Origin of the sequence: Streptomyces sp. NPDC060064 (assembly GCF_042736455.1) — a bacterium.
Taxonomy (GTDB): Bacteria; Actinomycetota; Actinomycetes; order Streptomycetales; family Streptomycetaceae; genus Streptomyces.
In genome coordinates this window covers 1-225,552 of record NZ_JBHWWF010000006.1, presented here as the reverse complement: position 1 = coordinate 225,552, position 225,552 = coordinate 1, and the positions used below count along the sequence as shown (strand labels likewise).

Genomic DNA, 225,552 nt, shown 5'->3' with positions numbered 1-225,552 from the left:
CATCTCGGTCACCACCATCCCCGCCGCCGACATCGGCGTCTCCTGCGCGTTCTCCAGCTGGAGCGAGGCGCGCGGATCCCTGGTCCAACTCCTGCTCAACATCGTGCTGCTGATCGTGGTGGGCGTGCTGATGCTCAGATTCCAGCGGGCTGTCTGGCGGTACATCAGCCGGCGCAGCGGGCGCTCCGACAGCAGATGAGGCCGCCGTCCCGTCCGGGAGCGGTACATCGCTCATGCGCCGACCGGCCGACCTCGCAGCCGGGCGGAGCGGTGGCTCCGCTGCCTGTGGGCCGCACTGTCCCTGCCGCTCCGCCTCCGGCCGGCCTGCAAAGAGCACCAACCCGCCTCATCACCACACACCGAAAGGGCCACCCGTGACGACGAACCAGGTGCTCATCGGAGTGAGCCTGACCCTGGTCCTCGCAGTCGGATCGCAGATCCTGGCGAGCCGCCTGCGCATCCCCGCCCTCATCGTCCTGCTGCCGGTCGGCTTCGCCGCCGGCGCGCTGATCGACGACGTCAACCCCGAGCGGCTGCTGGGGGCTGCGTTCTCACCGCTGGTGTCGCTGGCCGTCGCCGTGATCCTCTACGACGCGGGCCTCGGGCTGGACCTGGCGAGGCTGAGAGGGCACACCCGCCGCGTCGTTGTCAGGCTGATCTGGATCGGGGTTCTGATCACCTGGCTGCTCGGCGCGCTCCTCGCCGCGCCGTTGCTGGGCATGTCCCAGCGGGCGGCCGTCATGATCGGCGCGATCCTCGTGGTCTCGGGGCCGACGGTCGTCGGACCGCTGCTCAGCTTCGTGCGACCCAAGGACCGGCTCCAGCACATCCTTGTCTGGGAAGGCTCCCTCATCGACCCGGTCGGAGGCATTCTGGGAGCACTGGTCTTCCATGCGGTCACGGCGAGCACGAAGCACCACTTCGGCAGCGGGGCCGCGAGCTTTCTGGGCAGCGTGGGCATTGGAGCGGCCGGTGGAGTGGTGGGGGCGGCTCTGCTGTGGGGGCTGTTCCGGGTGCTGCGGCTCGGCGAGGTGCTCGGCACCACGGCGCAGCTCGCCGCGGTGATCGGTGTGGCGGCGCTCTGCGACGTCCTGCGCGAGGACACGGGGCTCATCGCCGCCGTGATCATGGGCCTGGCCATCGCCAACCTCCCCGGCATCGACGTCCCGGCGCGCCGGCCGTTCTTCGAGACCCTGGTCAGCCTGATCATCGGCCTGCTCTTCATCTCCATCTCGGCCACCGTCACCCCAGAGTCGCTGCGCCATGTGGGCCTGCTCGCGCTCGGGTTCGCCGCCGTTCTGGTGGTGGCCGTCAGACCGCTGGTCGCGGCCGTATCCACCCTCGGCACGGACCTGACACGCGGCGAGAGGGGCTTCATCGGCTGGATGGCGCCGCGCGGCATCGTCGCGGCCGCTACCGCGTCGACGTTCTCGGCCGGCCTCGTGGCCAAGGGGATCGGCGGTGCGTCGAAGATCCTTCCCGCCACGTTCGTGGTCATCGTCGCGACCGTGACGCTCTACGGTCTGACCGCCTCGCCCGTGGCCCGGCGCCTGGGCGTCGTGCGCCCCTCCCGCTCGCGTCCGCTGCTGGTCGGCGGTGACCCGTGGGTGGTCGACCTTGGTGTGGCTCTGAAGTCGGCGGGGCTGGAGGTCTTGATGTGGGCAGGGCAGGAGCAGCAGCGCGAACGCATCAGGCAGGCCGGGATCGAGCTTGCGCCCGGTGAACTACTGGCCGCCGTCACGGGCGAGGGCCCAGAGCTGGAGGGCATCACGGCGGTGTTCTTCCTCACCGCCGAGGACGACTTCAACGCACTGGCGGCAGCGATTCTGCGTGGCAGCGTGGAGGGGGTGGTCCACCATCTTGGTGCACCGCCCGAGAGCCGCGGCGTGGTGGCGCCGTTCATCGGTGGCGAGGCCCTGTTCGGCGCGGATCTGACCTGGCCGACCATCTCCCGCAGATACGAGGACGGGGCGGCCGTCCTCACGCAGCCCGCCGGCGGTGCCCTGCCGCCCGGTTGCGACCTGCTGTTCCTGGTACGCCCGGACGGTCGCCTCGATCCGGTCACGGAAGCCGGCACACCGCTGCCCGGGCCGGGGGACACGGTCGTCATGCTGGCCCCGGGCGGGCGGGGTGCCGCGCGTCCGCCGGAGTAGGCCGGCACTTCGACGGGGTCGAGGCCGGGCGCGCAGGACGGCAGCTGGTGGACGGTCAGCCACTCGCGACCGGCGATGAACTCCCGCATGCCGGAGGCCAGGGCGTGTTGAGGTTGTCCCGGACCAACACGATCGGCCGCCGAGCTGCTGTGCGCGACGGTCAGGAGTCGCGACAGTCGGCCGGGCGAAGCTCTTGCGCCCGTCGGGCTGTGTGTCCAGGTGTCCGGCTCCCCACCGCCCACTCCTCATGGCAAGCCCAAGGAGCCCAAGGATCAACTCGCCCTGCAGAACACGCTTTTACCGGTCCACGCGGACATCCCTCGCTCCGGCGGCCCCACGACCGTGTGTCCACGTCCGAGTCGGCGCTCGTCGGGCTGCAGCAGGTCGTCAACACCTCGAGGAATCGACGAGATGTGGGCCACATCCCGGAAGCCGGGTTGAGACATGGCCGCACGGACTGCGTATCGCCTCACAACGAAACAGCGAAGCCCGACCCGTGTCGCCCGGCTCTCCATCACAGACCCACCCCTGCGACCACCGTCCGACGTTTTGATGCGTATCCGCCCATGAAAGACATCGCCGGCCTGTCCGTGACGAGACATTCCAGGGACGTCGGTTGAGGAGGACTGCCGGTGGGATTCAACGACATCGAACCTCAGCGAACTCACAGTCCAGGTCCTGATCTCGCGCAAGATATACGGGACTCCTTCCAGGCCGTGCTGGACGCCTTGGACGCCGCACGCGCCGACCTCTACGCGGTCGACGAGCAGGAGGGCCGGCCCGAGTCCCCGCCGCCGACCTGGCAACAACCCAGCGAACCGACCAGGGACGCAGGCTTCACTCATCCGCCCCCGTCCTTGTCCCCGGCTCCGCCCCCGCCCCGACGGACACAGCCGGTGGGTCCTGGGCCCGAGTGCCTTGATCCGGATCCTCCGTACGCCGTCGAGCCGTATGTGGTGGAGCCGCCGCGGACCGGTGGCGAACGGCCGGTCGACGCTCCGAAGGATGTCGTGGTGGAGCCGCTGTGGTTGCGCGCCACGAATCTGGAGCCTGTTCCGCCCCCGTCATTAGGAACGCCACCGTCGGTGGGAAAGCCGCCGATGGCGCGTGGCGCAGGCTCGACGTACGCCGCACCGCCGCTGACCTTCCCTCCCCCGCAGGAGGGCGCGCGCGGCGGGACCGGCCCGCGCTCGTACACCAACCGGTCGGCTACCCCCCGGCGCCCGGCCCCGCCCTCGGACCAACTCCTCGCCCCGTCCTCGGAGGTGCCACCGCCACCGCCACCTGTCCGCGCGCACGCGAGGAACAGAGGCCGAGGATGGCGGCGCTTCACCGACCGGCGGGACACTCGTGTCGCCGGGGTTTTCGGACTGGGCGCCCTGAGCGGACTGATCCTCGCCTCTTCGCTGCTGGTCCGCGACAACCCCGCACCGCCGGTCCCGTCCGCGCCCTCCGAGCAACTGGACCGGCCGCCGCTGCCCGACAGCCCCGCTCCCACGCTCCCCGAGATCCCGGGCACGGGCGTGCTGCGCCAGGGCGACAGCGGCCATGGGGTATACGAGCTGCAGGTCCGTCTGCTCCAGGTCCCGAACATGTACGACGGCGGCGCGATCGATGGTCGCTATGACAAGGAGGTCCGGGCGGCCGTGGCCAGATTCCAGCAGTGGTACGGCGTCCGCGGTGACGAGACGGGCGTCTACGGCGACAACACGCGCCTCGCCCTCATGTTGCGAACCAAGTAGTGAAGGACGTCGCTCAGGCGGTGCCGGTGGTGGGGAGTTGGGTGCCGGTGCCGGCACCGGCACCGGCGTGACTTCGGCTGTCAAAGCCCACAGCGTGCCGGCGGTGCCGAACTGCGCCTGCTCGAACCGCGCAGGGAGCCCGGCACCCTCGTCGTGGCCGACGACGTCGACCCGAGCAGTCTGCAGCCCTGTCTCGACTACGTACGCGCCCCCGCGAACGGCTATCAGAGTGTGACCTTCCCCGTCGAGGACGGCATGGAGATCAGCTGCCGACTCTGACGGCGAACGAGGGCGCTACGGACCACAGGCCGGGCAGGGGGATCGGCTCGGCGATCGCATCGGTCACCTTCCGGTGATCGTGCCACCGACCGCCCGGCTTCGGCGTCGGTCAGGCAGCAACGGCTCCGTCCGTACCCCATGTACATCGGTCAATGGCACACCCGTGGTGCTCGGCGCGGGACTGCTCGTGGGCGAGGTGCTGGCACTGCCGGTAGGACTTGCGGAAGGGGGCGCCGTCGGCGAGGCCGAGTGGCCGGGGCGGCCACTGGAGGGGCGGGGCGTCGGCCTGGCTTTCACGGGTGGACTGGTGGGGGCTGCGGGAGTGTGGGAAGCCGGTGGTTGAGTGGCCGTCGCCCGAGGGCGCCGAGTCGCACCACCGTTGCGCTCCCGGACGCTTCCTCTGGCCGGGTGCGTGGCCGGACGTTCCGGTGGACGTGAGGCCCCGGGTGATTCGGTGACGGGGACATGGGGCTCGTCGGGGGATGCCTGTTCCGGGCTCGGCGCTGCTTGTGGGGTGCCGGCGGACTGCTGGGGCAGCAGCGATGCAGCGGCCAGGCCGCCGAGCATGGCCAAGGTGGCCGCGGCAAGAGTCCGACCGCCGTACTTCTTCAGTCGCGGCGGACAGCGGCGCCGGGCTGCGGGCGCATCGGCTGAGGGAGTGGGGGACCAGGAAACGTCGGGGGACTCGAAGGTGCCCGGTCCCTCGATGACGAGGGCATCCAGCACCGCCAGGTCGGCTGCCCGAGCACCGCCGCTCCGATCGCTCGGCGGTGCCATGTCGGAGTCGTATGCCCCGCACTCCGGGCACGTCACGGCGCCGTTGAGGGCGCGGCGGCAGGGGGAGCAATAGTCCATGGGTTCGACCGCTCAGTGCGTGAGTCGCTGGAAGGAACCGTGGTCGGCCGACCAGGTTGGCCGGCAGCCGGCGGCCGGAAGGCGCCGCTCGGTGCATTTCGGAAGGATCCTTGGCATGTGCGAACCTCACTTACTCGCCGGTCTGGGCGGGGCACCGGTTACCGAGGTCAACGGGCCGGAGCGAGGCAGTGTTCAATCAGCGGCTGAAACGTGGGGTACGCAACTCCCTTGGAGGTAGCGGCTGGTCACGCCAGCGCAACCCGCTTCGGCGTCCGAGCCGACAGCCACGGCTCACCCCGAGTCAACGGCGTTCACCTCCTGGCGCTGAACGTCCTCTTCGGTGCGGTGATTCTCTTCGCCCCTGTGATGCACTCGGCCTCCTGCTCGTCGGCTGTGGTGAGCCCACCACCCCTGAGGGCACCTCGAACCGGGTGGCGCTCCGGCGATCCGGCGGCGCCGACAGAGCGTCAGGCGCTGGGACCCGCAGCTCGACGAACGCCGCGACCCGGCACATCGCTCGAGTCACCGCGATGGGCGGCAGCGCCTCGACGGGGCGGCCGGTCTGCCGGTGGCGCCGTTCGCCCGTGCCGTTCGGCCGGTGCGGGGCGCTCTGCATCAGCGCGATCACCGGCGTCCGGGTGGGAGCCTGCGCCGTCCCCGCGGAGCCGGCGGTGCAGAGTCGACCTCAGACGCTCGCGAGGGAGATCTCGGTCGACTTGATCAGGGCGATGACGGAGGACCCGGCGGCGAGACCCAGGTCGGTGACCGCGTCCTTGGTGATCGCGGCCGTCAGCTCGCCGCCGGCGACGGTCACCTTGACGCCTGCCATGGCGCCGCCGGTGGTGACCTCGGTGATGGTGCCGGGGATCCGGTTGCGGATGCTCAGGCCCTCGATCGCACCGGTGGCCAGAGCGACCTCCGTGGCCTTGATCAGGGTGCGTACGGAGGAGCCCGCGGCGAGGCCCAGCTCCTTTACGGCCTCCAGCGTGATCGCCGCTGTGATCTCCTGGCCGCCGTCGAGCCGGACCTTGACCGTCGCCATCACCTCGCCGGGCGTGACGGAGACGACCGTGCCGGGGATCTGATTGCGGATGCTCAGGCTCATGAATCCACCGTAGCCACGGGACCGGGCAGCGGCCGGGCGCCGTGCTTGGGGTTTCCTCCAGGTCCTCTGGCATTTGCTACGGAGTGGAGCACAATGGCTTGTAAATGCTGGCTGATGCTGCCTACCGTGTCGCATATGCAGTCCTACACAATCGGCCAGGCGGCGCGTCTGTTGGGCGTCAGCCCCGACACCGCGCGCCGCTGGGCCGATGCCGGGCGGGTCGCGACCCACCGCGACGAAAGCGGCCGTCGGCTCATCGACGGCCGCGACCTGGCCGCCTTCTCCATCGAGGTCGCCCAGAGCGGCACCGGTGAGGAGGACGCCTCGTACACCTCGGCCCGTAACGCGTTCCCCGGCATCGTCACCGCGGTCAAGCTCGGCGATGTCGCCGCACAGGTCGAGATCCAGGCCGGCCCGCACCGACTGGTCTCCCTGCTGACCCGGGAAGCCGTCGAGGAGCTGGGGCTGGAAGTCGGCATGCAGGCCACCGCCCGCGTGAAATCGACCAGCGTGCACATCGACCGCGCCTGAACCACCCTCCGTATCCATCCCTTGCAGCGGCGTCGCCCGTCCCCGACGCGGCCTGTTCCCACCGCTTCACCAAGGAGACCCGCATGTCGTACGCCTTCAACGGGCGCCGTACCGCCGCCGCCGTACTCACCGCGGCCCTGCTCGTGCCGCTCGGCGCCTGCGGCAGCGACGACAGCAAGAAGGACAGCGCGGGCGGTTCGAAGAAGAGCGCGAGCTCCGCTCCCCAGGCCGACCTGACCGTGCTGGCCGCCTCTTCGCTGACCAACGTCTTCAAGACGGCCGGCGCCGCGTACGAGAAGTCGCACCCGGGCACCAAGGTGAAGTTCTCCTTCGCCGGGTCCCAGGAACTGGCCGCACAGGTCAAGCAGGGCGCCCCCGCCGACGCGCTGGTCACCGCGGACACCAAGACCATGGACGGTCTGAAGTCCGACACGGGCACGCCGACGGTCATCGCCAAGAACCGTCTGGTCATCGCCACCGTCGAGGGCAACCCGAAGAAGGTCGACGAGCTGAAGGACCTCGCCGACACCAAGCTGAAGGTCGTACTCGCCGCGCCCGAGGTCCCGGTCGGCCGCTACAGCAAGAAGATCCTGGACGCGCAGAAGATCGTCGTGAAGCCGGTCTCGCAGGAGCCCAACGTCCGCGCCGTACTCAGCAAGGTCGAGCTCGGTGAGGCGGATGCCGGTCTCGTCTACAAGACGGACGCCGCCACGGCCACCGACAAGGTCGACGCCGTCGAGATCCCCGACGCGCAGAACGCCATCGCCCAGTACCCGGCCGCGACCCTGAAGACGTCCAAGAACAGTGAGGCCGCCGCCGCGTTCGTGGCGTGGCTTTCCACGCCCGAGGCGCAGAAGATCCTCCAGGACGCGGGCTTCCAACAGGCGTAACCGCCGTGTGTGGGCTGCCCGGTACGGGGGACCGGGCAGCCCACGACCGTCACTCGATCCCAGGAACACCGGATACTCCAGGAACGCCTCGGTACCCCAGGAACCCCCGATACCCCAGGAACACCCGATGAGACGCCTCCGCACCCGCGGCAACCGCCCCCCTGTCGCGCTCGCCGTGCCCGCGCTCCTCGCGATCGCGTTCCTGTTGCTGCCGCTGATCGGCATCCTCGCCCGTACGTCATGGGGCGACCTCGGCAGTCATCTGACCAGTCCCGGCGTCACCGAGGCCCTGCGGCTGTCGCTGCTCGTCTCCTTCTGGGCGCTCGGCCTTTCGCTGCTGCTCGGGGTGCCGCTGGCCTGGCTGCTGGCCCGCGTCGAATTCCCCGGCAAGGCGCTCGTACGCTCCCTCGTGCTTCTGCCCATGGTGCTGCCGCCCACCGTCGGAGGCGTCGCGCTCCTCCTCGGGTTCGGCCGCCGTGGCCTGCTCGGCCCCTGGCTGGAAAACACCTTCGGCATCACCCTGCCCTTCCACACCTCGGGCGCCGTCGTCGCCGCGACGTTCGTGGCGATGCCGTTCCTCGTCATCAGCCTCGAAGGCGCACTGGCAGGGCTGCGGCCGCGCTACGAGGAGACCGCGGCCTCCCTCGGAGCCTCGCCGGTACGGGTGTTCTTCACCGTCACCCTGCCCATGGTGACCCCCGGGCTCATCGCCGGAGCCGCCCTCACCTGGGCGCGGGCGCTCGGCGAGTTCGGCGCGACCATCACCTTCGCCGGCAATCTGCCCGGTACGACGCAGACCCTGCCGCTCCAGGTGTACTTGCTCCTCCAGGACCAGCCGGAAGCGGCGACCTCCGTCTCCCTGCTGCTGCTCGCCATCGCCATGATGGTGCTCATCGCCCTGCGCGGCCGCTGGACCGGAACGCCGAGCGACCGTTCACGCAAGCCCGCACCTCCGGCGGACGACGCGGAACCGCCACCGGCGGTGACCGCCGAAGATCTCAAGTCACCTGCCTCGCAGGAGCATTGGTCGCTGCACGCCGAGGTCACCGGCTTCAACCGGCTCACCCTGGACGCCGAACCGGGCACCACCATCGCCGTCGTCGGCCCCAACGGCGCGGGCAAGACCACCCTGCTGCGCGCGCTCCTCGGCCTCACGCCCCGCGCGCACGCAGCCCTGCGCCTCGGTGACACCGACGTCACCGAACTGCCCCCGCACCGCCGCGGGGTGGCCTGGGTCCCGCAGGACGGCGCGCTCTTCCCGCACCTGACAGCCCTCGCCAACACCGCGTACGGGCTGCGCGCCCATGGCGTCCCGCGCGCCGAGGCCCGCCGCGCCGCCCAGCAGTGGCTCGACCGGCTCGGCGTCGGACACCTCGCACACCGCAAACCGGCCCAGGTCTCCGGCGGCCAGGCCCAACGCGTCGCCCTGGCACGGGCCTTGGCCGCCAGGCCCCGCCTGCTGCTCCTGGACGAACCCCTCGCCGCACTCGATCAGACCACCCGCGCCCAGGTGCGCCACACCCTGCGCACCCACCTCGACGGCTTCGGCGGCGTCTGCCTGATCGTCACCCACGACCCCGTGGAAGCCGTGTCGCTGGCCGACCGGGTTCTTGTACTCGACGAGGGCCGCGCCCTGCAGGACGCGCCGCCCACCGAGGTCACCCGGCATCCCCGCTCCCCGTGGGTCGCCCGGATGCTCGGCCGCAACGCCTGGCCCGGGATCGCGACGGCGGACGGTCTCGCGCTCTTGGGCGGCGGGCTGCTCGTCGTCGCGGATCCGCTGCCCGCGGGCACCGAGGCCCTCGCGATCATCGCTCCGGAAGCGGTGTCCGTACACCGCGACAGGCCCGGCGGCAGCCCGCGTAACGTCTGGCCGGGCACCGTCAGGGAAATCACCGCCACCGGCAGCCGGCTGCGCATCCTGATCACCTCGGATCGGGCACCGGACCTCGTCGCCGAGATCACTCCGCAGGCCGCCGCAGAACTGGGCCTCGCCGACGGGACTTCCGTATGGACCAGTGTCAAGGCGACGGAGGTCGTCACCGTGACGCTGTGATGGTCGCCGTCGCAGTCGCCGTCGCAGTGGCAGCCTGAGCCCCGGCCGCAGCCCCGGCCGCGGCCCGAGCCCCGGCCGCAGCCCCGGTTGTGGCAGTTTCCGACGAGCTGGAACGAGCCGTGTTGCCGCGTCGGTGGGAGTACCTCGTCGCGGTCTGTACTCCACACTCGGCAGCCAAAAGCGCTCAATTCTGATCAAGGGCGGGCGCGGAACCGGATGCACTTGCGCACCCCGGCCACGCGCTGTGCGCGGCCGTGAAGTGTGGTCCTTTCTTGTTCTGGTGCACCGGGAATGGATGCTGTCCGGAACTCTTGTTCCATGCAGGTGGGTTGTGTCAGGGTGTGTTTCCTCACGTCCTAACATGACGATTCTGCTCAACCGTTCTAATTACCCGGCGGTAAGTCACTGCGAAAACATCGGCGTGGCCCCTCCGGAAGGTATGTACCAATCAGTTGTGCCCTTTCAACTGCCCTGAAAGCACCGGCGGTTGACCGGGACTGAGCGGCCTGCAACCCCCCATGCAATGCCCTGGATGGAAAGACTTCTATGCAGAATCCCCGTACCCCGGGTCCCGTCCCTCCCTCCCATACCGGCCTCAGTTCCGGGGACTCCGACGAAGGGCTCGCGGCCGCGCTGCGGACCAGCGGCGGGAAGGACGAGGCGCGGCCCGTAGCAGTGCTGCTGGCGAGGCACTGGCAATCGGTGTTCGACTACGCCTCGATCTGCACCCCGTCGGCGAAAGCCGCCTCGATGCTGGCCACGGCGGCGTTCAGCAAGGTGCTGGAGAATCTCCGGAAGGCAAGGTCGACAGCGGCTCTTCGTCCCCTTCTATTGTTGACTGCGCGTCAAATAGCCAAGGGGTGGGCGAACGACCGGTACGTCCTCGCACTGCCCGAACTCCAGTATCCGGACGGCGGTCGCACCCTCAGAGTCGACATGTTCACTCTGCCGGAGAATCGGGAGTTGGTCTCCCGCGCTTTCCACGCAATGCCGGGTCCCCTCCAATGCCTGCTCTGGCATGGGGAGGTCGAGGCGGAGGGCATATCCGTACCGGCAGGTTTGTTGGCCATTGACCCGCGCGGTGCGGCGGTTCAACTCGAACAGGCGCGTGAGCTCTTCCGCGCGGGCTGTCTGCGGGCTCATGTCGAACTCGCGCCGGACAAGGACTGCCGCCACTACAGCCGTCTCCTCGATGTGTCACTGCGCCGCGGCGGCACTCTGATCCCGGACATCCAGAAGCATCTGGCAGAGTGTCAGTACTGCCGTTACGCCGCCGAACAGCTCAACCACCTGGACGGCCGGCTGGCCGTGCTGCTGGCCGAGGGCCTGCTCGGCCAGGCCGCCCGCGGCTACCTGGAATCGCGACCGGCCCGCAACAGCGCCCGGGCGCAGAGCAGAGAAGGCACGGTCCGCAGTACCGGACGCCACTCGAAGGCCGGGCGCCCGCGGGCACTGCCCCGTATGACCTTCCCCGGCCGGCACCTGCTGCTGGCCCGGCCGAAGGTCGTCCTCACCGGTCTCGGGCTGCTGGTGGCCGGCGCGCTCGTCGTGACCGCCGTCTCGGCGCTCTGGTCGAACGACAGCGACTATGCCGGACCGTCCGTCCCGAGCGGCTCGGTCACCACCGACGCGCCTCCCGCAGCCGGATCCCAGGTGCCGTCCGGCCACTCACCACAGCCCTCGACCACATCCGCCGGACTCCCGGCGTACCCGCTGAACACCAGACTGCGCAATGCCGACGCCGGTCTCTGTCTTGACATCCGTGACCGCAGGGCTGCGCCGGGTGCCGAGGCGGTGATGGCGGTGTGCTCGACCACCGTGACGCAGACGTGGGTGTACGAGGACGACGGGCTGCTGCGCAGTTCCGCCGCCCCGGACCTGTGCCTGAACTCCCACGAGATGGATGGTGTGGCCGTGCTGAGCGTCTGCACGGCGGCGTCGGCGGCGAACGCCGCGGACGTACGCTACGACCTGACCATCCAGGGCAATGTGATCCCCCGGTGGAACGACGGACTGGCACTCGTCCCGATCTCGCCGGATCCGGCAACGACCGTGGTGGTCAAGGTCCGTGACGGATCAGCGGCACAGCGATGGGTAACTGACAACGTTGCCGCCGGCACCCCCAAGGTCCGGCCGAGCGCCGATGTGGGCTCACCGTTCACCAAGGACGTCAACACCTCACCGCAGACCGGCCAGGACTGCGCCTCCCCGAGCTGCCCGCCGCCCCTCCCGCCCGCGGGCGTGACGGAGCCGGATTCGGTGCCGTCGGATCCGTACGCCGCGCAGCCCCAGCCCAGCCTCCGGCGTGTCAGCAATGGTTCGGCCGATGAGAAGCGGCACGACCGGCCCGTGCGAACGGCTCTTGGGCTGCGCCCCGCCAAGGTGCTGGAGCCGACTCCGGCCGGGCTGCGCCTCCCGGACAGAGCCGACACGGCGCGGCCGGGCCACGCGCGGCCGCGCCACGGTCGGGCGGAAGCCGGTCGGGCGGAGGCCGGTCGGGCGGAGGCCAGTGAGGCAATGGCCGGTCGGGCGGACACCGGTCGGGCAGTGGCCGGTCGGGCGTAGTCCGGTCACGCCGCCGGATGGCGACCGTCTGTCCGCGGGCCGCCTGTGCCTTCCCGCGGTCAAGTCATCTCAGGCATCGCGCCCTTCGTGGTCTGCAGGTCGATCACCGAGAAGACCGCGCCCTGCTGGTCCGCGACCGTCGCGAAGCGGCCGAAGGGGCTGTCCATCGGGCCGAAGTGCACCTGCCCGCCGAGCTTGTTGACCGTGGCGATCGCGGCGTCGCAGTCCGCCACGGCGAAGTACACATTGACGTGCGGCGGGACATCGGGCGGGAAGTCGTCGGTCATCTTCATCCGGCCCGCCACCGGCCGGCCGCCGATGTTCCACAGGTGGAAGTCGACGACCTCGTGCTTCATCTTCTGCACCTCGAAGGGGAAGGCCGCGGTGAAGAATGCGTCCGCCTTGGCGGCGTCCCGTGTGGTGATCTCGGCCCACGCGAACGAGCCGGGTTCGCCCGTCTTCTCGAAGCCCTCGTGGGCACCCGGCTGCCAGACGCTGAAGGACACGCCGCTGGGGTCCTGGGCGGTCACCATCGTGCCGAACTCGCCGACCTGCATGGGCTCCATCAGCAGCGTTCCGCCGTTCTCACGGATCTTCGCGGCCGTCGCGGCCGCGTCCGGAGAGGCGAAGTAGAGGTTCCAGGCCGCCGGGCTTTCCATGCCGGGCATCTGCGGTACGACGGCGGCCACCAGCTTGCCGTCCGAGCGCGCCTGCGTGTAGTTGCCGAACTCTTCCGATCCCTCGTCGTAGGTCCAGCCCATCAGCTCGCTGTAGAAGCTCTTCGCGGCTTCCAGGTCGGGGAACATCGCGTCGGCCCAACAGGGCGTGCCTTCCGGTAGCGCGGCCATGGTCCAAGCCTCCAGCTCGAGGAAATTTCCCGTTCTTTCACGCTATTCGCCGAGGAGTGTCGGCGCGCGTCGAGCCGGCTCCCCGGCCAGGGGCGCACTTCCGGGGTATGGGCCGCGGCCGTCACTTCCCCGCGTGACGGTGAAGCCGGAGCCACTCGCGTGCGGTGTGCCGGCGCTCGTGGCGAGCATGGCGCCGGACGGCCGGCCTGGTACGACCGCCGAAGGGGAGTGCCGCGATGCGTTCGTCCTGATAGCCGTTGACCAGATGGATCGCGAGCGCGGCCGCGATGATCATCGCGAGGATCGCCAGCACGGTGACGAGGTTGTCCATGACCTCACTTCCCACCCTGCCCCGGACCGGCGCGAACCGGCCGGGCGTTGTTGAAGCGCCGATGTGGGTGAACCGCCGAAAACCGCGCCGGCACGACGGCCGGTGTACGAAATGTCCTCGGTGTCACCAGCGTACGCCCGGCCCTGCGCATCACCGCCGGTACAGCGGCGGCCCGCACGTGGACCACCGTCCCCACCCGCACCGCTCCCCGGACGGACAACCGGACAGGTGAGGGGCCGACAGGTAAGGGGCCCGCTCCCGGCGCGTCCATATACTGCCCGTCATGCCGACGACCAGCCTCACCGGACGCACTGCCCTCCACACGCGCCGGGTCCGCCACAGCCACGCCATATGACGGAGACCGCCCGACCTCCGCGCCGTCGCATACTCGCCGACCTCACTCCCCTCCGCAGCTCCGTCCACTACCGGCGGCTCTGGTTCGGCAACACGATCTCCTGGGTCGGTCAGGGGATGACCGCGCTCGCGATATCCCTCCAGGTCTACGACATCACCCGCTCCACCTTCGCCGTCGGCCTCGTCGGGCTCTGCTCCCTGGTGCCGCTCTTGGCGTTCGGACTCTACGGCGGTGCGATCGCCGACACCGTGGACCGGCGCAAGCTCGGGCTCGTCTCCGCGAGCGGGTCCGCCGTGCTGTCGGCCGGGCTCGCCACCGCCGCCCTCGCAGAGTTCCACCGCGTCTGGTTCCTGTACGCCGTCGTCGCGCTCCAGGCCGTGTGCGCGGCCGTCAACTCCCCGGCCCGCAGCGCGATGATCCCCCGGCTGCTGCCGCCCGAGCAGCTGCCCGCAGCCAATGCGCTCTCCTCGATGACCATGACCTCCGGGACACTCCTCGGGCCGATGCTCGGCGGGCTCATCGTCGGATTCGCCGGCTATCAGACCGCGTATCTCATCGATGCCGTCGCCTTCTCCGCGTCCCTGTACGCGATGTGGCGACTGCCCTCGATGCGCCCGGACCGTCTCGCAGGCGCCAAGAAGGCGTCCGTCCTGGACGGGCTGCGTTTCCTCGCCACCCGGCCCAACCTCCGGATGACGTTCTTCTCGGACTTCTGCGCCATGATCCTGGCCCATCCGCGGGCGCTCTTCCCTGCCGTCGCCGTGGTCTGGTACGGCGGCGACGCACGCACCACCGGACTGCTGGCCGCCGCGCCCGCTCTCGGGGCGCTGCTCGGTGGGGTGTTCTCCGGATGGCAGGGGCGGATCCGGCGGCACGGGCTGGCGATTCTGCTCGCCGTCGGCGCCTGGGGTACGGCGATCGCCGTCTTCGGGCTCACCCGCAACCTCTGGCTCGGACTGTTCTTCCTCGCCCTCGCCGGGTTCGCGGACACCGTCTCGATGGTCTTCCGCAACACGATGATGCAGACGGCCGCCCCGGACGAGATGCGCGGCCGGCTGCAGGGCGTCTTCATCGTCGTCGTCGCGGGTGGCCCGCGGCTCGGCGACTTCCTGGCCGGCAGCGTCGCCGATCTGACCTCGCCGGCCGTGACCGTGACGGGCGGCGGGATCGCCTGTGTGCTGGCGATCTCCCTGCTCGCGCTGCGCTGGCGCGGCTTCGCCCGGTACGACGCCCGCGACCCGACACCCTGACCTGCGTCAGGCCTGCTTGACCGGGACCGTCTCCATGCCCGCCGGAGTGAGCGTCATATTGATGCCGAGCACGGACTCGACCGGCTCGACGACCGGGATCTCGTGCAGCGGGTCGACGGCGGAGTACCCGGTGAACGCCGGTGCGCCGATGCCGCGCCACATCTCCTCGGCCTTCACCTCGACGTCGCTGAGGACGAACTCGCCCAGCGGCGTGGGCCCGGCCGTGAGCGCGGGCACGCGGTGCAGGCCCAGCCAGGTCTCCCGTACGCCCTCCGACGGGCCTTCGAAGATCTGCGGCTGGAAGACGCCGTAGGCCGGCGGGACACCGGCCGGACGCTCAAGACGGGCGTGGAACAGACCGCTGGAGCCCTCGCGGGACCGGTCGAAGTCGATGAGCTTTGTCAGCCTGCTGGGGATGCTGGACCGTCCGTCGGCGCTGCGTTCGGGTTGACGGGGTCCGGGGCGACGATCCCGCGTACGACGCCCAGCTCCACCAGGTCCTGGGGCCGCAGCCGCAACTGGTCCGCGGTCCGGGGCACTTGCTCGGGCCCGCGCTTGAGGATCGCGGCGGCGAGCTCCGGGGCGATGACGGAGAAGTAGCTGTCCGGTGTGGCCCAGGTGTTGCCGGGAGCGGCGAGCGCGAGCGCCCCGCCCGAGCCGCCCTCACCGATGAGAAGGCTGGTCAGCGGAGTACGGGCGGCGGCGATGGCCGAGAACAGCTCGGCAATCGCCGCGCCCGCACCGGCCCGCTCGGCCTCGGCGTCATTGGCAGCGCCCGGGGTGTCGATGAGCGTGAGCACGGGAATCCCTGCCCGGTCGGCGAGCCGTACGACACGGGCGGCGGTCCGGTACCCGGCGGGCCGGGTCGGGGTGCCGCACTGGGCGACGTACGCGATGGGCCGCCCGTCGCGCAGCCCTACACCGCAGAGCAGCCCGGGGTCGGTGCCGCCGCAGCGGTCGCCGTGGAGGGGGCGGCGGTGTGTGAAGTACTGATCGAGATACGCCTCGGCACGGGGCCGTCCGGGCGCGCGGGCCTGCTGGACGGCGTCCCATCCGGTGAGGGGGAGGGGAGCCCCGCCGAGCGCGTACGGAGGTGGAGCGGGCTCGACACGGGGCGGGTCGGCGACCGCCGGGGCGGCCTGCGGCCCAGCGGCACCGGGCGTGCTGCCGGGCGTGCCGACGGGCCCGCTCTCGGGGGCGCTCGCGGCTTGACCGGCGTGTTCGGCCTCGACGGTGAGCCCCGCCCCGGCGCCGCTGCCCGTTCCCGGGGTGCCCGCTGCCGGCGCGGCGCCCGGGCCCCCGGGCCCGCCCGCAGCGTGGCCCTCGGCCTCCGCTCCCGCGAGCCCCGCGCCCAGCGCTCCCGCCCAGTACGCAAGCACCTCCCGCAGATCCTCACCGCGCACGATCGCGTCGATCTGACCCGAGGCCAGTTGGCCCTCCGCCGTGTACGCCGCCGGATCCGCCTCCGGAGGGCGTACGCGGGAGCCGGCGAAGCCCACCTGTGCGGCCGGCAGGGCCAGGATCACGTCCGCGCCCGCGCCCAGTGTGGCCCAGCCGCCGCCCGTCGTCGGGTCGCGGAGGACCGCGATGTGTGGGACACCCGCGTCGCGCAGCAGCACCGACGCATGGGCCACGCGCTGGAGTTGGGAGAGGGCGACCATGCCCTCCTGCATACGGCTGCCGCCGGTCGCGATCAGCGAGATCAGCGGTCGCCTCCGTTCGCGCGCCGCGCCGTACGCGGCCTCCAGGCGGTCCCCGGCGCGAATGCTCAACGAGCCGCCCAGGAAGCCGAATTCGAAGGAGACCACCACACACCGACGGCCGCCGAGCGTGGCCTCGCCGAACACGACGGACTCCTTCGAGCCCGTACGCTCCGCGGCCCTCGCGCGTGCCGCGTCGTACCCCTCCCAGGCGATCGGGCCGTCCGGCACGCAAGGCCGGCCGACCGGCTCGGCCTCCACGAAGTCGTCGCAGACCAGCGCGATCGCCTCGCGGGCCGTCACCCGCTCACCCATGGAGCGCCCGCTTCATGATCTTGCCCATGTCGTTGCGGGGCAGTGCATCGAGGAAGCGGACCTCGCGCGGGCGTTTGTGCGGCGCGAGCTGCGCGGCCACATGTGCGGACAGTTCCTCCGGCGTGGGCGGCGCCAACGGGTCCGCCGGCACGATCCAGGCGACGATCCGCTCACCCAGGTCCGCGTCCGGCTCCCCGGTCACCGCCGCCTCGCGTACCGCCGGATGTTCAAGCAGCGCGTTCTCGATCTCGCCCGCGCCGATCTTGTAGCCGCCGCTCTTGATCAGGTCGGTGGCCTTGCGGCCGACGATCCGTACATAGCCGTCCGGGTCGCGGCTCGCCATGTCGCCGGTACGGAACCAGTCGCCGTCGAAGGCCGCCTCGGTCGCGTCGGGCCGGTTCAGATACTCCGTGAAGAGGTTCGGTCCGCGCACCTGGATCTCGCCGATGCCGTCGCTCTCGTCGACCAGCCGCAGCTCGACGCCGTGCAGCGGGACGCCGACCGTCCCCGGACGCGCTTCGCCGTCGGCGCGTACGGAGGTGTTCATCAGCGTCTCGGTCATCCCGTACCGCTCGATCACCCGCCGTCCCGTTGCCGCCGCGATCCGCTCGTGGTCGTGCAGAGGCAGCGCCGCAGAACCCGACACCAACAGCCGCGCACCCGCCAGCGCCTTCGCCAACTGGGGGTCCGTATCGAGCACTTCGGCCAGTCGGTGGTACATCGTCGGCACACCGAAGAGCATCGTCCCGCCGTTCGCGAGCTCGCGGGCCACGCCCTCCGCCGTGAACCTCCCCAGGTGCCGCACCTCCCCGCCGCGCCGCAGCGGGCCGAGGATGCCCAGGATCAGACCGTGGACGTGAAAGAGCGGAAGGCCGTGCACAAGGACGTCGTCGGCGGTCCACTGCCAGGCGTCCTCCAGCGCATCCAGAGTCGTGGCGATCGCGCGGCGCGGGAGTACGGCGCCCTTGGGCGGCCCCGTTGTCCCCGAGGTGTAGACGATCAGAGCGGGCGCCGCGGGGTCCGGCTCCGCGGGCAGCGGGCCGGCGGTACCCGCGACCGCGATGTCGACCCGCTCCAACGCGCCGAGTGCCGACGGCAGTTCGTCGTCCGGCCCGGCCAGCACCACCGACGGCGCACTGTCCGCGACGATATGCGCCAGCTCGCGCTCACCCGTTTTCGGGTTCAGCGGCACGGCCGGCACACCGGCCAGCAGCGCGGCCACCACACCCACCGCCGTCTCCAGCGTGGGCGTGGCCCAGACGGCGACCCGCCGCGCGGCGGTGATCCGGCCGGCCAGCGAACCCGCCGCACCGGCCAGCTCGCCGTACGTCAGCGCACGTTCGCCGAAACGGAGGGCGCGCCGGTCCGTACCGGCCGCCAGCGCCGGGAAGAGGTCACTCACTCGTCGTCCTCCATCTGTCGCCATCTGTCGCCATGGGTCGTTTCACGGGACTGGTCGTCCGCGCTCCCGGACCGCATCATTCTCCCCGCTACTTGGAAGTAACAAGATGAGGGGGTAGCGGTGTTGGCGCTGCGTACCGGGCTCGTCAGCCCGGTGAACGACCGGTTTACGGCAGAGGCAGCGCCACCTTGACCGCGTACACCGCGACGAGGCCGTATCCGATCCGGAAGGTCCAGGCGCGGGTCGTGTCCGAGATCCGCGCGCCCGCGAGGCCGCTCGCCGCCACCAGTAGCTGCTGCCACACCATCGAGGCGACGAACACCCCGCCCACGAAGACCAGACCGGCCCCGCCGCTGCTGAGATCCGCGCCGTGAGCGGTGGTCAGGGCGGCGAAGTACAACGCGGTGGTGGGGTTGATCAAAGTGAGCGCGGCGAACCGGGTGAACGTACGCACCGGCCCGGCGCCGCCCGTGCTCTCTCCCGGCGCGGCGGGCCCGGTGGCCCGTGCGGCGAGCAGCCCCCGCACCGCGATCACCGCCAGCACCGCGGCCGACACCAGCCTGACCCAGGCCTCCACGCCGGAGAGCGCGGAGGCGACCAGCGGGCCGAGCGCGGTCGCCACGGCTGCGTAGGCGAAGTCGACGACCGCCACCGCGGCGGCCGCGGCCACCGCACCCCGGCGGTCGCGCATGCCCTCCTGGATGAGCAGCACGCCCATCGCCCCCACGGGCATCGCCACCCCCAGGCCGGCTGCCGCGCCCGCCATCGCCGTCGTCCACATCTCGCTCACGCCGCACACCCTCACGCCCTGCCTGTGGTCCGCGCGGCCGAATTCCGGTCCGTACTGCGACAATCGCGGTATGGACCGACTGGACAGCGAAATCCTCGGCATCCTGCAGGAGGATGCGCGGATCTCCTACCGTGATCTGGGGGTACGGGTCGGGCTGAGCGCCAACGCCGCCGCCGACCGGGTGCGTCGCATGCGCCGCGAGGGCGTGATCCGGGGCTTCACGACGCTGGTCGACCCGGCCGCCGACACCCGCGCGGGCCTGGTCGTCTTCATCGATGTCACGCTCCGCCTCGACACCACCAACGAGGACTTCGAGAAGGCCGTGCTCAAGCTTCCGGGCATCACCGAAGTCGTCCATGTGACGGGCGAGCACGACTATCTCCTGCGAGCCCGAGCCGCCGATCCGCCCGCCCTGGACGGCCTGCTGCGCCGGCTCAAGCGCGAGGCGGGCGTCGCCCAGTCCAGTACCCGGATCGCGCTGAGGTCCGCCCGCTAGCGCGGCAGCCCGCTGATCCGGCCGCGCTCGGGGTCGGTGACCCCGAGCACGCCGTACAGCCGGGCGCCGGTTCCGTACAGCCGGGCGCAGGTTCCGTACCGCTCGAGCCACCGCTCGAGCTACCGAGCACGCCGGCGCTCACGTCACCGATCGGGCCACCGCTCACATCACCGCTCGAGCCACCCCTCACGCCCGCCGTCAGCCGGCTTCGCCCAGCGGATCGAGGACCGTCGGCCGGATCTTGCCCTCCATCATCGCGCCGAGGCCGAGGACGGCGCAGATGTCGGGCCGTTCGGCGATGCCCACCGGCATCCCGGTCGCATCGCGCAGCATCTGGTCCAGGCCCGGCAGCAGCGCGCTGCCGCCGACCATCATGATTCCGCGGTCGGCGAGATCGGCGACCAGGTCCGGCGGGCAGTCGCGCAGCACCTTGCCGATGCCGTCGAGTACAGAGGTGAGCGGAGTGTGGATGGCGTCCCGTACGGCGGCGGTGTCGACCTTCACCGAGCGGGCGAGGCCAGTGGCCACGTCCCGGCCGTGGATCTCCGTCGACGCGGGCCCGTGGGTGTTCAGGCCGTTGCCGTGCAGGGCCAGTTGGAGGGGCCGGACCGACTGGCTGGGCAGCATCAGTTCGTGCTGGTGGCGCAGATGCTGGATCACCGCGTGGTCGATGGCGTTGCCGCCCACCGGGATCCGCTCGGCGGTCACGATCGCGCCCAGCGAGAGCACCGCGACCTGCGTGGTCGCCGCCCCGCACACCATGATCATGGTCGCGGTGGGCTCCTCCACGGGCAGCCCGCAGCCGACGGCCGCGGCGATCAGGGTGTCGACCAGCTCGACGTGGCGGGCGCCGAGGCCCACCAGGGTCTCGACGGCGGCGCGCTGCGCGAGCGGGTCGCTGTCGTGCGGGGTGCAGGCGGCGGCGCGCAGCCGCGGCTTGCGGCGCAGCTGGCGGCTGAGCTTCTCCCCGAGGAGATGACGGAGCATCCGCTGGGCCATGTCGATGTCGACGACGGTGCCGCCGGAGACAGGGCGGGCGACGCGGATGTAGTCGGGCGTACGGCCCGTCATCTTTTCGGCGAGTGCGCCGACGGCGATCAGCGCTCCGGTGCGGGTGTTCACGGCGGCGACGCTCGGCTCGTCGACGACGAGCCCGGCCCCCTTCACGAACACCCGAGTCCTCGCTGCCCCCAGGTCGACGGCGACATGGCAACGGCGCAACTGTTCAAGGCTGACGGTCACAGCGGATCCTCCCGAGTGCGGTACTTGTTCGCATCGTGCGATCGCCGCGAGCGGTGCGCGCGCTGGGTGAGCCGGTCGGGGGTACGGAACTGACGCCCCGCCAGATCCGTTCAGCCGATCGGCCTCAGCCCACCGTCAGCCGCTGCAACAAACCCCAGGTGAACTCCGCTACGCATGCCTCGCCGCCGGGCAGGGTGAACGCCAGCCGGGATCTGGTCGGTGCCGACCCCTCCATCGGCCTCGCCGGGGGGAAGGCTCTGGCCACCTCGTCCACCGTGCACGACCAGGGCCTCAGATCCTCCGCCGTACGCAGCTCGGGCGCCGCCACCCCCGGCGCGCGTACCAGCCACTCGTTCCACACCGCTCCGTCGTCCGTGGCCAGCACCTCGAAGCGCAGATCGGGCCAGAGCGGTACGGGCCACAGCAGCGCGTCGCACTCCAGGTCGCCGATCCGCCGCCGTACGATCCGTTCCGGCGCACCGAGCACCGAGCGGTAGCGCGCGAGCGCGCCGCGCTTTCTCGGGGAGCGGACCATCGCCTGCCAGCGGCGGTTGGCTTCACGCATTTCGGCGAGCGAGGCGCCCAGTTCGCGGCGGGCGTCCTCGACGAGCCCCGGTTGGTGGTCGGCCATTCGGCGGAACAGTACGAGCTGGAAGTCGCGCGGCCCGAATGGTGCGGCAGTGGTCATGCCCGACATCCTGCCCCGTCGGCAACGCGGGCCACAGTCGTCACCAGCCGAGTTGCCGCGCCGCGGAAGTGGGGATTCCACACAGGATCCTCACATGGCCATCCACCTCTGGTGCCGCCGCGCCGCATAATCTGCGGGCGCCATGGATTACTGCAACCAGTGTCGACGGCACCTCAACGGGGCCCTGGCCTGCGCCGGATGCGGTACGCCCGTCGAGGAGCTCAGGCGTCACCACCCCAGCGTGCCCGCGGCGGAGAACCACGTCTACGAACTGGACGAGGTGTCCGAGCCCGTGGGTCATCGGCGTGCGCGCCGGCAGGCTCCACCGCGCCGCAAAGCCGCAGGCGCACGCCGAGCGCGCAAGCGGCGTGGCCGCAAGGTGCTGCTCGGTACGGTCGGCCTGGTGCTGGCGGCAGGTGCGCTGAGTCTGGCGGAGCTGGCCATCGAGGACCCGGGCGACGACGGTGCCGCCACCGCCGTGAAGGAAGACACGAGCGCCGAGACGGAGCCCGCGCCGGAGCCCACGGATGCCGATGTGACCCCCGAGGGTCCGGATCCGGTGACGGAACCGGCCGTGGCCACGTCCACTGCGGTACGTCCCACGGGAACAGGGTCCGGCACGGGTACGGGCAGCGGCGATGGCAGCGGCGGTGGCGGAAAGCCGGCCGCGAGCAGCCGGGCGGACGGCCAGGCGTCGCCCTCGTCCTCCGCCGATCAGCCCTCCAGCAGTGCGCAGCCCTCGTCCTCCGGGCAGCCGAGCGCCTCGCCCTCGGCCGGCGAATCCACACAGCCCCCTCAGGGCGACCCGCCGCCGGACCCGACGCCGACGCAGACCTGCGACCGCTTCCTCTGGTGGTGCCTGTAAGAGCCCTGCCCAGGGCGCGGCGGGGGTTTACTCGCCCAGCATCCGCTTGAGCAGGTCCCGCAGGACCGTCCGCTCCTCGTCGGAGAGCTCCGCCAGCGGCTCGCGCGCGAAGTTGAGCGATTCCCGCAGTCTGCGCGCGGTGTCCCTGCCGTCCTCGGTCGGGGCGGCGAGCTTGACCCTGCGGTCGTTCGGATCGGGGCGTCGCTCCACCAGTCCACGGGCCTCGAGCCGGTCGATGATGCCGGTGACGTTCGACGGCTCGCACTTCAGCTTCTGTGCGATACGACGCATCGGCGTCGGCTCCACGGCCAGCAGTCCCAGCACCCGGGCCTGGGCCCCGGTGAGTGAGTGCGTGGCCGCGGCCTGCTCGTACTCCGAGTAGTAACGGGCCACGACGCTGCCGATGAGCTCGACGACCTCGACGGTCAGGGGATCAGTTCGTGGAGTGGCCATGGGCACCAGGATACCCAGTTACTTGACAACATGAAATATCCAGGAGCATGGTTCTTTCAGAAGATGAAGCTTTTTCTAGGAGGAACGCAGCATGTCCGCACTTCCCGCATCCGGCCGTGAATGGCACCTTGTCGCCCGCCCGCACGGCTGGCCCAAGGCGGAGGACTTCGCTCTGCGTGAGGCCCCGGTGACCGCGCCGGGCGAGGGTCAGATACTCGTACGCAATCTGTACTTCTCGGTCGACCCGTACATGCGCGGCCGGATGAACGACGTGAAGTCCTACGCCCCGCCGTTCAAGCTCGACCACCCGATGGACGGTGGCGCCGTCGGCGAGGTCATCGCCTCGAACGCCGAGGGCTTCGCGGTCGGCGACCATGTCCTGCACGGCCTCGGCTGGCGCGAGTACGCCACGGTGACCGCCAAGCACGCCACCAAGGTCGACGCCTCGCTCGCCCCGCTCTCCGCCTACCTCGGCGTCCTCGGTATGACGGGCCTCACCGCCTACGCCGGACTCTTCGAGGTCGCCTCCTTCAAGGAGGGCGACGCGGTCTTCGTCTCCGGCGCGGCCGGCGCCGTCGGCAGCCAGGTCGGCCAGATGGCCAAGCTCAAGGGCGCTTCCCGCGTCATCGGCTCGGCGGGCTCGGACGAGAAGGTCAAGCTCCTCGTCGAGGAGTACGGCTTCGATGCCGCCTTCAACTACAAGAACGGCCCCGTCGGCGAGCAGCTGAAGGAAGCCGCCCCCGACGGCATCGACGTCTACTTCGACAACGTCGGCGGCGACCACCTCGAGGCCGCGATCTCCTCGCTCAACCTGCACGGCCGGGCGACCATCTGCGGCATGATCGCGCAGTACAACAACACCGAGGCGACCCCCGGCCCGCGCAACATGCCGATGATCATCGGCAAGCGACTGCGCCTGCAGGGCGTCCTCGTGGGCGACCACGCCGCCCTCCAGCCGCAGTTCGTCCAGGAGGTCGCCGGCTGGATCGCCTCCGGTGAGCTCAAGTACAACGAGACGGCTGTCGAGGGCATCGAGAACGGCTTCGACGCCTTCCTCGGCCTCCTCCGTGGTGAGAACACCGGCAAGATGATCGTTTCGCTCACCCGTTAGGCTCATCGCCAGACCGCCGCGATCCGTGGGCGCGAGTCGCGGCGACACCTCAGGAGGAACCTTCCGCATGTCCATCCAGAACATAGACGTCCTCTACACCGCCGTTGCCACCGCGGAGAACGGCCGTGACGGCCGTGTCGCCTCCCACGACGGCAACCTCGACGTGGTCGTCAACCCGCCCAAGGAGCTGGGCGGCAGCGGCGCCGGCACCAACCCGGAGCAGCTGTTCGCGGCCGGCTACAGCGCCTGCTTCCAGGGCGCGCTCGGCGTCGTCGCCCGCCAGGAGAAGGCCGACATCTCGGGCTCCACCGTGACCGCCTCGGTCGGCATCGGCAAGAACGAGGCCGGCGGCTTCGGCCTGGAGGTCGCGATCACCGCCTCCATCCCGAACGTCGACGAGGCCACCGCCCGGGCCCTGGTGGAGAAGGCGCACCAGGTGTGCCCGTACTCCAACGCCACCCGCGGCAACATCAAGGTCGAGCTCGCCGTCGCCTGACAACGGCACAGCTGAAGACCGAGGGCCCCACTCCCGCGCGGGAGTGGGGCCCTCGGCCGTATCACCAGGTCGCTTCGCCGCCGCTACAGCAGCAGCGCCCGGCCGATCTGTGCGAAGACACCCTTGGGATGGTCGCGGAACAGCGGCTCGGTGCCGAACAGCACGACCGGGGCGCCCGCCTTCGCCCTGCCGCTGACGATCGACGCCTTGCCGGCCGCGTCCTTCGGTCCGCCCGTACCGTCTTCCAACGACCGCCAGTGGCCCGCGACGAGCGGGTTCCCGGAGCCGTACGACTGCTCGACGCGTACACCCGGGCCGAGGTCGGTGAACCAGCGCGGTGAGTACACAAAGCTGTGTGCGGGCGCGCCGCCGGTGACCGGGCTGCCGGCCGCATTGGCCACCCGGACCACGCCGTTCGCGTCCCCGTTGCCCGCCACCGGCTTGGCCGCGAGCAGCCCCGCCTCGGTGTTGAGGGCCGCGCCGTCCGCACCGAGAGCGACCACGGCGCCGCCGCCCGCGAGGAAGGCGTTCAGCGCGCCGCGGGCGGCCGGGTTCAGCTTCCCGTACTGCAGACCGCTGGACACATACAGGACATCCGCCTTCGACCAGTCATAGCCCGCGTTCAGCGCGGCCGTCGAGACCGGCTGGGTCTCGAAGCCCATCTCGCGCAGCGCGAACAGCTCACCGGGGGTCACGGACGCGGCCACCCTGGTCCGGTGCAGCTGGGCCTTGCCCTTCTCCTTGGTGGCCGAGAAGGCGACCCCGTGACGGTCGGCGAGTACGGCCGCCGCACGACGGGCCGAGCCGGGCAGGGATCGCCGAACCGTCCGCCGCGCGCCGCACCGTCACGCCCTGCGCGAGCAGCGAGTTGAGAGCGGCGAGCTCCTTCGGGTCGTCGAGCCGCAGCCGCAGATCCCCGAACGGAGCGACATATCCGGTCGGCGACGCGGCATGGACCGTACGCCCCACCACATGCAGTCCACCGGCGGCGACCTTGTCCACACTCGCGCCCCACAGCAGCCCCAGGCTCCAGCCCGAGATGTCGTACATCGTGGAGACGTCCGCGCTGATGTCCCGGCCCGCGGCCAGGATCACATTGGCGATGCCGCGCTTGGGCTGGCGCATGTCGACGACATACGAACCCGCCGGATAACCGCGGCCCGCCAGCCGGAACGGCAGGATCGCCCGCTCCACCCGTACGTCATTGGCGACCAGATGGTCCACCAGCCGGGCCGCCGCGGTCGCCGACCTCTGCCCGCGGCCCACCGGAATCACATACGCCCGCGGGAAGGTCGTGGTGTACACGTCCTCGGGCCCGATGCCCGGCACCCCGGGCACGGTCTTCTCCGACACCGGCCGCTGCGCCTCGCCCGTCGCGCCCCGCCGGAACGTCTCGATCTGGTCGGCGATCACCGAAGCCCGGTGTGTACGTGTGTAGTCGAGGGTCGCGCGCATGGCCGCGCCCGCGATGTCCTTGTTGATCCCGGCCCGGCGGCGCAGCTCGGCGACCGGGAGGGTGTCGTACTCCTCGTTGTTGACCGCCATCGGGAACTCGATGGTGTGCGCGGCGATCGCGCCCTGGAAGGGCATGTACTGCGGAGTGAAGATCGGCGGCCAGTCGTCCCAGCCCTCCTTCTGGTCACGGAAGGGGATGACGGCGGGCTCGACGCCGTCCTTCGCCGGGGTGTAGCCGAGACCGTTGACGGCCTTCTCCATGCCCAACGCGTTCGCATAGGCGTTCTTCAGGAAGAGGTCGTACTCGTAGTTCTCGCCGTGCGGCGGAGTCGTCGGCTCGATCAGCGTGCCGTTGACGTACCCGTGCAGATCGAGCATGACGGCCGGCTGCTTGTCGATGGCGATCTGCCGGATGGCGCGTGCCTCGGGCTGGGAGCCGGTGATGAAGTCCCGGTTGAGGTCGAAGCCGTTGGCGTTGACGCGCGTCCCGGCGATCCGGCCGTCCGGGTTGGCCGTCACATTGAGGTAGATCCGGTTCTTGGCGAGCAGCTCGGCGGTCGTGCCGTCCTTGGCCTTCGCCAGGTCCTCGATGAGCTTCAGGGCGGCGTCCGTGCCCTCCCACTCATTGCCGTGGATGTTGTTGTTGATGAAGACGGGCGTTTTGTACGAGGACTTGACCCGCTTGTCCTTGGCAGCGGCCGAGGGCGAGTTCTCGATCAGCTCCCGCATCCGCTCCTGCTCACGGGCCTGGTGGGAGCTCTCGGGCGCGGTGACGGTGACGAGATACAGCTGGTGCCCGCCGGCCGACCGCCCGGCGACCTCGACGCTCACCCGGTCGCCGAGCTTCTGCAGGGCGTTCAGCCGAGGGGCGAGCGAGTGGTACGGCGCGAGGCCCAGCTTGATCGACTTGTCGGCCGGGTTCGCGGGCGGTGTGTCCAGGACGGTTCTGCGGGGATATCCGCCGCTCTTCGCGAGCTCGGGGGCTGCGGTCCCCAGCGCCCTGGCGGCGGCCGAGAGCGGAGCCTTCGCGACTGCGGTGTCGCGCCCGCCCCCTTCGCGGACGGGATGCGGGCCGTCGCGACCGGGTGCGGCGGTCGCCGCGCCGGGCGCGAGCAGCACCGCCCCGGCGAGGACGGCGGTGGCGATCAGGACGGGACGTGACAGGCCCATGCGTACGTGCCTCCGGAGTGTGGGGATCGATCGGCACAACGATCAACACGCAGGGGTCTACCGGTTCAACTGCCGAACAACAAGGGGGGCTTGAATGTGACACCCGGCTCGGCGCACGGCCCAACCCGTGGTTCGCAGGCGCGGAAAGGGACTCATGGGACCGCGTGGGAACGCATGAGACCCCTCCGCAGTCCTCCCCGGAATGCCGATTCCAGCCCCCGATAAGGTGGGCGTATGCGTGATTTCGGGGTGGGCTTCGGCTACTTGATCAAAGGCCAGCGCTGGGTCGGCGGGCACGGCCGGTGGTTCGGCTTCGGGCTGCTGCCCGGCCTGGTGACGCTGGTGCTGTACACGGCCGCGCTCGTCTCTCTCGCCTACGGCGCGGACGATCTGACCGCCTGGGCGACGCCGTTCGCCGACGACTGGACCTCGCCCTGGCAGGGCCTGTTCCGTGGCTTCCTCACCGCGCTGGTCTTCGTCTTCGGGCTGTTCCTCGCGGTGATCACCTTCACCGCGGTGGCGCTGCTGGTCGGCCAGCCCTTCTACGAGTCCCTGTCCGAGCAGGTCGACCGCAGCGAGGGCGGCGACGTCCCCGAGTCCGGGCTGCCGCTCTGGCGGGAGCTGTGGATCTCCGCGCGCGATTCGCTGCGGGTCGTGGCGCGGGTGGTGCTGTACGGCGTGCTGCTCTTCGCACTCGGCTTCATCCCGGTCGTCGGCCAGACCGTCGTCCCGGCGATCGGCTTCTGCGTCTCGGGCTTCTTCCTCGCGGAGGAGCTCACGGCGGTGGCGCTGCAGCGGCGCGGCGTCGAGCTGAAGGAGCGCCTGGCGCTGCTGCGGGGCCGCCGGATGCTCACTCTCGGCTTCGGCGTGCCGCTGGCCCTGGCCTTCATCGTGCCGTTCGTCGCGGTGTTCCTGATGCCGGGCGCGGTGGCGGGCGCGACGCTGATGGTGCGTGATCTGGAGGCGCCGTCGGAGCCGACGGAGCCGACGTTGACGGCGAACCCGGCCCCGGCCCCGGCGCCGTACAGCTTCAGCAAGGACTAGAAACGACCGGAAACGACCGGAACGACTGGAGGGGAAGGTCCGCGACCGCGAGCTCGAGTGCCGTTGTGCCCGCCGCGCGGAGCACCGCACCGTCCGGGCCCCAGACGGTGCTGCGGCCGCAGCAGTCGCCGGCACCGCTGGGCCCCACGGTGTTGGCGAGGACCACATACAGGCCGTTGTCCCTGGCACGGACCGGATAGACCGCCTCGAAGGAGTCGCTCTCCGCATCGTGCGCCGAACTTGCCACATACACCTGGCAGTTGTCGGCACGCGCCCGCTCGGCGAGCTCCGGGAAGCGATTGTCGTAGCAGATCGCCAGCGCGAACCGGATGCCGTCGAGCGTGAACCGGCCGTCCGCCGTGCCTGCCGTGAAGACATCGAGCTCGCCCCCGTGCAGATGCCGCTTGTCGTAGCGGGTGAGCAGCTCGCCGTCCGGGCCTATGACGAGTGAGGCGATGGTGGGCCGCGCGCCGTCGGTGCGGGCCGCGCAGTTGACCACCGCGGCCGTGCGGGTCGTGCGGCAGGCGTCCCTGACGGGCTCGAGACGCGGGTCGTCCTCGGCCACCCACAGGCCCGGGTCCTTGGCGATCGGCTCCAGCTCGTACCCCGTCAGAGCCAGCTCGGGGAAGACGACGAGCCGGGCGCCCTGCGCGGACGCCGCGTGGACCAGACCGTGCATCGACTGGACATTGGCCTCGATATCGCCCGGTACGGACGTGAATTGCGCTGCAGTGACGATCATGCGGTCCATCATCGCTGTCTCACCATCCGGGAGGAAAGCCGAATTCGATTGATCGGGCTTACGGCGCTGGCGAGCATCGGCGCATGACCGAACTGATCGCCGTCGCCGTCATCACCGTCCTCGCCGTCATCAGCCCGGGCGCCGACTTCGCGATGGTCGTCCGCAACAGCTATCTCTACGGCCGTACGACAGGGTTGCTGGCAGCGGCCGGTGTGGCCGCGGGCGTCCTCGTCCATGTCACGTACACGATGCTCGGGGTCGGCCTGCTGATCGCCTCGTCGACCGCGCTGTTCACCGCGATCAAGCTGGTCGGCGCCGCGTATCTCGTCTATATCGGCGTCCGCACCTTCCTCGCCCGCGCCGACCTCGCCGTCGATCTGGAGTCGAAGCCGGAACTGACCCGGCTGGGCGCGCTGCGCACCGGTTTCCTCACCAATGCGCTCAACCCGAAGACGACGCTCTTCGTGGTCTCCACGTTCACCCAGGTCGTGGGCCCGGGAACGCCGGTGTGGCAGCAGGCGGGCTACGGGCTGTTCATGTCCCTCGCCCATCTCGGCTGGTTCGGTCTTGTCGCGCTGTTCTTCTCCCACTCCCGTCTGCGCACGGGCATGCTCAGGTGGCAGAAGGTCCTCAACCGCTCGATCGGTTCGGTGCTGGTCGGCTTGGGCGTCACGCTCGGACTCGCCCGCTGACCGCCGCGGCCATGTCGGCCGCGGTGACCGTGCCGAACTCCATCAGCGACTCCGGACGGAAGCGCCGGCGCAGGTCAGCTCACATTGAGCGCCGTGTCGTCGATGACGAACGACGTCTGCAGCTGTGAGCCTTCCGTGCCGGTGAACTTGAGGTGACGGTCTGCCCGGCGTATGCGCCTGCGTCGGGTCTGGGGCCTGCTTTCCGCCTGTGCGTTGAGCGCGCCGGGGGTGGGTCGGGCCCCGCCCCGCCGGGTGCGGCGCAGCGGTGGGTGCCGGGTTGCCGCGGCGGGGGCGGCGTCTTCGGGGGGCGGCGCGCAGGCCCTCCGGGCTGGGGCCCGCCCCCGCCTGTTGGTTGAGTGCGGCGCGAGGCCGCCGCCCTCGGCGCCTTGGGGCCGGCGCCGAAGGTGGCGGCCCGGACCCGTCAGCCCGTCGTTTCCGCCGTCACGCGGATGATCGACCGGACCTGCTCAATGATGTCCAGCCTGTTCTGCACGAACTCAGGGTCCGTGATCTCCGTCGTGTTGTCCGACCCGAACTGCAGCACCGGCGTGTGCACATGGCCGCCCGGGATGGTGAGCCCCAGCCGGTCCCGCAGCAGCGTCGCGCGGTACGCGATCTCGTTCGAGAGGTAGTTGCCGCCGCCACCGGCGCGCGCCGTAGAGCCCGGGGTCGGGCCGTCGGGGCGTACCACCGGCGCTGTCTCGCCCGCCGGGATCTCCGTCACCGACGTATTGTCGAGCACCGGGAAGCGCCCGGTGTTCGCCGCCACGATCGCTGCGTACGGAAGCGTGGTCGTCGTCCACTGCGGCTGCGACGGCGGGTCGACGACCGGCACCGTCTCCAGGCGCGAGAGGTTCTCGTTGTCCGGGAACCCGCCCCGCCACGCGCCGTTGGTGCGCTCGATGTCGAAGCGGCCCACCCGGCCCTGGCTCACTGTGGTGAACAGATCCGCCTTCGGGAGCTGCGGGCGCAGCGTCCGCTCGACCGTGCCGTCCGCGAAGTCCTGCCAGCGGACCGGGAAGACGGCCGTCTCGATCCGGGCGAACCCGTCGGCCGTACGGATCCACGTCCCGTCCAGCGCCAGCGCAGTCGCGCCCGACGGATTGCTGATGCGGATGTCGCTGTCCAGCGTGAACGGGTCGAAGCCCGTCATCACAATGCGCTTGAAACCCTTGCCCGCCGGGAGGTTCATCGAGTCCTGGCCGCGCGAGGAGCTCTCCAGACGGTTCAGCAGCTTCGCCCGCTGCGCGTCCGAGAGCTTGAACTCAGGCTGCCACTGCCGCAGTTGGCGCGTCATCCCGAGCCGCGCCCAGTACAGCGGCCGGTCGTCGTCGCGGCTCAGATCGCCGCGCGCGGGGCCGCGTCCCTGCGCCTGGTCCACGGCGCGGTCCCACAGCCGGGATCCCTGCCGTTCTACGGCCAGCTCGGCCTGCCGGTACGACCTCGCACCCGCCAGCGCACCTATGAACTCCGGTGCCACGGCGTCGAATCCGCTGCGCCGCAGAATCTCCTGCGGGACGGCCTGGTCGAGCCGTGCCTCCTCGACGGAGCCCGGCTGTGCGGGAGCAGGCTGTGCGGGACCTGGCTGTGCCGGAGCCTGCTGTGCGGGAGCCTGCTGGGCGGCGGCGAGCGGTGAGCCGGCGAGGGAGAGGGTGACGACGGCGACGCCAACTACGTGCAGGCGGACGCGTATTCGGGACACGAGAATCCTTCCGTCGGGTGGCGGAAGTATCGCTTCATGGCCGCGGCCGTGGCTAGCGCGTCACTCCGGCCACACAGGCCGCAGCAGAACCGGCCGAGGCCGTCGAGACCGCCTGTGCCGCCGACATCGCCCACCATCTGGCCGGCCGCCTTCGCTCCCCGCTGGACGCCCAGGCGTAGCAGGCCGTACGGCGCGGGTGGCGGGCCCCCTTGACACGGCTCCCGGGGGCCGTATGGCAAACTCCCCGCCGAAGCAGTCGGGTTCGGGGGAGGCACCACAGATGTATCCAGGTCAGCAGGGCCAGCCGGGGCCGTACCAAGGACAGCCGGGCCCGTACCAGGGCCAGCCCGGCCCGTACCAAGGACAGCCGGGCCCGTACCAAGGACAGCCCAATCCGCCGCAGCAGGGCGGTTACCCCCAGCAGGGCGGCTATCCGCAACAGCCGCCCCAGCCCTGTCCGCCGCAGCAGCAGGGCTACCCCCAGCAGCCGTACGCACCCCAACAGCCCTACCAGCCGCACCCGCAGCAGCCCCAACACCCCCAGCCGCCGCAGCAGCGGATCGCCGATGCCCGTATGCGCATCGACCCGAACCTCAACCCGGATCAGCGCGACCTGGTCATCCGCATCCAGAACTCCACCAAGGTCTTCGCCTTCGCCCTCGTCCCCGGCATCCTGCTCACCTTCGGCGGAATCCACTACGGCATCTCCGAGGCCCCGCTCGGCTTCGCAGCCGCCCTGGCCGGACTCGCCGCGCTCGCCGGCGCGGTGTTCATGTACCTCAAGCTGATGGGTCTTCGGGGTGAACTGCGCCGGATCATGCCGGACGCCTGGCGTTCCCCGGTCGCCCATCTCGCGAGTGTCCGCAAGGCGGCGACCCTGGCCGCGTGGATCAACGGCCTGCTCGTACTGCTCTCCCTCGGCGGCGCCGGAACGCTGCTGGTCGCGGGCGCCGGCTGGGGCGCGTACGGCAACTCCTTCGGTTTCGCGGGCCTGATGCTCGCCACCGCACTGCCGCTCGGCCTCGGTCTCGCCACCGCGAGCACCATCCCACAGCTGTTGCGCTGCGTCCCCGCGGGCGCCAAGGTGGGCCGCTCGCTGTACTCGATCATCATGGTGCTCTGCGCGATCGGCGCGTTCCGCGCGGGCACGGGGGGTGCGTTCGTCCCGGCGGCCGTGGCCGGCGCGATCGCGCTGGTCTGCTTCGGAGCGGTGACCCTGCTGAGCCGCTGCGCCAAACGGATGGCAGGCGAGGCGGTCTAGAGCTGCGGCTCCGGGCCCCGGTTCAGGCCCGCGGCGGCTGCGCGGCGGTCACATTGCGGTACGCGATCTCCGCGAGCCGCTCCTGTCCGTTCCTGCTGGGGTGGAACCAGTCCCAGCGGCTCAACTGCTCGCCGCTGAACCGGTACTCGAAGACCGCCCCGCCGTCGTAGCGGCAGCGCAGATCCTTGGCGCAGACGTCCCGCAGCACCTCGTTGTACGCCACGACCCGCTGATGCACCATCGTCCGCCGCTGCTGGGCCTTCGGGCTCACATCGTCCGAGTTGCCGAGCATCGATGCGCAGATTCCCAGCTTCCAGATCTGCCGGCCCAGCGGATTGCCGCGCCCGGTCGACCACAGCCGCATCAGGTCCGGCACGCTCGACACGTACACCTGCGCCTTCGGCGCCGTACGCCGTAGCTGTCCCATCGACGCCTTGAACGACGCCCGGAACTCGTCCACCGACGTCATCTTCTCCGCCGAGTCCCGGCAGGCGTCATTGGCGCCGACCATCACCGTCACCAATTCGGGCTTCTTCGCCGCCGCCAGCGCCATCTGTTGGGGCAGGTCACCGACATCGGCCCCGGAGCGCGCGTAGTTCCAGCTGCGCTCCGCGACGGCTGTCGGCTCGCCGATCAGCCGAAGCGCCAGACTGCGCACCTTGGTGTCCGTGCCGGTCGCCCAGGACACCTCCGGGCAGTCCGAGAAGACCACACAGGCGTCGAAACCACGGGTGATGGAGTCACCGACGGCGGCGATCGAATCGGGGCTGCGGTCCCAGACCGGGGTGGGGCGGGGGGACGGCCGCCGTTTGGCGGGCGCGCCGTTTCCTCTGGCATCCGACGAGGAGTCACATCCGGCCAGCGCGCCGGTCGCGAGGAGTAAAGCTGCCGTCAGGACTGCCGCGGCGCCGCGCGAGCGGCGTGTCCGACTGGTCTCCCGCATCCCCGGTTTCCCTCCGTATCACCGGCCCATGGCGTCTTGTCGAGTGAAAGCTTGGTGCGTACGGGCCCCTGGACCGACACTACGTCACCCCTCGGCCGCCTACTCACGGTAGCTTTTCCCCCGTCGACCCAGAGGCATCGTGCCCGTCGGCTCCGGTAAATTACATCACGTCACATACTGTCCCTTTTGTGGAGTTTGAGTCTCGATGCTGTTTACTGAGGCCGCTGGGAAGGCGATCCTCGTCCCACACTGGAGGTCCCGGTGACGACACGCGGCGTTCTGTACGTTCATTCCGCACCGCGCGCGCTGTGCCCGCACGTCGAATGGGCGGTCGCGGGTGTTCTTGGCGTGCGGGTCCAGCTCGACTGGATCCGGCAGCCGGCGTCGCCCGGTACCTGGAGATCCGAGTTCTCCTGGCGTGCCGAGGTGGGCACGGCCTCCAAACTCGCCTCCGCGCTGCGCGGCTGGCATCTGGTGCGCTTCGAAGTGACCGCGGAGCCATGCCCCACGGCGGAGGGTGAGCGCTACAGCGCCACGCCCGACCTCGGCATCTTTCACGCCGTCACCGGGATCCACGGTGACATCCTGATCCCCGAGGACCGGCTGCGCGCCGCGCTGGCCCGTTCGGCGCAGGGCGAGACGGATCTCGAGGCGGAGATCGCCAAGCTGCTCGGCAAGCCGTGGGACGACGAGCTGGAGCCGTTCCGGTACGCGGGCGAGGGCGCGCCGGTCCGCTGGCTGCACCAGGTCGTCTGACGTACGTACGGGAAAGGGCCCCCACCACGCGGTGGGGGCCCTTTCCCGTACGTACGAGAGGCTACGTACGAAAAGTACGGAGACTCAGACGGTCCGGAAGGCGAGGACCACGTTGTGGCCGCCGAAGCCGAACGAGTTGTTGATCGCGGCGATCGTGCCCTCGGGGAGCTTGCGGGGCTCGCCGCGCACGATGTCCGCGTCCACGGCCTCGTCGAGATCGTCGATGTTGATGGTCGGCGGAGCCGTGCGGTGGTACAGCGCGAGGACCGTGGCGACGGTCTCGATGCCGCCCGCGCCGCCCAGCAGATGGCCGGTCATCGACTTCGTGGCGGAGACCGCGACATGGTCGAGCTCGTCGCCCAGGACCTTGCGCAGGGCCTTGATCTCGGCGATGTCGCCCTGCGGCGTCGACGTGGCGTGCGCGTTGAGGTGCACGACCTCGGACGGCTTGAGGTCCGTCGCGTCCAGCAGGTTCTGCATCGCGGTGGCGATACCGCGGCCGGTCGGCTCGGGCTGGGCGATGTGGTGGCTGTCCGCGGACAGGCCCTGGCCCAGCACCTCGCAGTAGACCTTCGCGCCACGCTTGGCGGCGTGCTCGGCCGACTCGAGGATGACGACACCCGCGCCCTCGCCGAGGACAAAGCCGTCACGGCCCTTGTCGTACGGGCGAGAAGCCTTCTCGGGCTCGTCGTTGTTCTTGGACATCGCCATCATGTTGGCGAACGCCGCGATGGGCAGCGGGTGGATCGCCGCCTCCGTGCCGCCGGCGACGACCACGTCGGCGCGGCCGGTACGGATCATCTCGACGGCGTAGCCGATCGCCTCGGCGCCCGACGCACACGCGGACACCGGGGTGTGCACGCCCGCCTGGGCGTTCACCTCCAGGCCGACGTTGGCGGAGGGGCCGTTCGGCATGAGCATGGGGACGGTGTGCGGGGAGACGCGGCGTACGCCCTTCTCCTTGAGCACGTCGTACTGGTCGAGCAGAGTCGTTACGCCTCCGATGCCGGAGGCGATGACCGTACCCAGCCGCTCGGGCTGGACCTTGTCGTCCTCACCGGCCGGAGCGGTGTAGCCGGCGTCGGCCCAGGCTTCGCGGGCCGCGATCAGCGCGAACTGCGCCGAGCGGTCCAGCTTGCGGGCCAGCGGGCGCGGCAGAACCTCGCCCGGGTCGACCGCGGCGAGCGCGGCGATACGGACCGGGAGGTCGGCGAAGCGTTCGCCCTCGAGGGCTTTGATACCGGAACGCCCGGCAAGCAGACCTTCCCAGGTCGATGCGCTGTCGCCACCCAACGGTGTGGTTGCGCCGATACCGGTGACGACCACGGTGCGATTGGTCGAGCTCACAGGAATTCTTTCTCCACGTGTAGGGGGTGCTGAATTGTCACGGCGCCACCGCCGGGTGGCGACAAACGCGGTTCAGGCTCAGGCCTGGTGCTTGGCGATGTAGTCCGCGGCGTCGCCGACGGTCTTCAGGTTCTTGACGTCGTCGTCCGGGATCTTGACGTCGAAGCGCTCTTCGGCGGCGACGACGACCTCGACCATGGACAGCGAGTCGACGTCCAGGTCGTCGGTGAAGGACTTGTCCAGCTGGACGTCCTCGACCGGGATACCGGCGATCTCGTTCACGATCTCCGCGAGACCGGTGACGATCTCTTCCTGAGTGGCGGCCATGTGGCGCTCCTTCGGTTTGTTTCAGAGGGTGTGGCGTCCGGAAGATCCGGTGTGCCTAGGGGAGGGTAACGACCGTCGCGGCGTAGACGAGACCCGCCCCGAAGCCGATGACGAGCGCGGTGTCACCGCTCTTCGCCGCCCCGGTCGCCAGAAGCCGCTCCATGGCGAGCGGAATCGAGGCGGCCGAGGTGTTGCCGGTGGTCTCCACGTCACGGGCGACCGTGACGTGCTCCGGCAGCTTCAGAGTCTTCACCATCGAGTCGATGATCCGCATATTGGCCTGGTGCGGAATGAAGACGTCCAGGTCGTCGGCGCTGATCCCGGCCGCGTCCAGGGCCTGTTGCGCGACCTTTGCCATCTCGAAGACGGCCCAGCGGAAGACCGCCTGGCCCTCCTGCGTGATGGCGGGGAACTTCTCGACGGTGCCGTTGCGGTAGTCGTCCCACGGCACGGTCTGCTTGATGGTCTCGGACTTGTCGCCCTCGGAGCCCCAGACGGTCGGGCCGATCTTCGGCTCCTTGGACGGGCCGACGACGACCGCGCCCGCACCGTCGCCGAACAGGAAGGCCGTCGCGCGGTCCTCCAGGTCGGTGAGGTCGCTGAGCCGCTCGACGCCGATGACAAGTACATACTCTGCCGAGCCCTCGACGACCATGCCCTTGGCGAGGGTCAGGCCGTAGCCGAAGCCCGCACAGCCCGCGGAGATGTCGAACGCGGCCGGCTTGATCGCGCCGATCTTGTCCGCGATCTCGGTGGCGACGGCCGGGGTCTGCTTGAAGTGCGAGACGGTGGAGACGATCACGCCGCCGATCTGCTGCGGGGTGATTCCGGCGTCGGCGATCGCCTTGCCGGAGGCCTCGACGGACATCGCGGCCACGGTCTCCTCGGGGGAGGCCCAGTGGCGGGTGGCGATGCCCGAGCGCGAGCGGATCCACTCGTCGGAGGAGTCGATCGTCTCGAGGATCACCTCGTTGGGCACGACCCGGGTCGGACGGTAGCCGCCGACACCCATGATGCGTGCGTACGGGGCGCCCTTGCTGGGCTTGATCTTCGACATGCTCTACGGCTCCTTGTCAGGCAGAGTGCTCGGTGAGCAGCGTGCGGGCCGCGTCGAGGTCGTCGGGGGTCTTCAGCGCGAGTGTCTGGACACCCGGCAGCGCGCGCTTGGCGAGGCCCGTGAGCGTGCCGCCGGGGCAGACCTCGATCAGGGCCGTGACGCCCCGCTCCTTGAAGGTCTCCATGCACAGGTCCCAGCGGACCGGGTTGGCGACCTGGCCGACCAGCCGGGCGATGACGTCGTCGCCGCCGGCGACCGTCTGCCCGTCCTTGTTCGAGACGTACGGAACGGCAGGGTCGGCGACCGTGAGGCCGGCCGCGGCCTCCTGGAGGGTCGCGACCGCGGGAGCCATGTGGTGCGTGTGGAACGCTCCGGCCACCTTCAGCGCGATGACGCGGGCCTTCTCCGGCTTGTTCTCGGCCAGCGCGGCGAGCTGCTCGGCGGTGCCGGCGGCGACGATCTGGCCGGCGCCGTTCACATTCGCCGGGGTCAGGCCGAGCTTCTCGAGGTGGGCGACGACCTGCTCGGGGTCGCCGCCGAGGACGGCCGACATGCCGGTCTCGGTGACCGCGGCGGCCTCCGCCATCGCCAGGCCTCGCGTGCGTACGAAACCGAGCGCGGCGGTGTCGTCGAGGACACCGGCGAACACGGCGGCGGTGATCTCACCGACGCTGTGACCCGCGACGGCACCGGGCGACACCTCACCCAGCGCGGCGGCCGACAGCAGACCGGCGGCGACGAGGAGCGGCTGTGCCACGGCGGTGTCGCGGATTTCGTCCGCGTCGGCCTTCGTGCCGTAGTGGGCAAGGTCGAGCCCGATGGCGTCGGACCAGGCCGCGATGCGGTCGGCAGCGCCGGGGAGGTCGAGCCAGGGAGTCAGGAAGCCGGGCGTCTGAGCGCCTTGGCCGGGAGCGACGAGTACGAGCACCCTCACACTCTCTCTTGCGGACGGCCCCAACCGCCCGTGGGGACAGGGACGAAGAACCGTCAGGGGAATTGTTGGTGTTCAACAAAAGTCTAGGACTGCGAATCTCCGTCGGCCAGACGCCCCAGGATCAGCGCGATCCGCAGAGTGAACGCGGAGCGTACATCGGAGGGTGACCATCCGGTGACGTCGGTCACACGTCGCAGCCGGTAGCGCACGGTGTTGGGGTGGACGAAGAGCATCCGTGCCGCGCCCTCGAGACTGCTCGCCTGTTCCAGATAGACGCTCAGAGTTTCCAGCAGCGCCGACCCCGCTTCTTCCAGCGGTCTGTAGATCTCCTCCACCAACTGCTCGCGCGCGGCAGGGTCCGAGGCGATCGCCCGCTCCGGCAGCAGATCGTCCGCGAGAACCGGTCGCGGCGCGTCCTGCCAGGCGGAGCAGGCCTTGAGCCCGGCGGCCGCGGCCTGCGCGGACCTGGTCGCGGCGAGCAGGTCGGGGACGACGGGCCCCGCGACCACGGGTCCGGCCGCATACGGCCCGATCAGTGCCTTGGCGACCTGCAGCGGATTGTCGCTGCCGCCCGCGATGACGACGAGCCGGTCGCCGAGCACTCCGGTGAGCACCTGCAGCTTGGCGTGCCGGGCGGCACGGCGGATCGCCTCGACGGTGAGCTCACTGTCCCCGTCGGGTGCGGTGCCGAGGATGACGCAGACATGTTCGGGTGAGTTCCAGCCGAGCGCGGCGGCGCGGGAGACCGCGCCCTCGTCGGCCTCGCCGGACAGTACGGCGTTCACCACGAGGGACTCGAGGCGGGCGTCCCAGGCACCGCGGGCCTCGGCGGCCTGCGCGTACACCTGGGCGGTCGCGAAGGCGATCTCGCGTGCGTAGACGAGCAGCGCCTCGCGCAGGACCGATTCGTCGCCGGGCGCGGCGACCTCCTCGATCGCGGCCTCCATGACCTCGATGGTGGTGCGCACCATCTCGACGGTCTGGCGCAGCGTGATGGCCCGGGTCAGCTCGCGCGGAGCCGTACCGAAGACATCCGTCGAGATCGCCTGCGGGGTCTCCGGATGCCGGAACCACTCGGTGAACGCGGCGATACCGGCCTGGGCGACCAGACCGATCCAGGACCGGTTCTCCGGGGGCATCGCCCGGTACCAGGGCAGCGTCTCGTCCATACGTGCGATGGCGTTCGCGGCGAGCCGGCCGGAGGACTGCTCCAGTCGGCGAAGGGTCGCGGAATGCGGGTGGGCGGGGTTCGCTGCAGGTACGGGCACGGGGACAAGAGTGCCTTATCGGGACGGGTGAGCGGAGGGGCGGGGGCTCCGGTCCGTCCCACCCGGGCCGCGCCGCAGGGCTACGGTGGACCCGTGATTGACGTACGGCGCTCCGCCGACCGCTTCCGCGGCGGCGATCCCGCCTCGGGCATCGAGTCCCTGCACGCCTTCTCCTTCGGGCGCTTCTACGACCCGGACAACCTGCGCTTCGGCGCGATACTCGCCTGCAACGAGGAGCGGCTCGAGCCCGGCGCGGGCTTCGACGAACATCCGCACAGCCACACCGAGATCGTCACCTGGGTCGTCGAGGGCGAGCTCACACACCGCGACTCGGCGGGCCACGCGACGGTGGTGCGCTCCGGGGACGTCCAGCGGCTCAGCTCGGCGGGCGGGGTGCGCCATGTGGAGCGCAACGACGGGGAAGCGCCGCTGGTCTTTGTGCAGATGTGGCTCGCGCCGCTGTCGCCGGGCGGCGACCCGTCGTACGAGACAGTGCACGGCATCGCGGACTCGACGCCGTACGCGCTCCCGCAGGCGGGCGCGATGCTGCACGTACGGCGCCTCACCGCGGGCGAGCGCACGGCTGTGCCGGACGCGGCCGCGGTGTACGTCCATGTGGTACGGGGCGAAGTCCGCCTGGGGGACGAGGAGTTGGGCCCGGGTGACGCGGCGCGCATCACGGATGCGGACGGCCTGGTACTGGCTGCGGCGGGGACCGCCGAGGTCCTGCTCTGGGAGCTGAACGAGGCGAATTCAAGCCCCGCCGGTGTGTGAGGCAGGGTCCGGGGCGGCGCCCCGGTTCACCCTCGGCGCAGTTCGGCCAGCACCGCGTCCGTGAACGGCGGCCACGCCTCGACCGCCCATGGTCCGAAGGCCCGGTCGGTGAGCGCCACGCACGCGGCGCGCGCGTCCGGGTCGATCCACAGGAACGTGCCGGACTGGCCGAAGTGGCCGAAGGTGCGCGGCGAGGACGAACTGCCCGTCCAGTGCGGGGACTTGGCGTCCCGGATCTCGAAGCCGAGACCCCAGTCGTTGGGCTTCTGGTGGCCGTAGCCGGGCAGGATGCCGGACAGACCGGGATGGACGACCGTCATCGCCTCCAGGACCGTGCGGGCGTCCAGCAGCCGCGGGGCCTGCACTTCCGCGGCGAACTTCACCAGATCGTCGACCGTCGAGACGCCGTCCCTGGCCGGAGAACCGTCCAGCGTGGTCGCCGCCATGCCCAGCGGCTCCAGCACCGCCTGGCTCAGATACTCCGCGAACGGGATCTCCGTCGCCTTGGCGATATGGTCGCCGAGCACCTCGAAGCCCGCGTTGGAGTACAGCCTGCGGGTGCCGGGCGGGGCCGTCACACGGTGCTCGTCGAAGGCGAGTCCCGAGGTGTGCGCGAGCAGATGACGCACCGTGGAGCCCTCGGGGCCGGCCGGCTCGTCGAGCTCGATCGCCCCCTCCTCGTACGCCACGAGCGCCGCGTACGCCGCGAGGGGCTTGGTGACGGAGGCCAGCGGGAAACGGTGCGAGGCCGGGCCGTACGTACCGGCGACGGTTCCGTCCGCTCGTACGACGGCGGCCGCCGCGGTCGGTACCGGCCAGTTCTCGATCATCGCCAGGCTGTGCATGCGTACGAGCCTAAAGGGTGAGGCGCATCGCGGGATCAGGGGTACGGACGAAGCCGAGCGAGGCGTACAGCGGCTCGCCGTCGGAGGAGGCGCGCAGGTCGATCCTGGACACGCCGCGCTCGCGGAACCAGCCGAGCAGCGCCTCCATGCAGGCGCGGGAGTAGCCGCGGCGCCGCAGATCCGGGTCGGTCGCGACGCTGAAGACGTAGCCGGTCGTGCCGTGCGGATTGCCGGGTCCGCCGAGCCGGTACTCGATGGTGCCGACCGCGCAGGCCGCGAGGCCTCCGGGGCGCTCGACGACGAAGGCGGTCAGATCGGCGTCGGCGTCGGCGAGCTTCTTGCGGAGGGTTTCGACGGCGGCGGGCTGCCAGCTGACGTCGGGGCTGGGACCGAGATGTGAGTCCTGCATGACCTTGCGGAGGCGGACCAGCTCTTCGGCGTCTGCGGGTGTGGCGCGGCGTGCGAGGCTCATGCGCAGGAGGCTAATCGGCACCGCGCGGAAACTGCCATCAGATTCTGCTTGCTTCGAGTGCACTCGAAGGTTCTAGCGTTGAGGGCATGACGGTGATCGAGAGCACCTCTGCAAGGACGGAAATCTGCGTATCCGCTCCCCGTGCGCATCCCCGCCCCGACGGGCAGGACAGCTACACGATCAGCGAGGTCGTCGCCTTCACCGGGCTCACCGCACACACCTTGCGCTGGTACGAGCGGATCGGGCTGATGTCGAATGTCGACCGGTCGCACACCGGACAGCGGCGGTTCACCAACCGTGACCTGGACTGGCTCGCCTTCGTCGGCAAGCTGCGGCTGACCGGGATGCCGGTCGCGGACATGGTCCGCTACGCCGAGCTGGTGCGGGAGGGCGAGCACACCTTCGAAGCGCGGCAGGAGCTGCTGGAGCGGACGCGGCGCGATGTGCGGTCGCGCATCGCCGAGCTCCAGGACACGCTCGCCGTGCTTGACCACAAGATCGAGTTTTACGCGGGCGCCCACCGGGCGTCGGAGAGGGTCTGAACCCTGATGAGCAACAGCAAGATCGCACAGGTGCGGCTGGGGACCGAGGGGCCACTGGTCGGTGTGCAGGGCCTCGGCTGCATGGGCATGAGCGAGTTCTACGGAGACACCGACGAGGCGGCGGCCAGGGACACCCTGGAGGCGGCGCTCGAGGCGGGCGTCACGCTCTTCGACACCGCGGACGTGTACGGGCGGGGCGCCAACGAGGAGTTCCTCGCACCGTTCTTCGGGGCGCACCGTGACGAGATAACCCTGGCCACCAAGTTCGCCATCGAGCGGACGGACGACCCGCACTACCGGGGCATCCGCAATGACCGGGCGTACATCCGGCAGGCCGTCGAGGCGAGCCTCACGCGGCTGAAGACCGATGTCATCGACCTGTACTACATGCACCGCCGCGACCCGGCCGTGCCGTTCGCCGAGTCCGTCGGCGCGATGGCCGAACTGGTCGCGGAGGGCAAGGTCAAGCACCTGGGGCTGAGCGAGGTCACGGGCGCTGAGCTGCGCGAGGCGCACGCCGTGCACCCGATCGCGGCCCTGCAGTCGGAGTGGTCCCTGTTCAGCCGGGACGTGGAACGCAGCGCGGTGGGCGCGGCGGCGGAGCTGGGTGTTGCCTTCGTGCCGTACTCGCCGCTCGGCCGCGGCTTTCTGACCGGGGCGTTCGAGGACGCCGGCAAGGACCTGTCGGAGGGCGACTTCCGTAAGTTCCAGCCGCGCTTCACCGGAGACAACGCCAAGACCAACGCGGCGCTCCTGGAGCCGGTCCACAAGATCGCGGCGGCGCACGGCGCGACGGCCGCGCAGGTCGCTCTCGCCTGGGTGCAGCAGCGGGCCGAGGTGCACTCGCTCGCCGTGGTCCCGATCCCGGGCACCCGCAAGAGCAGCCGGCTGCTGGAGAATGTCGGCGCGACCCGGCTGACGCTGACCGCCGAGGAGCTGGCGTTGCTCGAGCCGATCGCCGGACTGGTGGCGGGGGACCGCTACCCGGACATGTCCTCGACGTCGGCGGCGCGCGAGGTCTGAGCAGGCCGGAGCGTAAGAACCACGAAGCCCGCCGGGAGCAGTGCTGCCACTGCCCGGCGGGCGTTCGTTCCCTTCACCCACGGAGATTCGAGGCGGTGCGCGTACCGCCCCAATGACGGTCTCCCGCACCACCGGCCATGCCGCTGCGTGATCACCCGCTGCGCGGCCCGGGCGCGCTCACAGCCGCGCGAGCAGCTCCGCCTTCTTCGTGCTGAACTCCTCGTCGGTCACCAGCCCCGCCTGGTGCAGCTCCCCGAGGTGCCGTATCCGCTCCGCGATGTCGGCCGGGTCACGTCGGCCCGCCTGCAGCGCCATCGCCGGCGCCGAGTCGCTGTTCTGTACGGATTCGAGCACCGCGGCCGCGAACGGCAGCGATTCGTGCACCGGCCCGTACCTGATCCCGAAGAGCACCGCGGCCGGGTCCTGGTCCACCTGCGCCTGCCCGGTTCCGTCGTCGCCGGGCTCCTCACCGCGCCGCAGCAGCCGCAGATACCCGTCGAAGGCCTCAGGCGAGCGCCATTCGACCCCGCTCAGCTCCGCCACCGGGAAACTCTGGTCGCCCGCCCGCCACTTGGCGGACGACGCGCCCGTCCGCGACCAGCGGAAGGAGACCTGCGAGCCGTCGAAGGAGGCCTTTCCGTCGTACGCCTTGAAGTGCAGCGGGAACTCGGGCGCGGCCACGGCGTACCGTTCGGCGGGCAGGCCCGCGTCGGCCGGCAGCAGCGCGCGCAGCTCGTCGGCGTAGTACTCGGCGAGCGTCTCGAGCTCCGCGGGCAGCACCAGGCGGTACGGGTCGCAGCCTTCCTTCAACTGCCCGGCCGCGGCCTCCATCAGCGGATCCGCGCCGGGTCTGGGCACGGCGTGCAGCACCACCGTGCCGCGCTTGCCCGGCGAGAGGGTCACCGACGCCAACGCCTCGTGGGGGATACGGCGTTCGCGAAGCGTCTGGAACAGCTTCGGCGTACGGCTCCCCCGTTCGAAGCGGATGAGCACGGAGTCGGCCTCGAACTCCCAAGTGGCTTGAATTCCGGCCAGAACGTCACCCATACGCCTCATCGTATGCGGCGTGCGCCCCCACGTCGCCCCTCGGCGCTCACCACGGCCCACCGAGTTCTACGCGCGTCAGGCCGCTTACTCGCCGTAAATACCGCTGCGGCAGGTGTCGTTGTTGCTCGCGCACGTCACGCTGTGGAACGAACCGACGCCTATCTCGGCGAAGTTGCTGACGCTCTCGGTTCCCGGCTCGAAATAGCCGCCGTGTCCGATCGCGCCGGCCGCCGACAGCACCCGCGCCCCGAACGCCGGCGTCACCGGGTCCTCGCCGTGGCCCAGCCCGCCGACCTCCAGGTGCGGTACGCCCTGGATCCAGTCGTCGCTGTCCCGCATCGCCCACACCCGGGCCCGCGAGCGAAGACCGGCCACGTTCTCGGCCCGCATTCCGGGGCTGCCGGCCACCGCTATGTCGCCCACCCGCTCGGGCAGCCGGCGCGCGGCGACGCCGCACACCACGGAGCCGTAGCTGTGGCAGAACAGCGCGACCTTGGCGTCGCCGGGCAGCGCGGAGGTGAGCGCGGTCAGCCGCACGGCGCCGATCTGGGCGAGCCTGCCGATGGCCGAGTCCATGCCGACGCCGACGGGCGCGGTGTAGTCGGCCCAGGCGATGACGGCGGTACGGGTACGGGGCGAGGCGGCCCGCTCGGCGGCGTACAGCGACTGCGCCATACCGACGGGCGCGGTGTACTTGCGGGTGGAACGCTGGAAGGTGAGCAGATTGGTGTCGACGCCGGGGACGATCACGGAGACACGCTGGGCGCGGTCGAGATCGCCGAGGACCTCGGCGACCTTGCCGGGGCCTGACGGATCGAAGGCGAGGATCTGCCGGTCGGCGCTCATGAGCGCCTCGAAGCGGTTCATACGGCGGACCGCGTCGTGGTGGCCGTCCGCGGTGAGGTTCGGGTCGTTCACTCGCTTGCGTTCCAACTTGAGCGAACGCGCGAGGGCCTTGCGGTTGGCGTGGTAGCGCAGGGTCACCGGGGCGCCGTTGAGATTGCCGACCACGAGCGGGTACTGGTCGGCGAGCCGGGTCCGCTGGAGCGGGCCGAGCGAGGCGAAGAAGGCGGCCAGCCGCTGCGGCGGCGCGTCGGTGCCGGGCAGCTCACGCGCCCCGATCCGGGCCTTTCCCCAGCCGGCCAGCTCGGCCTCGAGGGCGTCACGGGGGCCGCTCTGATGTCGTACCGCGGTCCAGCCGCTGGTCGCCAGCATCACGAACACGACCGCGAGGGCGAGCAGAGCGCGCCATGCGGTCAGGGTGGGGGAGGAGTCGAAGGAAGTCACTGCGGGACACCCTAGGAGACGCGCGAGGGGCCTCGCGAAGACCGTGAGGGAGATCACGTGTTCCGCGCGGAAAGAGGGGAAGGCCGTCACATTCCGTGCGCCTGGGGCGTACGCTCCGGTGCGCTTTCGCGGTCCGCTTTTATGTACTGCTTACGCTACTTACGCCAGTTCGCGGCGAGCGCGGGCCCGAGGTGGTCCAGATACGCCTCCGTGAGCCCCCGGATCGCCTCCGTGCTGGCGTCCTCGCCCTGACCCCAGAGCCGGCCGGTCACCCGCATCACCCCGCTGAACGCGGCGACCACGACCCGCGGCCTCGGGTCCGTGTCCACGTCAAGTCCCTCGCGCTCGGCGATCAGTTGGGCGACTGGGGCATGGTCATCGGCGCCTCCACCGCTGGCGGCCCGATCCTCGGCGGCCTGCTCGTCCAGCACGTCAGCTGGCAGTCGGTCTTCTTCATCAACGTCCCGGTCGGCGTCCTGGCGCTCGTACTCGGCGCGCTGATCCTCAGGGACCACCGTGCTGAGCACGCGCCGAAGTCCTTCGACATCCTCGGCATCCTGCTGCTCTCCGCGGCGATGTTCTGCCTGGTCTGGGCGCTCATCAAGGCTCCGGCATGGGGCTGGGGCTCCGGGGAGACCTGGGGCTTCATCGGCGCCTCCGTCGTCGCGTTCGCGCTCTTCGCCTTCTGGGAGACGAAGGTCGGGGAGCCGCTCGTCCCGCTGAAGCTGTTCCGCTCCGTGCCGCTCGCCGCGGGCACGGTCCTGATGGTGCTGATGGCCATCGCCTTCATGGGCGGTCTGTTCTTCGTCACCTTCTATCTGCAGAACGTGCACGGCATGAGCCCGGTCGACAGCGGTCTGCACCTGCTGCCGCTCACCGGCATGATGATCGTCGGCTCGCCGCTGGCGGGCGCTCTGATCACCACGTCGGGCCTGCGTATCCCGCTGGCCGGCGGCATGGTGCTCACGGCGGTCGCCATGTTCGGTATGTCGACCCTGTCGACCGACACCGGCAGCCTTCCGATGTCGGTCTGGTTCGCCCTGCTCGGCCTCGGTCTCGCGCCGGTCATGGTCGGCGCGACCGAAGTCATCGTCGGCAACGCCCCGATGGAGCTCTCCGGTGTCGCGGGCGGTCTGCAGCAGGCCGCCATGCAGATCGGCGGCAGCCTCGGTACGGCCGTGCTCGGCGCGGTCATGGCCTCCAAGGTCGACAACGACCTGGCCGGCAACTGGGCCGACGCCAAGCTCCCACCGCTCACCCCGGCCCAGTTGGACCAGGCATCGGAAGCCGTTCAGGTGGGTGTGCCGCCGGTGGCGCCCGGGACCCCGCCCGCCATCGCCGAGAAGATCGTCGGCGTCGCGCACGACACCTTTATCTCCGGCATGGGCCTGGCCTGCCTGGTCGCCGCGGGTGTGGCGGTCGTCGCGGTCTTCGTCGCGCTGCTGACCAAGCGCGGCGCGAACGCCGAGGCGGGTGCGGGCGCGGCCCACATCTGAGGCGAGCGCGCGTCAACCGCGTGCGTACGACAGCCCCGCCGGGCCCGCCCGGCGGGGCTGTCGCCTATCCGGGTGATCTGCTCCGGCCCCTCTTCCCCCACGGGCCGAGCGCAGGTCAGGGTGCGGTCAAGTGATCCGTACGACACGGGGGTTGACCGATATGCGCAAGATCGTCACGGCCGGATTCCTGGCCGCAGCAGTACTGGCGCCGCAGACGGCAGCGGCCACTGTCGCCGCCGCGCCGCCACGCCTCGGAGAGTGCGCGGCGGGCCAGCTCTGCCTCTGGGAGAAGGGGAACTTCAAGGGCGTACGCCAGGACCATGAGCTCTCGGGCACCGATATCGAGAGCTGTGTCCCGCTGCCGCCCGGCACCACGGCAGAGGCGCTGGCCAACCGGACCGGGCGGCCCGTCACCACGTACCAGTCGGCCGAGTGCGAGGAGACGGGCGAGTTCGAGACCTACCCGGGTGGCGGCACCTGGTTGCCCCAATCCCCGTATCGGATCAGGGCCTTCAAGGTCTGGGAGCGCTGAACCGGGGTACCCGCAGTCCGGGCCCCGATTCGACAACCTCAGGGAGTGATGATGGCGGGCTTCGGACACACCACGCGCAAGCACCCTCGCTCACGCGGCCGGACGTGGTCGCGGAGCGGGCCGGACCGCGCGGTACTCGGAATCAGCGGGCTGATCTGCGCGATCGCGGGATTCTTCGTGCTGGGGATCATCCTCGGCCCGATCGCGATCGTCTGCGGCTGGCTCGGCATGGGACGCCGCTGGAACGGCGCACAGCCGGTTCCGGCACTGGTCGGCGTCGTGCTCGGCGCCATTGACACCGTGCTGGCGATCGTCTGGCTGGCAGGAGCGTCAGCCATGGGCAACGGCATGTTCTGACGGCTGCCCCAGGGCAGCCGGCGGCCCCGGCCTCGGGACGACCTGCACCCGGGCAGCCGGGGAAACCGGACCGCCGAAGTGACCGCTCAGATCGCCGACTTGTCGGGCGCGGCAGCAACGCCCTCCTGCACCGGCAGCACGCCGGGAACGGGCTCTGCCGCGCCCGACAGCACGTCCGGACTGGGCAGCGCGCCGGGAAGGGGCTCTGCCGCGCCCGACAGCACGTCGGGAACGGGCTCCCTCGCGCCCGAAAGCCGCCCGATCTCCGCCCGCAGCTGCCTGACCTCCGCGGTCAGCGCTTCGAGCAGCGCCGTCTGCCGGCGCTCCTCCGCGTCGTCCCGCTCGAAGCGGGAGATGAACCACGCCGCGATATTGGCGGTGACGACACCGAGCAGGGCGATCCCCGCGAGCATCAGTCCGACCGCGAGCACCCGCCCCAGACCGGTCGTCGGCGCGTGATCGCCGTACCCGACCGTCGTCATCGTCGTAAACGACCACCACACCGCGTCGCCCAGCGTCTTGATGTTCCCGTTCGGCGCGTCCCGCTCCACATGGAGCACGGCCAGCGAGCCGAACATCATCAGCCCCACCACCGCGCCACCGACATACGTCGTCAGCGTGATCTGCGGCGCCATCCTGGCCCGCCGGCCCACCAGCAGCAGGGTGGAGACGACCCGCAGCAGCCGCAGTGGCTGCACCAGCGGCAGCAGCACCGCGATCAGATCCAGCGGATGGCTGCGTACGAACAGAATCTTGCCGGGCGCCAGTGTCAGCCGCACGAGGTAGTCGACGGCGAAGGAGCCCCACACCACCCACTCGGTGACCATGCAGACCGTGTGCACCCAGCTCTTCGCGTCGGGCGTCACGATCGGTATGGCATAGGCGATGGCGAACGCCAGGGCCAGCGCCAGCAGGGGGGTCTGCATGCGCTCTTCCCAGCGGACCTGCGCTGTTCGCTGCTTCATGCCAGGCATCGTAGGGCTGTGCTGTTCCGGGGGACGGCCCCCGGACCCCCGATGTGAAGGGCGGCGGAGCCCCAAGGGTCCCGCCGCCCTTCACCCAGCCATGTGCTTACGCGTCGCCGCCGGCCGCGCCCGGGTCCGCCGCCGCCACATCCAGCAGCTGGTAACGGTCCACGGCCTGCTTCAGCACCGAGCGGTCGACCTTGCCGTCCCGCGCGAGCTCGGTGAGCACCGCGAGCACGATCGACTGCGCGTCGATGTGGAAGAACCGACGGGCCGCACCACGCGTGTCCGCGAAGCCGAAGCCGTCCGCGCCCAGCGACTGGTACGTGCCGGGCACCCAGCGCGAGATCTGGTCAGGGACCGAGCGCATCCAGTCCGAGACCGCCACGAACGGGCCCTCGGAGCCCTGCAGCTTCTGCGTGACGTACGGGACGCGCTGCTCCTCCTCCGGGTGGAGCAGATTGTGCCGCTCCGCGTCGACGGCCTCACGGCGCAGCTCGTTCCAGGACGTCGCCGACCAGACGTCGGCCTTGACGTTCCACTCCTCGGCGAGGATCCGCTGAGCCTCGACCGCCCACGGCACGGCCACACCGGACGCCATGATCTGCGCGGGGATCGCACCGGCCTCGCCCGCCTTGAAGCGGTGGATGCCCTTGAGGATGCCGTCGACGTCGACATCGGCGGGCTCCGCCGGGTGCTGGATCGGCTCGTTGTAGACGGTGAGGTAGTAGAAGACGTCCTCGCTGTCCGGGCCGTACATCCGGCGCAGGCCGTCCTTGACGATGTGCGCGATCTCGTAGCCGAAGGCCGGGTCGTACGCGACACAGCCCGGGTTGGTCGAGGCGAGCAGCTGGGAGTGGCCGTCCGCGTGCTGCAGACCCTCACCGGTCAGAGTCGTACGTCCCGCGGTCGCACCCAGCACAAAGCCGCGTGCGAGCTGGTCGGCCATCTGCCAGAACTGGTCGCCGGTCCGCTGGAAACCGAACATCGAGTAGAAGACATAGACCGGGATCAGCGGCTCGCCGTGCGTGGCGTACGCCGAACCGGCGGCGATCAGCGATGCCGTGCAGCCGGCCTCGGAGATGCCGTCGTGCAGCATCTGGCCGGTCGGCGACTCCTTGTAGGCGAGCAGCAACTCGCGGTCCACCGCTTCGTACTGCTGGCCCAGCGGGTTGTAGATCTTGGCGCTCGGGAAGAACGCGTCCATGCCGAAGGTGCGGTACTCGTCGGGGGCGATCAGCACGAAACGCCTGCCGATCTCCTTGTCCCGCATCAGGTCCTTCAGAATGCGGACGAAGGCCATGGTCGTGGCGATCGACTGCTGTCCCGAGCCCTTCTTGGCGGCGGCGTAGGTCTTGTCCTCCGGCAGGGCCAGCGGCTTGGCGCGCACCACACGGGTCGGCACATAGCCGCCGCACGCCTTGCGATGGTCGTGCATGTACTGGATCTCTTCGGAGTTCCGGCCCGGGTGGTAGTACGGCGGCGCGCCGCTCTCCAGCTGCTTGTCCGTGATCGGGAGGTGCAGCCGGTCGCGGAAGCGCTTGAGGTCGTCGACCGTCAGCTTCTTCATCTGGTGGGTCGCGTTGCGGCCCTCGAAGTTCGGACCCAGCGTCCAACCCTTGATCGTCTGCGCGAGGATCACCGTCGGCTGGCCCTTGTGCTCCTTGGCCGCCGTGTACGCCGCGTAGACCTTCTTGTGGTCGTGACCACCGCGTCCCAGGTGCAGGATCCGCTCGTCGGTCATGCCCTCGACCATCTTGCGCAGCCGCTGGTCGCTGCCGAAGAAGTGCTCACGGATGTACGCGCCGGTCTCGGTGGCGTACGTCTGGAACTGGCCGTCCGGCGTGGTGTTCAGCTTGTTCACCAGGATGCCGTCGCGGTCCTGCGCGAGCAGCGGGTCCCAGGAGCGGTCCCAGACCAGCTTGATGACGTTCCAGCCGGCGCCGCGGAACTGGGACTCCAGCTCCTGGATGATCTTGCCGTTGCCGCGTACCGGGCCGTCGAGGCGCTGCAGGTTGCAGTTGACGACGAAGGTCAGGTTGTCCAGGCCCTCACGGGCGGCGATGGAGAGCTGGCCGAGCGACTCGGGCTCGTCCATCTCGCCGTCGCCGAGGAACGCCCACACGTGTGACTTGGAGGTGTCCGCGATGCCGCGCGCCTCCATGTAGCGGTTCATCCGCGCCTGGTAGATCGCGCCGAGCGGGCCGAGGCCCATCGAGACGGTCGGGAACTCCCAGAAGTCCGGCATCAGCCGCGGGTGCGGGTAGCTGGACAGGCCGTTCGGGAACTTGGACTTCTCCTGGCGGAATGCGTCGAGCTGGGTCTCGTTGAGCCGGTCCAGCAGGAACGCGCGGGCGTAGATGCCGGGCGACGCGTGGCCCTGGAAGAAGATCTGGTCGCCGCCGTCGCCCTCGTCCTTGCCGCGGAAGAAGTGGTTGAAGCCGACGTCGTAGAGGGACGCGGAGGAGGCGAAGGTGGCGATGTGCCCGCCGACGCCGATGCCCGGGCGCTGCGCGCGGGAGACCATCACCGCGGCGTTCCAGCGGGTCGCGTTGAGGATCTTGCGCTCGATCTCCTCGTTGCCGGGGAAGAACGGCTCGTCCTTGGTGGCGATGGTGTTGACGTAGTCCGTGCTGCGCATCTCGGGTACGGCCACGCGCCTCTCGCGGGCACGCTCGATCAGGCGGAGCATCAGGTAGCGGGCGCGCTCCCGGCCCCGCTCGTCGACGGCGGCGTCGAGGGAGTCCAGCCACTCCTGGGTCTCTTCAGGATCGAAGTCCGGGACCTGACTGGGAAGGCCGCCAATGATGATCGGATTGCGATCGGATCCGGAAGCCACGCTATTCCTTCGCTGTTCGGGGGGCACTGCCTCTACGGGACGTACGGGAGGTCTGCGCGTTGTCGCACCGCTCCATCGTGTACCGCGGCGGGGCAAACGTCATCTCTACCGAGGGGTAACCCGTGTTCTCGGAGGCATCCGGCCCGAACCGCGGTTCCGGGTTCGGGCAAATCGCAACCTTACGCCCAAGCCGTCAATGCGTTTGGTTCGGCTGTTCGGCTCCGATGGGCGCACCGAAGCGAGGAAAAGCCGTAAAGATGGTCGAATGGTGAGGCAAGCACAATGAGAGGGGCCCGAGCGTGCCTGGAGTTGCGTCGAGACGGCCCCAAACGTCACCGTTTCGGCGGTCTGCACGGCCGGGTACTTGCGCGATCGGTCCCGCCCGTGTGGACTACGGCCAACGCCACGCGCACGCGCGGGGCTGCAGCATTTTCCAAACATGATCAGGAGGCAAGCCGTGAGCGCGACCGCGGACCACGCGGAGGAGCGGACCAACCCGGCCGTCAGGCTGGGGTTCGAGCCCGGACAGGTGGTCCAGGAGATCGGCTACGACGATGACGTCGAGCAGGAACTCCGTGAGGGCATCGAGGCTGTAATCGGCCAGGAACTCGTCGATGAGGACTACGAGGACGTCGCAGACGTCGTCGTGCTCTGGTTCCGTGACGACGACGGCGACCTTACGGACGCGCTGGTGGACGCCATCGGCCTGCTCGACGAGGGCGGCGACATCTGGTTGCTTACGCCGAAGACCGGCAGGGACGGTTACATCGAGCCGAGCGACATCAACGAAGCCGCGCAGACCTCCGGTCTCTCCCAGACCAAGAGCATCAACGCGGGCAAGGACTGGTCGGGCACCCGGCTGAGCGCACCCAAGTCCAAGCGCTGAGCGCCCAACGCCCGAAGGCCCCCGTCGACACATGTCGGCGGGGGTCTCTGCGTAGGGTGGACACCACCCGAACGGACCACCCCGGCTCGGCCCAGCGAAGGGAAGCACCGTCATGGCGATCGAGGTCGGCACCAAGGCCCCGGATTTCGAGCTGAAGGACAACCACGGCCGGACCGTGCGGCTCGCCGACTTCCGCGGCGAGAAGAACGTGGTGCTCCTCTTCTATCCCTTCGCCTTCACCGGTGTGTGCACGGGCGAGCTCTGCGCACTCCGTGACGAACTGCCCTCGTTCGTCAACGACGACACCCAGCTGCTCGCGCTCTCCAACGACTCGATCCACACACTGCGCGTCTTCGCCGAGCAGGAGGGCCTCGAGTACCCGCTGCTCTCGGACTTCTGGCCGCACGGCGAGACCTCGCGTGCGTACGGCGTCTTCGACGAGGAGAAGGGATGCGCCGTGCGCGGAACCTTCATCATCGACAAGGAGGGCATGGTCCGCTGGACCGTCGTGAACGGCCTGCCGGACGCCCGCGATCTGAACGAGTACATCAAGGCGCTGGACACCCTCTGATTCATCGGCCGACCTCCCGCGCCAAAGGGTGTTTTGCGCGGGAACCGGTCACTAGGATCCATTCGTTGATCCGATACCAACGCACTACGGGGGCGCTGCCCCTGAAAACCAATGGAGGGACTCGTGGGAGTCAGCCTCAGCAAGGGCGGCAACGTCTCGCTGACCAAGGCCGCGCCCAACCTGACCGCGGTCACCGTGGGCCTGGGCTGGGACGCACGCAGCACCACCGGCACCGACTTCGACCTCGACGCCAGCGCCCTGCTGACCAACGCCGAGGGCAAGGTCGCCAACGACGGCAACTTCGTCTTCTTCAACAACCTCAAGAGCCCCGACGGCTCTGTCGAGCACACCGGTGACAACCTCACGGGTGAGGGCGAGGGAGACGACGAGCAGATCAAGGTCAACCTCGCCTCGGTGCCCGCCGACGTCGACAAGATCGTGTTCCCGGTCTCGATCTACGAGGCCGAGAGCCGCCAGCAGTCCTTCGGCCAGGTGCGCAACGCGTTCATCCGCGTCGTCAACCAGGCCGACAACAACGAACTGGCCCGCTACGACCTGAGCGAGGACGCCTCGACCGAGACCGCGATGGTCTTCGGCGAGCTCTACCGCAACGGCGCGGAGTGGAAGTTCCGTGCCATCGGCCAGGGGTACGCCTCCGGCCTGCGCGGTATCGCGCAGGACTTCGGTGTGAACGTCTGAGCCAGCAGCATCTCCGCGTCCGGCGCCGCACATCTCCGTGCGGCGCCGGACGTGCCTGAACACCCGCAGGACCGCGAAACCCGCAGGACCGTGAAACCCGCAGGACCGCGATACCCGCAGAACCTCGATACCCGCAGAACCTCGCAATACGTCATCCAGGGGAGGACCCACGATCATGGGCGTCACGCTCGCCAAGGGAGGCAATGTCTCCCTCTCCAAGGCCGCACCGAACCTCACGCAGGTGCTGGTAGGGCTCGGCTGGGACGCGCGCTCCACCACCGGAGCGCCCTTCGACCTCGATGCCAGCGCACTGCTCTGCCAGTCCGGCCGGGTACTCGGCGACGAGTGGTTTGTCTTCTACAACAACCTCAAGAGCCCCGACGGCTCCGTCGAGCACACCGGCGACAACCTCACGGGCGAGGGCGAAGGCGACGACGAGTCGCTGCTGGTGGACCTCTCCAAGGTGCCGGACCATGTCGACAAGATCGTCTTCCCGGTCTCCATCCATGAGGCCGACAACCGCGGCCAGACGTTCGGGCAGGTCAGCAACGCCTTCATCCGGGTGGCCAATCAGGCGGACGGCCAGGAGCTCGCCCGCTACGACCTGAGCGAGGACGCCTCGACCGAGACCGCGATGATCTTCGGCGAGCTCTACCGCTACGGCGGCGAGTGGAAGTTCCGTGCAGTGGGGCAGGGGTACGCGTCGGGCCTCCGAGGCATCGCTCTAGACTTCGGGGTCAACGTTTCGTAAAGCCGCGCACTGGAATGGGGAAACCCGGACTTGGTGCGGGGGCGACCCGTACTACACGATTGGGTACCAGTGGTTCTGAAAACCTTCGGCTGGTCGTTCGCGGTCACCGCGCTCGGTCTGGTCGCAGCGGTGCTCTACGGCGGGTGGACCGCGTTCGGGGTCGTCCTGATCCTGTCCATCCTCGAGATCTCGCTGTCCTTCGACAATGCGGTGGTCAACGCCGGAATCCTGAAGAAGATGAGTGCCTTCTGGCAGAAGATCTTCCTCACGGTCGGCGTGCTCATCGCCGTGTTCGGTATGCGACTGGTCTTCCCTGTCGTCATCGTCGCCATCAGCGCCAAGCTGGGCCCGGTAGAGGCCGTGGACCTGGCATTCAACCAGCCTGAACGCTATGAGCAGTTGGTCACCGACGCGCACCCGTCGATCGCGGCCTTCGGCGGTATGTTCCTGCTGATGATCTTCCTCGACTTCATCTTCGAGGAGCGTGACATCAAGTGGCTGGCCTGGCTGGAGCGGCCGCTGGCCAAGCTCGGCAAGGTCGACATGCTGTCGGTCTGCATCGCCCTGATCGTGCTGTTGGTCACCTCGATGACCTTCGCCGTCAACGCCCACCAGCACGCCGGGCACGCGGACAAGGCCCAGACGGTGCTGATCTCCGGTATCGCCGGTCTGATCACGTATCTGGTCGTCGGCGGGCTCTCCGGCTTCTTCGAGAACAGGCTCGAGGAGGAAGAGGAGCGCGAGCACGAGGCCGAGGAAGAGGCCAAGAAGGCCGGCAAGCCTGTCTCGGCCGTTGTGATGGCGGGCAAGGCCGCGTTCTTCATGTTCCTCTACCTCGAGGTCCTGGACGCGTCCTTCTCGTTCGACGGTGTCATCGGCGCCTTCGCCATCACCAACGACATCGTGCTGATGGCGCTCGGCCTCGGTATCGGCGCCATGTACGTCCGTTCGCTCACGGTCTACCTGGTCCGCCAGGGAACCCTCGACGACTACGTCTACCTGGAGCACGGCGCGCACTACGCGATCGGCGCGCTCGCCGTGATTCTGCTCGTCACCATCCAGTACCAGATCAACGAGATCATCACCGGTCTGGTCGGCGTCGTACTGATCGCCTGGTCGTTCTGGTCCTCGGTGCGCCGCAACAGGGCGCTCGCCGCCCAGGGAATCGACCCACAGGACGCTCCCGCCGGGGTGTGACCCGGCAAGGATTGAGGAACGCTCTGAGCGGGGCGGCTCCGAGGCACCGGCCTCGGCGCCGCCCCGCGGGGTTCATCGATGCGTGTGGGGGTGGGGTATGACCTTCTGGGGCAACCTGTGGCGGGGGCGGTCACCGCAGTTCGACTCGGGCAGTGCCGCGACGAATTCCATCGAGCTGACCAAACGGCACCCGACGGTCTCGCTCACCAAGCAGGGCGCGGCCACCGGCAATCTGCGCGTCAACCTCTCCTGGCGGATGCGCACTTCCGATATCGAGGGCAGGTCCAAGCAGAGCGGCAGACTGCTGCGCCACCCTTTCAAGCTCTTCCAGCCCGATGTGGTCCAGGCGCACACTCAGGGCGTGGTCAACGTGGACCTCGACCTCGGCTGTCTGTACGAACTGACGGACGGCAGCAAGGGCGTGGTGCAGCCGCTGGGCAGCTTCTTCGGCAGCATCAACGAGCCGCCCTATGTGAAGCTCAGCGGCGACGACCGGTTCGGGTCTCCCTCGGGTGAGACGCTCTACGTCAATCTCGACCACCGCGAGTCGATCAAGCGGCTGCTGTTCTTCGCCTACATCTACGACCAGACGCCGGCCTTCGACCGTACGCACGCGCATGTGACGCTCTACCCGAGCAACGGCCCGCGGGTCGAGATAGAGCTCGACGAGCGCGCGCCACAGGCCCGTTCCTGTGCGGTGTTCTCCATGGAGAACGTCAAGGGCGAGCTGATCGTGCGCCGTGAGGTGAAGTTCGTGTACGGATTCCAGGCGGAGCTCGACCGCCTGTACGGGTGGGGCCTGCAGTGGGGCCGGGGCTACAAGAACCGGGTCTGAGGCAGCTGCCCGCGGCTCAGGAACGGATGAACTGCGGGCCCATCGGCGGCAGCCGGAAGTTCGGGTCAGGAGCGGGCGCGGCCGCGGCGGCGGGCTGTGGGTAGCCGTACGCGGGCTGGGTCGTGGCGGGCTGCGGGTAGCCGTACGCGGGCTGCGCCGCGGCCGGCTGTGGGTAGCCGTAAGCGGGCTGGGCCGGGGGCGCGGACGTCGGCTGTACGGATGGCTGGGCCGGCGGCTGCGGCTCGGGCTGGGCGGACGGCTCGGCCGCCGCCTCCGCCTCGTCCACCGAGATACCGAACGCCGTGGCCAGGCCGACCAGCCCGGTCGGATAGCCCTGCGCGACCGCGCGGAACTTCCAGCCGTCCCCGCGCCGGTAGAGCTCACCGCAGATGATCGCGGTCTCCTCGCCGGTCTCCGGCTTCACATCGAAGACGGCAAGCGGGTCGCTGTCGGCCAGGGCGGCGTCGTAGAGCAGTATTCGCAGATCCCGTACATGCTGGAAGGTGTCGCCGTCCGAGGAGGCGGCGAGCACCACCTGGTCGACCGACGGGTCGAGGGCCGCGAGATCCGCCTCGACGGTGTCGGTCAGCCACTCAGCGATGCGCTTCTTGGGCAGCCGCCGCACCAGGCCCGAAGGATGGCGCGGCTGGTTGTAGAAGACGAAGTCCTCGTCGGAGCGCACACGGCCGTCCTGGCCGAGCAACAGGGCCGAGGCGTCCACGTCGGGGACCCCGGCGCCCGGGGTCCAGCGCAACACGGCCCGTACGGCCATGGCATCGAGAGGGACGTTCGAACCCTTCAGCATCGCGTGCGTCATATCCGTCATCCTGCCTTCCCGGTGGCCGTGCGGACAACGCGGGGCCCCTTGTTCTCCGGCCAGGACATGGGCATGGTGCAAGCGGGTTACCTGGAATTCATGGACTTGGGGAACTCTTGACACACAGTCGTACGTACTATTACCGGCCACGCCAGTTGGGCCGCCAAGGCAGTACGGGGGAAACAAATGCGTCACTTCGGGCATCTTTCGCCTGCTGTCAGGGACAGTCTCTTCCATCGGGAGCCGTGTGAATTCACGGCAGCCTCCCCTGCCCGCTTGCTCGCCACCGGGCTCGGCGCCACGCTCTACAGCCCCGCCACCCGTCCGAAGCTCGCCGACGACGTGCTCAAGCAGATCGGCCGCGGAGTCGTCTCGATGGTCCTCTGCCTGGAGGATTCCATCGACGACGCGGAAGTCGCGGAGGCCGAGGAGAACCTGGTCCGGCAGTTCGCCGACCTCGACGCGCGTGACGCGGAGCTGCCGCTGCTCTTCATTCGGGTCCGCGAACCCGGGCAGATTCCGGATCTGGTGCACCGGCTCGGCCCTTCGGTCCGGAGACTGACCGGATTTGTACTACCGAAGTTCACGGAAGAGCGGGGCGTACCGTTCCTGGAGGCACTCGCTTCCGCGGAATCAGCGAGCCGACAGCGGCTCTTTGCCATGCCCGTACTGGAATCTCCCAGCCTCCTCCACCTCGAAACCCGCACCGAGACGCTCGCCGGGATCGCCCGCACCGTGGACAAGTACCGCGAGCGGGTCCTGGCGCTGCGACTCGGCGTCACGGACTTCTGCTCGGCCTACGGGCTGCGCCGGTCGCCCGATATGACCGCGTACGACGTCAAGATCGTCGCCGCGGTCATCGCCGACGTCGTGAACGTCCTGGGACGCGCGGACGGCACCGGCTTCACGGTGACCGGTCCGGTGTGGGAGTACTTCCGGCTCCAGGAGCGCATGTTCAAGCCTCAGTTGCGCCGAAGCCCCTTCATGGAGGGACGGGCGGAGGAACTGCGCGCCACGCTCATCGAGCACGACCTGGACGGCCTGCTCCGTGAGATCGAGCTGGACCGGGCCAACGGCCTGCAGGGCAAGACCTGCATACACCCCTCGCATGTGCTGCCCGTGCACGCACTGTCGGTGGTCAGTCACGAGGAGTTCAGCGACGCGCAGGACATCGTGCAGCCGGAGCGGGGCGGCGGAGGCGTGATGCGTTCCGCGTACACGAACAAGATGAACGAAGTGAAGCCCCACCGGGCCTGGGCCGAGCGCACGCTGCTGCGTGCCGAGGTCTTCGGCGTGGCCAAGGAAGAGGTCGGCTTCGTGGAGCTGCTCACGGCCGGGCTCTCCGGCTGACATGACGAGGGAAGAGACTGTAAGCGTGGTGTGGTCGGGAACGTGGGTCGCTGAGCGGCTGGGCGTCGGTCTCGTGGGAGACGAGACGCTGAGCGGCCTGTTGGGACTGGCCCTGCGCCGCAATCCCAAGCGGGCGCATCTGCTGGTGTCGAACGTGCTGGGCAAGCATGTGCCGCAGTCACCGGCGGTGGTGTACGGCGCGGGACACGGGCTCGGACGTCGGGTGCGCGATCTGCTCGGCGACACCGAGGCGGCCCGCGCGGTGGTCCTGGGTTACGCGGAGACGGCGACGGGCCTGGGCCACTCGGTGGCGGACGGCCTGGGCCCGGCGCCGTATCTGCACTCCACGCGCCGCCCGGTCGAGGGCGTGTCGCGGGCGGGCGGCTTCGAGGAGTCCCACTCCCACGCGACCTCCCACCTCCTGCTGCCGGAGAACCCGCGGCTGCTGGCGGGGGAGGGCCCGCTGGTCCTGGTGGACGACGAGTTCTCGACGGGCAACACCGTGCTGAACACGATCCGCGACCTGCACGAGCGGTATCCGCGGGACCGGTATGTGATCGTGGCGCTGGTCGACATGCGCTCGGAGCGGGACCGGAGCCGTTTGACGGATTTCGCGGAGGAGATCGGCGCGCGGGTCGATCTGGTGGCACTGGCTTCGGGGACGGTGAAGCTGCCGGAGGGCGTCCTGGAGAAGGGGCGGGCGCTGGTGGCGGAGTACGAGGCGGGCGGCGACTCCGCGGCGGGCCGCGTGGTCCCGGGCGTCTCGGAGGTTGCTGGGACGAGCGTCCCCGAGGCGCGCGACGACGTGTCGCCGCGCGGCGCGGAGGCGGGTGCGGGTTCGCGTCCGGACGCGATGGTGTCCTGCGCGGAGAGTGGTCGGCCCGTGCCTGGCGGTGACGGTCTCGGCGCGGGCGCGCCGGAAGCGGCCGGGCAGTCGGCGGCGCACGCCGCGGTGCGCGTGGAGCTGGACTGGCCGGCGGGCGTGCCCGACGGTGGGCGGCACGGCTTCACGCCGGACCACCGCGAGCAGCTGGAGGCCGCCCTGCCGGGCATGGCCGCGCGCCTGGCCGAGGCGCTCGGTGTCCGGGCCGCCCGGCAGTGCGCGGCTCCGAGCCCTGCCGCGGACGCGGTAGGGGCGGCCGATCGGGCTGGCCCCGCGGGCGGCGCGACGGCGGACGCTGCGGGAGTGGCGGGCGGCGGGAGTCTTGTGGCGGACGCTGCGGGAGCGGCAAACGGCGCGAGCCTTGCCGCGGACGCGGTGGCCGATCGGGCTGGCCCCGCGGGCGGCGCGACGGCGGACGCGGCGGACGCGACCGGCGGTCACGCCGTGGCCACGGCGGACGCTGCGGGCGGCGGGCGTCCTGTCGCGGACGCGGTAGGGGCGGCCGATCGGGCTCGCCCCGTCGGCGGCGCGGCTCGTGCGGACGGGCGCCCGGTCGCCTCCTGCGCGCCCGCAAACGGCGCCCGCCCGGCCGCGAACGCGTCCCACCCCGCAAACGGCGCCCGCCCGGCCGCAGAGTCGGACGACGTCGCTGACGGGAAGGCCCGGCCACGCGTACTCGTCCTCGGGTTCGAGGAGTTGATGTACGCGCCCCTCCGGCTCGGCACCGCCCTTGAGCAGGTGCTCGACGCCGACGTCCGGTACTCCACCACCACCCGCTCGCCCGTCCTCGCCGTCGACGATCCCGGCTATGCCATACGCAGCCGCCTTGTCTTTCCCGCCCACGACGACCCCGCCGACGGCCCCGGCGAGCGGTACGCCTACAACGTCGCGGGCGCCGGCTTCGACGCTGTTGTCGCAGTCGTCGACTCGGCCGCCGACACTCCCCAACTGCACGCCCCCGACGGCCTGTTGGCCCGGCTCTCCGAGCACGCTCCGCACGTCGTGCTGGCCGTCGTCCCCTCGTACGTCCCCGATGTTTCCGACGTACCCGATGTATCCGAAAGGGCCTTCATGCTGCCCGAGCCCCTCCGCGGCCCCGCCTTCTCCTCGTACGCCCCCGAAGACGTCGGCTGGCTGCTCCAGGACCTCTCGGACGCCGAGCTGGAGGCCCCGACGGAGGAGCGCGAGGAGGCGATACAGAGCGGCGGCGCGCACTACGCCGAGTCGCTGCCCGTCGAGTACCAGCCCAGCGCCCAGTACCAGGAGCTCTTCAAGGCCGCGCTGGAGACCTCCGCGGCCCGTATCGCCCGCGCCGTCGGCACTGTCACCGAGACCGTCCTCGCCGAGCGTTCACCGCGCCCCGTGCTCGTGTCGCTGGCCCGCGCCGGCACCCCCGTAGGCGTACTGATGCGCCGCTGGGCCCAGCACCGGCACGGCCTGGACCTCCCGCACTACGCCGTCTCCATCGTGCGCGGCCGCGGTATCGACACCAACGCCCTGCGCTGGCTCAAGGAGCACCACGACCCGGCCGACGTCGTCTTCGTCGACGGCTGGACCGGCAAGGGTGCGATCACCCGCGAACTGGCCGATGCCCTCAAGGCCCATAAAGAAACTCAGGGGGGCGAGGGCTTCAATCCGGAGATCGCGGTCCTCGCCGACCCCGGCGGCTGCGTCCGCACCTACGGCACCCGCGAGGACTTCCTCATTCCCTCCGCCTGCCTCAACTCCACCGTCTCCGGCCTGATATCGCGTACGGTCCTGCGCGCCGACCTCGTCGGCCCGCACGACTTCCACGGCGCCAAGTTCTACCGCGAGCTCGCCGACGGCGATGTCTCGGAACACTTCCTGGACACCGTGGCCGCCCGCTTCGACGAGGTCGTGGACGCCGTCGACGCCGAGGTCAAGGAGCTGCTGTCGGCCGACCGCGCGCCCACCTGGGAGGGCTGGGCCGCCGTCGAACGGATCAGTGAGGAGTACGGCATCCACGATGTGAACCTGGTCAAGCCGGGTGTCGGCGAGACGACCCGCGTCCTGCTGCGCCGCGTCCCCTGGAAGATACTCGCCAAGCGCGGCGCGGGCGCCGACCTCCTCCATGTGCGGCTGCTCGCCGAGCAGCGCGGCGTACCGGTCGAGGAGGTGGACGAACTCCCGTACACATGTGTGGGGTTGATCCACCCGCAGTACACCCGCGGAGCGACCGGCGCGGACGGCAAGGCGGTGTCGGCCCTGTGAGCACCCCGGAGACCACCGCAGCGAGCACCCTCGTCGCGAGCGATCTCGACCGCACCCTGATCTACTCCGCCGCCGCCCTCCAGCTCCCCATGCCCGACGCGGACGCACCCCGACTCCTCTGCGTCGAGGTGTACGAGAGCAAGCCGCTGTCGTATCTCACCGAGACCGCCGCCGGTCTGCTGACGCAGCTCGCCGCCGACAGCGTCTTCGTACCGACCACCACCCGCACCCGCGAGCAGTACCACCGCATCCATCTCCCCGGCCCCGCGCCGGAGTTCGCGATCTGCGCCAACGGCGGGCACCTCCTCGTCGACGGCGTCTCCGACCGGGACTGGCAGCGGCAGGTGGCGGCCACGCTCGCCGACGAGTGCGCCTCGCTCACCGAGGTCCGCGCTCATCTCATCGCCGCCGCCGACCCTGCCTGGCTGCTCAAGGAGCGGATCGCCGAGGACCTCTTCGCCTATCTCGTCGTCGAGCGCGCGCTGCTGCCCGAGGGCTGGGTGAAGGAGCTTGCCGAGTGGGCCGAGGGCCGCGGCTGGACCGTCTCGCTCCAGGGCCGCAAGATCTACGCCGTGCCGCAGCCGCTCACCAAGAGCGCGGCGGTGCGCGAAGTGGCGCGCCGGACCGGGTCGGAGCGGATCCTCGCGGCCGGCGACTCCCTCCTCGACGCCGATCTGCTCCTCGCCGCGGACCACGCCTGGCGGCCCGGCCACGGCGAGCTGGCCGACAGCGGCTGGACCGCCCCGAACACCGACGTACTGGCGGAGAAGGGCGTGGCGGCGGGTGAGGAGATCCTGCGCCGCTTCCTGCGGAGGCTCGGCTAGCAGGCGATGCGGCGATGCGGCGGTCCGAGCTCGGTGGGCCGTGTCGGGCGGTCCGAGCTCGGTGGGCCGTATCAGGGGGTCCGAGCTCGGGGCGGACCCGGTGAGGGTCAGCCGCAGCAGCCGCCTCCGCAGCAACCCCCGCCGCCACCCCCGCCGTTGGACGCGGCCGCCGGCGCGGACTTCGTACCGCCCACGGCGACCGCCGAGAGCAGCTTGACCGTGTCCTCATGACCGTCCGGGCAGCTCGCCGGATCGGAGGACTGGGCCATCGGGCGGTTCACTTCAAAGGTGTCGCCGCAGGTCCGGCAGCGGTATTCGTAACGAGGCATTGCCCCAGGCTAGCGGCAGCCGGGCGGGTTCCTCCTTGCCGGGACGGCTACGGATGCTGGCGCATGGCCATGTCGAGCAGCTCCAGCGTGGCCATGTAGGCGCCGTCGACGTCCCCGTTCCGTATGTGATCGACGACCGCGGCGTGCACGGCGACCGGATCCTCGGCCGTCCCGGCCAGCTGGACCCGCCGGTCGCGCTCGATCAGCACCGGGATGATCACCCGGCGCAGCTGCGCGAAGAACCGATTGTGCGAGGCGGTCAGCAGGGCCGTGTGGAAGGAGGCGTCGGCCCGCACGGCGAGGACCGCATCCTCCCAGCCCGCTTTCATCGCGGCCAGCGCGGCGTCGAGCGCCGCGAGGTCCTCGTCGGACCGGTGCACGGCGGCGAGCGAGGCCGCCGCCGGTTCGATGGAGCGGCGCAGCTCCAGCAGGTCGGCGAAGAAGTCGCTGGGCACACCGGCGGCGAGTTTCCAGCGCAGCACGTCGGTGTCGAGGAGGTTCCAGTCGTCCGGGGGGCGTACGCGCGTGCCGCGCTTCTGCCGGACGTCGAGCAGCCCCTTGCCGGTCAGCACTTCGATCGCCTCACGGAGCACGGTCTGGCTGACGTGCAGCTCGGCCATCAGCGCGGACTGATCGAGGGCGTCGCCCTCGGCGTAGGCCCCGCCGACGACCCGGCGGGCGAGCCCCTCCACCGCGGCCTTCTGCACCCCACGCCCTGCGTGGGCGACGTCGACTTTGCGGCTCATCCGCTTTCGTGCTGCTTGGCCTGGTCAAGTGCGGGATCCCGGGTGGCGGCCCGCTGGAGGCTGCGCTGTTCCTGCGCGGCCTGCTCGGGATGCCGGGTCCTCCAGTACGGGTTGTCGTGCGGAAGGGTCGCGCTGACCCGCCCGTACATCCCGAAGAACATCAGCATCACGCCCACCACAAAGCTGAACAGGACGTTCTGGATGTGGAAGTTGAGGGGGTTGAAGCTCGAGTCGAGCAGGGCGAGGTTCGCGAAGCCGCTGAGGATGAAGGCGATACCGAGGACCATGTTCAGGGTCGAGGCGAAGTTGCCGCCGATGATCATCCCGACGAAGAGCAGCAGTCCGACACAGATGGACAGCACGCTCAGCGCTCCGTTGGTGTTCAGGCCCGCGACCATGTCCCCACCGGTGTCGAAGAAGCCGATCTTGTCGATCACCCCGAGGATCCCGAAGGCGAGCAGAAACAGGCCCATCAGACCGGCGCCCACGCGGTAGAACTGGCTGAGCCGGTGGTCGACGGGCAGATGCTCGTCCAGCCTGGTGCGGCGGGCTTTGTGATGCAGTACGTGTGTGGCCATGTCCGGCCTCCTTTGGAGGTACGCGTACACACCCCAGGATCCGCCCGCGCACGGGCCCGTACAAGCCAGGCGCAAGGGGATCCGGCCGGGGTGGGCCTGAGGCGGGCGTGACCAGGGCCTCGGACTTTCGGGCGCACGCGGAGGTCACGGGGTCACGGGCCTCTGGACCACGGACCACGGATCACGCCTCGATCCTCGGGCCACGCGCCTTCGGACCGCGTCCCCGGGCCCTCAGGTCCCGCCCGCGCCCCGGTCCTCGCGGATCTGCTCGACCACGCGGGCGACCGTGCGCCGTACCGCCTCGGTCTCCGTCAGAAAGTGCCAGTAGTCGGGGTGGCGTCCCTCGAGCCCGGTGACGGCCCGCTCCAGCCGCCCCACCGAGTCGTCCAGCGGCTGCGCGTGACGGGGGTCCGGGATGCTCCGCCCGGCCATGGCGAGGCGCTGCGCGTCCCGGATCGCGAACCGCGTGCGCTCGATCTCCTGGTGCGGGTCCTTCGCCACGGCGTTGAGCCGCTGCAGCCGGTCGCCGGCCGCCGACACGGCCTCATCGGTGGCGTTCAGCAGCGCACGCACCGTGCTGAGCAGGGCCGTCGCATCCGCCCACCGCTGCTCGTCGCGTGCCTTGCCCGCTTCCTTGAGCTTCTCCTCGGCCTGGCGGACGCTGATCGCCGCCTGCTCGGGGACCGGCTGCAGATCCTGCCAGCAGGCGGCGGAGAAGCGGCGCCGCAGCTCGCTCAGGACCGGCTCGACGGATCCGGCGCGGTTGCTGAGAGCCTGCGCGCGGGTACGGAGCGACACCAGGCGCTTGTCGGTCTCGGCGGCACGCTCGGGCAGCCGGTCCGCCTCGGCCCGTACGGCTTCGGCGTCACGCAGCACCCGGTCGGCGCGCTGCAGGGTCTCGGCCACGCCGTGCCGGCCTGCGCCCTGGTTGAGCATGGTCAGCTCGGGGCCGAGTGCGGCGAGCCGGGCGGCGAGATCATCCGCTCGCAGACCGGAGCTCCGCGCCGAATCGAGAGCATTGCTCGCGGAAAGGAGCGCCTGTCGCGCCCGCTCCACGGCGGGTGCCAGCCGGGCGAGCTGCGTCTCGGCCTTGTCGAGCAGCGGCCCGAGCCCCTGCGCGAACCGGTCGAGCTCGCCCTTGACCCGCACGAGATCGTCCTTGGCCCGGTTCAGCTCACCGCGCGCCTGAGAAGCCACCGAGGCTTCCAGATCGTCACGGTCGAGATCATGGGCGTCGACGGCGGTGATGTACGCAAGGCTCACTTCGTCGATCCGCCGCCCGAGCGCGGCGAAATCGTCCACGGCCCGGCGGGCACCCGGCGAACTGTCCACCGCCGTGATCGTCTCTATCGAGATACGGAGATCGCGCTGAGCGGTGTCCAGCTCGACGAAGGCAGCGGCGGCCGCGTCCTTCGCGGCCTGTGCGTCGGCCCGCTGGCTCTCGCCGCGCCCGCCGAACCAGCGCCGCGTACCCCCGCCGGCGAACGCACCCGGCAGCGCCGCGACGACCAACGGCAACGGCAGCAGCATCAGCGCAAGGACGTCGCGGACGGCTCTCGCACTCGCTTTCGCTCTTGCGTGCGGCTGTGCGTGTGTCGCCGTCACATCCCTCTCCCGTGCCGAATCGCCCTGCCCGGTTCATTCTCCCACCAGGTAAGGACGAACACACGGGTTGGTTAGTTCGCGCTTCGCACAGTGACTTCACCGTTGTCGCTGCGTGCCTCGACCGCATGCGCGCTGCCGTCGGCGGTCGGCACGTCGACGTTCACATCGCCGTTGGCGCTCGTGGCGGTGACGGCGTACGGGGCTCCGGCGCGCGGCAGCTCGATGACGACCTCGCCGTTGTCGCTGACGCTCTCGATCCGGTCCGGCGCGGCGGTGAGCCCGAGCTGAATGGACCCGTTGTCCGACCGGGCGGTCACGGTCCTGGCGGTGACGGCTTCGGTGACGATCTCGCCGTTGTCGCTGTTCAGCTCGAGGGGCCCGCTGGAGTCCCGTACCGTCACCTTGCCATTGCCGGAGCGGAGCTTCAGCGCGGTGTGGAATCCGTCGGCGGTCACGCTGCCGTTGTCGTCCTCGACGGTGACGGCCACGCTGCGCGGGACCTTCACGGTGTGCCGCGACTCGCAGTTGCTGGAGACCGCATCGCACGTGACGCGGAGGGTCAGCGTCCCGTCCTTCATCTCCCAGGAGGCCTCGGGCCCGTCCCCCAGGAACACCCACCCGTCGACCTGCCGGGTCACCTGCACGTCCTTCACATCGGCCGGCACCAGCTTGATCTCGGAGTTGTCGGAGTCGATGGTCAGCGTCTTCCCGGTGAGGGGGAAGGAACGGCTCTCGACGGGCGCTGCTCCGGCATCGACGCTCCCGCACCCGCTGAGAGCGACCGCGGCGACGACGGCGCCGGAGGCGGCGAGGAGTGTGCGGGCGTGGGTGTGGGTGCGGAGTGCGGCCACGGTGATCGTTCCCCCAGGTAGTTCTGCCGATGTGCTTCCCAAACTATGACCCCCACAGGCGGCGGAACGATCCGGGCGACCACCGTTTCGGGGTGGGGGTAGCCCCCGTACGCGGCGGTGGTCGGGCGCCGTGGCGGGAACGGGTTTGCAGGGCGCCCCCGTCTGCCATGTACGCTGTTCCTTCATCCACGGGTGCGTAGCTCAGGGGTAGAGCGCTGCTCTTACAAAGCAGATGTCGGCGGTTCGAAACCGTCCGCGCCCACCAGTGCAAAGGCCCCCAGCCGATCATGGCTGGGGGCCTTTGACATCCACTTTTGACATCAACCGGGGCGGTCATTCACGACCGGTCGCCGCTTGAGCATCCGGTCCAGGTGGCTCACTGCCTCCCGCTGCGTGTCCTGGACGACGGCCCTTGGGTGTTCGAGAAGGACCCTGCGGGCCCGTAGTGGCACGTCTGTGACACGACCTTCACCCTGACCGTGGGTCAGGTGGTCACCCGAGTGCGCCGCCGCCTCAGGTGGGGGCGCAGGCTCACCAGGACCGCGGAGATCACCGCCCACAGCGCGAGGGTGGCCAATGGCTGTACCGCCTGCGCGCCGTGGAAGTAGCTCAGGTCGGTCACTGCGCGGACGGCCGCTCCCGGCGGCAGCAGGGCGGAGACGGCGCGAGCGGCGGGGGGCAGGAGGTCCGGGCCGATGGTGGCTCCGCTGGTGGAGTTGCCGACCGTGAGCAGCAAAAGGGTGGCGACCGGCACGCCGACCGGGCCGAGGTAGGTGCCCAGCAGCTTGGTGGTGAACGCGGCTGCCGCGGCAAGCAGGGTCAAGCCGAAGGCCAGCGGCATCACCGGCGCGGGCACCGCCCCGAGGATGGGTCCGGCGATGACGGTGGCGACGATGCCGATGGCCACAGAGGCGCCGGACAGCAGCCAGAACCGGTGGCGCAGGTGCAGATGGTTCGCGAGCCCGAGGGCGTTCTGGGCGAGGACGAAGCCGGCCAGCGTGACGCCGAACGCCAGGTAGAACCCGGCCAGTCCACGGGAGTCGAAACGGGCGAACGGGACGACGTCCACCGTGGTCAGGCGCTGGCTCGACCCGTGGGCATAGGCGCCGATCAGGCTCTTGACGGCCGTCGTCGTTGACTGCCCGTTGGCCCCGCCGACCTCCAGGCGCAACCGGTCGGAGTCCGCGCGGCCGCTGAGCGCGGCCACGACATCGCGACGCTCCAGCTCAGCGTGCCCCGTGGCGGCGTCGGCGACAGGATGGACATCGACGCTGTCACCAAGGACCTGGCGTATCTCGCCCGAAAGCTCCTGCCCGGCGACAGCCACCGGCACCCGGTGCGGCTGGGGGTTGCGCTGCAGACCGACGTAGCAGCCGACGAAGGCCGCCACGACGACCAGGGCGATCACGGCCGGCTGGAGCCAGAGCCGGACCGGTGGCGCGGTCGAGGAGGAGGCGGTGGTCAGGTCGGCTTCGGCGGCCGGGCCGAGGCGAGTGGCCATGAAATGTCTCCCGTGAGGGCGCGCCCTTGGATGAGGGGAGGGGAGCGCCCAAAATAGATGATGTTGGTAATCTAAACAGCACTGTACGATAGATGTCGTCCGACATCCAAAAAGGAGGTGCCCTATGGGTCGCGTCTCACATGCACAGGCACAGGCGAACCGCCAGCGGGTCGTGGAGCGGGCCTCGCAGCTGTTCCGCGAGCAGGGCACGGGCGTGAGCGTCGCGGATCTGATGAAGGCGGCCGGCCTGACGCACGGCGGCTTCTACAAGCAGTTCGCCTCCAAGGAGGCTCTGATCGACGAGGCGGTCATCCACGCGGTCGGCGAACTGGCCGAGCACCACGCCACCACGCTCGAGGAGCACGAGGGGCACCGCGTCGAGGCCCAGCAGGCCCTGATCGACGGATACTTGTCCGTCCGGCACCGGGACAACCCCGCCTCGGGCTGCCCCGTCGCCGCGCTCGCCACCGACATGGCCCGGCGCAGTGGCGACCACGGGGCGCACCGCACCTACACCAAAGGGGTACAGGACTTCACCCAGTGGCTCGCCACCGAGGACGAGGACGGCATCGCCCGGCTGTGCACCATGCTCGGCGCCCTTCTCCTGGCCCGCGCCACCAAGGACTCCCCGCTGTCCGAGCAGGTCCTCTCCGCCGCCCGCACCGCACTGTCACCCACCCCGCAACCACGTGTCTGACATCCACTGCTGACATCAACGACGCCGGACCGGGGCGTACACCAGCGTCTGTGTCCGGGCATCGCATCAGTCGCCGGCAGCAGCTGGACTGCGCTCGGACCGAACTTACAAAGCAGATGTCGGCGGTTCGAAACCGTCCGCGCCCACCAGTAGGACACACGGAAAAGGCCCAGGTCACCGGCAGTAAGTCGAGAGCCTGGGCCTTGTTCTTCCTCCGCGATGCGCGCGAGGGAGAGGCGTCGTGCCACTTACGTGCCAGATACCTCGTCGGGACCTTCGGCAGCAGAATCGGCCGGCCGGACCTTCTTGATCTGCTCATCGACGTGAGCGGCGATTGCATGATCCCCAGGAGCTCCCCGCGCACGCCACTCACCGGCCGGCACTCGCGAACGGCGCCCCCTGGAGGGTCGCCTGCTACGCCGAGTAGCCGTCCAGGTGGATCAGCGCAGGAAGGCAAGGACCTCGTTGCCGAAGTCCTCGATGTGCTGGAAGAGGAAGCCGTGACCGGCGTCGCTGTACAGCACCACCTTGGCGTTCGGCATCCGCTGGGACATTGCGTAGCTCTGGTACGCGTGGATCATCACATCGTGGGCGCCGTTGGCGACGAGGACCGGAAGGGTGAGCTCCTCCAGGCCGGCCCAGGCCGAGTCCTCGCCGGCGCCCCAGGCGGCGTTGGCGTGGCGCCGCGTGCTGACGGCAACGCTGACAATGGGGGGCGGCCACCCGGGCACTGGGCACCAGCCCCGGCCCCGGCCCGGTGCTGCACCGCGCGGACGTCGTGGCGATGCTCCAGCAGGCGGCGCCCCGCGCAGGGGGAACTCGACACCGAGGTCCGAGACATGGGCGAGCTGATGGAGCGGATTCGGCAGGACATCCTCGCAGCGGCCGCGGACGCCTGAGCCGGGCATACCAATGCCCCCTCAGGCCGGAGCGGAGAGGGGGCGTGGTGTCGTGTTCGTGGTGTCAGGACACGGCGGAGGTGAGCGTGATCGTCGTGCCCGTGAGGGCCTGGCTCACCGGGCAGTTGACCTTCGCGTCCTCGGCCGCCGTCTTGAATCCGGCCTCGTCGATGCCCGGCACCTGACCCTGCACCGTGAGGTGGATTCCGGTGATGCCGGTGCCCGGCTCGAAGGTGACCGCCGCCTTCGTCGTGAGCATCGTCGGTGGAGTTCCGGCCTTGGTGAGAGTGTTCGCCAGAGCCATCGAGAAGCAGCTGGAGTGGGCGGCGGCGATCAGCTCCTCGGGGCTGGTCTTCCCATGAGGCTCCTCCGCGCGAGAAGCCCAGGTCACGGGGAAGTGGCCGACTCCCGAGGAGTCGAGCGTAACTTCCCCGAAGCCCTTGAGTAGTTCGCCTTCCCACTCGGTGTGAGCGTTGCGCGTGGTGGCCACGATGAATCCCTCCTGTATACGGATGACGTCTCCCAGATCGTCCGCCCTGCGACACCGCCCGGGCTTCCGACGCGCCGTACCGCACGACTCGTCGGTTCGTGTGCCCGCGGTTCGTGTGCCCGCGGTCCGTGTGCCCGCGGTCCGTGTGCCCGCGGTCCGTATACCCGCGGTCCGTATACCCGCGGTCCGTCGCCCCGCGGTCCGTCCGTACGCGGTCCGTCCGTATGCGAGAGGCGTCGCCGGACCGGGGCGATCCATTCGCGATCGTGGTCCCGGGACGGAGGATCAGCCGCGATCAGCCGCGATCACCACCGATTCCCTGATCGACGACGTCGCACAGAACGTCGGGCGGCAATACCTTGGTGGTATTGCCACGCTTGCCCCGGCCCCGTGCCGCTGGGCGGCATCCGGCGGCGACTGCGGCAACCCGTGCCCACCCGTGTCGAGCGGGTGGCCGGTGAGCGACGCCGACGAGAGGACAGGACATGAGCGCCTCGACACCCGACGAACACGGGCCCCCGACCGATGGGCCTTCCCCCGAGGGAACCCCGTCCGCAGCGGAGGCGGCGGACACCCAGGCCACCCTGATCGGTCTTGCGAACAGCGTGGCCCTGCTGCCGCAGGCGCCGCCGGTGGAGGGCGAGGAGGAGCGTCCCGAGGGCGCTATCGCCCTGCCGGTGATCGAACAGGACGGCACTCGATACATCCCCGTCTTCACGACCGAGGACGCGCTGGTGGCGGCCGGGGGAGACCCCGGCACCGCGCTCCGCATCCCCCTCGTCGAGCTGGCCGCGAATTGGCCGGCGGACGACCTGTGGCTGGCGGTCAATCCGTCCACTGACCAGGGCCTCGCCCTTCCCCCCGACCTGGTGCGGGCGCTGCCCGGCGTCAGCCGGCGCAACGGTCAGGTCGGCCGGCCGGACCGGACCGGTGCGGAGGGAGATGGCGCCGGAGAGCCCGGCCGGACCCCGCCCGTATGACAGGGTTTTCGGCCCCCGTCCGGCGTGCACGCGGCGCGGGGTGCGCGGAATGCGAACCCGAGCGCTGATGTTGTCGCGGTGGTGAGCGATTCGTCTGCTGATGCCGTATTCCCCCCGACCGGGGATGAGCCCGTCCGCGAGCGGCTGGCGGCCGAGCGTACCGGCACGAGCGCCCGGATCGCGGCGTTGAGCCGTGACTTCGACGGGATCGTCGAGGCGAATGCCCTGGTGGCGATCGACGACGAGCACGACCCGGAGGGGTCGAGCACCGCCTTCGAGCGGGCCCATATCGCCGCGCTGCTGGCACAGGCGCGCGCTTACCTGGCCGATCTGGATCGGGCGCTGGAACGGCTGGAGCGAGGCGAGTACGGGCGGTGCGAGGGGTGCGGCGAGCCGATCCCGGTGGAACGTCTGGAGGTGCGCCCCGCGGCGAGCACCTGCGTGCGCTGTGCCGCGGCCCGCCCCCGCTGACCGGGGCGGACTCAGCACGCACCCCCTGCGCAGGGACCCCCGCGTCACCCCGCCGTGATCAGCTCCCGTGCGCACCCCCGTAGCCACGCGTGCGCCAGGTCCGCGTCGTGGCGGGGATGCCACGCCAGCCCGAAAGGGAGCGGCGGCAGTGAGAACGGGATCTCGAAGGTCTTCAGGCCCAGGGTGTCCGTCAGGGGGCGGGCCCGGGTGGCGACCAGGCCCACCAGGTCGCTCGTCAGCAGGATGAACAGCGACGAAGGATACGTACCGACGCTGCCCACCACCCGGCGCGTCAGGCCGAGTTCGGCGAGGGCCGTGTCGATCGGGCCTTGCAGGCGGCCGCGGCGGGACACGATCAGGTGGTCCGCCGACGCGAAACGCTCCGGCGTGAGTCTGCCGCGCAGCAGCGGGTGACCGGGGCGTACGACGCCCAGCATCCGGTCGTCGAAGAGGTGCTCCGTACGGACCTCCGGGGAGCGGGTGTCGATCACGCCCACTTCCAGGTCGGCGACGCCCTCACGCAGAGCCGGTGCGTCCACATGGCTTTCCATCAGGAAACGGAGCCGTACACCCGGTGCCTCTTCGCCGATCCTGGCGAACAGCGCGGAGCCGAATGCCGCCGCGAGTGTGTCGTGCGCGAGCACGGTGAACGTACGGGACAGGGTGCGCAGGTCCACCCGGCCACCGGCGGTGAAGATGCCGCGTGCCTGCTCGACGACCGCCCGGACCTCGCCGCGGATGGCGAGGGCGTGCGGCGTCGGCACCATGTTCCGGCCCGCGCGCACCAGTACCGGATCGCCGAGCGCCTTGCGGATCCGGCCCAGGGTGCGGCTCATCGCGGGCTCCGACAGATGCAGGCGGGCCGCGGCGCCGGAGACGCTGGATTCCTCCAGGAGGACGTCCAGGGCGACCAGGAGATTGAGGTCCAGGCTGGATTGCGTCACGCGCATTTATTCCTTGCGTTAGTTGCACTGGAAAGCAAGTGAACCCAACCCTACGGTGGACGGCAGACCCCGACCCGCCAGCTCCGAGGAGGAGTCTTGTCCAGCCCTGCCCAGAAGCCACCAGGTCTGACCCGGTCCGCGCTGCTCGCGCTCTGCGGCTGTGTGCTCGTCGCACAGAGCATGGTCGCCGCGATCAATCTGCTGATTCCGCAGCTCGCCGCTTCGGCACTCGACTTGACGGACACTCAGATACTGTGGGCCGTCGACGCGTACGTCATCGTCTTCGCCGCGTTCCTCATCCCCGCGGGAGCCCTCGGTGACCGCCTCGGCCGCAAGGGCGCCCTCCTCTGCGGCCTCGGCCTCTTCGCCGCCGGCGCCGCCACCAGCGCGCTCGCCACCGTGCCCGCCGTCCTCATCACCGGGCGCGGGCTGTGCGGCGCGGGGGCAGCGCTGATCACGCCCGCCACCATGTCGATCCTCGTGCGCCTCGCCGGACCGCAGCGCACCGCCCAGGCCCTCGCCACCTGGACGCTCGCCGTCGGACTCGGCGGCCTCGCCGGGAACCTCGGCGGCGGGCTCGTCGGCCAGTACCTGTCCTGGCGTGCCCTGTTCTGGGCGATGGTGCCGCTCGCCGCGCTGCTCGCCCTCGCCGTCGCCCGCACCACGCCCCGTACACCCGCGCACTCCGCCGCCGCGCTCGACCCGCTCGGCTCATTGCTGCTGACCGTCGCGCTGGTCGCGGTGGTCTACGGAATCATCGAGGGCCCTTCGTACGGCTGGAGTTCGGCGCACGTCCTGACCGCCTTCGCGGCCGGCGCGGTGCTGCTCGCGCTCTTCACCCTGCACGCCCTGCGCGCCGAGCGTCCGCTGTTCGACCCCAGGGTCTTCGCCTCGCGGCGGCTGCGGGCCGGGGCGTTGGGCACGGCCGCCAGTTTCTTCGGGCTCTTCTCGCTCTTCTACGTCAACGCGCAGTATCTGCAGTACGCCAAGGGCTTCTCGGTCGCGCTCACCGGCGTGGCGATCGTGCCGCTGACCGTCGGTATGGCGCTCGTACCGAAGCTCGGGGCGCGCTGGCAGGCCCGGTTCGGGCCGCGGCCGCTGGTCGGCGGCGGTCTCGGGCTGATCGGGGCCGGTCTGTTGCTCGTCTCCACGGCGGACACGAGTACTCCCTATCCGCTGTACGCGCTCTACCTGCTGGTCCTCTCCGCCGGAATGGGCCTGTGCGCACCCGCGCTGACGGTCACCGTCGTCGCGGAGCTGCCCGCGCACCAGGCCGGACTCGGATCCGGCCTCAATACGGCGGCACGTGAGATCGGGGCCGCGCTGGGTGTTGCGGTGGTCGGCACCGTACTTGCCGCGCGGTTCAGTGGAGTGCCCCAAAACCCGTCCCAGGCCGCGGAGTTCACCGCCGCCATGGGTACCGGCCTTCGCATCGTCGCCGTCCTGCTCCTCGCCGCGACCGTCGCCGTCGTGATCGGCTACCGCGGCTCCGGCCGCGCCCGTACGGTGGCCGCCGCCGACGGCTCGCGCGAGCCCGCGAAGGAGACGGCATGAGCGGCATCAGCCTCGGGACGGCGGGCGCAACCTCGGTATGTTCCGACAGCTGAAGGGCTATTGGCGGCTGATCGCCCGCGAGATACCGGCAGTCACCGCCGTGGCCAGGATCCATCCGGCAGCGATCAGGCCGTAGGCGAGCCACTGCTCGGTTCCCTCTGGCGCGAAAGCGCCCTCCTGTCCGAAGGTGATGACCGGCAACAGCAGATCCAGCGTGTAGAAGACCGCGTTGAACGCGGGTGCCTTTCCGGCCTCGAGCGGTCCTGGCGGATGCAGGCCGAAGACGACCGCGCCGACGGAGAGCAGCGCCACGAGCCAGAGGCCCGCGCGCAGCGGGCGGTAGCCGTAGCCGACGGCGGCGTCCTGGACGTAGCCCCAGAAACGGGTGTGCCGGGGGAGTGTGGTGCGTCGGTGGCGCTGTTTGGCGAGCAGGACCGTACGCGCCTCGTCCTCGTGTCCCAGCCGGCGGTACGTCGCGGCGAGCTGCTCATACGGCTGCGGGAGGTAGTCGTCCGTGTCGCGCCGGAGCCAGTCGAGCCGTTCGGCCGCCGCCAGGGGCGAGGTGAGGACGTCGTACGTCGCCTCGGTCAACCGCAGGCGGGCGGGCCAGCTTTCAGGCGCGTCGTGCAGGTGCCCGATGCGGGCACCGCGCAGGTCGACCAGGCCCTCGGGCGGAGCTGCCGTGCGCATGTCGGCCTCCTGGGCCTCGACCCGGCTGAGGGAGAGGACGGTGCCGCCGGGGTTGGCGAGCCGGGCGTGGCGGAAGCTGAGAACCGTACCGGTCCGGCTGCCGTCGAGCCGTATGCCTCCGTCGACTGTGAGGCCCTCGCCGAGATCGAAGTTGCGGCTGACGTTGACGTCGACCGCTTCCAGGGCCACGTCGCCCGGGTTGCTCAGCCGGGCGCCGCAGAAGCCGATCGCTGCCGCGACTGTGGCGCCCGACAGGATGATCCGGCCCTCGGCACGGAAACCGGGATGGAGAGTGAAGTCTTCGGTTATCTGTACGTGGTAGGCGTCCAGAGCGTGGCCGCCGGGATTCCTCAGCGAGGCGCGCTCCAGATCGAACTCTCCCGCTATGGACGCGCCGGACAGACGGAAGCGTCCCTCGGTGGCCAGGCTCGTGCACAGCCAATCACCGTCCACGCGGGCACCGGCGGCGGCTATGGCATCGCCGCCAGGCACCTTGATCACGGCCTCGCGCAGGTCCACGTCTCCGTGAACCTGCGCCCGGGTGAGTACGAGGGACCCGGCAAGGCGGCAGCCGGACAGGATCAGTCGTCCGTCGATCTGCGCCGAGTGGGCGTCCAGCCCCGGCAGTTCGCAGCCGGTGAGGGTGAGTTCGCGCGTCTGGGCACCTCGCAGGAGTGGCGCCTCGTCGAACCGGCAGTCGGTGAGCACGACCGGGTAGGGGACCGATGCGAACCGCAGGTCGAGTATGCCCGTGATACGCGCGCCGGTCAGGCGGAGCGCCGGGCGGTCGCCTGGCGCGACATCCGCGGCACCCAGCAGCAGTGCGGCGGCGACATCGGCCCGGACGACGCCCTCCGCAGACGGCGAGCCGTCACGGACATCGACGGCGGCGCCCTGGGGGAAGGCACTCCACAATTGGCTCTCGCAGGCGGTCAGTTCATCGAGGGGCACAATTGATCATCATTACGGTGCGGCCGCGCCCGGGACAAGCCGCCGGGACAAGCCGCCGGGGACGAGCCGCCCGGGACGCCCGCGCCGGCCGGAGCGCTGGGGTTCGCCGACCCGGGCAGCGGGATCGCATACGGCTATGTCCGGCGCCGGTACGCCTTCCCGGGCGGAGCCGCCGCGGAGAACGACCGGCTGGCCGCGGCGGTGGTGCGCGCGGCGGTCGCGGCCTGATCGAGCCTTGATCGGGCTGTCTTGATCGGTCCTTGATCGAGCCTCGGGACGAGGGTCGCACCCGCGGTGGCGGGTGCGGTCCCGATCGGCGGGGGGCGCGCGATTCAGCTTGCGCTCCGGTGACAATCCCTCCCGGGCACAATACCGTTGACAGAGGATCAGGCAGATGGTGACGGGGGCGCGGTGACGGTTTTAGCGGTGCGGGGGATCGGGGGCACCGGGGCATGATTCTGGGTGAGGAGCTCCGTGTCCCGCGAGAGGTGGGAGTACAGGAGCAGGAGGCCTTCGCCGAGCGTCGGACGGTCGCCGACGCCGGTGGCAATCCGCACACTGAGGAGCACGCGACCGTGCTGCCGGCCGAAGCGCTGGCTGCCATCGCGCATATCTCCGCTCCCGCCGGGATGAACAATCTGCCCGGAGCGGCGACAGACGTCTTCGTCGGCAGGAAACAGTCGCTCGCGGCAATCGAGAACGTACTCACGGCAGGTGGCGGGGTGATCACCCAAGCCACCGCAGTCCACGGCCTCGGCGGTGTCGGCAAGACTTCCCTCGCGCTGCACTATGCGCGGACGCGGGCGCGGCAAGGTGACTATCCACTCGTCTGGTGGATCACCGCCGAGACCGAGGAGCAGATCGACTCGGCCTTCGCCGACCTGGCGGTGCTGCTGCATCCGGCCTGGGCTATCACCGCCACGCCGAAGGAGCAGAGTTACTGGGCCCTTGCCTGGCTGCACGAGCACCCCGGGTGGCTGCTGATCTACGACAACGCCGAGGACCCGATCCACGTCAATCCGTATGTGGGCAAGCTGTTCGGGCGCGGCCACCAGTTGGTCACCAGTCGCCGGGCGACCGGATGGCACAAAGGCACCGAGCTGGTCCGGCTCGACGTACTGACCCCAAGGACAGCTGCCAACCTGCTGTGCAAGGTCGCGCTGTCCGGGCGTGCGGCGGATCCCACTGAGCTGCGACACGCCACCGAGCTGGCCGCCGATCTGGGCCGGCTGCCGCTTGCGCTGTCGCAGGCCGGAGCCTATCTGCGGGAGACGGGCACCTCGTTCGCCGCATACCGTACGTTGCTGAGTACGACCCCGGACGCCGCGCTCGACACGGCGGCCGACGGCACGGACACCACGCGCACCATCGCTCGCATCTGGCAGACGACTCTCGGAGCGATCCGCCGTCTTGATCCTTTCGCCGTCGACTTGCTGCATGTCCTTGCGTGGTACGCGCCCGAGGCGCTGCCGCGCGAGGTCCTGGTGCCTCTCGCGGACCATGGGCACGATGTCCATGCCGCCTTAAAGCTGCTTGCGGACTACAACATGATCACGCTCGGGCCGCAGACCGTCACCGTCCACCGACTGGTCCAGACAGTGCTGCGCGGCGCCGGTCCGGAATCGGACGGGCGCGGACACGCGGACGCCGAGCGGGCCATGGCGCAGACGCTGCCGGCCGAGGCTCCCTCGGACGTGGAAGCGCAGCGTCTGCTCCAGTCGCTGCTGCCCCACATCCAGTCGCTCGCCGCCGGTCCGTCCGGGAATCCTGACGCGGACGTGATCGCCATGTACCGGCGCGCCGCCGACGAGCTCGTCGCCCGAGACCAGCGGATGCTCGCCATCCCGCTGCTCGACGCGGTCGTGGACGGCCAGACCGAGCTGCTGGGCATAGACCATTCCGAGACGCTGGACAGCCGCGACTTCCTCGCCGAGCTTCACAGCAAGGCCGGTGAACCCGCCAAGGCGGTGTCGCTGTGCAACGACGTCTTCCTGGACCGGATGCGGGTATTCGGGGGCGATGCTCCGTCGACCCTCGCCAGCCGCGACCGGCTTGCCTATGCCCATCGCAAGGCGGGCCGGCACAGTCGTTCGGTGCGCGAATTCGAGGCGGTCGTCGCGGACCGTGCCCGGGTGCTCGGCCCTGACCACCCGGACACCCTCAGCAGCCGTAACGGGCTCGCGTACGCACTTCAGCTGGCCGGGGAACACCGGCGCGCGGTGAGGGAGTACGAGGCGGTGGTGGCGGACTGCACGCGCGTGCTGGACGCGGACCATCCGGACACCCTCAGCAGCCGTAACGGGCTCGCGTACGCGCACCGGGTCGCGGGCGACCACCGGCTGGCGATCGAGCTGTACGGGCAGGCAGTCGCGGACCGTGCACGCGTGCTGGGCCCCGATCACCCCGACACTCTCACGAGCCGCGGCTGGCTGGCCGCCGCACACCGCATCGCCGAGGACCACCGGCGCGCGGTTGCCCTCCTGGAGGAGGTGCTCGCCGACCGTGTACGGGTCCAGGGCGAGGAGCACCCCGATGTGCTGCGCTGCCGCAGGGACCTCGCCCTCGCGCGGGGCGCCGCAGGTGAACGGGCCGCATCAGTAGGGGAGTTCGAGGCGCTGGTAGCCGACTGCAGTCTTGTGATGGGTCCGGACCATCCGGACACACTCGACACCCGCGACGACCTTGCCATTGCCTGCCGCAACGCGGGCGATGGACGCCGGGCGATCCGTCTCTTCGAGGAGCTGATCAGCGACGCGGTCCGGGTCCGGGGAGCCGACCACCCGGTGACGCTGGGCTTCAGGAACAGCCACGGCTACACACGGCAGTTGGCGGGGGAACACGGTGCGGCGGTGGCCGCCATGGAGGCCCTGCTGGCGGACCGGATCAGGGTTCAGGGCGCCGAGCATCCGGCCACCCTCTCGGCCCGCGAGAATCTGGCGTACGCCATCCGCGACGCCGGAGATCACCGGCGCGCGATCCGGCTCTACGGCGAGCTGATCCGCGATCGTTCCCGGCTTCAGGGCCGCGACCACCCCCAGACTCTCGATGCTCGCTGGGCACTCGCCTACGTGTACAAGGAAGCCGGCGAGCACCGCCGGGCGATCGAGTTGTTCGAGCAATTGATGCGTGATCGCGCGCGGGCTCTGGGATCCGACCATCCGCAGACGACGAACGCCCGGTTCTGGCTGGCCACCAGCCTTCGGAACGCGGGCGAGTACGGCCGGGCCATCGGTCTCTTCGAGCAGTTGGCCGACGACGCCGAACACCTCTGGGGCGCAGACCATCCGGAGACATTGGGCTTCCGGGGCGGCCTTGCCTTTACGCGGCAGTCGGCGGGTGCATACGGCGAGGCGGTGGCCGAGCGCGAGGCGCTGCTGGCGGACCGGATCAGGGTTCAGGGCGCCGACCATCCGGCCACCCTCTCGGCCCGCGAGAATCTGGCCTATGCCTGTCGCGACGCCGGAGATCACCGGCGGTCGATCGGCCTGTTCGAGGCAGTCCTCCGTGACCGTGTCCGGATCCAGGGGCGCGATCATCCCGATGCGCTCAGGGCGCGTGCGTTCCTCGCCTACGGGCAGCAGCTGTCCGGAGACTGCCGGGAGGCGGTCGTCGGCCTGGAAGCGCTGCTTGCGGACCGGACCCGGGTGCTGGGCGCCCACCACCCGGACACATTCGCCACCCGCTCGAGTCTCGCCGGGGCGCACCGGGCCGCGAGGGACCACCGCAAGGCGATCGGGATGTTCGAGGAGTTGGTCCTCGACCATGCGCGAGTTCAAGGCGCCGACCACCTGAAGACCTTGGACTTCCGTTGGCAGTTGGCCTATGCGTGCTTCTATGCGGACGAATATCCGCGCGCCATCCTTCTGTTCGAGGCATTGGTGGCGGACCGTACAAGAGTTGGCGGGCCTGACCACGCGGAGACGCTGAACACCCGCTTCTGGCTCGCCCACACTCTTGGTGCTGCGGCGCACCACCAACAGGCCGTACGTCACTTCGAGCAGGTGATCCACGACAGCACGCGGATTCTGGGTGCCGAACACCCGCACACTCTGGGCGTTCGCAATGGCCTGGCACTCGTCCGCCTGGGAGCGGGCAGCCACCGGCGCGCCATCGCCGAATTCGAGGCGCTGCTCGAGGACCGGGTACGCGTGCAGGGCCCCGACCACTGGGCCGCACTCGTCGTCCGCTCGAATCTGGCGTACACCTGCCAGGAAGCCGGAGAGTACCGGCGCGCCGTCGCACTGCGCGAAGAGCTGGTCCGCGACCGAGCGCGTATCCAGGGCGCCGACCATGCGGACACCCTGGAAGCCCGATTCTGGCTTGCCTACGCCTGTCGTGGAGCGTGGGACCTGCGGCGGGCACTGGAGCTGTTCCGGACGCTGATCGAGGACAACGTCCGGGTCCGCGGCGCCGACCACGCCGAGACGCTGAACTGCCGCAACGGGCTCTACTTCACCCAGCGGTTGGCGGGGGAGTACCGGGAGGCGGTCGCCGGCTCGGAGGCGCTGCTCGCGGACCGGGCGCGGGCGCAGGGCGCCGACCATCCGGCCACCCTGACCGCGCGTGCGAACCTGGCGATCACCTGTCGGGAAAGAGGCGAACACGAGCGGGCGATGCGCCTCTGCGAGGAGCTGATCGAGGACCGCCGCCGGATTCTTGGGCCGGATCACGTCCGTACGTTCGACGCCCGGCACGCTCTCGCACGCAGCCACCGGGCAGCAGGCAATCACGCCCGAGCCGTCGAGCTCCGTGACGAGCTGGTGCGCGACCTCGCCCGGGTCCAGGGCCCCGACCACCGGGACACGCTCTGGGCGAGGCATGAGGCGGCGCTGGACCGGCGCGCCGGTGGAGATCTCGACAGGGCGGCCGAGGGCTTCGCGGCGGTGGTCGTGGACCGGATCCGGGTGCTGGGCGCCGATCACCACAGCACGCTCATCAGCCGTGCCGCCCTCGCCAGGACCCGGATGATGTCCGGTGAGTACGCCCAGGCGGTCGAGGGCTTCGAAGCCCTGGTGGCGGACCGTCTGCGGATCAACGGCCCCGAGCACCTGGCCACCCTGGACGACCGCAAGGATGTCGCCCTCGCCCACCGGACGGCCGGTGACCACCGTCAGGCGGTCTCCCAGCTGGAGAAACTTGTCCGCGACAGCGGTCAACTCCATGGCGACGACTTCCCCTTCACGCTGCAGGTGAGAGCCGCGCTCGTCCTGGTCCGCACGGAGACCGGGCCGCCCGGCCGCGCCGTCGGCCTTGCCGAGCGGCTCGTGGCCGACTGCACCGGACGGTGGGGTCCGTACAGTCCGTACACCCTCCAGAGCCGTGAGGTGATGGCCCATGCGCTCTTGCACGCGGACGACCCCCGCCGCGCGATCGAAGTGCACGAGTCCGTCGTCGCCGACCGGTCCCGCGTCATCGGGCTCGGTCTGCCGGACACCGCCGCAGGAATCGCGCGCGTTCACCAGCGTGCCGACGACTCTCTGGCGACTGTCGTCGCCTACGCTCAACGGCCTTATGGACTGCGAGGTTTCCCCGCACCGCTCGAGAGCCTCGCCCGTGCGTACGGCGAGGCCGGGGACTGGCACGCTGCGATCGATCTGCTCCGGGGCCTGTGTGCCGGGCGAGTTCGGGTTTTCGGCCCCGCCCATCCCCGGACCCTGGAGTGCCGTACCCCGCTGGCGATGGCCTGTGCCGCGGCGGGCGAGGAGGACTCGGACGGTTTCGGGGCTCACGAGGAGCTGCTGGCCGACTGGGAACGGACCTTCGGCAAGGACCACCCCCGGGTGGCCGGTCTGCGCCGCAGGTTCGAGCAGATGACCCCCGCCAGGAGGTTCAGGGTCACCCTGCTCGACGAGGCCAACGTCGGGCAGTCGGCCAGGATCGAGGTCCGCCTGGAGAAGCCGGGCAACAGGGCGATCGCCGGGCGTCCGGCCGCCGCTGCGGCTTCGCAGAGCGGCGAGCCGGAGTCCGGTGCTGCCGCAGGCCCGGAGCCCGAGGCCGTCGGGCAAACCACCGCCGACGCCGTCCCGGCCCTGCTGCTCGTGGCCGGCGTCCGCTCCGCCGCCGCCATCGAGCCGGCCGCCACCGAGTACACACCGGGTGCCGCACCGGCGGCTTTCGTCTTCACGCCCGCCGAGCCAGGCGCGCACCGTATCCGACTGACCGTGTACGACCAGCGGTACGGAGTCGTACTGCAGGATCTCGAAGCGACAGTCGATGTACCGGGAACACCCCGCGGGAGGGACTGAACCGCATGTCCATGGACCTCGCGATCGAGATCCGGCAGAACCCGTCGTTCGACTTCACGGCCCTCCTACCCCCGCGCGACAGGCCACAGGACGGCGTCGGAACGCGCGAGCCGCTCGATCTCTCCGTGACCCTCCGCCGATCCCAGCAGGACCGGCTGCACATCACCGCCTTCCGCCCGGGCGAACGGTCCCCCCGGACCCGGATCCACAACGCCCACTTGGAAATCACCGAAACCGCGGTCCTGCGCGGCGCTGCCCGGCTGCGGTCCATCTGGCGCGATCGGCTCGTACGCCACCAGCCCACGGACGCCGACGGCATGTCCGACGGCAGCTTTCCGTTCGCCGAATCGGCCGATCTGACCCCCATGTCCGCGCTCTCCCGGCGACTGACCGAGGAACTGGCCGATGAGGGCCGCTATCTACTGGACAACCTGCTCGACGGCAGCAGCGACGAGCTCAGATACTTCCGGTCCTTCCTCATCGACACGCTGGCCGGCGAGGCGTCGCTGCGCATCACCTTCGACTCGGACCTCTATCTGCCGTGGCCGATGCTGGCCGTGGAGCCCGCAGGCAGCGACAAGGACGTCTGGGACAGCTTCCTCGGTCACCGGCACCAGGTGGAGCAGACTGGCAGCCCCTATGTCCCGGTGCAGGCACCGGGAACCACCCGCTCTCTCCCCGTGACCAGCCTCAACACCGACTCCACGCTGGAGATGGTGGCGAAGGCGCCCGAGGTGCGCAAGCTGCTGGAGGAGCGGTCCCATCTGACCGTACGCACCGAGTCGGAGACCTTCCTCGACGCGCTGTCCGGCGCCGTGTTCGACGAGGACGTCATGTACTTCTGGTGTCACGGACACTTCGTCGAGAACGGCTCGCCCCATCCCCATCTCGCGGTCCGGCTCTCCGACGAGCGGCAGATCGACGCCGATCTCGTACTGCGCCTGCGAGGGCGCTTCCTGGGTCTGGACGACGCGCGCTTCCGCCCCTTCGTCCTGCTCAACGCCTGCCACACGGGCCAGGCCGCGGCCGCGCCCGAACTGGAGCATCTGGGCAAGGCGTTGATTCGGCTGGGGGCCGACGGGGTGCTCGGCCCGCAGATCGAGATTCCCCAGGTCTTCGCCACGGAGTACGCGTACGCCTTCCTCGATCTCTATCTCGCCGGCGGCAGTACGGCGGGCGAGATAGCCCAGGCTCTGGTGCGCCACTTCGCCCGCGAGTTCCACAACCCGCTGGCCCTCACCTACTCCCTGCACTGCGGGATCGACAGCAGAGTGGAGCTCGCCCGGTGAACCGCAGAGCAGCTGCCAGGAAAAGCGCCGTCAGGACCGCCGCCCTGCCCAGGGCGGTCGAGGTCGACCTGGACGAGAAGGGGCGGTTGCTGGTCCCTGGTACACCGACTCCCGTACCCACCGCGCGCCTCACCGAGCACCTTGCGCGGCATCTCGCCATCCCGCCGCGAGCCAGCGACATCTACGTGTATGTGCATGGCTGGCAGACCGCCCCCGGCACGGCGGCGAAGACGGCGGCCACACTCGTCCAGCAGGCGCGGACGCTGTACGAGGTCCACCCGGAGCGCTACCAGGGGCTGGCCGCCGACGGCCGGGGCTACCGGCCCTGGTGTGTCGCCGTGCGCTGGCCGTCCTCCAGTCTGCCCACCCTCGCCGGATACCGCAGAATCCGCGACCGGGCCCACGCCATGAGCACCCCACAAACCGGCCATGCGCCCTATGTCCTGGCCCATCTGCTCGGCTATCTCGACGAACACCGGGCCGATCCCAAGGAACCCGCAGTTCTGGCCAACCGCAGTGGCCAGTATCTGCATCTCGTCGGCCACTCCTTCGGGGGGCGCTTCCTGTGCGAGGCGGTGCAGCGGTCGGCCGAGCGGCCGTCGGGGCCCGCGGTGCTCGGCTGGAGCATGGCGAAAGACCCCCGGCGGCCGTTCACGGCGGACAGCGCGCTGATCTTTCAAATGGCCGCGCCGCGAGACGCCTTCGACCGTCTCTTCCCCACCCTGTTTCCCTCGGCCGGCCGCGTCGGCGCGCCGCTGAGCGGCCCACTGGTCCTGACCCACTCCCGCTGGGACCGGGCCACCGGATTCTGGCATCTGAGGGCCGAGGGCACTTCTGGCATCGGCCACGCAGGCACTGGTGTCGCACCGGTTCCGCAGTTCACCACCCGGATCCGGCCGGTGGATGTCCCCTACGCGCCGGCCGACCTGGACCACCGCATCGTCAATGTGGATGCCAGCCGGCTCTACCGCGGTGGGCGACGCACGCGTCTGGCCCCCGCGGGCGCGCACTCCGACTTCCGGCGCCCGGAGTCCGCCCATCTGATGGTGAGCCTTGCTTCGCTGGCGCGCTGACCCACACTGGAGGTATGTGCCGCAGCATCAAGACTCTCCGCCCGCCCGTCCTCCCCGAAGAGGCCACCGAGGAGGACATGCGGGCCGCCGCCCTGCAGTTCGTGCGCAAGGTGTCCGGATTCCGTGCCCCCGCCGCGCACAACCGTGAGGTCTTCGAGCAGGCCGTCGACGAGATCGCCGAGGCGACCCGCAAACTGCTCGAAGGGCTCGAGGTGCGTGGGTCCGGCGGGGCCGTCAAGCGGCCGGTTCAGGAGCCGGAGCCGGACGCCGCATGACGTACGCGGCCAGCGCGCCCGCCGCGAACAGCGCGAGCACCGAGACCGCCGCGCCGACCCAGCTCGCGCCGAGCCACTGGCCGCCGAAGTAGCCGAGCCCCACGCTGTAACCCGCCCACGCCACGCCTGCCAGGGCGGACCAGGGCAGGAACTCCTTCACCTTGCGGTGCGCCGCGCCCGCGCCCAGTGAGACGACCGAGCGGCCGGCCGGGGCGAAGCGGGCGATCACGACGAGGGCGCCGCCGCCGCGGCTGAGGGCCGCGCCAAGACGTTCCTGCGCGGTGGTCAGCCGGCGCGAGCGGGCGATCGCCCGGTCCAGCCGGTCGCCGCCGCGCCAGGCCAGCCGGTAGGCGACGAGGTCGCCGAGTACGGACGCGGTGGCCGCGCAAAGAATCAGGACGAGCAGCGAGGGCACCTCGTGCGGGACCTGTCCGGCCGCGGTCTGGACGGACCCGTTGGCCGTTGCGGTGGTCGAGCCCGCCGCGGCGGCGGTCGCCGCCGTGATCACCAGGACTCCGCTGGGCAGCACGGGCAGGAAGACGTCGAGAAGTACGGAAAGCGCCACGACGGCATAGATCCATGGGCTGCCGGTCAGCGACCCCACACTCTCAAGCACCCGAACTCCCCCCGGTTTCGGAAAAAACGCCGCGACGTCGCAGGGGAGCGGCAGGGGCGGCAGTACAGCTGTACAGCGTACGCCTGGGGTTTACCTCGAGATCGTCCGGGGGCGCTGATGTTGTGATCCTCACGTCCGCTCAGCCTCACATCTGCTCAGCATCGGGTCTGCTGACCTTCATGTCTGCTGATCCCACGGCGCCGGGCGTGCGGGGCACGCGAAGCGCCCGGTCCCTCGTCGTACGGGGCCGGGCGCTTCCGCTGCTTCGGATGCGGCGGGTGGGTCAGGCCGTGACGGCCGTGGCCTCCTCCTGGCGCTCCTCCTGCGCCGACCGGCTCGCGCCGCGCGGCGCGAACAGCCGGTCCAGCGCCAGTGCGCCCGGTCCGGTGAAGACCAGCAGCAGGAAGGCCCAGCAGTACAGCGCGGACCCCTCGCCACTGTTCTGCAGCGGGAAGAGGCCCTCCGGCTGGTGAACGGTGAAGTACGCGTACGCCATCGAGCCGGAGGCCACGAAGGCGGCGCTGCGGGTGCCGAGGCCGAGCAGCACCAGGACGCCGGCGACCAGCTCGATCACCGCCGCGTACCAGCCGGGCCAGGTGCCGGCCGGGATGGTGCCGCCGCCGGCCGCGCCGCCGAGGACGCCGAAGAGCGAGGCGGCGCCGTGGCAGGTGAAGAGCAGGCCGACGACGATGCGGAACAGGCCGAGCGCATAGGGCTGGGCCTTGTTCAGCCGGGTGGACAGCGAGGGATGTGCCATGGGGGCTCCTTCGGTCTGGGGACGTGAACCGACGAGGGAAGCCCTAGGTTAGGCGTACCTAATCAATGCTTGCAAGTTCAACATTTGATGGGCGGTCGATTTTCGCCCTGGATTCCGTTTCCGTACCCCGCTGCCATTCCCGCGGTGTTCCGAGCGTGCGCAGGGCGGCGCGCGCCACCGCGTCCGCGTCCGACAGTGTCACCGAGTCGACGCCCGGCCTGGCCCCGGCCGCGGTCACCCAGTGCACGCCCTCGGTGGGCACACCGATCGCGAAGCGCCGAGGGTGCGGACGGCCTTGACGATTGATCAGACGGTACGGGCGCTGTGTCACGTCCAGCCCTCCGGTTTCGTAGCCGTCGATGGAATGCGGGCGGCACTGGCCGGTCTTCAGCAGCCGCTCCAGCAGTTCGTCACAGGTCCGCCGGAGGTCCGGCTCCGGCAGCCTCGCCTCGATGAGCGTCGTCGCCGTCACGAAAGAGCCGGGAACGTCCGGTGATTCGGCGGTGAAGGCTCCGTCCAGGGCTTCGTCCGACAGTGCGTCCGCCGTCCCGATGGTGGTGCGCGGACCGACGACCTCCAGGACGCCCGCCTCGATCAGCGCCGTCATCTCCTCGATCCGGCGGCGCGGCGGCCCGATGGAGAGAAAGGCGTTCAACGGGGTGTACCAGCGGTCGAGATGGTCGCGCCGGGAGGTGCCGGAGAGGCCTGCGTGGTCCACGATCAGACGCAGCTCGTTGCGCAGATCGCGCAGTACGTCGAGGGCGGCCTTCAGCGGGCCCGCGACATTGCCGAGCGCGGCCTGCGCGGCGTCCTGCCGCAGATGGCCCAGGAGCCAGGCGCGGTGCTCGGCGGGCGAGGCGAAGCGCTGACCGGCGTACGGGCGCGAAATCCGGTCCCAGGACCAATGGTCCGCCTCCGCGATCCCGAACGCGTCCAGTACGGCGGCCTCTTGGGCGCTGCCGTGGGGAGCGTCGAGGAAGCGGTTTCTGAAGCCGTGAGGAGCGGAGCCTCGCGGACCGGCGAGCAGTGCCTCGTAGTGGACCGTCTCCACCTCCTTGGCCACCAGCGGCCATATCTCGGTCAGGAAGTCCGGCGGATCGCCCTCGTCCGCCCGCTTGCGGAAGACCGCGATCACATCCGGGGTGAGGACGAGCGGTTCGTGCCGGCCGGAGGGGCCCTTGGCGTTGTCTCCGCGCGCCTGGTACGGAACGCCGCGCCGCGATCCCGCGTACAGCCGCGGCTCGCGGCCCGAGGGCCGGTAGACGAGCTCGCCGCCGTCGCCGCGTACGAAGGTGCCGCCGCGGCCCGTCGTCAACAGGGCCATATGGTCGAAGAAGTTGAGCCCGAGGCCGCGCAGCAGAACCGATTCCCCAGGGGCCACGGCGGAGAGGTCGAGGTCGGCGGGGTTGGCCGGCTCGTAGTAGCGCAGGCGGGGGTGGCGGGCGGCGTACTCGGCGAGATGCGCCGTCGTCTGCCGGCAGACGACGGGCAGATGGCCCTGGGCGAGGATCACCGCGCACAGGCCGGTGAGCGTGGTGCCGTCGTCGAGGGTGAGGCTCTGCGTCGGGGCGGCGGGCCCCTCGCGGCGGTGGGCGTCCCGGTCGTCGTCGAGCCGTGTCGCCCGCGCCCGGTGGACCCGCACCGTCACCGTGTCCGGTGCGCCGCCCACCGCCCGCAGGAACGCCCACTCCAGATAACGGCCGTAACAGGCCCGCGTCGGGTAGTCGTCGGGGCCGAGCCGCTCGTCGGTGTGCGCCGCCGCCCACTCGTACAGGCTCGGACCCGGACGTATCGGACCCTCGCAGGCAACGCTGTCATCCGTGAACAGAGTGACCTGCGAGGCCACCGTGTTCATCAGCAGTTCGGCGGGCTGGTCCGTGCGCCAGACGCGGCCCGGTCCCGGCGGTGACGGGTCGACGACGTGGACCGTGAGCGGCGTCCCACGGGTGAGCTCGGCCACCGACGCGCAGAGTCTCTCGAGAACGGAGGTGCCGCGAGGGCCTGCGCCGACGACCGCGATGGCGCGGGTGTGGACGACTGCTGCTGATCGCACATCGCGTACGTCGGACAAAACGGGAACTCCCGGGGCATGTGGGGTGCTTGGAAGCGGAGCGTCCGGCTCATCATGCCGGGGGAGGGTCCTGAGTCGAACCCCTGGGGCGGAAGATCACACTCCGCTGCAGGAAGGATCACGCTCCGCTGTGGGATGGATCACGGTCCGCTGTGGGAGGGATCACGGTCCGCGGTCAGCTGTCGATCGTCCGCCGTCACCAGCAGCGCGGCCGCCCCCGCCACCGCTTGCGCCTGGTCCAGGCGCAGCCCGGCCATGCGGCCGCGCAGCGTCAGCGTCATCAGGTGATTGCCGAACCAGGGACCGCCGGTCCGCCGCCAGTCGACCGGCGGCCTGCCCGTCCGGCCGTGACGGGCGAAGGCGTGGCCGAGCCGCCTGCCCGCCCGGCTCCAGCCGAAGCGGAACCCGAGCCGTATCGAGCGGGGGATGGAGTTGTGCACGGGCGAGCAGGTCAGTTGCAGCACCCGGGCGTCGGGTGCGCCGTCCGGCCACTTGGGCTCGGCGATGTACGCATGGTGCACGTCTCCCGACAGCACGCACACCGTCGCCGGAGCGTCGGGACCGCTGCCCGCCTCCGCGATCAGCCGCGCCAGCTTCTCGAACGAGTCGGGGAAGGCGGCCCAGTGCTCGAGATCCGCCCGTCTGCGCAGGTCCTCGCCGAACCGTGCCCATCGCTCGCCCCGCTCGCCCCGGCACAGCGCGGCGTTCCAGCTCTCCGCGTCATGGATCAGCGGCGGCAGCAGCCAGGGCAGGGAGGTGCCGATCAGGAGATGGTCGTACGTCCCCCGCCCGGCCAGCGCCTGCTCGCGGACCCAGCGGGCCTCGTCCGCGTCCAGCATCGCCCGGTTCTTCTCCTCCAGGACGCGGGCGGCGCGGGTGTCGACCATCAGCAGCCGGGTCCGGCCGAAGTCGCGGCGGTAGCTCCAGCGCACAGAGGCCGGATGGGCGTCCGCCTCGGCGGCGAAGTTCTTGAGGCGGTCGGTTCCGTCGGGGGAGGCCCGCACGGCGGCGTACAGCTCGTCGGACTCCAGCTCCTCCGGCGAGAGATTGCCCAGGTGCTGATAGACCCAGTACGACATCAGGCCGCTGAGGATCCGCTCCTGCCACCACGGTGTCTCGCGCATCTCGGCCAGCCAGGATGCGCTGGTGTTCCAGTCGTCGATCACATCGTGATCGTCGAAGATCATGCAGCTGGGGACCGTGGAGAGCAGCCAGCGCACCTCGGGGTCGCTCCACGACTCGTCGTAGAGCCGGGTGTACTCCTCATAGTCCGCGACTTCCGCGCCGGGCGGCTCGGAGAGATCCCGCCGGGCCGCGAGCCAGGTTCTGGTCTCCTCGGACGTCTCGTCCGCGTACACCTGGTCGCCCAGCAGGAGCAGCACATCGGGGCGTACGGCCGTGGGATCGGCCGCCAGCTTGACGGCGAGGGTGTCGAGGGCGTCCGGCCCGACAGGGTCGTGCCCGTCGGCGGGCGCGGCCGACCAGCGGCAGGAGCCGAAGGAGACGGTGACGCCGTCGGAGGGGACATCCGGCGTACGGATCGTGCTGTCCGGGAAGAGGGAGCCTTCGAGCGGCCAGACCTTGCGGCCGTCCAGCAGCACTTCGTACGCCGTTGTCGTGCCGGGCGTCAGACCGGTCACCGGTACCAGCGCGTAGTGGTGGCCGGCGATCTGGAACGTGCGCGAGGTGCCCTGTGCGCCGTCGGCGCACCGGACCTCGGCCGTGCAGGGCCGGTCGGCCTCCACCCAGATGGTCGCGCTCCCGCCGGCCTCCCAGTCGACGTACCGCAGCAGTGGTCCCAGGCGCAGTCCCGCCATGTGTGCCCTCCTCCGTCGCCCCGTACGGTACGGAACGACGGGGGAGGGCGGCCAGCCTACGGGCCGGATCGCAGCCGGAACGTGAGCCCCTGGTCGAATCGCCTGGTCAGCAGCCGTTCAGGATGCCCTGGAGCGCGCTCTTCTCGGCCGAGTCCACCTTCAGGTCGTAGTAGTGCTTCACGTCCACCCACATCCGGGCGTACATGCAGCGGTACGAGGTGCGCGACGGCAGCCACTCCGCCGGGTCCTGGTCGCCCTTGGCCTGGTTGACGTTGTCGGTGACGGCGATCAGCTGCGGGCGGGTGAGGTCGTTGGCGAAGGCCTGGCGCTGGGCGGTGGTCCAGCTGCTCGCGCCGGACTTCCAGGCCTCGGAGAGCGGCACCATGTGGTCGATGTCCACGTCGGCGGCGGCGGTCCAGGTGGCACCGTCGTACTCGGAGAACCAACTGCCGCTGGTCGCCGCACAGCTGGAGTCCTGGACGACGTTCGTACCGTCGCGCTTGAGGACGACCTCACGGGTGTTGCACGCGCCCGACTGGGTGATCCAGTGCGGGAACTTGTCGCGGCTGTAGCCGGTGGAGGAGCCCTCGGCCGCCACGGTCAGCTGGCCGAGGTAGGTGCGGGCGGTGGCGGCGCTGACGGGGGTGGGCGGGGAGGCCTGGGCGGCGGGGGCGGTGGCCAGCAGGCCGGTGGTGGCGAGAGCGGCGGTGGCGGTGAGCACGGCTATTCGACGGGTTTGACGCGCGTAGACACCAGACATGCGAACTCCTTGGATGTGGGGGGAGCTTGGCCGTTCGGGCGAGGCCATGTTTGCGGCGCCAGGTTTCCGTGGGGTGGGCGCCAGGTAACAGAGTGGCGACATGGGCACGACAGATCAAGGGTTCTGACGCCCCGACAGATAACGGTCTGCGGCGTACGGTTGTCGAGTGCTGCTGACGGTCAATGTCACTTTCGGGGTCGTACTGGCCGTCCTGCTGGTTGTCGCGGCGACGGTGGCCGCCGTCGCTCACCTCGGGCGGGCCCGAGAGATCGCCGTCGCGGGCGTACGGGCGGCGGTCCAACTCGCGGCCGTCTCCCTGGCGATCGGATGGGTGGTCCGTTCCGTACCGCTGCTGCTCGCCTTTCTGCTGCTGATGTACGCCGTCGCCGTACGGACGGCGGGCCGGCGCATCACCGGGAACCGGACCTGGTGGTGGGCCTGGCTGCCGATCGCCGCGGGCGTCGTGCCCGTCGTCGCCGCGCTGCTGCTCACGGGCCTGGTGCCGCTCAAGGGCATCGCGCTGATCCCGGTGGCGGGCATCCTCATCGGGGGCGCGCTCACCGTGACCGTGCTCGCCGGGCGCCGGGCACTGGACGAGCTGGCACTGCGGCGGGGCGAGGTGGAGGCGGGGATGGCGCTCGGGCTGCTCGACCGCGACGCCCGGCTCGAGGTGGCGCGCAGTCCGGCGTCCGACGCGCTGCTGCCAGGTCTCGACCAGACCAGGACCGTGGGGCTCGTCACACTGCCGGGCGCGTTCGTCGGCATGCTGCTGGGCGGGGCGGCACCGGTGCTGGCGGGGGCCGTGCAGCTGTTTGTGCTGGTCGCGCTGATGGCGGTGCAGGCGGTGGCCGTGTCGGTCGTGCTGGAACTGGTGGCGCGGGGACGGCTGTACCGGGATCCGGCGTGACGGCCGTCTCGCGTACCCTGGACGGAGCAGAAGGGGAGTAGCTCTTCGCCGGAACGTCGACATACTGCTGGGCCTCGTGCCCGGCCGGCGCCCGGAGGCGGCCTCGTCGAGGCCCGCCAGCGAGACCTTCGGCCGCAGTGCCCATGTATGCATTCATGGCGCTGCCGTGCCGAAGCGACCCCTGAAACGCTCAGGACTCTCGGCAGGGCCGCGCCCCGACCGATTGAGGACTCCCATCCATGATCAGCTTTACCGTCATGGCGATCACCTTCGGCGTCGTCTTCCTCGCCGAACTCCCCGACAAGACCGCGCTCGCCGGTCTGATGCTCGGCACCCGCTACCGCGCCTCGTACGTCTTCGTGGGCGTCGCGGCCGCCTTCGCCGTCCATGTCGTGCTTGCCGTCGCGGCCGGCAGCGTACTGACTCTGCTGCCGCACCGGCTGGTGCAGGCGGTGGTCGGGCTCCTCTTCCTGGCGGGCGCGCTGATGCTGCTCATGAAGAAGGACGACGGGGACGAGGAGAACATCAAGGCCCCGGCGGACCAGTCCTTCTGGAAGGTCTCGGGGGCGGGCTTCATGCTCATCCTGGTCGCGGAGTTCGGCGATCTGACCCAGGTCATGACGGCCAACCTCGCCGCCCGCTACGACAGCCCGCTGTCGGTGGGCGTCGGCGCGGTGCTGGCGCTGTGGGCGGTCGCGGGCATGGGCATCCTGGGCGGCCGGACGCTGATGAAGTACGTACCGCTGCGGCTGATCACAAAGGTCGCGGCCTGTCTGATGCTGGCGCTGGCCGGCTTCAGCCTCTTCGAGGCGATCGCTCCCTGACGCGCGACTTTCCGTTACGAGGTGTGCGGTGCCGGTCGGCTGGTCAGGCCACCGGGGGTGCTGCCACCCGCAGTTCGATGGTGCCGTCCGGGCCCTCGGTCACCGTCAGGTGTGTGAGGTCGGGGACATGGGCGTCCGGGGCGAGGGCCGCCGCGCGGGGTCCTACGCCCACCACGCGCATACCCGCCGCGCGGGCCGCCTCGATGCCTGCCTCGGAGTCCTCGAAGGCGATGCAGTCCGCCGGGTCGAAGCCCAGCTCGGCCGCGCCCTTGAGAAACCCCTCCGGGTCCGGCTTGCTCGCGCCGACCCGCTCCGCGGTGACGCGGATCTGCGGCATGGGCAGACCGGCGGCGGTCATCCGGGCCTGGGCGAGCGCCTCGTCCGCCGAGGTCACCAGGGCGTGCGGCAGTCGGGCGATGTCGGCCATGAAGGCGGCGGCGCCCGCGACGGGGACGACGCCGTCGATGTCCGCGGTCTCCTGGGCGAGCATCAGGCGGTTGTCGGCATAGTTCTGCTCCATGGGGCGGTCCGGGAGGAGGACCGCCATGGTGGCGTAGCCCTGGCGGCCGTGGACGACCTTGAGCGCCTCGTCCGGGTCCAGGCCGTGCTCGGTCGCCCAGAGCCGCCAGCAGCGCTCGACCACGGCGTCCGAGTTGACGAGGGTGCCGTCCATGTCCAGCAGGAGGGCGCGTGCGGTCAGATCGGACGGGGTGGCTGCCGGCATCGGCGTACTCCAGGGCGCGGGAGAAGAGAAACAAGCGGCTCCGCCCGCCGGTCAGGGAATACGGGCGGAACCACTTTGTTCCTACACGATACAAAACGAGGGCGGGTAACGCCACCCGGTTTCGCGTCCGTCCCGCATCGTCCCCCCGGTCCAGGGCGGTCCGCCGCCAACTCCGTGTGCGCCACGGCCCGTCAGGGTTCCCGGGTCTCCGCCTCCAGCGCGCGGCGCGTCTTCGGGCCGTACACCCCCTCGGGATCGCCCTTGACGTGCCGGTCCTGCTGGAAGGTCCGCACCGCGTCCTCGACGCTCTGGCTGTACGTCCCGTCCATCGGGCCCGCGTACAGCGACATCTCGGCCAGCCGCTGCTGAAGCTCCGTGACCTGAGGTCCGCTGTCCCCGCTCCGCAGCGTGCCCGATGTCCGCCAGCCCCCCGCCTGGGGCGCCGAGCCGGTGGCCGACGCTGTTGAGGGCGGCGCCGCCGGGGCCGCGGGGCCGGACGAGTCGGCGGACGCACGCGGCGCGGACTGCGCCGCGAAGGCGGTAACGGACGGTGAGGCCGACGCCGAGCCCGACACGGGTGCGGACACGGGTGCGGACCGGCTCGGCGACGAAGAGGGCCCGTCCGGCAGGACGTTCAGGCTCGGCGAGCCCGTCTTCCTGTCCGGCAGCGCCTTCTCGCGCTCGTCGCCCCCGGAGAACAACCCTCCGGCGACCGCGGCGGTCCCGGCCACCGCGACCGCCGCCACGACCACCATGAGCCCCGTGTGCTGCCGCCGTGGGCGGCGGTGCCGAGCCGGGGTGAGGTCCACAGGATCAAGCGCGTACGGCTCGTCACGCGGCGCCGGATCCACCACGTGCGGCAGCATCAGGGGGATCGTCCCGGGGCCGGGCTCCTCTCCGCCCCCGCCCTCGTCCACGCTCCGCAATGTCACATAGGGCCGTATCCGCAGCGGATCGAAATGCCCTGCCGACGCAAGGTCCGGCTGCCACTCCGCCCCCGGCGCGCCCGCGGCACGCTCCGTGCAGTCGCAGCCCGGCCCGGCTCTGCCGTCGATACCCCACGGCCCGCCGCATTCAGGACACAGGTGTCCGGTCATTGCAGGTTCCCTCCCCATTAGCTGCCAGCGATTATGCAGGCGCCCACTGCGACGGCCCAACGGCCGCGGGCGCCGCTCGGCAGGCCATATCCGGGCAGACCGACCAGGATGGAGAATGCCCGAGAAAGGACGGGGGGCGGGTGGTGAAGCGGAACCGAGGAGATCCCCATGTCTCAGGAAGTGCGCACCCCGGCCGTGAGTCCGGCCCCAGGTGAGGGCCAGAAACGGCAGACCGTCATGGTCGCCATCGGCGCACTGCTGCTGGGCCTGCTGCTCGCCGCCCTCGACCAGACCATCGTCTCCACCGCACTGCCGACCATCGTCAGCGACCTCGGCGGCCTGGAGCACATTTCGTGGGTGGTCACCGCGTACCTGCTGGCCGCGACCGCCGCCACCCCGCTGTGGGGCAAGCTCGGCGACCAGTACGGCCGAAAGAAGCTGTTTCAGACCGCCATCGTCATCTTCCTCGTCGGCTCCGCGCTCTGCGGCATCGCCCAGAACCTGCCTCAGCTCATCGGCTTCCGCGCGCTCCAGGGACTCGGCGGCGGCGGCTTGATCGTGCTGTCGATGGCGATCGTCGGCGATATCGTCTCGCCGCGCGAACGCGGCAAGTACCAGGGCCTGTTCGGCGCGGTCTTCGGCGCCTCCAGCGTCCTCGGCCCACTGCTCGGCGGCTTCTTCACCCAACACCTCAGCTGGCGCTGGGTCTTCTACATCAACCTGCCGGTCGGCATCGTCGCGCTGCTCGTCATCGCCGCCGTACTGCACATCCCCGTACGCCGGACCAGGCACACCATCGACTACCTCGGCACCTTCCTCATCGCCTCCGTCGCCACCTGCCTGATCCTCGTCGCCTCCCTCGGCGGCACCACCTGGGCGTGGGGCTCGGCGCAGATCATCGCCCTCGCCGTCCTCGGAGCCGTACTCCTCGTCGTATTCGTGTACGTCGAGCGGGGCGCCGCCGAACCCGTACTGCCGCTCAAACTCTTCCGTATCCGCACCTTCACGCTCGTCGCCGTCATCAGTTTCATCGTCGGCTTCGCGATGTTCGGCGCGTTGACCTATCTGCCGACGTTCCTGCAGGTCGTCCACGGCATCACGCCGACCATGTCCGGTGTGCACATGCTGCCGATGGTGCTCGGCATGCTGCTCACCTCCACGGGCTCCGGCCAGATCGTCAGCCGCACCGGCCGCTGGAAGGTCTTCCCGATCGCCGGCACCGGCATCACCGCCGTCGGCCTCGTACTGCTCCACCAGCTCGACGAGACCAGCTCCACCTGGCAGATGAGCGCGTGCCTCTTCGTCTTCGGTGCCGGTCTCGGCCTGGTCATGCAGGTGCTCGTGCTGGTCGTCCAGAACGCCGTCAGTTACGGGGACCTGGGCGTCGCCACCTCCGGCGCGACCTTCTTCCGCTCCATCGGAGCCGCGTTCGGCGTCGCCATCTTCGGCACGATCTTCACCCACCAGCTCCAGAACAAACTGGCCGACGCGCTCGCCGGACGGCCGGTGCCGTCCGGCACCGGTGCCGGGCAACTGGCCGACGACCCGCGCGCCATCGCCGAACTGCCGCCCGCACTGCGCCCGTCGGTACTCCATGCGTACTCGTCAGCCATCACCGATGTCTTCCTGTACGCCGTGCCCGTCGTGCTTCTCGCCTTCCTCGTCGCCTGGTTCCTCAAGGAGGACAAGCTGCGCGGCTCGGTCACCGCGCCCGATCCCAGCCAGACGCTCGCCTCCAACCCGGTCGAGCGTTCCTCGCACGAGGAGTGTGCCCGGGCCCTGTCGTTGCTGGGCTCGCGCGAGGGCCGGCGTCAGATCTACGAGAAGATCAGCGCCAAGGCGGGGTACGACCTGCTGCCCGAGGCCAGTTGGCTGCTGCTGAGGATCAGGCGCCACGGCACGGTGGAGCCGGGGCTGCTCGCCGACGCCACGCCCGTACCACTGCACGTCATCACCGACGCGGCCCGGCAGGTGGAGGAGCGGGGGCTCGCCCGCCGCTTCGGGTTGCAGCTGATCCTCACCGACCGGGGCCTGGAAGCGGCCATGCGGCTCGCGAAGGCGCGCGAGGAGTCCCTCTCGGAGCTGCTCGGCGACTGGTGGGGACCGGAGCGGCCGACCGATCTGGTGCAGCTGGTGGAGGAGTTGAACGCGGAGCTGTGCGGGTCGGACGCGGAGCGGCCGTACAGTCCGCCGCCGAAGCGGGACCACGCGGCCTGAGCTCCGGGCGGCTCAGGTCTCACGGCGGCTCGGAGTTCCGGGGCTCCTGGTCGCCTCAGAGCTCCTTGCCGTACCAGATGTCCATGTACGGACCCGAGCAGTACGCCGGGATCTCGGCGTAGCCGTTCCGGACGTAGAGCTTCCGCGCCTCGATCAGATCGAGCCTGGTATTGAGGACCATCCGCCGGGCCCCCAGCTTGCGCGCCTCGTTCTCCAGGGTCTCCAGCAGGATTCCGGCGCCTCTTCTGCCGCGGAAGGGACGGCGCAGATAGACGCGGGTGAGCTCGGCGCGCTCGGCGTCCAGCATCAGCACTCCGCCGCAGGCCGCGGCCTTGGCGCCGTACCGGCCGACGACGAACTGGCCGGTGGGCGGCATGAGTTGTTCGGCGCCGTCGCCGCTGAGCCCCTGGTCGATCTCCTCGGCAGTCGCGGGGCGCTGCCAGTAGCGGCTCGCGACCTCGTCGTAATACTCGCGCCGCAGGGCGCTCGCGTCGGAGGAGTCGAATGCTTCGGTGGCCAGGGTCCAGGTGGTCATGACGATCTCTGTACCGGAGGGGCGGGCCGTTTGGCCAACGAATTCCGGGCAACTCGCCTTCAGGAGGGCCCCTCAACCGAGTTCAACCGGGTTCAACCGAGTCGAATACACCGAGTCGTGAACAGGGAAGGCAGCCATGTCCACAGTCCTGATCGTCGTCGCTCTGGTAGCGGTGTTCGCGATCGTCGTCGCCGCGGTGCTCTACGCGGGACCGGGCAGGGGAGGCGGCCGGCGGGGGCTGAAGCGGCGGTTCGGCCCCGAGTACGACCTGGCCCTCACCCGCCACGACGGCGACACCAAGGCCGCGGCACGTGAACTGAACGAGCGCGTCAAGCGCCACGGCGATCTGAGGCCGCAGCCGCTGGCGAACGAGACACGTGAGCTGTACCTCGCCCAGTGGGCCGGTCTCCAGGAGCGCTTCGTCGACTCACCGGTCAAGGCGGTCGCCGAGGCGGACCAGCTGCTGGCGCGGCTGGCGGCGGAGCGGGGCTTCCCCGAGGCCGCACAGTACGAGGAGCAGCTCGCCGCGCTCTCCGTGCATCACGCGGAACACGTGGGCGGCTACCGCCGGGTGCACCGCGCGACGCGCGGACAGTCGAGCACGGAGGAGCTGCGTGAGGCGATGGTCGAGAGCCGTGCGCTCTTCGAGGCCCTGGTCCACGCCCGTCCCGAGGACCCCCTCGCGCACCGTGCCGGTGCGGTGGTGCGTGGCGGGCGCGGGCATCTGCTGAAGCCGAAGGGGAGTGGCGCGTGATGACGTACGAAGCGGAGCGGGCCAAGACGCCCGAGCGGGCCGAACATCCCGAGCGTTCCCAGGGCCTTGAGGGCCTTGAGGGCTTTGAGCGACCTGAGCACCTCGAGGACGTCGAAGGCCTCGAAGGCCTCGAAGGCCTCGAGAACACCGAAGACCGCGAGCCTCGCGGCCGTACCCCGTCGCGGCAGCTGATCCCGCAGGACGAGCGCGACAAGCTGACGCTGCGGCTGCAGCAGTCCCTCGGCGGCTTCGTCGACGGGCCGCGGCACGCGGTCGAGGAAGCGGCCGCGGTACTGGAGGACACCGCCGACCGCATCACGATCGCCCTCACCGAACGGCGTCAAGCGCTCCGTGCCGACTGGGACGGCGGGAACGAGCGCCGCCCGGCGGAGGCGGACACAGAGGAGCTGCGGGTCGCCCTGCGCGCGTACCGCGAGGTGACGGAGCGGCTGCTGCGGATCTAGATCGTGACCGGAGGCCCGGGTGTTGGGCCTGGGGGTTGGGTCCGAATACGGGGCCTGGGCTCAGGCCTTCGGGGAGGCCTGCTGCACCACCTCAAAGGACCACAGTGTTGAGCCACTTGCGGCAGGCTTCGGTCGATCGCCGCCGCCCTGGTGGGCTTCCTTCATCGGGCCCGCCATCCACGCTTGGAACGACTCTTCGTCGCGCCAACGTGTGTACACCAGGTAGCTGTCAGTGCCTTCGACAGGGCGGAGAAGTTCGAACCACTCGAACCCGTCGGAGTTCTCGACCGCGTGCGCGCGGGAGGCGAACCGCTTCTCCAAGGTCTCCCGCTGCTCGGCGGGGACCGTCAGTACGTTGATCTTGACTACGCTCATGGCACCATCCTGCCGCACGGTCCGTCAGGAGTGCGTGAGCGCTTGGTGGTACATCAACGAACCTGTTGCGGGCGCAGCAGCTCGAACCACTCGAAGCCGTCGGAGTTCTCCACCGAGCCCGCGCGGGCCGCGAAGCGCTTCTCCAGCACCTCGCGCTGTTCCTCAGGGACGGTCAGCACATTGAGGCCCTGGATGCCCAGCTCATTGGGGGCGCCCAGAAGGGCGCTGAGGAAGCCGTGTACAGCGGCGTGGACCCTAAGAGGAACCCTGGAGCATCCGACCCAAGCGTCGGGCCCCAGCCATACCCACACATCGACAGGCAGCGACAACCATCGCCCAACGAATCAGCCCAGCTCAGCCGACCCCAACCGAAACAGCGAGGCTGGAGCGCACGTTTCAGTGCATTTGATCGTTGACCCGGGTGTGCCGCTGAGAACGGTCCAAGAGGCAGGCTCTAGCCCCGGCTGTGCAAAGCCTGCGAGAGCGCGCTCATGCTGATGTCGACGATCGTGCGGAGCTGCTTCTGGCTCGCCCCGGCCCTGCTCATCACGGCAAGCGACTGGTTGACCGCCGTGATGTGAGTGGCGTAGTTCTCGGCGTTGCCCTCGGCCAACTCCGCGGTGTTCAAGGCGGTCCGCAGCCGCGCACGCTGAAGCCCCACAGCTTTGATCGCACGCGTGGCGATAGCGGGGCTGAGTACTGGTGTCGCCATCGCGGTCTGAGCGACCAGACATCCGTCCGGCACGTCGGGGTCGGCGATGCGGTGGAGCGTGACCTCGAAAAACGCCTGTATCGCCCGCAGCGGTTCCCCGGACGCACCGGAGGAAAGCGCCTGGTCGTACCTGTCTCCATACCGGACGGCGTAGCGGTCCAGGCAGCGCAGGTAGAGCGAGTCTTTGTCGCCGAACGAGGAGTAGATGGAACTTCGGTTCAATCCGGTCGCCCTGGAGAGGTCGTCGAGCGAGGTGTCGGCGTACCCGGCCCGCCAGAACTGGACCATCGCCGCGTCGAGCACGATGTCCAGGTCGAACTGCTTCTTCCCGGCCATCCCGCATGCACCCCGTTCTTGAGCCAGTCCATCGTGGCCTTGCCCATCCTATCTTGAACTGAACAGTCCAATATGTGTTAAACATGAGGCGTGACCGACGCCGCCCCAAACCAGAGCCACGTCCCCGGGCTGCCGCTGCGCGACCTCGCAGGCTTCACCCACCGCTGGGTCGACGCGGAAGGAATCCGGCTTCACGCCGTAGAAGGCGGTCGGTCGAGCGGCCCCACCGTCGTGCTGCTCGCCGGATTCCCGCAGACCTGGTGGGCTTGGCACAAGGCGATGCCGCGCCTTGCCGAGCGCTTCCACGTGATCGCGATCGACCTGCCGGGACAGGGCCACTCCGATCGTCCCCAAGGAAGCTACGACACTCACACCGTCGCTTCGCGCGTCCAGGCCGCGCTGACCGCGCTCAACGTGCCGAAGTACTGGCTCGTCGCCCACGACATCGGGGCCTGCGTCGCCTTCTCGCTCGCCCTGAGGTACCAAGACCGCCTGCACGGCGTCGCCCTGCTCGACGCCGGCATTCCCGGAATCACCCTCCCTGACGCCATCCCAACGGATCCCGAACGGGCCTGGAAGACCTTTCACTTGGCATTCCACCTGGTGCCCGAACTGCCCGAGACGCTGATCACCGGCCGCGAGCGTGACTACGTGGGCTGGTTCTTGAGGGTCAAGACACTGTCCCCGAACACGTTCGACAGCGCCGATGTCGACCACTACGCCGCCGCCATCGCAGCCGAGGGAGGGCTCCGAGCGTCTCTCGCCTACTTCCGCGACGCCGCGGAATCAGCGCGCAAAAACCAGGACACTCTCGCACGAGGGCACTTGACCATCCCGGTCCTGGGAATCTCCAGCTCCCACGGCTCGATCCCCGACATGGCCGCCTCCATCAGCCCCTGGGCAGAGAACGTGACCGGCGTCGTCATCCCGGAAGCCGGGCACTTCATTCCCGACGAGCAGCCCGACGCAACTGTGGACGCGTTGACCGCGTTCATCGATCACGCGCGTGTCGGGTAGAGCGTGTCAGGGCGTTCGCCAACACCAGATCCTCCGCACCCTCGCCGAACTGGCAGCAACGCCGTTCGGTCAGCCAGTGGTACATCAACGAACCTGTTGCGGGCGCAGCAGCTCGAAGCACTCGAAGCCGTCGGAGTTCTCCACCGAGCCCGCGCGGGCCGCGAAGCCCTTCTCCAGCACCTCGCGCTGTTCCTCAGGGACAGTCAGCACATTGATCTTCACGATGCTCATGCGGCCATCTTGCCGGACGGCCGCCGCTCACCGGCATGACGCACGGAACGGGCCGCGGCTGCCGCAACCGCCCGCCCCGCACGCATCGCCCCTCCTCAGGCCACCACGCGCGCCAGCAGGAACCCGTCGTACCCCTTCGTGCCCACCGTCTGTACCGCCGTCGCGCTCAGCCGCGGCTCCCGCGCCACCAGTTCGTACATCTCCCGCGTGCCCACGATCGCCGGGCTCGTGTTGTCCGCGTCCACCACCGCGCCGCCCCGCACCGCGTTGTCCACGATGATCACGCTGCCCGGGCGGGTCAGCTTCAGCGCCCACTCCACGTAGCGCGGGTTGTTCTCCTTGTCCGCGTCGATGAAGACCAGGTCGAACGGGCCCGCGCCCGGTTCCGTCGCCAGCTTCGGCAGCGTCTCCAGCGCCGCGCCCGTCCTGACCTCCGCGATCTTGTCGAGGCCGGCGTGGGCGAGATTCGCCCGGGCCACCTCCGCGTGCGCGGGGCTGTACTCCAGCGAGATCAGCCTGCCTTCCGCGGGCAGCGCCCTGGCCAGCCAGATCGTGCTGTAGCCGCCCAGCGTGCCGATCTCGAGCACCGTGCGCGCGCCCTGCATCTGGGCCAGCAGATGCAGCAGCTTGCCCTGGTTCGGGGCAACGGCGATCGCGGGCAGGCCGGCTGCCTCGCTCGCCGCCAGGGCGGCGGTCAGGGCTTCGTCGGCCGGGACGAGGCGGTCGGTGATGTAGTGGTCCACGGCGGACCACCGGTCCTGGTTCTCCTGAGTCATACGACCCAACCTATTTCAGGCGATCGGTGGCGGCACTTGGATCGCCGGAGGTGGTACGACCGGACTGCGCCGCCGTGCCCGTACGCGCAGCAGCACCACTGCCACGAGAACCGCCAGGGCCCCGCCGACCGTCAGCAGCCACGCCGGGACACCGGCCACCGTCAACAGCTGGTTCTCGTACACCACCCGCCGGAAGGGGGTGTCCTTGTCCGTGGCGCGCAGTTCATGGTCGCCGTCGATCCGCTTGGGCTCCGGAAACTCCTGGTCCAGCGCCGTCAGGAAGGTCTCGCCGCCGCCCGTGAACCCGGAAAGCGCCGCGTTCGGCTCCACCTTCCCCGCGTACGTCACCTCCGGCGCGTCCCCACCGATCGAGCCGCGCGGCTCCATCCGGTGCGGCGCCAGCACGAACAGCCCCAGTGACTGCGCGGTCTTGGCCAGCCGCGACAGCCGCATCGGGTAGATGAGCCTGTCGCTGGCGAAGCGCAGCCGCAGCGGGTCGAGCGTGCCGCGCAGCACGGAGCCCGCCGTCTCGGGGGCCAGGCGCACCGCCACGTACTCCCACTTCTGCTCGACGTACGGCTTCAACTCGCCCGCGAGACCGTCCGGCAGCTCGAAGCCGTTCCGCTCCAGCCAGCCGCGCAGCGCGCCGGGATCGGTCGCCGTCAGCCGTGCGACATCGAAGTCGCCGAGGCGTTCGCGGCCGACCACACCCACCGCCGGCGCACCGGCCGCGGGGGCCGGTGCGCCCGCGGAGTCGCCGGACGTGGTCAAGAAGGGCCAGTCGCCGCCGCGTGGCCAGAAGTAGTGCCGCGTCCGGTGCTCCGGCGCGATGATCGTCTCGAGCTCGCCGAAGAGCGCGTTGTCGCCGAGCTCGACCGTGGCACGGCTCGGCACCGGCATGATCCAGGCAGCCTTGGGAGCGTCCCCGTCGACCGTGAAGCGCATCAGGATCTGCTCCGTACGGCCGTCCCAACCGACCACCGACGTCTCCCGGTTGACGTACATATGGGACTGCTTGTCCGGCACCATCGCGCCGCATCCGCAGGCGTACGCCGGGCTGACCAGCGATCCGAGCTGCAACGCAAACAACGTGAGCACCACCAGCAGCAATCGCTGCCTCCGTGGCCCGCGCACCGGTGTCCTGTCTTGTATGTTCCCCCGCATGCCTCCTGTGACGGCGCCGCGGACCTCGCGGTTCCGCTGTCGTCGAACAAGATGGTCGAACGAGATATTCGGTCAAAACAGGGTGACAGTCAGGCGAAGAGGGGGTTGCCTGAGTCTCCTTCGTGGGGCAGTGCGAGGCTCTATGAACCGGGAGCAGCCCGGGACATGCAGCACCGGCGCACAGAACGTGAACCAGAAAAACACAACGTGGGGAGGCGCGGCGCGACGTGGCGAACGCGGAGCACAGCGTGCACGGAAGTGCGACGACGGATACGAGGATGGGCGCGGCCAGGGCCGCCCTGTGGCTCGTAGCGGCCGTCCTCGCGGTACGGCAGACAGCGGCAGTGCTCCGGCAGCCGCCCGGTGAGCGCCTCACCGACCTGGAGACCTGGATCGGCGAGAACGGCGTCCTGCATATGAAGGGCTCGCTGTACGACGCCGACAAGTTCACCGGTACGCCGTTCGCCGGACTCGTGCTGAAGCCACTGACCCGGGCCGCCGAGCAGGCGCTCGGCATCGCCTGGACCTTCGGCACACTGCTGCTCGTCGTCGTGCTCGGCCTGGTGGTCGCCCGCGCCCTGCCGGGACCCGTTTCGCGCCGCAGCGGCCTGCTCGCCGCGCCCATCGCCATCAGCCTGCTGATGCTCTCGCTGCCCGTGCGCAACAGCTTCTACCTGGGGCAGACCAGCATCATCCCGGTCCTGCTGGTGCTGCTGGGCTGCTTCGCGGCGCGCGGCGAGAGACCGTCCGGCGTGCTGATCGGCTTCGGCGCCGCCCTCCAGCCGACCGTGCTCCTCTTCGCTCCGCTGCTCTGGTTCACCGGCCGCAGACGCGCCGCCGTCACCTCGGCGGGCACCTTCGCCGCCTCCTCGGCGCTCGCCTGGGCCGCGCTGCCCAGCGACTCCTGGACGTACTGGGTGCACCATGTCGCGGGCGCCGGGCTCGGCGCCCGCCCGGACAGCCTGGCCAACCAGTCACTGCACGGCGCGCTGCTCCGCCTCGGCCTGGAGGGCCCGCTCGAGATCGCGCTCTATGTCGCGCTCGCCGCCGCGGTCTGCTTCTTCGGCCTGCGCCGTGCCGTCCGCTACGCCCAGGACGGGCAGCTGCTCCTCGCCGTCGCCCTGACCGGCTGTGTGGCCGTCGCCGTCTCGCCCACCGCCTGGCAGCACCAGTTGTTGTGGGTGCTCCTCGCGGTCGTCGGCCGGGTCGGCAAGCGCGCCTCGGACCGCATGCTGTGGCCCGTCCTGGTGATCCTCGCGATCACGCTGCCGGGGAACATGCTGCTGCCCAACATGGCGGTGCTGTACCCCGTACGCGAAAACGTCCTGCTGGTCGCCGCGCTGGCGGCGGCGGTTGCGGTGCCGTTCCTGCCGCGTAACTCGCCGTACTTCCGGCGGCCGGTGCCGACCGAGTACGCCCTGCCGCTCCCGGCCCGCTGGAGCGGGGTGCCGCTGCTGCCGTTCTGGCGGCGCGTGCTCAGCCGCCCGAACCTGCTGCTCGAACTGCTGGTGATCCGAGTCGGCTACTCCGTCTACTCGCAGATCCGCGCCGCCGCGACCGGCGGCGTGACCGCGGCCGAGGAGCACGGCCGGCAGGTCATCTCCGCCGAGCAGGCGCTCGGCATCGACGTCGAGCACTGGATCAACCACGCGGTGGTGAAGGCCGAGTGGGCCGAGGCCTTCTTCAACTTCTACTACTCGTCCTTCCACTTCGTGGTGCCGCTGACGATCCTCGGTGTGCTGTACGTCCGTCGCCCCGCCGACTACCGCTGGGCGCGCTCGTCGCTCGCCTTCGCGACGCTGCTGGCGCTGCTCGGGTTCTGGCTGTATCCGCTGGCCCCGCCGCGCCTGATGCCGGGCATGGACTTCATCGACACGGTGCACGGCCCGCAGGACCTCGCCAACCCGGACTACGGGGCGATGACGGCGGTCACCAACCAGTACGCGGCGATGCCGTCGCTGCATTTCGGCTGGTCGCTGTGGTGCGGACTGATTGTCCTGGTCCTGGCGCCGAAGCTGTGGATGAAGCTGCTCGGCCTGCTCCACCCGCTCTTCACGGTCTGCGCGATCGTGGCCACGGCCAACCACTGGGTACTGGACGCGGCGGGCGGCGCGGCGGTGGTGGGCGCGGGCTTCGGCCTGACCTACCTGCTGGCGGGCCGACGGCAACTGCGGGTGCCGGCGGGGGCGGTCCCGGCGGCGAGAGTGGACACCCAGGCGGAAGCACCGGTCCCGGCCGCACCGAAGTAGCCGCGCGCCCCAGGGGGTACGGGTCGTCCCCGCACCCCCTGGGATGGATCGTCGCGTTCAGACCAGGATCCGCCTGCGGGCGCTGTTCCGCCACTTGGGCGCCGAAATGCCATCGTTCACGGTACGAGCGTGGCGGCCGTTGACTACTCTCGGCTACGGACCGGACACAACGTGCCCTGCCGTTGGTGGAGTTGAACGAGGGGATGCCCGCCATGAGCCAAGTCAACGTCCTCGACCCGAGTGCGTCGCCGCTCGACTACTACGGCTACGAGCTGCGCCGCTACCGGGAGGCGGCCGGCCTCACGCAGAAGCAGTTGGGCGAGATCATCAACTACACGGGGTCGCTGGTCGGCCAGATCGAGACGGCGCGGAAGTTGCCGACGGCGGAGTTCAGCGAGCGGGTGGATGCGGCGCTGGGGACGGGCGGGATGCTCTCGCGGCTGCTGGGCCTGGTGTTGCGGAGCCAACTCCCGTCCTGGTTCCAGCAGGTGGCGGAGCTTGAGGCGCGGGCGACGGAGGCCTTCACCTTTCACACGCACCTGGTGCACGGGCTGCTTCAGACCGAGGCGTACGCGCGGGCCGTGCTCGGCACTCTGGACCGGACGAAGCTGGACGACCGCACGGCGGTCAGGCTCGCGCGGCAGCGCATCCTGGAGAAGGAGGAGCCGCCGGTGCTGTGGGCGGTCCTCGGGGAGGCGGTGTTGTATCAGGTGATCGGCGGCCCGAAGGTGATGCGGGGGCAGTTGGCCCATCTGCTGTCCTTCGAGAACCACCCGAAGGTGAATATCCAAGTGCTGCCGTACGCGACCGGAGCCCACGCCGGATTGACGGGCCCGTTCGATCTCTTCCGCTTTGCGGGCGATCCGGCCATCGTCTACACCGAGGGCTACGGAGTGGGGCATCCGACTGCCAACCCAGATACGGTCAAGGACTGTTCGCTCCGTTACGATCACCTCCAAGCTGCTGCCCTGTCCATCCAGGACTCGGCAAAGCTGATCCGGCAAGCGATGGAGGAACGCTATGGGGAGCAACCAGGACCTGACCCGCGCCCAGTGGCGTAAGTCCAGTCACAGCAGCGACCAGGGCGGCTCGTGCGTCGAGTGCGCTCCCCTCAACGGCGCCGCCTGGCGTAAGTCGAGCTACAGCGGTGACCAGGGCGGCGACTGCATCGAGTGCGCCGAGGCCCCCCACCTCGTCGCCGTACGCGACTCCAAGGACGTCACCCGCCCCGCGCTCCACCTCTCCCGCCCCGCCTTCGCGACCTTCGTCGCAGCGGCGGCTCGGGACGCTTTCTAGTCATTTCTCCATGGTGATCAAGCCGCGCTCCCTGCCGCAGGTGACCGGTCCCCTTACCGACTCACGCCCGCGCAACAGGGGGAGGCGGGGCGTGGCGTGGGGTGAGCGCCCCGCCTCCCACCGGCCCACAGGTCAACTGGTGCTGACCTGGAGTTCCTTGATGCCGTTCAGCCAGGCCGAACGCAGTCGGCGCGGGTCGCCCACCAGGCGCAGGTCCGGCAGAGCGTCCGCTATCGCGTTGAAGATCAGGTTGATCTCCATCACCGCGAGCGACTTGCCGAGGCAGAAGTGCGGGCCTCCGCCGCCGAAGCCGAGGTGTGGGTTCGGGTCGCGGGTGATGTTGAACTGCTCGGGCTCCTCGAAGACTTCGGGGTCGTTGTTCGCCGATGAGTAGAAGATCCCGACCCGGTCGCCCTTCTTGATCTGCCGGCCGCCCAGCTCCAGGTCCTGCGTGGCGGTGCGCTGGAAGGAGACCACGGGCGTCGCCCAGCGCACGATCTCCTCGGCCGCCGTCTCCGGCCGCTCCCGCTTGTAGAGCTCCCACTGCTCGGGATGCGTGAGAAACGCGTGCATACCGTGGCTGATCGCGTTCCTCGTCGTCTCATTGCCCGCGACCGCCAGCAGGATCACGAAGAAGCCGAACTCGTCGTTGGAGAGGTTGCCTTCGTCCTCCGCGGCGACCAGTTGGGACACGATGTCCTTGGCCGGACACTCCTTGCGGGCCGCGGCCAGATTCATCGAGTAGGAGACGATCTCCATCGCCGCCTCGGCGCCGATCTCCTCGGTGATCGCGTACTCGGGGTCGTCGTACCCCGCCATCTTGTTGGACCAGTCGAAGATCTTGGTGCGGTCCTCCTGCGGTACGCCGATGAGTTCCGCGATGGCCTGGAGCGGCAGTTCCACCGCGATATTGGTGACGAAGTCGAAGCTGCCGTCGTCCTTCGCGCCGGCCGGCGCGGTCTCGACGATCGAGCGGGCGCGGTTGCGCAGGGCCTCCTCCAGGGAGCGGATCGCCCGCGGGGTGAAGCCGCGCTGGACGATCTGGCGGACGCGGGTGTGCTCCGGCGGGTCCATGTTGAGCATGATCAGTTTCTGGACCTCGATCTGGTCGCGGCTGATCGTCTCGTTGAAGCGGATGACCGCGGTGTTGGTGTTGGAGGAGAAGAGTTCGGGGTGGGTGGAGACATGCTTGACGTCGGCGTGCCGGGTGACGGCCCAGTAGCCCTCGTCCTGGAAGCCGGAGATGCCGGCCGGCTGGGTGCACCACCAGACCGGGGCGGTCTGCCGCATCCGGGCGAACTCCGGGTGCGGGACGCGGGCTTGGAGGAGATCGGGATCGGTGAAGTCGAACCCTTCGGGCAGATGGGGGCAGTCCTTCGGCAGCTTCAAGGTCAACTCCAGGTCTGGCGGTGGTGTCGGTGACGCGGGTGGTCACGGAGGTGGTGACACGGCTTGTCTGACGACCCATCAGAAGTTGACCGAAAGGTAGTAACGAGTTCTACAAGTGGCAAGGGTCGCGGCGGGATCTGTTGCCGGTCGGGGGCGCCAGGGGTGCAGTAGTGCCGTGCAAGACCCTTGCGTACCGGGGGTAGCACTCATAAGACTGAACAGAGAACTAGAACGCGTACTAGTTCGGCTGCTGTGCGCCGGGACGCTCAGCGGCTGTGCGAGGAGAGGACGAGCTCATGGCCGCGGAACCCGTCATCGTCGAAGCCGTACGCACCCCCATCGGCAAGCGCTCAGGCGCGCTTGCCAATCTCCATCCCGCCTATCTGCTGGGCGAGACCTATCGCGAACTTCTCGGCCGCACCGGCATCCACGCCGACTGCGTCGAGCAGGTGGTGGGCGGCACCGTCACCCACGCCGGCGAACAGTCCATGAACCCCGCGCGCAACGCCTGGCTGGCGATGGGGCTTCCGTACGAGACCGCGGCCACGACCGTGGACTGCCAGTGCGGGTCCTCGCAGCAGGCCAGCCATATGGTCGCGAACATGATCTCGGCCGGTGTCATCGACATCGGCATCAGCTGCGGCGTCGAGGCGATGTCACGGGTGCCGCTGGGCAGCGGCTCCAAGCACGGACCGGGCAAGCCGTTCCCCGACGAGTGGAACGTGGATCTGCCCAATCAGTTCGAGGCGGCGGAGCGCATCGCGCGCAACCGCGGGCTGACGCGTGAACGGGTCGACTCCCTGGGGCTGGTGTCGCAGGAGCGGGCCGCCGCGGCATGGGCCGAGGAGCGCTTCAAACGCGAGACGTTCGCCGTGCAGGTGCCCACCACGGAGGAGGAACAGGCCGCGGGGCAGGGCATGTGGCGACTGGTCGACCGCGACGAGGGGCTGCGGGACACCAGCATGGAGGCGCTGGCAAGGCTGAAGCCGGTCATGCCGACGGCCGTGCACACCGCAGGCAACTCCTCGCAGATATCGGACGGTTCGGCCGCGATCATGTGGGCGTCCAAGCGGATGGCGCGTGCTCTGAAGCTGAGGCCGCGGGCCCGGATCGTCGCGCAGTCGCTGGTCGGCGCGGACCCGCACTACCACCTCGACGGGCCGATCGACGCCACGCGTGCCGTGCTCGGCAAGGCCGGGATGTCGCTCAAGGACATCGACCTGGTGGAGATCAACGAGGCGTTCGCGTCGGTGGTGCTGAGCTGGGCGCAGGTCTTCGAGCAGGACCTGGAGAAGGTCAATGTCAACGGTGGCGCGATCGCGCTCGGGCATCCGGTGGGAGCGACCGGGGCGCGGCTGATCACCACGGCCCTGCATGAACTGGAGCGCAGGGACAAGGAGTTCGCACTGATCACCATGTGCGCGGGCGGGGCGCTGGCGACCGGGACCATCATCCAGCGGCTGTAGGGCGTGTTTCGGAGGTGGGTTCCGGAGCGGTCGCGTTCCGGCGGCCGGTTGTCAGACCCCTCCGCTACGTTGCCACCATGACGGAATACGTACTGGTAGCAGGCGCGTGGCTCGGATCGTGGGCGTGGGACGAGGTGGTCCCGGAGCTGCGTGCGGCCGGGCACGGCACCCACCCTTTGACGCTGTCCGGCCTCGCCGACAAGCAGGGCGTGCCGGCCGGGCAGCAGACTCACGTACAGGACATCGTCAGCGAGGTCGAACGCCTCGATCTGCGCGACGTCGTCCTGGTCGGGCACAGCTACTCGGGCATCCCGGTCGGTCAGGCCGCCGAGCGGATCGGCGACCGGCTGGCCCGCGTGGTGTTCGTCGACTCCAACGTTCCGGCCGACGGCGAGTCGTTCGTTTCGGGCTGGCCGTACGGCCGGGCGATGGTGGAGGCATCGATTGCCGACAACGGGGGCTTCTGGGCGCCCTTGACCGCAGCCGACTGCGAAGGCCAGGGTCTCACCGGCGAGCAGATCGCACGGCTCGTGGGCGGCTCGACGCCGCACCCGGGCGCCACGCTGACCGAGCCGGCCGTGCTGGCGCGCCCGCTCGGCGAGCTTCCGGCGACGTACATCAAGTGCCTGCTCGACGGCGCCGAGCCGAACGACGACGTGGTGGAGCTGCTGAAGAGTGAGCACTGGCGGCTGGTCGAGATGGAGACCGGCCACTGGCCGATGTTCTCCCAGCCGCGCGAGCTGGCGCGGATTCTGCTCCGGTCAGGCGCGGAATCCTGAGATCCGCTGCACCCGGCCGCATACGGCACGAGGGCCCCGGTGCTCGACCAGCGAAAGGTCGACCACTTCGGGGCCTTCAGCCTTCAGGAACGCCGCCCAAGATCGTGGGCCGGTTCCCTGCGCTGGAGGAGGCTGCGGGCCGGATCAGTACCAACCCTGGGCCTGCCAGGAGGACCATGCGCCGCACGGGCTGCCGTAGCGGGACTTCATGTAGTCCAGGCCCCACTTGATCTGGGTGGCCGGGTTGGTCTTCCAGTCGGCGCCGGCGGACGCCATCTTGCCGCCGGGCAGCGCCTGGACGAGGCCGTACGCACCGCTGGACGGGTTGGTGGCGTTCACGTTCCAGCCGCTCTCGTGCTCCACGATCTTGCTGAAGCACTGGAACTGCGCGTCGTCCGCGATCATCTGCTGGGCGACCGCCTTCGGGGACCCGGTCTGCGTGGCGGGAGCGGCGGCGGCCGTGGCCGGGTTCATGCCGATCGCCATGCCGGCAGTGCCCAGGACAAGGGCGGAGCCGACGAGAGCGTTCTTCGGGCGGATGGCGATGCGGCTGATGAGCGAGCGGAACACAGAGCGACCTAACTCTCGGGAACAGGGCCGTCGCGGGCATGCCGGAATCTCGTACGTACGAGTGGGGATCCGGCCGCCTGGGAGGCACTGCGGCTCCGGTGAGGAGCACGGGGCGCCTTGCGACTGGATCAGTTGTAGCGGCGAGGTCAGCCCGTCGCAACGACCCTTGTTACTAGCCGAGCTCGCACCGGGGGTGGCACGGCCGAGGGCTTGACCGGAGAGGTTCCTGCAGGTGGCGGCCGCAATCGACGGGTCGCCATGACCACCAAAAAGGTACTATTCAGGCTCGTATCGGACTAAACCCCTGTGGGGCGGCTCACCCCGGAGGGACCCTGTCGGGGGTCTCGAATGTGACCTGCGCCTCGAAGGCGGCACGGCGTGTGGCTCGGCGCAGCGCCTTGAGGACCGTCGAGCCGATGGCGAGGGTCAGTACGACGGTGAGTACCGCCCGTCCGAGGTCCCAGCCGAAAGAGGTCGCCGCGCAGTAGGCGAGGAAGCGGACCAGGTTCTCCTGCACCGGATCGCCGGGGTGGAATGAGATGCCGGAGGAGAGGCCGCCGATGTATGTCCAGCCCTGAAGATTCATGACCGTGCCGTAGGCGAACGCGGCGACGGCCCCGTACACCGCGAGCATCAGCAGCTCGGCGCGGCCACGCAGCCGGTCCGGCCCCGGCAGCAGTCCCGCGCCCATCGTGAACCAGCCCATCGACAGCATCTGGAACGGCATCCACGGGCCGACGCCGCCGGTGAGCAGCGCGGACGCGAACATGGTGACCGAGCCGAGTACAAAGCCGAAGCCCGGTCCGAGCACGCGTCCGCTCAGCACCATCAGGAAGAACATGGGTTCCAGGCCCGCGGTGCCCGCGCCCAGCGGCCGCAGCGCGGCACCGACCGCGGCGAGGACTCCGAGCATCGCCACCGCCTTGGCGTCCATCCCGGTGTCGGAGATCGTCGCGACGACGACGGCCACGAGGAGCGGGAGCAGTGCGGCGAAGAGCCAGGGCGCGTCGGCGGAGTGGGCGAGCCCGGAGTCGGCGTCGGCGAGCAGCGGCCAGCCGAAGGCGATCACCCCGATCGCGCTGATCAGGGCGAGGGCAGCGATGGATCGGGGGCCGAGGCGTACGGCGCGGGCCTGTGTGGCGTGCTTCACAGGGCGTCCCTGACCTGGGCGATGGTCAGCCATTTCTGCGGGGCCAGGATCTTGGAGACCTGGGGCGCGAAGGCGGGCGAGGAGACCACGACCTCGGCGGTCGGGCCGTCCGCGACGACCTCGCCGTCGGCCAGGATCACCACCCGGTGCGCGAGGTCGGCGGCCAGCTCCACGTCGTGGGTGGCCAGGACGATGGCGTGCCCCTCGGCGGCCAGGCCTTTGAGGACGGTGACGAGCCGGGCCTTCGCGGCGTAGTCCAGACCCCGGGTCGGCTCGTCGAGGAGGAGGAGCGGCGGCCGCCCGGTGAGCACGATGGCCAGCGCCAGGGCGAGGCGCTGCCCCTCGGAGAGATCGCGGGGGTGCGTCGTGTCCGGTACGTCGGGCAGCAGCTCGGTCACCAGGGCGCGGCAGGAGCCGGGTGCGGCGCCCGCGTCGGCGTCGGCCGCCGCGCACTCGGCCGCCACCGTGTCCGCGTACAGCAGATCGCGCGGCTCCTGCGGAACGAGGCCGACCTGGCGGACCAGCTCGCGGGGGTGGGTGCGGTGGGGGGTGTGGCTGCCGACGAGGACGGTGCCGGAGGTGGGCTCGACCATGCCGACGAGGGTGGCGAGGAGGGTCGACTTTCCGGCGCCGTTGCGGCCCATGAGGGCGATGGCTTCGCCGGGGGCGACGGTGAGGTCGACGCGGCGGAGGGCCTCTACGCGGTCGCGGCGGACGGTGAGCGCGTGGGCCTCGGCGAGCGGACCGCCCGAGCCGGGGCCCCGCCCCTTCCAGAACCTGGGGCTCCGCCCCAGACCCCGCGCCTCAATCGCCGGCGGGGCTGACGTTGCCCCGGTTACGGGAAGGGGCGGGGTGGGGGAAAAACCCTCCAGGCGCTCCCGCAACGCACCGGCCCGACGCCGCGCGTCCCGTACCGACAACGGCAGCGGGTCCCAGCCCGCCAGGCGGCCCAGCGCCACGACCGGCGGGTGTACGGGCGAGACCGCCATGACTTCCGCCGGCGCCCCGATCACCGGGGACTCCCCGGGCCCGGGCAGCAGGATGACCTGGTCCGCGTACTGCACCACCCGCTCCAGGCGGTGCTCCGCCATCAGAACCGTCGTGCCGAGATCGTGGACCAGTCGCTGCAGGACCGCCAGCACCTCCTCCGCCGCCGCCGGGTCCAGCGCGGACGTCGGCTCGTCGAGCACGAGGACCCTGGGGTGCGGGGTCAGCACCGAGCCGATCGCGACGCGCTGCTGCTGTCCGCCGGAGAGCGTGGCGATCGGGCGGTCGCGCAGCTCCGTCAGCCCGAGGAGATCGAGCGTCTCCTCGACCCGGCGGCGCATCACCTCGGGGGCGAGGCCGAGCGACTCCATGCCGTACGCCAGCTCGTCCTCGACCGTGTCGGTGACGAAGTGGGCGAGCGGGTCCTGGCCCACCGTGCCGACGAGATCGGCGAGTTCGCGCGGCTTGTGGGTACGGGTGTCGCGGCCGTCGACGGTGACGCGGCCGCGCAGGGTGCCGCCGGTGAAGTGCGGGACCAGGCCCGAGACCGCACCCAGCAGTGTCGACTTGCCGACACCGGACGGCCCGACCAGTAGCACCAACTCGCCCTCGGGGACGGTCAGGTCGACACCGCTGATCGCGGGCGCACCGGCATCGCCGTACGTCACCGACACGTCTTCGAAGCGGATCACGGTTTCTCCTGCGAGGCGGGTACGGGCGCGATGAAGGCGGGCAGCAGTCCGATGAGGATGCTCGCGGCGGGCCAGAGGGGCAGTGTCGGCGCGGTCGGCGGTACGACGCCGGGGTGCAGCGCCTCCGGATCGTAGGTACCCGCCCGGATCATCAGGGCCGCGACGACCGCGCCGGATCCGGCCACCAGCCAGGACCGCGGGCCCCAGCGGTCGGGACGGTAGCGGGTGCGTACGGAGCGCCGGCCGCCGAGCCGGAGACCGGCGAGCGCGGCGAGGAGCCCGGCTATCAGGAGGGGCAGTCCGTACGCAGCGCCCTCCGCGGCGAGCAGTCCGTACGAACCGGCGCAGACGCCGAGGAGTCCGCCGAGCGTGAGGACGGTGGTGGTGCGGCGGACGGCGGGCGGGACGTGTGCGGTACGCCCGTAGCCGCGTGCGTCCATGGATGCCGCGACGGCGACCGACCGCTCGAGCGCGCCCTCCAGGACGGGCAGCCCGATCTGCACGATCGCCTTGATGCCGCCGGTGGGGCGGCCGCGCAGCCGGCGGGCGGTGCGCAGCCGGACCACGTCCGCGACCATGTTCGGCGCGAAGGTCATGGCGACCACGACGGCGACGCCGACCTCGTACAGGGCGCCCGGGAGGGACTTGAGTAGACGGGCGGGATTGGCGAGAGCGTTGGCCGCGCCGACGCAGATGAGGAGCGTGGCGAGCTTCGCGCCGTCGTACAGCGCGAAGAGCAGCTGCTCGGCGGAGACCCGGCCACCGATGCGTACGCCTCGCGCCCATTCGGGCAGCGGTACTTCGGGGAGGCTGAAGAGGACATGCGTCCCCGGGATCGGCGAGCCGAGGACGACCGAGAAGAGCACGCGGATGCCGATGACGAAGAGCCCGAGCTTGGCGAAGGCCCCGTACGAACGGGCCCAGGGCGCGTCGGTGCGCCGGGCGGCAACGACGTATCCGGCGACGCCGACGAGGAGCCCGAGGAGAAGCGGATTGGTGGTCCGCGACGCGGCGGTGGCAAGCCCAAGGGCCCAGAGCCACCAGGCCCCGGCATGCAGGGCGTTACTACGACTGGCGGCGGGCGCGAGGAGATACGACCTGCGGGGCGATGTGTCGTCGCCCTGGTGACCGGCCGACCGGGGCGAATTCCTGCGGTCCCGGCGGTCGGCGGTTTGTTGGGGTGTCGTGTCGTTCTGGCGGCCGGTGGCATGGGCCTGCGCCGGGTCGTCCCGGTGGTCGGCCGGTCGTTCCGGTGTCTCGCCGCTCCCGTGGTCGGCGGCTCGTGGCCGTGCGGCGCCGGTCGATCGGGACGGTCCGTCAACCGGGCGGTCGGCCGCCTGCCGTTGCGTCCCGTCGCCGTGACTGCCGTCCGCCTGCGGCGACGCCCCGTCAGCCCCGCGACCCGCCTCCGGGCCGCGGGTCACAGCGTCTCCGGCTCCGCCCCGCCGGCGCGGCTCCTCGTCGTCTCGCACCGTCGATGCCTCGGTCGTCATCCCCGGCGGCGGCGCGACTGCCACACCGCCGCGGTGCCGAGTACCGCTACCGCCGCGAGGCCGGCGATGAGGCCGACCGAGGGACCGCCCTTGTCGCCACTACCGCTCTTGCTCGCCGCAGACGAGGACGGCTTCGCCTTCGGCTTCGGTTTCGCCGCGACCTGTTCGCCGCAGCCGGATTCCGGGTAGCCCGAGATCGCACAGAGCAGCGCCTCGCTGTTGTACCGCAGCGGCTTCGCCACCGACGCCAGCGCCTCCGCGCTCGTCGCGTCCTTGCCGACCTGCGCGCACGCCGACCGCGACACGGGCGGCGTCTCGCCCTCCGGGGCGTCCGCCGGCGTCCCGGAGTCGATGACCAGCGCGATCCGCTTCGTGTCGTCCTTCGGCGGTGTCCGGCCGCAGATCGCCTCGAAGTCCGGAGCCGTGCGCGGCTGCGCCGAGTCCCCGCTGTCCTCGCTCACCGAGAAACGGAAGCCGTTCACCGAGCCGTCCGACGGCCTCGCCGTGGCCGGGCCCTCGGTGGCGTACGTCCACTTCCCGCCGCCGCTCTGCCAGAACGACCAGTAGCGGTAACCCGCCGCCTGCGCCGGACCCGCGCCCAGCACCGTGAGCGCGGCGCCGAGCGCGAGGACGAGGGAGAGGACTCGGGTACGCATCACCGCTGCTGGTTCTTCTTGCGGCCGCTGAGGAGGATTCCGGCGCCGACGCTGGCGACGAAGAACACGCCCACGATCCACCACACCCCGATGCCCGAGTCGGACTCGGAGTCCTTCTTCTTGTCCGCAGTCGGCGCCGACTGCCCCGTCGTCGACTCGGGCGCGGGACCCGTCGCGTTGAGCCCCGCCACCAGGTCCGTCCCGCCGAAGCTCTTCGGGTCCGCGCCAGTCGCATGCGCGGCGAGGATCAGCTGTGCGTACGCCGCCGGGCCGGACGCCTTCGCCCAGGCCGCCGAGTTCTGCTGCAGCCACTCCATCGGCTTCTTCGCCCGGTCGCCGAGGCCCTGCGCGCTCAGCGCGACGATCGCGTCCGCCGTGTTCCCGAAGTCCGGCTTCTCCGTCGGGTCCGCGGCGCCCGGCATCGGAGCCGTGTTCAGGTGCCCGGTCTTGGCGAGCGCGGTCGCCAGGTACGCCGCGCCGTTGTGCGCCGCGCCCTCGACCGTCGTCGCCTTCTCGCAGACCGTGCCCTTGGCGTCCTTCGCACCCGCTGTCACGGCCAGGCCCTTGCCGTGCGCGCCGAGCACAGCCGCCGCCGTGGAGTCCGCGACCATGCCGGGCGACTTCAGCTGGAAGACGAACGCGCCGCCGTCCTTCCCGCCGCACGGCTTCGCGAACGTCAGCAGCGCGTCGTACGGCGTCTTCCCGCCCTTCGACTTCACCGTCTCGGGCTTCTCGCCCGCCGCCGCGAGCGCGCCGATCACGATGGAGGTGGAGTTGGCGTCGCTGGCCCCGCCCGGGTTGTAGCTCCAGCCGCCGTCCGCGTTCTGCACGGACTTCAGCCAGCCGGCCGTCTTCTTCACGGTGGCGTCCTGCCCGCCGAGCGCGGCGAGCGCCTGCACCGCGGCGGCCGTGGCGTTGGAGTCCAGCGGCAGCTTGGCGTCGCACGCCTTGGCCGCGTCCGCGCGGTACGAGGGGAAGCCACCGCTGTCGCACTGCTGACCGGTCAGCCAGGTCACGGCCTTGGCCGCGGGCTTGACGCCCACCGTGTCCTGCGCGAGCAGCGCCAGTGACTGCCGCCAGACACCGTCGTACGTCGGGTCGCCCGTGCCGTACAGACCGGACGGCAGCACGGTCGACGGCGTCGGAGACGGCGCCGCGACCGCGGCCGGCGCGGCCCGCCAGACACCGTCGTACGTCGGGTCGCCCGTGCCGTACAGACCGGACGGCAGCACGGTCGACGGCGTCGGAGACGGCGCGGCGATCGCGGCCGGCGCGGCGGCCGAGGCTATGGCCATGCCGAGTACGGCGGAGGCGGCGAGCGATATGGCGCTGCGGCGAACGGGGGTCATGGCGGGCTGGGCCTCTCCTGCGGGAGCCGGGCACAGGCACGCTCAGGTACCAGGGCTCCGGCCCCGTATGCCTCGACGGTGCCGGCCACCGGCGGGCTGCCTGTGGCACGAGCCGGTCACGACCATGTACGGGGCATTCCGACTCACCGCTTGCGACGGCGGTTCACGGCTGCGGGTCAGTGCCGGATTTGCACCGGCTTCCCCCCGTACGGTCATGATGACGACTCGCCCACTCTACCGACCGGCCGGTGGTCGATCGCCGGTGGCCGGTGGCCACCAGGGGTCAGACCGCCACGTACAGCGTCGGACCGCTCCCTGCCAGCACCTCCGCGCGCCCCAGCTTCACCAGTCGCCGCAGATGTGCCTCCGCTTCCGAGACCGCGATGTTGCGTGATCCGTACGGGATCTGGTCCCAGGGCCGGTTCCACTCCATCCGCTCGGCGACCTGCCACGCGGTGCGCGGGGCGGCCAGCAGCCCGAGCAGACCGGTGAGCCGTTCCTCGTGGTGGTCGAGCAACTCCCGTACCCGGGACACGGCATCGGGGAAGGCGTACTGGTGCGCCGGGAGCACCTCGGCGGGTGCGAGGCGGCCGATGCGCTCCAGGGAGTCGAGGTAGTCGCCGAGCGGATCGGTGACGGTGGCTGAGTCGTCGGCGTCCGGATCTTCGTAGAGGCCGATGTGCGGGGTGATCCGGGGCAGCAGATGGTCGCCGGAGAAGAGCCGCCCATTGCCGGGTCTGCCCGCCGGATGGGCCTCGTCCAGGTGGAGGCAGACATGGCCGGGCGTGTGGCCGGGCGTCCAGATGGCGCGGAGCCGGCGGCCCGGCAGGTCGAGGAGTTCGCCGGGGACGATCTCCCGGTCGGGCAGGGCCGCGCGCAGGCCCGGCAGCGTACGCATCCGGCCGGAGGCGCGGGCCGCACGCAGCGGAGCGGTGTGTTCGTCGGGGGCGCCGGCCCTGGAGAGTTTGTCCGCCAGGTAGTCGAGCCAGCGGGCCGGTTCGGCCTCTCTGGTGCGGCGTACCACCGCACTGTCCGCGTCGTGCATCGCGATCCAGGCGCCGGAGACGTCCCGGACCTGCCCGGACAGGCCGTGGTGGTCGGGGTGGTGGTGGGTGATGACGACGCCGTGGATGTCACCGACCGCGACATCGAGGGAGCCGAGACCCGCGACGAGGGTGTCCCAGGAGGCCGGGTCGTCCCAGCCGGTGTCGATGAGTACGGGCCCGCGGTCGGTGTCGAGCAGGTGGACCAGGGTGTGACCGAGTGGATTGTCCGGAATGGGCACCTCGATGGACCAGACGCCCCCGCCGTGGTCGGTCACCTGGGTCATGGGGCTCTCGTCTCTCCTCGGCGACACGGCCACGGCCCACTATAACTAGAACTGGTTCCAATAGTCGCCCAAGTCGACTGTCATTCCAGCGGAGTTGGCTGACCTGCGGGCGCCGACGACGAAGGCCCCGACCGGCGAACCGGTCAGGGCCTTTCATCCGCTGGAGCGGCCTCGCCATCCCCGCAGAAGTGGGACCGGGGCAAGCGGTGGCCGGATTCCTTGTGCCGCTACTGGGCCGTTCCGAAGTCCTGCGTCCAGTAGCTGTTGGGCTGCGCGAGGCCGATGCCGATCTCCTTGAACGCACAGTTGAGGATGTTGGCCTTGTGGCCGGGGCTGCCCATCCAGCCCGCCATGACGCTCTCGGGTGTGGCGTAGCCGTAGGCGACGTTCTCGCCGTAGGTGCTCCAGTTGTAACCGGCACTCGAGATCCGGTCGCCAGGAGACGAGCCGTCGGAGCCCGTGTGGGACATGTTCGTGTGGGAAGCCATGTCCTTGCTGTGGTCCTGGGCGGCCTTCGTCAGCTTCGCGTTCATGGTCAGCGCGGAGCACCCGACCTTGCTGCGCTCGCTGTTGACGAGCTGCAACACGCGGGCCGCATCCCCGGACGCCGGGGCGGCGGTCTTCGGCGCGCTGGGAGTCGCGGTGGCCTTCGGCGCGCTCGGAGACGCGGTGGCCTTCGGTGCGCTGGGAGACGCGGTCTTAGGTGCGCTCGGAGTGGCAGCGGGCGCCTGCGACGCTCCCGCCGTCGGCTTCTGGCCCCATGGAGCGCCCGTCCACCGCTGCTGGGAGTTCGCACTCTTCCAGTGGTGGCCGTTCCAGTGGTGGCCGTAGGACTTACTGCCCGCGTTCTCCTGGGGGTCCCCGCAGGCCATGGCGGCAGAGGGCACACCTATCGCTCCCACGGCGACGGCCGCGATGGTTATCTTCCGGTAGTACGTCTTCCTGCGGTGCTTGCTCATGCGTGACCTCGCTCGTTGATCGCGGGGCGCCCCCGGTGTGGTCGACTCTGCGCAGATCCTGCACCTGAGCTGCGGAGACGCTTTGCGCCGCCATTCTTAGAACCGCTGTCAGGGCAGGGCAACGAGCACCAGTACTACCTTGGTTCGTAGGGCTGGAGGGCTCTTGAAATGGGCGCACGGGCGTGCTGGTCCGGCTTTCGGGGTCACGGAAGGTTCTGATGCTTCGTCAGAAACCCTTGCTCGCTCGCCGGCCGGGCGAAAGTGACGAGCGGACCGAATGCCGCCAAACCCTGCGCGGGGTATGTCTGTACCAAGACGGACAAATATCGCTATGTCGCGAACGTGCCATCTACTATTCAGCGACCTAAGTGCCGAATGTCCGTGTGGCTGATGTCACTGGGCGATGGGGGAACCAGCCTCCCCGTTGGTCGCTCTGCGTGACTTTGCCGCTTATGAGGGTGAGTGGCGGGGGAGCGCGAATGTAGCCAGGGCGCCTCCCGTTTCGAGGCGCTCCTGGCTACATGTTCCCCGTGGTCGCGCTGGTCGGTGAGCTAGGCGCGGAAGCCGTCGAAGGCGATGTTCAGGTGGCGGGGGCCACGCAGGACAGCGTTCTGGCGGTAGGGGGGTGGGTCCTCCACCAGGCGGGGGTTGTCGAGCCTGCGGGCGAGCTCGGTCAGGGCGAGCTGTGCCTCCATGCGGGCGAGGGGCGCGCCGAAGCAGTTGTGGATGCCGCTGCCGAGGCCGAGGTGCTGGTTGTCCTTCCGGTCGGGGTCGAACCGGTCGGGGTCGGGGAATCGTTTCGGGTCCCGGTTGCCGGAGGCAAGGACGAGCCAGAGGGACGCGCCCTTGGGGATGGTGGTGCCGGCGACCTCGATGTCCGCGAGCGTGGTGCGCTGGGGCAGCAGCTGCACGGGGGGTTCGAAGCGCAGGAGCTCTTCCACGAGCGGGACGGCCAGCTGAGGCTCTTCCCGCAGCCGCTTGAGGACGTCCGGGTTGCGCAGCAGGGTGAGCATCCCGTTGGTGATGAGATTGACCGTGGTCTCGTGGCCGGCGATCAGGAGCAGGGCAGCAGTACTGATCACCTCCATCGGGGTCATCTGCCCGTCGGGGCCGTGGTCGGTGGCCAGCGCGGAGAGCATGTCGTCGCCGGGTGCCTTGCGACGTTCGTCGATGAGCCCGGCCAGGTACATGCCCAGCTCGGTGCGGGCCTGCTGGGCGATGCGGCGCCGCTCGGTGGGGTCCTTGGACGGGTCCGGGTCCAGGCTGGCGGCGATGGTGTCGGCCCAGGTGTGAAAGCGGGCCTCGTCGTCGCGGGGGATCCCGAGCAGCCGGCAGATCACCGTCACGGGGAAGGGGTAGGAGAAGTTGTCGACGAGGTCGACCTGCTCCCGGTCTCCGAAGCCGTCGATGAGATCCGAAACGATCTTGGAGAGTTCGCCGCGCATGTTGTGGACACGCCGAGGGGTCTTCGGCGGTCCGAACGGCCGCATCGTCATCCGGCGCAACCGGTCGTGCTCGGGAGGGTCGAGCTTCAGGAAGGTGGGCGGCAGGTTGCCGCCCTCTTCCTCCTGGTCAGCGAGGGCGCCGGCGGCCTCGGGGGACAGATTTCGGGCGTCGGAGCTGATCCGCGGATCGTGGAGCAGGCCCTTGATCTCCCAGTAGTTGCTGACCACATACGTGTTGCCGTCCTCCTCTCGGTACACCGGAGTCTTGCGGAGCTCGGCGTACAGGGGATAGGGGTCGGCGCGGTTGGCGTGGTCGAGGATCTGTCCCAGGAGCGTGGCTTGCGTCATGACGGGTCCTTGTGGGCGTTGGAGACGGCTTTACGGGCCTTGGACGGGCGTTGCCGTGCCCGCGGTCAGGCTCGGACCGGGGTGAAGGAGATCCGCCGGTCGGTCGGCGAGTAGCCACTGAGGGTGACGGTCGGCGCGTGGGTGGGCAGCGAGGGGTCCGGGAAGTCGGCCGAGACCGGTTGCAGACCTTCAGGACGGCGGTCGACGGTGGGGAAGCTCAGCGGGAACGGCGCAGCCGATTCGATCAGCCGCTGGTAGAAGTCCAGCCACTTCGTCTGGTCGAAGGTGACGGCGGCGATGACCCGGCCCTGGTATCCGTACACGCCGGTGAAGCGCCGCTCGGCGAGCGATCCCTGGGCGATGAGGATCTCCTCGCCCAGGGACGGAACGCCGACCGACTTGATGCTGACGCCGAACTGGGAGGACCAGAAGGCCGGCACCCACAGGTGCGGACGGCGGTCCGAGCTGGCGCTGATCATGTTGTGCGCCGCGATCTCGGCCTGCGCGACGGCATTGCCCCAGTGCTCCAGGGACAGGAACTGGTAACCGAAGAGCGCATGCGGGGACCGTGCGACGTCACCGGCGACGAAGACGTCGTCGGTCACGATGCCCCGGACATCGAAGGCGCGGCAGCCCGCGTCGCAGGCGATTCCCCGGGGTCCGGCGCCGAGCCCGGATCCGGCCAGCCACTCGGTGTTGCGTGTCGCGCCGAGCGAGATCACCGCCACGTCCGCGTCGATCGTCGTGCCGTCGGACAGGTGGGCACGGCGCAGCCGCCCCGCCGAGTCGCCCTCCAGCCCTGTGACCATGACGCCGCAGCGCAGGTCCACGCCTGCTTGGCGTTGCAGCTCGGCGGCCACCTCGCCGACCACGCCGCCGAGCGCGCCCACGAGAGGCGCGGCCGCACGCTCCGCGACGGTGACGGGCAGTCCCTGCTCACGGCAGGCGGAGGCGATCTCCGAGCCGGTGAAGCCGGCGCCGATGATGAGCACCCGGCGAGGTCCGGCCGCCAGCCGCCGGTGCAGCCCCGCCGCGTCCTCGCGCGTGCGCAGCACGAAGACCCCGTCCAGCTCGGCCTCTTCTTCATGCGGCCACGGCCGGGCACGGACGCCCGTGGTGATCAGCAGCCGGTCGTACTCCACCTCGTCGCCGCCGGCCAGGCGTACCCGCTTGGCGGCCATGTCCAGCCCGGTGGCGGCGTCACCGAGCCGCCACTGCGCATCGATCGCCCAGCGGCGGGGCAGTGCGGTGTGCTCCGCGGACGCCTTTCCGAGCAGGACCTGCTTGGACAGCGGCGGCCGGTCGTACGGCTCGTGGGGCTCGTCGCCGATCAGCGTCAGCGAACCGGCGAAGCCCTCCTCCCGCAGGGTCTCCGCTGCCCGGAGGCCGGCGAGGGAGGCGCCCACGATCACGATCCGCCCCTCGCGCCTCAGCCATTCCAGCTCACCGTCCACTGGGCACCCCCTCCCTCACCGGGGCCGGTTCATTGCCCATGTCGTCCACCAAGATGGCCTGGACCGGGCACGCCGCGGCGGCGCGCGCCACGTGCTCCCGCTGTGCGTCGTCGGCGTGCGGGTTGTACAACAGCGCCTCGTCGCCGTGCATGGTGAATACGTCGGGTGCGAGGAAGGCGCACTGTGCGTACCCCTGGCACCGGTTCAGATCGACGACAAGCCTCATCAAGGGGCCGCCCTTCCAGTAGTACCCCTGCCCCAGCCTGTGCCTGCTCCTGTGGTTTCGCGAGCACAGGCGGGCCAAAGGAGTTGTCAGCCGATAACGCTCGGGAAATAGCTGGTCATGACGAGGGGGCCGGTGCGGGCCGCGGGCGGAAACTGGCCACCAGAATGTAGAGGCTGAGAACCAGAGCCCACAGCGGGAAGACCAGCTCGGACCAAGGGATGCTGCTCGTCACGAGGAGCAGCGTCAGGGCGACGAGATAGCCCAGGATGGAAAGCCAGCGCGGCAGGACTCCGAGCCGATGCCCGATGGAGGAGGTCGAGAAGGTGAATACCGCGGCCATGCGCATCGAGTAGGTCGTCAGCAGGCTGTAGGTGAAGTGATGGCCGAAGGACCGGAGTTGCACGGAGCCGGTCCCGGACGGATCGGCCGTGTCCAGCAGACTTCCGGCTGCTGCCGCGGCCCCGAAAAGAGTCGCCACGAATACCAGGCCGCTGCCCATGAAGACAGTGGCGAGGAACTGGTCCTCCGCCTCTCCGATACGTGCGCGCACAGCGCCCATGAACCACAGGAAGAAGATGCCCGCAAACGGGATGAGGCCGAGCGCCGTCTGTACCGCGTGCCGACTCGAGGGATCGATGATCCAGGTGCTGCTCCCGCCGCTCGACTCCTCCGGAATCGCCAGGCGGACGAGAACGATGGCAGCAGCGATCAGTACGGCGAAGATGATCCCTACCAGTCCTGCGGCTCGTGGGGTGCGCAGCGCCTGATCGCTCCTCTCCATGGGTGTCGTCGCTTCCTCTCCCTGTCGACTAGGACCAGCAAGCACCCACGCTCGCGGCCGCGCCACCCGGACCGCCCAAGAGGGTGACGTGCGCGGACCGGCAGCGAGTCGGCGTCGTGCGAATCGTGGTTCCGGATCATGCTTGGTGGCACCTCGCTGCTGTTGGAAAGGCCCGGAAGCGCCGCGCGGCCCCTTGGCGGCTCCGCGCAGCCCGGTCGCCCCCGCCCAACGGGAAACCACTGGTCGGGGGCTATTTCGTTCCTGCCGTGGACTCCTTCAACTAGAACTGGTATCAGTTCTGAAACAGTGTCAGAAGCGCCGGGCCGCAGGAGGCAGCAGCCATGACCGAGCTTGTGGAACACGGAAAGCTGTTCATCGGCGGGGAGTTGACCGATCCGCTCGGCAGCGACGCCATCGAGGTCGTATCGCCGCACACCGAGCAGGTCATCGGGCGGGTCCCGCACGCCTCACCGGCGGACGTCGACCGGGCGGTCGCCACCGCCCGCAAGGCCTTCGACGAGGGACCCTGGCCGCGCATGACGCTCGACGAGCGGATCGCCGTCATCACCAGGATCAAGGACGCGATCGCGGTACGGCACGAGGAGATCGCGCGCTCCATCAGCGCGCAGAACGGCTCCCCGTACTCCTGGAGCGTGCTCGCGCAGGCGCTCGGCGCGATGATGGTGTGGGACGCGGCGATCACCGTCGCCCGCGGATATCCGCACGAGGAGCAGCGGGCCGGAGTGCTCGGGCCGATCCTCGTACGGCGGGAGCCGGTGGGCGTCGTGGCGGCCGTGATCCCGTGGAACGTCCCGCAGTTCACAGCCGCGGCCAAGCTCGGCCCCGCGCTGCTGGCCGGCTGCACGGTGGTGCTCAAGCCATCGCCCGAGTCGCCCCTGGACTCGTACATCCTCGCCGAGATCGCGCAGGAGGCCGGGCTGCCGCAGGGCGTCCTCTCGATCCTGCCCGCGGACCGCGAAGTGAGCGAGTACCTGGTCGGGCACCCCGGCATCGACAAGGTCTCCTTCACCGGCTCGGTCGCGGCCGGCAAGCGGGTCATGGAGGTCGCCTCGCGCAATCTCACCCGCGTCACCCTCGAACTCGGCGGCAAGTCGGCGGCGGTGATCCTGCCGGACGCGGATCTGGAGTCGGCGGTGGCCGGGATCGTCCCTGCGGCCTGGATGAACAACGGGCAGGCGTGCGTGGCTCAGAGCCGTATCCTCGCGCCGCTCAGCCGCTACGACGAGATAGCCGAGGCGCTCGCCGCAGCGGCGAGCGCCCTGGTGGTCGGTGACCCGCTCGACGCCTCGACGCAGGTCGGGCCGCTGGTGGCCCGGCGCCAGCAGCAGCGCTCGCTCGACTACATCAGGATCGGGCAGGAGGAAGGCGCCAAGGTACTTACGGGCGGCGGGCGTCCGGCCGGTCTTGAGCAGGGCTGGTACGTGGAGCCGACGCTCTTCGGCGGGGTCGACAACTCCATGCGCATCGCCCGCGAGGAGATATTCGGGCCGGTGATCTGTCTGCTGCCGTACGGGGACGAGAGCGAGGCGGCGAAGATCGCGAACGACTCCGACTACGGGCTCAGCGGCAGCGTCTGGACGGCCGACGTCGAGCGTGGCATCGACTTCGCGCGGCGGGTCAGGACCGGGACGTACAACGTCAACACCTTCAGCCTCGACATGCTCGGGCCGTTCGGCGGCTACAAGAACTCGGGCCTGGGGCGGGAGTTCGGGCCGGAGGGCTACAGCGAGTACCTGGAGCACAAGATGATCCATCTGCCGGCCGGGTCCGGAGAGAACTGAGAGGAGAACTGATGGGAGACCGCTGGCACGTAGAGGTCGACCGGAACGTCTGTATCGGCTCGGGCATGTGCCTGAGCCACGCCCCGGACGGCTTCGCGCTCGACGCGGCCCGGCAGTCGCATCCACAGGACGCCGACACCGACGCCAACGAGAAGATCCTCGCGGCGGCCGAGAACTGCCCGGTCGAGGCGATCGCCATCACGCTGCTGGAGAGTGGGGAGCCGGTCTTTCCGCCCGAGGAGTAGCGGAGCAGCAACCGACCTTCGAACAGCGTGGAACAGAGGTTGACTCGTGCGTATCGCACAGTGATCTCATGACACGCGTGACTGTCCGGCCCCCCGGCCCCGTGGAAATCTTGGTGACACGTCGCCGAGGGGGGAAGCATCATGGACAAGCGGTACGAGGTCTTCTGTCTCGCGGACAGAATTTTCTACGAGACCCCGGACCGCTTGTCCTCCACGCGTACATCCGCCGGCCTGCCGTCCCGTACGGAGAGCAGCGTCCCGCTCTTCGAGGCGGCCCAGCGCCCGGTCCCCGAAGGGTGGCGAAGCTTCCTCTCCGGGGACTGGCTCCACATCAGTCCGGTGGACACGGTGCGCCCCCGCCAGGGCTGGAAGATCCATGTCTCGGCCTGTCTCGACAACGCCGAGAAGACCGCGGCGAAGGTGTGGGACTACTGCGTCCCACGGGAGATTCCCTTCAAGTTCGTCCCCGGCCGGCAGCCGCTGCACCTGCGCAACTCCAAATACGCGGGACGCGGCTCCAGCGGCAAGTTCGCCACCATCTATCCGGCCGACGACACGGAACTCCAGCTGATCCTGGAGGAGTTGGGTGTGCTGCTCGACGGCGAGCCGGGCCCGTACATCCTCACCGATCTCCGCTGGAACGACGGCCCGCTGTATGTACGGTACGGCGGCTTCGCGAAGCGGCACTGTGTCGACGAAACCGGCTCCGGCGCCCTCGTACCCGCCATCGAGAACCCCGAAGGCGTACTGGTGCCGGACCGCAGGGACCCCGTCTTCCAGCTGCCCGAGTGGGTGACGCTGCCCCCTTTCCTCGAGCCCCAGCTGGCGGCGCGCAACGCGACCACCACCGGTGAACTGCCGTACCGCATCGAGCGCGCCCTGCACTTCTCCAACGGCGGTGGCGTGTACGCCGGCACCGATCTGCGGACCGGCGAGCAGGTGGTACTCAAGGAGGCGCGGCCGCATGCCGGGCTCGCCGCGGACGGGGCCGACGCCGTGACACGGCTGGAGCGCGAGAGAGCCGCGCTCGAGCGGCTCACCGGGCTCGGCGTCGCACCCGAGGCGCGCGACTGGTTCATCCTCGGCGACCACCGCTTCCTCGTCATGGACTTCCTCCCCGGCCGCACCCTCAACTCCTTCTTCGCGCAGCGTCATCCGCTGCTGGCCGTCGAGCCGGATCCGGCGGCGGTCGCGGAGTACACGCAATGGGCGCTGGGTGTGCTGCACGCGGTCGAGGAGGCCGTGGCGGCCGTGCACGGCCGTGGTCTTGTCTTCAACGACCTGCATATGTTCAACATCATGGTCGACCCGGACGACGATTCCGTACGGCTGCTGGACTTCGAGGCCGCGACGCCGGTGAGCGAGCACCGCGGCCAGGCCATGGCCCACCCGGGGTTCGTCGCGCCGGGTGACCGTGAGGGCTTCGAGGTGGACCGCTACGCACTCGCCTGCCTGCGGCTCGCCCTCTTCGTGCCGATGACGACGCTGCTGGTCGTGGACCGGGGCAAGGCGGCGCATCTGGCCGAGGTCGCGGCGGAGCAGTTCCCCGGCCTGCCGGACGGTTTCCTCGACGAGGCGGTACGGGTGATCAGGGGCAAGTCCCCGGAACCCACGGGGAGTTACCTGCCCGCGGAGGCAGGGGACCGGCCTCGCGGCCACGACTCCATGGTCCGCGCGATCCTCGCGTCCGCGACACCGGAGCGCGACGACCGGCTCTTCCCCGGCGATATCGCGCAGTTCGCGGACGGCGGCGGACTCGGGCTGGCGCACGGCGCGGCCGGAGTGCTCTACGCCCTCGCCGAGACGGGCGCGGCACGCTACGAGGCGGGCGAGGAGTGGCTGCTCAGCCATACGGCCCCGCCACCGGCCGGCACCCCGCTCGGTCTGTACGACGGGCTGACGGGCGTCGCACACGTCCTCGACCGGCTCGGCCACCGCGAGCGTGCCGTCGAACTCGTCGGGCGGGTGCTCGACGAGAAGTGGCAGCGCCTCGCGCCCGATCTGCACGGCGGGCTGGCCGGCATCGGCCTCGTACTCGACCGGCTCGGACTGCGCGCAGAGGCGCTGGAGGCCGCTCGGGTCCTGGTCGACCGGTCGCCGACCGCCCACGGCAGGCGCGCCGGGCTGCTGCACGGCGCGAGCGGACCCGCCCTGTTCTTCCTGCGGCTGTACGAGTCCACCGGCGATTCCGCCCTGCTGGACCAGGCGGCCGAGGCGCTGCGCCGGGATCTCGCCCGGTGTGTGACGGACCGGTCGGGGACCCTGCTCGTGGACGAGGGCGTACGCACCATGCCGTACCTCGGAGCGGGCAGCGCCGGTATCGGCGCGGTCCTCGACGACTACCTCGCCCACCGTCACGACGAGGAGTTCGCCCGCGCCAGGGAGGCGATACTGCCCGCGGCCCGGCTGCGGTACTACGCGCAGCCCGGACTGTTCAACGGGCGCGCGGGGATGGTGCTGCACCTGGCCCGTACCCGTGCCCCGCGCCCGCAGCTGGACGCCCAGATCGCCGCACTCTCCTGGTACGCCGTGCCGTACGAGGGTGAACTCGCCTTCCCCGGCGACCAGATGATGCGGCTCTCCATGGACCTCGCCACCGGAACCGCCGGCTGTCTGCTCGCCCTCGGCGCCGCGCTCGGTGACCGTCCCGCGCAGCTGCCGTTCCTGCCGCCGCTGAAGGCGGCCCCACAGACGGCCCCGCAAGGGGTCGAGCAGTAAGTGCATACCGTCCCCATGAAAAAGGAGATCACCATGGCACTTCTGGACCTGCAGAAGCTGGACGTCCCCGAGACCGACCACGGCGGCGGTGGCGGGGAGAGCAGCGTTAGCCTGCTGCTGTGCGACAAGCACAGCTCGCACAGCAACCTTCTCTGCCTCTGATCATCTGCTTCTGATCAGGTGATTGTTCGCGGCCCTGGACGGCACCGCTCGCCGTCCGGGGCCGTGCGCACGCATGCAGATGGTGAGGGAGGGCGACCATGTTCCTGCGCGAAACCGTCCGGCACGGCGCGCCGCGTGCCGTCTTCGTCCTTCTGCTGACCTGCGCCCTTGCCGCGACCGGGCTTGCGCTGCCCGCCGTACTGGGCCGCGCGCTGGACCTGCTGCTCGCCGGCCGGCGGTCGGACGCCGATCCGTGGCTCGCTCTCTGCGCGGGCCTCACCGGCCTTGCCGTCGTCCTCGGCGCCCTCGACGGACTCGTCACCGGGACCGCCAACGCCCGTACCACCGCCTGGATACGAGAACGGGTACTGCGGCACGCCCTCGCGTCCGGACCCCGGCTGCGCCTGGCCCCCGGCGAGGTGGTGGCACGCCTCACCGGCAACGCCGCACAGGCCGGGACCGTGCCGACGACCCTCGCGACCGCGCTCGCCGCTGTGATCACACCCGTGGGCGGGCTCGTCGCGCTCGCCGTCACCGACTGGTGGACCGCGCTCGTGGTGATCGCCGGGATGCCCCTGCTCGTCCTGCTGCTGCGGGTGTTCATCCGGGAGTCCGGCGAGAGCACCGCGCGCTATCTGCGGGCCCAGGGCGAGATCGCGGGACTGCTGACGGAAGCGGTGCGCGGAGTCCGTACGATCGCCGCCGCCGGAACCCGGGACCGGGACGCGGCGCGCATCCTTGCGCCGCTGCCCGAGCTGTCCCGGCAGGGCCACCTGATGTGGTGGATCATGGGCCGATCCACCGCGCGGGCGGCCGCGCTGCTGCCTCTGCTGCAGCTCGCGGTGCTGGCTGTCGCCGGAGTACGGCTCGCGGAGGGCGCGTTGAGCGTCGGCGGAATGCTGGCCGCGTGGCGCTACGGAGTGCTCGCCACCGGCACCGGCGTTCTGGTCGGACAGCTCAACGGCCTGGTGCGCGGACGCATGGCGGCGGGCCGGCTCGCGGAGATCCTCGAGACGCCCGAGATGACGTACGGAGAGCGCGAACTTCCACCGGGCGAAGGCACTTTGGAGCTGCGCGGGGTGCGGCTGAGCGGGCTGCACAATGTCGATCTGGTGATACCGGGCGGCTCGGTCACCGCCGTCGTGGGCCGCTCGGGCAGCGGCAAATCGGCTCTGGCGGCCGTCGCCGGACGCCTTGCCGATCCCGACGCGGGGACGGTGCTTCTCGACGGCGTCCCGGTGGCCGGGCTCTCCCGAGAGGTGCTGCGCCGCGAGGTCGGCCACGCCTTCGCCCGTCCGGCGCTGCTCGGCGGGACGGTCGGCGGCACGATCGCCTTCGGTGCGTACGAGCCCGGCGATGCGGCGGTGGCCGAGGCCGCGCGAGCCGCGTGCGCCGACGACTTCGTACGCCGCCTGCCGCACGGCTACGCCACCGCGTGCGCGGCCGCGCCGCTGTCCGGCGGTGAGGCCCAACGCCTCGGCCTGGCACGGGCTTTCGCGCACGCCGGGCGGCTGCTGATCCTGGACGACGCCACCTCCAGCCTGGACTCGGCCACCGAACTGAAGGTGTCCCGCGCGCTGCTTCACGACGTCCGCGCCCGTACCCGTCTGATCGTCGCCCACCGCGCGCCGACCGCGGCCCGCGCGGACCTGGTGGTCTGGCTGGAGGAGGGCCGTGTCCGGGCCGTGGCCCCGCACGCCGAGCTCTGGCAACTTCCCGCCTACCGCGCGGTGTTCGCGGAGGAAGCGGTCGACGACGCAGCCGCGGAGGAGACGGTCGCGGAGATCGCGGCGGAGGAGACGGTCGCGGAGATCGCGGCGGGGGAGAAGGCGGTCGGGGAGACCGCGGCCGGACGGGAGGCGGTCGCGGATGGCTGAGGCCCGGCTCCGGCTGCTGCGGCACCGACCGCGTGTGCTCGTACGCCTCGCCGCGTGGTCTGCGCTGGAGGCGGGGCAGACGTTTCTCCTCGGGTACGCGCTCGCCCGCGCCATCGACGGCGGGTTCCTCGCCCATGAACCCGCCCACGGTCTGTACTGGCTGGTCGCCGCCGCGGTCGCCGTCGTCCTCGGGGCCTTCGGCACGGGCAGGGTCCACCGGGTGGTCGCCGCGCTGGTGGAGCCCGTACGGGACGATCTCGTACGCCGGGTGGTGGACCGCGCTCTGCGGGACGGCGACGACGCGGCAGTCTCCCGGCTCACCCATCAGGTGGAGATCGCCCGCGACACATTCGCGGGCCTCGTGCTGGTCTCGCGCACCTTCGTCTTCACCGCGGCAGGGGCCCTGGCCGGGCTGTTCTCCCTCGCGCCCGTCCTGCTGCTGGTGGTACTGCCGCCGCTGCTCGCCGGTCTCGCGCTCTTCCTGGCGACCCTGCGCCCGCTGGCCCGCAGACAGGAGACCTTCCTCGCCGCCGACGAGGCCATCGCCACCGAACTGGGCGCGCTGGTCTCCGGATTGAGGGACATCACGGCTGCCGGCGCCGAGGACCGCGTGGCGACGGACGCGGCTGCCCGGATCGCCGACGAGTACCGCGCGGCCCGCGACCTGGCCCGCTGGGGCACGCTGCGGGTCCTGGCCGTCGGCATCGGCGGGCGCCTCCCGGTGGTGCTGCTCCTGATCGCCGCGCCCTGGCTGCTCGCGCACGGAGTGACCGCGGGCGCCCTGGTCGGCGCCCTCGCCTATCTCACCCAGTCCCTGCTCCCCGCTCTGCAGTCGCTGATGCAGGGCCTCGGCACCTCGGGTGCCCGCCTCGCGGTCGTGCTGCGCCGGCTCACCGCGGAGGGAGTCCCGGAGGAGCCGCGCGCGGTGCGCCCCGGCCCCGGCCCCCGCACCGGGGGGGGGGGCCGGGGCGGGTCGGGGGTGGGGGGGGGCGGCGTGGCGGGCGCCTACGGTCCGGGCGCCGCGCCCGTCGTCGACGGGCTCGATCTGGCCGTTCCCGTGGGTGGTCATCTCGTCGTCGCGGGCCCGAGCGGCATCGGCAAGTCCACGCTCGCCGCGCTGATCGCCGGGGTGCTGCGGCCGGACGACGGCGAGGTCCTGCTCGGCGCCGAGCGGGTGCTCGTGCCGCAGGAGGCGTATATCTTCACCGCCACCGTGCGCGAGAACCTCGGCCATCTCTGCCCCGAGCCGCCTCCGGACACCGCCGTCCTCGCCTCCTGTGCGGCCGTCGGCGCGTACGGGCTGGTCGAGCGGCTGGGCGGTCTGGACGCACCGGTCGACCCCACCGCGCTGTCCGCCGGAGAGCGCCAGCTGCTCGCGCTGGCCCGCGCCCATGCCGCGCCCGCGCCTCTCGTGCTGCTCGACGAGGCGACCTGCCACCTCGACCCGGCGGCCGAGGCGCGCGCCGAGCGGGCGTTCGCCACCCGGCCCGGCGGCACGCTGATCGTCGTCGCGCACCGGATCGGCTCGGCGCGGCGGGCCGGCCTCGTGCTGGTGATGGACGGGACGCAGACGGAGTACGGCACCCACGAAGAGCTGTTGGCCCGCTCCTCCTTCTACCGCGAACTGACAGGGACCTTCGCAGGGTTCTCACACCCAGCCCTCGTCCTGGGAGATCCTTATGGCGTCGACCCGGTTGCGCGCCCCGGTCTTACGGGTGATGGCCGCCATGTAGTTGCGCACCGTGCCGTTGGACAGATGGAGACTGTTCGCGATGTCGCCGATCGAGGCTCCCTCGGCAGCCAGTGACAGCACGCTCAACTCCCGTTTGGTCAGCGGCATTTGAGCTGCTCGCAGAAAGCTGAAGCCCAGTGAGGTGTCGACGAAACGTTCCCCCTTGGCCACCTTCCGGATGGCGGCGATCAGATTCTCGGGTGTGCCCTCTTTGTCGACAAAGCCACAGGCGTATGCCTCGACGGCCCGCCGGATGGGACCTGGCCGGTTCGCGTTGGCGAGTACCAGTAACAGGCTGCTTCCCCCACCGGTCCGGCTTCCCGGCAGCTCACCGAGCGGCGCGATGCCGTACGACTCCGAACAGTCCAGGTCCACCGCGCACACGTCAGGGCGAAGCATGCGCGCCCGGCTCGGCGCGCTGCGCCAGGGCGCGTGGAAGACCTCCAGGTCGGGCTCTCCGGCGAGTCTTTCCGCCAGCGCCGACCGCAACAGACACACATCGTGCACCAGAAGTACCCGGATCACGTTCTGTCCCCCTAGCTCACCGCTTAACGGTTGCTCCATTCAGAACGCGAACATTCTTAGCGTGTCGCCCGCGTCATGGAGGTGCAGAATCAGCCAAGGGGTAGCAAGGGGGGCGCACGTGCCGGGCGCGAACTCCCGGTCTGCAACAACCCGCGCACGCGGGCCGTGCCAGGCTTCCGCGGCGATCGAACGGGTGCTCGAGAACGGCGGCTGAACCGCCCGCGCCGCGGCGACACGCCTCAGCCCGAGCAGACGTCAATGGCGCAACGGCGAAAGAGAGTTGCGCTTGACGATATGGGCGACTTCCTGTGCGCCTGGGGGCTGTGTGGCGCACTTGACACCAAGTGTACATATGGTTACTTTAGAACCAGATTGAACGAAATATCCGTCTTCTCGCCTGGCGAGAAGACGAACAATCTCAACATCCCGATCGACGACCACCCGGTCGTTGGTTGTCCGACGGACGGATGCTCCGCCGCGGGGTTTGCTGCACTCAGCAGCCCAGGTGGGCCCGATGCCGCGCATTCAGCGTGTGAGTCGGCGACGGAAACTCCCGTCGTGGTGATACTCCCGCCATGACGATGGCAAATTCCGCCATCTTCAAGGCCGATGTACCGGACCCTTCGCGAACGCATCATTGCGTCACCAGTGCTGACGCCACCGCGGCCGTGCAGGCTCGGGCCCGTCTACGCTCCCGGGAAGGGAAAGCACCATGCGGGTAATGACATCCAGGACTCTCCGGCTGCTTGCCAGCCTGTTTGCTGCTCTGACTCTCGGCTTGGTTGGAGCCGGCGCAGCCAGTGCCACCAGTTCGTCCCACCCCGCTGCGCACGACTACTGCGGCTACTCCAACAGTCGTTACAACGACTGGTGCAACTACGGCGACAACGGCCGCCGCGACTTCCGTGACTTCCGTGACTTCCGCGACAACGGCCGCCGCGACTTCCGCGACTTCCGCGACTTCCGTGACTTCCGCGACGCCAATGCCGTCATCGTCTTCGTCCGCTGACGTATGAAGGCTTAGGCCGAATCATCTCGGCGAGGCCGGTCGGGCCCTTTCTCCGGCAGTCCCGCGTGGCGACAGCTGCGCGGGACTACCTGTGTCGCGATCAGTGCAAGCCCCGGCCGCGGCCCTCGCCCGGCCCTTGCGGCGTCGTCAGGTCGATCAGCCGGCACACCGTCTCGATGTCGATCTTCACTTGCGCGATCGAGGCGCGCCCCGAGAGCCAGGTGATCAGCGCCGAGTGCCAGGTGTGCTCGATCACGCGCACCGCCGAGAGCTGCTCCGGCGTCGGATTCTCCAGCCCCATGGCGTCCAGGATGATCGCCGTGGTCTGGCGGGAGACCTTGTCCACCTCGGGGCTGACGCTGCGGTCCGCGAAGGTCAGCGCCCGCACCATCGCGTCCGCGAGATGCGGTTCGCGCTGGAGCGCCCGGAAGGCCCGCATCAGCGTCTCGGCAACCCGCTCCGCCGCGCTGTCCCCGGCCGGCGGCTTTTTGCGCAGGGTCGTGTGCATGTGCTGGAGCTGGTCCTGCATGGTGGCGACCAGCAGATGGATCTTGGAGGGGAAGTAGCGGTAGAGCGTGCCGAGCGCGACGCTCGACGACTCGGCGACCTCGCGCATCTGTACCGCGTCGAAGCCGCCCCGGCTGGCCAGCTGGGCGCTGGCGTGCAGGATGCGACGCCGGCGCGCCTCCTGGCGTTCCGTCAGGGGCGGCGAAGCAGGCACCGCCGACTTGGCTTCGGCTGTCATATGTCCCGTTCCATGCGCGAGTCCGGATCGCACAGCATGGCAGGGCCCCCGTCGTGGCGCGAATCACCTGATCCGGCCCGTACAGCAGCGCTACCTGCCGGTAGATTCGAAGCTCCTTGAGCGATCAAGTCTGAAACTTGTTCTAGATTAGCGTGAGCGGTTACGCTCCGGCGAAAACGCAGTGAGAAGGGGGCCGTGAGTGACCGCTGAGGCCATAGAGGCCGGCCCTCGTCCGGGCAGGTTCGGCGGCGGTGACGAGCCGCTGCGCATCGCGCTCCTCACCTACAAGGGCAACCCCTTCTGCGGCGGCCAGGGCGTCTATGTACGGCACCTCTCGCGCGAGCTCGCCCGCCTCGGCCACAGCGTCGAGGTGATCGGCGCACAGCCCTATCCCGTACTCGACGAAGGCGTGCCGCTCACCGAGCTGGGCAGCCTCGATCTGTACCGGAGCCCGGACCCGTTCCGTACGCCGAAGCGCGGCGAGTACCGCGACTGGATCGACGCGCTCGAGGTCGCGACCATGTGGACCGGCGGCTTCCCGGAGCCGCTGACCTTCTCGCTGCGTGCCCGGCGCCATCTGGCCGCTCGGCGCGGTGAGTTCGACGTCATCCACGACAACCAGACGCTCGGGTACGGGCTGCTCGCCGACCTCGGCGCACCGCTGGTCACCACCATCCACCACCCGATCACCGTCGACCGGCAGCTGGACCTGGACGCCGCGGGCGACTGGCGCAGGCGCGCGTCCGTACGCCGCTGGTACGGCTTCACGCGGATGCAGAAGCGGGTCGCGCGCCGACTGCCGTCGGTGCTCACCGTTTCCGGCTCCTCGCAGCAGGAGATCGTTGATCACCTCGGCGTGCGGGCCGGCCGCGTCCATGTCGTCCACATCGGGGCCGACACCGACCTCTTCTCGCCGAACCCGGCGGTCGCGGAGGTCCCCGGCCGGATCGTCACCACGTCCAGCGCGGACGTCCCGCTCAAGGGCCTCGTCCATCTTGTCGAGGCGCTGGGGAAGCTCCGTACGGAGCATCCCGCCGCGCATCTCGTCGTCGTCGGCAAGCGCGCGGAGGACGGTCCCGTCGCACAGCTGATCGAGCGGTACGGCCTCCAGGACGCCGTCGAGTTCGTCAAGGGCATCTCCGACGCCGAGCTGGTCGACCTGGTGCGCAGCGCGCAGATCGCGTGTGTGCCGTCGCTGTACGAGGGCTTCTCGCTGCCCGCGGCGGAGGCGATGGCGACAGGCACGCCGCTGGTCGCCACGACCGGCGGTGCGATCCCGGAGGTCACGGGCCCGGACGGGGAGACCTGCCTGGCGGTGCCGCCGGGCGACGCGGGTGCGCTCGCCGCAGCGCTGGGCCGGCTGCTCGGCGACGAGGCGCTGCGCGTACGGCTGGGGGCGGCGGGCCGGGAGCGCGTGCTGGCGCGGTTCACCTGGCGGCAGGCGGCGATCGGTACGGCCGAGCACTACCGCGAGGCGATCGCGACGCGCTCGCCCCGCTCCGCGGCGCTGGGGGCCGCCCGGTGACCCGTCTCCACCAGGCGCGGTGTGTCCGGACCCGTACCGGCTCCCGGCATCCCCGGCGCTCCGTGCCACAGGCATCGGCCCGCTCCACAGCCCCGTACCCCGGCCGCTCCGCGGCCATATGTGTGGGCCGCAGGCCCACGAATCCGGACCGCACTGCGGACCCGCGTACTGGAACCTCCGACCGCGAAAGCAGGTCTACGTGCTGACCGTCGACTTCTCCCGCTTCCCGCTCGCCGCGGGCGACCGCGTGCTCGATCTGGGCTGCGGTGCAGGCCGGCACGCGTTCGAGTGCTACCGGCGCGGTGCGCAGGTCGTGGCCCTCGACCAGAACGGCGAGGAGATCCGCGAGGTCGCGAAGTGGTTCGCCGCGATGAAGGAGGCCGGGGAGGCGCCGGAGGGCGCCACCGCCACCGCCATGGAGGGCGACGCGCTCAATCTGCCGTTCCCCGACGAGTCCTTCGACGTCGTGATCATCTCCGAGGTCATGGAGCACATCCCGGACGACAAGGGCGTGCTCGCCGAGATGGTGCGGGTGCTGAAGCCCGGCGGACGGATCGCCGTCACCGTGCCGCGCTACGGCCCAGAGAAGATCTGCTGGGCGCTGAGCGACGCGTACCACGAGGTCGAGGGCGGCCATATCCGCATCTACAAGGCCGATGAACTGCTCGGCAAGATGAAGGAAGCCGGCCTCAAGCCGTACGGCACGCACCACGCACACGCGCTGCACTCGCCGTACTGGTGGCTCAAGTGCGCCTTCGGCGTCGACAACGACAAGGCTCTGCCGGTCAAGGCGTACCACCAGCTGCTGGTCTGGGACATCATGAAGAAGCCGCTGGCCACACGGCTCGCCGAGCAGGCGCTCAACCCGCTGATCGGCAAGAGTTTCGTGGCGTACGCGACCAAGCCGCACCTGCCCGCAGTGGCCGCCAAGTGACTGTGCCCAAGCGCGGCCCCGGCCGTACGGAACACCTGGTCCTGCCCGGGGTCCTCACCGCGGAGGAAGCCCTCGAGACCGTTGCCGGGATACTCGCCGTGCAGCGCGAGGACGGCGCGATCCCGTGGTTCCGGGGGCATCACCTCGACCCGTGGGACCACACCGAGGCGGCCATGGCGCTGGACGCGGCGGGCGAGCACGAGGCCGCGGCCCGCGCGTACGAGTGGCTGATACGGCATCAGAACGAGGACGGCTCCTGGTACGCCGCGTATCACGACGGCGAGGCGGACCGGCCCACCGACCGGGGCCGTGAGAGCAACTTCTGCGCCTACATCGCCGTCGGCGTCTGGCACCACTTCCTGGCCACGGGCGACGAGGGGTTCCTCGACCGGATGTGGCCGGCCGTCTACGCCGCGATCGAGTTCGTACTGGCGCTGCAGCAGCCCGGCGGCCAGATCGGCTGGAAGCGGGAGGCGGATGGCACGGCGGTCAACGACGCGCTGCTGACCGGCAGTTCGTCGGTCCACCAGGCGCTGCGCTGCGCGCTGGCGATCGCCGAGGAGCGCGAAGAGCCGCAGCCCGACTGGGAGCTGGCGGCGGGCGCGCTCGCGCATGCGATCCGCCGGCACCCGGAGCGTTTTCTCGACAAGAGCCGCTACTCGATGGACTGGTACTACCCGGTCCTCGGCGGTGCGCTGACGGGTGCGGAGGCCAAGTCCCGTATCGAGGACGGCTGGGACGACTTCGTCGTACCGGGCCTCGGAGTACGGTGCGTGCTGCCCAACCCGTGGGTGACCGGCGGTGAGAGCTGCGAACTCGCCCTGGCGCTGTGGGTGATGGGCGAGTCCGACCGGGCGCTGGAGATCCTTCAGTCCATCCAGCATCTGCGCGCCGAGGGCGGCATGTACTGGACGGGGTACGTCTTCGAGGGCGAGCGGGCCGTGTGGCCGGAGGAACTCACCGCCTGGACGGCGGGTTCGCTGCTGTTGGCGGTGGCCGCGCTCGGGGGAGACGAGGCGACGGTTGCGGTGTTCGGCGGGGAGCGACTACCGCGGGGGCTCGCGCCGGAGTGCTGCTAGGCCCTGCCGGCTGGGGCTCCGCCCCGGGCCCCCGTACGCCCTTCGGGCGTGTCCTCAATCGCCGGACGGGCTGGATTTTCCAGCCCCGCCGGCGATTGAGGCGCGGGGGTCCGGGGGCGGAACCCCCGGTTCGGGAAGGGGCGGGTAGGGGAAGGCTCCCCCGGTCACCGGCTAGTACCTCCGCAGCCGGCCCGCCACCGCGTGGCCGATGAAGAGGTACACCACCGCCGCCAGGCCGTAGCCGGCGACGACGCGCGCCCAGGCGTCGTCGAAGGTGAACAGGTCGTAGGACCAGCCGGCGAGCCAGTGCGCGGCGTCCTGGATGAAGCTCACCAAGTCGTTGGCGCGGTTGGCGTCCAGCAGGTACATCAGGATCCAGAGGCCGAGGATGACGGCCATGACATCGGCAACGATCATGATGACCGCTGCGGCCTGATTCGTTCCGTTGTGATGACGAGGACTCATGGGCATCGGGTTACCGCTTGTGAGCGTGTGAAACCCTCGGCGTACAACAGGCTCGGGACGGAGCTGCCGTACGCCTCCCAACCGGGCGAGCGAGCCTAGGAGTTCAGCTCCGCAAGGACGCGCAAAGTGTGCGGGTCCGGAGCGGTCACCAGCAGGTCCGTGACCGGGCCCTTGCGCCACAGCTCCAGGCGTTCCGCGATCCGTTCGCGCGGCCCGACCAGCGAGATCTCGTCGGCGAAGGCGTCGGGCACCGCCAAGACCGCGTCCTCGCGGCGGCCGTCGGCGAACAGCTGCTGGATATGCCGGGCTTCGGACTCGAACCCCATCCGGGCCATCAGATCGGCGTGGAAGTTCCGTGCCGCGTGGCCCATACCGCCGATGTAGAAGCCGAGCATCGCCTTCACCGGCAGCAGTCCTTCCGCCACATCGGTACAGACCTTGGCGCGGGCCATCGGCGCGATCATGAACCCGTCGGACAGGCTGCCGAGCGAGGCCTCGTAGACGTCCGTACGCATCGGCGACCAGTACAGCGGCAGCCAGCCGTCGGCGATGCGCGTCGTTTGGGCGATGTTCTTCGGACCCTCCGCGCCCAGCAGGAGCGGCAGCCCGGCGCGCAGCGGATGCGTGATCGGCTTGAGCGCTTTGCCGATACCGGTGGCGTCCTCTCCTCGGTACGGATGGGAGTGGAAGCGGCCCGCCAGTTCAACAGGGGCCTCCCGCCTGAGCACTTGGCGGATCACATCGACGTACTCGCGGGTCGCCGTCAGCGGGCTCTTCGGGAACGGACGGCCGTACCAGCCCTCCACCACCTGCGGCCCCGACAGGCCGAGTCCGAGCATCATCCGGCCGCCGGAGAGATGGTCCAGGGTGAGCGCGTGCATCGCGGTGGCGGTGGGGGTGCGGGCGGCCATCTGCGCCACCGCCGTGCCGAGTCGGATGCGGGAGGTGTGCGCGGCGATCCAGGTCAGCGGGGTGAAGGCGTCGGAACCCCAGGCCTCCGCCGTCCATACGGAGTCGTAGCCGAGGTGCTCGGCCTCGCGCGCGAGATCGAGATGGGCGGGGTCCGGGCCGCGGCCCCAGTAGCCGAGAGCGAGTCCGAGTCGCATGCCGTGTCCCCCTCCAGCGCCACGTTTCTGACGGTGCGTCAGAGTACGCCAACGGCCCACCGCCCGGAAGGGCGAGGGGCCGCTCTGCGGATCGCTGTTCGCGTCAGCCGCGCTGGATGCCCGCGGTGTCCTGCAGCACGCCACGACGGCCGTCCTGCGTCTGGGCCACCAGGCCGGGACCGCGCTGCTCGACCGCGAGGTACCAGGTGCCGGGCGCGAGCTCGGCGATCGGGGTCGGCGAACCGTCCTCGCCGTACAGCGGGCGGGCCACCGGCACCGCGAACCAGAACGGCGTGAAGTCCGCGGCGCCACCGGCGTTCTGCGGCGCGGCCGGGGCCGGCTGCTGCTGACCCGGCTGCGGCTGGGCGCCGTACGGCTGGGGCTGACCCGGCTGGCCGGGCTGTGCGCCGTAGGGCTGCTGCTGGGCACCCGGGTAGCCGTAGCCGCCGGCCATACCGGGCTGCGCGCCGTACGGCTGCGCGACCGGCTTCGGGGCGCCGAGGAGCGGGGCCTTGAAGGCCGGGACGATGAGCGAGCAGACCGCGCCGGCGGCCAGGACGAGCGTGGCGATGAAGCCGAGGATGAGGCCGATGCCGGCGTCGACACTGCCGCCGACGTCCAGGGAGCCCGCCGGGTCGAAGATCGCGCCGAGCGCGCTCCAGGCCGTGAAGACGGTCAGGGCGACGCCGAGCTGGCCGAGGTCGAGCCCGATGACCTTCGGCGGCTGCGGCAGCCCGCGCGAGATGACGATCAGAGCGGCGCCGATGATGCCGGCCAAGTAGACACCCAGGAGCAGGGACCCGTTGTCCCAGGCGTTCGGCACGCCGTCGCAGTTGCTGCCGGAGCAGTCGAACGTGTCGAGGAACGAGGCGATGAACAGCAACACCGCTGCTCCGATCACCACGCCATCGCCTCGAGTGAGGGAGCGGATGTTCACGTAAAAGTCCTTCGTCGGTCGTGTCATCGGGGCGGTCGTCGCTGCCGCCGGTGCGGCGGTGGCACGGCGCGGAGCTCGGGGGTGACTCCCCATCGTAGAGCTGAATCTATCGTCTGCCCGATCCGGCCGTCTGCCGGGTATGGGAGTTACCGTTCGAGGTAGCTGCTGATGCCGTCAGCCATTCCCTGCGCCGCTTTCTGCCGCCAGCTGGAACTTGTCAGCAGAGCGGCATCCTTCGGGTCGCGCATATTGCCGCATTCGATGAACACCTTGGGCACTGTGGACAGGTTGAGGCCGCCGAGATCCTCGCGTACGTCCAACCCCGTCCCGTCGCCCACATAGTTGGAGGGCGCGCTGCCGGTCGCGCGTACGAACTTTCCGGCGATCCGCTCGCCGAGGTCGCGCGAGGGGCCGACGATGGTCGCGGTGTCCGCCGCACCCCCCTTGACCAGGGCGGGAAGGATCACATGGAAGCCGCGGTTGCCGACGGCCGAGCCGTCGGCGTGGATGGAGATCACCGCATCGGCCTTGGCCTTGTTTCCGATGCGCGCCCGTTCATCCACACAGGGGCCGAACGGCCGGTCGTCGGTGTGGGTGAATTTCACCGTTGCGCCCTGCTTCTCGAGCAGTGTGCGAAGACGTTGTGAAACATCGAGGCTGAATTCGGCCTCGGTGTAACCGGCGTTGGTGGACGTGCCCGTCGTGTCGCATTCCTTGCGGTTGGTTCCGATATCCACGAGTTTGTTGATTTCGCTCGTGTGCTGGAAATTGCCGGGGTTGTGCCCCGGGTCGACGACCACGACCCTGCCGACGAGCGGCCCCGACGCACCGGCCCTCCCCTTCGACGGTGACGGCGAGGCGGTGGCAGAGGTGGCGGACGGTGACGGAGAGGCCGGCGGGGCGGGCTTGCCCGCGGCGGTCGACCCGCTCGGCAACGCCCTCGGCGGCTCGTTCTCGTCCGGGCCGCTCATTGCCTGCCAGGCGAGCCACCCCGCCAGCGCGGTCGGCACCAGCGCGGCAATCACGATCGTGAGATTGCCGCGACCGGAGCGGCGCGGCGGCACGGAGGGCTGGTTCTCGTCGTACGACACCCTCGCGATGCTAGCCCGGCGGCTCAGATCCCCGTTCCGGTACGCCGCAGGACGCGCAGCGAGTCGGTCACCGAGACCTCGGTGAACGCGCCGGACGCGAGTGCCCGGAGGTAGACGCGGTACGGGGCCTGGCCGGTCCACTCGTCGACCGGGTCGGGGAAGACGTCGTGGATGACGAGGAGGCCGCCGTCGGCGACATGCGGCGCCCAGCCCTCGTAGTCGCCGCCCGCGTGCTCGTCGGTGTGGCCGCCGTCGATGAAGACCAGGCCGAGGGGTGTGCCCCAGACCTTCGCGACCTGCGGGGAGCGGCCGACGACGGCGATGACGTGGTCCTCGAGACCGGCCTTGTGCAGGGTGCGGCGGAAGGTTGGCAGCGTGTCCATCTCGCCGACCTCCGGGTCGACCACGGTCGGGTCGTGGTACTCCCAGCCCGGCTGCTGCTCCTCGCTGCCCCGGTGGTGGTCGACCGTGATCGCCGTCGTCCCCGCCTCACGGGCGGCGTCGGCGAGCAGGATGGTCGAGCGCCCGCAGTAGGTGCCCACCTCGAGCAGCGGCAGTCCGAGCGCCCCGGCCTCGGCGGCGGCCGCGTAGAGGGCGAGGCCCTCGGCCACGGGCATGAAGCCCTTGGCCGCCTCGAAGGCGGCGAGGGTCTCCGGCTTGGGGGCGGCGGCCATGGTTCCTCCTGGTCGTGCGGGGTGTCCGGCCGCCCATCGTGCCTCACACGTCGCACTCGAACCACATCGTCCTGCCTCCGAAGGCCGCGAAGGCGGGGGCGACCTGCGAGGTCGCCGCCGCCCCGGACATCACTTGGAGAGGTGGAGCGTGAGGTCGGTCTGCGTCTGGCTGACATTGACGCCATCCAGGTATCCGCGTGCGTTGTGGTAGGAGCCGGTGCCACCCGTGATCGCGAACGTGAACTTGCTGGGGAAGTCCTCGGTCAAGGGAGCGATCCCCTGGAGGGTGATGTCACCCTTGGGCAGGTGGAGGGTGGCCTCGCACTGCGCCAGGTCCGGAGTAGTGCTGAACACGGTGCAGACGACGCCGTCGCTGCCGACCGATGTGCCGTCGTGGAAGAGCTCATCGGCGAAGACGTACTCGTCGCCAAGGGGCGCCGAGTCGCCCAGGACGCCCAGGGGGAGGTAGGCCGACTGTGTGGGGACGGCGACCAGCTTGATGACTTTGCCGCCATCGCCACTGAGGCTCGCGTCGAGGTCGGGGGTGTCGGCCTGTGCAAACGGTGCGCAGGCGAGGACGGCGGCCAGAGCGGTGACCGCGACCGGCCCCAGGGCCTTGGAAGGGCGCATTCTGCGTCTCCTACGATAATTGATGGAACATAAGTGGCGATGTGTCACTTATGTTCCTTTTGCTTACCTCATCCGAATCCCTGTACGGCGCGGCGCGCCGGGCGCGAGTGGAATCCTGCCCGATCGCAACGATCGGACGGGATTCCGTGGAGTGTGCCGATCTGACCTACCGTCAGATTGGAACGTGTTCTAGTCTGCCGCCCATGGGCATCGGAATCACGCAGGAGCAGCGGGAGTTGGCCCGGTCCGTCCGCAGCTGGCTGGGGCGCGCCGTGCCGCCCGAGGCCGTACGAAAGCAGCTCGACGCGACCGGCGCCGGGGCCGGGGGACGGCCCGGCTACTGGGACGGCGCCACCGAACAAGGGCTGCTCGGCGTGCATCTTGCCGAGGAGCACGGGGGCGGGGGCGGGACCATCCTCGACCTTGCCGCCGTCCTGGAGGAAACGGGGCGCGCGGCGCTGCCGGGGCCGTACCTGCCGTGCGTGCTCGCCTCCGCCGTATTGGCCCGCGCGGGCAGAGCCGATCTGGCGGGGACACTCGCGCGAGGGGAGCGCATCGCGGCCGTCGCGCTCGGTCCCGGGGCGCTCACCGCCACCCGTACTCAGGACGGCCACCGGCTCGACGGCACCGCCCCGCCCGTCCTCGGCGCAGGGCACGCCGATCTGCTCGTACTCGAAACCCCGACGGGCTGGCTCGCGGTGGACGCGGATGCGCTCACCGTCCGAGTGCACGAGAGCGCCGACCCGACCCGGCCCACCGCCGAGGTCACCGCGCACGGCGTGACCGTGCCCCGGGACCGTGTACTGGAGATCGACACCGCTCTCGTACGGGACCTCGCCGCCGTGCTGTACGCGGCCGAAGCCTGCGGCACCGCCGCCTGGGCCCTGCACACGGCGGCCGAGTACGCGAAGGTCCGTGAGCAGTTCGGACGGCCCATCGGGCGGTTCCAGGCGATCAAGCATCTCTGCGCCGACATGCTGGTGCGCGTCGAGCAGGCGAGGGCGCTGACGTGGGACGCGGCACGCGCGGTGGACCAGAGCCCGGGCATACGCGGCCTGGTGGCCTCGCTCGCAGCCGGGGCCGCCCTTGACGCCGCGTACTCCTGCGCCAAGGACTGCATCCAGGTACTCGGCGGGATCGGGTTCACCTGGGAGCACGACGCGCATCTGTATCTGCGGCGGGCTCTCGTCGTACGGCAGCTGCTGGGGGCGGGCGACAGCCACCGGCTGCGGGCCGTACGGCTCGCCGCCGGCGGGGCGCGGCGCGAGCTCAGGCTGGAGCTGCCCGCCGAGGCGCAGACGTACCGGGAGCGGGCCCGCGAGGCCGTCGCGGCGGCACGCGGCCTCGAACCGGCCGCCGCCCGCCGCGTGCTCGCCGCCACCGGCTACGCCGCGCCGCATCTGCCCGAGCCGTACGGCCTCGGCGCGGGTCCTGTCCAACAGCTCGCCGTACAACAGGAGTTGACGCACGCCGGGATCGAGCTGAGCGGGCTGGGCATCGCGACCTGGGTGGTGCCCTCGCTCCTCGCGTACGGAACCGAGGAGCAGAAGGAACGCTTTCTGCTGCCGACGCTGCGCGGCGATGTGCTCTGGTGCCAGCTGTTCAGCGAGCCCGGAGCGGGATCGGATCTGGCGAGCCTGCGCACCAGGGCCGAGAAGACGGCGGACGGCTGGCGGATCACCGGACAGAAGGTGTGGACGAGCGCCGCCCAGTGGGCCGACCACGGGATACTGCTCGCCCGTACCGACCCGGATGCTCCCAAGCACAAAGGGCTGACGTACTTCCTCGTGGACATGAAGAACACCGAGGGGATCGACATCCGGCCGCTCAAGGAGATCACCGGGGAGTCGCTCTTCAACGAGGTGTACTTCGACGGGGCGCTGCTCCCGCACGACGCCGTGGTCGGGCAGGTCGACGACGGCTGGAAGGTCGCCCGCAACACCCTCGGCAACGAACGCGTCCACATGGCCGACCAGCTGACCTTCGACACCGGGCTCGAAGCGCTGCTCGCGCGGGCCTCCGGCCTCGACGGCGCCTGCCGTGCCCGGATCGGGTCGCTCGCCGCCGAGGCGCACGCTCTCGCCTGCATCGGCCTGCGGACCACCATGCGGCAGGTGTCAGGCCTCGACCCGGGCGCCGGGGCGTCCGTACGCAAGCTCGTTCAGACCACGCACCAGCAGAAGACCGCCGAGCTCGCCGTCGAACTGCTCGGACCCGAGGGCGCATTGCGTGAAGGGGCCGGGGAGCGGGCGGTGCACGGGCTGCTGATGTCGCGCTGTCTGACGATCGCGGGCGGCACCACGCAGGTCCAGCTCAATGTCATCGCCGAGCGGATCCTCGGCCTCCCGCGGGACTGAAGGAGTAGGACGTGAAGAGCTACATCGTCGGCGTCGGGATGACGAAGTTCGAGAAGCCCGAGTCGAGGGACTGGCAGTACTGGGACATGGCGAAGGAGGCCGGCTCGCGGGCTCTCGCCGACGCCGGGATCGCCTACGAGCAGGTGGAGCAGGTCCCCGTCGGCTACTGCTTCCAGGCATCGACGGCGGGCCAGCGGGCCGCGTACGAACTCGGCCTGACCGGCATCCCCGTCTACAACGTCAACAACAACTGCGCGACCGCGTCGACGGCGCTGATGATGGCACGGCAGTTCGTCGAGGGCGGCGTCAGCGACTGCGTACTCGCGCTCGGCTTCGAGAAGATGGCCCGCGGCGCTCTGGGAGCGGGCACCGACGGCGGAGCCCGCGGCGGAACCGCCGGTGTCGGGGGCGGGACGTCGCCGGTCGCCCGGCACTACGGCGTCATGGCGGCCGGGCACGGCTTCGAGATGTCCCCGCCCACCGCCCAGATCTTCGGCAACGCCGCCCGCGAGCACATGGAGCGGTACGGCACCACCGAGGCGCAGCTCGCCGCCGTCGGCGCCAAGAACCACAAGCACTCGGCGGCCAACCCCAACGCCCAGTTCCAGGACGTCTATTCGGTCGACGAGATCCTCGCCGCTAAGACGATCCACCGGCCGCTGACCAAGCTGCAGTGCTCGCCGACATCCGACGGTTCGGCCGCGGCGGTCGTCGTCTCCGAGCGCTTCGTCGTCCAGCACGGCCTCCACGACAAGGCAGTGGAGATCACGGCCCAGTCGATGACCACCGACACCGGCGAATCCTTCGCGTCCGGCTCCTGCATCGACGTCGTCGGCAAGCCGATGTCCCGCGCGGCCGGTCAGCAGGTCTTCGGGAGCGCCGGGCTCGGCATCGAGGACGTCGACGTCGTGGAGCTGCACGACTGCTTCTCCATCAATGAGCTGCTCACCTACGAGGCGCTGGGCATGTGCGCGGACGGCGAGTCCGGAAAGCTGGTGGAGAGCGGGGCGACGACCTACGGCGGACGATGGGTGGTCAACCCGTCGGGCGGCCTGATCTCCAAGGGACATCCGCTGGGCGCCACCGGACTGGCCCAAGTGGCCGAGCTGGTCTGGCAGCTGAGGGGCGAGGCGGGTGCGCGGCAGGTGGACGGGGCGCGGGTCGGGCTCGCGCACAACATCGGGCTCGGCGGGGCCGCGGTGGTCACACTGCTGCGAAGGTCCTAGGTCCGGCGGGCCCCCGGTCCGTACATCGATTTCCCGATGTACGGACCGCCGGGCGGCTGCGACCATGACCGTCATGGCCCAAGCCCCATCAGACGTCGAGCAGTCCCTCATACCGGCATCCGCCGCCCGGTCCTCGCGTACCTGGGCGGTGATTCTCGCCGCGTGCGCCGGCCAGTTCCTCGTCGTCCTCGACGTGTCCGTGGTCAATGTCGCGCTCCCCTCGATGCGCGCCGACCTCGGGCTCTCCACGACCGGCCTGCAGTGGGTCCTCAACGCGTACTCCATCGCCTTCGCCGGCTTCATGCTGCTCGGTGGCCGGGCCGCGGACATTTTCGGCCGCAAGCGGATGTTCCTCGTCGGGCTCGGTCTGTTCACCGCCGCGTCCGTCGCGGGCGGGCTCGCACAGGAGGGCTGGCAGCTGCTCGCCGCCCGTGCGGTACAGGGCCTCGGTGCGGCCGTGCTCGCTCCGGCGACCCTCACCATCCTGACGGCGGCCGTGCCGCCGGGTCCCGCGCGGACCCGGGCGATCGGCACCTGGTCGGCGGTGGGCGCGGCGGGCGGCGCGGCCGGCGGGCTCGTCGGCGGCGCCCTCACCGATCTGCTGTCCTGGCGCTGGGTATTGCTGATCAATGTGCCGGTCGGCGCGCTGGTGCTGGTGGGCGCGGCGATCTGGCTCACCGAGAGCCGGGCGGGCGACGGCCGCCGGCTCGACCTGCCGGGCGCGGTGCTGGTCACAGGCGGCCTCGCGGCGGTCGCCTACGGCATCGTGCAGACCGAGGAGTCGGGCTGGACCGCGCCCGCCACGCTGCTGCCGCTGCTCTGCGGGCTTGCGGTGCTCGGGGTCTTCGTGGCGGTGGAGGCGCGGACCGGGGCGCCGCTGATGCCGCTGAAGGTGTTCCGGTCGCGGGCGGTCTCCGCGGCGAATGTGGCCATGCTGGTCTGCGGTTCGGCGTCCTTCGCGATGTGGTTCTTCATGACGGTGTACGCGCAGAATGTGCTGGACTACACGCCGTTCCGGGCGGGCCTGGCACTCATCCCCAGCTCGCTGAGCGTCATCGTCGGCTCGAAGCTCGCACCCCGGCTGATGGCGAAGGCCGGCGCCAGGAACGTCGCCGTCATCGGCGCGCTGGTCGCCGCGACCGGATTCGGCTGGCAGTCCACGATGACCGCCGACGGCACGTATCTCACCTCGATCCTCGGCCCCGGCATCCTGATGATGGTCGGCGTCGGACTCGCCGCGACGCCGCTCGCCTCGCTCGCCACATCGGGCGCGGCACCGGGCGACGCGGGCCTGGTCTCGGGGCTGATCAACACCTCGCGCACGATGGGCGGCGCGCTGGGCCTGGCCGTTCTGTCCACGGTCGCGGCGGCGCGCACGGCGGGCGGCACCAACCCGGAGGCGCTGACGGCCGGTTATGCGCTGGCGTTCCGTACGGGGACGGGGGTGCTGGTGGCGGCGGCGGTGCTGATGCTGTTTTGGCTGCCGCGGCGGGCACATTCAAGCCCCGCCGGCGATTGAGGCGCGGGGGGTCCGGGGGCGGAGCCCCCGGTTACAGCCAGCCCTGCCGGCGTGCCGCCCGTACCGCCTCCATGCGGTTGCGCGTGCCCGTCTTGCCGATCGCGGACGACAGATAGTTCCGTACGGTCGACTCGGACAGATGCAGGGCCGCCGCTATGTCGGAGACCGTCGCTCCGTCCACCGAGGCGTTCAGCGCATCCCGTTCACGCGCGGTGAGCGGACTCGGCCCCGCACTCAGCGCCGCCGCGGCCAGCGCCGGGTCGATCACGGTCTCCCCGGTCAGCACCCGCCGGATCGCCGCGGCCAGCTCTTCGACGGGCCCGTCCTTGACCAGGAATCCGGCGGCCCCGGCCTCCATCGCCCGGCGCAGATAGCCGGGCCGGCCGAAGGTGGTGAGGATCAGCACCCGGCAGTCGGGAACCTCCTCCCGCAGATCGGCTGCCGCGTCGAGGCCGCTGCGCCCCGGCAGTTCGATGTCCAGCAGCGCCACGTCGGGCCGCGAGGCGAGCGCGGCATCGACGATGGCGTCGCCACGGCCGACCTGCGACACCACCTCGATGTCCTCCTCGAGCCCCAGCAGCAGTGCGAGTGCGCCGCGCATCATGCCCTGGTCCTCGGCGAGGAGGACGCGTACGGACTTGGCGGGCCGGTGATTCCCGGGCATCTCTTCCACGGCGTAAGGGTATGTCCGACCAGCGCTCATTCGACCTGTGCCGGTTCCGCCCGCTGTTCCGGTTCCGCCTGCCGTTCCTGCTGCTGTTCGCGCTGCTGCTCCTGCGGTGCGTCCACGGGGAGTTCCGCCCGGACCCGGAAGCCGCCCCGCGGCGACGGGCCCGCCGCCAAGGAGCCGCCCGAGGCCGAGAGGCGTTCCGTCAGGCCCTTCAGGCCCGTGCCGCCGAGGGTGGGGACGGCATCGTCGACGGGGGACCCGCGGCCGTCGTCGGTGATCGTGAGGCGGACCCGGTCCGGGGCGCCCTCCAGAGTGATCTCGCAGTGGGCCGCGCCGCTGTGGCGTATCGCATTGGTCACCGCCTCGCGGACCACCCAGCCCAGCAGCGCGGCGGTCTGCGGCTCCAGCGGTGGGCCCGACTGGCGGACCACCGGCTCGATGCCGGCCGCCGTCAGCGCCGAGCGGGCCCGGTCCAGTTCGGTGGCGAGGCTGCCCTCGCGGTAGCCGGTCACCGCCTCGCGTATCTCGGTGAGGGCCTGGCGGCCCACCGACTCGATGTCCGTGATCTGGATGATCGCGGCGTCCATGTCGCGCGGGGCGAGGCGGCGCGCGGCCTCCGACTTGACCACGATCACCGACAGCGTGTGGCCGAGCAGGTCGTGCAGATCGCGGGAGAAGCGCAGCCGTTCCTTCTCGACTGCGGTACGGGCCAGCTCCTGCCGGGTGTCCCGGAGTTCCCGCACGGTCTCGGACAGGGCGAGGATCGCGGCGGTCACCATGCCGGAGATGAACGTCCCGTAGGCGACGTTGACCGCACCCCAGCCGTCCCGCACCCCGGCGATCACCCCGGCCAGGGCGCTGAGCCCCAGCACGGTGGGGCCGAGCCGCCGCCCCCGTACGACCGAGCCGACGGCCAGGCCGAGGAGCGGGAAGAAGAGCAGCCAACTCCCGCCGTACCCGATGGCCAGCCCACAGGTGACCGCGGTCATCGCCACCAGCAGCCAGCGGGTGGAGGGCGCCTCCCGCGCCTCCTTCTGGAAGGCGCGGAACACCACGGAGATGTAGAGGGAGTTGAAGACCAGCAGACCGATGCCGCCGATCCAGGGGTTGGGGGTCTTGCCCTGGAGGAGGTTGGAGAAGGCACCCATCCCCATCAGCAGCCACGGCAGCATCGCGAAGCCGTTGGGCGGACCCATCTCCTCGGCCCCTCGCTGCCCGGACTTCCTGCGAGTCCGCCATTCGGCCTTCTGCCCGCACCGGTCGGCCTTCCAGGCGTCCATCCGCGCGGTGTACCCGGCGTTCCAGTCGCTCTTCCCGCGCATCGTCGCTCCCGTCATGCCGTCCTCGCGGCCCGACGGTATGAGATCACCGCGTACGAGCCGAACACCAGCAGCCAGCCCAGCAGCACCGTCACCGTGGTGAGGCCGGGCGCATGGCCCAGTGTCGTCGACCAGCCCAGGTCCGCGAAGCGGTTGGCCGGGGTGTACTGCGACAGCGAGCGCAGCCAGCCGGGGAACAAGTCCACCGGGAACCACAGTCCGCCGACGACCGCGAGCCCCAGATTGCAGGCCATGTTCACCACGCCCGTCGTCTGCGCGGAGAGCCGGTAGCCGTTGCCGAGCCCCAGCAGCGTGAAGGGGAGTGCGCCGAGCCAGAGCAGCACGCTGAGTGCCACCCACTGCCAGGCATCCAGCCGTACGCCGTTGAGCAGACCGCCGGCCGCGAGGACGGCGACAATCGCGGGCAGCACGGTCACCGAGCCGGTGAGCGCGCGGCCGGTGACGACCTGGCGCGGGCTCATCGGCGTGATCCGCAGCTGCCGCAGCCAGCCGAGTGCCTTGTCCTCGGCCACCCCTCCGCCGGTGGACAGGGCCGCGCCGAGTGCTCCGTATGCCGCCATGCCGACCATGGAGGCGGTCTTCCACTCGGAGGCGTTCTCGCCGAGGTTGGTGAAGAGCAGGTACATCATCACCGGCATCCCGATACCGAAGACGACGAATCCGGTGTCGCGCAGCGTGCGGCGTACTTCCAGCTTGAGGTAGGCGATGATCATCGGGCTGTCTCCAGTTCGGGCGAGGCCGAGGTGAGGGCGAGGAAGGCGTCTTCGAGCGAGACCGGGGCGACTTCGAGGCCACGGATCGCGCCGAGTTCGGCGAGTGCGACGACCGTCGCGTCGGAGTCGTCCGTACGCAGCCGGGCACGGTCGCCCCGTACCTCCACGGAGACGACGCCGGGGAGCAGGGTGAGCCCTTCGGTGCTCCGGCCCGCCAGGTCGAAGGAGACGAGATTGCCGCCGGCCGAGCGCTTGAGCTGCTCGCTCGTGCCGTCGGCCACGATCCGGCCGTGGTCGACGACGACGATCCGGTCGGCGTTGTCATCGGCCTCCTCCAGGTAGTGGGTGGAGAAGAGCACGGTGTTGCCGCGCTCGGCATAGCCGCGCATCGATTTCCAGAAGGCGTGCCGTGCCTCGACGTCGAGTGCCGCGGTCGGCTCGTCGAGGATGATCAGCTCCGGGTTGCCGGCCAGCGCGACGGCGAAGCGGACGCGCTGGACCTGGCCGCCGGAGAGCCGGTCGGCGCGGCGGTCCGCGAGCTCGGTGAGCCCGGCCAGCTCCAGCGCCTCGGCGACGGGCAGCGGCCGCGGGTAGGTGGCGGCCACGAAGGTGACCACTTCGCGCACGGTCACCCGGGGGATCGGGCGGCCGTCCTGGAGCATCGCGCCGACGCGGCCGGCGGTGACCGCGTGCTCGGGGGCGCGGCCGAAGAGCCGGACCCGGCCGGCGTCCGGGTCGTTCAGGCCGAGCATCAGGCTGATGGCGGTGGACTTGCCGGCGCCGTTGCGGCCGAGCAGGGCGACCGTCTCGCCGCGCCGGATGTCGAGGTCGATGCCGTCGACGGCGCGCACCTCGCCGAAGACCTTGGCCGCCCCCGCGAAGCTCACCGCCGCCTCGCTGTCTGTTGTCTGCCACTGCGTCTGCGTCATGTGGATCACGCTACGGAGCGGGCACAGGGTCCCGGCAGATGCGCATGTACGGACTCGGCAGTGACAAATGTCCTGGGTGGGCCGCACTTCTGACATGGCGTCAGCAGTCTTCACAAGTGTTGGGGCCTGCGTTATACATAGGGGCCATCGGCCTAGAACGCGTTCTAGAACGGGTGTCGGGGCCGGTCCCGTACGACCTCGGTGCGGCCGACGGTGCGGACGGCCGCGCCGAGGTCTTCCACTCCTCAAGGAGCAGCATCCTCATGCCCATTGATGCCGCCAAGGCCGTCGCCGCCGAACCCCGCAGCGCCGAGATCGGCTGGGACCACAAGGACGTCCTGCTCTACCACCTCGGCCTCGGCGCGGGCTCCTTCCAAGGCAGTCCGGGCCCCGCCACCGACCCCGACGAACTGCGCTACACCCTCGAGTCGAAGCTGCATGTGCTGCCCAGCTTCGCCACCGTCGCCGGCGCGGGCAAAGGCGTCATCGGCGGGCTCACCGGACCCGGTCTCGACATCAACCTGGCATCCGTACTGCACGGCGGACAGTCCGTCGAGGTCCACCGCCCGATCCCGGTCCAAGGCAGGGCCGTCTCGACCTCCCGGATCGCGGCGGTCCACGACAAGGGCAAGGCCGCGATCCTCGTCCTGCGCTCCGAGGCGGCCGACGACGAGGGCCCGCTGTGGACCAGCGACGCCCAGATCTTCGTACGCGGAGAGGGCGGCTTCGGCGGCGACCGCGGCCCCTCCCGGCGCATCGAACTCCCCGCCCGCGCCCCGGACAGGACCGTGGAGCGCACCATCCGCGAGGACCAGGCGCTGCTCTACCGGCTCTCCGGCGACTTCAACCCGCTGCACGCCGACCCCGAGTTCGCCAAGCTCGCCGGCTTCGACCGGCCGATCCTGCACGGGCTCTGCTCGTACGGCATGACACTCAAGGCGGTCGTCGACACGATGCTCGGCGGGGACGTCACCCGCATCCGCTCGTACACCACACGCTTCGCCGGGGTGGTCTTTCCCGGCGAGACCCTGCGCATCAGGATGTGGAGCTGCGCCGAGGGCACAGCCCGCGTCCAGGTGTCGGTCACGGCCGTCGAGAGGGACGACGCGCCGGTCCTCGCCGACACCATCGTCGATCACTCCTGAGCCGATCACCTGAGCCGATCACCTGAGCCGATCACCTGAGCCGATCACTCCTGAATCGATTACTCCTGAGGGGAGCCGCACCGTGCGCGCAGCCGTACTGCACGAGACAGGGCAGGACAAGCTCGAAGTCCTCGACGACATCGAGGCGGTGGGCTTCGGACCCGGAAAGGTCAAGATCCGGGTCCGGGCCACCGGACTGTGCCACTCCGACGTCTCCGCGATGAACGGCGTGCTGCCGCAGCCGGCGCCCTTCGTCCCGGGCCACGAGGGCGCCGGCGAGATCATCGACGTCGGCGACGGTGTGAACGGCGTCAAGCAGGGCGACCGGGTGCTGCTGTGCTGGCTGCCCGCGTGCGGTGTCTGTCCCGCCTGCAAGCGCGGCCAGACCCAGCTCTGTCTCGCCGGCTTCATGAACGCGGGCACGCCCAACTTCAAGCGTGCCGGCGCAAGTCCTTCCGACGTGTTCGGCTTCGCGGGCACCGGCACCTTCGCCGAGGAGGTCGTCGTCGACGCCGGCTGCGCCGTACCGATCCCCGACGATGTGCCGTTCGACATCGCCGCGCTGATCGGCTGCGGAGTGACCACGGGTCTCGGCGCGGCCGTCAACACCGCGGATGTGGCGGTGGGTTCCTCGGTCGCCGTCATCGGCTGCGGCGGCGTCGGCATCTCCGCGATCCAAGGCGCCAGGCTCAAGGGCGCAGCGCAGATCGTCGCCGTCGACCCGGTCGCGAGCCGACGTGCGGCCGCCCTCACCTTCGGTGCCACCGAGGCCGTTTCGCCCGACGAGCTGGCCGATGCCAAGCAGCGCATCACCGCCGGCGAGGGCTTCGACTACGTCTTCGAGGTCGTCGGCAAGTCGGCGACGGCCCGCACCGCGTACGAGACGACCCGGCGCGGCGGCACCCTGTGCATCGTCGGCGCGGGCGCCATGGACGACTTCCTCCAGCTCAATATGTTCGAGCTGTTCTTCGACGAGAAGCGGATCCTGCCGTCCATGTACGGGGGCGGGGACGTACTCACCTCGTACGAGCGGGCCATCGCCCTGTGGCGGGCGGGCCGGATCGACCTCGAAGGGCTGATCACCCACCGGGTGCAGCTCGCGGAGATCAATGACGCGCTGGCCCAGATGCGTACGGGCGAGGCGCTGCGTACCTGCATCGAAATCTGAGAGGAACCGGATGTCTCTGCCACTCGACGGCCTGTCCGCGATCGTCACCGGGGCGGGCCGCGGTCTCGGCCGCGCGGAAGCGCTGGAACTGGCCGGGCTCGGCGCGAGCGTCGTCGTCAACGACTTCGGCCTGCCGGGCCGCGACGGCTCCGGAGAGACCTCGGCCGCACCGGCCGAGGAGGTCGCCGCCGAGATCCGGGCGGCGGGCGGCTCCGCCGTGGCCCACCAGGGGGACGTCTCCGACTTCGCGCAGGCCCGCGAGCTCGTCCAACTGGCCGTCTCCCGCTACGGAAAGCTCGACATCCTGGTCAACAACGCGGGCATCCTGCGCGACCGGATGGTCTTCTCCATGAGCGAGGAGGAGTGGGACTCGGTCATACGGGTCCACCTCAAGGGCCACTTCAACACGACCCACTTCGCGGCGGTCCACTGGCGCGAGCGCTCCAAGACCGCGGGCGGTCCGGTCTACGGCCGGATCGTCAACACGTCGTCGGAGGCGTTTCTCGCCGGCTCCGCGGGCCAGCCGAACTACGCGGCGGCGAAGGGCGGCATCGTCGGCCTCACCACGTCCACGGCGCTGGCGCTGGGCAAGTACGGAGTGACGGCCAATGTGATCTGCCCGCGCGCCAGGACCCGTATGACGGAGGACGTCTTCGCGGGCTTCGCGGAACCGGTGGACGGCGGGCTCGACCCGCTGGCGCCGGAACATGTCGCCCCGCTGGTGGGATATCTGGTTTCTCCGGCAGCGGCGAAGGTCAACGGCCAACTGCTCGTTGTGCACGGCGGAATGGTGGCGATCGTCGAACGGCCCAGGGTGGCCGCGAAGTTCGACACGTCCAAGGAGGCGTTCAGCTACGACGAGCTGGACGGGCTGCTCACCCCGCACTATGCGGACCGGCCGCCGAACGAGACATTCGCGGCGGCGGAAGTGCTGGGCCTCAAGCACGGGTGACCGGGGCCGTCCGGTGGCCGGGGCTGTCCGGTGACCGGGGCCGTCCGGTGGCCGGACGGCCCGGTCACCGGCTTGTCCTCGATCGCCGGACGGGCTCGGGTTCAGCCCCTCCGGCGATCGAGGAGCGCGGTCCGGGGCGGAGCCCCAGGTGTCCGCGTCAGACCGCGCTGCCTACCTCCCCGGGCCGGCGGTGCCGCCCGTGCGCCGGAGTCGCGGAGTCCTCCGTCGTGGCCGCACCACCCCGGTGCTTTCCGGCGCCGCCGGCCTCGGCCTGGACGGCGGCCGCACCGTGCGGACGCTCCTGGGTCGTGTCGGTTCGGGCTTGAGACATGTGGGAAGTCACCCCGTCGTGATCGCTGAATTACGTGTTCGCAGGGCCCCCGCCCACACCCATGAACCCCGTCACCGCCGGCGTCCGGTCGGTGCGGCTGAGCAGCCCGGCCCGAGAATTTAATCAGGGGCCGTACGCCCGGTGAGAGGCGCCTGCTGCAAAGGAACCGGCTTGCACACAACAGGAGTCCCGGCGCCCTCGGACGGTTCCCCACCTGCGCATTCCGCTTGTGCCGGTTCTGTGATCACCTCGGGCTGCGTGGTCACATCCGGTACGAAGGTGTCCGTGGGTCCGTCGATCCGCGCCACCCCGCACGGCACCGCCCCGGTCGCGTACGGCAGTTGCAGCACCCCCTCCCGGCTCCACAGCCCGGCACCCGCCAACCACCCGTCCGGCGCGGCAAGTTGATGCAGCCGACGCCCCGCAGGGCGCCACAGGCCGAGCCAGCTCCCCGCCGCCCCGTCGATCCGCAGCGCCACCGCGCAGCTCTCCGGCATCAGCGCCTGTCCGGGCTGCACGGCGAACGGCGTCACCGCGCAGTCCGCGAGCCGCAGGCATTCCGGGAAGCGCACCGGCCGCAGACTTCCCAGCACCCCCCAGCCGAGCCGGCCGTGGCCCGGTGCGTTCGAGCGGATCAGCAGCAGCCCGCTGTCCGGCTCCGCCAGCAGCAGCCGGTCGTCGCTCTCCTCGGTGATCTGCAGCAGCGGCGTCACCTCCCCGCCCCGCTCCAGGTCGACCGCCACGGCCTTGACCGGGCCGTCGTCCCACTGCCGGTCCAGGGCGAGCATCCGCCCCGTACGGTCCAGCCAGACCCCGCCCGAGCAGCGCCCCGGCACCTCGGCGACCAGCTCGGGTCCGAACGCGCCGCCCGCCACCAGCCAGACCGCGGTGGACTCCGCGCCGGGTGCCAGGGCGTAGGCGGACACGCCGTCCGGCGACGGCGGCAGCAGCGTGAGCTCCGCCGACTCGATCCAGCCGAGCGGCAGTTCACCCGTCCCGGGCCCCGTCGGATACAGCAGCGAGAAGGCATGCGTGCCCGCCACCCGCCGCCGGATCAGCACCCGCCCGTCGGTCAGCGGCAGCACCTCGGCGTCGCGCTCCTCCGGCTGGCCGAGCGGCAGTGGCACCGCATACGGCTCGGGTCCGTCGAGCGTCCACCGCTCCGGGAACAGGGCCTCGCCGTCCCCGGCCAGCCGGGCCGCGTAGGTCCCGTCCGCAGTGATCGTGAACCCCGTACTCCCCACAGCTCCGTTGGCGGTCTCGATGGCACAGGCTGTCATCGGCACGTCACCTCCGGTGACTGAAGCTAGGTATCCTCTCTATGCCGGACAACGTCGAGACCGCCCACTTCACACATAAGGGTGGCCGGGCCGGGATTCGCCTGAGGGGCAGGGGGCGACTGTGCTCAGCGGGATGGCGGTGCTCAGGGTGAGGCACGCCCGAGTGCTGCGCGGACAGGGTCCTCGAGTTCCCCGGCCCGTAGTCGATCAAGCAGCGGCAGTGGTCGAACAGGCCTCCCAGGCCGATGGGGCACCGAGCGCGGGTAACCTGTTCTCGTGCCCCGTCTGTCTGAAGTCCTCACCGCGCTCGACGCCCTGTGGCCCCCCGAGCGGGCCGCAGAGTGGGACGCCGTCGGCACGGTCTGCGGGGAACCGGAAGCCCAGGTCAGCCGGGTCCTGTTCGCCGTGGACCCGGTGCAGGAGATCGCCGACGAGGCGATCGAGCTCGGCGCCCAGCTGATCGTCGCGCACCACCCGCTCTATGTGCGCGGTACGACGACGGTCGCGGCCTCCACCTTCAAGGGCCGCGTCGTGCACACGCTGATCAAGCACGACATCGCCCTGCATGTCGCGCACACCAACGCGGACACCGCCGACCCCGGGGTCTCCGACGCCCTCGCGGGCGCGCTCGACCTCCGGGTCGTACGCCCTCTGGTGCCGGACGCCACGGATCCGAGCGGTCACCGCGGCCTCGGCCGGATCTGCGAGCTCGACCATCCCGAGACACTGCGCGAGTTCGCCGCCCGCGCGGCGAAGCGACTGCCGCCCACCGCGCAGGGCATCCGCGTCGCCGGCGATCCGGACGCACTGGTCCGTACCGTCGCGGTCAGCGGCGGCTCCGGCGACAGCCTCTTCGACCAGGTGCGGGCCGCGGGTGTGGATGCGTTCCTCACCGCCGACCTGCGCCACCACCCGGCCTCCGAAGCCACGCAGCACTCGCCCCTCGGGCTGGTCGACGCCGCCCACTGGGCCACCGAATGGCCCTGGTGCGAGCAGGCCGCCGCACAGCTCGACGAGATTTCCGACCGGCACGGCTGGGGCCTCAGGGTCCACGTCTCGCACACGGTCACCGACCCCTGGTCCGCCCACCACTCTTCTCCTGGAGCCCCCAACTGAACGCCGCGCCCGCCGACCAGATCCGACTCCTCGACGTCCAGGCCCTCGACGTACGACTGTCGCAGCTCGCCCACAAGACCAAGTCGCTGCCCGAGCACGCCGAGATCGAGTCGCTCAACAAGGACCTCACGCAGCTGCGCGACCTGCTGGTCGCCGCGCAGACCGAGGAGAGCGACACCGCCCGCGAGCAGACCAAGGCGGAGCAGGACGTCGACCAGGTGCGCCAGCGCGCCGTACGCGACCAGCAGCGCCTCGACTCGGGCGCGGTCACCTCGCCCAAGGACCTGGAGAACCTGCAGCGCGAGATCGTCTCGCTCGCCAAGCGCCAGGGTGACCTGGAGGACGTCGTCCTCGAGATCATGGAGCGCCGTGAGTCCGCGCAGGAACGTGTCTCCGAGCTGACCGAGCGGGTTTCCGCCGTCCAGGCCAAGGTCGACGACGCGACCGCGCGCCGGGACGCCGCGCAGGAGGAGATCGACCGCGAGGTCGCCTCGGTCACCAAGGAGCGCGAGGTCGTGGGAGGTTCCGTACCGGCCGATCTGCTGAAGCTGTACGAGAAGCTGCGCGTCCAGCAGGGCGGGGTGGGCGCGGCCCGCCTCTACCAGCGCCGTTGCGAGGGCTGCCAGTTGGAGCTCAACATCACCGAGGTGAACGAGGTCAAGGCGGCGTCGCCGGACACCGTGCTGCGCTGCGAGAACTGCCGCCGCATCCTGGTCCGCACCGCAGAGTCGGGCCTGTAATGCGGGAGTTCGTCGTCGAGGCCGACGGCGGCTCCCGGGGGAATCCGGGCCCGGCCGGCTACGGCGCGGTCGTGCTCGACCCGAAGTCGGGCGAGCCCCTGGCCGAGGTGGCCGAGTACATCGGTGTGGCGACGAACAACGTCGCCGAGTACAAGGGCCTGATCGCGGGGCTGAAGGCCGCGAAGGCCCTCGACCCCGGGGCCTCGGTCCGGGTCCGGATGGACTCCAAGCTGGTCGTCGAGCAGATGTCGGGCCGCTGGAAGATCAAGCACCCGGACATGAAGCCGCTGGCGGCAGAGGCCGCGCGGATCCTGCCGTCCGGCCAGGTGACGTACGAGTGGATCCCGCGCGAGAAGAACAAGCACGCGGACCGGCTCGCCAATGAGGCGATGGACGCGGGCAAAAAGGGCAAGCAGTGGGAGCCGTCGCGCTCCACGGCGGCCCTGGACACGCTTGACGCGCGGGACGCGGAAGCGGCGCGAGTGGTGGGCGACGCGGCCGCCGGCGCGGCGAAGGCGAGGGCGGCGCTGGCGGGCGGCGGGTCGGCTGGTGCGGGCCGTGCGGAGTCTTCCGTCGGGGCCGGGCTCTCGGGTTCGGGTCGCGCGGAGTCTTCCGTCGGGTCCGGGTCGGCTGGTGCGGGCCGTGCGGAGTCCTCCGGCGGAGCCGGGCTCTCGGGTTCGGGTCGCGCGGAGTCTTCCGGCGGGGCCGGAGCGACCGCGAGCAGCGAAGCCGCGCCGACGGCCCCGCCGGTCGGCTGGGGCCCCGCCGACCTCGGCGCCCCGGCCACCTTTGTCCTCCTGCGCCACGGCGAGACGCCTCTCACCCCCGAGAAGCGTTTCTCGGGCAGCGGCGGCACCGACCCCTCACTGTCTCCGGTGGGCCTGCGCCAGGCCGACGCGGTCGCGGCCGCGCTCGCGGCGCGCGGCACGATCGAGGAGATCGTCAGCTCCCCGCTGAAGCGCTGTCGCGAGACCGCGGAGGCGGTCGCGGCCCGCCTGAACCTCGATGTCCGTATCGAGGAGGGTCTGCGCGAGGCGGACTTCGGCGCGTGGGAGGGCCTGACGTTCGCGGAGGTGCAGGAGCGGTACGGCGACGATCTGACAGCCTGGCTGGCCTCGCCGAAGGCGACCCCCTCGGGCGGCGGCGAGAGCTTCGCGACGGTGGCCCGCCGCGTCGCGGCAACCCGCGACAAGCTGCTCGCGCGCTACGCGGGCCGCACGGTGCTGCTGGTCACGCACGTCGCCCCGGTCAAAACCTTCGTCCGGCTGGCCCTGGGCGCTCCGCCGGAGTCCTTGTTCCGGATGGAGCTCTCGGCGGCGTCGATCTCGGTGGTGGCGTACTACTCGGACGGAACCGCGTCGCTGCGCCTGCTCAACGACACGTCTCACCTGCGCTGACGCGATGACCTGGTATCTGACCGAGGACGTCGAGGAGTTCCGCCGCGCCGCCGGCGACTGCCTGGCGCGGGACTCCGCCCTCTGCACCGCGCTGCTCACCGTGAGCGAGACGGTGCGGCGGCACGGACCGCACGCGTACGAGGACGCGGAACCCGCTCGGTTCGGGTGGTGGCGGGAGGACGACGACGCACCCGTGGACGCCGCGTTCCTGCAGACGCCGCCGCGGCCGCCACTGCTCGGCCCGATGCGGGAACCCCTCGCCCGTGCGCTGGCGCGGAAGTTGCGCGCGGCAGGGGTACCGCTCAGTGGCGTGAAAGGCGGGGACGGCAGCACACAGGCCTTCGCCGACGAGTGGACGGGCGGAGGCGGCTGGACCGCCGTCACGCGGCTGCGGCTCTTCCGGCTCGGTGTGCTGACGCCGCAGCAGTCCCCGCCGCCCGGCCGCGCCCGGCAGGCCACCGCCGACGACATCCCGGCCGCCGCCGCCTGGATGAAGAGGTTCGCCGCCGACGTAGGTGAGACGTCCGACGCGGACTACACGCAGAACATCTCGCGCCGCGTTGCCGACGGATGCCTGTATTTCTGGGAGACCGACGACGGACAGCCGGTCTCCATGGCCGCCCGCTCGCCGCTCGTCGGGGGACAGTCCCGGGTCTCGCCCGTCTACACCCCGGCCGGGCTCCGCGGACGCGGATACGCCGGCGCGGTCACCGCCGCCGTCAGCCGCGCCGCGCTCGAGGCGGGTGCGGAACAGGTCCTGCTCTTCGCGGACCAGGCCAACCCCACCAGCAACGCCCTCTACCAGCGACTCGGTTACCGACCGCTGGCCGACTTCGTCGACGTGGACTTCGTGGACGTGGACCGCCTGGACGTGGACCTCGTCGACGTGGACCTCGGCTGAACTCAGCCGCGCAGCGCGGCCGCTGAGGCCGCCAGGTTCTCGACCCGTGCCCAGTCCTTGGCAGCGATCGCGTCGGCGGGCAGCATCCACGTACCGCCCACACACCCCACGTTCCGCAGCGCCAGATACGACGGTGCCAATGCGGACGAGATCCCGCCCGTCGGGCAGAAGCGGGCCTGCGGAAGCGGCCCGGCGAGGGACTTGAGATACGGCGTGCCGCCGGCCGCCTCCGCCGGGAAGAACTTCATCTCGCTCACCGAGCGCTCCAGCAGCGCCACGACCTCCGAGGTCGTCGAGACACCGGGCAGGAACGGCACGCCCGACGCCTTCATCGCGTCCAGCAGCCGTTCCGTCCACCCGGGGCTGACCAGGAACCGCGCTCCGGCCGCCACCGCCGCGTCCACACCGTCCGACGAGATCACCGTGCCAGCGCCGACCACCGCCTCCGGCACCCCGTCCGCGATCGAGCGGATCGCGTCGAGCGCGGCCGGTGTCCGCAGTGTCACCTCGATCGCAGGCAGACCCCCGGCGACCAGGGCCCGCGCGAGCGGTACGGCATCGGCGACGTCGTCGATGACGACGACGGGTACGACAGGCGCGAGGTCCAGCACGGAGGTCATCGCCCCATCCTGCCGGTCCCACTGCGCACCCCGCAACGACCGTTGCGCACAGTGCAACGCATCAGTGAATCTGGGTGACCACCACGTCCAGCGCCCACGCCCGCCCCGCCCTGGCCGGTGCCTGCGCCTCCACCACGTACCCGAGATCCCGCAGTGTCTCCACCAGCTCGCCCGGCCCCGCCGGCTTCGCGCCCGTCATCAGCAGGTCCCGTACCAGCCGGCCCTTCGTCGCCTTGTTGAAGTGGCTGACCACCGAGCGCTTCTCGACCCCGTCGACCAGCTGCGAGTGCAGCACCCGCACCGTCGCCGTACGCCCCGCCACCTCGCCCTGCGGCTTCCATGCCGCCGTGTACGCCGAGGACCGCAGATCCAGCACCAGCCCGTTGCCCGCCGCCTCCGGCAGCACGGACGCCATCTGCCCGCGCCAGTACGTCCCCAGCGCGCCGAGCCCCGGCAGCTTCACGCCCATTGAGCAGCGGTACGACGGAATCCGGTCGCCGACCCGCACCGCGCCCCACAGCCCCGAGAACACCAGCAGCGACTGCCGGGCCCGCCGCCGCGCGTCCGGCTCCAGCGTCGCCAGACCGAGCGCGTCGTACAGCACGCCCGTGTAGATCTCCCCGGCCGGCCGGGTGCCCGCGGTCCGCAGCTCCACGTTCTTCGCGATCTCGCCGCGCAGACCCTCGCTCAGCCCGAGCACCTCCCGCGCCTTCTCCTCGTCGGCGGCGCACAGTTCGACCAGTTCGTCCAGCACCGCGGCGCGCGCCCCGGCAAGACCCGGCAGCGACAGCGACTCCGGCTTCAGCGGAGCCCCGCGCCCGGAAGCGGCCTTACCCTCCGACGGCGGCAACAGCACGAGCACGGCAGGTCTCCTTCGTACGTACGGGGGCGGGGGGTGCGGCCCCCGCGCCAGCCTACGGTCATCCGGGTGCCGTCCGACTCCGCCCGCCATACGCTCGGTCCATGCCCCGCCGCCATATGCACATGACCGGCGCAGCCGAAGCTCCGCTGCGGGCCGCACTGCGTGAGCTGCGTACCACGCTCGACGTGCCCGAGGGCTTCCCGGCCGAAGTCCTTGCCGAGGCGGAGTCCGCCGCCAAAGCGCCGCGCCTGCCGGACCACGACGCCACCGACATCCCGTTCTTCACCATCGACCCGCCGGGCTCCGTCGACCTCGACCAGGCGATGCACCTCGCCTCCCGCCGCGACGGCGGCTTCCGCGTCCATTACGCGATCGCCGACGTCGCCGCCTTCGTCACCCCCGGCGGCGCGATCGACGCCGAGGCCCACCGCCGGGTGCAGACCCTCTACTTCCCGGACGAGAAGGTCCCCCTGCACCCGGCCGTGCTCTCCGAGGGCGCGGCCAGTCTGCTGCCCGACCGGACCGCACCGGCGCTGCTCTGGCGGATCGACCTCGACGCCGAGGGCCGTACCGTCACGACCGAGGTGCGCCGCGCGCTCGTACGCAGCCGGGCCAGGCTCGACTACGAGGATGTGCAGCGGCAGATCGACGCGGGCACCGCCGAGGAGCCGTTGGGGCTGCTCAAGGACATCGGGCTGCTGCGCGAGGCGCTGGAGCGCGAGCGCGGCGGCATCTCGCTGAACGTCCCGGAGCAGGAGGTCGTCGAGCGGGACGGCGCGTACTTCCTCGAATACCGCGCCCCGCTCCCGGCCGACGCCTGGAACGCCCAGATCTCCCTGCTCACCGGGATGGCCGCGGCCGACCTCATGACGGCGTCGGGCACCGGCATCCTGCGCACCCTGCCCACCGCCCCGGGCGGCGCGGTGGCGAGGCTGCGCCGCTGCGCGAAGGCCCTGGGCATCGACTGGCCGCACCATGTCTCGTACGCCGAAGTGGTGCGCTCCCTCGACCCGCACAACGCCCGCCATGCCGCCTTCCTCCAGGAGTGCACGACGCTGCTGCGCGGTGCGGGCTACGCCGCCTTCTCGGGCGGCGAGCTGCCCTCGCCCGCGGTCCACGCCGCCGTGGCCGACGAGTACACGCACTGCACCGCGCCGCTGCGGCGGCTGGTCGACCGGTACGCGGGCGAGCTGTGCGTGGCGGCGGTGGCCGGGCAGGCGCCCCCGGAGTGGGTGACGGCGGCGCTGGACAAGCTGCCGCAGGAGATGGCGGAGGGCTCCCGACGCGCCAACACGGTGGAGCGGGAGTGCGTCGACCTCGTCGAGGCGGCGCTGCTGAGGGAGCGGGTCGGCGAGATCTTCGACGCCTTCGTGGTGGATGTGAAGGAGCACGAGCCGGCCGTCGGGACGATCCATCTGGCGGACCCGGCGGTGGTGGCCAGGATCGACGGCGGCGGCGAGAGGCTTCCGCTGGGGGAGCGTGTACGGGCCCGGCTCACGCAGGCCGACCCGGGGACGGCGAAGGTGCTGTTCGCGCTCGCGTGAGCGCGGTGACGAGCGCTTTCGGGTCATCGGCGTGCCGATCGTCCGGGCGCCGGTCCTCGCGGGTCTGTGCGGCCGGCTCGCCCGCACCTCGTACGATCGCGCCTTCGGCTAAGGACTCCGAACCAGGAAAGGCTTTCAGCGTGCCTGACTCCCCCCGTGCGCAGCAGATCATCGCCGCGGCCCGCGAACTGCTCGAGCAGGAAGGCCCGGAAGCCCTCACCATGCGCCGCCTCGCCGAGCGGGTCGGCATCAAGGCTCCGTCCCTCTACAAGCACTTCCCGGACAAGTCCTCGGTCGAGACCGCCCTGATCGCCGAAGCCCTCCGCGAGAGCGCCGAGGTCCTCGAGGCCGCGGAGGCCGCGACCCCCGGCTCCTTCCAGGCCCTGGCCACCGCCTACCGCGCCTACGCCCTGGCCCACCCGCACCTCTACCGCCTCGCCACCGACCGCCCGCTCGCCCGCGAGGCCCTGCCCGTGGGCGTGGAGGACCGTGCCGCGGCACCCCTCATCCGCGCGGTCGGCGGCGACGCGGACACCGCCCGCGCGGCCTGGGCCTTCGCCCACGGCATGACCATCCTCGAACTGAACGGCCGCTTCCCGCCGGGCGCCGACCTCGCGGCGGCCTGGGCCACCGGCTCCGCGGGCTTCGTCCCCGCACCCGCCAGGTAACATGGCTGACACGGCAGACGAGCCGGGCGGACGGCCGCGTGAAGATCTTCTGGATCTTCCCGAGGAACGTCCGGGCTCCACAGGGCAAGGTGGTGGGTAACGCCCACCCGGGGTGACCCGCGGGACAGTGCCACAGAAAACAGACCGCCGAGGACCTCGGTCCTCGGTAAGGGTGAAACGGTGGTGTAAGAGACCACCAGCGCCTGAGGTGACTCAGGCGGCTAGGTAAACCCCACCTGGAGCAAGGTCAAGAGGGGCCGCCGTAAAAAGTGGCCCTGCGCGGACGTTCGAGGGCTGCCCGCCCGAGTCCGCGGGTAGACCGCACGAGACCGGCGGCAACGCCGGTCCTAGATGGATGGCCGTCTCCCCGGCCGCCGCGAGGCGACCGGGCGACAGAACCCGGCGTACAGCCCGACTCGTCTGCCTCCTAGGGCTTTTGACCAGTAGAAACGCAGGTCAGAGGCCTTTCTTCGTGTACTGGCGGGCCTCGCTGGACCCCGGTCCACACCGGATCGAACGAGACCGCGTGGGGTTGAAGCCCCTCGCCAGGGCTATCGCGGCGCCTGAGGCTTCCGGCGCCTGCCGGTCCCAGGGCCGAGCTTCGGCGCCGGGCCCGAGGCGGGGGCAACTTCGGTGCTGGGGAAAAGGACGCGTTTCGCCTCCGCGAGATTCGCCGCGAAGCCGTACGGCTCCCACGTGTGCCCGTTCCATCGCTGGATCGCTCGGGGCGTGTCAGGGTTCAGATGCGACCCCCGCGGACCCGTGTCGCCGCCAAGGGGAACGGCGCGGAGCCGTCCGATCTTCGCGTCGCGACGCTCGGCCCACTGCGACAGCGGTTCGTCGTCCATCGTGCTTCCTACGAGTTGGGAGGCGGCTTCCTCGGAGGGTAGCGGTTCAGGGGAGCCGATGCTCCCAGCGCAGCAACGGGCTGCTGCCGATCCAGTAGAGGTGCGATCTGTCGGTGACGCGGAGCCTCACAGCCTCGATACCTGGACGGCCGTTGTCCTGCCAGGCGACGAGGGCGCTTTCGATGTCGTCCCAGAGGGCCACGGGGCCGCCTTGGCGGACGGTCCAGCTCTCGCCGTCGGCGGTGAACTCGGCGAACGACTCCCGCTCAGGGGCGAAGAGGTAACGCAATGGCGTGCCGTTGCTGCGTGCGGCGCGAACGAACTGCGCGCCGGGGGCGGCGAGCTGTGCGAGGAAGGCAGGCATCCACTCCTCCAGGACGGGAGGGGGTACCAGCATGGGCCGGTCACTGTCCGCGTAGGCGGTGCGTGCGGAGAGGTCGCCGGCCAAGGGTGTCACCGCCTGGGCCCGCGCTTGCATGAAGGAGGAGCGTCCGATGATCGCGCCCTCGGCGGTGCCGTCGTCGCCGACGGTGAGCTTCACGAGACCGGTACCCCAGGGCCAGGAGCCGACCGTGCTGAGGACGATGCCGCCGGGCTTCGTCTGCCGGACCCACGTGTACGGGATGCGACGGACCGCGCAGGTGGCGATAACCCGGTCGTACGGCGCTCGATGCGGATGACCGAGGAGTCCGTCGCCCATCACCGTCCACGTCGAGTAGCCGACGGTTTCGAGGGCGGCATCGGCGCGTGCCGCCACCTGCGAGTCGACCTCCACCGTGGTGACGTTGTCCTCGCCGAGGTAGTGGCACATCAGGGCCGTGGAGTATCCGGTGCCCGTGCCGATCTCCAGGACGCGGTGTTCCGCCTTGAGGTCCAGGGCCTCGATCATGCCGACGACGGTGGTCGGGTCGGTCGAGGACGACGTGGGCACGCCCGCGACGGGTTCGCCGGTCTGGTCGGCGGTGAGGCGGCCGTCGAGCTGAGTGGTGAGGGTGTCGACGCTGTAGGCGATCTTCAGCCACTCGTCCGGGTCCGTACCAAGGGAAGTGACGGGCCGCCAGGTCCGCCCCTCGTCGAGGAAGACTCCGGGATGGAGGAACTGCTCGCGCGGCACGGTCTCAACGGCACCGCGCAGCCAGGGGGACTTCAGGACGCCCTTGTTCGCGAGCACGGCCGCCATGCGGCGCCGCTCGGATGCCGGGTCGGTCATCGGCGGTCTCCTTGCACGAGTAGGTCGGCGAAGGCGGCGGACATCGGGAGGCCGGTCTCCTTCTCCAGCCACCCCCACTGCCCGTTGGGGTTCAGCTCCAGCCACCAGTAGACCCCCGCCCGGTCCACCGCAAGGTCGAAGCTCCCCGATACCAGCTCCAGGCGGTCCAGGTAGGCGTGCAGTGCCTTGTCCACGCTGTCGGGGAGGTGTTCCACGGTGTACGTCAGGATGCTGTAGTCCTTGCGCCAGTCCAGCAGTTCGGAGTCGATACGTACGGCGAAGGTGTGCCGGCCCACGATCAGGACGCGGAGGTCGGCGACCTTGTCCACGCGGGCCTGGAACAGGTGCGGGGTGATGCGAACGCTGTCGTCGATCTCGTCGGCGGTGACGGGGTCGGCCCAACCGGTCACCGGCACGCCGTCGCGCGTGTACGGGGTCCACCGCAGCGTCTTGAAGATCGCGTCTCCTTGAGTGCGGATGAACCCGCGTGCCTCGGCGGGGTCGTTGGTGACGAGGGTGGGCGGGACGGCGAAGCCGAGCTGCTGGGCGAGGGCGAGCTGAGCGGGTTTGTAGTCGGCCGCGGCGATGCGTAACGGGTGGTTGACCCAGAGCGGGCCGTCCAAGGCGTAGAGCGTGCCCCCGAGCCCGTAGCGGACCTGCGCCGCCGCGAAACGGGAGTCGTCCGGGGACAGGTGGGGGAACGACGGCCACTCCGGGCGGCGCCAGTACACCGATCGGACGCGGGTCAGGTCGGCGGTTCTCGACGGGGTGCGCACCTGCCCGACCACAGGGGCCGGGCAGGTGCCGAACCGAGCCGAGACCGTGAGGCCCTCGCCGATGTCGGCGAGGTTGAACCGGACCACCGGCACATCGCGCCGGTTGAGCTCGGTGATCACCATGTCGGCGGTGATGTCGTCCGCCTCGGTGGCCACCAGAACCGGCCTCTCCTCGGTCATGGTCATCAGTCCTGGCTGCTGTCCTGATCGTGACCCTGATCGTTCTTGGAGTCCGAGTTCGTCGTCGTGGAGGTCTCGGTTCCGGAGCTGGTGCCGTGCTTGCCCATCTCGACGACCTGGCCGGCGCGGTCGCGGAACACCCCGAGTTGCGTCGTGGGGTCGATGACGACCGTGGCGTGGGGCCGGCGGATGGTCGTCGGGTAGGGCACGAGTCGGCCCGCACCCCACGGTCGCGTGGGAGCGGGGAGTGCGAGGGAGGCGGTCATGGGACTCCTTGGGTTGAAAGTGGAGTGGTGCAGGAAGCCGCTCACCCAGACGCGGGACGTCCCCGCAGGCAATGGCCTGAAAGGGGCGAGCGGGGCTTGAACGTCTGCCCCTACGGGGGCAGAGCTGGCTGTTCTCCTCCTGGCCCTCCGTGAGCTGGGGGTGGGGGAGGGATCCGGCACTGCTCTCCGCCCGCGCCGGTACCGTGCGGACGGCGATCCGTGGACTCCGCCTCAGAGGCGGGCCGCCTGGATGTTGTCGGCCGCGGTCGTCCACTCGACGCCACTCTCGGGCCGGATGTGCGCGACCCGGACAGTGCCGTGGCTGTGGAGCTCGTGCGTGACGGCGACGAGAACGCCCTCCCCGCGCGAGGCGACGTCGCGGACGTTCGTGTTCAGGAGCGGGTGCTGCTCGTAGCCGTCGGGCCCGACCGGGTTCACGTCTCCGTCTCCTGCCGCGTCTCGCTGCGGCGCATGAACTTCTCCCATCCGCTGGCCGCCCGTACCCGCAGAGCCCGGCTCGGCGCACCCGGTTGGGGCTCCGGCGGCGTGTACGTACGGCCGCTGGCGCCAGGGTTCCTGCGGGGCAGTTCGGAGGTCGTCACGCGGTCGCTCCTCTCTGATGGGGCAGCAGCCGGCCGCAGCCTGGACGGGACGGAGCGCGCGGCCCGCTGCCTCAGGGGAGCCGCCCGAAGGGTCCTTCAACCTCCGAGCGGCGTGTGACCAGTGAACGACGATCCGTTACCGTCTCCCAGAGCGGACCCCGCGCATTGCCCAGGCGTTTTCCGGGCATCGGGTGTAGCGAGTGAGGAAGGTGCTCTTCGTGAGGGGAGTCCAATGGCTTTAAGGCGTACGCGCTTTGCCGAGCGGCGGGTGGCAAAGGGTTACTCTCAGGAGGAATTCGCGGAAGCGCTTATGGTGGCCGCGTCCACCGTGGTCCGTTGGGAAAGTGGCCGTGCCACCCCACAACCGCACCAACGGCCCAAGATCGCCAGCCTGTTAGGAGCCACCCTCTCCGAGCTGGAAGGGCTTCTCTTCGAAGAACAGCCGGCCGAAACCGCCGTGCTTCCTGACACCCCATCCCTCCTCCACGGTGATGATGACGATATGAAGCGCCGCGATGTCCTGGGCCTGCTCGCCGTTACGGGCGCGCTGGTCACCCTGCCCGGTTCGGACGAGGCCCCCCGAGGACATAGAGTGGCGGCGCTCCTGGAGACAGGGGAGGAGCTGCACCGCAGCCTGTGGCAGGTCTTCACCCTCTCGGACTCCAAGCCGACCGTCTTCCCGGTGGTCCGCAAGCAGCTCGACGTCCTGACGAAGGGCCTGGCCGAGGCGCGTACCGCAGCGGACCGGGCTCGGCTGTGCACGATGACGGCCAACCTCTACCAGCTCGCCGGCGAACTCTCCTTCGACGCCAACCGGTACACCGACGCCGCCCAGTGCTACACGCTGGCTGCCAACGCTGCCCATGTTGGTGGTGACCACGACCTCTGGGCCTGTGCCATGACCCGCCACGCCTACGTCGAGCTCTACGCGCGCCGCGCGCCCGCTGCCCAGCCTCTGCTGGCGGTGGCCTCCCGGATCGCCCGGCGGGGCGACAGCGCACTGTCCACCCGCCACTGGGTTGCCGCCGTCCAGGCCCAGGTGTGCGCGGCCATGGGCGACATCGACGGCTGCGCTCGGGCCCTCGACGAAGCCGAGAAGGTGCACTCCCTCGACGACCACTCCCACAACGGCGGCTGGCTCCGCTTCGACGGTTCCCGCCTCCACGAGGAACGAGGGGCCTGCTACCTCCAGCTCGGCCGTCCCGACCTCGCGGAAGATGCCCTTACCGCAGCCCTCGCCCAACCGCTGTCCCTGCGCCGTCGCGCCGCCGTACTGAGCGACCTTGCCGTCCTCGGAGCCCACCGGGGTGACGTCGATCAGGTCGCGCAGTACGCGGAGGCAGTGCTTGGCCTGGCCGACCGGTCGAACTCGGGATTCATCTGCAAGAAGCTGGACGGACTTCGAGGGCGTCTTGCTCCGCTCATGTCCGATGGTCGAGTCTCGGATCTGGATCACCGAATCGCGGCGCTTTCGCGCACCGCATGACGAGAGGGACACGTGCATGAGTGACGGTCGGATCTTCCGCGAGGCGTGGATCGCCGGTGTGAACAAGCACTACCCCGGTGAGCCGAAGCCCGGCTACGTCACTCCGTGGGACGAGACGCCCGAGTGGGAGCGCGAGGCTGCCGCCGCCGTATGCGGACAGGTGCGCGACTTCATCAGGATCAGCGAAGGGCACGCCACACGGCTCACCCGCGAGCAGAAGGGCCGCTTCGTCGCGATCTGCTGGACCGCCCAGATGTTGAAGCATTTCGAGGACCCGAAACCCGGATACGTCGCCGACTGGGCCGACCTGCCGACCTGGCAGCAGGAGACGGACTCGGACATCTTCGAGCGCATCGAGCAGACCGTCTGAACCCTGAGAACGACGAAGCCCCCGTCCGGGCCGCTCCGCTCCGGGGCGGGGGCGGTCTCCTCACGTGGCCATCAAGGTAGCCACAGAAGCGCCCTCCCTGCGTGTTTGCACAGGTCATAGCGTTGCGGTAGCTCTCCCCGGCCTACAGCCCGACTCGTCTGCCGCACCCGCTCCGGCCCCGGTCGCTGGGAAAGTGGCCACGGGCCTTGACCGCTCGGGGGATTCGCGCGTTCACCGAGGAACGTCCGGCGGTGCAACCAGTGCGCTGCCGGGCTGCCCGAGGGCAGCAGGCGGTCGCGCCGGTACTGCTTGGCGGTCTGCCGAGTCGGACGATGCTGCGAAGGTGCCGGTCGCCCGCGTTCTGGCAGACCGAAGCCACTCAGCGCAGTACGGCCGCCAGCAGGTCGGCGCCCAGCGCCGTCAGATCGGGCAGATTGAGGGTGTAACGGACATAACGACCGTCCCGCCGGGCCGTGAGCAGGCCCGCGCGGCGCAGGACAGCGAGGTGACGGGAGACCTCCGGGGGTGAAAGTTCCCAGACGTGGGCCAGCTCAGCGGTGGTGTGCGGGCCGCGGGCCAGGGTGCGCAGCAGCCGCAGGCGTACCGGATGTGAGAGTGCCTCCAGCCGTAGTCCGACCGTTTCCAGCGATACCGGCTCTGATGGACTCGGCTCGGCCACGGGGTACTGCACCACCGGCCGCCATCCGGGCGCGTGGACCGCCACCAGGTGCGGGCTGCCGAAGACACTGGGGATGAAGGTGACCCCGGTGCCGTGGGCGGCGGTCGCCTTGTCCTGCAGCTTGTCCACGATGATGCAGTCGCCGTCCGGTGCCAGGGTGACTGCGTCGGAGACCGATGCGAGTGCCGCTCCGATGCCCTGGCGCTTCAGCAGGTCGTTCTTCAGGCGCAGGTCGGTGGCGAGCTGCACGGCGACGCCCGCCCAGGCGGCGTCGAAGAAGGCCTCGGCGCACTGTTCGAGGGTGTGGCGCACCCGCGCCCGCACAGCGGCCGGGTCCGCAAGCAGCCGTTCCGCGAAGGCCTCTTGCAGCGTGCCGCGGGCCTGTGCCAGGTCCAGGGCCCGCTCGCGCGCAGTCGCGTCGGTGAGCGGCGACGGCGCGGCAAAGTGGACCCGGTTGCTGCCGCACGTGGTGACGAGCGCGGCGGTCACATACGTTTCGTCGTCGATCCGGTCCACTTCGTCCAACTCCTCGGCGAGGGTCGGCCGAGGTCGGGCGGGGATCAGGAAGTCGGCTTGTGAGGAACGCCAGAGGAACTCCGCCTCCCGCAACCGCTCGGCCAGCTCCGGCCGCAGCCCGGCCCAGACATCCCCGGCCCATCCGGCGAGCTGCGGATGATGCCCGGGTTCGGCCAGCACGTGCAGCATCGCGGTCAGCTCGGCCAGCGGGGAGGCGGCGAACCGCAGTCGCTCGGACGGCAGGCCGCTGATGTCGATCCTCAACGTCATCCCCTCAGCATCCCTGACCGGATGGCCGGTCACGGCGTCGGTTGACGGTGTCCGTCAACCGACGTAGCCGGCCCTGCGGCCGAACGCACCGTTGACGCCATGTCAACCATCACCAGGATCCAGCCCCGCGCCCTCGTCCGTGCCTCCGGAGGCCCCCGCTATGCCGTCGCCCTGGCCGTGGACGCGCTCGGCACCGGCCTGCTGCGGCCCTTTCTGCTGCTCTACGGGGTGACGGTGCTGAGGCTGTCCGCGCCGGCCACCGGCATCGCCATGACGGTCGGCGTCGTCGTGGGTCTGGTGTGCATGCCCGCGGTGGGCCGATGGCTGGACCGGGGCGCACGCAGCACGGTCGTGGCAGCGTCGATGCTGGTACGGGTGCTGGGCGTGGCGCTGCTGTTGGCCACCCCGGCGGGGCACGTCCGGCTGTTCGCGACGGCGGCGCTCTTCCTCGGCATCGGCAACCAGGCATGGCCGGCCGCCCACGCAGCTCTCGTGGCCACGGTCGCCCACGGCCGGGAACGCGACATCGCTCTCGCGGGAGGCCGCGCCCTGCGCAACGCCGGCCTGGGCGCGGGCGCGCTCCTCGCCACCGCATGCCTGGCGGGCGGCACCACCGCACTGCAGGCGTTGGCAGCCGTCACCGGGCTCGCCTATCTCACTGCGGCGGCCTTGGCGTGGTCGGTCCACCTGCACGCGCAGCCGGCCGCTGCTCCGGCCATGGACAGGGCCGACGGGCCCGCACCCCGGATGCGCGCGCTGCTGGCCGCCAACGTGGTCTACGTCTTCTGCCTCAACGTCCCCGAAATCGCGCTCCCTCTGGTCCTGTTGACACAGTTGCACGCATCCCCGGTGTGGTCGGCAGCCATCTTCGTGGCCAACACGGTGCTGGTGGTCACCCTGCAGGTTCCGGTCACCGTCCTGATGTCCCGCTTCTCCCGGCGGACCGTGCTGGCTCTCGCCGGCGTGGTGCTCGCAGCGTCCTACCTCGGCTTCCTCGCGGCCACCTCGCTGGGACGCGGCTGGGGTGCCCCGGCCGTCGCCACGGTGTCCGTGGTCTGCACTATCGGCGAGATCATCTATGCCGGCAGCGCCACCGCGCTCGTCACCGCCCTCGCCCCGGCCCATGTCCTGGGACGCACCCTCGCCCGCTTCGAGCTCTCCACGGGCTTCGGCCTCGCCGTCTCCCCGGCGGTCATCACGGCTCTCGCACCCCACGGCTCGGCCGCCCTCTGGGGCAGCCTTGCTGCTGCGACGCTCCTCTCCGCCTCCGCCGTTGCCACCGAGAAGGATCAAGGAACGCGGCTCGCCTCTGGTGATGGTGTGAAAAAGGGAGACCAGTAGGTTTGAATATCAAACTGACAGTGCTTATGCTGATCACCGCTCCTACCAGGAAAGGAAGGTGAACGTAGGTGAAGACACGATCGGGTACTCGCGGTCGCGTGGGCGGGGGGCTCTCCTCGCCGCGTTGAGTGGCACCCTGCTCTGGACGTCCGCGCCCCTGTCGCAAGCCCAGGCGGCGACCACGTACTGGCGGTTCGACAACGCCATGGCCGACGCGGTCCGGCAGATCCGCTGGAATTCCATAGGCGACAAAGGCCAGCTGTGGCGCTTCGAATACCGGACCGACGGCACGAACAACGGCTATCTCGAGTCCTATTGGACCACCCAGGCCAGGACGTCGCCGGGCAACCCCGGCGCGGTCTACACCGATGACAACGGCTGGGCCCGCCGCATGACGTGACCCCCAGACGCTCAGCGAGACGGTGGAGCCGACCGCCGTAGAGGCGCCGGCTCGGGAGTGGGAAGCCTTGCACGGTGGCCTGTCGGACCAGCCCTTCACCATGCCCGGCCACGGCCGATGACGCGCTCAACCCCTTCAGTTTTCGTACTGGTTGGGTGGGGCCGGGACCGGTCTGGCCCGGCTGACGTCGATGAACGGGATGATGCCGTCGTTGACGGGGTCCCTGGTCTGTTTGCCGGTGTAGGTGCCGATGACTTCGAGCCAGGTGTCGGGTCGCAGAGCGGGGGCGGGAGGAATCCGTCCGGACAGGCCGATCTTGACGGGTTGGGCGTCGGCAGCGCAGCAGTTGAGGCTCATGCGGACGAGGTAGGGTGCGCCGCTGCCGTCGAGGGTGATGAAGCCGGTGATTTTGATCCGCCGGTCGCCGAGTGAGTGTCCGTGGTCGTAGACCGCGCGGCCGGCGTAATCGACGACGCTGAGCCGGAGAGGGTCGCCGGCGGGGAGGGTGGGGAAGCCCCAGGGTTGTTGCAGGGCCGTGCCGGCGCGCAGGGCGCTGTAGGAGCCGAGTGCGGGTGGGGCGACCAGGATGAGAGCGAGCACGGGCAGGACGAGGAGCCAGGATATGCGTGGTTCGCGGTGGGCGTGGCCGCGACGGTCGTGGTGCTCACGCCCGGGCGGGTTCTCCTCGGTCGCGCGCGGCCGTCGCAGTTCGTACCAGACGGTGGCGACGGCGGCGACGATCAGGACGATGCCGGCCATGAGCAGCAACGGGCGAAACCCGGCCTTGACGTAGCGCAGGTAGAGGTCCGTGAAGCCGGCGTGCAGCACCGCCGCGCCGACGAGGAACAGTACGGCTGCTTGCGCCTGCCGGTTCACAGCAGGACCGCCCCGACCAGGACCGACATGAGGACGGCCAGGGTGAAGGTGGCGGGGGCGAACCGCAGCGCGAACCCGCGGCCGAACGTGGCGGCCTGCATGGCGAAGAGCTTCAGGTCGATCATCGGTCCGACGACGAGGAATGCCAGCCGGGCGGTGAGCGAGAACTGGGTCAGGGACGTGGCCACGAACGCGTCGGCCTCGGAGCAGATCGACAACACCACCGCGAGGATCGCCAGGGTGAGGATCGACACCACAGGGTTGTTGGCCGCGGTGTGCAGCCAGCCTGCCGGCACGACGGCCTTGAGGGTGGCCGCGGCCATCGCGCCGACGACGAGGAAGCCGCCGGCGTGCATCACGTCGTGCCGTACGGATCCCCAGAACGCCGCCCCCTTGCCGAGGCCGTCGAACGAAGGGTGGGCCGGTGGGCGCAGCCAGTCGCTGCGGCCCAGCCGCTGCCACAACCAGCCCATCGTGCACGCCACGAGCAGGCTCGCCACGAACCGCGCGAGGACCATCTGCGGGTCGCGGGGAAACGCGACGGCGGTGGCGGTCAGCACGATCGGGTTGATCGCCGGGGCGGACAGCAGGAACGCCAACGCCGCCGCGGGGGTGACGCCGCGGCGCACCAGCGCCCCGGCCACCGGCACGGAGGCGCACTCGCAGCCGGGGAGGACCGCCCCGGCCATCCCGGCGACCGGCACCGCGAGGGCGGGCTGTTTCGGCAGCGCGCGGGCAAAGAACGACGGTGGGACGAACACCGCGATGATCGCCGACAGCAGCACGCCGAGTACGAGGAAGGGCAGGGCCTGGACGACCACCGCGACGAACACGGTCATCCAGCTCTGCATCACCGGCGCGGACAACGCCCGGCGGACCGGCCCCTGCAGCACAACCACCAGGAGCAGCACCATGGTCAGGACGAGGGGTGAGTTGAACTGCCAACCCTGCGGATCGTCCGCGTCGCGATGGTCAGCCCGGGGCGGGGCTGTTCTGGTGGCGGTCACGGGTGAGGTACCTCCGGTATGGAAAGGCTTCGCGGGTTGGTTCCCCTCCACCTTCAGTACGCCGGTTCGGGCACAGCTTCTCATTCCTGAATCAACGCGAGTTGATCGAGGCTTCCTTTGTCTACGGGGGAAAACCCCACCGCGACGTTCGTGCAGGCAGGATCGATCCGGCCGGCAACGACTGTGATCGTGGAAGCATGGAGATCACGCAGCAGTCACTTCGCCGTTCCGCCGGTTCGTTCGTGGCGACGACCCTGGGCAGGCCCGGCCGATCGTGGGTCTGGCGGGGGATCACCTTGCTGCCGGTGTCGGCCACCCGGTTCATGCGCGCAGTATCGAGGGGGCGCCTCGCCGACGCGCCGACGGCCCTCCTCGGGACGGGGCTGGGGCTCCTCGCCTGGTTCATCATCCTGATCAGCACACAGGCGGCCGTAAATGGCGCTCTCTACCCGCTGTTGGATGCGCACGACTACCAGAACTCCTGGGGCGGCCCCACCCTGGCGGGTGCCTGGGCGGCACACGCGGCGCTGGCCGTGCCGATTCTCGTCGCTGCCGTATGGCTACTGCGTGGCCTGGTCGTACTCGGTTCCGACGATCAGGAACCGTCCACCGGATCGAGGTCCCACTGGTGGAGCAGGCCGCTCGCCCTCCTGTTGGCCGCAGCGGGGGCGGTGCTGTTCGTGGGATGGATCAATCAGCTGTGAACCGGACGGGGTTCGGCACGCTGCGCCCTGCCGGACGGCAAGACCGTGGCCCGTCAGGGCGGCCCGCGCCGACTGGCCGACGAACTCGATCGAACGAGGCCCAACTCACCAACGCGGTGGTACCTGCGGCCCTTTGTGCAGCCGCAGCGGTTCGGACGGGGGCGGCGTATTGGCCCGCAGCGGAAGCGCCAGCAACGCCCCGGCCACGAAACCGACCACATGGGCGAGATAGGCAACGGTGCCGACCTCCGCGACGCCGTAGCCGGCCGAGTAGAACGCCTGCAGGACGAACCACAGTCCCAGCACCGCCCAGGCGGGGAGCCGCAGAGGGAAGAAGAACAGGAAGGGCACCAGGCCCCACACCCGAACCCGCGGGTAGAGCACCAGGTAGGCGCCCAGCACGCCGGCGATTGCCCCGGACGCCCCGACCAGCGGTTCGGCGGAATCGGGGTTGGCCAGTGCGAAGCCGTACCCGGCCACGTACCCGCAGAACAGGTAGAACAGCAGGTACCGCACCCGCCCCAACCGGTCCTCGATGTTGTCACCGAAGATCCACAAGAAGAGCATGTTGCCCAGCAGGTGCAGCCAGCTGCCGTGCAGGAACATCGAGGTCAGCACGGACAGCGGAGGCGCCTTGTCGTAAGGGGGCGGTCCGAGCAGGCAACCCGGCCCCTGGGGGCCCACCGCGGGGGTCCCGGTCGGGACCAGGTCCGGCACCCGGTTGTGGATCAGCTCCCGCGGTACGGCGCCCCACTGCTCGAGGAAAGCCTGCAGATGGCACAGTTGCGCGAGGCCGCTGTCGCCCGCGATCGAGGACACGGCCACGGGTGTGCGCAGGAACACGATCACGTTGGCCACGATCAGCGCGTAGGTCACCCAGGGCGTGCGCCGCACCGGATTCGAGTCATGAACGGGAATCACCACATAAGGAACCTGCCCCGATCGGCACGGAGATTCCGGCCCGGCCCCTGCCATGTCAGCCACCCGGCCGTATCGGCGGCGCTTCTCGCGCTGCCGAGGTGATGTCAAGCGCGGGTGGAGCGGTGGGGTTCAGGCGTCGCTGAAGCCGGTCGAAGGCCGGTCGTCTTCGTGCCGGATGGCCAGCGCACTCGCGTGCTGACGTCCTTCCGCCGCCAATAGGATCTAATGGAGTGGCGCACGCGGAGCAGAGACATACCGATCATCACCGGTCGACAGTTCCGCCTTGGATCCGCGCGGCTCTCAAACTCTGGATGGTTGTGCATGACTGCTGCCTCTCCCCACCTCGATCCTGCCCGGCCCGGACAGACCACGGCAGGCTCGCCAGCTGCGCCGCAGCACCACGATCTGTTTCTTCAGCCGCAGTACACCGTCGAGCTGCCGCCACTGGAAGAGGAGGAAGACGCCTCCTACGCGGTTTCACCCCTTCCCGCGCACCGGCGGCGCGGAGCAACCCGCGGACGTTGACCGCTGCCCGTAGCGCGCGGTGAGTCGCTCTGCTGCGAACTACGGGCCATGCGGAGGACTGCGGCGGACACGGGCGAGGACGAGCACCGTGTCGTCGTCCGGCGGGTCGGGCAGCAGGCTCGAGAGCATGCGGTCCGCTGTCTCCTCCAACTGGCCCGACGCCCTGCGTAGTTCGGCACGTACCGCGGCCAGGCCCTCTTCGATGTCCTGGCCGCGTGCTTCGATGAGGCCGTCGGTGTACAGGGCGAGAATGGCGTCCTCCGGCAGGGTGATCTCGATTGTCGTGAAGGGGTGACCGCCCACCCCGAGGGGAACTCCCAGGACATTGCTAATGGTCTCGACCGTGCCGTCAGGGTGGCGTACGAGGGGCGGGGGGTGGCCGGCGCTGGCCATGCGGGCGCGCCCGGTCGTGGGGTCGTACAGGATGTAGAGGCAGGTCGCCAGCTCGATTCCCGCCTCCTGGGCACAGGTGTCGAGCTCGGCGAGCAGTTCGTGCGGTTCCTGGGTGTGCCTGGCAAGTGCCTTGGCCGTGATGCGCAGCCTCCCCATGGCCGCGGCGGCCGGCACCCCGTGGCCCATCACGTCACCGACGACCAGGGCGACCCGGTCGCCGGGCAGGTTGATCACGTCGTACCAGTCGCCGCCGACCTCGGTGATGTGGCTGCCGGGCAGGTAGCGGTGGGCGACCTGCACATAAGGGCTGGTCGCCAGGGCACTGGGGAGCAGCGCGCGCTGGAGGGTGACCGAGATGTCATGCACTCGGCTGTAGAGACGCGCGTTGTCCAGGCAGAGCGCGGCGCGGGAGGCGAGCTCACCGGCCAGGCTGAGGTCCTCCTCGGTGAAGGCGGGCCTGGCCGCGGAGCGTCCGAACATGGTGAGGCCCTGGACCGTGCCCCGGGCGATGAGCGGGGCGATGAGGATGCAGGCCAGGCCGCTTTCTCTCAGGAGCTGGGCGCGGGCCTGGTGGATGACGGTCCGGGTCACGAACTCGTCGTTCACCAGGACGGAGACGGGGCGGCCCGTGCGCAGCATCCGGTGGATGGCGGAACCCGGTGGGTATGTCACGCTCTCCAGCCCGCTCACGAGTTCGGTGGCGGGTGGGGGCAGGATGGTGCCGGAGGCGATCCGGCGCGTGACCAGCGGAAGTTCCGGGTCGAACACCTCAGGCTCGTCCATCCACTCCACGAGTTCCACGACGGAGGCGTCCGAGAAGTCGGGAACCGCGGCGTCGACCAGCTCCCGGGCGGTGACGTTCACGTCCAGGGTGGTGCCGATCCGGGCCGCGGCCCGGTCCAGCAGAGCCAGCCGCTGACGACCGGCGGTTGCCTCCATGATGGCCTGCTCCCGGTCGGTCACGTCCACCAGCAGGCCGCCCACTCCGGGCCGGCTTCCGACCGCGCCGCTGAGGGGGAAGAAACTCACCGACCGCACCTGATCACGATCCGGGTGACCTGGCGTGCGTACGCCCACCAGCGCGCCCACGACGGGCCGTCCCTCCGTGGCGACCGCGCGCAGTATCCGCTGGTACTCACCCCCGTCGGAGGTGATCATGATCTCTTCCATCCGCCGTCCGAGGTGCTCCTCGATGGGAAGTCCGTCCATGTCGGCGAGCGCCTGGTTGAGGTGGACGTACCGCGACTCCTCGTCGAGCATGACCAGGCCAATGGGGCAGGTCTCGAAGAGGGCGTCGAGGAAGGCCAGGTTGGTCTTCACCCGATCGAGTTCGTCACTGCGGCTCGCCAAGGCCATGACCACCGAACGGCCCTCTGCGCCAGTGACGGGGAAGACCCGGAAACCGCAGTCGAAGACCGCGCCGTCCAGGTGCCGTGCCTGCAGCCGGCCGCGCCAGTACCCCAGGGTGCGGCCTCGCTCCGCCAGCCGGATCGAAGGGGCAGGGGCGCCTCGGGGCGGATCCGGGAAGAGCACACCGGCGGGTTTGCGCAGCACCGCAGCGGGGTCGTGCCCGAAGAGGTCCCGCGCGCCAGGTCCCCAGTAGCAGATCCGGTCGTCATCATCGATGCCGAAGACGGCAACGGCCACGTGTTGCAGCAGCGTCCCGGGCTCGGACCAGAGCGGACCGGGAGCCTTCTCGTCCCCCGACCGATCTGACGGCACGACTGTCGCCTTCCACCCGCGGCACAACGCATCGCCTCGCCCCACCCACCGGGCGCCGAAAGAGGCTCAGGCGTCTTTGTCATCCATTGTGCAGATATCTGAGTGACTCTGTACGGTCAGAGGCTCTGTCGCTCGACCCGGTTGCCAATTGTGCCGGTACTGTTACTCAGAGTGATGCATGCATCGCCGCGGCCTCCACCGACGGCGGCTGCCACGAGGCGGCCCGGCATCCGGCGACGGTGCTCACGGTCGCTCCGCGCGGCGCGCGGTGGTCGCGCCCGCCACGACGCGGCGGCTCATCGACCGGTTCGCCTCGGTGTTGCCCGCCACGACGCAGCCGACGTCGCCGGAGCTCGCCCGGCAGGCGAAGCTCAAGCTGCGCGACCGGGTGCAGGCGGTGGTGCTTGCGTACGGGACGGGGCCGGCGCGGGTGGGGGAGCCCTTCCGTCACCGCAGGATCGACTCGAGGAAGTCGCTCCCCAGTCGCGCCACCACGGTGACGTCCAACTGGTGCTGTACGTACCTACCGTGCCGCTGCGTGGTGAGCATTCCGGCCTCGCGCAGGGCCTTCAGATGGCGCGACACCTCGGGCGCCGTGATGCCGAAACCCTTCGCCAACTCGCTCGTCGTGTACGGGGCGCGGGCCAGTGCCCAGCACAGGCGTATCCGGATTGGGTGGGCCAGTGCCATCAGTCGCTTCTCCATCAGCTCCGACGTGCCCGGCCCGGGCCTCAACTCCGGTGCGGAGAGCGGGTATTCGACGACTGGACGCCACCCCGGCGCGTGCTGTACGACCAGGTGTGGCCAGCCGAACGCACTCGGCACGAACGTGACACCGGGGTCGATGCCCGGCTGCGTGGCCTCCGTTCGCCCGTCCGTCAGCTTGTCGACATTGATGCGTCGGCCCCGCGCGTCCTCCTCGAGCGTCACGGTCGGCGACACCGCCTTGAGCGCGTCGGCGAGGCTCCTGCGACGCAGCAGCTCCGCCTTCTCCCATGCGTCCGCGGCGAGTTGAGGGCGGACGCGCTGCCAGACCTCGGCGAAGAAAGCCTCGTCGCAGTCCTCAAGGAGACGCCGGATCCAGGCGCGGACCGTTGCCGGGTCCTTCAGCAGGTGTTGTGCGAAATCGAGTTGCCGGGGACCGCGCGCGGACGCCCGCTCGAGGGCAGCGTCCCGAGCGGCATCGTCCACCAGCGGGGAGCGCCCGCCACCACAGCGCAGCGTGCAGCCGGAGGCGTTGATCTCGAGCGCGGCCTCGACGTACGTCTCGTCATCGAGCTCGTCCACCTCGTCCAGCTCCTCCGCCAGCGTGGCCGGCGGCATCGGGCGGTTGGGCAGCAGGATGTCGGACCGCGTCGACCGCCACAGGAACTCCGCCTCCGACAGCCGGCACTGCAGATCCGGCTTCAGCCCCGCAGCCGTCGTCGTCGCCCAGCCGTGCAGGCCCGGATGGTGGCCCGGCTCGGAAAGCACGTGCAGAGCCGCCCCCAGCTCCGCCAGCGGGGACGGCCCGAAGACGATGCGCTCCTGCGGGAGCCCGGTGATGTCGATGTCGACGCTCATGGGCTCCATGGTGCACGGGCCCACTGACAGCCGGCGCCCCGATTAGCGGCGTTCGTCAAACGACGTGCCAACCCCCCCAGGGCCTGGCGCACCGTTGAGGCATGAGCTTCTCAGCCGCATACGCACTCGCCCAAGCCCGAGCAGCCCAGCATCACGACCCGACGATCCCCGAGCCCGGCTTCAACGACTGGGCCCTGATCAGGGAACTCCGCGAGGCCCGCCGCCCGCGACGACGCCGCACCGCACGGAGGTGCCGAACTGATCCTCCCCCGGCCGTGACGCCTTCCCGACTCCCGGCGAGCCCGCCGGCCGGAACGTGAGAGAGGGAGCCACGTTGTCCGACGATGTCGTACCCAGCGGCCAACGGTCCTCGGCGGTCGCCACCGGACGGCTTCGCGTCCTGCTCATCGGCGGCAAGCTCAAGCATGTGCGCAAGGCGCGGGAGCTCGGCCTGGACGTGGTTCACGCCCAGTTCCCGGACGAGTACGACCGCGGCCACTGGCCCTACGTCGATCAGGCGCTGCTGCTCGACTACGGCGACATCGACCGGCTCCTGCCGCTGGTCCGGGCGTTGCACGAGGCGTACCCGTTCCAGGCCGCCGTGTCGCTGTTCGAACTCGGGCTGCTGCCGACGGCGCGGATCAACGAGGCGCTCGGCCTCGGCGGCGAGTCCGTCGCCACCGTGGAACTGCTGCTGGACAAGTGGCGGATGCGCCGACTCCTGGCCGCGAAGGGCATCAGCCCGATGGCCTCCGCGGTCGGCCGTTCCGCGCAGGACGTTCGGGGGTTCGTATCGGCGCACGGGCTCCCGATCATCGTCAAGCCGATCCGCGAATCGGGCAGCCTGGGGGTGTTCTGCATCCGCGACCGAGCCGACGTGGACGTCGTCGCCGAACGGTTCCGGTCCCTCGACGACGGGCATTGGGCCGCCAAGGACCTGTCCGGTGCCGATTCCTTCGACGAGTTCCTCATGGAGGAGTTCCTGGACGGCCCGGAGATCAGCGTGGAGACCCTGACCTTCCACGGCCGGCATGTGGTCGTCGCGGTGACCGACAAGGAGTGCGGCGGCCCCGGTTTCGTCGAGATCGGACATTCGCAGCCCAGCGGCTGCTCGGCCGAGACGCTGCGCGAGGTCACGCGGTTGGTGACGGACTTCCTCGACGCGGTGGGGCTGCGCAACGGGCCGGGGCACACCGAGGTCAAGCTGACCTCGCGCGGCCCGCGGATCGTCGAGTCGCACAACCGCATCGGCGGTGACGGGATCAACGAACTGGCCGAGATCGCCTACGGCGTCGACATGGAGCGCTACGCGCTGGGCGCCAGGTTCGGCGTGGCGGAGACGCTGACCACGTCGCCCGAGCCTCGGGGCGGAGCGGCCGTCCGGTTCCTCACGCCGGAGCCCGGACGGGTCGTGGAGGTGACCGGCGTCGACGCCGTGCGCGCGGACCCGGCGTTCGTCGACCTCCGGCTGGAGGTGGAGCCGGGCGACGAGGTACCACCGCTGACCTGGAACGAGGACAAGGTCGGTCACGTCATCGCCCGCGGCGCCACCGCCACCGAAGCCATCGCCCACGGCAAGAGGCTGGCCGCGGCGATCCACGTGCGCACCGAGCCCGTCGCGTGAGCACGGCGGCGCCGGACCGGTCGGGCGTCGACGAGCAGCGATTCCGCGACGCGGTGCGCGGCCTGCCCGGCCGGGTGTGGATCATCAGTCTCGGCATTCTGGTCAACCAGGTCGGCAACTTCCTGCCCGTGTTCATCGTGCTCTACCTGACCGAGCGCGGCTATTCCGCCGGTGCCGCGGGGTTGGTGCTGGGTGTGTCCGGGGTGGGCAAGGTGCTCGGCAACGCCGTCGGCGGCTACCTCGCCGACAGGATCGGCCGGCGATGGACCATCGTGCTGTCCGCCGTGACCACCGCCGGGCTGACGGCGATCGTGCCGTCCCTCGGGCCGCTCCCGCTCATCGTCGCGGTGGTCGGGCTCATCGGCGTGACGTCGCAGATCTACCGGCCGGCCGCCGCCGCCGTGCTGGTCGACGCCGTGACGACCAACCAGCAACGGCTGGCCGCCTTCGGGGTGTTCCGGTTCGCGATGAACGTGGGCGCCGCCCTGGGCGGCGTCATCGGCGGTGTGCTGGCCGGCACCTCCTATGGGGAGCTCTTCCTGGGCAATGCCGCCGCGTGCCTTCTGTTCGGCGTGGTCGTGGCGATGCTGCTGCGAGATGCGCCCCAGCCGCGGTCCGACCAGGACGACGCGGACACGCAGGCGGACCAGGCGGTGGGATACCGGCAGGTGCTCGCCGACCGCACCCTGGTGCGATTCCTGCTGATGACCGTGGTCGCCGAGTTCGTCTACATCCAGTCCACCGTCGGCCTGCCCCTGCACGTCAGCGACGTGGGTCTGAGCCCGCGCGACTTCGGTCTCCTCATCGGGCTCAACGGTCTGCTGGTGTTGGCGCTGGAGCTGCCCATCACCGGCGCGATCTCCCGGTACCGGCCGCAGTACGTACTGGCCGTCGGCAACCTGATCACCGGTGTCGGTCTCGCGCTGACCGGGTTCATGAGCAGCATGGTCCTGCTGTCGGCGACGGTGCTGATATGGACGCTCGGCGAGATGACAACGAGCACCATCTCCCAGTCCTACCTGGGAAGTCTGGCTCCGCCGCACATGGTCGGGCGCTACCAGGGGTTGCACGGCGTCGCGTACACGACCGGTACGGGTGCCGGACCGCTCATCGGCGGCGCCGTGTACGCGATCGGCCCATGGGCGCTGTGGACCCTGATCGGCGCGGCCGGGCTGCTGTCCGCCCAGCTCTGTCTGCCGCGCCGCCGCGCGGCGTCCACAGTGGAGGAACCGGATTCCTGACCTGGAGGTGGAACGACGGACGAGGCGACGTCACCGGCCGCCGGCGTACACGAGATCTGCGACGTCTACGTGGCCGACTACGCCCGGCGGCAACCCGCCGCCGCGACCGAGTTCGGCATCAGCGGCCACGACGACGACCTGCCCGACACATCCTGATGGAGGCGGCGGACGGGGGCGGATCAGCCCGGTGACCGCTCCAGCGAACGCACCGCGATACCGCGAAGATGCGCGCCGAAGACCTCCGACGCGTCCGGCGTGAGCGTACGCAACGCCACCATCGCTGTGATGATCACGTCGCAGAGCTCCGACTCCACGTCCTGCCAGCTGTGCGTCGTCCCCTTGCGCGGGTTCTGGCCCGTCGCGCCGATGATCGCCTGGGCGACCTCGCCGACCTCCTCCGAGATCTTCAACATCCGTAGCAACGTCTCCTGTTGGGGCGGCAGATCGCTCTCCGCGTCGAGCCAGTCGTGCAGCCGGCCGACCGTGTCCCAGATGGGGTCCAGGGTGTGATTCATGCGCGCAGCCTGCCATGTACGGGGTGTTCGCGGGGTGCAGTCGGCGGGGCGCAGCCGACGGGGGACGGCTCGCGCAGGTGGCCGACGCCAAAGGGTGAGGCGGGGTCCGGAGGTGTAGGGATGGAGGTGGCTCCGCCCAGTCCTCGTAGCGAAGGAGACACCGTGACCATTTCCGTGGACAAGCTCAACGAACCCGCCGTCCGCGCCTTCGTCGGCGCCCTCAACGCCGGTGACCGCGAACGCTTCCAGGCCGCCCTCGCGCCGGGCGCGACCATGTCCGACGACGGCAGCGACCGCGACCTCGACGACTGGACCGAGCGTGAGATCTTCTCCTCGCGCGGGCATATGGAGGTCGATTCGCAGTCCGCCGACGGGCTGTCCCTGGTCGCCCGCTACCGCAACGACACCTGGGGCGAGATGCGGACCTCCTGGAAGTTCAAGGTGGAGGGCGGAAAGGTCGGCCGCTTCGAGACCGGGCAGGCCTGACCGGCCGGCCTCGGTGACAGGACCTCGGCGACGGGACCTCGGCGACGGGACCTCGGTGGCGAACCTCAGCGGCGGACCTCGGGTGGCGAACCTCAGCGGCTGGGCCTCAGCCGACGTCGGGAATGCGGGCCCCTGAGCCGCTCACCCGCACCCGCGGATCGCCTTCGCTGAGCGTCACCGTGAGCACTCCGGGCCGGCCCATGTCCACGCCCTGGTGCAGGGTGAGTTCCGACTCGCCCGGTACGAGGCCGAGTTCGCGCGCGTACGCACCGAACGCCGCCGCCGCCGCGCCCGTCGCCGGATCCTCGACCACACCGCCCACCGGGAACGGGTCCCGGACATGGAACACCGAGGCGGACTCGCGCCACGCCAACTGGACCGTCGTCAGGTCGAGGCGGTGCATCAGCGCTTCGAGGCGTGCGAAGTCGTACTGAAGATCCGCGAGCCGGGCGCGGGTCGCGGCCGCCAGGACCAGATGGCGCGCGCCCGCGAAGGCGATACGCGGCGGCAGCGCCGGATCCAGGTCCTCGGCGGCCCAGTCGAGAGCGGCGAGTGCTTCGCGCACATCGTCGGCGGCCGCCTCCTCGACGTGCGGCTCGACGCTGGTGAGCGTCGCGCGCAGTACGCCGTCCACGGACGAGACCGTCACCGGCACGGGGCCGACGCGAGTGACGAAGACGAAGTCGCCGGGGCCGGTGCGCTCCGCCAGCGCGACGGCCGTCGCGACCGTGGCGTGACCACAGAACGGGACCTCGGCCTTCGGGCTGAAGTACCGGACGGTGAAGGCCTGCCCGGAGACGCCGAGGCCCTGCCCGGAGGCGCCGAAGCCCTCGGGCGGTGCCGTCAGGAACGCGGACTCGCTGTAGCCGACCTCGGCCGCGACGGCGAGCATCGCCGCGTCGTCGAGCCCGGACGCGTCCAGCACGACCCCCGCGGGGTTGCCCCCTTCGGGGTCGGTCGAGAAGGCGGTGTAGCGCAGCACATCGGCAGTCGCGATCATGGCCGGAACCCTACGGGACCGCCGCCCCTTCCAGGAAGGGAGTTCAGCCCCGGCCGATGTACGGCATGGCCGTCGCCATCACCGTCGCGAACTGCACATTCGCCGCCAGGGGCAGCTCCGCCATATGGAGCACCGTCCGCGCCACATCCGCCGCGTCCATCACCGGCTCCACCATCACATCCCCGTTGGCCTGCAGGATCCCCGCCTGCATCCGCTCCGTCATCTCGGTCGCCGCGTTGCCGATGTCGATCTGGCCGCACGCGATCGAGTACGCCCTCCCGTCGAGCGACAGCGACTTCGTCAGGCCCGTCATCGCGTGCTTCGTCGAGGTGTACGGCGCCGAGTTCGGGCGCGGCACATGCGCCGAGATCGAGCCGTTGTTGATGATCCGGCCGCCCTGCGGCGACTGCTCCTTCATCGCCCGGAACGCCGCCTGAGCGCACAGGAAAGCGCCCGTCAGGTTCACGTCCACCACCGTGCGCCAGGCCTCGTACGTCAGGTCCTCGAAGCTGACGCGGGGGCCGGACGTGCCTGCGTTGTTGAACAGCAGGTCAAGTCGGCCGTGGTGTTCCCGTACCGCGGCGAACAGCGTGGTGACATCGGCCGGTGACGTCACATCAGTGGGGAAGCACAGCACATCCCCGCCCGCCAGAGACGCCGTTTCCGCCAGGGCCTCGGCCCGCCGACCCGCCAGGACCACCGACCAGCCCGCACCCGCCAGCGTCAGCGCCACGCTCCGGCCGATGCCCGAACCCGCTCCCGTCACCACCGCAATCCTCGATACAGCGTTCATGGACGCGCAGCGTAGTCGCCTATCTGTACGTGGAACTCATCCGACCGACATACGGATGTTGTGTACTCGACAACGCAGAGTCGTCGGCCCCTACTCCAATGCGGAAGGACAACAGCCGTCAGGGGAGGGGCACATGAGAACCGCATCGCACGCACCCGAGCTCCGGGCCGCCGCCCAGCACATCGGCCGCCGCAGGTTCCTCACCGTCACAGGCGCCGCCGCCGCGCTCGCCTTCGCCGTCAATCTGCCCGGTACCGCCCACGCCGCCGAACTCGACGCCAAGAAGATCACCGAGGATCCCTTCACCCTCGGCGTCGGCTCCGGAGACCCGAAGCCCGGTTCCGTACTGCTGTGGACGCGCCTCGCGACGCGCCCGTACGAGCCCGACAGCGGACTGCCGCGCGCCAAGGTGTCGCTGCGCTGGGAGCTCGCCCACGACTCCCGCTTCACCCGTATCGCGCGACGCGGATCCGTCACCGCCCACCCGGAGTTCCACCACAGCGTCCACGTCGACGTCCTCGGCCTCGACAACGACCGGCCCTACTACTACCGCTTCCGCGCCGGGAACTGGATCAGTCCGACCGGACGGACCAGGACCGCGCCCGCCCGGTCCGCGCGGATCAGTGAGCTGAAGCTCGCCGCCGTCTCCTGCCAGGCGTACCACGACGGCTACTTCACCGCGTACAAGCACCTCGCCGAGGAGGAGCTCGACGCCGTCTTCCACCTCGGCGACTACCTCTACGAATACGCAGTGGACGCGGTCGGCGGCGCCCGGAAGTACCCGGACCGCCGCATCCCCGCCCACTACAACCGCGAGACCGTCACGCTCGAGGACTACCGGCTGCGCTACGGCCTCTACAAGTCCGACCCCGATCTGAAGGCCGCGCACGCCGCGCACCCCTTCATCGTCACCTGGGACGACCACGAGACCGAGAACAACTACGCGGACGAAACCCCGGAGAACGACGTCCCGCCGGAGGAGTTCCTGCTGCGCAGGGCCGCCGCCTACCGCGCGTACTGGGAGAACCAGCCGCTGCGCATGCCGCAGCAGCCCGCCGGACCCGATATGCAGCTCTACCGACGGCTGCACTTCGGGCAGCTCGCGCAGTTCGACATCCTCGACACCCGTCAGTACCGCTCCGACCAGGCGTACGGCGACGGCTGGCAGATCCCGGGACCGGAGTCCGAGGACCCGGCGCGCACCCTCACCGGCGCCGAGCAGGAGCGCTGGCTGCTCGACGGGTGGAAGGCCTCACACGCTCGCTGGAACGTCGTGCCGCAGCAGGTCACCTTCGCGCAGCGGCGCGATGTCCCCACCGGCACCTTCAAGTTGAGCATGGACTCCTGGGACGGCTATCCGGCCTCCCGCGACCGGGTCCTGGCCGGTGCGCAGGCGGCCGGTATCGAGAACCTGATGGTTCTCACCGGCGATGTGCACGTCGGATACGGCCTCGACCTGAAGAAGGACTTCAACGACCCCGCGTCCCGCACCGTCGGCACCGAGATCGTCGCCACCTCCATCAGCAGCGGAAAGGACGGCGCCGAGAAGCCCGCCAACTGGGACAAACTCACCCAGGCCAACCCGCACATGAAGTTCTACAACGGCCGCCGCGGCTATGTGACCGTCACCCTCGGCGAGCAGCAGGCGCGCGCCGACTTCCGGACCGTCAGCGCCGTCACCACACCGGGCGCGCCCGTCACCACGGCGGCGTCCTTCGTGACCGAGGCCGGCGACCCCGGCCTCAAGCCGGTGTAGCTCGCGCCGTCGGTTCAGCTCAAGCCGGTGTAGCTCGCGCCGTCGGTTCAGCTCAAGCCGGTGTAGCTCGCGCCGCCGGTTCAGCTCCCGCCGTCGGTCTGGCTCCCGCCGCCGGCCTTGCCCGGGCAAGCGGACGCCGACGCGGTCCCGAACCGCGTCGGCGTTCGCATCACGGCACGGCCGCCGGCGCATCCCACCGCGATCTCGCTCGTCCCGGACCCGCCCTCGAGAAAAAGGGTCTCGACCACTCCCGACGAGCTGAGAGCATGGATGCGGACACCAGGAACAGGAGCTGTTGATGCCGGAGAGCGGCCAGAGCACACAAGGACACATACCCTCCGCCGACCCGGCACCCGCACAGGCATCACCCGCACAGGCGGCACCCGTACCCGAAGCTGCTCCCATCGCCGCGGCCCGCCGCGTCGGCCTTCTGGTCACGCTCGTGCTCGGCGGCCTCACCGCACTGCCGCCGCTCTCCATGGACATGTACCTCCCGGCACTGCCCGCCGTCACCGAATCGCTGCGCGCGCCCGCCGCGACCGTCCAGCTCACGCTCACCGCCTGTCTCGCGGGCATGGCGCTCGGCCAGCTCGTGGTCGGCCCGATGAGCGACAGGTGGGGGCGCCGCCGCCCGCTGCTCATCGGCATGATCGTGTACGTCGTGGCCACCGCGATCTGCGCACTGGCGCCGACCGTCGAGCTGCTGACCGGTTTCCGGCTGCTGCAGGGACTGGCGGGCGCGGCCGGCATCGTCATCGCGCGGGCCGTGGTGCGCGATCTCTACGACGGCGTGGAGATGGCCCGGTTCTTCTCCACCCTGATGCTGATCTCCGGCGTCGCGCCGATCATCGCGCCGCTGATCGGCGGCCAGGTGCTGCGGATCACCGACTGGCGCGGCGTCTTCGTCGTCCTCACCGCCATCGGCATTCTGCTCACCCTCCTCGCGGTGAAGTGGCTGCACGAGACCCTCCCGCAGGAGAAGCGGCACAGCGGCGGCGTCGGCCAGGCCCTGCGCACCATGCGCGCGCTGCTCGCCGACCGGGTCTTCACCGGATACATGCTCACCGGCGGCCTCGCCTTCGCCGCGCTCTTCGCGTACATCTCCGCCTCGCCGTTCGTGGTGCAGGAGATCTACGGCGCATCCCCGCAGACCTTCAGCCTGCTCTTCGGCGTCAACTCCGTCGGTCTGATCATCGTCGGCCAGATCAACGGCAAGGTGCTGGTGGGCCGGATCAGCCTGGACAAGGCGCTCGGCTTCGGCCTGGCCGTGATCACACTGGCCGCCACCGCGCTGCTGCTGATGACATCGGGAGTCTTCGGGAAGGTGGGCCTGTTCCCGGTCGCGGCCGGTCTCTTCGTGCTGATGTCGGCGATGGGTCTGGCGATGCCCAACACCAACGCCCTGGCCCTGATGCGTACCCCGCACGCCGCGGGCTCCGCGTCCGCGCTGATCGGTACGGCGTCCTTCCTCATCGGCGCCGTCGCATCCCCGCTCGTCGGGATCGCGGGCGAGGCGACGGCCGTTCCGATGGCCGTGGTCCAACTGGCTTCCGCACTGGCCGCGCTGGGCTGCTTCCTGGTCCTGTGCCGGCCGTGGCAGCGGCGCGCCGAGGCCGTCTGACCGAGGCCGTCCGACCGGGGCAGTCCGACGCGGGGCAGTCCGACGCGGGCGAGACCTGGCACCGGGGCGGCCCGCGCAGCCCGGGGTCAGCCCTCGCTGCGCGGGTACCCGATCAGATGCAGCCGGTCCTTCGTGTCCGTCCAGCTGAAGACTCCGACTCCCGCGGTCTCCGCACCAGGCAGCCGGACATTGGGCGAGAGCGCCTGGGGCACCGCGGTGGCCAGGTCCAGCTCGATGGGCGCACCGCCGCCGGCCAGCGCGTCCGCCGGGCTGCGCGCGCTCGTCGCGCCGTACGCCGTGCCCGAGTCGGTCACGGTGGTCAGCGTCAGCGGCTTGGAACCGTCCGACTCCTCGAAGCAGTACGCCTTGCGCTGCTCCAGGTCGAACGCGAGATTCCCGGCGACGAGATAGCCGCCCTCCGGCGAGAGCATCGCCTGCGGATACTCGCCCGGCTCGATCGCCGGCTTGTGACACCGCACCTGGACCAGCGGCTTCCCGGTCGTCACCTCGTGCACCGCCCAGATGTCGTACGTGCCCGCGTCCTTGCTGCCCTTCGCCGGCTGCCACTTGGCCAGTACGTACCCCGGGACTACCGAGGTCGGCACTCCGGAGGCGGGATCGGTGCGGGCCGGAGCGACGTTCCGGCTGGACCAGCCGCCGCGGAGCCAGAAACCCGGGTCCCCGCTCAGCAGCAGCCCTTTCGCGGTCACCCCGCGTACCGCGGTCAGCCGGCGGCAGCCCGTACAGCCCTTGGGGTAGCCGAGCGCGTTCTGCGGGACCCGGGTCACCTCGCCGGAGACCGGGTCGACGACCGCGCTCCTGGTGCCGCCGTCGGAGATGAGAATGCCGGGACCGGTGCCCGAGACGGTCGGCGCGGTGGGCCACGGGACCTCGACCCGCTGCCGGCCGCCGTCCGCGACGTCGTACACATCGAGCGCGACAAAGGTGCCGGCCGTGTTCAGCGCGTCCTCGCCCGCCGTACCGAAGGACCAGGTCACGAAGTACTCGCGGCCGTCCTTGGCGACAGAGAGCAGCCCGGGGAACTGGTCGGCGGCGGCCGGTGGATGCCAGGGCTGACCGGTCCACCCGGGCCTGCCGGTCGCGGAGTCGAGCGTGCGCAGCCGGAACCGGGACTCATCGACTCGCTCCAGATAGCCGATACGGCCGCTGTCCCGCGCGATGGCGTACTCCGGAGAGACATTGGAGATCTCCCAGCCCTGCCGGGTGTCGTACGCGGACGGGACGGTGAGCCGGGTCAGGGGGCCGGCGCTGTGCCGCACCGGCTTGCCGGTCTTGTCGTCGGCGGCCTTGCCTGCGCCCTCACCATCACCCCCACCGCACATGCTCAGCAGGAGCAGCAGCGCCAGGACGATCAGCCCGGCCACCAGGGTCACGCGAACGACCCTCTGTCTCATGGTCCCCCCGTGAGCGGTGCGGCACGTAGCGTGTGCGGCGACGGCCGTCAGCGTAGCAACTGCCGTTGCACTGCCAGCAGTTCGATACTGTCGCCGTTCCGTCCCGGTTCCGTACCGCCGGGGACGACAGCGTGAAGGGCCGCCGACACGGCCGACATGCCTAGAATCTGTCGGTGAACGCCACCCTCCCCACCGCGGAAGTCCTGCGCAGTGCCCTCGCCGGGCTGCTGGACGGACTGCCGCCCACGCAGGCGGCGCAGGCCGTCGAGCGGCTGATCGTCAACTACCGGGGGACCACCCCGACCGACGCTCCTGTGCTCCGCGACCGTTCCGATGTCGCCGCATACGCCGCGTACCGGATGCCCGCGACCTTCGAGGCCGTACGGTCCGCGCTCGCCGCTCTGCGCGCCGCGGCACCCGACTGGTCCCCGTCGACGCACACCGATATCGGCGGCGGGACGGGAGCGGCGAGCTGGGCCGTCGCCGAGGCCTGGGAGGAGGACGGCCCGCGCACCACCGTGCTCGACTGGGCCGAGCCCGCGCTCGAGCTGGGCCGCGAACTGGCCGCCGCGTCCGGAGTGCCCGCCCTGCGTGCCGCCGAGTGGCAGCGCTCGCGGATCAGCGCGGCGCTCCGTATCGAGAGCACTGATCTCGTCACGGTCTCCTATGTGCTCAAGGAGCTCACCGCCAAGGACCGGGCTGCCGTCGTCACCGAGGCCGCCCGCGCGGCCCAGGCCGTCGTGATCGTCGAGCCGGGCACGCCGGACGGCTACGCCCGGATCATCGAGGCCCGCGACCGCCTGATCGAGGCCGGCCTCAGGATCGCCGCGCCCTGCCCGCACAGCGCCGCCTGCCCGATCACCGCGCTCAATGAGGCGGGTGGCTCGGACTGGTGCCATTTCGCCGCGCGGGTCAGCCGCTCCTCGCTGCACCGCCAGGTGAAGGGCGGCTCACTGCCGTACGAGGACGAGAAGTTCAGCTATGTCGCGGCGGTGCGCTTCCCGGCCGCGCCGGCGCCCGCACGAGTCACCCGCAAGCCCCAGATCCGCAAGGGTCTGGTCCTGCTCGAGCTGTGCACCGAGGCGGAGGAGCTGCGCCGTGAGACGGTCACCAAGCGCCATGGCGCGCTGTACCGCGCGGCGCGCGATGTGGCATGGGGCGACGAGTGGCCGCCGCCCCACAGCACCCACGACGCGTCAGACGCGTAGCTCCTGAGTGCAGCACTTCACGCTGCCGCCGCCCTTGAGCAGCTCACCGAGGTCCATGCCGATCGGCTCGAACCCCCGCTCCCGCAGCGGCTCGAAGAGCCCGACCGCGGCCTGCGGCAGCAGCACATGGCGGCCGTCGCTCACCGCGTTCAGACCGAGCGCCGACGCGGCCGGCTCCTCGGCGATCAGCGCGTCGGGGAAGAGCCGGGCCAGTACGGAGCGACTGCCCGCGGAGAACGCGCCGGGGTAGTACATGATCTCGTCGGCCGCGTCGTCCAGCACGCTCAGCGCGGTGTCCAGGTGGTAGTAGCGGGGGTCCACCAGGTCCAGGCCGATGACCGGCCGGCCGAAGAACTCCTGCGCCTCGTCGTGCGAGAGCGGGCTGGACCGGAAGCCGCGCCCGGCCAGCAGGTAGGAGGCGGTGACGGCGAAGTCGCCCTCGCCCTCGTTGATGTGCACCGGCTCGTGGATCTCGGTGAAGCCGTGGGCGCGGAACCAGTCGAGATGGACCTCGGCCTCGGCGGCGCGCTCCGGATGCGCGAACCGGGCGCCGAGCACACGGCCGTCGATGACGGTGGCGCCGTTCGCCGCGAAGACCATGTCGGGCAGTCCGGCCCGCGGATCGAGCAGCTCGACGGTGTGGCCGAGCGAGCGGTAGCGGTCGCGCAGGTCCTCCCACTGGGTGAGGGCGAGCGGCAGATCCACCGGTTTCGCGGGATCCATCCAGGGGTTGATGGAGTAGGTGACCCGGAAATGGGCCGGCGGACACATCAGATAGCGGCGTGGCGAGGCTTGACGACCAGAAGGGCGGCGCGAAGCGTCTCGGTGAGGGGCGGCGGTCGGGCGACGGGTGGGAGTTGAGCGCAATGAAGGCTCCTCACGTACGGCAAGAGGCACGGTCTGCGTGAGCCCATGGTGCGGCCTGCGAAGCCCGCGCGCTGTGAACCGATCGGGTGGTTCATCGTCCAAGCAGACGATCTTCCACCGGTCGCCTCCAAGGCCCCCGTCCCCCTGTGGCCATTCAGCCCGGGGCGTACACGGGAAGGTACCGACCGCTACCCCGGTTGGGGACTGTGTCCACCCGAGGAGCAGGATGGTGGGACCATGGCAGAGTCCGCGAAGGGCGAGCGTGAGGTGTGAGGGGATAGATGGGCGACGGTATCGGCCGCTACCGCGGCACGGAGAACAGGCTCTCCCGGGAGAGCAGGCTGCCCCAGTGGCTGCGCCGGCGCCCGAAGAACACTGACGCCGAGGACTCCCGCCGCGAGACCCTGCTGCTGGCCGCCGCTGCCGCGGGACTGCCACTCGCACCCGCCGCGTACCCCGTCGCCTACCGATGTTCCTGCGAGCGAATCGGCTGCCCCACCCCGGGCAGGCACCCGGTCTCCTTCGCCTGGCAGACGCAGTCCACGACCGACCCCGGCCAGATCGGGCGCTGGGCCCTCGGCCAGCCGCAGGCCAACTTCATCACCGCGACCGGCATGGTCCACGACGTCCTCGACGTCCCGATGGAAGCCGGCCGCAGCGCCCTCGCGCGGCTGCTCGAGCTGAACATCGAGGTCGGCCCGGTGGCCGAGTCCGGCGACGACCGGATGCTGTTCTTCACCGCCACTCGCGGCACCCCCGAGGACGAGGACGAGTGGTGGCCCTGCGAGCTGGACTGCCACCCCGAGACGATGGACGAGCACCCCGGGCTGCGCTGGCACTGCCGCGGCAGCTACGTCCTCGTACCGCCCGCGCGGCTCCCCGGCGATCTTGAGGTGCGCTGGCTGCGTGGGCTGGAGCATCCGCTGCCGGATCCGCTGACGCTGCTGGAGACGCTGACGGATGCGTGCGCGAAGTGGGCGGGCGGGGTGGAGGGCGTGGACCGCCACGAGGTGGCGTGGCCGCAGAGCCGCTAGGCCTTCCCGAACCGGGCTCCGCCCCGGACCCGGCGCCTCAATCACCGGCGAGCCTTGAGTTTCCGCCGGACGGGCAGAACATGTGAGCCCGTCCGGCGATTGAGGACACGCCCGAAGGGCGTACGCGGAGCCCCGGTTACGGTCAACTCACGTGCCGCTATGAGCCCTTGGCCGCCGTCAGTCCCGTCAACCGGCCCAGCACATCGACCTTCCCGGCGTTCGCGCCGCCGCCCGGCGGCACCACCACCGCCTGGCTGGAGACCCGCTCCTTGGTGACCGTGGACTTCACGTCACCCGTCAGCAGCGCCTTGACATCCGGGTGGACCTTCAGCCGCAGCCCCTTCGCGGCCGTCTGCCGCTCGTAGTTGCGCACCGAGAAGAAGACCAGCGCGCCGCCGTCCTCGGTGGTGAGCCCGAGCGGCGCGAAGTCGTCACTGTCCAGCGACTGGTCGATGTACTGCGTGGACATCCCCGGCAGATTCGCGTCCTTCTTGCGGGAATCGCGCCAGCCCGAGGTGTGCGGCCCGTCCTTGAAGTGCTCCGGCTTCCCGTTCTGCATGTACGAGGCGTACTCCTCGCTCAGATTGCGGGGAGCGACGGCCAGCGCCGCGCTGTCCGGGGCGACGGGCTCGGCCCAGCCGTCCTTGTCGGTCTTGAACGCCGGAATCCTGCTGGGGGAGAGGATCGTCAGATACGCCGCCTGCCACACCTGGTCCGGGTCGCTGCGTACGAAGACCAGCACCCAGCGGTTGTCCTGATTGCCGGTGTCCCGGTCGCGGTTGGAGTCGACATCGGCGACGAACCAGCGCGGCCAGCCGGCCTTCTTCGGGATGGTGTACTTGGCGTCCGTCAGCTCCAGCGGTACGTGCTGCGGATTGCCGTCCGGGTAGTTGACGCTGCGCGCCTTCAGCCCGGCCTGGTTGATCGCACCGAGCGCACCGGTGACCCGGCCCGCGTCGAGGGCCGGGTCATAGGCCTTGTCGGCCGCGTTGTACGCCTCGGCGAAATCCTTGAGCGCCTGTGTGGCCTCAGCTTTTGTCGCCGACGGAACGACTTCCCGTTCCCCGTGCACCGTCACGCACCCGCTCGCCGTCAGGGACAGCACCGTCATCGCCGCGAGCCTCGCCGCCGCCCGATCCAGCCTTCTCATCGGTTGCCTTCTGCTCTTTGACCCCCACTGACCGTCCGAACCCTACCGGGGCGAGGAACAGCCCGAGTGTCGGGATCAAATACAGCGCCCACACCGTGACCTGGATGACAGTCGGGTCGGGCTGGAAGTTGAAGACGCCCTTCAGCAGCGTGCCGTACCAGCTGTCCGGCGGGATCGTCGCGCTGATGTCGAAGGCCTTGTTCGCCAGACCGCCGAGGAAGCGCGCCTCCTGCAGGTCATGAACGCCGTACGCAAGGACGCCCGCCGCCACGATCACCAGCATGAGGCCGGTCCACTTGAAGAACTTCGCCAGATTGATCCGCAGTGCGCCCCGGTAGAACAGCCAGCCCAGCACCATCGCGGTGGCGATACCGAGCAGCACACCGATCAGCGGCCCGGACGAGCCGTCGCTGCTGGCCCGTACCGAGGCCCACACGAACAGCGCCGTCTCCAGACCCTCGCGACCCACCGCCAGGATCGCGGTGGCGACCAGCGCGCCCGTGCCCATCTGCAGCGCGGCGTCCAGCTTGCCGTGCAGCTCGGACTTCAGATGCCGCGCGGTGCGCCGCATCCAGAAGACCATCCAGGTCACCAGGCCGACCGCGAGGATCGACAGCGAGCCGCCGAGCAGCTCCTGCGCCTCGAACGTCAGCTCCTGCGAGCCGAATTCGAGCGCGAAGCCGAAGCCCAGCGAGATGGCGACCGCGACCCCGATGCCGATCCAGACCGGACGCAGCGCGTCGCGTCGCCCGGTCTTGACCAGATACGCGATCAGGATGCAGACGACGAGGCTGGCCTCGAGGCCCTCGCGCAGGCCGATCAGATAATTGCCGAACACGTCGGGTCCCTTCTGGTCAGGAGAACAGCGCCCGGCCCCACCAGTCGTCCTTGTCCCGGACGCCCGGCGGGACGGCGAACAGCGCCGAACCCACGTGCTGGATGTACTCGTTGAGGTCGTCGCTGGCCGCCAGCGAGCGCTGAACCGGAATGAACCCCTTGTGCACGTCGCGCTGGTACGCGAGGAAGAACAGCCCCGCGTCCAGCCGGCCCAGACCGTCCGTGCCGTCGGTGAAGGAGTAGCCGCGGCGCAGGATCCTCGCACCGCCGTTGGTGTCCGGGTGCGCGAGCCGTACATGCGCGGTCGGCAGCATCGCCTTCAGGAACGGCTCGTCGCGCTCCTTGGCCTTGCCGACCGGCGCGCCCTCGCCCTTGTCGCGGCCGAAGATGTCCTCCTGCTCGCTGAGCGGAGTACGGTCCCAGGTCTCGATGTTCATCCGGATCCGGCGCGCGACGAGATACGAGCCGCCGGTCAGCCAGCCCGAGCCCTCCTTCTCGGCGACCCAGACATGCTGGTCGAGTGCGGCCGTGTCCGTGCCGGCGATGTTCCGGGTGCCGTCCTTGAAGCCCATCATGTTGCGCGGGGTCTGCGCGTCGGGCGTCGTCGACGAGGTCTTGCCGAAGCCCAGCTGCGACCAGCGGACCGCGACCTTGCCGAAGCCGATGCGGGCGAGGTTGCGGATCGCGTGCACCGCGACCTGCGGGTCGTCCGCGCAGGCCTGCACACACAGATCGCCGTCGCTGCGCGCCGGGTCGAGGTTGTCGCCGGGGAACGTCGGCAGCTCCACCAGGGCCGCCGGGCGCTTGCCCTCAAGGCCGAAGCGGCCCTTGGCGAACAGGGAGGGGCCGAAGCCGATGGTGAGCGTGAGCCGGGACGGCTTGAGGCCGAGCGCCTCGCCGGTGTCGTCCGGCGGCGACTCGGCGAGACCGCCGAACGCGCCTTCGCCGACTGCCTGCCCGGCCGTCATCCGCTCCGCGGCCCGCGTCCAGTCCTTGAGCAGCTGGACCAGCTCGGCGCGGTCCTTCGTCTTCACGTCGAAGGCCGCGAAGTGCAGCCGGTCCTGCACGGCGCTGGCGATGCCGGCCTGGTGCGCACCGTGGAAGGGCACGGCCGCGCCGGCCGAGGCGGCGGGCTCGGTCGTGTCCCCGCCGGTCAGGGCAACGGCGCCGCCGGCCGCGGCGGCGCCGAGCGCGAGGCCCGCACCGCCCCAGCCGAGCACCGAACGACGGGACGGGGCCTGGGACTGGCCGCCGGTCTCCGTGGTCTCCGTGGTGTTCGTGGTCTCGTCGGTCTCTATGTTCTTCTCGGACATGTCGATCCCCCCGTTACTTCGCAACCGCGGCGCCGAGCTTGGACAGCGGCTCGGCGAGCGCGTTGACGCCGTCGCTGAGCTCCTTGCGCTGGTCCTTGCCGACCTTGTCGTAGGAGGTGAACTCGTACGAGGTGGTGTCCTTGCGGTACTTGTCGAGCAGCGCGTTCAGCGTCGCGAACTGCTTGTCCAGCTCGGCGACGAGCTTCGGGTCGTTCTTGGTGGCGACCGGCTTCAGCAGTTCGAAGGACTTCTGCGCACCTTCGACGTTGGCCTTGAAGTCGACCAGGTCGGTGTGGCTGTAGCGCTCCTCCTCACCGGTGACCTTGCCGGTGGCGACCTCGTCCAGCAGCTCCTTGGCGCCGTTGGCCATGGAGGTGGGGGTGATCTCCGCCTGGCCGACCTTCTTCTGCCAGCCGGCCAGGTCCTTGGTGAGGGTCTCAGCGAGGGCCTTCTCCGCGGGGCCGAGCTTCTTGGTCTGCCACAGCGCCTTCTCCAGCGTGTGCCAGCCGGTCCACTTCTGGCCCTTGTCCAGGCCGTCCTCACGCAGGTCGACCTTCGGGTCGATGTCGCCGAAGGACTCGGCCACCGGCTCGGTGCGCTCCCAGCCGATGCGGGAGTCGGCGTAGGCCTTCTTGGCGGCCTCGATGTCGCCGGCCTTGACCGCGTCGGTGAAGACCTTCACCTTGGGCAGCGTCTCGTCGGCCTGCTGCTGCACGTACTGACGGTACGCGGAGACGGCGGCGTCCATCTGCGGGCTGCGCTTGGCGGCCTTGCCGTCGCCGGTGGCGGCGACCTTCTGGCGGATGCCGTCGCCCTTCATGCCGGGCTTGCAGGCGATCTCGTAGTCACCGGCCTTCACTTCGGCGGTGATGTTCGCCTTGGTGCCGGGGCCGATGTTCTCGCGCTCGGCGACGATGCGGCCGTCCGGGAAGAGGACGTAGACCTCGGTGACCTTGGAGCCCTTGTTCTCGACGGCGAGCTGGACATGCCCGGCCGGGAACTCCTTCTTCGACACCTCGCAGGAGTCGTCCTTCGCGGTGACCTGGACGGCGCCGTCGCCGCCCTTGGCATCGCTCTTCTCGGCGCAGCCCGTGACGGCGGTCAGAGCTGCCACGGTCGCGGCGGCGGTGACGACGGAGAGACGGACGGGTCGCATGCGGGCTCCACGATGGAAGGGGGTACGGGGGCGGTGCGGGGGGTGGGACTGGCTTGGAACTCAGGGTGAGGCGGACCTAACTTAACCGAGGCTTACCTGACCGATACCCACCCGTCCAGTGATTCAGCTCTCATGTACGCGGAGAGACACGGCGGGGTCACGAGGTGCTCACGGTGGCGGCACGGAAGGGTCAAGTAATGACCAAGAGGCGCGATTTCGACGGTGGGCCCGCCGAGGGGGAACTCAGCGGGCCCGGCGGGGCAATCGCGGCCGTCCGGGAGGCTCTGATGCTTGAATGCCGGAGTGAATGAACTCGACGTCCTCGACGTGCTCCATGTGTTCTGCCGCGCCGACGGCCGCCACGGCAACACGCTCGGTGTCGTACGCGACCCCCGCCGTTACCCCGACCAGACGTCCCGGCAGGCACTCGCCGCCGAACTCGGCTTCAGTGAGACCGTCTTCGTCGACGACCCCGAGCGCGGTGTCGTCGACATCTACACCCCAAGCCTCCGGCTGCCGTTCGCCGGGCATCCCCTCGTCGGTGCCGCCTGGCTGCTGGACCTCGAGGTCGTCAATCCGCCCGCCGGTGAGGTGTGGGTCCGGCAGGACGGGGAGTTCACGTGGATCACCGCGCGCGCCGAGTGGGCGCCGCCGCGCACGCTGCGACAGTACGGATCGGCTGCCGAGGTCGAGGCACTGGAGGTGCCGCCGCCCGGGGAGTGGGTCTACGCCTGGGGGTGGGAGGACGAGGCCGCGGGCCGGGTACGGGCGCGGGCGTTCCCCGGCCGTGACGACGGCATCGACGAGGACGAGGCGACCGGGGCCGCCGCCCTGCTGCTCACCGACCGGCTCGGCCGGGCGCTGAACATCACCCAGGGCCGGGGATCGCAGATCCTGACCGCCCCCGGCCCCGACGACACGATCGAGATCGGCGGGCGCGTACGCCTGGCCGTGCCCGCTCCTGCTATGCGCTGAGCGGGAACTCCGCTCCCAGCTCCCGGAACACCGCCCCATTGAAGTCGAACGCCCGCTTGCACTCGTCGATGATCCGCTGCTTCTCCAGATCGTCCGCGTCCACCGCGTCCAGCAGCTCGCGGTAACCCCGTTTGAACTCCGCCGGGTTGGCGATCTCCTCGAAGACGTAGAACCGCACGCCGTCGCCCTTGCGTGCGAAGCCCCACGTCTTCTCCGCCCTGTCGCGGATGATCTGGCCGCCGGAGAGGTCCCCGAGGTAGCGGGTGTAGTGGTGCGCGACATACCCGGGGGGCCAGCTCCGCGCGCACTCCGCGATCCGCGCGGCATACGCGGCGGTGGCGGGCAGCGGCGCGAGCCCCTCGCGCCAGTCGGCGCCCCGCAGATGCGCCAGGTCGCGCTCCAGCTCCGCGGTGCGCATCAGCTCCGGCCGGATGAACGGCCCGGCGACCGCGTCGTCCTTCAGCGACCCCGCCGCTTCCTCCAGCGTCCGGTACACGAACCACAGCTGCTCGGTGTAGCGCGCGTACGCGGCCACGCTCAGCCGGCCGCCGAGCAGATCACTCATGAAGGCCGAAGTCTCCGCCTGGGTGTGCTGCTCGTGCGAGGCGACACGGATGAGCGTCGAGAAGGGCGTACCGGAGCCGGTGGCGGTGGCGTCCAAGGCGGGCCTCCAGGGACCGATGGGGACGGGAAAGGAGGCGATGACGGCAAGGCGCGACTGCCGGCACCGGTCTTCCTGCTCAGGCTTACCTGAGCCAATGCGTTCCCGACGTCCTGTCGGTAAAAACCCTACGCCTCGCAGCGATCACGGCAAGGTGAGGATTTCGGCCCCGCTCTCCGTCACCACCAGCGTGTGCTCGAACTGCGCCGTGCGCTTGCGGTCCTTCGTCACCACGGTCCAGCCGTCGTCCCACATGTCGTACTCGTGCGTGCCGAGCGTGAGCATCGGCTCGATCGTGAAGGTCATCCCGGGCTGGATGACGGTCGTCGCGTGCGCGGCGTCGTAGTGCGGGATGATCAGCCCGGAGTGGAAGGACGAGTTGATCCCGTGCCCGGTGAAGTCACGGACGACGCCGTAGCCGAAGCGCTTGGCGTACGACTCGATGACCCGGCCGATGACATTGACCTGGCGCCCCGGCTTGACCGCCTTGATGGCGCGGTTGAGGGACTCCCGGGTCCGCTCCACCAGCAGCCGCGACTCCTCGTCGACGTCGCCGCAGAGGTAGGTGGCGTTGTTGTCGCCGTGCACGCCGTTGATGTACGCGGTGACGTCGAGGTTCACGATGTCGCCGTCGCGCAGCACGGTGGAGTCCGGGATCCCGTGACAGATCACCTCGTTCAGCGAGGAACAGAGCGACTTGGGGAAGCCGCGGTAGCCGAGCGTGGAGGGGTAGGCGCCGTGGTCGCACATGAACTCGTGCGCGACCCGGTCCAGTTCGTCCGTGGTCACGCCGGGCGAGATGTGCTTGGCGGCCTCCTCCATCGCCTGCGCGGCGATGCGACCCGCGACGCGCATCCGCTCGACGGTGTCGGAGTCCTGGACCTCCGGCCCGGTGTACGGCGTCGGCGCGGGCTTCCCGACGTACTCGGGGCGCCGGATGTTTCCGGGAACGGAGCGGGTGGGAGAGAGCTCCCCTGGTACGAGCAGCGACTGGCCAGACATGCCAGCGAGTCTAACCAGGGGCGATGGGGCAGCATGGCCCCATAGGAAGGAGCCGACGATGGCCCTGTTCAAGAAGCGCACGGTCGGAAAGCCGGGCGAGTGGTACTACTGCCTGGAGCACAAGAAGGTCGAAGAGGGCCCGGAGTGTCCGGCGAAGGACCGCTTCGGACCGTACCCCTCCCGCGAGGAGGCGGAGCACGCGATGGAGATCGCGCGGGAGCGCAATCTCGAGTGGGAGAACGACCCGAGGTGGCACGACACGTCCGCGCCGTCCGGCGACGACCCCGCCTAGGGGCGCCGTTCGATACGGCGACGACCCCGCGTAGGGGCACCCGGCCGTTCGGTACGGCGACGACCCGCGCAGGGGCGCCCGGCCCTGTGGCGCGGGCTGCCTGCGGAGCTTTTCCTGCCCGCCGCTTCACCTGCCCGCCCCTTCCCTGAACCGGGGCAGGCCCCCGGACGCCCGTTCGGGCGTGTCCTCGAACGCCGGACGGGCAGGACCTCAGCCCCTCCGGTGTTCGAGGAGCGGGCCGGTTTCGACCGGCTCCGGCGTACCGGCTCTACCAGCGGGCCGGCGGCGGCGCGGTCAGCTGGTCGGCGAGGCGCGAGAGCCGGTCCCGGAACCGGCGCCGGCCGCGCTGTGCGGGCAGGCTGTTCTCCCCGGTCGCCGCGCTGACCAGGTGCTGCACGGTGTCGATGTCGACCTCGTCGGCCTGCGCGGTCACCGTCAGCGCCTCGTGCGCGAGACCGTGCACCTCCGGGTCCCCGCCGTCCAGTGCCAGCACCGTCGCCCCGGCCCGCCGCGCATCGTGCACCCGCTCGAGCAGCCCGGCGTCCGGCCGTGCGGGCGCCACCACCAGCAGGGTCTCGCCGCGTCGCGCCGCCTCCAGCCTGCCGAGCCCGACGGCCAGCTGCGCCGGGTCACCCGGTCGCACCCGGTGCCGTACGAGCGTCGGTGTCAGCTCCGGCTGCCCGGACCACGCGGCCTCGTCCACGAGATGCGCGGACAGATGCCACGGCTCGTACTCCTCGGTTCCCACCAGCAGCAGCCTGCCGCCCTGCGGCACCACGGAGGACCGCAGCACCCCGGCGAACCTCCGGGTCGCCGCCGGCCACTGCGTACCCGCCAGGACTTCGCGCAGCAGCGCGACGCGTACGGCATCCATGCCCCGGCATCCTGCCCCACGACCGCGCCCGGTGGGGCCCGGTTGGCACCGCCTCACCCGATCGGGAGCCGATACCGGCAAGTAAAGTCGGGCTCATGACTTCTACTGACAGTGCGGGCACCGCGAAGGCCCCGGCCAAGGACCCCTGGGACCTCCCCGACGTATCCGGCCTGATCGTCGGCGTCCTCGGCGGCACCGGCGACCAGGGGCGCGGGCTCGCGTACCGGCTGGCCAGGGCCGGGCAGAAGGTGATCATCGGGTCCCGGGCCGTGGAGCGCGCCGAGACGGCGGCCACGGAGCTCGGCCTCGGCATCGAGGGCGCCGACAACGCCGAGTGCGCGCGGCGCAGCGATGTCGTGATCGTGGCGGTGCCGTGGGAAGGGCACGCCAAGACTCTTGAGGCGCTGCAGAAGGAGCTCGCGGGCAAGCTCGTCGTCGACTGTGTCAACCCGCTCGGCTTCGACAAGAAGGGCGCGTACGCGCTGAAGCCGGAGGAGGGCAGCGCCGCCGAGCAGGCCGCCGCCCTGCTGCCCGACTCGCGGGTCACCGCGGCCTTCCACCATCTGTCCGCCGTACTGCTCCAGGACGCGTCGATCGAGGAGATCGACACCGATGTGATGGTGCTGGGCGAGGCGCGCGCCGACACCGACATCGTGCAGGCGCTGGCCGGCCGTATCCCGGGCATGCGCGGAGTCTTCGCGGGCCGGCTGCGAGGCGCCCACCAGGTGGAGTCGCTGGTCGCCAATCTGATCTCGGTGAACCGCCGCTACAAGGCACACGCGGGTCTGCGCGTCACCGACGTGTAGGCGTCGGCGGGCATGGCGGGGCATGGGGGACACTGGTCGGGACGTACAACACCCCGACAGGAGCCGTACCCCATGCCCCGCCTCGCTCTGTACTCCCTCGTCGTCTGCGCCCTCGCCGTTGTCGCGGCCGTGGTGTCCTTCGTGCAGGGCAGCTGGCTCGGGATCGTGTGGGTGCTGCTCGCCGGGCTCTCCTCGAACATGGCCTGGTACTACCTGCGCCGGGCGAAGGCCGCCCGCGGGGCCGGCGAGTAGGGCTGCCGCCGACCGACCAGACCGACCAGGCCGGCCGACTGACTGACCTACCGGCGGTCGGCCTACTGACTGGCGATCGAGTCGCAGACCGGGTTCCGCTCGCTCCAGAAGCGGTAGAAGTCCTGACCGCAGTACGTCTCCGCCTGGCCGACACCCAGCCCCCGCAGGATCGCGTCGATCGCGTCGAAGAACGCGTGGTTCACCTCGGGGATGAAGAGGATGCCGAAGACGGCGAGCAGCCCGAAGGGCGCGTACGGCTCGACCTGGCGGCGGATCTTGTACGAGAGCCACGGCTCGATCACGCCGTAGCCGTCGAGGCCCGGCACCGGCAGGAAGTTCAGGATCGCGGCGGTGAGCTGCAGCAGCGCGAGGAACGCGAGCGCGAACCGGAAGACCAGCGGCACCCCGTCCAGCGCGCCCAGCCAGAACGGCGCGGTGCACACGATCGCGAACAGCGCGTTCGTCAGGGGTCCGGCCGCCGAGATCACACTGTGCTTCCAACGTCCCTTGATCCGGCCCCGCTCGATGAAGACGGCGCCGCCGGGGAGGCCGATACCGCCCATGATCACGAACAGTACGGGCAGCACGATGCTCAGCAACGCGTGCGTGTACTTGAGCGGGTTGAGGGTCAAGTAGCCCTTCGCGCCGATGGTGATGTCGCCGCCGTGCAGCGCGGTGCGGGCGTGCGCGTACTCGTGCAGACAGAGCGAGACGATCCACGCCGAGGTGACGAAGAGGAAGACGGCTACACCCGGGCTCGACGCGAAGTCCGTCCACACCGCCCAGCCCGTCACCGCCATCACGGCGACGATCCCGAGGAAGACGGGACTGATCCGCCGGTCGCTGTGGCGTGAGGTGGCGGTGGTCATGGGTGCGGCTCCAGGGGACGTGGCGGGCATGCGGGTCGACCGTACCGGTGGCGTGGGGAGAACGTCCCACGCATGCGCCCGGGTTCCTGCTGTACGGGCTCCGCTCCGCACCGGTGACAATGGACGGGTGCACTATCGGGTTCTCGGTACCACTCAGGCACTTCACGACGACGGCACACCCGTCGCGCTCGGTGGCGCGCGGCTGCGTGCGCTACTGACCGTGCTGGCCTTGCGGCCCGGGCGTACGGTCCCCGTCGGCCTTCTGGTCGACGAGGTGTGGGACGGCGACCCGCCGGCCGACGCGGTGGGCGCGGTGCAGGCGCTCGTCGGGCGGCTGCGGCGGGCGCTGGGGCACGCCGCGGTGGCCTCGGCGGACGGCGGCGGCTACCGGCTGTGCGCGGACGGCGAGGATGTGGACCTGCACCGTTTCGACCGTCTCGCGGGGGAGGGGGCGCGGGCGCTGGACGAGGGCGACGCGGTGAAGGCCGCGGCGCTGTTCGACGACGCGCTCGCGCTCTGGCAGGGGCCGGTGCTCGCCGATCTGCCCGACCGCACGGCGGAGGCGGCGCGCTGGGAGGCCCGCCGACTGGACGCCCGCCGCTCACGCCTGGCGGCCGCGCTCGCGCTGGGCCGGGCGGAGGAGGCGCTGCCGGAGCTGGTCGCGCTGTGCGAGGACCATCCGATGGACGAGCCGCTGCAGGCGCTGCGGATCCGGGCGCTGCGGGACGCGGGCCGCGCGGCCGAGGCGCTGGCGGCGTACGAGGGGGTACGCGCGGATCTCGCCGACAGTCTGGGCGCGGACCCGGGCCGTGAACTACGGGCGCTGCACGCGGAGTTGCTGAGACCGGATCTTTTCGAAGCCGGGACCGGAACGGGCTCGCGACGCGGTCCTTCCCCGGCCCTGCCCCTTCCGGGGACGGGGGATCCGCGCCGGGCCCCGCTCCAGACGCGGCCCGAGACCCCGCTCCGCGAGGACGCGTCCTTGGGCACGGTCCTGGAGCGGGGGCAGGCCCGCCCCGGCAATCTGCGTGCCCGGCTCACCTCCTTCGTCGGGCGCGAGGCCGATATCGACACCATCCACGGAGACCTCGGCCGCGCCCGCCTCGTCACCCTGCTCGGGCCCGGCGGTGCCGGGAAGACCCGGCTCTCGCAGGAGGCCGCCGAGCGGGTCACGGCCGACGCGCGGAGCCCGTGGCCCGACGGGGTCTGGCTCGCCGAACTCGCGCCCGTGGACGATCCGGAGACCGTCCCCGAGGCCGTCCTCACCGCGCTCGGCGCCCGCGAGACCGTGCTGCGCGGCGCGCGCGCGGAGGAGATGCGGGCCGCCGAGGGATACGCCGACGACGCCCTCGTACGGCTGGCAGAGCACTGCTCACGTCGGCGCATGCTGCTGCTCCTCGACAACTGCGAGCACGTCATCGGCGCCGCGGCCACCCTGGCCGAGCGGCTGCTGGAGAGCTGCCCCGGCCTTACCGTCCTGGCCACCAGCCGGGAACCGCTCGGTGTGCCGGGCGAGTTGGTGCGCCCGGTCGATCCGCTGCCGGATCCGATGGCGCTGCGGCTGCTCGCCGAGCGGGGCGCGGCGGCCAGGCCCGGTTTCCGTATCGACGCCGATGAGGCCACCGCCGCCGCGGCCGCCGAGATCTGCCGTCGTCTCGACGGACTGCCGCTCGCCATCGAACTCGCCGCCGCCCGGCTGCGGATGCTCACCCCGCGCCAGATCGCCGACCGCCTGGACGACCGCTTCCGCCTGCTGACCAGCGGCAGCCGCACCGTACTGCCGCGCCAGCAGACCCTGCGCGCCGTCGTCGACTGGTCCTGGGACCTCCTGGAGGACCCCGAACGCGCCGTTCTGCGACGGTTGTCGGTGTTCGCCGGCGGCAGCGACCTCCCGGCCGCCGAGGCCGTGTGCGCCGACCCGGGCGGGCTCGACGTCGCCGACGCCCTCGGCTCACTCATCGACAAGTCCCTCGTCGTCGCCGCGCCCGCCCCCGACGGCGAGATGCGTTACCGGCTTCTGGAGACCGTCGGCGAGTACGCCGCCGAACGCCTCGACGAGGCCGGCGAGCGCCCCGCCGTCGAGCACCAGCACCTCGTCCACTACCGGGAGTTCGCCCGCAGAACCGACCCCCTCCTGCGCGGCCACGGGCAGCGCGCCGCCGTCGACCGGTTCCAGCTCGAGTACGAGAATCTGCGCACCGCGCTCCGCCGCGCCGTCGCCGCCCGCGACGAGCACGAGGCGCTCTGCCTCATCCTCTGTCTGTCCTGGTACTGGCAGATGCGGGATCTGCGCACCGAGGCCCGGCACTGGGCCACGGCCGCGGGCGAGCTCGGCCCCGACCCCTTCGCGCAGCCCGTCGAGCCCGCCCCGCCGATCACCGAACGGTTCACGGACGCGCCGCCGCCCATGTCGCCCGAGCTGCTCCAGGAGGCCCGGCGAGGTGCCGCGCTGATCCGGATGGTCTTCATGGACTACGACATGGACGAGTGGGCCACGCCGGAGAAGCTGGACCGGCTGCGCGCGGTCACCCGGGTCTACCGGCCGGGGCTGCCGCAGACCTGCCGGCCTCCGGGCTCGCTCTGGTTCTTCGCCGTTCTGCTGACCGGGGACGGTGATCAGCTCAGGAATCTGCTCGACGAGACCATCGAGGCCTGCCGCGCGTACGGATACGAGTGGGAGCTCGCCGCCTCGCTCCAGGCACGGGCCAATGTCCTCGCCAACCGCAGCGAGTGGACGGGCGACGCGTCCCGCGACGCCGACGAGGCCCTGGAGATCTTCACCAGGCTCGGAGATCTCTGGGGCACGGCCGAGGCTCTGTCCGCGCGCGGTGAGGCGCGGGAGCGCAGCGGTGCGTACCCGCTCGCCGCCGAGGACTTCACGGCCGCCATCGGGTACGCGGAGCAGATCGGAGCCCAGGCCCAGACGGCGGTGCTGCGCTCCCGTCTCGCCGGCGTCCTTGTGGAGATGGGGGAGGGTGAGCGGGGCGAGGCCCTCGTCCGTGAGGTGCTGGCCGAGCAGGGGGGCGCGAACAACGAGTCGTCGGCCGCGGCCCGGATGATCCTCGCCCTGTGGCTGGGCCGCACCGATCGCATCCCGGAGGCCCGCGCGGAGATCGAGCTGCTGATGGTGCAGTTCCGGTCCAGAACCCTCGCGATCTTCGAGGGCATGGTGACCGGCTTCCTGGCCTGGCTGGACCTTCTCGACGGCGAGTACGAGCTGTCGCTGGACAGGGCGCGCACGGCGCTGGACAAGGCGCAGGATCCGCTGACCCTGATGGTCGTTCCGCAGATGTCCTCGATGCACATGGTGACCGTCGCGTGGGCGCTGGTCCTGGGCCGACCGGAGCGCGCGCGGGACGCGGCCCGGATGCTCGGGGCGTCCGACGCACTGCTGCCGCCGGGCCATTTCGCGCCCAAGTACGAGCGGGAGAACCGGGCCGCTGCGGAGGCGGCCGTGCGCGCCGTCCTCGGGGACGCGGCGTATCAGGCCGCGTACGCCGGAGGCGGCAGCCTCACCGTCGAGGAGGCTGCCGCCCTCGTGTGACCCCACGTCGGGATCAGGTCTTCTTGCGGAACTTGGCGACCGCGAGCGGCGCCGTGACCATGGTGATCAGCGCCGCCCAGCCGAGCGTCATCCACACCGAGTGGGCGACCGGACCGCCGTTGATCAGACTCCGGGCCGCGTCCGCGAGGTTGGACAGCGGGTTGTAGTCGGTGAAGCTCTGCAGCCAGCCGGGCATCGTGGTCGGCGGGGCGAAGATCGACGAGCCGAACTGGAGAGGCATCAGGACGAGCATGGCCACTCCCTGGACGGCCTGGGCCGTCTTCATGGTGAGACCGAGCAGAATGAAGATCCACATCAGCGAGGCGCCGAAGACCATGGACAGGCCGACCGCCGCGAACAGTTCGAGGACCGAGGTGTGGATCTGCAGCCCGAGCAGGAAGCCCATGCCGAGCAGAATGGTCGTGGCCACCAGCATCCGGCCGACCTCGACCACGATCTTCGCGATGAGGACGGAGGAGCGGGCGATCGGCATGGACCGGAAGCGGTCCATCACGCCCTTCTTGAAGTCGTCGTTGACGCCGGTGCCCACGGCCATGGCGATGTTCATGCCCTGCATCGCCATCAGACCGGGGATCACGTAGTTGACGTACTGCTGCTGGTTGCCCTTGCCGGAGATCGCACCGCCGAAGACGTACACGAACAGCAGCGTGAAGACGATCGGCATCAGTACGGCGTCGAACATCGACTCCGGGTCCTGCTTGATCTGCAGGGCGTTGCGGCGCACCAGCGCGCCGATGTGCCGGAGATTGGCCCGCAGGCCGATCCGGCCCTCGCCGGCCGGCGCGCTCCGCACCGGGGTGGGCGCGGGCGACTGAGCGGTGGTGGTGGCAGTTGCCGTACTCATGCGGCGACCTCCTCGGGAATCGCGTCGGACACTGGCGTCTTCTCGCCGGTGATCGCCAGGAACACTTCGTCCAGGCTGGGCAGATGGGTGCCGATGTGCGCGATGCCGAAGCCGCGCGAGCCCAACAGACCGACCACGGCGGTCAGTTGCTCATCGCTGAGGATCGGTATGTACAGCAGACCGTCGTCGGGCACGACCGTCGCACCGGCGATCCCGTCGAGTCCCGACTCGCCCAGCGCACGGGCCATCGCGGGCAGTTGCGCCGGATCGGTCGGCCGGATCTGCAGGGTGCGTCCGCCGACCTTCGCCTTGAGCTCGTCCACCTTGCCGTTGGCGATGACCCGCCCGCGGTCGATGACCGTGAGCTCGCTCGCGAGCTGCTCGGCCTCTTCCATGTACTGGGTGGTGAGCAGCACGGTCGCCCCCTCCGCGACCATCCGCTGCACCTCGTCCCAGACCTCGTTACGGGTACGGGGGTCGAGGCCCGTCGTCGGCTCGTCCAGATAGAGCACGGCCGGCTGCCCGATCATCGAGGCGGCCAGGTCGAGCCGGCGGCGCATACCGCCGGAGTACTGCACTGCGGGCCGCTTCGCGGCCTCGGTGAGCGAGAAGCGCTCCAGCATCTCGTCGGCACGCCTGCGGGCGTCCTTGCGGGACAGATCGAGCAGCCGCCCGATCATGTAGAGGTTCTCCCAGCCGGAGAGCTTCTCGTCGACCGAGGCGTACTGGCCGGTGAGGCCGATGGTGCGGCGCAGCTGCCGGGGCTGCTTCACCACGTCGAAGCCGGCGACCGTGGCATGGCCGGCGTCCGGGGCGACGAGCGTGGAGAGGCAGCGTACGAGAGTGGTCTTGCCGGCGCCGTTGGGTCCGAGGACACCGAGGACGGTGCCTTCGCGGACGTCCAGGTCCACGCCGTCCAGCGCTTTGGTCTCGCCGTAGTGCTTGACCAGCCCCCGCACCTCGACGGCGTTGCCCGTGCCGCCGTTGGGGTTCTTGTCGATTCGCGTCATGCCGTCAACAGTGCCGGGCCTCGCCGACAGGCCGCCGACAAGCTGCCGACACATGGCCGACAAGTCGGCGACGCCGCGGAAATGGCAGGTCGGAGCGGCTGTTCGGAGCGCGGGGGATCAGACGCGCGGGGGCACCCCGGGGCACTCATGCCGACAGCCCGCCGACGGGGGATGATCGGCGGGCTGTCGTCTGTACCGGAGGTGGTCAGTGGAAGGTGTGCTCCTCCTGCGGGAACGCTCCGCCGACGACATCCGCGGCGAACTCGCGGGCGGCGTCGCCGAGCGTCTGGCGGAGGTTGGCGTACTGCTTGGTGAAGCGCGGCACCTTCCCGCCCGTAAGGCCCGCCATATCGGTCCAGACGAGGACCTGAGCGTCCGTGTCGGGTCCCGCGCCGATGCCGATGGTCGGGATCTGCAGGCTGCGGGTGACCTCGGCGGCCAGCTCGGCCGGTACGAGTTCCAGCACGACCGCGAAGGCGCCGGCGTCCTGTGCCGCCTTGGCGTCGCGCAGCAGCCGGTGCGCATCCTCGTTGCCGCGGCCCTGCACCCGGTAGCCCATGGTGTTGACGGACTGCGGAGTCAGGCCGAGGTGCGACATGACCGGGATGCCGGCCTGGACCAGCAGCTCGGTCTGGCCGAGCGAGCGCTCGCCGCCCTCCAGCTTGACCGCGCCGACGCCCGCGTCCTTGACCAGCCGGGTGGCATTGCGCAGGGCCTGGACGGGGCCTTCCTGGTACGAGCCGAAGGGGAGGTCGCCGACGACGAGGGCGCGCTTGGTGCCCCGTACGACGGCGGCGGAGAGCAGCGTCATCTCGTCCATCGTGACCGGCACGGTGGTCTCGTAGCCGAGATGGCAGTTGCCCATGGAGTCGCCGACGAGTACGACCGGAATACCGGCCTCGTCGAAGACGGACGCGGTCATCGCGTCATAGGCGGTAAGCATGGGCCACTTCTCACCGCGCTCCTTGGCGGCGGTGATGTCGTGGACGGTGATACGGCGAGTGCCCTTGCCGCCGTACAGCGCCTTGCTGCTGTCGGAGGGCTTCGGGGCAGCCTGAAGCGTCATGGCTCAACGGCTCCTTCGTCATCTCGAGGCGCCCTGACGGCGTCCCCGGATCCCCTACATGGTGGCACCTCGTGCCGCTCCGGCGGAAGGGGACCCGTCCCTTCGGTAGAGTGTGTTCCTATACGAGACGGTCTCGTATCGGAATAGCCAGGCTGAGGTCCATGTCGACAGCGTCCGGCACACCTGCCGCCCCCCGCATACCCGAAGCCGTCCACCGCCGCCGCTGGGCGATCCTCACGGTCCTGATGTTCAGCCTGCTCATCGTCGTGCTGGACAACTCGATCCTGAACGTGGCCGTCAAGACGATCGCCGGTCCCGAGCCCACCGGCATCGGCGCCACCCAGAGCCAGCTGGAGTGGGCGATCAACTCCTACACGCTCGTCTTCGCCGGACTTCTCTTCACCGCGGGTCTCCTCGGCGACCGCATCGGCCGCAAGAAGGTGCTGCTCTTCGGCGTCACCGTCTTCGGCGTCGGCTCGGCCCTCGCGGCGTTCTCCGGCTCGCCCGGCGAGCTGGTCGCGTACCGCGCGGTGATGGGCTTCGGCGGGGCCTTTGTGATGCCGGCGACCCTCGCCGTGGTGATGGACGTGTTCGAGCGCCACGAGCAGCCCAGGGCCATCGGTATCTGGGCGGGCAGCGTCGGCGTCGGCATGGCCATCGGCCCGATCACCGGCGGGCTGCTCATCGAGCGCTTCTGGTGGGGCTCGATCTTCCTGATCAACGTGCCGGTCGTGGTCGTCGCGCTGATCGCGATGGCGCTGCTCCTGCCGGACTCCAGAGACCCGAACCCCGGGCGTATGGACCCGCTCGGCGTAGCGTTGTCCGTCATCGGGCTGATCCTGCTGGTGTACGGAATCATCCGCGGCGGCGAGCTGGCGGACTTCTCGGCGCCGTCCGTGCTGCTGCCGATGCTGGGCGGTCTGGTGGTACTCGTCTGCTTCGTACTCCACGAGCGGCGCAGCGACCATCCGGCCATCGACATCACGTACTTCAAGAGGCCGGCCTTCGCGGCGGCGGTCACCGCGATCGCGCTGGTCTTCTTCGCGCTGACGGGCGTGACCTTCTTCTCCGCGTTCTATCTGCAGAGCGTGCGCGGCTACGGCCCGCTGCAAGCGGGCCTGCTCATTCTGCCGCTGGCCGTGGCGCAGATGGTCGTCTCGCTGCGCGCACGGCTGATCGTCGACCGGTTCGGGGCGCGGAGGGTGTGCACGGTCGGCATGCTGCTGGTCGCCATGGTGCTGGGCGCTTTCGTGATGTTCGATGCCTCGACCCCGGTGTGGGGCATCGAAGTGGTCCTCTTTGTGCAGGGCACGGCGATGGCGCTCATCACGCCCCCGGTGACGGTCTCGGTGATGCAGTCGCTGCCCCGCGAGAAGGCGGGGTCCGGCTCGGCGGTCAGCAACACCTTCCGCCAGGTCGGTGGGGCACTGGGTGTCGCGGTGCTCGGTTCGCTGCTGTCCACGCAGTACCGGGGGGCGATCGAGGGGCACCTCTCGGTGGTCCCGAGCGGCGCCCGCCAGGCCGCGGGTGAATCGATCGAGTCGACGCTCGCGGCGGCGGAGAGACTCGGCCCGGCGGGCAGGGCGCTGATCGTCCCGGCGAACGAGGCGTTCCTGCACGCGATGCATCTGACGGCGATGGTCTCGACGGGTGTGGCACTGATCGGCGCGCTGGTGGTGGCGGTCTTCCTGCCGGACGGAGATCCCGAGCCGCAACGGGAGAGCGCCGAAGGCGCTCCGGGGCGGGCGCTGCCCGTCAGCGGGCGATGACGATGACGAGAGGCGGACCGGACGTGCCGGTGAGCGACCACCAGGACAACCGCGGCCGCAATGCCGGTCCCGCCGCCCGCCGTGACAGCACGCCCCGCGACGCGGGGTCTGCCGCAGCGGCTTCGGCGTCCGGGGTGGCCCCGGAGCCGGGCGTCTCCGGCGCGGCGTCCGCCTCCGTATCGGGGCCCGGGCCGGCCAGCCCCGCCGCCTCCTCCTCTTCCTCTTCCGCCTCCGCCTCCGCCTCCGCCGCGGCGCGGCGCGGGCGGCCCCGCAGCGAGGCCGTCGAGCGTTCGATCGTCGAGGCCGTGGTGCATCTCCTCGAAGAGGGCGTACCCCTCTCGGAACTCTCCATAGAGCGCATCGCACGCACCGCCGGCGTCGGCAAGGCCACCATCTACCGCCGCTGGGAGGGCAAGGAGGCCCTGTTCGTCGATGTCGTCCGCTCGATGCAACCGGTGGACCCGCCGCTGCCCGGCACCTCGGTCCGCGACGATCTGGTCGCGATGATCGAGATGCTGCGGCAGCGCGGCCTGGCCAAACGCTCCTCGGCCCTGCTGCACAACGTCTTCGCGCAGATGCAGAGTTATCCCAAGCTGTGGGACATGTACCACCGCACCTCGGTACTCCCGCGCCGGCAGTTGATGGACGAGGTGCTGCGGCGCGGGATCGCGAACGGCGAGATCCGGGCCGACCTCGACTTCGAGCTGCTCGGCGATCTCTTTGTCGGCCCGATGCTGGTACGGACCGTGCTGCGGCCGGACGGGACGCCCGGCGAGGGCAGCGCGGAGCGGCTCGTCGACGCGGTGCTGGAAGGTGTGCGCCCGCCCCGCTGAACAGCCACTTTTCCGCCCGGTCCGAAGTGTGCGGGTTCTGTCACAGCGTCCCTGCCCGGGCCGTGGACCGGAACCCCGCGCGCCGCCCTGTCGTCATCGAGGCAGTACGGCCGTCCGGCGACGGCAGGGAAATCACCCGTCATCCCCTAGGGTCAACGGCGAGGACGGCGTGACGGCAAGGCAGTGAGGACAGCTCCATGGCGCAGGCGGAAATGACGGAGACCGGGAACGGCGGCCCGGTGAACCGGCCTACCGGATCCCGGGTCCGGAGCCTGCTCGACCGCTGGCGCGGCGACCCCGGCATCTGGCGGCGCGGTATCGCTCTCGCGGCCGTCGCCGTACTCCTCGCCCTGCTGATGAGCTTCCACGCGCAGATCCCGAACCGGATCGGCAACCTGGGCAGCCTCACCGAGACGTTTCTGCCATGGCTGGGGATCTTCATCCCGGTGATCCTCGTCGTGGCGCTGCTGCGGCGCTCGGCCACCGCGCTGATCGCCCTGCTGGTGCCGGCCGTCGTCTGGCTCAATCTCTTCGGCGGGCTGCACACCGAGAAGTCGGGCGGCGGCGGCGATCTGACCGTCGCCACGCACAACGTCAACGCCGACAACCCGGACCCGCAGGGCACGGCCAAGGACGTCGCCGCCTCGGGCGCGGACGTACTCGCGCTGCAGGAGCTGCCGGCCGGTCAGGTCTCCACGTATGAAGAGGCCTTGGCCGGGACGTACAAGTACCACTCGGTGCAGGGCACCGTCGGGCTGTGGAGCAAGTACCCGATGAGCGACACACAGCCCGTCAACATCCGGCTGGGCTGGACCCGCGCCATGCGCTCCACGGTGACGACGCCCGAGGGAGAGGTCGCGGTGTATGTGGCCCATATGCCGTCCGTACGCGTCAAGCTCAACTCCGGCTTCACCGCCAACCAGCGGGACAACAGCGCGGACGCGCTCGGCGAGGCGATCGCCCACGAGCAGCACCGCAAGGTCGTGCTGCTCGGCGACCTCAACGGCACGATGAACGACCGCTCGCTGAACGCGGTCACTTCCCAGATGCGCTCCACCCAGGGCGCGGCGGGCGACGGCTTCGGCTTCAGCTGGCCCGCGGCGTTCCCGATGGCGCGCATCGACCAGATCATGGTGAAGGGTGTCGAGCCGGTCTCCTCCTGGACGCTGCCGCAGACCGACAGCGACCACTTGCCGATCGCGGCGCGCATAAAGATGTGACCTCCCCCTCGGATCCGTCCTCGTCGGCGTTCGAGGCGCGGGGGTCTGGGGCGGAGCCCCCAGTTGTGTGACGGCAACCACCCGTTCACCGGGCGGAACAATCCGCGTGCGAGCATTTGTTCAGAAGGAGAACTAACCTCGGAAGGGCACTCCATGCCGCTCGCGCTGCTCGCGCTCGCCGTCTCCGCCTTCGGTATCGGCACCACCGAGTTCGTGATGATGGGCCTGCTGCCCAATGTCGCGGACGACCTCAACACCTCTGTCCCCACGGCGGGTTACCTCGTCTCCGCGTACGCGATCGGCGTCGTCATCGGCGCACCGCTGCTCACCGCCCTCGGCTCCCGCATACCGCGCAAGCGGATGCTCCTGCTGCTGATGGCGCTCTTCGTCGTCGGCAACCTCGCCTCTGCCCTCGCGCCCGGCTTCGGCTGGCTGATCGCCGGTCGCGTGCTCGCCGGGCTGCCGCACGGCGCGTTCTTCGGCGTCGGCGCGGTCGTCGCCGCGCGGCTGGTCGCGGACGGGCGGCAGGCGCGGGCCGTGGCGACGATGTTCCTCGGCCTCACGGTCGCCAATATCGTCGGCGTACCGGCGGCCACCCTGCTCGGCCAGAACCTCGGCTGGCGGGCCACCTTCCTGGTCGTCACCGTGATCGGCCTGGTCGCGATGGCCGCGCTCGCCCGCCTCGTTCCGTACGTACCCGTCGACGCGCACCAGAGCGTGGGCCGCGAGCTGCGCGCACTGGGCAACCGGCAGGTGCTGCTCGGACTGCTCACCGCGGTCTTCGGCTTCGCCGGCGTCTTCGCGGTGTACTCCTACCTCGCCTCCATGACGACCGAGGTGATGGGCTTCGGCGAGTCCTCGGTGACGCTGGTCCTCGCGCTCTTCGGCATCGGCATGACGCTCGGCGCGCTGGCCGCGGGACCGCTGACCGACCGGGCGCTGCGCCCCACGCTGTACGGCTCGCTGGCCGCCCTCGCGCTGGTGCTGGTCGCCTTCCGCTTCACCGTGCACATCCAGTGGGCGGCCCTGGCCGCGGTGGTGGTGCTGGGCGCGGTCGGCTTCATGACGACCACACCGCTGCAGATGCTGGTCATGAAGAAGGCACAGGACGCGCCGACGCTCGCCTCCGCCTCGAACCACTCGGCGTTCAACCTCGCCAACGCGGGCGGCGCCTGGCTCGGCGGCGCGGCCATCGCGGCGGGCTGGGGCTGGACCTCACCGGCCGTCGTCGGTGCGGTCCTCGCCGCCGCCGGCCTGGCGATCGCGGTGACGGCAGGCTTCCTCGACCGGGGCGGCCGGGGCGGCCGGGACGGCTTGGAGAGCCTGGACGGCCTGGACGGCCTGGACGGCCTGGACGGGCGGGCCACGACAAAGGGGGCCTCCCGCGTGATCGCCGCAGGAAGCCCCCGTACCGCGGAGCCGGGACTCAGCCGCTCGTCGTCTCCCGCCAGCGGTTCGTGATCGGCAGCCGCCGGTCCTTGCCGAAGCCCTTCGCCGAGATCTTGGTGCCCGGCGGGTACTGGCGCCGCTTGTACTCCGCCGTGTCCACCATCCGCAGTGTCTTCGCCACCAGCTCCTCGTCGAAGCCGGCCGCGACGATCGCGTCCTTGCCCTGGTCCCGGTCGACGTACAGCTCCAGGATCCGGTCCAGTACGTCGTAGTCCGGCAGCGAGTCGGTGTCGACCTGGCCGGGGCGCAGCTCCGCGCTCGGCGGCTTGGTGATGGAGGCCTCGGGGATCGGCGGGGTCTGCCCGCGCTCCTCCGCCGCCCGGTTCCGCCACTTCGCGAGCCGGAAGACCGTCGTCTTGTAGACGTCCTTGATCGGCCCGTACGCGCCGACCGAATCGCCGTACAGCGTCGAATAGCCCACCGCCAGCTCGGACTTGTTGCCCGGCGCGAGCACGATGTGGCCCTCCTGGTTGGAGACGGCCATCAGTGTCGTGCCGCGCAGCCGCGACTGGAGGTTCTCCTCGGCGAGACCGGTCAGCTGGAGCGCGTCCATGTACGCGTCGAACATCGGCCCGATCGGTACGGTGCGGAAGTTGAGCCCGGTGCGGCGGGCCAGCTCGGCCGCGTCACCCTTGGAGTGGTCCGAGGAGTACTTGGACGGCATGGAGATGCCGTACACGTTCTGCGCGCCGAGGGCGTCGCAGGCGATCGCCGCCACCAGCGCGGAGTCGATACCGCCGGAGAGCCCGATCAGCACGGACCGGAAGCCGTTCTTGGCCGCGTACGCGCGCAGGCCCACGACCAGCGCGGAGTACACCTCCTCGTCGTCGTCGAGCCGGTCGGCGTAACCGCCGGCGAGCTCCGCCTCGTACGCCGGCAGCGGCTCCTCGGAGAGCACGACATGCTCGATCCGCAGCCCGTCGTCGACCACGCCCGCAGGTACGTCCCCGGCGGCCGGCAGCTCCAGATCGAGGACGACGCAGCCCTCCGCGAACTGCGGGGCGCGGGCGACGACTTCGCCGTCCGCGTCGACGACGATCGAGTCGCCGTCGAAGACCAGCTCGTCCTGCCCGCCGATCATGGCGAGATACGCGGTGGTGCACCCGGCCTCCTGGGCGCGCTTGCGCACCAGCTCGAGCCGGGTGTCGTCCTTGTTCTGCTCGTACGGCGAGGCGTTGACGGACACCAGCAGCCCGGCGCCGGCGGACCGGGTGGCCGGGACACGGCCACCGTCCTGCCAGAGGTCCTCGCAGATCGCGAGCGCCACGTCGACGCCGTGCACGCGGATCACCGGCATGGTGTCGCCGGGCACGAAGTAGCGGAACTCGTCGAAGACGCCGTAGTTGGGCAGATGGTGCTTGGCGAAGCTGAGCACCACCTCACCGCGGTGCAGCACGGCGGCTGCGTTCTGCGGCGACCCGGCGGGCTGGCCGTAGCGGGGCTGGGCCCGCTCGGAACGGTCGAGGTAGCCGACGATGACCGGCAGCTCGCCGAAGCCTTCGTCGTCCAGGCGTACGGCGAGCGCGCGCAGGGCGGCCCGGGACGCTTCGACGAACGACGACCGCAGGGCCAGGTCCTCGACGGGATAGCCGGTCAGCACCATCTCGGGGAAGGCGACGAGATGCGCCCCCTGCTCGGCGGAGTGCCGGGTCCAGTGCACGACCGCCTCGGCGTTGCCGGCGAGATCGCCGACGGTCGAGTCGATCTGATTCAGAGCGAGGCGTAGTTGAGGCACGCGGCCCAGTGTAATCGTCTCTCTGACGCGATGTCTCCGTCGTGTGGTGAGTGCCACCCCATGCCCACCGGCGAGAGTGTCCGGGGGACCGAATCCCGGCGAGCCAGGTCCCCGGGGCGGGGGTTCGGGGGCCCCGCCCCTCCCCCCAGGGCTACGCGCGGTAGGCGACGGTCGTCATCATCCCGGACTCCGAGTGGTAGATGTTGTGGCAGTGCAGCATCCACAGGCCCGGGTTGTCGGCGTCGAAGTCCACGGTCACTTTGCGGTGCGGCAGGACCGCCGTCGTGTCCTTGCGGGCGCCGGACCCGTTGATGCCCGCCAGGGCGAAGGTGTGGCCGTGCAGATGGATGGGATGCCACATCTCCGTGGTGTTGATGAACACCATGCGGACCCGCTCGTGGGCGCGGACCGGATAGAGGCGGTCCGGGGAGTAGGGCTTCTCGTCGAAGGCCCAGTCGTACTTCTTCATGCCACCGGTCAGTTTGATCCTCATGATCCGGTCCGGTCTGCGCCGGGTCAGGGCCACCGACTCGTCGGGTTCGAGGTGGGCGGCCGACGACAGCACCTTCCGGTTCAGCTCCGCCGGACGCACGGACGGCGCGGGGAGCGCCCCGCGGCCGGTGCGCAGCACGGCCATCGACGAGGCCTTCTTTCCCTCGGCGAGCGCGGTGAGCGGAAAGACCCCGTCCCCGGCGGTGACCAGCACGTCGTACCGCTCGCCCATGCCCACGAGCAGGGAATCGGTCTTGGTGGGGCGGACGGGGAAGCCGTCGGTGTGGGTGACCGTCAGCTTGTGGCCGCCGAGCGCCACCCGGAAGGCCGTCTCGCCGCCGGCGTTGATGATGCGCAGCCGGATGCGGTCGCCGGGCTTGGCGGTGAACTGCGCGGGGTCGTCCGGCATCCGCCCGTTGATCAGGTAGTACGGGTAGGCGACATCGCCCCCTTCGCCGCCGAGCAGCTTGCTGGTCGCGCCTCTCTTGACCCGCGACGGGCCTTTCGCCTTCCCGGCCGGGGGTGCCATGGACATCATGTGCTCGCCCGAGTGTCCGGCCCTGCCGTGGTTCAGCTCTGCGAGGACCGCCTCCGGTGTGGAGCCGTCGACCCCGTCCACCCAGTCGTCCAGGAGGACGACCCACTCCTTGTCGTACGACATCGGCTCATTCGGGTCCTCCACGATCAGCGGGGCGTACATACCGCGGTCCAGCTGCACACCCGAGTGCGGATGGAACCAGTACGTCCCCGGGTGGGAGACCTTGAAGCGGTAGGTGAACTCCGCGCCCGGGCGGATCGGCTGCTGCGTCACACCCGGCACCCCGTCCATGTCGTTGCGCATCGAGATGCCGTGGCAGTGCAGCGAGGTGTCCTGCGGCAGGTGGTTGGCGAGGGAGAGCGAGAGGATCTCACCGGCCTTGAGCCGGACCTCCTTGCCCGGCAGCCGGTCCCCGTACGCCCACGTCCTGACCGTCCGGCCGCCGCCCAGCTCCAGCGGGGTGGCCGTGGCGGTCAGCTTGAAGGTGCGGACAGGACCGGAGTCCCGTGCCTCCTCGCGCCCGATGACATCCGGGCCGTCGGCGGAGACAAAGCCCTCCGGGCCGTCGGGGGCGACATAGGCCTGCGGTGTCGCCTTGGGCGTCGCCTTCGGAGGGCTGCCGCCGTGGTTCGTCGATCCGTGGCCGGTGCCCGACGAGTCGGAGCAGGCGGCCAGAACTCCCGTGCCGGCGGCGGCGATTGCTGCGCCGAGCACGGCGCGGCGCGTGTGGTGAGCGCGCATGACTGTGCACCTCGTGGTGTGTGGTGATGCGTGGCAGATGGGCGCGTCTGCTGCTTCTGGTACACCGCTCGGAGCGCGGAGGTTCCCAGGCAGCCGGGCGCATTTCTAGATCCGCAGCACCGACAGCCTGGCGAGGAGGGTCTTGCGGAGAGGCGGGTTGGGCCACAGCGCACGGAGTATCCGGGCGTGCCAGGCCGCGAGCAGAGCGACGGGGTCGGTCCGCAGCAGCCCTGCCGTCAGCAGGACGAAGGTGAAGGTGTCCAGCGCGGCGAGGCACAGCGTCATCAGGTCCATGCCTATGCCCGGGAAGTCCGGTCCGGCGTTCTGCAGGCTCACCGGACCGGCGGCGTGTTGGCCCCCAGGGAGCGTCATGTCCACCGCCGAGGACGAGAGGGTGTGCCCCACCGCCGAGGCCGGGACCGTGTGCTCCTGCCGCGCGGACGGGGCCGTGTGCTTATGCGCAACGTCACCGTGCACCGGCACCGGGCGGCCCGCCGTGTGCATCGTGGCGATCCCGAACAGCAGCGCCACGAACAGCAGCGGCTGCCCGAACCGCGCACGCCGACCGATCGCCATGGCCCGCACGCTACCCCCACCCGGTATGCGTCAACGTGCGACCCGCCCTCTCGCCTCCAACTATTAGCCCATAATGTCCGGAAGTGTCTGCGTCGCCCCGCCGGGAGTGCTCGCCATCGTCCGGACCCTCCGCCGACGCCACCTTCCAGGCAGGCCGCCGCACCTGGTCACGGGGGCGGGTAATGGCTCCACATGGTCTTCGTGGCAGGCTGGCGACGGTGCTCGCGCTGTCCCTGGCGCGGGAGGGGGCGAAGGAGCGACGGTGACCTTTGTACGAGTGGGAGGCGTACCGCACCACGTGGTCGTCGAAGGCAGCGGCCCGGTCTGCGTACTGAGCGCGGGCCTCGCGATGAGCTGGTTCGACTGGGACCCGGTCGTGCCGCTGCTCGCACCGCACCGCACCGTCGTCCGTTTCGACCGGCCCGGACACGGGCTGAGCGGCCCGGCCGCCGTACCGCCCTCCGCCGCCGGGGAGGCTCATCGCATCGCGGGCGTCCTCGACGCCCTCGGCCTGGACGGCCCCGGCCAGGACGGGCCCGCCACCGTCGTCGGGCACTCGATCGCCGGGTTCCATGCCGAGACCTTCGCCCGCCTCCACCCCGCCCGTACCGCGGCCGTTGTCCTCGTCGACTCCAGCGTCGAGGAGCACGCGCGCGTGCCCGCCGCACCCGCACTGCGCACCGCCGCCGCCCGTACGCTCGGCACCGCGCTCGCCGCCGCCGGAATGCCCGCGGCCCTCGGACCGCTCACCCGCCGCGCCATGGTCCGCCTCTCCCGCACCGGCGGCGGCGACCCGGCCCCCGCCGATCTCGTACGCCGCTGCTACGCCACCTCCCGGGTGCTGCAGGGTGCTCTGCTGGAGAACACTCACTACCGCGCCGTCGCCGCCGAACTCCTCGCCCTGCGCGAGCGCCACGCCATGCCGGACGTCCCGGTCACCGTCCTCGCCGCGACGGCCGGGGCGACGGCCCGCGGGGCGCGCTGGGTGGAGCGGCAGCGCGCACTGGCCCGGCGGCTCGGCGGCCGCTTCGAGGCGGTCGAACCGGCGGGCCATCTGATGATGCTGGACCGTCCGGAGGCGGTGGCCCGGACGATCCTGGACAGCTACGGTTCGCGGGTCGGGCGAGCCGGGCGGGCCGTGCGGGCCACCCGGGACGGCTCCGGTTCGGCGTCCCAGCCGCTCGCGTAGACCCGCTCGGTCCGGTGAAAGGGGCCCTCTGACATGGCACGGCTGACCCTGCGCATCACGGGACATGAGCTGCCCGGCAGCGCCTGCGGCGAATACCGACACATCCATGTGGGCACCCAGCGCGGCAGGGATCCCGACCAGCTGGTGTCCGCCGACGCGGCCGACGCGGTATTCGAGATCCCCGTCGAGACCGTCACCGCGCCCGACGGAACGGCCGACTTCCGCGGCCCGTACGTCCAGGGGCGTCGTGGCGAGCGCTTCATCTATCTGACCTGGGGTGAGCTGCCGCCGGACGGCAACTTCGCGATGTTCCGCCGGGCCAAGGTCCTCCTCGCGGACCTGCCGGAAGAGGCTCTGGCCGGCGGCATCGTGGAGACCGGCCTCGGGCTGACGGACGGGCAGGGCATGCCGCTCTGCGCCGCCGTCCGTCCGCCCCGGATCGCCTGGCGGCTGACCGGGACGGACGGCTGAGCGCGGCCGGGGCCCTCAGGCCTCGGCACCGGGATCTTCAGACCCCGACACCGGGATCTTCAGACCCCGGCACCGGGATCTTCAGGTCCTCAGGTACGGACCTCGGCGCCCCGCTTGTGCAACAGATCGACCATCAGGCCGACCTCCGAGCGCTGGGCGTCCACCATGCCCTGGGCGAGATCCCGCTCCGTATCGACCGTGCAGAGCTTCACACAGCCTTCGGCCATCGAGATGCCGCCGTTGTGGTGGATGATCATCAGCTGGAGATATTCGATCTCGGCCTGCCTGCCACTGGCCTTGCCGAGCCGCCCCAGGTCGGTATTGGTCGCCATGCCCGGCATCAGCGAGCCGTCCTTGGCCTGATGCCCGGAGTGCGCGGCGTGACCGCCTTTCATGTCCGGCATCATCCACGCCATCGGCTCGCTGTCCGTGGAGACCTTCGGCAGCCCCCACAGATCCAGCCAGCCCAGCATCATCCCGCGCTGGTTGGCCTGAGTGTTGGCGATGTCGTACGCGAGGCGGCGCACCTCGTCGTCCTTCGTACGGTCCCGGACGATGAAGGACATCTCCACCGCCTGCTGATGATGGACCGACATGTCGCGCGCGAAGCCGGCGTCCGCCGAAGCCGCCGACGGCGTACGGGACGTGGTGCCGTCATTGCCGCTGCCGCCCGCGGAGGCCACCGTGGCGGCCCCCGCGAAGAGCAGCGCGAGCACGACCGCCGTGATGGCCGCCCAGTGCGTACGGGTCATACCCGTCACTTGGCGCCCAGACCGTTGGTGCACGCCGCGCCGGGCTCGGGGGTCTGCGTGCCCTGGACGTACTTGGTGAAGAACTGGTTCACGCGCGGGTCGTCGGCACTGTCGACGGTGACCTGCTTGCCCCAGGCGCTGAGCATGATCGCACCGGACTGGTCCTTGACCGGGCTCATCAGCGTGTACGGGGTCTTCTTGACCTTCTCGCCGAGCTTGGTCACATCGGCAGCGGGAGCCTTGTCGTTGTACGTCACCCAGACCGCGCCGTGCTCCAGCGAGTGCACGGCGTTCATGTCCGGGATCGGCTCCTTGTAGACGTCACCGTTGCAGTTCATCCACACCTGGTTGTGGTTGCCGCCGACCGGCGGCTTCATCGGGTAGGTGACCGTCTTGGTGACATGGGTGCGGCCGAGCTTCTTCGCGCTCCAGGACTTTTCGCCGGTGATGGGAGCCTTGGCGTCGGCGACCTTCTGCTCCTTCTTGTCCGACTCCTTGTTGAGCGCGAAGACGCCGAAGCCGACGAGACCGGCGACGACGACAGCGCTGACGCCGATCGTGATGATGCGATTACGGCGCTCGCGGCTCTGCTCGGCGCGGCGCATCTCTTCTATCCGGGCCCGGCGGTCGTTATTGCGGGAAGCCATGGTGGTTGTCGTCCTTCGTGAAGTCTGCAGTGATCAAGGGGCTGGGGGAGGCGGGACCTGTTACGTCCGCAGCACTTGAAGAACGTGAAGGTCCGGGGCGCGCGCGAGCGCCCCGGAGCGGGGCAGCCGGCCGGTGGGAGCCGGCAGGTCGAGATGCGGGGGCTGTGCGCCGGCCTCGAGCGGGGAGTCCAGCGGCGGCGCGGTGAGCACGGCCGGGCTGACCAGCGGCAGCAGACCGCAGGCGCCGTCTTCGTACGGGCAGGTGTACGCGGTCGGGACGTCCGGCCGGGCGGTGTGGTGCGGGGCGGGGGCCGACGGGCTCAGACAGATGAAGAGCGCGCTGAGGAGCGTCGTCACGGCAGTCAGCAGTGCCATGGGACGCGCGGTGCGCGCGATGTGGTTGAGCCGGGAACCCCCCATGGCCGCAGATGGTAGTAGGCAGCGGTGCTACGCACCTCATATGGGGCTGATAACAGCCATCCCCCGCCTCCCGGGAAGTGGCGGGGAGGGAGTGAGGAAGGAGCGAAGGGGGCCTCAGGGTCGTCTCCGGGTACGTCCTGACCCACAATGGGCACTGCCGGTACAGCCGGTACGGCCGGTACAGCGGGCACCGGCGGCGCGGGCAGTGGACGCGGTCCGCAACGCGCCTGAAACTCTTGGATGGCATGCTCGTGCGGAGCAGGCGGCTTGACCAGCAAGGATGGGTGGAAATGGATAAGCAGCAGGAATTCGTGCTCCGTACGCTCGAGGAGCGCGACATCCGCTTCGTGCGCCTGTGGTTCACCGATGTGCTCGGCTTCCTGAAGTCGGTCGCGGTGGCGCCCGCCGAGCTCGAGCAGGCCTTTGACGAGGGCATCGGCTTCGACGGCTCCGCGATCGAGGGCTTCGCGCGGGTCTACGAGTCCGACATGATCGCCAAGCCGGATCCGAGCACCTTCCAGATCCTGCCGTGGCGCGCCGAGGCGCCCGGCACGGCGCGGATGTTCTGCGACATCCTGATGCCGGACGGTTCCCCGTCCTTCGCCGACCCCCGCTTCGTACTGAAGCGCATCCTCGCCAAGACCTCCGACCTGGGCTTCACCTTCTACACCCACCCGGAGATCGAGTTCTTCCTGCTGAAGAGCAAGCCGCTCGACGGCACCCGCCCCACCCCCGCGGACAACTCCGGCTACTTCGACCACACCCCGCAGAACGTCGGCATGGACTTCCGCCGGCAGGCGATCACCATGCTCGAATCCATGGGCATCTCGGTGGAGTTCAGCCACCACGAGGGCGCGCCGGGCCAGCAGGAGATCGACCTGCGGTACGCGGACGCGCTGTCCACCGCGGACAACGTCATGACCTTCCGCCTGGTCATGAAGCAGGTCGCGCTGGAGCAGGGCGTGCAGGCGACGTTCATGCCGAAGCCGTTCAGCGAGTACCCGGGCTCCGGCATGCACACCCACCTCTCCCTCTTCGAGGGCGACCGGAACGCCTTCTACGAGTCGGGCTCGGAGTACCAGCTCTCGAAGGTCGGCCGCTCCTTCATCGCGGGCCTGCTCAAGCACGCGGCGGAGATCTCGGCCGTGACCAACCAGTGGGTGAACTCCTACAAGCGCATCTGGGGCGGCTCGGCCCGCAGCGCGGGCGCGGGCGGCGAGGCCCCCTCGTACATCTGCTGGGGCCACAACAACCGCTCGGCCCTGATCCGCGTCCCGATGTACAAGCCGGGCAAGACCGGCTCGGCCCGTGTCGAGGTCCGCTCCATCGACTCGGGCGCGAACCCCTATCTGACGTACGCGGTCCTGCTGGCGGCGGGTCTCAAGGGCATCGAGGAGGGCTACGAACTCCCGGCCGGCGCGGACGACGACGTGTGGGCGCTCTCCGACGCGGAGCGCAGGGCGATGGGCATCGAGCCGCTGCCGCAGAACCTCGGCGAGGCGATCGCGCTGATGGAGCGCAGCGAGCTGGTCGCCGAGACGCTGGGCGAGCATGTCTTCGACTTCTTCCTGCGGAACAAGAAGCAGGAGTGGGAGGAGTACCGCAGCGAGGTCACGGCCTTCGAGCTGCGCAAGAACCTGCCGGTGCTGTAGGCGCAGGTCAGAGCGCTCCCCTGGTATGACAACGGCTCCGGGCCGATGGCAGTACGCCATCGGCCC

The 225,552-nt window shown here is 70.5% G+C and carries 205 protein-coding genes, 1 tRNA gene, 1 other RNA gene, 8 pseudogenes and 1 riboswitch (1 of these 216 only partly in view); of the genes and pseudogenes, 101 read left to right on the top strand and 114 right to left on the bottom strand.

The features are described 5' to 3' along the window. The 4 genes from ACFWDI_RS10620 to ACFWDI_RS10605 form a co-directional block, all read left to right on the top strand. A protein-coding gene (locus ACFWDI_RS10620) for a DUF389 domain-containing protein (protein WP_385302788.1) crosses the window boundary here: on the top strand, window positions 1–199 show its 3' end. 752 nt of this gene lie to the left of the window's left edge; only the last 199 of its 951 coding nucleotides appear in the window; the start codon falls outside the window, past its left edge; it ends in the stop codon at window positions 197–199. A 175-nt stretch (window positions 200–374) separates the two neighbouring features. Further along, entirely contained in the window at window positions 375–2,153 is a 1,779-nt protein-coding gene (locus ACFWDI_RS10615) for a cation:proton antiporter (protein ID WP_385302786.1), read from the top strand. A 1,100-nt stretch (window positions 2,154–3,253) separates the two neighbouring features. Further along, window positions 3,254–3,895 carry a peptidoglycan-binding protein gene (locus tag ACFWDI_RS10610; RefSeq protein ID WP_385302785.1) on the top strand — a complete coding sequence of 214 codons (642 nt, stop codon included), beginning with the start codon at window positions 3,254–3,256 and terminating at the stop codon, window positions 3,893–3,895. A gap of 153 nt (window positions 3,896–4,048) precedes the next feature. Beyond that, entirely contained in the window at window positions 4,049–4,174 is a 126-nt protein-coding gene (locus tag ACFWDI_RS10605; protein ID WP_385302783.1) for a methyltransferase, read from the top strand. A 1,540-nt stretch (window positions 4,175–5,714) separates the two neighbouring features. On the opposite strand, the gene ACFWDI_RS10600 is transcribed toward ACFWDI_RS10605, so the two are convergent. Beyond that, window positions 5,715–6,134, bottom strand: coding sequence for a molybdopterin-binding protein (locus ACFWDI_RS10600; RefSeq protein WP_385302781.1), 420 nt, complete (start codon window positions 6,132–6,134; stop codon window positions 5,715–5,717). A gap of 135 nt (window positions 6,135–6,269) precedes the next feature. Between ACFWDI_RS10600 and ACFWDI_RS10595 the strand changes: the two genes are divergently transcribed. From ACFWDI_RS10595 to ACFWDI_RS10580, 4 genes are all read left to right on the top strand, one after another. Next, entirely contained in the window at window positions 6,270–6,665 is a 396-nt protein-coding gene (locus ACFWDI_RS10595) for a helix-turn-helix transcriptional regulator (RefSeq protein WP_326655177.1), read from the top strand. A gap of 83 nt (window positions 6,666–6,748) precedes the next feature. Further along, window positions 6,749–7,555 carry a molybdate ABC transporter substrate-binding protein gene (gene modA, locus ACFWDI_RS10590; protein WP_385302779.1) on the top strand — a complete coding sequence of 269 codons (807 nt, stop codon included), beginning with the start codon at window positions 6,749–6,751 and terminating at the stop codon, window positions 7,553–7,555. Between the two features lie 127 nt (window positions 7,556–7,682). Beyond that, a complete protein-coding gene (locus tag ACFWDI_RS10585; protein ID WP_385302778.1) occupies window positions 7,683–9,611 on the top strand; it encodes an ABC transporter permease in 1,929 nt (642 codons plus the stop codon). A 546-nt stretch (window positions 9,612–10,157) separates the two neighbouring features. Continuing rightward, window positions 10,158–12,176, top strand: coding sequence for an RICIN domain-containing protein (locus tag ACFWDI_RS10580; protein WP_385302777.1), 2,019 nt, complete (start codon window positions 10,158–10,160; stop codon window positions 12,174–12,176). 59 nt (window positions 12,177–12,235) lie between these two features. Here ACFWDI_RS10580 and ACFWDI_RS10575 read toward each other — a convergent pair whose 3' ends face one another. Both ACFWDI_RS10575 and ACFWDI_RS10570 read right to left on the bottom strand, forming a co-directional pair. Continuing rightward, on the bottom strand, window positions 12,236–13,024 hold the full coding sequence (locus tag ACFWDI_RS10575; protein ID WP_385302775.1) for a VOC family protein: 789 nt from the start codon (window positions 13,022–13,024) through the stop codon (window positions 12,236–12,238). Window positions 13,025–13,145: 121 nt separating this feature from the next. After that, a complete protein-coding gene (locus tag ACFWDI_RS10570) occupies window positions 13,146–13,355 on the bottom strand; it encodes a hypothetical protein (RefSeq protein ID WP_385302774.1) in 210 nt (69 codons plus the stop codon). Between the two features lie 351 nt (window positions 13,356–13,706). Between ACFWDI_RS10570 and ACFWDI_RS10565 the strand changes: the two genes are divergently transcribed. Next, window positions 13,707–14,960 (top strand): MFS transporter, encoded by a 1,254-nt coding sequence (locus ACFWDI_RS10565; protein WP_385302773.1) that lies wholly within the window; start codon window positions 13,707–13,709, stop codon window positions 14,958–14,960. Window positions 14,961–14,966: 6 nt separating this feature from the next. Here the strand turns inward: ACFWDI_RS10565 and ACFWDI_RS10560 are convergent, their stop codons facing one another. The 4 genes from ACFWDI_RS10560 to ACFWDI_RS10545 all read right to left on the bottom strand — a co-directional run bounded on the left by ACFWDI_RS10560 (window position 14,967) and on the right by ACFWDI_RS10545 (window position 19,158). After that, window positions 14,967–15,197, bottom strand: a complete 231-nt coding sequence (locus ACFWDI_RS10560) for a hypothetical protein (RefSeq protein WP_385302771.1) — start codon at window positions 15,195–15,197, stop codon at window positions 14,967–14,969. A gap of 164 nt (window positions 15,198–15,361) precedes the next feature. Next, on the bottom strand, window positions 15,362–16,975 hold the full coding sequence (locus ACFWDI_RS10555) for a carboxyl transferase domain-containing protein (protein ID WP_385302770.1): 1,614 nt from the start codon (window positions 16,973–16,975) through the stop codon (window positions 15,362–15,364). After that, entirely contained in the window at window positions 16,968–18,377 is a 1,410-nt protein-coding gene (locus ACFWDI_RS10550) for an acyl-CoA synthetase (RefSeq protein WP_385302768.1), read from the bottom strand. Before ACFWDI_RS10550 ends, ACFWDI_RS10555 begins: the two co-directional genes overlap by 8 nt. Window positions 18,378–18,543: 166 nt before the next feature. Beyond that, on the bottom strand, window positions 18,544–19,158 hold the full coding sequence (locus ACFWDI_RS10545) for a LysE family transporter (RefSeq protein WP_385302896.1): 615 nt from the start codon (window positions 19,156–19,158) through the stop codon (window positions 18,544–18,546). Window positions 19,159–19,237: 79 nt separating this feature from the next. Here ACFWDI_RS10545 and ACFWDI_RS10540 point away from each other — a divergent pair, with 79 nt between their 5' ends. Next, on the top strand, window positions 19,238–19,663 hold the full coding sequence (locus tag ACFWDI_RS10540) for an Lrp/AsnC family transcriptional regulator (RefSeq protein ID WP_327323380.1): 426 nt from the start codon (window positions 19,238–19,240) through the stop codon (window positions 19,661–19,663). A gap of 198 nt (window positions 19,664–19,861) precedes the next feature. Here ACFWDI_RS10540 and ACFWDI_RS10535 read toward each other — a convergent pair whose 3' ends face one another. Both ACFWDI_RS10535 and ACFWDI_RS10530 read right to left on the bottom strand, forming a co-directional pair. After that, window positions 19,862–20,905, bottom strand: a complete 1,044-nt coding sequence (locus ACFWDI_RS10535) for a rod shape-determining protein (RefSeq protein ID WP_362676219.1) — start codon at window positions 20,903–20,905, stop codon at window positions 19,862–19,864. 124 nt (window positions 20,906–21,029) lie between these two features. Then, window positions 21,030–21,602, bottom strand: a complete 573-nt coding sequence (locus tag ACFWDI_RS10530; protein WP_385302764.1) for a hypothetical protein — start codon at window positions 21,600–21,602, stop codon at window positions 21,030–21,032. Window positions 21,603–21,735: 133 nt separating this feature from the next. On the opposite strand from ACFWDI_RS10530, the gene ACFWDI_RS10525 reads away from it, so the two are divergent. Beyond that, a complete protein-coding gene (locus tag ACFWDI_RS10525) occupies window positions 21,736–22,458 on the top strand; it encodes a hypothetical protein (protein WP_385302761.1) in 723 nt (240 codons plus the stop codon). A 27-nt stretch (window positions 22,459–22,485) separates the two neighbouring features. Here the strand turns inward: ACFWDI_RS10525 and ACFWDI_RS10520 are convergent, their stop codons facing one another. Continuing rightward, window positions 22,486–22,911 (bottom strand): MarR family winged helix-turn-helix transcriptional regulator, encoded by a 426-nt coding sequence (locus ACFWDI_RS10520; protein ID WP_385302760.1) that lies wholly within the window; start codon window positions 22,909–22,911, stop codon window positions 22,486–22,488. A 91-nt stretch (window positions 22,912–23,002) separates the two neighbouring features. On the opposite strand from ACFWDI_RS10520, the gene ACFWDI_RS10515 reads away from it, so the two are divergent. After that, window positions 23,003–24,022 carry an NADP-dependent oxidoreductase gene (locus ACFWDI_RS10515; RefSeq protein WP_385302758.1) on the top strand — a complete coding sequence of 340 codons (1,020 nt, stop codon included), beginning with the start codon at window positions 23,003–23,005 and terminating at the stop codon, window positions 24,020–24,022. A 67-nt stretch (window positions 24,023–24,089) separates the two neighbouring features. Further along, window positions 24,090–24,518: an organic hydroperoxide resistance protein gene (locus tag ACFWDI_RS10510; RefSeq protein WP_327323374.1), complete on the top strand. Its 429-nt coding sequence runs from the start codon at window positions 24,090–24,092 to the stop codon at window positions 24,516–24,518. An 83-nt stretch (window positions 24,519–24,601) separates the two neighbouring features. Here ACFWDI_RS10510 and ACFWDI_RS10505 read toward each other — a convergent pair. Beyond that, a pseudogene (locus ACFWDI_RS10505) lies at window positions 24,602–27,143 on the bottom strand (M14 family zinc carboxypeptidase). Between the two features lie 234 nt (window positions 27,144–27,377). On the opposite strand from ACFWDI_RS10505, the gene ACFWDI_RS10500 reads away from it, so the two are divergent. Continuing rightward, window positions 27,378–28,187: an EI24 domain-containing protein gene (locus tag ACFWDI_RS10500; protein WP_385302757.1), complete on the top strand. Its 810-nt coding sequence runs from the start codon at window positions 27,378–27,380 to the stop codon at window positions 28,185–28,187. Here ACFWDI_RS10500 and ACFWDI_RS10495 read toward each other — a convergent pair. Continuing rightward, window positions 28,174–28,929: a carbon-nitrogen hydrolase family protein gene (locus tag ACFWDI_RS10495; protein ID WP_385302756.1), complete on the bottom strand. Its 756-nt coding sequence runs from the start codon at window positions 28,927–28,929 to the stop codon at window positions 28,174–28,176. The genes ACFWDI_RS10500 and ACFWDI_RS10495 overlap by 14 nt on opposite strands. 83 nt (window positions 28,930–29,012) lie before the next feature. Between ACFWDI_RS10495 and ACFWDI_RS10490 the strand changes: the two genes are divergently transcribed. After that, the gene (locus tag ACFWDI_RS10490) at window positions 29,013–29,621 is read left to right on the top strand and encodes a LysE family translocator (protein ID WP_385302755.1); all 609 of its coding nucleotides are present in this window, start codon (window positions 29,013–29,015) and stop codon (window positions 29,619–29,621) included. A gap of 421 nt (window positions 29,622–30,042) precedes the next feature. On the opposite strand, the gene ACFWDI_RS10485 is transcribed toward ACFWDI_RS10490, so the two are convergent. After that, window positions 30,043–31,323 (bottom strand): pyroglutamyl peptidase, encoded by a 1,281-nt coding sequence (locus ACFWDI_RS10485; RefSeq protein WP_385302754.1) that lies wholly within the window; start codon window positions 31,321–31,323, stop codon window positions 30,043–30,045. A 280-nt stretch (window positions 31,324–31,603) separates the two neighbouring features. Here ACFWDI_RS10485 and ACFWDI_RS10480 point away from each other — a divergent pair, with 280 nt between their 5' ends. Continuing rightward, window positions 31,604–32,584, top strand: a complete 981-nt coding sequence (locus ACFWDI_RS10480) for a hypothetical protein (RefSeq protein ID WP_385302753.1) — start codon at window positions 31,604–31,606, stop codon at window positions 32,582–32,584. Window positions 32,585–32,606: 22 nt separating this feature from the next. Here the strand turns inward: ACFWDI_RS10480 and ACFWDI_RS10475 are convergent, their stop codons facing one another. Then, window positions 32,607–33,527, bottom strand: coding sequence for an SGNH/GDSL hydrolase family protein (locus ACFWDI_RS10475; RefSeq protein ID WP_385302752.1), 921 nt, complete (start codon window positions 33,525–33,527; stop codon window positions 32,607–32,609). Window positions 33,528–33,788: 261 nt separating this feature from the next. On the opposite strand from ACFWDI_RS10475, the gene ACFWDI_RS10470 reads away from it, so the two are divergent. Then, on the top strand, window positions 33,789–34,283 hold the full coding sequence (locus tag ACFWDI_RS10470; RefSeq protein WP_327323367.1) for a DUF3145 domain-containing protein: 495 nt from the start codon (window positions 33,789–33,791) through the stop codon (window positions 34,281–34,283). A gap of 84 nt (window positions 34,284–34,367) precedes the next feature. Here ACFWDI_RS10470 and fabF read toward each other — a convergent pair whose 3' ends face one another. The 5 genes from fabF to ACFWDI_RS10445 all read right to left on the bottom strand — a co-directional run bounded on the left by fabF (window position 34,368) and on the right by ACFWDI_RS10445 (window position 39,216). Continuing rightward, on the bottom strand, window positions 34,368–35,630 hold the full coding sequence (gene fabF / locus ACFWDI_RS10465; protein ID WP_327323366.1) for a beta-ketoacyl-ACP synthase II: 1,263 nt from the start codon (window positions 35,628–35,630) through the stop codon (window positions 34,368–34,370). 78 nt (window positions 35,631–35,708) lie between these two features. Then, window positions 35,709–35,957 carry an acyl carrier protein gene (locus tag ACFWDI_RS10460; RefSeq protein ID WP_078077492.1) on the bottom strand — a complete coding sequence of 83 codons (249 nt, stop codon included), beginning with the start codon at window positions 35,955–35,957 and terminating at the stop codon, window positions 35,709–35,711. 55 nt (window positions 35,958–36,012) lie between these two features. Then, window positions 36,013–37,014, bottom strand: coding sequence for a ketoacyl-ACP synthase III (locus ACFWDI_RS10455; RefSeq protein WP_362676192.1), 1,002 nt, complete (start codon window positions 37,012–37,014; stop codon window positions 36,013–36,015). Between the two features lie 16 nt (window positions 37,015–37,030). Continuing rightward, complete coding sequence (locus ACFWDI_RS10450) at window positions 37,031–37,942, bottom strand: ACP S-malonyltransferase (protein WP_385302749.1); 912 nt, start codon at window positions 37,940–37,942, stop codon at window positions 37,031–37,033. 89 nt (window positions 37,943–38,031) lie between these two features. Continuing rightward, window positions 38,032–39,216: a helix-turn-helix domain-containing protein gene (locus ACFWDI_RS10445; RefSeq protein WP_327323363.1), complete on the bottom strand. Its 1,185-nt coding sequence runs from the start codon at window positions 39,214–39,216 to the stop codon at window positions 38,032–38,034. 93 nt (window positions 39,217–39,309) lie between these two features. Here ACFWDI_RS10445 and ACFWDI_RS10440 point away from each other — a divergent pair, with 93 nt between their 5' ends. After that, window positions 39,310–39,990 carry a pirin family protein gene (locus tag ACFWDI_RS10440; RefSeq protein WP_385302746.1) on the top strand — a complete coding sequence of 227 codons (681 nt, stop codon included), beginning with the start codon at window positions 39,310–39,312 and terminating at the stop codon, window positions 39,988–39,990. A gap of 26 nt (window positions 39,991–40,016) precedes the next feature. Here ACFWDI_RS10440 and ACFWDI_RS10435 read toward each other — a convergent pair whose 3' ends face one another. Next, on the bottom strand, window positions 40,017–40,835 hold the full coding sequence (locus tag ACFWDI_RS10435) for a serine hydrolase domain-containing protein (protein WP_385302745.1): 819 nt from the start codon (window positions 40,833–40,835) through the stop codon (window positions 40,017–40,019). Window positions 40,836–40,845: 10 nt separating this feature from the next. Further along, window positions 40,846–41,307 (bottom strand): GNAT family N-acetyltransferase, encoded by a 462-nt coding sequence (locus ACFWDI_RS10430; protein ID WP_385302743.1) that lies wholly within the window; start codon window positions 41,305–41,307, stop codon window positions 40,846–40,848. A gap of 86 nt (window positions 41,308–41,393) precedes the next feature. Between ACFWDI_RS10430 and ACFWDI_RS10425 the strand changes: the two genes are divergently transcribed. Together ACFWDI_RS10425 and ACFWDI_RS10420 are read left to right on the top strand one after the other, a co-directional pair. After that, window positions 41,394–41,849, top strand: coding sequence for a MerR family transcriptional regulator (locus ACFWDI_RS10425; protein WP_327323359.1), 456 nt, complete (start codon window positions 41,394–41,396; stop codon window positions 41,847–41,849). A 6-nt stretch (window positions 41,850–41,855) separates the two neighbouring features. After that, window positions 41,856–42,872, top strand: coding sequence for an aldo/keto reductase (locus ACFWDI_RS10420; RefSeq protein WP_385302742.1), 1,017 nt, complete (start codon window positions 41,856–41,858; stop codon window positions 42,870–42,872). Window positions 42,873–43,049: 177 nt separating this feature from the next. Here the strand turns inward: ACFWDI_RS10420 and ACFWDI_RS10415 are convergent, their stop codons facing one another. The 3 genes and pseudogenes from ACFWDI_RS10415 to ACFWDI_RS10405 all read right to left on the bottom strand — a co-directional run. Then, the gene (locus ACFWDI_RS10415) at window positions 43,050–43,919 is read right to left on the bottom strand and encodes a DUF4429 domain-containing protein (protein ID WP_385302741.1); all 870 of its coding nucleotides are present in this window, start codon (window positions 43,917–43,919) and stop codon (window positions 43,050–43,052) included. 84 nt (window positions 43,920–44,003) lie between these two features. Continuing rightward, window positions 44,004–45,206, bottom strand: a complete 1,203-nt coding sequence (locus ACFWDI_RS10410; RefSeq protein ID WP_385302739.1) for an alpha/beta hydrolase — start codon at window positions 45,204–45,206, stop codon at window positions 44,004–44,006. Window positions 45,207–45,361: 155 nt separating this feature from the next. Beyond that, window positions 45,362–45,571, bottom strand: a pseudogene (locus ACFWDI_RS10405) (TetR family transcriptional regulator); the annotation flags it as partial. Between ACFWDI_RS10405 and ACFWDI_RS10400 the strand changes: the two are divergent. From ACFWDI_RS10400 to ACFWDI_RS10390, 3 genes and pseudogenes are all read left to right on the top strand, one after another. Beyond that, window positions 45,563–46,702: pseudogene (locus ACFWDI_RS10400) on the top strand (MFS transporter); the annotation flags it as partial. The pseudogenes ACFWDI_RS10405 and ACFWDI_RS10400 sit on opposite strands and share 9 nt — an antisense overlap. Before the next feature lie 160 nt (window positions 46,703–46,862). Then, the gene (locus ACFWDI_RS10395) at window positions 46,863–47,234 is read left to right on the top strand and encodes a peptidase inhibitor family I36 protein (RefSeq protein ID WP_385302894.1); all 372 of its coding nucleotides are present in this window, start codon (window positions 46,863–46,865) and stop codon (window positions 47,232–47,234) included. A gap of 48 nt (window positions 47,235–47,282) precedes the next feature. Continuing rightward, a complete protein-coding gene (locus ACFWDI_RS10390; RefSeq protein ID WP_385302738.1) occupies window positions 47,283–47,591 on the top strand; it encodes a small hydrophobic protein in 309 nt (102 codons plus the stop codon). 86 nt (window positions 47,592–47,677) lie between these two features. Here the strand turns inward: ACFWDI_RS10390 and ACFWDI_RS10385 are convergent, their stop codons facing one another. Both ACFWDI_RS10385 and aceE read right to left on the bottom strand, forming a co-directional pair. Next, complete coding sequence (locus tag ACFWDI_RS10385; RefSeq protein WP_385302736.1) at window positions 47,678–48,556, bottom strand: potassium channel family protein; 879 nt, start codon at window positions 48,554–48,556, stop codon at window positions 47,678–47,680. Window positions 48,557–48,662: 106 nt separating this feature from the next. Next, the gene (gene aceE, locus ACFWDI_RS10380; RefSeq protein WP_385302735.1) at window positions 48,663–51,395 is read right to left on the bottom strand and encodes a pyruvate dehydrogenase (acetyl-transferring), homodimeric type; all 2,733 of its coding nucleotides are present in this window, start codon (window positions 51,393–51,395) and stop codon (window positions 48,663–48,665) included. Window positions 51,396–51,852: 457 nt separating this feature from the next. On the opposite strand from aceE, the gene ACFWDI_RS10375 reads away from it, so the two are divergent. The 6 genes from ACFWDI_RS10375 (at window position 51,853) to ACFWDI_RS10350 (ending at window position 56,334) form a co-directional block, all read left to right on the top strand. Then, window positions 51,853–52,281, top strand: a complete 429-nt coding sequence (locus tag ACFWDI_RS10375; protein WP_326649708.1) for a DUF3052 domain-containing protein — start codon at window positions 51,853–51,855, stop codon at window positions 52,279–52,281. A 112-nt stretch (window positions 52,282–52,393) separates the two neighbouring features. Continuing rightward, entirely contained in the window at window positions 52,394–52,852 is a 459-nt protein-coding gene (locus ACFWDI_RS10370) for a peroxiredoxin (RefSeq protein WP_385302734.1), read from the top strand. Between the two features lie 123 nt (window positions 52,853–52,975). Beyond that, the gene (locus tag ACFWDI_RS10365; protein WP_142216883.1) at window positions 52,976–53,551 is read left to right on the top strand and encodes a TerD family protein; all 576 of its coding nucleotides are present in this window, start codon (window positions 52,976–52,978) and stop codon (window positions 53,549–53,551) included. A gap of 175 nt (window positions 53,552–53,726) precedes the next feature. Then, window positions 53,727–54,302 (top strand): TerD family protein, encoded by a 576-nt coding sequence (locus ACFWDI_RS10360; protein ID WP_327323352.1) that lies wholly within the window; start codon window positions 53,727–53,729, stop codon window positions 54,300–54,302. 69 nt (window positions 54,303–54,371) lie between these two features. Next, complete coding sequence (locus ACFWDI_RS10355; protein ID WP_385302733.1) at window positions 54,372–55,499, top strand: DUF475 domain-containing protein; 1,128 nt, start codon at window positions 54,372–54,374, stop codon at window positions 55,497–55,499. A gap of 97 nt (window positions 55,500–55,596) precedes the next feature. Beyond that, window positions 55,597–56,334, top strand: coding sequence for a Tellurium resistance (locus tag ACFWDI_RS10350; protein ID WP_385302732.1), 738 nt, complete (start codon window positions 55,597–55,599; stop codon window positions 56,332–56,334). A gap of 16 nt (window positions 56,335–56,350) precedes the next feature. Here ACFWDI_RS10350 and ACFWDI_RS10345 read toward each other — a convergent pair whose 3' ends face one another. Next, window positions 56,351–57,160 (bottom strand): TerD family protein, encoded by an 810-nt coding sequence (locus ACFWDI_RS10345; protein ID WP_385302731.1) that lies wholly within the window; start codon window positions 57,158–57,160, stop codon window positions 56,351–56,353. A 177-nt stretch (window positions 57,161–57,337) separates the two neighbouring features. On the opposite strand from ACFWDI_RS10345, the gene ACFWDI_RS10340 reads away from it, so the two are divergent. From ACFWDI_RS10340 to ACFWDI_RS10330, 3 genes are read left to right on the top strand one after another with little or no spacing between them, the layout of a single operon-like run. Further along, window positions 57,338–58,501: an HpcH/HpaI aldolase/citrate lyase family protein gene (locus tag ACFWDI_RS10340; RefSeq protein WP_385302729.1), complete on the top strand. Its 1,164-nt coding sequence runs from the start codon at window positions 57,338–57,340 to the stop codon at window positions 58,499–58,501. Between the two features lie 25 nt (window positions 58,502–58,526). Further along, a complete protein-coding gene (locus tag ACFWDI_RS10335) occupies window positions 58,527–61,616 on the top strand; it encodes a phosphoribosyltransferase (RefSeq protein ID WP_385302727.1) in 3,090 nt (1,029 codons plus the stop codon). After that, window positions 61,613–62,440: an HAD family hydrolase gene (locus ACFWDI_RS10330; protein WP_385302725.1), complete on the top strand. Its 828-nt coding sequence runs from the start codon at window positions 61,613–61,615 to the stop codon at window positions 62,438–62,440. Before ACFWDI_RS10335 ends, ACFWDI_RS10330 begins: the two co-directional genes overlap by 4 nt. Window positions 62,441–62,547: 107 nt before the next feature. Here the strand turns inward: ACFWDI_RS10330 and ACFWDI_RS10325 are convergent, their stop codons facing one another. From ACFWDI_RS10325 to ACFWDI_RS10305, 5 genes are all read right to left on the bottom strand, one after another. Further along, window positions 62,548–62,769, bottom strand: a complete 222-nt coding sequence (locus ACFWDI_RS10325) for a zinc ribbon domain-containing protein (protein ID WP_362676154.1) — start codon at window positions 62,767–62,769, stop codon at window positions 62,548–62,550. A gap of 47 nt (window positions 62,770–62,816) precedes the next feature. Continuing rightward, window positions 62,817–63,515 carry a FadR/GntR family transcriptional regulator gene (locus ACFWDI_RS10320; RefSeq protein WP_385302723.1) on the bottom strand — a complete coding sequence of 233 codons (699 nt, stop codon included), beginning with the start codon at window positions 63,513–63,515 and terminating at the stop codon, window positions 62,817–62,819. After that, complete coding sequence (locus tag ACFWDI_RS10315) at window positions 63,512–64,093, bottom strand: DUF4383 domain-containing protein (protein ID WP_385302722.1); 582 nt, start codon at window positions 64,091–64,093, stop codon at window positions 63,512–63,514. The genes ACFWDI_RS10320 and ACFWDI_RS10315 overlap by 4 nt, the downstream gene beginning before the upstream one ends. Before the next feature lie 231 nt (window positions 64,094–64,324). Continuing rightward, window positions 64,325–65,698 carry a hypothetical protein gene (locus ACFWDI_RS10310; RefSeq protein ID WP_385302720.1) on the bottom strand — a complete coding sequence of 458 codons (1,374 nt, stop codon included), beginning with the start codon at window positions 65,696–65,698 and terminating at the stop codon, window positions 64,325–64,327. Window positions 65,699–65,769: 71 nt separating this feature from the next. Beyond that, on the bottom strand, window positions 65,770–66,555 hold the full coding sequence (locus ACFWDI_RS10305; RefSeq protein WP_385302892.1) for a DUF4097 family beta strand repeat-containing protein: 786 nt from the start codon (window positions 66,553–66,555) through the stop codon (window positions 65,770–65,772). Window positions 66,556–66,739: 184 nt separating this feature from the next. On the opposite strand from ACFWDI_RS10305, the gene ACFWDI_RS10300 reads away from it, so the two are divergent. Next, a tRNA-Val gene (locus ACFWDI_RS10300) sits at window positions 66,740–66,814 on the top strand. A gap of 219 nt (window positions 66,815–67,033) precedes the next feature. Here the strand turns inward: ACFWDI_RS10300 and ACFWDI_RS10295 are convergent. Next, on the bottom strand, window positions 67,034–68,050 hold the full coding sequence (locus ACFWDI_RS10295) for a hypothetical protein (RefSeq protein WP_385302718.1): 1,017 nt from the start codon (window positions 68,048–68,050) through the stop codon (window positions 67,034–67,036). A 124-nt stretch (window positions 68,051–68,174) separates the two neighbouring features. On the opposite strand from ACFWDI_RS10295, the gene ACFWDI_RS10290 reads away from it, so the two are divergent. Beyond that, window positions 68,175–68,747: a TetR/AcrR family transcriptional regulator gene (locus tag ACFWDI_RS10290; protein ID WP_385302716.1), complete on the top strand. Its 573-nt coding sequence runs from the start codon at window positions 68,175–68,177 to the stop codon at window positions 68,745–68,747. A gap of 440 nt (window positions 68,748–69,187) precedes the next feature. Here ACFWDI_RS10290 and ACFWDI_RS10285 read toward each other — a convergent pair whose 3' ends face one another. Beyond that, window positions 69,188–69,655, bottom strand: coding sequence for an alpha/beta fold hydrolase (locus ACFWDI_RS10285; protein ID WP_385302715.1), 468 nt, complete (start codon window positions 69,653–69,655; stop codon window positions 69,188–69,190). A gap of 55 nt (window positions 69,656–69,710) precedes the next feature. Next, complete coding sequence (locus ACFWDI_RS10280) at window positions 69,711–70,136, bottom strand: OsmC family peroxiredoxin (RefSeq protein WP_385302713.1); 426 nt, start codon at window positions 70,134–70,136, stop codon at window positions 69,711–69,713. A 485-nt stretch (window positions 70,137–70,621) separates the two neighbouring features. On the opposite strand from ACFWDI_RS10280, the gene ACFWDI_RS10275 reads away from it, so the two are divergent. Together ACFWDI_RS10275 and ACFWDI_RS10270 are read left to right on the top strand one after the other, a co-directional pair. Then, on the top strand, window positions 70,622–71,116 hold the full coding sequence (locus ACFWDI_RS10275) for an SseB family protein (RefSeq protein ID WP_385302711.1): 495 nt from the start codon (window positions 70,622–70,624) through the stop codon (window positions 71,114–71,116). A gap of 81 nt (window positions 71,117–71,197) precedes the next feature. Next, the gene (locus ACFWDI_RS10270; RefSeq protein WP_385302709.1) at window positions 71,198–71,587 is read left to right on the top strand and encodes a TraR/DksA family transcriptional regulator; all 390 of its coding nucleotides are present in this window, start codon (window positions 71,198–71,200) and stop codon (window positions 71,585–71,587) included. A 44-nt stretch (window positions 71,588–71,631) separates the two neighbouring features. Here ACFWDI_RS10270 and ACFWDI_RS10265 read toward each other — a convergent pair whose 3' ends face one another. Further along, a complete protein-coding gene (locus tag ACFWDI_RS10265; protein WP_385302708.1) occupies window positions 71,632–72,537 on the bottom strand; it encodes a LysR family transcriptional regulator in 906 nt (301 codons plus the stop codon). Window positions 72,538–72,627: 90 nt separating this feature from the next. Here ACFWDI_RS10265 and ACFWDI_RS10260 point away from each other — a divergent pair, with 90 nt between their 5' ends. Then, the gene (locus ACFWDI_RS10260; RefSeq protein WP_385302707.1) at window positions 72,628–74,085 is read left to right on the top strand and encodes an MFS transporter; all 1,458 of its coding nucleotides are present in this window, start codon (window positions 72,628–72,630) and stop codon (window positions 74,083–74,085) included. 57 nt (window positions 74,086–74,142) lie between these two features. On the opposite strand, the gene ACFWDI_RS10255 is transcribed toward ACFWDI_RS10260, so the two are convergent. Then, window positions 74,143–75,726: an oxidoreductase gene (locus tag ACFWDI_RS10255; protein ID WP_385302706.1), complete on the bottom strand. Its 1,584-nt coding sequence runs from the start codon at window positions 75,724–75,726 to the stop codon at window positions 74,143–74,145. 452 nt (window positions 75,727–76,178) lie between these two features. On the opposite strand from ACFWDI_RS10255, the gene fxsT reads away from it, so the two are divergent. Genes fxsT through ACFWDI_RS10235 form a run of 4 tightly spaced genes read left to right on the top strand, consistent with a single transcriptional unit; the run spans window position 76,179 to window position 84,608 of the window. Then, window positions 76,179–81,971 carry an FxSxx-COOH system tetratricopeptide repeat protein gene (fxsT, locus tag ACFWDI_RS10250; protein ID WP_385302704.1) on the top strand — a complete coding sequence of 1,931 codons (5,793 nt, stop codon included), beginning with the start codon at window positions 76,179–76,181 and terminating at the stop codon, window positions 81,969–81,971. 5 nt (window positions 81,972–81,976) lie between these two features. Beyond that, window positions 81,977–83,260: a CHAT domain-containing protein gene (locus tag ACFWDI_RS10245; protein WP_385302702.1), complete on the top strand. Its 1,284-nt coding sequence runs from the start codon at window positions 81,977–81,979 to the stop codon at window positions 83,258–83,260. Then, a complete protein-coding gene (locus tag ACFWDI_RS10240; RefSeq protein WP_385302700.1) occupies window positions 83,257–84,333 on the top strand; it encodes a hypothetical protein in 1,077 nt (358 codons plus the stop codon). The genes ACFWDI_RS10245 and ACFWDI_RS10240 overlap by 4 nt, the downstream gene beginning before the upstream one ends. A 14-nt stretch (window positions 84,334–84,347) precedes the next feature. Next, complete coding sequence (locus ACFWDI_RS10235) at window positions 84,348–84,608, top strand: DUF2277 domain-containing protein (RefSeq protein ID WP_385302697.1); 261 nt, start codon at window positions 84,348–84,350, stop codon at window positions 84,606–84,608. Here the strand turns inward: ACFWDI_RS10235 and ACFWDI_RS10230 are convergent. From ACFWDI_RS10230 to ACFWDI_RS10210, 5 genes are all read right to left on the bottom strand, one after another. Further along, complete coding sequence (locus tag ACFWDI_RS10230) at window positions 84,568–85,224, bottom strand: DedA family protein (protein ID WP_385302694.1); 657 nt, start codon at window positions 85,222–85,224, stop codon at window positions 84,568–84,570. The genes ACFWDI_RS10235 and ACFWDI_RS10230 overlap by 41 nt on opposite strands. A 283-nt stretch (window positions 85,225–85,507) precedes the next feature. Continuing rightward, window positions 85,508–85,981: a DoxX family protein gene (locus ACFWDI_RS10225; RefSeq protein ID WP_385302692.1), complete on the bottom strand. Its 474-nt coding sequence runs from the start codon at window positions 85,979–85,981 to the stop codon at window positions 85,508–85,510. 58 nt (window positions 85,982–86,039) lie between these two features. Next, window positions 86,040–88,052: an FAD/NAD(P)-binding protein gene (locus ACFWDI_RS10220; RefSeq protein ID WP_385302691.1), complete on the bottom strand. Its 2,013-nt coding sequence runs from the start codon at window positions 88,050–88,052 to the stop codon at window positions 86,040–86,042. Between the two features lie 140 nt (window positions 88,053–88,192). Then, entirely contained in the window at window positions 88,193–89,869 is a 1,677-nt protein-coding gene (locus ACFWDI_RS10215) for an alkaline phosphatase D family protein (protein WP_385302689.1), read from the bottom strand. 106 nt (window positions 89,870–89,975) lie between these two features. Then, window positions 89,976–90,629: an HNH endonuclease family protein gene (locus ACFWDI_RS10210; RefSeq protein ID WP_385302688.1), complete on the bottom strand. Its 654-nt coding sequence runs from the start codon at window positions 90,627–90,629 to the stop codon at window positions 89,976–89,978. A gap of 166 nt (window positions 90,630–90,795) precedes the next feature. Here ACFWDI_RS10210 and ACFWDI_RS10205 point away from each other — a divergent pair, with 166 nt between their 5' ends. After that, on the top strand, window positions 90,796–91,536 hold the full coding sequence (locus tag ACFWDI_RS10205) for an ABC transporter permease (protein WP_385302686.1): 741 nt from the start codon (window positions 90,796–90,798) through the stop codon (window positions 91,534–91,536). A 239-nt stretch (window positions 91,537–91,775) separates the two neighbouring features. Beyond that, on the top strand, window positions 91,776–92,360 hold the full coding sequence (locus ACFWDI_RS10200; protein WP_327323318.1) for a TMEM165/GDT1 family protein: 585 nt from the start codon (window positions 91,776–91,778) through the stop codon (window positions 92,358–92,360). A 43-nt stretch (window positions 92,361–92,403) separates the two neighbouring features. Here the strand turns inward: ACFWDI_RS10200 and ACFWDI_RS10195 are convergent, their stop codons facing one another. Both ACFWDI_RS10195 and ACFWDI_RS10190 read right to left on the bottom strand, forming a co-directional pair. Further along, window positions 92,404–93,084: an HAD-IA family hydrolase gene (locus ACFWDI_RS10195; RefSeq protein ID WP_385302684.1), complete on the bottom strand. Its 681-nt coding sequence runs from the start codon at window positions 93,082–93,084 to the stop codon at window positions 92,404–92,406. A gap of 191 nt (window positions 93,085–93,275) precedes the next feature. After that, the gene (locus ACFWDI_RS10190) at window positions 93,276–94,181 is read right to left on the bottom strand and encodes a peptidoglycan-binding protein (protein WP_385302682.1); all 906 of its coding nucleotides are present in this window, start codon (window positions 94,179–94,181) and stop codon (window positions 93,276–93,278) included. A 168-nt stretch (window positions 94,182–94,349) separates the two neighbouring features. Between ACFWDI_RS10190 and ACFWDI_RS10185 the strand changes: the two genes are divergently transcribed. Further along, complete coding sequence (locus ACFWDI_RS10185; RefSeq protein ID WP_385302680.1) at window positions 94,350–96,398, top strand: DHA2 family efflux MFS transporter permease subunit; 2,049 nt, start codon at window positions 94,350–94,352, stop codon at window positions 96,396–96,398. Between the two features lie 55 nt (window positions 96,399–96,453). Here ACFWDI_RS10185 and ACFWDI_RS10180 read toward each other — a convergent pair whose 3' ends face one another. Then, the gene (locus ACFWDI_RS10180; protein ID WP_385302678.1) at window positions 96,454–96,933 is read right to left on the bottom strand and encodes a GNAT family N-acetyltransferase; all 480 of its coding nucleotides are present in this window, start codon (window positions 96,931–96,933) and stop codon (window positions 96,454–96,456) included. A gap of 136 nt (window positions 96,934–97,069) precedes the next feature. Here ACFWDI_RS10180 and ACFWDI_RS10175 point away from each other — a divergent pair, with 136 nt between their 5' ends. Further along, the gene (locus ACFWDI_RS10175; protein WP_385302676.1) at window positions 97,070–97,687 is read left to right on the top strand and encodes a hypothetical protein; all 618 of its coding nucleotides are present in this window, start codon (window positions 97,070–97,072) and stop codon (window positions 97,685–97,687) included. Beyond that, entirely contained in the window at window positions 97,687–98,151 is a 465-nt protein-coding gene (locus tag ACFWDI_RS10170) for a hypothetical protein (protein ID WP_385302675.1), read from the top strand. The genes ACFWDI_RS10175 and ACFWDI_RS10170 overlap by 1 nt, the downstream gene beginning before the upstream one ends. Before the next feature lie 60 nt (window positions 98,152–98,211). Here ACFWDI_RS10170 and ACFWDI_RS10165 read toward each other — a convergent pair whose 3' ends face one another. The 3 genes from ACFWDI_RS10165 to ACFWDI_RS10155 all read right to left on the bottom strand — a co-directional run bounded on the left by ACFWDI_RS10165 (window position 98,212) and on the right by ACFWDI_RS10155 (window position 99,574). Next, window positions 98,212–98,526, bottom strand: coding sequence for an antibiotic biosynthesis monooxygenase family protein (locus ACFWDI_RS10165; RefSeq protein ID WP_385302673.1), 315 nt, complete (start codon window positions 98,524–98,526; stop codon window positions 98,212–98,214). Window positions 98,527–98,579: 53 nt separating this feature from the next. Further along, window positions 98,580–98,726: an antibiotic biosynthesis monooxygenase family protein gene (locus tag ACFWDI_RS10160; RefSeq protein WP_385302890.1), complete on the bottom strand. Its 147-nt coding sequence runs from the start codon at window positions 98,724–98,726 to the stop codon at window positions 98,580–98,582. 254 nt (window positions 98,727–98,980) lie between these two features. Further along, the gene (locus ACFWDI_RS10155; protein ID WP_385302670.1) at window positions 98,981–99,574 is read right to left on the bottom strand and encodes a TetR/AcrR family transcriptional regulator; all 594 of its coding nucleotides are present in this window, start codon (window positions 99,572–99,574) and stop codon (window positions 98,981–98,983) included. 90 nt (window positions 99,575–99,664) lie between these two features. On the opposite strand from ACFWDI_RS10155, the gene ACFWDI_RS10150 reads away from it, so the two are divergent. Then, window positions 99,665–100,591, top strand: a complete 927-nt coding sequence (locus ACFWDI_RS10150) for an alpha/beta fold hydrolase (protein WP_385302667.1) — start codon at window positions 99,665–99,667, stop codon at window positions 100,589–100,591. 99 nt (window positions 100,592–100,690) lie between these two features. Here the strand turns inward: ACFWDI_RS10150 and ACFWDI_RS10145 are convergent. The 3 genes and pseudogenes from ACFWDI_RS10145 to ACFWDI_RS10135 all read right to left on the bottom strand — a co-directional run. Beyond that, window positions 100,691–100,822: pseudogene (locus ACFWDI_RS10145) on the bottom strand (antibiotic biosynthesis monooxygenase family protein); the annotation flags it as partial. Window positions 100,823–100,917: 95 nt separating this feature from the next. Next, the gene (locus ACFWDI_RS10140; protein WP_385302666.1) at window positions 100,918–101,598 is read right to left on the bottom strand and encodes an O-methyltransferase; all 681 of its coding nucleotides are present in this window, start codon (window positions 101,596–101,598) and stop codon (window positions 100,918–100,920) included. Window positions 101,599–101,613: 15 nt separating this feature from the next. Next, the gene (locus ACFWDI_RS10135) at window positions 101,614–102,762 is read right to left on the bottom strand and encodes a DUF2330 domain-containing protein (RefSeq protein WP_385302664.1); all 1,149 of its coding nucleotides are present in this window, start codon (window positions 102,760–102,762) and stop codon (window positions 101,614–101,616) included. Between the two features lie 227 nt (window positions 102,763–102,989). Between ACFWDI_RS10135 and ACFWDI_RS10130 the strand changes: the two genes are divergently transcribed. From ACFWDI_RS10130 to ACFWDI_RS10120, 3 genes are all read left to right on the top strand, one after another. Further along, window positions 102,990–105,011, top strand: a complete 2,022-nt coding sequence (locus tag ACFWDI_RS10130; protein WP_385302662.1) for a bifunctional glycosyltransferase 87/phosphatase PAP2 family protein — start codon at window positions 102,990–102,992, stop codon at window positions 105,009–105,011. Between the two features lie 212 nt (window positions 105,012–105,223). Then, on the top strand, window positions 105,224–106,072 hold the full coding sequence (locus ACFWDI_RS10125) for a Scr1 family TA system antitoxin-like transcriptional regulator (RefSeq protein WP_385302659.1): 849 nt from the start codon (window positions 105,224–105,226) through the stop codon (window positions 106,070–106,072). After that, complete coding sequence (locus ACFWDI_RS10120; protein ID WP_385302657.1) at window positions 106,032–106,307, top strand: DUF397 domain-containing protein; 276 nt, start codon at window positions 106,032–106,034, stop codon at window positions 106,305–106,307. The genes ACFWDI_RS10125 and ACFWDI_RS10120 overlap by 41 nt, the downstream gene beginning before the upstream one ends. A 132-nt stretch (window positions 106,308–106,439) precedes the next feature. On the opposite strand, the gene ACFWDI_RS10115 is transcribed toward ACFWDI_RS10120, so the two are convergent. Beyond that, the gene (locus tag ACFWDI_RS10115) at window positions 106,440–107,696 is read right to left on the bottom strand and encodes a cytochrome P450 (RefSeq protein ID WP_385302655.1); all 1,257 of its coding nucleotides are present in this window, start codon (window positions 107,694–107,696) and stop codon (window positions 106,440–106,442) included. 296 nt (window positions 107,697–107,992) lie between these two features. Between ACFWDI_RS10115 and ACFWDI_RS10110 the strand changes: the two genes are divergently transcribed. Continuing rightward, window positions 107,993–109,162: a steroid 3-ketoacyl-CoA thiolase gene (locus ACFWDI_RS10110; protein WP_385302653.1), complete on the top strand. Its 1,170-nt coding sequence runs from the start codon at window positions 107,993–107,995 to the stop codon at window positions 109,160–109,162. Between the two features lie 77 nt (window positions 109,163–109,239). Further along, the gene (locus ACFWDI_RS10105) at window positions 109,240–109,941 is read left to right on the top strand and encodes an alpha/beta fold hydrolase (protein ID WP_385302651.1); all 702 of its coding nucleotides are present in this window, start codon (window positions 109,240–109,242) and stop codon (window positions 109,939–109,941) included. 144 nt (window positions 109,942–110,085) lie between these two features. On the opposite strand, the gene ACFWDI_RS10100 is transcribed toward ACFWDI_RS10105, so the two are convergent. The 12 genes and pseudogenes from ACFWDI_RS10100 to ACFWDI_RS10045 all read right to left on the bottom strand — a co-directional run bounded on the left by ACFWDI_RS10100 (window position 110,086) and on the right by ACFWDI_RS10045 (window position 123,381). Beyond that, window positions 110,086–110,511 carry a transglycosylase SLT domain-containing protein gene (locus ACFWDI_RS10100; protein WP_385302649.1) on the bottom strand — a complete coding sequence of 142 codons (426 nt, stop codon included), beginning with the start codon at window positions 110,509–110,511 and terminating at the stop codon, window positions 110,086–110,088. Window positions 110,512–110,827: 316 nt separating this feature from the next. Beyond that, window positions 110,828–111,694 carry an ECF transporter S component gene (locus ACFWDI_RS10095; RefSeq protein WP_385302647.1) on the bottom strand — a complete coding sequence of 289 codons (867 nt, stop codon included), beginning with the start codon at window positions 111,692–111,694 and terminating at the stop codon, window positions 110,828–110,830. Beyond that, entirely contained in the window at window positions 111,658–113,340 is a 1,683-nt protein-coding gene (locus tag ACFWDI_RS10090; protein WP_385302646.1) for an ABC transporter ATP-binding protein, read from the bottom strand. Before ACFWDI_RS10090 ends, ACFWDI_RS10095 begins: the two co-directional genes overlap by 37 nt. Then, window positions 113,337–114,550, bottom strand: a pseudogene (locus tag ACFWDI_RS10085) (energy-coupling factor transporter transmembrane component T). Before ACFWDI_RS10085 ends, ACFWDI_RS10090 begins: the two are co-directional and overlap by 4 nt. A 279-nt stretch (window positions 114,551–114,829) precedes the next feature. Continuing rightward, window positions 114,830–115,489 carry an SCO2322 family protein gene (locus ACFWDI_RS10080; protein WP_385302645.1) on the bottom strand — a complete coding sequence of 220 codons (660 nt, stop codon included), beginning with the start codon at window positions 115,487–115,489 and terminating at the stop codon, window positions 114,830–114,832. Further along, entirely contained in the window at window positions 115,489–116,838 is a 1,350-nt protein-coding gene (locus tag ACFWDI_RS10075) for a prenyltransferase/squalene oxidase repeat-containing protein (protein WP_385302643.1), read from the bottom strand. The genes ACFWDI_RS10080 and ACFWDI_RS10075 overlap by 1 nt, the downstream gene beginning before the upstream one ends. A 131-nt stretch (window positions 116,839–116,969) precedes the next feature. Next, a riboswitch (cobalamin riboswitch) is annotated at window positions 116,970–117,042 on the bottom strand. 79 nt (window positions 117,043–117,121) lie between these two features. Further along, window positions 117,122–118,168 carry an MBL fold metallo-hydrolase gene (locus ACFWDI_RS10070; protein WP_385302641.1) on the bottom strand — a complete coding sequence of 349 codons (1,047 nt, stop codon included), beginning with the start codon at window positions 118,166–118,168 and terminating at the stop codon, window positions 117,122–117,124. Window positions 118,169–118,395: 227 nt separating this feature from the next. Next, window positions 118,396–119,127: a CAP domain-containing protein gene (locus ACFWDI_RS10065; protein ID WP_385302639.1), complete on the bottom strand. Its 732-nt coding sequence runs from the start codon at window positions 119,125–119,127 to the stop codon at window positions 118,396–118,398. A 551-nt stretch (window positions 119,128–119,678) separates the two neighbouring features. Then, the gene (locus ACFWDI_RS10060; RefSeq protein ID WP_385302637.1) at window positions 119,679–120,920 is read right to left on the bottom strand and encodes a cytochrome P450; all 1,242 of its coding nucleotides are present in this window, start codon (window positions 120,918–120,920) and stop codon (window positions 119,679–119,681) included. 65 nt (window positions 120,921–120,985) lie between these two features. Next, window positions 120,986–122,374: an NAD(P)/FAD-dependent oxidoreductase gene (locus ACFWDI_RS10055; protein WP_385302634.1), complete on the bottom strand. Its 1,389-nt coding sequence runs from the start codon at window positions 122,372–122,374 to the stop codon at window positions 120,986–120,988. Further along, window positions 122,364–122,600: a ferredoxin gene (locus ACFWDI_RS10050; protein ID WP_385302632.1), complete on the bottom strand. Its 237-nt coding sequence runs from the start codon at window positions 122,598–122,600 to the stop codon at window positions 122,364–122,366. The genes ACFWDI_RS10055 and ACFWDI_RS10050 overlap by 11 nt, the downstream gene beginning before the upstream one ends. Window positions 122,601–122,715: 115 nt before the next feature. After that, the gene (locus ACFWDI_RS10045; protein ID WP_385302631.1) at window positions 122,716–123,381 is read right to left on the bottom strand and encodes a hypothetical protein; all 666 of its coding nucleotides are present in this window, start codon (window positions 123,379–123,381) and stop codon (window positions 122,716–122,718) included. Window positions 123,382–123,722: 341 nt separating this feature from the next. On the opposite strand from ACFWDI_RS10045, the gene ACFWDI_RS10040 reads away from it, so the two are divergent. The 6 genes from ACFWDI_RS10040 (at window position 123,723) to ACFWDI_RS10015 (ending at window position 131,992) form a co-directional block, all read left to right on the top strand. Beyond that, window positions 123,723–125,183 carry an aldehyde dehydrogenase gene (locus ACFWDI_RS10040; RefSeq protein ID WP_385302629.1) on the top strand — a complete coding sequence of 487 codons (1,461 nt, stop codon included), beginning with the start codon at window positions 123,723–123,725 and terminating at the stop codon, window positions 125,181–125,183. Between the two features lie 11 nt (window positions 125,184–125,194). Further along, window positions 125,195–125,428 carry a ferredoxin gene (locus ACFWDI_RS10035; protein WP_327323284.1) on the top strand — a complete coding sequence of 78 codons (234 nt, stop codon included), beginning with the start codon at window positions 125,195–125,197 and terminating at the stop codon, window positions 125,426–125,428. 141 nt (window positions 125,429–125,569) lie between these two features. Then, window positions 125,570–128,146, top strand: coding sequence for a class III lanthionine synthetase LanKC (lanKC, locus tag ACFWDI_RS10030; RefSeq protein WP_385302626.1), 2,577 nt, complete (start codon window positions 125,570–125,572; stop codon window positions 128,144–128,146). A 33-nt stretch (window positions 128,147–128,179) separates the two neighbouring features. Further along, window positions 128,180–128,308 (top strand): SapB/AmfS family lanthipeptide, encoded by a 129-nt coding sequence (locus ACFWDI_RS10025; RefSeq protein WP_327323282.1) that lies wholly within the window; start codon window positions 128,180–128,182, stop codon window positions 128,306–128,308. Between the two features lie 98 nt (window positions 128,309–128,406). Then, on the top strand, window positions 128,407–130,185 hold the full coding sequence (locus tag ACFWDI_RS10020) for an ABC transporter ATP-binding protein (protein ID WP_385302623.1): 1,779 nt from the start codon (window positions 128,407–128,409) through the stop codon (window positions 130,183–130,185). After that, entirely contained in the window at window positions 130,178–131,992 is a 1,815-nt protein-coding gene (locus tag ACFWDI_RS10015; protein WP_385302620.1) for an ATP-binding cassette domain-containing protein, read from the top strand. Before ACFWDI_RS10020 ends, ACFWDI_RS10015 begins: the two co-directional genes overlap by 8 nt. Here ACFWDI_RS10015 and ACFWDI_RS10010 read toward each other — a convergent pair. Continuing rightward, window positions 131,918–132,316, bottom strand: a pseudogene (locus ACFWDI_RS10010) (LuxR C-terminal-related transcriptional regulator); the annotation flags it as partial. The gene ACFWDI_RS10015 and the pseudogene ACFWDI_RS10010 overlap by 75 nt on opposite strands. Window positions 132,317–133,163: 847 nt before the next feature. On the opposite strand from ACFWDI_RS10010, the gene ACFWDI_RS10005 reads away from it, so the two are divergent. Beyond that, complete coding sequence (locus tag ACFWDI_RS10005) at window positions 133,164–133,451, top strand: hypothetical protein (RefSeq protein WP_385302618.1); 288 nt, start codon at window positions 133,164–133,166, stop codon at window positions 133,449–133,451. A 100-nt stretch (window positions 133,452–133,551) separates the two neighbouring features. Here the strand turns inward: ACFWDI_RS10005 and ACFWDI_RS10000 are convergent, their stop codons facing one another. Further along, window positions 133,552–134,196, bottom strand: a complete 645-nt coding sequence (locus tag ACFWDI_RS10000; RefSeq protein ID WP_362676055.1) for a TetR family transcriptional regulator — start codon at window positions 134,194–134,196, stop codon at window positions 133,552–133,554. A gap of 199 nt (window positions 134,197–134,395) precedes the next feature. Between ACFWDI_RS10000 and ACFWDI_RS09995 the strand changes: the two genes are divergently transcribed. From ACFWDI_RS09995 to ACFWDI_RS09985, 3 genes are all read left to right on the top strand, one after another. Continuing rightward, a complete protein-coding gene (locus ACFWDI_RS09995; RefSeq protein ID WP_385302615.1) occupies window positions 134,396–135,721 on the top strand; it encodes a glycosyltransferase family 4 protein in 1,326 nt (441 codons plus the stop codon). Window positions 135,722–135,920: 199 nt separating this feature from the next. Further along, a complete protein-coding gene (locus ACFWDI_RS09990) occupies window positions 135,921–136,655 on the top strand; it encodes a class I SAM-dependent methyltransferase (protein WP_385302613.1) in 735 nt (244 codons plus the stop codon). After that, window positions 136,652–137,734 carry a prenyltransferase/squalene oxidase repeat-containing protein gene (locus tag ACFWDI_RS09985; RefSeq protein ID WP_385302611.1) on the top strand — a complete coding sequence of 361 codons (1,083 nt, stop codon included), beginning with the start codon at window positions 136,652–136,654 and terminating at the stop codon, window positions 137,732–137,734. The genes ACFWDI_RS09990 and ACFWDI_RS09985 overlap by 4 nt, the downstream gene beginning before the upstream one ends. A 171-nt stretch (window positions 137,735–137,905) precedes the next feature. Here ACFWDI_RS09985 and ACFWDI_RS09980 read toward each other — a convergent pair whose 3' ends face one another. The 6 genes from ACFWDI_RS09980 to ACFWDI_RS09955 form a co-directional block, all read right to left on the bottom strand. After that, window positions 137,906–138,199: a hypothetical protein gene (locus ACFWDI_RS09980; protein ID WP_327323274.1), complete on the bottom strand. Its 294-nt coding sequence runs from the start codon at window positions 138,197–138,199 to the stop codon at window positions 137,906–137,908. Between the two features lie 95 nt (window positions 138,200–138,294). After that, window positions 138,295–139,305, bottom strand: coding sequence for an LLM class F420-dependent oxidoreductase (locus ACFWDI_RS09975; RefSeq protein WP_385302609.1), 1,011 nt, complete (start codon window positions 139,303–139,305; stop codon window positions 138,295–138,297). A gap of 103 nt (window positions 139,306–139,408) precedes the next feature. Continuing rightward, window positions 139,409–140,242, bottom strand: coding sequence for a hypothetical protein (locus tag ACFWDI_RS09970; RefSeq protein WP_385302608.1), 834 nt, complete (start codon window positions 140,240–140,242; stop codon window positions 139,409–139,411). A gap of 146 nt (window positions 140,243–140,388) precedes the next feature. After that, on the bottom strand, window positions 140,389–141,333 hold the full coding sequence (locus tag ACFWDI_RS09965; RefSeq protein WP_385302607.1) for an N-acetylmuramoyl-L-alanine amidase: 945 nt from the start codon (window positions 141,331–141,333) through the stop codon (window positions 140,389–140,391). A 23-nt stretch (window positions 141,334–141,356) separates the two neighbouring features. Continuing rightward, window positions 141,357–142,007 (bottom strand): class I SAM-dependent methyltransferase, encoded by a 651-nt coding sequence (locus ACFWDI_RS09960; RefSeq protein WP_385302605.1) that lies wholly within the window; start codon window positions 142,005–142,007, stop codon window positions 141,357–141,359. A 129-nt stretch (window positions 142,008–142,136) separates the two neighbouring features. Continuing rightward, complete coding sequence (locus ACFWDI_RS09955; RefSeq protein ID WP_385302603.1) at window positions 142,137–142,637, bottom strand: hypothetical protein; 501 nt, start codon at window positions 142,635–142,637, stop codon at window positions 142,137–142,139. Between the two features lie 203 nt (window positions 142,638–142,840). Between ACFWDI_RS09955 and ACFWDI_RS09950 the strand changes: the two genes are divergently transcribed. The 3 genes from ACFWDI_RS09950 (at window position 142,841) to ACFWDI_RS09940 (ending at window position 147,739) form a co-directional block, all read left to right on the top strand. Then, a complete protein-coding gene (locus tag ACFWDI_RS09950) occupies window positions 142,841–144,994 on the top strand; it encodes an acyl-CoA dehydrogenase (protein WP_385302601.1) in 2,154 nt (717 codons plus the stop codon). An 11-nt stretch (window positions 144,995–145,005) separates the two neighbouring features. Then, entirely contained in the window at window positions 145,006–146,220 is a 1,215-nt protein-coding gene (locus tag ACFWDI_RS09945) for a lipid-transfer protein (protein ID WP_385302599.1), read from the top strand. A 73-nt stretch (window positions 146,221–146,293) separates the two neighbouring features. Next, window positions 146,294–147,739 (top strand): MFS transporter, encoded by a 1,446-nt coding sequence (locus tag ACFWDI_RS09940; RefSeq protein WP_385302597.1) that lies wholly within the window; start codon window positions 146,294–146,296, stop codon window positions 147,737–147,739. Window positions 147,740–147,770: 31 nt separating this feature from the next. On the opposite strand, the gene ACFWDI_RS09935 is transcribed toward ACFWDI_RS09940, so the two are convergent. The 4 genes from ACFWDI_RS09935 to ACFWDI_RS09920 are packed head-to-tail and all read right to left on the bottom strand — an operon-like array spanning window position 147,771 to window position 151,391. After that, the gene (locus tag ACFWDI_RS09935) at window positions 147,771–148,403 is read right to left on the bottom strand and encodes a response regulator (protein WP_385302888.1); all 633 of its coding nucleotides are present in this window, start codon (window positions 148,401–148,403) and stop codon (window positions 147,771–147,773) included. 35 nt (window positions 148,404–148,438) lie between these two features. Continuing rightward, window positions 148,439–149,746 carry a sensor histidine kinase gene (locus ACFWDI_RS09930; protein WP_385302596.1) on the bottom strand — a complete coding sequence of 436 codons (1,308 nt, stop codon included), beginning with the start codon at window positions 149,744–149,746 and terminating at the stop codon, window positions 148,439–148,441. Further along, window positions 149,743–150,462 (bottom strand): ABC transporter permease, encoded by a 720-nt coding sequence (locus tag ACFWDI_RS09925; RefSeq protein WP_385302595.1) that lies wholly within the window; start codon window positions 150,460–150,462, stop codon window positions 149,743–149,745. Before ACFWDI_RS09925 ends, ACFWDI_RS09930 begins: the two co-directional genes overlap by 4 nt. Further along, a complete protein-coding gene (locus ACFWDI_RS09920) occupies window positions 150,459–151,391 on the bottom strand; it encodes an ATP-binding cassette domain-containing protein (RefSeq protein ID WP_385302593.1) in 933 nt (310 codons plus the stop codon). The genes ACFWDI_RS09925 and ACFWDI_RS09920 overlap by 4 nt, the downstream gene beginning before the upstream one ends. Before the next feature lie 263 nt (window positions 151,392–151,654). On the opposite strand from ACFWDI_RS09920, the gene ACFWDI_RS09915 reads away from it, so the two are divergent. The 3 genes from ACFWDI_RS09915 to ACFWDI_RS09905 all read left to right on the top strand — a co-directional run bounded on the left by ACFWDI_RS09915 (window position 151,655) and on the right by ACFWDI_RS09905 (window position 154,656). Next, window positions 151,655–152,536, top strand: coding sequence for a MaoC/PaaZ C-terminal domain-containing protein (locus ACFWDI_RS09915; RefSeq protein WP_385302592.1), 882 nt, complete (start codon window positions 151,655–151,657; stop codon window positions 152,534–152,536). A gap of 82 nt (window positions 152,537–152,618) precedes the next feature. Continuing rightward, window positions 152,619–153,704 (top strand): Zn-dependent alcohol dehydrogenase, encoded by a 1,086-nt coding sequence (locus ACFWDI_RS09910; RefSeq protein ID WP_385302590.1) that lies wholly within the window; start codon window positions 152,619–152,621, stop codon window positions 153,702–153,704. A gap of 10 nt (window positions 153,705–153,714) precedes the next feature. Next, window positions 153,715–154,656: a 3-oxoacyl-ACP reductase gene (locus tag ACFWDI_RS09905; protein ID WP_385302588.1), complete on the top strand. Its 942-nt coding sequence runs from the start codon at window positions 153,715–153,717 to the stop codon at window positions 154,654–154,656. Between the two features lie 157 nt (window positions 154,657–154,813). Here ACFWDI_RS09905 and ACFWDI_RS09900 read toward each other — a convergent pair whose 3' ends face one another. Together ACFWDI_RS09900 and ACFWDI_RS09895 are read right to left on the bottom strand one after the other, a co-directional pair. Continuing rightward, window positions 154,814–154,987: a hypothetical protein gene (locus tag ACFWDI_RS09900; protein WP_327323263.1), complete on the bottom strand. Its 174-nt coding sequence runs from the start codon at window positions 154,985–154,987 to the stop codon at window positions 154,814–154,816. Between the two features lie 119 nt (window positions 154,988–155,106). After that, entirely contained in the window at window positions 155,107–156,267 is a 1,161-nt protein-coding gene (locus ACFWDI_RS09895) for a hypothetical protein (RefSeq protein ID WP_385302586.1), read from the bottom strand. A gap of 276 nt (window positions 156,268–156,543) precedes the next feature. On the opposite strand from ACFWDI_RS09895, the gene ACFWDI_RS09890 reads away from it, so the two are divergent. Genes ACFWDI_RS09890 through ACFWDI_RS09875 form a run of 4 tightly spaced genes read left to right on the top strand, consistent with a single transcriptional unit; the run spans window position 156,544 to window position 160,421 of the window. Then, window positions 156,544–157,383 (top strand): Nif3-like dinuclear metal center hexameric protein, encoded by an 840-nt coding sequence (locus ACFWDI_RS09890; RefSeq protein ID WP_385302585.1) that lies wholly within the window; start codon window positions 156,544–156,546, stop codon window positions 157,381–157,383. Continuing rightward, entirely contained in the window at window positions 157,380–158,123 is a 744-nt protein-coding gene (locus ACFWDI_RS09885) for a zinc ribbon domain-containing protein (RefSeq protein ID WP_385302886.1), read from the top strand. Before ACFWDI_RS09890 ends, ACFWDI_RS09885 begins: the two co-directional genes overlap by 4 nt. Then, on the top strand, window positions 158,123–159,520 hold the full coding sequence (locus tag ACFWDI_RS09880; protein ID WP_385302583.1) for a bifunctional RNase H/acid phosphatase: 1,398 nt from the start codon (window positions 158,123–158,125) through the stop codon (window positions 159,518–159,520). Before ACFWDI_RS09885 ends, ACFWDI_RS09880 begins: the two co-directional genes overlap by 1 nt. A 4-nt stretch (window positions 159,521–159,524) precedes the next feature. Then, window positions 159,525–160,421 (top strand): GNAT family N-acetyltransferase, encoded by an 897-nt coding sequence (locus ACFWDI_RS09875; RefSeq protein ID WP_385302581.1) that lies wholly within the window; start codon window positions 159,525–159,527, stop codon window positions 160,419–160,421. A 2-nt stretch (window positions 160,422–160,423) separates the two neighbouring features. Here ACFWDI_RS09875 and eda read toward each other — a convergent pair whose 3' ends face one another. After that, window positions 160,424–161,041 carry a bifunctional 4-hydroxy-2-oxoglutarate aldolase/2-dehydro-3-deoxy-phosphogluconate aldolase gene (gene eda / locus ACFWDI_RS09870; RefSeq protein ID WP_385302580.1) on the bottom strand — a complete coding sequence of 206 codons (618 nt, stop codon included), beginning with the start codon at window positions 161,039–161,041 and terminating at the stop codon, window positions 160,424–160,426. 61 nt (window positions 161,042–161,102) lie between these two features. Continuing rightward, window positions 161,103–161,903, bottom strand: coding sequence for a peroxide stress protein YaaA (gene yaaA / locus ACFWDI_RS09865; protein ID WP_385302578.1), 801 nt, complete (start codon window positions 161,901–161,903; stop codon window positions 161,103–161,105). A gap of 101 nt (window positions 161,904–162,004) precedes the next feature. Between yaaA and ACFWDI_RS09860 the strand changes: the two genes are divergently transcribed. From ACFWDI_RS09860 to rnpB, 3 genes are all read left to right on the top strand, one after another. Continuing rightward, window positions 162,005–163,447, top strand: coding sequence for an RNB domain-containing ribonuclease (locus ACFWDI_RS09860; RefSeq protein ID WP_385302577.1), 1,443 nt, complete (start codon window positions 162,005–162,007; stop codon window positions 163,445–163,447). Window positions 163,448–163,587: 140 nt separating this feature from the next. Then, on the top strand, window positions 163,588–164,115 hold the full coding sequence (locus ACFWDI_RS09855) for a TetR/AcrR family transcriptional regulator (protein WP_385302575.1): 528 nt from the start codon (window positions 163,588–163,590) through the stop codon (window positions 164,113–164,115). Window positions 164,116–164,133: 18 nt separating this feature from the next. Then, window positions 164,134–164,538, top strand: an RNA gene (gene rnpB, locus ACFWDI_RS09850) — RNase P RNA component class A. 128 nt (window positions 164,539–164,666) lie between these two features. Here rnpB and ACFWDI_RS09845 read toward each other — a convergent pair. The 6 genes from ACFWDI_RS09845 to ACFWDI_RS09820 form a co-directional block, all read right to left on the bottom strand. Then, window positions 164,667–164,963: a DUF6087 family protein gene (locus ACFWDI_RS09845; RefSeq protein WP_385302572.1), complete on the bottom strand. Its 297-nt coding sequence runs from the start codon at window positions 164,961–164,963 to the stop codon at window positions 164,667–164,669. 46 nt (window positions 164,964–165,009) lie between these two features. Further along, window positions 165,010–166,173, bottom strand: a complete 1,164-nt coding sequence (gene tgmC / locus ACFWDI_RS09840) for an ATP-grasp peptide maturase system methyltransferase (RefSeq protein ID WP_385302571.1) — start codon at window positions 166,171–166,173, stop codon at window positions 165,010–165,012. Further along, window positions 166,170–167,129, bottom strand: coding sequence for an ATP-grasp ribosomal peptide maturase (gene tgmB / locus ACFWDI_RS09835; protein WP_385302568.1), 960 nt, complete (start codon window positions 167,127–167,129; stop codon window positions 166,170–166,172). Before tgmB ends, tgmC begins: the two co-directional genes overlap by 4 nt. A gap of 5 nt (window positions 167,130–167,134) precedes the next feature. Continuing rightward, window positions 167,135–167,395, bottom strand: coding sequence for a putative ATP-grasp-modified RiPP (tgmA, locus tag ACFWDI_RS09830; protein ID WP_385302565.1), 261 nt, complete (start codon window positions 167,393–167,395; stop codon window positions 167,135–167,137). Window positions 167,396–167,626: 231 nt separating this feature from the next. Then, window positions 167,627–167,833, bottom strand: coding sequence for a hypothetical protein (locus ACFWDI_RS09825; RefSeq protein ID WP_385302563.1), 207 nt, complete (start codon window positions 167,831–167,833; stop codon window positions 167,627–167,629). After that, window positions 167,830–167,997, bottom strand: a complete 168-nt coding sequence (locus ACFWDI_RS09820) for a hypothetical protein (RefSeq protein WP_385302561.1) — start codon at window positions 167,995–167,997, stop codon at window positions 167,830–167,832. Before ACFWDI_RS09820 ends, ACFWDI_RS09825 begins: the two co-directional genes overlap by 4 nt. A 232-nt stretch (window positions 167,998–168,229) precedes the next feature. Here ACFWDI_RS09820 and ACFWDI_RS09815 point away from each other — a divergent pair. The 3 genes and pseudogenes from ACFWDI_RS09815 to ACFWDI_RS09805 all read left to right on the top strand — a co-directional run. Continuing rightward, window positions 168,230–168,358: pseudogene (locus ACFWDI_RS09815) on the top strand (helix-turn-helix domain-containing protein); the annotation flags it as partial. A gap of 141 nt (window positions 168,359–168,499) precedes the next feature. Beyond that, a complete protein-coding gene (locus ACFWDI_RS09810; protein ID WP_385302885.1) occupies window positions 168,500–169,483 on the top strand; it encodes a hypothetical protein in 984 nt (327 codons plus the stop codon). 16 nt (window positions 169,484–169,499) lie between these two features. Beyond that, window positions 169,500–169,853, top strand: a complete 354-nt coding sequence (locus tag ACFWDI_RS09805; protein ID WP_385302558.1) for a hypothetical protein — start codon at window positions 169,500–169,502, stop codon at window positions 169,851–169,853. Window positions 169,854–170,232: 379 nt separating this feature from the next. On the opposite strand, the gene ACFWDI_RS09800 is transcribed toward ACFWDI_RS09805, so the two are convergent. Further along, window positions 170,233–171,318, bottom strand: a complete 1,086-nt coding sequence (locus ACFWDI_RS09800) for a DUF5937 family protein (RefSeq protein WP_385302556.1) — start codon at window positions 171,316–171,318, stop codon at window positions 170,233–170,235. 99 nt (window positions 171,319–171,417) lie between these two features. Between ACFWDI_RS09800 and ACFWDI_RS09795 the strand changes: the two genes are divergently transcribed. Next, window positions 171,418–172,659 carry an MFS transporter gene (locus tag ACFWDI_RS09795; RefSeq protein ID WP_385302555.1) on the top strand — a complete coding sequence of 414 codons (1,242 nt, stop codon included), beginning with the start codon at window positions 171,418–171,420 and terminating at the stop codon, window positions 172,657–172,659. Between the two features lie 58 nt (window positions 172,660–172,717). Then, window positions 172,718–173,059, top strand: a complete 342-nt coding sequence (locus tag ACFWDI_RS09790) for a hypothetical protein (RefSeq protein WP_385302553.1) — start codon at window positions 172,718–172,720, stop codon at window positions 173,057–173,059. A 135-nt stretch (window positions 173,060–173,194) separates the two neighbouring features. Here ACFWDI_RS09790 and ACFWDI_RS09785 read toward each other — a convergent pair whose 3' ends face one another. Beyond that, window positions 173,195–173,935: a TIGR03943 family putative permease subunit gene (locus ACFWDI_RS09785; RefSeq protein WP_385302551.1), complete on the bottom strand. Its 741-nt coding sequence runs from the start codon at window positions 173,933–173,935 to the stop codon at window positions 173,195–173,197. Beyond that, a complete protein-coding gene (locus tag ACFWDI_RS09780; protein WP_385302549.1) occupies window positions 173,932–174,942 on the bottom strand; it encodes a permease in 1,011 nt (336 codons plus the stop codon). Before ACFWDI_RS09780 ends, ACFWDI_RS09785 begins: the two co-directional genes overlap by 4 nt. A 197-nt stretch (window positions 174,943–175,139) precedes the next feature. Here ACFWDI_RS09780 and ACFWDI_RS09775 point away from each other — a divergent pair, with 197 nt between their 5' ends. Then, window positions 175,140–175,646, top strand: coding sequence for a hypothetical protein (locus tag ACFWDI_RS09775; RefSeq protein ID WP_385302547.1), 507 nt, complete (start codon window positions 175,140–175,142; stop codon window positions 175,644–175,646). 105 nt (window positions 175,647–175,751) lie between these two features. Here the strand turns inward: ACFWDI_RS09775 and ACFWDI_RS09770 are convergent, their stop codons facing one another. Together ACFWDI_RS09770 and ACFWDI_RS09765 are read right to left on the bottom strand one after the other, a co-directional pair. Next, the gene (locus ACFWDI_RS09770) at window positions 175,752–176,570 is read right to left on the bottom strand and encodes a rhomboid family intramembrane serine protease (RefSeq protein WP_385302545.1); all 819 of its coding nucleotides are present in this window, start codon (window positions 176,568–176,570) and stop codon (window positions 175,752–175,754) included. Between the two features lie 561 nt (window positions 176,571–177,131). After that, window positions 177,132–179,207 carry a SpoIIE family protein phosphatase gene (locus ACFWDI_RS09765; RefSeq protein ID WP_385302543.1) on the bottom strand — a complete coding sequence of 692 codons (2,076 nt, stop codon included), beginning with the start codon at window positions 179,205–179,207 and terminating at the stop codon, window positions 177,132–177,134. A gap of 265 nt (window positions 179,208–179,472) precedes the next feature. Here ACFWDI_RS09765 and ACFWDI_RS09760 point away from each other — a divergent pair. Continuing rightward, window positions 179,473–179,643, top strand: a pseudogene (locus tag ACFWDI_RS09760) (DNA-binding response regulator); the annotation flags it as partial. 11 nt (window positions 179,644–179,654) lie between these two features. On the opposite strand, the gene ACFWDI_RS09755 reads toward ACFWDI_RS09760, so the two are convergent. After that, window positions 179,655–180,770 (bottom strand): DUF5937 family protein, encoded by a 1,116-nt coding sequence (locus ACFWDI_RS09755; protein WP_385302541.1) that lies wholly within the window; start codon window positions 180,768–180,770, stop codon window positions 179,655–179,657. Between the two features lie 334 nt (window positions 180,771–181,104). On the opposite strand from ACFWDI_RS09755, the gene ACFWDI_RS09750 reads away from it, so the two are divergent. Together ACFWDI_RS09750 and ACFWDI_RS09745 are read left to right on the top strand one after the other, a co-directional pair. Then, entirely contained in the window at window positions 181,105–182,394 is a 1,290-nt protein-coding gene (locus tag ACFWDI_RS09750) for an ATP-grasp domain-containing protein (protein WP_385302540.1), read from the top strand. Then, the gene (locus ACFWDI_RS09745; RefSeq protein WP_385302538.1) at window positions 182,391–183,635 is read left to right on the top strand and encodes an MFS transporter; all 1,245 of its coding nucleotides are present in this window, start codon (window positions 182,391–182,393) and stop codon (window positions 183,633–183,635) included. The genes ACFWDI_RS09750 and ACFWDI_RS09745 overlap by 4 nt, the downstream gene beginning before the upstream one ends. Window positions 183,636–183,814: 179 nt before the next feature. Here the strand turns inward: ACFWDI_RS09745 and ACFWDI_RS09740 are convergent, their stop codons facing one another. Then, on the bottom strand, window positions 183,815–184,150 hold the full coding sequence (locus ACFWDI_RS09740; RefSeq protein ID WP_385302536.1) for a MazG-like family protein: 336 nt from the start codon (window positions 184,148–184,150) through the stop codon (window positions 183,815–183,817). A 162-nt stretch (window positions 184,151–184,312) separates the two neighbouring features. Between ACFWDI_RS09740 and ACFWDI_RS09735 the strand changes: the two genes are divergently transcribed. Then, the gene (locus tag ACFWDI_RS09735; protein ID WP_327323243.1) at window positions 184,313–184,636 is read left to right on the top strand and encodes a nuclear transport factor 2 family protein; all 324 of its coding nucleotides are present in this window, start codon (window positions 184,313–184,315) and stop codon (window positions 184,634–184,636) included. A 106-nt stretch (window positions 184,637–184,742) separates the two neighbouring features. On the opposite strand, the gene ACFWDI_RS09730 is transcribed toward ACFWDI_RS09735, so the two are convergent. Together ACFWDI_RS09730 and ACFWDI_RS09725 are read right to left on the bottom strand one after the other, a co-directional pair. After that, window positions 184,743–185,636, bottom strand: a complete 894-nt coding sequence (locus tag ACFWDI_RS09730; protein ID WP_385302534.1) for a PhzF family phenazine biosynthesis protein — start codon at window positions 185,634–185,636, stop codon at window positions 184,743–184,745. Window positions 185,637–185,679: 43 nt separating this feature from the next. After that, complete coding sequence (locus ACFWDI_RS09725; RefSeq protein ID WP_385302533.1) at window positions 185,680–186,429, bottom strand: SDR family oxidoreductase; 750 nt, start codon at window positions 186,427–186,429, stop codon at window positions 185,680–185,682. Window positions 186,430–186,562: 133 nt separating this feature from the next. On the opposite strand from ACFWDI_RS09725, the gene ACFWDI_RS09720 reads away from it, so the two are divergent. Together ACFWDI_RS09720 and ACFWDI_RS09715 are read left to right on the top strand one after the other, a co-directional pair. After that, window positions 186,563–188,185: an alkaline phosphatase D family protein gene (locus ACFWDI_RS09720; RefSeq protein WP_385302531.1), complete on the top strand. Its 1,623-nt coding sequence runs from the start codon at window positions 186,563–186,565 to the stop codon at window positions 188,183–188,185. A 298-nt stretch (window positions 188,186–188,483) separates the two neighbouring features. After that, a complete protein-coding gene (locus ACFWDI_RS09715; RefSeq protein WP_385302530.1) occupies window positions 188,484–189,806 on the top strand; it encodes a Bcr/CflA family multidrug efflux MFS transporter in 1,323 nt (440 codons plus the stop codon). An 86-nt stretch (window positions 189,807–189,892) separates the two neighbouring features. On the opposite strand, the gene ACFWDI_RS09710 is transcribed toward ACFWDI_RS09715, so the two are convergent. Beyond that, complete coding sequence (locus ACFWDI_RS09710; protein WP_385302529.1) at window positions 189,893–191,221, bottom strand: hypothetical protein; 1,329 nt, start codon at window positions 191,219–191,221, stop codon at window positions 189,893–189,895. A 173-nt stretch (window positions 191,222–191,394) separates the two neighbouring features. Between ACFWDI_RS09710 and ACFWDI_RS09705 the strand changes: the two genes are divergently transcribed. Further along, the gene (locus tag ACFWDI_RS09705; protein WP_385302527.1) at window positions 191,395–192,429 is read left to right on the top strand and encodes a small ribosomal subunit Rsm22 family protein; all 1,035 of its coding nucleotides are present in this window, start codon (window positions 191,395–191,397) and stop codon (window positions 192,427–192,429) included. Here ACFWDI_RS09705 and ddaH read toward each other — a convergent pair. After that, window positions 192,418–193,296 (bottom strand): dimethylargininase, encoded by an 879-nt coding sequence (ddaH, locus tag ACFWDI_RS09700; RefSeq protein ID WP_385302524.1) that lies wholly within the window; start codon window positions 193,294–193,296, stop codon window positions 192,418–192,420. The two genes, ACFWDI_RS09705 and ddaH, sit on opposite strands and share 12 nt — an antisense overlap. A gap of 281 nt (window positions 193,297–193,577) precedes the next feature. On the opposite strand from ddaH, the gene ACFWDI_RS09695 reads away from it, so the two are divergent. Further along, window positions 193,578–194,330, top strand: a complete 753-nt coding sequence (locus ACFWDI_RS09695; protein WP_362675916.1) for a bifunctional DNA primase/polymerase — start codon at window positions 193,578–193,580, stop codon at window positions 194,328–194,330. A gap of 157 nt (window positions 194,331–194,487) precedes the next feature. Here ACFWDI_RS09695 and ACFWDI_RS09690 read toward each other — a convergent pair whose 3' ends face one another. The 4 genes from ACFWDI_RS09690 to efeO are packed head-to-tail and all read right to left on the bottom strand — an operon-like array spanning window position 194,488 to window position 198,786. Further along, window positions 194,488–195,441 (bottom strand): hypothetical protein, encoded by a 954-nt coding sequence (locus tag ACFWDI_RS09690; RefSeq protein ID WP_385302884.1) that lies wholly within the window; start codon window positions 195,439–195,441, stop codon window positions 194,488–194,490. Then, window positions 195,359–196,318 (bottom strand): iron uptake transporter permease EfeU, encoded by a 960-nt coding sequence (efeU, locus tag ACFWDI_RS09685; RefSeq protein WP_385302523.1) that lies wholly within the window; start codon window positions 196,316–196,318, stop codon window positions 195,359–195,361. Before efeU ends, ACFWDI_RS09690 begins: the two co-directional genes overlap by 83 nt. Window positions 196,319–196,334: 16 nt before the next feature. Then, window positions 196,335–197,630 (bottom strand): iron uptake transporter deferrochelatase/peroxidase subunit, encoded by a 1,296-nt coding sequence (gene efeB / locus ACFWDI_RS09680; protein WP_385302521.1) that lies wholly within the window; start codon window positions 197,628–197,630, stop codon window positions 196,335–196,337. 13 nt (window positions 197,631–197,643) lie between these two features. Continuing rightward, a complete protein-coding gene (gene efeO, locus ACFWDI_RS09675; RefSeq protein ID WP_385302519.1) occupies window positions 197,644–198,786 on the bottom strand; it encodes an iron uptake system protein EfeO in 1,143 nt (380 codons plus the stop codon). 303 nt (window positions 198,787–199,089) lie between these two features. On the opposite strand from efeO, the gene ACFWDI_RS09670 reads away from it, so the two are divergent. Beyond that, window positions 199,090–199,761 (top strand): PhzF family phenazine biosynthesis protein, encoded by a 672-nt coding sequence (locus ACFWDI_RS09670; RefSeq protein WP_385302518.1) that lies wholly within the window; start codon window positions 199,090–199,092, stop codon window positions 199,759–199,761. Here the strand turns inward: ACFWDI_RS09670 and ACFWDI_RS09665 are convergent. Together ACFWDI_RS09665 and map are read right to left on the bottom strand one after the other, a co-directional pair. Further along, window positions 199,751–200,422 carry a heme oxygenase (biliverdin-producing) gene (locus ACFWDI_RS09665; protein WP_385302516.1) on the bottom strand — a complete coding sequence of 224 codons (672 nt, stop codon included), beginning with the start codon at window positions 200,420–200,422 and terminating at the stop codon, window positions 199,751–199,753. The two genes, ACFWDI_RS09670 and ACFWDI_RS09665, sit on opposite strands and share 11 nt — an antisense overlap. A 144-nt stretch (window positions 200,423–200,566) precedes the next feature. Further along, the gene (gene map, locus ACFWDI_RS09660) at window positions 200,567–201,424 is read right to left on the bottom strand and encodes a type I methionyl aminopeptidase (RefSeq protein WP_385302515.1); all 858 of its coding nucleotides are present in this window, start codon (window positions 201,422–201,424) and stop codon (window positions 200,567–200,569) included. Between the two features lie 58 nt (window positions 201,425–201,482). Here map and ACFWDI_RS09655 point away from each other — a divergent pair, with 58 nt between their 5' ends. Continuing rightward, window positions 201,483–201,716, top strand: a complete 234-nt coding sequence (locus ACFWDI_RS09655) for a hypothetical protein (RefSeq protein WP_385302513.1) — start codon at window positions 201,483–201,485, stop codon at window positions 201,714–201,716. Window positions 201,717–201,984: 268 nt separating this feature from the next. On the opposite strand, the gene ACFWDI_RS09650 is transcribed toward ACFWDI_RS09655, so the two are convergent. Further along, window positions 201,985–202,590 (bottom strand): hypothetical protein, encoded by a 606-nt coding sequence (locus ACFWDI_RS09650; protein WP_327323227.1) that lies wholly within the window; start codon window positions 202,588–202,590, stop codon window positions 201,985–201,987. A gap of 95 nt (window positions 202,591–202,685) precedes the next feature. On the opposite strand from ACFWDI_RS09650, the gene npdG reads away from it, so the two are divergent. Beyond that, the gene (npdG, locus tag ACFWDI_RS09645) at window positions 202,686–203,396 is read left to right on the top strand and encodes an NADPH-dependent F420 reductase (RefSeq protein WP_362675894.1); all 711 of its coding nucleotides are present in this window, start codon (window positions 202,686–202,688) and stop codon (window positions 203,394–203,396) included. Between the two features lie 72 nt (window positions 203,397–203,468). After that, on the top strand, window positions 203,469–203,648 hold the full coding sequence (locus tag ACFWDI_RS09640; RefSeq protein ID WP_362675891.1) for a hypothetical protein: 180 nt from the start codon (window positions 203,469–203,471) through the stop codon (window positions 203,646–203,648). Window positions 203,649–203,710: 62 nt separating this feature from the next. Here the strand turns inward: ACFWDI_RS09640 and ACFWDI_RS09635 are convergent, their stop codons facing one another. Beyond that, entirely contained in the window at window positions 203,711–204,517 is an 807-nt protein-coding gene (locus ACFWDI_RS09635; RefSeq protein ID WP_385302512.1) for a site-2 protease family protein, read from the bottom strand. Between the two features lie 127 nt (window positions 204,518–204,644). On the opposite strand from ACFWDI_RS09635, the gene ACFWDI_RS09630 reads away from it, so the two are divergent. After that, window positions 204,645–208,061: a BTAD domain-containing putative transcriptional regulator gene (locus ACFWDI_RS09630; RefSeq protein WP_385302510.1), complete on the top strand. Its 3,417-nt coding sequence runs from the start codon at window positions 204,645–204,647 to the stop codon at window positions 208,059–208,061. A 13-nt stretch (window positions 208,062–208,074) separates the two neighbouring features. Here ACFWDI_RS09630 and ACFWDI_RS09625 read toward each other — a convergent pair whose 3' ends face one another. From ACFWDI_RS09625 to panB, 3 genes are all read right to left on the bottom strand, one after another. Further along, window positions 208,075–208,926, bottom strand: a complete 852-nt coding sequence (locus ACFWDI_RS09625; RefSeq protein ID WP_385302508.1) for an ABC transporter permease — start codon at window positions 208,924–208,926, stop codon at window positions 208,075–208,077. Continuing rightward, window positions 208,923–209,936: an ATP-binding cassette domain-containing protein gene (locus ACFWDI_RS09620; RefSeq protein ID WP_385302506.1), complete on the bottom strand. Its 1,014-nt coding sequence runs from the start codon at window positions 209,934–209,936 to the stop codon at window positions 208,923–208,925. The genes ACFWDI_RS09625 and ACFWDI_RS09620 overlap by 4 nt, the downstream gene beginning before the upstream one ends. Window positions 209,937–210,141: 205 nt before the next feature. Then, complete coding sequence (panB, locus tag ACFWDI_RS09615; RefSeq protein ID WP_385302504.1) at window positions 210,142–211,002, bottom strand: 3-methyl-2-oxobutanoate hydroxymethyltransferase; 861 nt, start codon at window positions 211,000–211,002, stop codon at window positions 210,142–210,144. Between the two features lie 161 nt (window positions 211,003–211,163). Here panB and ACFWDI_RS09610 point away from each other — a divergent pair, with 161 nt between their 5' ends. The 4 genes from ACFWDI_RS09610 to ACFWDI_RS09595 all read left to right on the top strand — a co-directional run bounded on the left by ACFWDI_RS09610 (window position 211,164) and on the right by ACFWDI_RS09595 (window position 216,285). Beyond that, entirely contained in the window at window positions 211,164–212,771 is a 1,608-nt protein-coding gene (locus ACFWDI_RS09610; protein WP_385302502.1) for a DHA2 family efflux MFS transporter permease subunit, read from the top strand. 134 nt (window positions 212,772–212,905) lie between these two features. Further along, window positions 212,906–213,604 (top strand): TetR/AcrR family transcriptional regulator, encoded by a 699-nt coding sequence (locus ACFWDI_RS09605; protein ID WP_385302883.1) that lies wholly within the window; start codon window positions 212,906–212,908, stop codon window positions 213,602–213,604. Window positions 213,605–213,801: 197 nt separating this feature from the next. Further along, the gene (locus ACFWDI_RS09600; RefSeq protein ID WP_385302500.1) at window positions 213,802–214,824 is read left to right on the top strand and encodes an endonuclease/exonuclease/phosphatase family protein; all 1,023 of its coding nucleotides are present in this window, start codon (window positions 213,802–213,804) and stop codon (window positions 214,822–214,824) included. A gap of 153 nt (window positions 214,825–214,977) precedes the next feature. After that, window positions 214,978–216,285 carry an MFS transporter gene (locus ACFWDI_RS09595; RefSeq protein ID WP_385302498.1) on the top strand — a complete coding sequence of 436 codons (1,308 nt, stop codon included), beginning with the start codon at window positions 214,978–214,980 and terminating at the stop codon, window positions 216,283–216,285. Here ACFWDI_RS09595 and ACFWDI_RS09590 read toward each other — a convergent pair. The 3 genes from ACFWDI_RS09590 to ACFWDI_RS09580 form a co-directional block, all read right to left on the bottom strand. Then, window positions 216,251–218,008, bottom strand: a complete 1,758-nt coding sequence (locus tag ACFWDI_RS09590) for an NAD+ synthase (RefSeq protein ID WP_385302495.1) — start codon at window positions 218,006–218,008, stop codon at window positions 216,251–216,253. The genes ACFWDI_RS09595 and ACFWDI_RS09590 overlap by 35 nt on opposite strands. Before the next feature lie 151 nt (window positions 218,009–218,159). Further along, window positions 218,160–219,779: a multicopper oxidase family protein gene (locus tag ACFWDI_RS09585; RefSeq protein ID WP_385302493.1), complete on the bottom strand. Its 1,620-nt coding sequence runs from the start codon at window positions 219,777–219,779 to the stop codon at window positions 218,160–218,162. Window positions 219,780–219,884: 105 nt separating this feature from the next. Continuing rightward, entirely contained in the window at window positions 219,885–220,355 is a 471-nt protein-coding gene (locus tag ACFWDI_RS09580) for a hypothetical protein (protein WP_385302491.1), read from the bottom strand. 262 nt (window positions 220,356–220,617) lie between these two features. Between ACFWDI_RS09580 and ACFWDI_RS09575 the strand changes: the two genes are divergently transcribed. Then, complete coding sequence (locus tag ACFWDI_RS09575) at window positions 220,618–221,544, top strand: alpha/beta fold hydrolase (RefSeq protein WP_385302489.1); 927 nt, start codon at window positions 220,618–220,620, stop codon at window positions 221,542–221,544. A gap of 33 nt (window positions 221,545–221,577) precedes the next feature. Next, the gene (locus tag ACFWDI_RS09570; RefSeq protein ID WP_385302487.1) at window positions 221,578–222,015 is read left to right on the top strand and encodes a DUF5990 family protein; all 438 of its coding nucleotides are present in this window, start codon (window positions 221,578–221,580) and stop codon (window positions 222,013–222,015) included. 89 nt (window positions 222,016–222,104) lie between these two features. On the opposite strand, the gene ACFWDI_RS09565 is transcribed toward ACFWDI_RS09570, so the two are convergent. From ACFWDI_RS09565 to ACFWDI_RS09555, 3 genes are read right to left on the bottom strand one after another with little or no spacing between them, the layout of a single operon-like run. After that, a complete protein-coding gene (locus tag ACFWDI_RS09565; RefSeq protein ID WP_385302485.1) occupies window positions 222,105–222,767 on the bottom strand; it encodes a DUF305 domain-containing protein in 663 nt (220 codons plus the stop codon). A 5-nt stretch (window positions 222,768–222,772) separates the two neighbouring features. Continuing rightward, entirely contained in the window at window positions 222,773–223,414 is a 642-nt protein-coding gene (locus ACFWDI_RS09560) for a DUF3105 domain-containing protein (protein ID WP_385302484.1), read from the bottom strand. A gap of 60 nt (window positions 223,415–223,474) precedes the next feature. Then, window positions 223,475–223,834: a hypothetical protein gene (locus tag ACFWDI_RS09555; RefSeq protein WP_385302482.1), complete on the bottom strand. Its 360-nt coding sequence runs from the start codon at window positions 223,832–223,834 to the stop codon at window positions 223,475–223,477. Window positions 223,835–224,124: 290 nt separating this feature from the next. Here ACFWDI_RS09555 and ACFWDI_RS09550 point away from each other — a divergent pair, with 290 nt between their 5' ends. After that, on the top strand, window positions 224,125–225,486 hold the full coding sequence (locus ACFWDI_RS09550) for a glutamine synthetase family protein (protein ID WP_327323208.1): 1,362 nt from the start codon (window positions 224,125–224,127) through the stop codon (window positions 225,484–225,486). Window positions 225,487–225,552 lie beyond the last annotated feature (66 nt).

Bases quoted from the DNA above. Each gene is read 5' to 3' on its own strand.
- ACFWDI_RS10180 (WP_385302678.1), bottom strand. From the start codon at position 96,933: ATGACCACCTGGACCCTGGCCACCGAAGCATTCGACTCCTCCGACGCG.
- ACFWDI_RS10415 (WP_385302741.1), bottom strand. From the start codon at position 43,919: ATGGGTGACGTTCTGGCCGGAATTCAAGCCACTTGGGAGTTCGAGGCC.
- ACFWDI_RS10060 (WP_385302637.1), bottom strand. From the start codon at position 120,920: ATGACGCAAGCCACGCTCCTGGGACAGATCCTCGACCACGCCAACCGC.
- ACFWDI_RS09860 (WP_385302577.1), top strand. From the start codon at position 162,005: ATGCCCCGCCGCCATATGCACATGACCGGCGCAGCCGAAGCTCCGCTG.
- ACFWDI_RS09975 (WP_385302609.1), bottom strand. From the start codon at position 139,305: ATGCGACTCGGACTCGCTCTCGGCTACTGGGGCCGCGGCCCGGACCCC.
- ACFWDI_RS09950 (WP_385302601.1), top strand. From the start codon at position 142,841: ATGGGCATCGGAATCACGCAGGAGCAGCGGGAGTTGGCCCGGTCCGTC.
- lanKC (WP_385302626.1), top strand. From the start codon at position 125,570: ATGGACAAGCGGTACGAGGTCTTCTGTCTCGCGGACAGAATTTTCTAC.
- ACFWDI_RS09740 (WP_385302536.1), bottom strand. From the start codon at position 184,150: ATGAATCACACCCTGGACCCCATCTGGGACACGGTCGGCCGGCTGCAC.
- efeB (WP_385302521.1), bottom strand. From the start codon at position 197,630: ATGTCCGAGAAGAACATAGAGACCGACGAGACCACGAACACCACGGAG.
- ACFWDI_RS10000 (WP_362676055.1), bottom strand. From the start codon at position 134,196: ATGACAGCCGAAGCCAAGTCGGCGGTGCCTGCTTCGCCGCCCCTGACG.
- ACFWDI_RS09920 (WP_385302593.1), bottom strand. From the start codon at position 151,391: ATGACGCAGACGCAGTGGCAGACAACAGACAGCGAGGCGGCGGTGAGC.
- efeO (WP_385302519.1), bottom strand. From the start codon at position 198,786: ATGCGACCCGTCCGTCTCTCCGTCGTCACCGCCGCCGCGACCGTGGCA.
- ACFWDI_RS09930 (WP_385302596.1), bottom strand. From the start codon at position 149,746: ATGACGGGAGCGACGATGCGCGGGAAGAGCGACTGGAACGCCGGGTAC.
- ACFWDI_RS09655 (WP_385302513.1), top strand. From the start codon at position 201,483: ATGGCCCTGTTCAAGAAGCGCACGGTCGGAAAGCCGGGCGAGTGGTAC.
- ACFWDI_RS10520 (WP_385302760.1), bottom strand. From the start codon at position 22,911: ATGGCCACTCCACGAACTGATCCCCTGACCGTCGAGGTCGTCGAGCTC.
- ACFWDI_RS10320 (WP_385302723.1), bottom strand. From the start codon at position 63,515: ATGAGCCGCAAAGTCGACGTCGCCCACGCAGGGCGTGGGGTGCAGAAG.
- ACFWDI_RS09580 (WP_385302491.1), bottom strand. From the start codon at position 220,355: ATGGCGATCGGTCGGCGTGCGCGGTTCGGGCAGCCGCTGCTGTTCGTG.
- ACFWDI_RS09845 (WP_385302572.1), bottom strand. From the start codon at position 164,963: ATGGACGACGAACCGCTGTCGCAGTGGGCCGAGCGTCGCGACGCGAAG.
- ACFWDI_RS09610 (WP_385302502.1), top strand. From the start codon at position 211,164: ATGTCGACAGCGTCCGGCACACCTGCCGCCCCCCGCATACCCGAAGCC.
- ACFWDI_RS09600 (WP_385302500.1), top strand. From the start codon at position 213,802: ATGGCGCAGGCGGAAATGACGGAGACCGGGAACGGCGGCCCGGTGAAC.
- ACFWDI_RS09900 (WP_327323263.1), bottom strand. From the start codon at position 154,987: ATGTCTCAAGCCCGAACCGACACGACCCAGGAGCGTCCGCACGGTGCG.
- ACFWDI_RS09775 (WP_385302547.1), top strand. From the start codon at position 175,140: ATGGAGATCACGCAGCAGTCACTTCGCCGTTCCGCCGGTTCGTTCGTG.
- ACFWDI_RS09730 (WP_385302534.1), bottom strand. From the start codon at position 185,636: ATGATCGCGACTGCCGATGTGCTGCGCTACACCGCCTTCTCGACCGAC.
- ACFWDI_RS09555 (WP_385302482.1), bottom strand. From the start codon at position 223,834: ATGGGGGGTTCCCGGCTCAACCACATCGCGCGCACCGCGCGTCCCATG.
- ACFWDI_RS10265 (WP_385302708.1), bottom strand. From the start codon at position 72,537: ATGCGCGTGACGCAATCCAGCCTGGACCTCAATCTCCTGGTCGCCCTG.
- ACFWDI_RS09625 (WP_385302508.1), bottom strand. From the start codon at position 208,926: ATGAGTACGGCAACTGCCACCACCACCGCTCAGTCGCCCGCGCCCACC.
- ACFWDI_RS09570 (WP_385302487.1), top strand. From the start codon at position 221,578: ATGGCACGGCTGACCCTGCGCATCACGGGACATGAGCTGCCCGGCAGC.
- ACFWDI_RS10190 (WP_385302682.1), bottom strand. From the start codon at position 94,181: ATGACCGGACACCTGTGTCCTGAATGCGGCGGGCCGTGGGGTATCGAC.
- ACFWDI_RS10370 (WP_385302734.1), top strand. From the start codon at position 52,394: ATGGCGATCGAGGTCGGCACCAAGGCCCCGGATTTCGAGCTGAAGGAC.
- ACFWDI_RS09905 (WP_385302588.1), top strand. From the start codon at position 153,715: ATGTCTCTGCCACTCGACGGCCTGTCCGCGATCGTCACCGGGGCGGGC.
- ACFWDI_RS09895 (WP_385302586.1), bottom strand. From the start codon at position 156,267: ATGACAGCCTGTGCCATCGAGACCGCCAACGGAGCTGTGGGGAGTACG.
- ACFWDI_RS10385 (WP_385302736.1), bottom strand. From the start codon at position 48,556: ATGAAGCAGCGAACAGCGCAGGTCCGCTGGGAAGAGCGCATGCAGACC.
- ACFWDI_RS10430 (WP_385302743.1), bottom strand. From the start codon at position 41,307: ATGAGCCTCGCACGCCGCGCCACACCCGCAGACGCCGAAGAGCTGGTC.
- ACFWDI_RS10015 (WP_385302620.1), top strand. From the start codon at position 130,178: ATGGCTGAGGCCCGGCTCCGGCTGCTGCGGCACCGACCGCGTGTGCTC.
- modA (WP_385302779.1), top strand. From the start codon at position 6,749: ATGTCGTACGCCTTCAACGGGCGCCGTACCGCCGCCGCCGTACTCACC.
- ACFWDI_RS10075 (WP_385302643.1), bottom strand. From the start codon at position 116,838: ATGACCCCCGTTCGCCGCAGCGCCATATCGCTCGCCGCCTCCGCCGTA.
- ACFWDI_RS10580 (WP_385302777.1), top strand. From the start codon at position 10,158: ATGCAGAATCCCCGTACCCCGGGTCCCGTCCCTCCCTCCCATACCGGC.
- ACFWDI_RS10515 (WP_385302758.1), top strand. From the start codon at position 23,003: ATGTCCGCACTTCCCGCATCCGGCCGTGAATGGCACCTTGTCGCCCGC.
- ACFWDI_RS10155 (WP_385302670.1), bottom strand. From the start codon at position 99,574: ATGGCCGGGAAGAAGCAGTTCGACCTGGACATCGTGCTCGACGCGGCG.
- ACFWDI_RS10545 (WP_385302896.1), bottom strand. From the start codon at position 19,158: ATGTGGACGACGGCGATGGCGGGCGCGGCAGCCGGCCTGGGGGTGGCG.
- ACFWDI_RS09955 (WP_385302603.1), bottom strand. From the start codon at position 142,637: ATGCGCCCTTCCAAGGCCCTGGGGCCGGTCGCGGTCACCGCTCTGGCC.
- ACFWDI_RS09640 (WP_362675891.1), top strand. From the start codon at position 203,469: ATGCCCCGCCTCGCTCTGTACTCCCTCGTCGTCTGCGCCCTCGCCGTT.
- ACFWDI_RS09810 (WP_385302885.1), top strand. From the start codon at position 168,500: ATGAAGCGCCGCGATGTCCTGGGCCTGCTCGCCGTTACGGGCGCGCTG.
- ACFWDI_RS10420 (WP_385302742.1), top strand. From the start codon at position 41,856: ATGAGCAACAGCAAGATCGCACAGGTGCGGCTGGGGACCGAGGGGCCA.
- ACFWDI_RS10565 (WP_385302773.1), top strand. From the start codon at position 13,707: ATGACGGAGACCGCCCGACCTCCGCGCCGTCGCATACTCGCCGACCTC.
- ACFWDI_RS10295 (WP_385302718.1), bottom strand. From the start codon at position 68,050: ATGGCCACTCGCCTCGGCCCGGCCGCCGAAGCCGACCTGACCACCGCC.
- ACFWDI_RS10500 (WP_385302757.1), top strand. From the start codon at position 27,378: ATGCGTGATTTCGGGGTGGGCTTCGGCTACTTGATCAAAGGCCAGCGC.
- ACFWDI_RS09635 (WP_385302512.1), bottom strand. From the start codon at position 204,517: ATGACCACCGCCACCTCACGCCACAGCGACCGGCGGATCAGTCCCGTC.
- ACFWDI_RS10210 (WP_385302688.1), bottom strand. From the start codon at position 90,629: ATGTCTGGTGTCTACGCGCGTCAAACCCGTCGAATAGCCGTGCTCACC.
- ACFWDI_RS10490 (WP_385302755.1), top strand. From the start codon at position 29,013: ATGACCGAACTGATCGCCGTCGCCGTCATCACCGTCCTCGCCGTCATC.
- ACFWDI_RS10020 (WP_385302623.1), top strand. From the start codon at position 128,407: ATGTTCCTGCGCGAAACCGTCCGGCACGGCGCGCCGCGTGCCGTCTTC.
- ACFWDI_RS10530 (WP_385302764.1), bottom strand. From the start codon at position 21,602: ATGTCGGGCATGACCACTGCCGCACCATTCGGGCCGCGCGACTTCCAG.
- tgmC (WP_385302571.1), bottom strand. From the start codon at position 166,173: ATGACCGACCCGGCATCCGAGCGGCGCCGCATGGCGGCCGTGCTCGCG.
- ACFWDI_RS10595 (WP_326655177.1), top strand. From the start codon at position 6,270: ATGCAGTCCTACACAATCGGCCAGGCGGCGCGTCTGTTGGGCGTCAGC.
- ACFWDI_RS10175 (WP_385302676.1), top strand. From the start codon at position 97,070: ATGTCCACAGTCCTGATCGTCGTCGCTCTGGTAGCGGTGTTCGCGATC.
- ACFWDI_RS10285 (WP_385302715.1), bottom strand. From the start codon at position 69,655: ATGCCCGGCTCAGGCGTCCGCGGCCGCTGCGAGGATGTCCTGCCGAAT.
- ACFWDI_RS09805 (WP_385302558.1), top strand. From the start codon at position 169,500: ATGAGTGACGGTCGGATCTTCCGCGAGGCGTGGATCGCCGGTGTGAAC.
- ACFWDI_RS10290 (WP_385302716.1), top strand. From the start codon at position 68,175: ATGGGTCGCGTCTCACATGCACAGGCACAGGCGAACCGCCAGCGGGTC.
- ACFWDI_RS10225 (WP_385302692.1), bottom strand. From the start codon at position 85,981: ATGGCACATCCCTCGCTGTCCACCCGGCTGAACAAGGCCCAGCCCTAT.
- ACFWDI_RS10610 (WP_385302785.1), top strand. From the start codon at position 3,254: ATGGCGCGTGGCGCAGGCTCGACGTACGCCGCACCGCCGCTGACCTTC.
- ACFWDI_RS10135 (WP_385302664.1), bottom strand. From the start codon at position 102,762: ATGCGGGGGAACATACAAGACAGGACACCGGTGCGCGGGCCACGGAGG.
- ACFWDI_RS09915 (WP_385302592.1), top strand. From the start codon at position 151,655: ATGCCCATTGATGCCGCCAAGGCCGTCGCCGCCGAACCCCGCAGCGCC.
- ACFWDI_RS09710 (WP_385302529.1), bottom strand. From the start codon at position 191,221: ATGAGACAGAGGGTCGTTCGCGTGACCCTGGTGGCCGGGCTGATCGTC.
- ACFWDI_RS10350 (WP_385302732.1), top strand. From the start codon at position 55,597: ATGACCTTCTGGGGCAACCTGTGGCGGGGGCGGTCACCGCAGTTCGAC.
- ACFWDI_RS10460 (WP_078077492.1), bottom strand. From the start codon at position 35,957: ATGGCCGCCACTCAGGAAGAGATCGTCACCGGTCTCGCGGAGATCGTG.
- ACFWDI_RS10080 (WP_385302645.1), bottom strand. From the start codon at position 115,489: ATGCGTACCCGAGTCCTCTCCCTCGTCCTCGCGCTCGGCGCCGCGCTC.
- ACFWDI_RS10540 (WP_327323380.1), top strand. From the start codon at position 19,238: ATGGACCGACTGGACAGCGAAATCCTCGGCATCCTGCAGGAGGATGCG.
- eda (WP_385302580.1), bottom strand. From the start codon at position 161,041: ATGACCTCCGTGCTGGACCTCGCGCCTGTCGTACCCGTCGTCGTCATC.
- ACFWDI_RS10495 (WP_385302756.1), bottom strand. From the start codon at position 28,929: ATGATCGTCACTGCAGCGCAATTCACGTCCGTACCGGGCGATATCGAG.
- ACFWDI_RS09650 (WP_327323227.1), bottom strand. From the start codon at position 202,590: ATGGATGCCGTACGCGTCGCGCTGCTGCGCGAAGTCCTGGCGGGTACG.
- ACFWDI_RS10200 (WP_327323318.1), top strand. From the start codon at position 91,776: ATGATCAGCTTTACCGTCATGGCGATCACCTTCGGCGTCGTCTTCCTC.
- ACFWDI_RS10275 (WP_385302711.1), top strand. From the start codon at position 70,622: ATGAGCGCCTCGACACCCGACGAACACGGGCCCCCGACCGATGGGCCT.
- fxsT (WP_385302704.1), top strand. From the start codon at position 76,179: ATGATTCTGGGTGAGGAGCTCCGTGTCCCGCGAGAGGTGGGAGTACAG.
- ACFWDI_RS09940 (WP_385302597.1), top strand. From the start codon at position 146,294: ATGGCCCAAGCCCCATCAGACGTCGAGCAGTCCCTCATACCGGCATCC.
- ACFWDI_RS10035 (WP_327323284.1), top strand. From the start codon at position 125,195: ATGGGAGACCGCTGGCACGTAGAGGTCGACCGGAACGTCTGTATCGGC.
- ACFWDI_RS10105 (WP_385302651.1), top strand. From the start codon at position 109,240: ATGACGGAATACGTACTGGTAGCAGGCGCGTGGCTCGGATCGTGGGCG.
- ACFWDI_RS10065 (WP_385302639.1), bottom strand. From the start codon at position 119,127: ATGAGCAAGCACCGCAGGAAGACGTACTACCGGAAGATAACCATCGCG.
- ACFWDI_RS09980 (WP_327323274.1), bottom strand. From the start codon at position 138,199: ATGAGTCCTCGTCATCACAACGGAACGAATCAGGCCGCAGCGGTCATC.
- ACFWDI_RS10390 (WP_385302738.1), top strand. From the start codon at position 47,283: ATGATGGCGGGCTTCGGACACACCACGCGCAAGCACCCTCGCTCACGC.
- ACFWDI_RS10360 (WP_327323352.1), top strand. From the start codon at position 53,727: ATGGGCGTCACGCTCGCCAAGGGAGGCAATGTCTCCCTCTCCAAGGCC.
- ACFWDI_RS10525 (WP_385302761.1), top strand. From the start codon at position 21,736: ATGGATTACTGCAACCAGTGTCGACGGCACCTCAACGGGGCCCTGGCC.
- ACFWDI_RS10585 (WP_385302778.1), top strand. From the start codon at position 7,683: ATGAGACGCCTCCGCACCCGCGGCAACCGCCCCCCTGTCGCGCTCGCC.
- ACFWDI_RS10510 (WP_327323374.1), top strand. From the start codon at position 24,090: ATGTCCATCCAGAACATAGACGTCCTCTACACCGCCGTTGCCACCGCG.
- ACFWDI_RS10555 (WP_385302770.1), bottom strand. From the start codon at position 16,975: ATGGGTGAGCGGGTGACGGCCCGCGAGGCGATCGCGCTGGTCTGCGAC.
- ACFWDI_RS09595 (WP_385302498.1), top strand. From the start codon at position 214,978: ATGCCGCTCGCGCTGCTCGCGCTCGCCGTCTCCGCCTTCGGTATCGGC.
- ACFWDI_RS09875 (WP_385302581.1), top strand. From the start codon at position 159,525: ATGACCTGGTATCTGACCGAGGACGTCGAGGAGTTCCGCCGCGCCGCC.
- ACFWDI_RS10125 (WP_385302659.1), top strand. From the start codon at position 105,224: ATGAGCCAAGTCAACGTCCTCGACCCGAGTGCGTCGCCGCTCGACTAC.
- ACFWDI_RS09795 (WP_385302555.1), top strand. From the start codon at position 171,418: ATGTCAACCATCACCAGGATCCAGCCCCGCGCCCTCGTCCGTGCCTCC.
- ACFWDI_RS09960 (WP_385302605.1), bottom strand. From the start codon at position 142,007: ATGGCCGCCGCCCCCAAGCCGGAGACCCTCGCCGCCTTCGAGGCGGCC.
- map (WP_385302515.1), bottom strand. From the start codon at position 201,424: ATGTCTGGCCAGTCGCTGCTCGTACCAGGGGAGCTCTCTCCCACCCGC.
- ACFWDI_RS10475 (WP_385302752.1), bottom strand. From the start codon at position 33,527: ATGCGGGAGACCAGTCGGACACGCCGCTCGCGCGGCGCCGCGGCAGTC.
- ACFWDI_RS09690 (WP_385302884.1), bottom strand. From the start codon at position 195,441: ATGACGGTGCTGTCCCTGACGGCGAGCGGGTGCGTGACGGTGCACGGG.
- ACFWDI_RS10455 (WP_362676192.1), bottom strand. From the start codon at position 37,014: ATGTCGAAGATCAAGCCCAGCAAGGGCGCCCCGTACGCACGCATCATG.
- ACFWDI_RS10480 (WP_385302753.1), top strand. From the start codon at position 31,604: ATGTATCCAGGTCAGCAGGGCCAGCCGGGGCCGTACCAAGGACAGCCG.
- ACFWDI_RS09560 (WP_385302484.1), bottom strand. From the start codon at position 223,414: ATGGCTTCCCGCAATAACGACCGCCGGGCCCGGATAGAAGAGATGCGC.
- ACFWDI_RS10005 (WP_385302618.1), top strand. From the start codon at position 133,164: ATGACATCCAGGACTCTCCGGCTGCTTGCCAGCCTGTTTGCTGCTCTG.
- ACFWDI_RS09620 (WP_385302506.1), bottom strand. From the start codon at position 209,936: ATGACGCGAATCGACAAGAACCCCAACGGCGGCACGGGCAACGCCGTC.
- ACFWDI_RS10315 (WP_385302722.1), bottom strand. From the start codon at position 64,093: ATGGCCACACACGTACTGCATCACAAAGCCCGCCGCACCAGGCTGGAC.
- ACFWDI_RS10235 (WP_385302697.1), top strand. From the start codon at position 84,348: ATGTGCCGCAGCATCAAGACTCTCCGCCCGCCCGTCCTCCCCGAAGAG.
- ACFWDI_RS10425 (WP_327323359.1), top strand. From the start codon at position 41,394: ATGACGGTGATCGAGAGCACCTCTGCAAGGACGGAAATCTGCGTATCC.
- ACFWDI_RS10195 (WP_385302684.1), bottom strand. From the start codon at position 93,084: ATGCCGGCAGCCACCCCGTCCGATCTGACCGCACGCGCCCTCCTGCTG.
- ACFWDI_RS10025 (WP_327323282.1), top strand. From the start codon at position 128,180: ATGGCACTTCTGGACCTGCAGAAGCTGGACGTCCCCGAGACCGACCAC.
- ACFWDI_RS10395 (WP_385302894.1), top strand. From the start codon at position 46,863: ATGCGCAAGATCGTCACGGCCGGATTCCTGGCCGCAGCAGTACTGGCG.
- ACFWDI_RS10120 (WP_385302657.1), top strand. From the start codon at position 106,032: ATGGGGAGCAACCAGGACCTGACCCGCGCCCAGTGGCGTAAGTCCAGT.
- ACFWDI_RS09925 (WP_385302595.1), bottom strand. From the start codon at position 150,462: ATGATCATCGCCTACCTCAAGCTGGAAGTACGCCGCACGCTGCGCGAC.
- ACFWDI_RS09715 (WP_385302530.1), top strand. From the start codon at position 188,484: ATGCCGGAGAGCGGCCAGAGCACACAAGGACACATACCCTCCGCCGAC.
- ACFWDI_RS09695 (WP_362675916.1), top strand. From the start codon at position 193,578: ATGGGCGACGGTATCGGCCGCTACCGCGGCACGGAGAACAGGCTCTCC.
- ACFWDI_RS10245 (WP_385302702.1), top strand. From the start codon at position 81,977: ATGTCCATGGACCTCGCGATCGAGATCCGGCAGAACCCGTCGTTCGAC.
- ACFWDI_RS10050 (WP_385302632.1), bottom strand. From the start codon at position 122,600: ATGAGGCTTGTCGTCGATCTGAACCGGTGCCAGGGGTACGCACAGTGC.
- ACFWDI_RS10215 (WP_385302689.1), bottom strand. From the start codon at position 89,869: ATGGCGGGACTGCGCCTGGGACCACTGCTGCGGTACGTCGACTGGGAG.
- ACFWDI_RS10140 (WP_385302666.1), bottom strand. From the start codon at position 101,598: ATGACTCAGGAGAACCAGGACCGGTGGTCCGCCGTGGACCACTACATC.
- ACFWDI_RS10165 (WP_385302673.1), bottom strand. From the start codon at position 98,526: ATGAGCGTAGTCAAGATCAACGTACTGACGGTCCCCGCCGAGCAGCGG.
- ACFWDI_RS10435 (WP_385302745.1), bottom strand. From the start codon at position 40,835: ATGCACAGCCTGGCGATGATCGAGAACTGGCCGGTACCGACCGCGGCG.
- ACFWDI_RS09550 (WP_327323208.1), top strand. From the start codon at position 224,125: ATGGATAAGCAGCAGGAATTCGTGCTCCGTACGCTCGAGGAGCGCGAC.
- ACFWDI_RS09725 (WP_385302533.1), bottom strand. From the start codon at position 186,429: ATGAACGCTGTATCGAGGATTGCGGTGGTGACGGGAGCGGGTTCGGGC.
- ACFWDI_RS10095 (WP_385302647.1), bottom strand. From the start codon at position 111,694: ATGGCTGACCATCGCCCAGGTCAGGGACGCCCTGTGAAGCACGCCACA.
- ACFWDI_RS10325 (WP_362676154.1), bottom strand. From the start codon at position 62,769: ATGCCTCGTTACGAATACCGCTGCCGGACCTGCGGCGACACCTTTGAA.
- ACFWDI_RS10110 (WP_385302653.1), top strand. From the start codon at position 107,993: ATGGCCGCGGAACCCGTCATCGTCGAAGCCGTACGCACCCCCATCGGC.
- ACFWDI_RS10340 (WP_385302729.1), top strand. From the start codon at position 57,338: ATGCGTCACTTCGGGCATCTTTCGCCTGCTGTCAGGGACAGTCTCTTC.
- ACFWDI_RS09720 (WP_385302531.1), top strand. From the start codon at position 186,563: ATGAGAACCGCATCGCACGCACCCGAGCTCCGGGCCGCCGCCCAGCAC.
- npdG (WP_362675894.1), top strand. From the start codon at position 202,686: ATGACTTCTACTGACAGTGCGGGCACCGCGAAGGCCCCGGCCAAGGAC.
- ACFWDI_RS10575 (WP_385302775.1), bottom strand. From the start codon at position 13,024: ATGGCCGCGCTACCGGAAGGCACGCCCTGTTGGGCCGACGCGATGTTC.
- ACFWDI_RS10070 (WP_385302641.1), bottom strand. From the start codon at position 118,168: ATGACCCAGGTGACCGACCACGGCGGGGGCGTCTGGTCCATCGAGGTG.
- ACFWDI_RS10570 (WP_385302774.1), bottom strand. From the start codon at position 13,355: ATGGACAACCTCGTCACCGTGCTGGCGATCCTCGCGATGATCATCGCG.
- ACFWDI_RS09800 (WP_385302556.1), bottom strand. From the start codon at position 171,318: ATGACGTTGAGGATCGACATCAGCGGCCTGCCGTCCGAGCGACTGCGG.
- ACFWDI_RS10345 (WP_385302731.1), bottom strand. From the start codon at position 57,160: ATGACGGATATGACGCACGCGATGCTGAAGGGTTCGAACGTCCCTCTC.
- tgmA (WP_385302565.1), bottom strand. From the start codon at position 167,395: ATGACCGCCTCCCTCGCACTCCCCGCTCCCACGCGACCGTGGGGTGCG.
- ACFWDI_RS09755 (WP_385302541.1), bottom strand. From the start codon at position 180,770: ATGAGCGTCGACATCGACATCACCGGGCTCCCGCAGGAGCGCATCGTC.
- ACFWDI_RS10600 (WP_385302781.1), bottom strand. From the start codon at position 6,134: ATGAGCCTGAGCATCCGCAATCAGATCCCCGGCACGGTCGTCTCCGTC.
- ACFWDI_RS10045 (WP_385302631.1), bottom strand. From the start codon at position 123,381: ATGGAGAGGAGCGATCAGGCGCTGCGCACCCCACGAGCCGCAGGACTG.
- ACFWDI_RS10170 (WP_385302675.1), top strand. From the start codon at position 97,687: ATGACGTACGAAGCGGAGCGGGCCAAGACGCCCGAGCGGGCCGAACAT.
- ACFWDI_RS09880 (WP_385302583.1), top strand. From the start codon at position 158,123: ATGCGGGAGTTCGTCGTCGAGGCCGACGGCGGCTCCCGGGGGAATCCG.
- ACFWDI_RS10185 (WP_385302680.1), top strand. From the start codon at position 94,350: ATGTCTCAGGAAGTGCGCACCCCGGCCGTGAGTCCGGCCCCAGGTGAG.
- ACFWDI_RS09935 (WP_385302888.1), bottom strand. From the start codon at position 148,403: ATGCCCGGGAATCACCGGCCCGCCAAGTCCGTACGCGTCCTCCTCGCC.
- ACFWDI_RS09565 (WP_385302485.1), bottom strand. From the start codon at position 222,767: ATGACCCGTACGCACTGGGCGGCCATCACGGCGGTCGTGCTCGCGCTG.
- panB (WP_385302504.1), bottom strand. From the start codon at position 211,002: ATGACGCTTCAGGCTGCCCCGAAGCCCTCCGACAGCAGCAAGGCGCTG.
- ACFWDI_RS10040 (WP_385302629.1), top strand. From the start codon at position 123,723: ATGACCGAGCTTGTGGAACACGGAAAGCTGTTCATCGGCGGGGAGTTG.
- tgmB (WP_385302568.1), bottom strand. From the start codon at position 167,129: ATGACCGAGGAGAGGCCGGTTCTGGTGGCCACCGAGGCGGACGACATC.
- ACFWDI_RS09585 (WP_385302493.1), bottom strand. From the start codon at position 219,779: ATGCGCGCTCACCACACGCGCCGCGCCGTGCTCGGCGCAGCAATCGCC.